This is a genomic window from Chitinophaga sp., assembly GCF_019236475.1.
Lineage (GTDB): Bacteria > Bacteroidota > Bacteroidia > Chitinophagales > Chitinophagaceae > Chitinophaga.
This window is the reverse complement of sequence record NZ_JAFAIX010000014.1, coordinates 173,014-340,037: the sequence shown is the minus strand read 5'-3', so window position 1 is coordinate 340,037 and position 167,024 is coordinate 173,014. Positions and strand designations below refer to the sequence as shown.

At 45.2% G+C, this 167,024-nt stretch carries 109 protein-coding genes, 1 tRNA gene and 1 pseudogene (1 of these 111 running past the window's edge); 39 read left to right on the top strand and 72 right to left on the bottom strand.

Features of this window, described 5'->3' with window-relative positions:
• From JO154_RS26475 to JO154_RS26435, 9 genes are all read right to left on the bottom strand, one after another.
• A partial coding sequence (locus JO154_RS26475) for a DUF6443 domain-containing protein (protein ID WP_291952216.1) occupies positions 1-1,551 on the bottom strand: 1,551 nt, incomplete at its 3' end.
• A 4-nt stretch (positions 1,552-1,555) separates the two neighbouring features.
• Positions 1,556-2,305, bottom strand: a complete 750-nt coding sequence (locus JO154_RS26470; RefSeq protein WP_291952214.1) for a hypothetical protein — start codon at positions 2,303-2,305, stop codon at positions 1,556-1,558.
• A complete protein-coding gene (locus tag JO154_RS26465) occupies positions 2,295-5,786 on the bottom strand; it encodes a hypothetical protein (protein ID WP_291952212.1) in 3,492 nt (1,163 codons plus the stop codon). The genes JO154_RS26470 and JO154_RS26465 overlap by 11 nt, the downstream gene beginning before the upstream one ends.
• Positions 5,787-5,815: 29 nt before the next feature.
• Positions 5,816-6,283 carry a hypothetical protein gene (locus JO154_RS26460; protein WP_291952210.1) on the bottom strand — a complete coding sequence of 156 codons (468 nt, stop codon included), beginning with the start codon at positions 6,281-6,283 and terminating at the stop codon, positions 5,816-5,818.
• An 11-nt stretch (positions 6,284-6,294) separates the two neighbouring features.
• Positions 6,295-11,970: a PA14 domain-containing protein gene (locus JO154_RS26455; RefSeq protein ID WP_291952208.1), complete on the bottom strand. Its 5,676-nt coding sequence runs from the start codon at positions 11,968-11,970 to the stop codon at positions 6,295-6,297.
• A gap of 54 nt (positions 11,971-12,024) precedes the next feature.
• On the bottom strand, positions 12,025-13,101 hold the full coding sequence (locus JO154_RS26450) for a hypothetical protein (RefSeq protein ID WP_291952206.1): 1,077 nt from the start codon (positions 13,099-13,101) through the stop codon (positions 12,025-12,027).
• A 9-nt stretch (positions 13,102-13,110) separates the two neighbouring features.
• On the bottom strand, positions 13,111-15,276 hold the full coding sequence (locus JO154_RS26445; RefSeq protein ID WP_291952204.1) for a hypothetical protein: 2,166 nt from the start codon (positions 15,274-15,276) through the stop codon (positions 13,111-13,113).
• Positions 15,277-15,717: 441 nt separating this feature from the next.
• Positions 15,718-17,559, bottom strand: coding sequence for a tail fiber domain-containing protein (locus JO154_RS26440; RefSeq protein WP_291952202.1), 1,842 nt, complete (start codon positions 17,557-17,559; stop codon positions 15,718-15,720).
• Positions 17,560-17,651: 92 nt separating this feature from the next.
• A complete protein-coding gene (locus JO154_RS26435; protein WP_291952200.1) occupies positions 17,652-19,256 on the bottom strand; it encodes a tail fiber domain-containing protein in 1,605 nt (534 codons plus the stop codon).
• A gap of 523 nt (positions 19,257-19,779) precedes the next feature.
• Between JO154_RS26435 and JO154_RS26430 the strand changes: the two genes are divergently transcribed.
• The 3 genes from JO154_RS26430 to JO154_RS26420 are packed head-to-tail and all read left to right on the top strand — an operon-like array spanning position 19,780 to position 25,627.
• Positions 19,780-22,035, top strand: coding sequence for a fibronectin type III domain-containing protein (locus tag JO154_RS26430; RefSeq protein ID WP_291952198.1), 2,256 nt, complete (start codon positions 19,780-19,782; stop codon positions 22,033-22,035).
• A gap of 50 nt (positions 22,036-22,085) precedes the next feature.
• On the top strand, positions 22,086-25,064 hold the full coding sequence (locus JO154_RS26425; protein WP_291952196.1) for a hypothetical protein: 2,979 nt from the start codon (positions 22,086-22,088) through the stop codon (positions 25,062-25,064).
• Positions 25,061-25,627 (top strand): hypothetical protein, encoded by a 567-nt coding sequence (locus JO154_RS26420; protein WP_291952194.1) that lies wholly within the window; start codon positions 25,061-25,063, stop codon positions 25,625-25,627. The genes JO154_RS26425 and JO154_RS26420 overlap by 4 nt, the downstream gene beginning before the upstream one ends.
• Positions 25,628-25,691: 64 nt before the next feature.
• Here JO154_RS26420 and JO154_RS26415 read toward each other — a convergent pair whose 3' ends face one another.
• Both JO154_RS26415 and JO154_RS26410 read right to left on the bottom strand, forming a co-directional pair.
• Positions 25,692-25,958, bottom strand: coding sequence for a hypothetical protein (locus tag JO154_RS26415; RefSeq protein ID WP_291952192.1), 267 nt, complete (start codon positions 25,956-25,958; stop codon positions 25,692-25,694).
• Positions 25,959-26,014: 56 nt separating this feature from the next.
• Positions 26,015-27,256, bottom strand: coding sequence for a retropepsin-like aspartic protease (locus JO154_RS26410; RefSeq protein ID WP_291952190.1), 1,242 nt, complete (start codon positions 27,254-27,256; stop codon positions 26,015-26,017).
• Positions 27,257-27,472: 216 nt separating this feature from the next.
• Here JO154_RS26410 and JO154_RS26405 point away from each other — a divergent pair, with 216 nt between their 5' ends.
• On the top strand, positions 27,473-30,523 hold the full coding sequence (locus tag JO154_RS26405; protein WP_291952188.1) for a two-component regulator propeller domain-containing protein: 3,051 nt from the start codon (positions 27,473-27,475) through the stop codon (positions 30,521-30,523).
• Here JO154_RS26405 and JO154_RS26400 read toward each other — a convergent pair.
• Entirely contained in the window at positions 30,509-31,144 is a 636-nt protein-coding gene (locus JO154_RS26400) for a response regulator transcription factor (RefSeq protein WP_291952186.1), read from the bottom strand. The two genes, JO154_RS26405 and JO154_RS26400, sit on opposite strands and share 15 nt — an antisense overlap.
• Positions 31,145-31,765: 621 nt before the next feature.
• Here JO154_RS26400 and JO154_RS26395 point away from each other — a divergent pair.
• The gene (locus JO154_RS26395; protein ID WP_291952184.1) at positions 31,766-32,392 is read left to right on the top strand and encodes a DnaJ domain-containing protein; all 627 of its coding nucleotides are present in this window, start codon (positions 31,766-31,768) and stop codon (positions 32,390-32,392) included.
• Between the two features lie 138 nt (positions 32,393-32,530).
• Here the strand turns inward: JO154_RS26395 and JO154_RS26390 are convergent, their stop codons facing one another.
• The 15 genes from JO154_RS26390 to JO154_RS26320 all read right to left on the bottom strand — a co-directional run bounded on the left by JO154_RS26390 (position 32,531) and on the right by JO154_RS26320 (position 66,495).
• Positions 32,531-33,283, bottom strand: a complete 753-nt coding sequence (locus tag JO154_RS26390; protein WP_291952182.1) for an aspartyl/asparaginyl beta-hydroxylase domain-containing protein — start codon at positions 33,281-33,283, stop codon at positions 32,531-32,533.
• Positions 33,280-40,242: a type I polyketide synthase gene (locus JO154_RS26385; RefSeq protein ID WP_291952180.1), complete on the bottom strand. Its 6,963-nt coding sequence runs from the start codon at positions 40,240-40,242 to the stop codon at positions 33,280-33,282. Before JO154_RS26385 ends, JO154_RS26390 begins: the two co-directional genes overlap by 4 nt.
• 73 nt (positions 40,243-40,315) lie before the next feature.
• Positions 40,316-40,828: a hypothetical protein gene (locus tag JO154_RS26380; RefSeq protein ID WP_291952178.1), complete on the bottom strand. Its 513-nt coding sequence runs from the start codon at positions 40,826-40,828 to the stop codon at positions 40,316-40,318.
• Positions 40,829-40,909: 81 nt separating this feature from the next.
• Positions 40,910-41,341, bottom strand: a complete 432-nt coding sequence (locus JO154_RS26375) for a hypothetical protein (protein ID WP_291952176.1) — start codon at positions 41,339-41,341, stop codon at positions 40,910-40,912.
• A 45-nt stretch (positions 41,342-41,386) separates the two neighbouring features.
• The gene (locus tag JO154_RS26370; protein ID WP_291952174.1) at positions 41,387-42,883 is read right to left on the bottom strand and encodes a hypothetical protein; all 1,497 of its coding nucleotides are present in this window, start codon (positions 42,881-42,883) and stop codon (positions 41,387-41,389) included.
• A 9-nt stretch (positions 42,884-42,892) separates the two neighbouring features.
• Positions 42,893-46,888 (bottom strand): hypothetical protein, encoded by a 3,996-nt coding sequence (locus tag JO154_RS26365; protein WP_291952172.1) that lies wholly within the window; start codon positions 46,886-46,888, stop codon positions 42,893-42,895.
• Positions 46,889-46,898: 10 nt separating this feature from the next.
• Positions 46,899-47,810, bottom strand: a complete 912-nt coding sequence (locus JO154_RS26360; RefSeq protein WP_291952170.1) for a hypothetical protein — start codon at positions 47,808-47,810, stop codon at positions 46,899-46,901.
• Positions 47,807-49,327: a hypothetical protein gene (locus JO154_RS26355; protein ID WP_291952168.1), complete on the bottom strand. Its 1,521-nt coding sequence runs from the start codon at positions 49,325-49,327 to the stop codon at positions 47,807-47,809. Before JO154_RS26355 ends, JO154_RS26360 begins: the two co-directional genes overlap by 4 nt.
• Complete coding sequence (locus JO154_RS26350; protein WP_291952166.1) at positions 49,324-58,935, bottom strand: DUF6603 domain-containing protein; 9,612 nt, start codon at positions 58,933-58,935, stop codon at positions 49,324-49,326. The genes JO154_RS26355 and JO154_RS26350 overlap by 4 nt, the downstream gene beginning before the upstream one ends.
• A 41-nt stretch (positions 58,936-58,976) precedes the next feature.
• On the bottom strand, positions 58,977-60,569 hold the full coding sequence (locus tag JO154_RS26345) for a hypothetical protein (RefSeq protein WP_291952164.1): 1,593 nt from the start codon (positions 60,567-60,569) through the stop codon (positions 58,977-58,979).
• A 155-nt stretch (positions 60,570-60,724) separates the two neighbouring features.
• On the bottom strand, positions 60,725-61,369 hold the full coding sequence (locus tag JO154_RS26340; protein ID WP_291952162.1) for a hypothetical protein: 645 nt from the start codon (positions 61,367-61,369) through the stop codon (positions 60,725-60,727).
• A 15-nt stretch (positions 61,370-61,384) separates the two neighbouring features.
• The gene (locus JO154_RS26335; RefSeq protein ID WP_291952160.1) at positions 61,385-62,029 is read right to left on the bottom strand and encodes a hypothetical protein; all 645 of its coding nucleotides are present in this window, start codon (positions 62,027-62,029) and stop codon (positions 61,385-61,387) included.
• Positions 62,030-62,086: 57 nt separating this feature from the next.
• Positions 62,087-62,758 carry a hypothetical protein gene (locus tag JO154_RS26330; RefSeq protein WP_291952158.1) on the bottom strand — a complete coding sequence of 224 codons (672 nt, stop codon included), beginning with the start codon at positions 62,756-62,758 and terminating at the stop codon, positions 62,087-62,089.
• 153 nt (positions 62,759-62,911) lie between these two features.
• Positions 62,912-63,523, bottom strand: a complete 612-nt coding sequence (locus tag JO154_RS26325) for a hypothetical protein (protein WP_291952156.1) — start codon at positions 63,521-63,523, stop codon at positions 62,912-62,914.
• Positions 63,524-64,122: 599 nt separating this feature from the next.
• Positions 64,123-66,495, bottom strand: a complete 2,373-nt coding sequence (locus JO154_RS26320) for an ABC transporter permease (RefSeq protein ID WP_291952154.1) — start codon at positions 66,493-66,495, stop codon at positions 64,123-64,125.
• A 267-nt stretch (positions 66,496-66,762) separates the two neighbouring features.
• Between JO154_RS26320 and JO154_RS26315 the strand changes: the two genes are divergently transcribed.
• The gene (locus JO154_RS26315; protein ID WP_291952152.1) at positions 66,763-68,241 is read left to right on the top strand and encodes a hypothetical protein; all 1,479 of its coding nucleotides are present in this window, start codon (positions 66,763-66,765) and stop codon (positions 68,239-68,241) included.
• Between the two features lies 1 nt (position 68,242).
• Here JO154_RS26315 and JO154_RS26310 read toward each other — a convergent pair whose 3' ends face one another.
• Together JO154_RS26310 and JO154_RS26305 are read right to left on the bottom strand one after the other, a co-directional pair.
• Positions 68,243-69,535, bottom strand: a complete 1,293-nt coding sequence (locus JO154_RS26310) for a S41 family peptidase (RefSeq protein ID WP_291952150.1) — start codon at positions 69,533-69,535, stop codon at positions 68,243-68,245.
• A 15-nt stretch (positions 69,536-69,550) separates the two neighbouring features.
• Complete coding sequence (locus JO154_RS26305) at positions 69,551-70,405, bottom strand: hypothetical protein (RefSeq protein WP_291952148.1); 855 nt, start codon at positions 70,403-70,405, stop codon at positions 69,551-69,553.
• A 202-nt stretch (positions 70,406-70,607) separates the two neighbouring features.
• On the opposite strand from JO154_RS26305, the gene JO154_RS26300 reads away from it, so the two are divergent.
• From JO154_RS26300 to JO154_RS26290, 3 genes are all read left to right on the top strand, one after another.
• The gene (locus tag JO154_RS26300) at positions 70,608-71,624 is read left to right on the top strand and encodes a histidine kinase (protein WP_291952146.1); all 1,017 of its coding nucleotides are present in this window, start codon (positions 70,608-70,610) and stop codon (positions 71,622-71,624) included.
• On the top strand, positions 71,621-72,328 hold the full coding sequence (locus tag JO154_RS26295; RefSeq protein WP_291952144.1) for a LytTR family DNA-binding domain-containing protein: 708 nt from the start codon (positions 71,621-71,623) through the stop codon (positions 72,326-72,328). The genes JO154_RS26300 and JO154_RS26295 overlap by 4 nt, the downstream gene beginning before the upstream one ends.
• 75 nt (positions 72,329-72,403) lie before the next feature.
• Positions 72,404-72,919: a hypothetical protein gene (locus JO154_RS26290; protein ID WP_291952142.1), complete on the top strand. Its 516-nt coding sequence runs from the start codon at positions 72,404-72,406 to the stop codon at positions 72,917-72,919.
• Positions 72,920-73,114: 195 nt separating this feature from the next.
• Here JO154_RS26290 and JO154_RS26285 read toward each other — a convergent pair whose 3' ends face one another.
• From JO154_RS26285 to JO154_RS26265, 5 genes are all read right to left on the bottom strand, one after another.
• Positions 73,115-74,902 (bottom strand): OmpA family protein, encoded by a 1,788-nt coding sequence (locus JO154_RS26285; protein WP_291952139.1) that lies wholly within the window; start codon positions 74,900-74,902, stop codon positions 73,115-73,117.
• Positions 74,903-74,923: 21 nt separating this feature from the next.
• Entirely contained in the window at positions 74,924-75,892 is a 969-nt protein-coding gene (locus tag JO154_RS26280; RefSeq protein WP_291952137.1) for a type IX secretion system membrane protein PorP/SprF, read from the bottom strand.
• A 42-nt stretch (positions 75,893-75,934) separates the two neighbouring features.
• Positions 75,935-84,661, bottom strand: coding sequence for a CARDB domain-containing protein (locus JO154_RS26275; protein WP_291952135.1), 8,727 nt, complete (start codon positions 84,659-84,661; stop codon positions 75,935-75,937).
• 17 nt (positions 84,662-84,678) lie between these two features.
• Positions 84,679-89,085: a hypothetical protein gene (locus tag JO154_RS26270; protein WP_291952132.1), complete on the bottom strand. Its 4,407-nt coding sequence runs from the start codon at positions 89,083-89,085 to the stop codon at positions 84,679-84,681.
• 220 nt (positions 89,086-89,305) lie between these two features.
• On the bottom strand, positions 89,306-90,958 hold the full coding sequence (locus JO154_RS26265) for a family 16 glycosylhydrolase (RefSeq protein ID WP_291952130.1): 1,653 nt from the start codon (positions 90,956-90,958) through the stop codon (positions 89,306-89,308).
• A gap of 150 nt (positions 90,959-91,108) precedes the next feature.
• On the opposite strand from JO154_RS26265, the gene JO154_RS26260 reads away from it, so the two are divergent.
• A complete protein-coding gene (locus JO154_RS26260; RefSeq protein ID WP_291952127.1) occupies positions 91,109-91,882 on the top strand; it encodes a porin family protein in 774 nt (257 codons plus the stop codon).
• Between the two features lie 86 nt (positions 91,883-91,968).
• Here the strand turns inward: JO154_RS26260 and JO154_RS26255 are convergent, their stop codons facing one another.
• Complete coding sequence (locus tag JO154_RS26255) at positions 91,969-92,430, bottom strand: hotdog fold thioesterase (RefSeq protein WP_291952124.1); 462 nt, start codon at positions 92,428-92,430, stop codon at positions 91,969-91,971.
• A 147-nt stretch (positions 92,431-92,577) separates the two neighbouring features.
• Here JO154_RS26255 and JO154_RS26250 point away from each other — a divergent pair, with 147 nt between their 5' ends.
• Entirely contained in the window at positions 92,578-93,099 is a 522-nt protein-coding gene (locus JO154_RS26250; RefSeq protein ID WP_291952122.1) for a GNAT family N-acetyltransferase, read from the top strand.
• An 877-nt stretch (positions 93,100-93,976) separates the two neighbouring features.
• Here JO154_RS26250 and JO154_RS26245 read toward each other — a convergent pair.
• From JO154_RS26245 to JO154_RS26225, 5 genes are all read right to left on the bottom strand, one after another.
• Entirely contained in the window at positions 93,977-94,600 is a 624-nt protein-coding gene (locus tag JO154_RS26245; RefSeq protein WP_291952120.1) for a response regulator transcription factor, read from the bottom strand.
• 123 nt (positions 94,601-94,723) lie between these two features.
• On the bottom strand, positions 94,724-95,938 hold the full coding sequence (locus tag JO154_RS26240; RefSeq protein WP_291952118.1) for a lanthionine synthetase C family protein: 1,215 nt from the start codon (positions 95,936-95,938) through the stop codon (positions 94,724-94,726).
• A 155-nt stretch (positions 95,939-96,093) separates the two neighbouring features.
• Complete coding sequence (locus JO154_RS26235; RefSeq protein WP_291952117.1) at positions 96,094-96,285, bottom strand: hypothetical protein; 192 nt, start codon at positions 96,283-96,285, stop codon at positions 96,094-96,096.
• Between the two features lie 36 nt (positions 96,286-96,321).
• Positions 96,322-96,483 carry a hypothetical protein gene (locus JO154_RS26230; RefSeq protein WP_291952115.1) on the bottom strand — a complete coding sequence of 54 codons (162 nt, stop codon included), beginning with the start codon at positions 96,481-96,483 and terminating at the stop codon, positions 96,322-96,324.
• Positions 96,484-96,514: 31 nt separating this feature from the next.
• Positions 96,515-96,670, bottom strand: a complete 156-nt coding sequence (locus tag JO154_RS26225; RefSeq protein WP_291952112.1) for a hypothetical protein — start codon at positions 96,668-96,670, stop codon at positions 96,515-96,517.
• Between the two features lie 238 nt (positions 96,671-96,908).
• On the opposite strand from JO154_RS26225, the gene JO154_RS26220 reads away from it, so the two are divergent.
• Both JO154_RS26220 and JO154_RS26215 read left to right on the top strand, forming a co-directional pair.
• Positions 96,909-100,004 (top strand): lantibiotic dehydratase, encoded by a 3,096-nt coding sequence (locus JO154_RS26220; protein WP_291952111.1) that lies wholly within the window; start codon positions 96,909-96,911, stop codon positions 100,002-100,004.
• Between the two features lie 20 nt (positions 100,005-100,024).
• Entirely contained in the window at positions 100,025-100,639 is a 615-nt protein-coding gene (locus JO154_RS26215) for a hypothetical protein (RefSeq protein WP_291952109.1), read from the top strand.
• A gap of 56 nt (positions 100,640-100,695) precedes the next feature.
• Here the strand turns inward: JO154_RS26215 and JO154_RS26210 are convergent, their stop codons facing one another.
• The 7 genes from JO154_RS26210 to JO154_RS26180 all read right to left on the bottom strand — a co-directional run bounded on the left by JO154_RS26210 (position 100,696) and on the right by JO154_RS26180 (position 110,959).
• Positions 100,696-101,157, bottom strand: coding sequence for a hypothetical protein (locus tag JO154_RS26210; protein ID WP_291952108.1), 462 nt, complete (start codon positions 101,155-101,157; stop codon positions 100,696-100,698).
• Positions 101,158-101,656: 499 nt separating this feature from the next.
• Positions 101,657-102,655, bottom strand: coding sequence for a c-type cytochrome (locus tag JO154_RS26205; RefSeq protein ID WP_291952106.1), 999 nt, complete (start codon positions 102,653-102,655; stop codon positions 101,657-101,659).
• A gap of 23 nt (positions 102,656-102,678) precedes the next feature.
• On the bottom strand, positions 102,679-104,157 hold the full coding sequence (locus tag JO154_RS26200) for an aryl-sulfate sulfotransferase (protein WP_291952104.1): 1,479 nt from the start codon (positions 104,155-104,157) through the stop codon (positions 102,679-102,681).
• Complete coding sequence (locus tag JO154_RS26195; RefSeq protein WP_291952101.1) at positions 104,138-105,676, bottom strand: RagB/SusD family nutrient uptake outer membrane protein; 1,539 nt, start codon at positions 105,674-105,676, stop codon at positions 104,138-104,140. Before JO154_RS26195 ends, JO154_RS26200 begins: the two co-directional genes overlap by 20 nt.
• Before the next feature lie 9 nt (positions 105,677-105,685).
• Positions 105,686-109,036 carry a TonB-dependent receptor gene (locus tag JO154_RS26190; RefSeq protein WP_291952099.1) on the bottom strand — a complete coding sequence of 1,117 codons (3,351 nt, stop codon included), beginning with the start codon at positions 109,034-109,036 and terminating at the stop codon, positions 105,686-105,688.
• A gap of 87 nt (positions 109,037-109,123) precedes the next feature.
• On the bottom strand, positions 109,124-110,308 hold the full coding sequence (locus tag JO154_RS26185; RefSeq protein ID WP_291952097.1) for a FecR family protein: 1,185 nt from the start codon (positions 110,306-110,308) through the stop codon (positions 109,124-109,126).
• Between the two features lie 57 nt (positions 110,309-110,365).
• Complete coding sequence (locus JO154_RS26180; RefSeq protein ID WP_291952095.1) at positions 110,366-110,959, bottom strand: RNA polymerase sigma factor; 594 nt, start codon at positions 110,957-110,959, stop codon at positions 110,366-110,368.
• Between the two features lie 121 nt (positions 110,960-111,080).
• On the opposite strand from JO154_RS26180, the gene JO154_RS26175 reads away from it, so the two are divergent.
• The 3 genes from JO154_RS26175 to JO154_RS26165 all read left to right on the top strand — a co-directional run bounded on the left by JO154_RS26175 (position 111,081) and on the right by JO154_RS26165 (position 114,506).
• The gene (locus JO154_RS26175; RefSeq protein WP_291952093.1) at positions 111,081-112,076 is read left to right on the top strand and encodes a hypothetical protein; all 996 of its coding nucleotides are present in this window, start codon (positions 111,081-111,083) and stop codon (positions 112,074-112,076) included.
• A gap of 184 nt (positions 112,077-112,260) precedes the next feature.
• Entirely contained in the window at positions 112,261-113,022 is a 762-nt protein-coding gene (locus JO154_RS26170) for a hypothetical protein (protein WP_291952091.1), read from the top strand.
• Positions 113,023-113,255: 233 nt separating this feature from the next.
• Positions 113,256-114,506, top strand: coding sequence for a PAS domain S-box protein (locus JO154_RS26165; protein WP_291952089.1), 1,251 nt, complete (start codon positions 113,256-113,258; stop codon positions 114,504-114,506).
• Here the strand turns inward: JO154_RS26165 and JO154_RS26160 are convergent.
• Entirely contained in the window at positions 114,491-114,943 is a 453-nt protein-coding gene (locus JO154_RS26160) for a response regulator (protein WP_291952087.1), read from the bottom strand. The two genes, JO154_RS26165 and JO154_RS26160, sit on opposite strands and share 16 nt — an antisense overlap.
• A gap of 169 nt (positions 114,944-115,112) precedes the next feature.
• Here JO154_RS26160 and JO154_RS26155 point away from each other — a divergent pair, with 169 nt between their 5' ends.
• Positions 115,113-115,616 carry a GNAT family N-acetyltransferase gene (locus JO154_RS26155; RefSeq protein ID WP_291952085.1) on the top strand — a complete coding sequence of 168 codons (504 nt, stop codon included), beginning with the start codon at positions 115,113-115,115 and terminating at the stop codon, positions 115,614-115,616.
• A gap of 40 nt (positions 115,617-115,656) precedes the next feature.
• On the opposite strand, the gene JO154_RS26150 is transcribed toward JO154_RS26155, so the two are convergent.
• From JO154_RS26150 to JO154_RS26140, 3 genes are all read right to left on the bottom strand, one after another.
• Positions 115,657-116,133, bottom strand: coding sequence for a GNAT family N-acetyltransferase (locus tag JO154_RS26150; protein WP_291952083.1), 477 nt, complete (start codon positions 116,131-116,133; stop codon positions 115,657-115,659).
• Between the two features lie 21 nt (positions 116,134-116,154).
• Entirely contained in the window at positions 116,155-117,201 is a 1,047-nt protein-coding gene (locus JO154_RS26145) for a glycoside hydrolase family 130 protein (RefSeq protein WP_291952081.1), read from the bottom strand.
• 405 nt (positions 117,202-117,606) lie between these two features.
• Positions 117,607-118,374, bottom strand: a complete 768-nt coding sequence (locus JO154_RS26140; RefSeq protein ID WP_291952079.1) for a hypothetical protein — start codon at positions 118,372-118,374, stop codon at positions 117,607-117,609.
• A gap of 353 nt (positions 118,375-118,727) precedes the next feature.
• Here JO154_RS26140 and JO154_RS26135 point away from each other — a divergent pair, with 353 nt between their 5' ends.
• Positions 118,728-121,610, top strand: a complete 2,883-nt coding sequence (locus JO154_RS26135) for a glycosyl hydrolase family 18 protein (RefSeq protein WP_291952077.1) — start codon at positions 118,728-118,730, stop codon at positions 121,608-121,610.
• A gap of 74 nt (positions 121,611-121,684) precedes the next feature.
• Here the strand turns inward: JO154_RS26135 and JO154_RS26130 are convergent, their stop codons facing one another.
• The 4 genes from JO154_RS26130 to JO154_RS26115 form a co-directional block, all read right to left on the bottom strand.
• Entirely contained in the window at positions 121,685-122,380 is a 696-nt protein-coding gene (locus JO154_RS26130; protein ID WP_291952075.1) for a M17 family peptidase N-terminal domain-containing protein, read from the bottom strand.
• Between the two features lie 145 nt (positions 122,381-122,525).
• Positions 122,526-123,473, bottom strand: coding sequence for a DUF6607 family protein (locus tag JO154_RS26125; RefSeq protein ID WP_291952073.1), 948 nt, complete (start codon positions 123,471-123,473; stop codon positions 122,526-122,528).
• Positions 123,474-123,491: 18 nt separating this feature from the next.
• Positions 123,492-124,082: an HmuY family protein gene (locus tag JO154_RS26120; protein WP_291952072.1), complete on the bottom strand. Its 591-nt coding sequence runs from the start codon at positions 124,080-124,082 to the stop codon at positions 123,492-123,494.
• A 14-nt stretch (positions 124,083-124,096) separates the two neighbouring features.
• Entirely contained in the window at positions 124,097-126,178 is a 2,082-nt protein-coding gene (locus JO154_RS26115) for a TonB-dependent siderophore receptor (protein ID WP_291952069.1), read from the bottom strand.
• Between the two features lie 161 nt (positions 126,179-126,339).
• Here JO154_RS26115 and JO154_RS26110 point away from each other — a divergent pair, with 161 nt between their 5' ends.
• Positions 126,340-127,440, top strand: a complete 1,101-nt coding sequence (locus tag JO154_RS26110; protein ID WP_291952067.1) for a serine hydrolase — start codon at positions 126,340-126,342, stop codon at positions 127,438-127,440.
• A 140-nt stretch (positions 127,441-127,580) separates the two neighbouring features.
• On the opposite strand, the gene pafA is transcribed toward JO154_RS26110, so the two are convergent.
• The 5 genes from pafA to JO154_RS26085 all read right to left on the bottom strand — a co-directional run bounded on the left by pafA (position 127,581) and on the right by JO154_RS26085 (position 134,299).
• A complete protein-coding gene (pafA, locus tag JO154_RS26105) occupies positions 127,581-129,239 on the bottom strand; it encodes an alkaline phosphatase PafA (protein ID WP_291952065.1) in 1,659 nt (552 codons plus the stop codon).
• A gap of 106 nt (positions 129,240-129,345) precedes the next feature.
• Positions 129,346-130,272 (bottom strand): glycerophosphodiester phosphodiesterase family protein, encoded by a 927-nt coding sequence (locus JO154_RS26100; protein WP_291952063.1) that lies wholly within the window; start codon positions 130,270-130,272, stop codon positions 129,346-129,348.
• 131 nt (positions 130,273-130,403) lie between these two features.
• Positions 130,404-131,132: an MIP/aquaporin family protein gene (locus JO154_RS26095; RefSeq protein WP_291952061.1), complete on the bottom strand. Its 729-nt coding sequence runs from the start codon at positions 131,130-131,132 to the stop codon at positions 130,404-130,406.
• Between the two features lie 22 nt (positions 131,133-131,154).
• On the bottom strand, positions 131,155-132,648 hold the full coding sequence (glpK, locus tag JO154_RS26090; RefSeq protein WP_291952060.1) for a glycerol kinase GlpK: 1,494 nt from the start codon (positions 132,646-132,648) through the stop codon (positions 131,155-131,157).
• A 49-nt stretch (positions 132,649-132,697) separates the two neighbouring features.
• Positions 132,698-134,299: a glycerol-3-phosphate dehydrogenase/oxidase gene (locus tag JO154_RS26085; RefSeq protein WP_291952058.1), complete on the bottom strand. Its 1,602-nt coding sequence runs from the start codon at positions 134,297-134,299 to the stop codon at positions 132,698-132,700.
• A 157-nt stretch (positions 134,300-134,456) separates the two neighbouring features.
• Here JO154_RS26085 and JO154_RS26080 point away from each other — a divergent pair, with 157 nt between their 5' ends.
• A complete protein-coding gene (locus JO154_RS26080) occupies positions 134,457-135,227 on the top strand; it encodes a DeoR/GlpR family DNA-binding transcription regulator (RefSeq protein ID WP_366935607.1) in 771 nt (256 codons plus the stop codon).
• A 373-nt stretch (positions 135,228-135,600) separates the two neighbouring features.
• On the opposite strand, the gene JO154_RS26075 is transcribed toward JO154_RS26080, so the two are convergent.
• Both JO154_RS26075 and JO154_RS26070 read right to left on the bottom strand, forming a co-directional pair.
• Complete coding sequence (locus JO154_RS26075) at positions 135,601-138,054, bottom strand: outer membrane beta-barrel protein (protein WP_291952054.1); 2,454 nt, start codon at positions 138,052-138,054, stop codon at positions 135,601-135,603.
• A gap of 213 nt (positions 138,055-138,267) precedes the next feature.
• On the bottom strand, positions 138,268-139,161 hold the full coding sequence (locus JO154_RS26070; protein WP_291952052.1) for an AraC family transcriptional regulator: 894 nt from the start codon (positions 139,159-139,161) through the stop codon (positions 138,268-138,270).
• An 88-nt stretch (positions 139,162-139,249) separates the two neighbouring features.
• Between JO154_RS26070 and JO154_RS26065 the strand changes: the two genes are divergently transcribed.
• The 13 genes from JO154_RS26065 to JO154_RS26005 all read left to right on the top strand — a co-directional run bounded on the left by JO154_RS26065 (position 139,250) and on the right by JO154_RS26005 (position 151,843).
• Positions 139,250-139,648 (top strand): hypothetical protein, encoded by a 399-nt coding sequence (locus JO154_RS26065; RefSeq protein WP_291952050.1) that lies wholly within the window; start codon positions 139,250-139,252, stop codon positions 139,646-139,648.
• Between the two features lie 182 nt (positions 139,649-139,830).
• Positions 139,831-140,133, top strand: a complete 303-nt coding sequence (gene ureA, locus JO154_RS26060; protein ID WP_291952048.1) for an urease subunit gamma — start codon at positions 139,831-139,833, stop codon at positions 140,131-140,133.
• An 18-nt stretch (positions 140,134-140,151) separates the two neighbouring features.
• Positions 140,152-140,520, top strand: coding sequence for an urease subunit beta (ureB, locus tag JO154_RS26055; protein ID WP_291952046.1), 369 nt, complete (start codon positions 140,152-140,154; stop codon positions 140,518-140,520).
• A gap of 2 nt (positions 140,521-140,522) precedes the next feature.
• Entirely contained in the window at positions 140,523-142,244 is a 1,722-nt protein-coding gene (ureC, locus tag JO154_RS26050) for an urease subunit alpha (protein ID WP_291952043.1), read from the top strand.
• Between the two features lie 15 nt (positions 142,245-142,259).
• Positions 142,260-142,763: an urease accessory protein UreE gene (gene ureE, locus JO154_RS26045; RefSeq protein WP_291952041.1), complete on the top strand. Its 504-nt coding sequence runs from the start codon at positions 142,260-142,262 to the stop codon at positions 142,761-142,763.
• Positions 142,764-143,459 (top strand): urease accessory protein UreF, encoded by a 696-nt coding sequence (locus tag JO154_RS26040; protein WP_291952039.1) that lies wholly within the window; start codon positions 142,764-142,766, stop codon positions 143,457-143,459.
• Positions 143,460-143,483: 24 nt separating this feature from the next.
• Positions 143,484-144,122, top strand: coding sequence for an urease accessory protein UreG (gene ureG, locus JO154_RS26035; protein ID WP_291952036.1), 639 nt, complete (start codon positions 143,484-143,486; stop codon positions 144,120-144,122).
• Positions 144,123-144,131: 9 nt separating this feature from the next.
• Positions 144,132-144,932 (top strand): urease accessory protein UreD, encoded by an 801-nt coding sequence (locus JO154_RS26030; protein ID WP_291952033.1) that lies wholly within the window; start codon positions 144,132-144,134, stop codon positions 144,930-144,932.
• Positions 144,929-145,630 carry a hypothetical protein gene (locus JO154_RS26025; RefSeq protein ID WP_291952031.1) on the top strand — a complete coding sequence of 234 codons (702 nt, stop codon included), beginning with the start codon at positions 144,929-144,931 and terminating at the stop codon, positions 145,628-145,630. Before JO154_RS26030 ends, JO154_RS26025 begins: the two co-directional genes overlap by 4 nt.
• Before the next feature lie 12 nt (positions 145,631-145,642).
• Positions 145,643-146,509, top strand: a complete 867-nt coding sequence (locus tag JO154_RS26020; RefSeq protein ID WP_291952029.1) for an urea transporter — start codon at positions 145,643-145,645, stop codon at positions 146,507-146,509.
• Positions 146,506-148,515, top strand: coding sequence for a TonB-dependent receptor plug domain-containing protein (locus tag JO154_RS26015; protein WP_291952027.1), 2,010 nt, complete (start codon positions 146,506-146,508; stop codon positions 148,513-148,515). The genes JO154_RS26020 and JO154_RS26015 overlap by 4 nt, the downstream gene beginning before the upstream one ends.
• A 47-nt stretch (positions 148,516-148,562) precedes the next feature.
• On the top strand, positions 148,563-150,440 hold the full coding sequence (locus JO154_RS26010; RefSeq protein WP_291952025.1) for a TonB-dependent siderophore receptor: 1,878 nt from the start codon (positions 148,563-148,565) through the stop codon (positions 150,438-150,440).
• Between the two features lie 197 nt (positions 150,441-150,637).
• Entirely contained in the window at positions 150,638-151,843 is a 1,206-nt protein-coding gene (locus JO154_RS26005; protein ID WP_291952023.1) for a glycosyltransferase family 87 protein, read from the top strand.
• Between the two features lie 161 nt (positions 151,844-152,004).
• Here the strand turns inward: JO154_RS26005 and JO154_RS26000 are convergent, their stop codons facing one another.
• Positions 152,005-152,649, bottom strand: coding sequence for a YceI family protein (locus JO154_RS26000; protein ID WP_291952021.1), 645 nt, complete (start codon positions 152,647-152,649; stop codon positions 152,005-152,007).
• A 381-nt stretch (positions 152,650-153,030) separates the two neighbouring features.
• Between JO154_RS26000 and JO154_RS25995 the strand changes: the two genes are divergently transcribed.
• A complete protein-coding gene (locus JO154_RS25995; RefSeq protein ID WP_291952019.1) occupies positions 153,031-155,232 on the top strand; it encodes a radical SAM protein in 2,202 nt (733 codons plus the stop codon).
• Between the two features lie 148 nt (positions 155,233-155,380).
• Here JO154_RS25995 and JO154_RS25990 read toward each other — a convergent pair whose 3' ends face one another.
• Positions 155,381-156,034: a YdeI/OmpD-associated family protein gene (locus JO154_RS25990; RefSeq protein WP_291952017.1), complete on the bottom strand. Its 654-nt coding sequence runs from the start codon at positions 156,032-156,034 to the stop codon at positions 155,381-155,383.
• The gene (locus JO154_RS25985) at positions 155,985-157,040 is read right to left on the bottom strand and encodes a DUF2314 domain-containing protein (RefSeq protein WP_291952016.1); all 1,056 of its coding nucleotides are present in this window, start codon (positions 157,038-157,040) and stop codon (positions 155,985-155,987) included. Before JO154_RS25985 ends, JO154_RS25990 begins: the two co-directional genes overlap by 50 nt.
• 231 nt (positions 157,041-157,271) lie before the next feature.
• Here JO154_RS25985 and JO154_RS25980 point away from each other — a divergent pair, with 231 nt between their 5' ends.
• Positions 157,272-158,057: an ABC transporter ATP-binding protein gene (locus tag JO154_RS25980; RefSeq protein WP_291952014.1), complete on the top strand. Its 786-nt coding sequence runs from the start codon at positions 157,272-157,274 to the stop codon at positions 158,055-158,057.
• Between the two features lie 12 nt (positions 158,058-158,069).
• On the top strand, positions 158,070-158,819 hold the full coding sequence (locus tag JO154_RS25975) for an ABC transporter permease (protein WP_291952012.1): 750 nt from the start codon (positions 158,070-158,072) through the stop codon (positions 158,817-158,819).
• Positions 158,820-158,882: 63 nt separating this feature from the next.
• On the opposite strand, the gene JO154_RS25970 is transcribed toward JO154_RS25975, so the two are convergent.
• Positions 158,883-160,373 carry an arylsulfatase gene (locus tag JO154_RS25970; RefSeq protein ID WP_291952010.1) on the bottom strand — a complete coding sequence of 497 codons (1,491 nt, stop codon included), beginning with the start codon at positions 160,371-160,373 and terminating at the stop codon, positions 158,883-158,885.
• Between the two features lie 219 nt (positions 160,374-160,592).
• On the opposite strand from JO154_RS25970, the gene JO154_RS25965 reads away from it, so the two are divergent.
• Positions 160,593-160,676 (top strand) — tRNA-Leu (locus JO154_RS25965).
• A 577-nt stretch (positions 160,677-161,253) separates the two neighbouring features.
• Here the strand turns inward: JO154_RS25965 and JO154_RS25960 are convergent.
• From JO154_RS25960 to JO154_RS25935, 6 genes and pseudogenes are all read right to left on the bottom strand, one after another.
• Positions 161,254-162,216 (bottom strand): annotated as a pseudogene (locus tag JO154_RS25960) (recombinase family protein); the annotation flags it as partial.
• 353 nt (positions 162,217-162,569) lie between these two features.
• Complete coding sequence (locus JO154_RS25955; protein ID WP_291952007.1) at positions 162,570-162,872, bottom strand: helix-turn-helix domain-containing protein; 303 nt, start codon at positions 162,870-162,872, stop codon at positions 162,570-162,572.
• A gap of 30 nt (positions 162,873-162,902) precedes the next feature.
• Complete coding sequence (locus JO154_RS25950) at positions 162,903-163,151, bottom strand: hypothetical protein (protein ID WP_291952006.1); 249 nt, start codon at positions 163,149-163,151, stop codon at positions 162,903-162,905.
• 381 nt (positions 163,152-163,532) lie between these two features.
• Entirely contained in the window at positions 163,533-164,024 is a 492-nt protein-coding gene (locus JO154_RS25945) for a hypothetical protein (RefSeq protein ID WP_291952004.1), read from the bottom strand.
• 1 nt (position 164,025) lies between these two features.
• Positions 164,026-164,283: a hypothetical protein gene (locus JO154_RS25940; protein WP_291952002.1), complete on the bottom strand. Its 258-nt coding sequence runs from the start codon at positions 164,281-164,283 to the stop codon at positions 164,026-164,028.
• 12 nt (positions 164,284-164,295) lie between these two features.
• Complete coding sequence (locus JO154_RS25935) at positions 164,296-165,261, bottom strand: HAMP domain-containing sensor histidine kinase (protein ID WP_291952000.1); 966 nt, start codon at positions 165,259-165,261, stop codon at positions 164,296-164,298.
• A 755-nt stretch (positions 165,262-166,016) separates the two neighbouring features.
• Between JO154_RS25935 and JO154_RS25930 the strand changes: the two genes are divergently transcribed.
• Positions 166,017-166,271, top strand: coding sequence for a helix-turn-helix transcriptional regulator (locus JO154_RS25930; RefSeq protein ID WP_291951997.1), 255 nt, complete (start codon positions 166,017-166,019; stop codon positions 166,269-166,271).
• A gap of 143 nt (positions 166,272-166,414) precedes the next feature.
• Positions 166,415-167,024: the 5' portion of a hypothetical protein gene (locus tag JO154_RS25925; RefSeq protein ID WP_291951995.1), read on the top strand. It continues 461 nt past the right edge of the window; only the first 610 of its 1,071 coding nucleotides appear in the window; its start codon is at positions 166,415-166,417; the stop codon falls past the right edge of the window.

The following is a 167,024-nucleotide window of genomic DNA, read 5'->3' as shown; positions in this document are numbered from 1 at the left end:
ATGCATATCCAGGTAGGTAACAGAAACTTGTCCGTTGGCATCGGTGACGGTATTTTTGAAATAGTGACTGGCGTCGCCTACCTCTGTACCGAATAATGCATAGAGATCTTCTTGGGAAGGAGTACCATAGGTATAGACAATATCATGACCACCGTTGAGGGTATATTGTTTACCGACAGCTCCCTGTTGACGTACCCGATTGGTATTATCCAATGTGTAGGCAGTTTCAGAGAAGACGTAACCTTCTGCATCCGGAATGAATTTATTAAATCCGCTGTCTCTTTGAGGATTGGCGGGAGAATAATATTGGGCGGTACCAGATGCTGTTCCCATCACAGGGGCGTGTTGGGTGAGGATATCAGCGGGTTTATTTAGATAATCGAATTGATCCGGCGTATATTCGGCACCGTTAATATCTGTATTGAGCCGTCTGGTATATTTGATGATGGTGTTCAGAGTAGGGGCGGGGAGTACCTGTAAGGCAGGGCGTCCCTGGTAATCATAAATACTTTCACCTACAATGATGGTGTTGGTGGTATTATCCTTGGTAACAGTTTGTCTGCCACGGAGGGAACCATCGAAATAATTGAGGATCGTTTTTCGTTTACCTTCTTCTGCGAAGGAGGTTTGCGCTTGCCAGTTGAGTAGTCGTTCATGGCCGGTGAAGGCATAGGAGCCGAGGCCACCGGTGTATTGGGAGCTCCAGTTACCGGTAATACGGCCATATGCAGGTTTTTCTTGCACGGGGCGGAAGCGGAAGTAGATGGCACCTTCATGATCGTACATCAAGGGGATGGCATAGTTGGTACCTGCCACGGTTACCCTGGTAGCATTGTTTTCAAATAATTTATCTGGGTTAATGGGAGTACCATACCTGCCGGTTTCTATGGCGGAGGAATCAATATAGGTCCACTCGAGGTCATAGGCATTAGCACCGAATACTACTGGCCAGTTCACGGGCAGTTCGTCTGCGTTAGCAGCATCGAATTTTCCTATACGCATCTGGCTTAATGCTACTGTCATGGGATCCATTTTAAACAATGGATTTACTTCCATGGCGTTTTCCAGCATGAGCGCAGGAAGGATATTTTTAGGTGCATCCGTGGTATAGGAGAGGACCTTTACACTAACAGCAGGTGCATTTTCAAAGATGAAGCTACGACGCAGCACATAGGGATGTGCGGTGTCATAGTTCAGTGTCAGTTCTTTGTCCACCGAATCTACCTGCAGTTTAGGGGTGGTGTAGATGATGCGTACTTTTAGGGCAGCATTGAACTTTACAGGTAGTGCACGGGAGGAATACTCGTTGAGCTTAAAGGTAATGATGTTTCTTACCTTATAGGGGGTATCGATTTTGGATTTAAGACTGGCATCAAAGTACAGGCTATCCTGGATGCTGATCACAGAGTCATTCTGTAATTGGCCTTTGGCGCCGTCTAAGGTGCGGGTAATAATGATACTCTTGGATTGTGCCTGGGAGTATTGAGTTAAAAACAACAAGATGCCTGTCAGTAACAGGAAGGATAGGGACCTTTTAAAATAGTAATTCATTTTACTATAGATTCGGTGATGCTAAGAAAATCTGATAACCTTTAAATGCAGCGGCAGGAACATATTCTTTCTCTACTATATCAAAGTAATTCCGTTCATTGAAACCTGGAAAACTAGGTGATATGGGTTGATAGTTTGAGAAAATATATTTAATGACGGTATGTGTTCTGGAAGGCCCTGTATTTTCAGTTTCCTGGTTGGGCAGGAGTGCCTTAGGGAACTTTACTTTGATCTCCTCCAATCTTCCCGTTTTGACATCGGTTGAAAATTCAAAACTGGTAATACCCATTTCAGGATTACAGCGAACCATCAGTGTTTTCTTTTTATCCGCCGTGCGTTCTTCCCAGTTTGTTACCACCTTTGATAGAAGTTCATTATTAAGCGCTTCATAGGCAGGCATCTGTGGTTTTACAGGTGTTTTGCCGACCATCATCTGTTGTTGATCAGGAATAACAGAGATGATATATTTTTCGTTCTGCATAACTTCCACCTCTTTTGACTTGGTATGCATTCGAATACCGTCGAGTTCTATGTGGCTAAACATGGTATCTTTCACATTATCCTCCTGTTTATCTCCATCCTGTAGGTAGAAAATTGTAAAATCATAAGAAATAGGAACAGCCTTATTGACGGTATATATTTCTCGAATGCGCTTAAACAATGCCGCTGTATCTGTGCTAGTTTGTCCTTTTAGGGACAAACTAGCAAGAAATAATACGGTGCTTAGCAAAATATATTTAATGTTATTGTTCATTTTCTTTAAGCAATGCTGATCTGGTCTCTGAAATAGTTTTAACACCTCTTTCTGTTTCTTTCTTCACGCGTACTAGGGTGCCGTCATCATCATATTCATAGAAGGTGGCGTAATTGTTTTCATCCAATTCTGCCATCAATCGTAATGATTGCGCATCATATACATACGATTTCATGTTGGCGTTATAAGGATGGAACCTCATATCGTCGAAATAAACGTTAGTATTGCCAATGGCTTTAACGGAGAAGCTGATACCTGTAGCGCCTTTTGCCAGACGAACTACCTGTTCGTAACGTTGCCAACCGTCTATAATAACACCTGTCGGCTTGGCTAAAGCCGCCACTCTTACCGAATCATCTCCACCTACGTAGACCATGACTTCCGTATTGCTATAAGAAGTACAATTACAAGGTTGTTCCTCTTTTATCCAGACACTAAATAGCATTTGTTTGCCTGTCACAGGGGTAAAGCCTGGAATAAGAATATCCTTATTCACGCGGATATCTTTCAAAACGTTTGTTCCACAAGCAGTATTCGTATAGGAGATGGTAGGCGCTAAGAAGACAGGAGGCGTTAAGAGGGCAGGGGCTTTAAGTCCCACACTGCTTCCTTTATTTACGCGCATACTATATCTACCGGTATGATGCTGTGTTGTATCGATATTCGCCTTGTAATCGGAGAAGTCGAAATGACGGCCAACCGCACAAACCATATCCTCACAAGGATTACCAGCGCTCATGAAGTAATCTTCGAATCCATCAAAGGCAGCATCCGAATAACGACTGTTCTGTATCACTGCTACAGGCAGCGCATCTGCATACCCGAATAGTCCGGCATTATATCTGCCTAAAGGATCTTTATTCTCCAGTTCAAACCCTTTCAGGTTGAAAATGGTACTTTCTGCATTCCATACCCACTTGGCAGTATCATATTGAGCCTTCCATTTACCAGCATCAGATTGCCAGAAAGGAGCAAAGGTGGAGTAGGTTCCGTCTTTACGGATATTGGTGAGGGAGTCAATAGGGGCTCCATCACGTTGTCCGTAGTAGACATAAGATTTGGATGGGTGCCAGTTACCATACATGCCTATTCTTACAGGATTCACAAATGTATCTGTAACAGTACTGTAGCATAAACGATATGATTCCGCCATTTTAATTTCCGTGCTCGCTACAATAGGGTTATTACACATATCAGTATTGATAGTTACCGTATAGGTACCACCAATTGTTGAACTGGCATTGCTTATTGTCAACTGTTGCATTTCGCGTGTATTATTCCCTTCAATGCCCAAGCCATCCCAGTGATAGGTTTTGGCTTTAAGTGGAAGATTATTGGCTTTCAGTTTGATTTTATCTCCGAGGCAGAATAGTGTATTTTCTCCTGTAATCAACTGATTGGTTTGGAATTCCGAAATAGTAATCGATTGTGGATAGGAGACCTCACAATTACTGACTTTAATTTGGTATGTTTTTCCTTTCATTAATTTGTAGGTAGCGTTACCTACAAAGAAACCGTTATCCTTTTCTTCCAGATAGGGACCTTTTTCCCAATTACCGTCTTCTGCAAGGGAATAGGTGTATTTGCCTGGAGACGGACCACCAGATGCCACTATTAAAATGCGACCTGTATTATCTGCCGCATTAGGGCAAACCCAACCGGCAATTGTATCGATTTTAATGTTATCTATTTTGTAGGTGAATCGCTGTTCATTTCCACTTAAACCGTTAAATTGGTTAGCCCCCATTATAAACTTATAATCACCTGGAGTGGTAAGGGTGAAATAACTTCCAGTTAGGATGGGAGAGGTGTTAATATTAGGTCCAAAAAGTGAATAATAGCCCTTAAGATATTGATCACCTTTAATCGCCCATACGGTACCTGTTACTTTTAATCCTGCACAGGATTGTTCAGTACTAATGTAGCCATAATAACGATATACATCTGATTCAGTTACCCAGACAGGAAGGAGGGTCGTATCACAAGGAGTCGATACTTTTACCACATAATAACCTGGTGACACTCCAGATGTTTGCGGACTAACGGCTATAGACGTGTTACTAGAACCATCAGGGAAATTCGTTATTACAGTAGGTGAAAAGGGATAATCAAGGGTGATTTTAGTACCCGCAGGGAATCCAGTAGTAGATAGAATCCTAAATTGAGCTAACCTGTCGTACCCCATCTTATTGTATTCTGAAGGTTCTGCACTGATTGAAAACTGACGGATTGGAGGGGGCGTCACCACTAAATTGCTATTCAGTGGACCTTGGTCTCTATTGGGAGTTATAAGTGGTGTACCATCAGCAGTGGTCATGGTCACAAAATAATTACCATACGGAATATTCTTTATTGTCACCCATCCACCAGAGTTGTTTTGTTGAGCAATGAAGCTATATATTTTCGAATTATCATTTTTGTCTGTCAGCGTTAGGGTGATTGGCCAGCAGACAGCGATGCCATCTTGTCCTATTTTATAGAAGGCCTGATAATTAAAGGTATTGTTACAATTATGAACAATAGCAACAGCACTCACACTGGGAGGGATCAGTTTTGAGGTAGCGGTATAACTATCTCCACAGGAATTGGTCATAATTCTTGTATAAATTGAATCATAATAATCCTTCAATTTTTTCCCGGCTGGTAACATGATTGTATCATAAACATACATGTACTTTGCAATTATCTTTTCCGGTGTAGTTATATTGTTGCCTAGTTTAGTTGTCAATCTAACAAAATAGTTAGGGTCATCAAAGTTCCAAGTTGCGCTGTAGCCTTCACCAATGATAGCGTCGCAATCACCTGTCCCGGTAAATGCTCTCGAAGCTTCACCAGAAAAGTATGGGTACAATGTGGTTTTCATGGTACCATTTCTGACATTACAAGTATCCAATACATCGCACTCGTAATCCCCCTTAGGCAAAGAGCTCAACAGGAATACATTCGTTTTAACATTGATTTCTTTACTACCTGTATATTCTGCAGGCGCTTTTAATATGCGAAGCCTATATGGCATACGACCACCCGTGATAGTGAATTGAATCGCACCATTAGCACATTTACCTGTTACGTCTTTACTAATTCTAGCGCTGTACACTAGGCTTGCAGCATAGCTACCAGGAACCTCTATCGTCATTTCTTTGCTAGTAGGTTGGTTGGAACAGATGGCCGTAACCTTAAGTTTGTAGATCCCAGGTAATATATCCTTCAAGGTATCGCTGGTTTGCCCCGGTTTGGTTGTTCCGCCGGTTGAACCAATAGGATCAAGGTAATAAAGTACACTTGTTAGACTATTTGCATCAAAACCAGTGAGTTTAACGGCGACTTTACCATCTGCCAAACAGGAGGCGCTGTCTATCTTTGCCGTAATTGCCCAGTCTGTACAAGATTGACTAAATGCACTTAATGATAAAAAACTCAGTATAAAAACTGAAATGAATATTTTGAATATTCCTTTGGTATTAGGGATTAATGACATCATTCTCAATTGAATAATTAAAACCAGTTACACTATTTACTTAATACATACCTGCACCGATAGGCAATCTTCACTGGCTGCCCATTTGATTTATCGGTGTAACTCACTACTAATGGCCCTAGCAGTAGATAGTTTTTCTCATCGAAATTATAATCGTATGATAACTGCATTGGTGATGCATCCTTATCTGAACTCTTAAACCTTGCTACCAATGTGATCTGATTCGGTGTATGCGAATAAGTCCAGGTATTGAAAGTAGGGCCATATGTGGTAATACAGGTGGAATCCGCAAAAGATAAGGATGACAGAATGGGAACGCTCAGGTGATTAATACTATCGCCTGTAACAGACCATTGCGCAAGTACATTATTATTCCAGAAATCTCGTTTCTCCAGTTCTACTCTGCTGATTTTCCAGGTACCTTCCAGCTGCTGTGCCGAAGCACTGGCAGTTGAAAGAATCAGAATGAATGAAATGATATAAAGAATATTTTTATACATATCAGTGATTTTTAGTTTAATGCACATTTAATTTTTACCTGATTACGATCCTGTACCTGCCAGTTTTGCTTGTATTCCTGCATGGAGGCATTCAAGATCTTTTTAGTATCATTAATGATCAGGTAAGGTTTGCCTAATTTCCATTCAATCGGATTACTCATCATAGAAACAGCGCCTATCTGTGCATTGAGATTTTTACGACCTGATTTAATAACGGTGATCGTCATATCATTTCCAGAAACCGGTTTGCCATTATCATCCAGGAAGGAAAAATCAGGTGTGCCGCCGTTAATGGTATTCAGGTCTACTACCCAAACCCGGTTGTAACTTGGGAAACTCGCCAGATTGGTCCCACATCCGTTAGGTACAACAGACATTTTAGAATAAACAAGGAGTTCATCTCCAGAAGAGAAATAGGATGCTGGTGTTGCAGGAGCCAGATCTGTGGTCAGTTTTCCAGAAGTAATATAGATATGTTCCAGTTTTGCATTGATATTCTTGTATGCGCCTCCCATACCGTCGTATGCCCATTCGGCAGGGTAGGAGAAATTAAATATGGAATCATTGAATTCATTCTGGGTAGAACTCAGTAGCACATTGCCATTTTCGGCATTGTAGAGCATATTATTGGTTGTTACCTTGCTTCCATTTTCCGTAACAATAATTTTATCCAATATGCCTCGTCTGTTGATTACTTTGGTGAGGGCGGATGATCTGAACATTAATTCTTCACCTTGAGGAAGGAACATACCACCATAGTTCATATAGAAGTATGGTCCTATATAGAAGGCATCTATTCCAGCATTTGCTAGCATCCCGCTCATTACTGATCTCTGTTGACGGTTATCCATCATCATTTCCATATCCATTCCCAGCGTCATAGAGTCAATGGTTCCAGATTCATCAATTGCTAAGACTCTGTTGTTCAGGTGCTTTTGTTCCGCATTATCATTATCTACTTTGTAGCGGTATTCACTATAAGAGAAAGGTATAGAATCTCCTTCCTTATAGTTATAAACACCTCTTTGTTTGCCATGCATGTCATTCAATTCGATCTTGAATCCCTGAGATTTAGCCATATAGCGTTTGGCATTAATCTTCAGCAAATTCCCCAACTTGGTAGTATAAGAAGCATCCATTTGCTCACCAACGATTTCGGAGAAGGTGGCGATTGTTGGGAAATCATAAGCAGTATAGAAGGTATTTTCAGTATATCCTGCTTTAGATCTTGCATTGGCAGGAACGATACTTTTTACACGTACCCTGCTATAACCAACACTTGGTACAGGGAAGAAAGATTCTCCAAGCGGAGCTTCCACATAACTAGCAACATTTGGTGTCAACTTACCGATATGATCTTTATAGGTAAGTGGATAATGCCATGGATTATCTTCACCTCCTACAATTGGTTCATAACTTGCTACACCGCTGGAAATAGTAGTGAGTTTACCATCAATTACTTTATCTGTTGTATAACTGTATTCTGTCCCGAATTTAGATTCCTTTTGTCCGGTCATAGCATTCCAGTTATCATAAATCATAATGCGTTTAACCCTATTACCACCACCATATTTTTTATAAAAAGGATTATTCAGTCGGGCGGTAGAACGGGAGAGGTCAAGGTCTCTGGCGGTATTCTCCGATCTCGCTACAGTAGAAAATCCCTTAATTTCATCCACAATAGTTCCTGCCATGGCAGTAAGTAATCTAAGGGCATTAGGGCCGTCGAGGTCATCACCTACATCTGTTTTGTAGTATGCTTTTGATGGCAATGATGTTTTCAAGAATTGAAGGGTAGCGTTTGCCAGTGGGGAATAGGATCCACCTTCATCACCATCTACTTTTACAGATTTAAGTTTTATGTAAATCATTGATCCGTCTCCAATAGCACCATAATCACTACGGTCTAAGTAACCATAACAATGAATGTATTCACTGCCACTACCTAAGCGATTTGCGCGCATATTCACATTCAGACGGAAGAATATGGTATCATTTAATCCAGCCAGATAGGTGTTGTAAACTTCTGCTGGCGTCTTTACAGCTTTTGGCACCTTGAAGGCTACATAATGGTTATCTTGAACTTGTAAACCTACACGATCATACAGATGGTTCTTTAAGTCTCCTTCGCTAGTCGGTTTTTTATTAGCCAAACCAACAATTGGCATCATTTGACAGGCACGCTTATGTTGTACATAGGCATAATCATCACTCTCATAATCTACTTTTATTCTTCCACCGGAAGGTAGCTTTATAGAATCCAGTAACCATGCACCGGCATTATACGCCATTACGCTACTATCTTGTAATGCGTAAGGGTATTCTGAATTCGTAATCGGGTTGGATGCGGTGAAATTTGGATTGTCCTTCGCATTTTTATAGGTTCCCCAACGATCTGTTGACTGATTATCGAACTTAGGGTTGTTCTTATTATAATAGAACGCATAACCATTTCTTCTTGCTTTTTCCAAGCTCTTATTGGTATTTCCATTATAAGAGAACCATATCCTCGTCAGTGTTAGTTTACCTCCCTTACCTTGATTATCGCTCGGACATAAATCATTGCTATATTCAAAATGAACGGTTTTAACAGGTATTGGATTTTTCTTGTTTTTCAAAAACTCGGCTTTGGTATACAGGTTGATTTCCCTAAGGAGTTTAGGCAAGCCACTGTTAGGAATTTTCTGCCCTGTCACAGTGATTGGTTGTAAATCGGGTCTGTCTTCCAGCTTAAAGGTCGCCACCATATTCTTCGATACAATCGAGTTCAAGTACCACAGTTCCTTTTCACCATAAACATAACTGCCTTTATCATCCGTGAAGTCAGATCTCAAACCAACATTATAGTTAGCACTATCTGAATAAGGGATTCTCCATTTATAAGGATTATTGATGCCTGCTACCTTGGTATAGTTAAATTTAACAGCTGTTCCAAAATCGTCGTCACTAACACCATTACCAGTCACATCGACATAGTCAGGCGACAGAATGGCTGTCAACAAGAAGGAGTGAGCATATGCAGGAATTTCTTCCGCAGAATAGTAACGCTCATTACCAGATTTATTTATTGTGGCATCGTTTTCACCGGGAGTATATTTTACCAAACCGGTGTTTGTATTACCATTAGATTGCTCTACAGAGAAAGTTGCTTCTTTTTGATAAGTATTATATACAGGAAGACCGTATATATATTTCTTCCCATCAGGATTCATCACATTGATTTCTGACAGGTGGTTCTTCTTACGGAAGTTGTTAATCCTTTTCTCCAGTACAAGGGAGTCACTGATTTTATATTGTACCAATGTATCGATAACAGAAAAGGCTGACATGTCAACGGCTTTTCCATCGCATATCATCGTGAATAAAAGACTACCAGCATCAGGTCCGTTATTGTAGAAAAGATCAAAGTCATAATATTTTCCGGATTCCAGGTTGATGGTGGTATCTTTCCTTTCACCAAAATGCACATGCATCCATGGTACACCATTAAAAGAGACCTTCATCTCATCATCCACTTCACCATGTATCTTGTATATGCCTGTAAATGGTGCCAGGAATCTTCCTTTTGCTCTGAACGAAAACCAGGAGTTCTCATTATGAGGAAGATCATCATCTTTGGTGTTTAACTGTTCATTAATATAATTAAGCTTTTTTAACTCAGGTACCGTTCTAAATACAAAATTGCCTAGGTGATAACGTTTCAGGAATCTCTTAGGATCTATGTTTTCATAAGAATAAAAGTCAGCATCCAAGCCCTGTTGTGTTCCAATATCCTCCTGTACATTGATGCATGAATTAATAGGATACGTATTAATAGCATAGTTCTCAATATATTTAGAGAAACCAGCCTTACTGGCATCGTCAGCACTTAAATAAGTAATCACCTGCGAGCGCTTTGCACGATCTGTACGCGAGGTAGCGGCCTGTGTAACAGGGATTTTTTCCCTTACTGACCCACCTACATACCTTAAGAGATTGCCAGTGGTTCCGATATTTTTTGTATTGTTACCCTTCAGTTCAGGAACAACGATGTCTGTACCTCCAAATTTATCGAAATACGTCTGATCACTTTTTCCCATTTCACCCACATTGCGCAGATAGAAGGACTCATATAAGCCAGCACTTTTGGTAAATTTGGTATTTTCAGCCATTCTGTTGAGGTCTGTCCAGGCTCTGTCATCAGAATAGCTATTGATAACATTAACATCAGCGCCGAGATGAATAAGTGACGCAGTACCAACGTTTAGCCCGAAGCTTGCGGAGTTACTTTTAGTTGTCATGCGTACATCATTCACATATCCTATATCGTTTCGGTAAGCCCTGAACATACCTCCTGTGCCTTCACCACTAATGGAGAACAAATCCGGGGTATAATATGGCAAACCAATATTTCGGATGGAGGCCTTCATCGGAATTTCACGTTCGCGGTTATAGTCCTGTAATGCAAGCGGGTTCTTCGAAGCACCTTCCATGTTGAAATACCCATAGGCAGGATAAGATTTTGAAGTATCTCCAGGAGCAATATATTGCTTGCTTACATAACCATTTATACCTACAGAGCTAAAAGTTCCAAAAAGTTCCAGACCTAAATCAAAACTACCACTATATGAATAGGAGGTATAAGGTAAACCGGAAGATGGTATGGAGGATGGATAGGCATATGAAATATTGCTGGCTAATGTGCTTGAAATACCCTGCCCCTTAATGCCATGTTCCATGATCTTTTCCAAACCAGGTATTCGTTTATCTTCTTTATTTGTGATTTCAGCACGCTTGCGTGCTGCAATCTCCTGGGTCCTCTTTGACATGGTCATTCCACCTGAGAATTGCGTTGATTTTAAACCACTACGCGTGCTGAAACTTGCTCCCATTGACACATTACCACTAAACACATTATCCTTAGATGAAATTGAACCGTAAGTCAAAGCTATAGAGGGATTAAAGGAAAGACCATCTTGGCTGTTATTGGAAATACCTAATCCTCCTGAAAGTGGCCCTACGGCTTTCTCTCCGGCATTAATACTCACGTTCGCTCCCATCTCCATACCCCAACCTCTGTAGTTATTTTTAAAAAGAGAATAACTTAAAGTTGGTTTAAATAATTCCTGATTAAATACTTTAAAGGAGGCCCTTAAGCCTGCACCAACTGTGGTGTTAGGTTTTATACTAATCGTCTTTTTAACCTCATCTGTCCCGTCAAAATCATCCGGTAAACCTCTCATGTTACGTTGAATGGTACCAGGATTGATATTCCACCCAAGGCCTACCCAGCTAGCTTCCTGGGACATATTGACATTACCACTGTATCCGATAGACAGCGGATAACCATCCACATCTATCAAGGGAATATTGTAGTTAAAATCTCCCGTAAACAGGTCCACCATATTAGTAGCGCCTACAGGTTGATACGTGGCAAATTCCGGCTGCGTTGGACCACCATCCAATTTCTCCATGGCCTTGGGAGCCATAGCCGCAGTATTTACCTCTTCGCGTGTTGCAGCAGCAGGCATATTTACTGTTAAAGGATTCGCATTCACCGTTCCAGATGGGGGAGCTATTATTCGCGCAGCCAATGGATGTCTGCTTCCGCCTAATGCATAAGCAGGAATAATGGCCTGGAAATACATGGTAGTCAACAACACAATAGCTATTACTTTCTTCTTTTTCTCTCCAAAAGTCAGCAACATTTCTTTTCTATGTTTAATAGGTATAAGGACTTCGTTTTTTACTTAGAATACAGGTTATTCTGAATAGATAAATCTTAACTGCCAAGTTTCATTTCGGCTGTTTCTCAGTCGCAGCAAATAAGATGCTCCTGATCTCAATCCTACTCTTTGCAGTGGTAAGTTTATCCTGTTTTCCCCTCTCTCCAGGGATATGGTATTGTTATATACTTGCGTATTATTTTCAGAAGAGATAATCTCATAACGGGTACTGTTATCGCCTGCTTCATTGACATACACCACATTCACGGAGCCTTTCACCGTTACAACGGCTGCATCCAGCTCTCTACGCAACTGTACAAACGCACTGTTATTATCAATTACTTTTTTGTCGATACCTTTTATTTTAAAGGTCCATACCTCTGCTTGCGCCGCAAATAAAGCACCGTTACGGGCAGTGATCGTCCAGGCATAGTTTACGCCAGTATCCAGTGGGGTACCGGAAGTAGGGTAGTTAACAAAAATATTCTTCAGATATCTACCACGATAAACAGGAATGTTCTGCTGAATAGCTTCCTGCGGCGACTGCCCATCTCTTACATTAGTAATCACCATATCATAATTTAGATCGGTAAACATATTCAATGGGGCAGGAGGGATCCAAGTAAACTGCGGTGCACGAGTATCCAGTAAGCTACCGTCTGCAGGCATGTTCAATACAGGTGGACTCACAGGCTCCACTACAAATGGAACACAATCATCTCCAATCTGCTGGTGTTTATTATCTGACAGGATCAGACTATAACATACCAGGTAGCTTCCTGCAGGAAGCGTGGCATTGGCACTGCGATCAATACTGTTACTCAGATACTCATACTGTATTGGCATGAAATCTCCAGCCTGTAATTGCTTGGCGCCTCGCGTCAGTACAATTTCCTTGGTGATACCCGTCAAGAGGGGTTGATTGGTGGTCGCATCCATCAGGCGGACAGCTACCTGTACACTAACAGGCGATTGTGAGCCAGATACCAGGATCATATTCCACAACTGGGCTTTCATCAATATCCCCGCAGGCGGAAGCTGAGGTGTCATCGTGACTTGTCCGAATGAACGAAAGGATAGTAACATTAACAGGAGGTATAAGGTCCTCTTCATATCGTACTTTTAAAATATTTTAGTATAGGTTAAACGGCCTGTTTTATTTGGAACGAGTTGTTTATTTACACCAGGAACAAATCCCTTATCTGCCATCAGTCCGAATTCGCCGATTTTAGGGATACTTATTTTTGCATTTCCAGAATAGCCCATTTGTTTATTCTCAAAAACGGTTTGATAGTTATATTTCACACCACCACCAATTTCCAGCCATCTATTTATTCGGTATTGTGCATTGCCATCGGCTCCATATAAAGCATACTCTTGGTTAACGGCTGCAGAAACGCCAGTGGATAGGGTCAGGGCATTCACAAAGAATGTTTGCATGAACTGGACATTCGTACTGTTGAAATAAACGAAACTGGAATCCGTTTGCTTATTATAGAACCTGGTTGCAGATAACATGGAGTTCATGCCAATACCTTTGTGGGTATAATAATAACTCGCGGTACCTACCAGTGTATAGAATAAGTTCTCTATAAACCTATCATTCTCTGTTTTGGTGAGCTGAGATGATGGGAAATATCCGAGAGAAACTACCGGCCAGTTTTTACGACGGAAAGTTGCCTGGATGCTTTTGAAAATCGTTTTGCTACTATAATTGGTGCTATCAAAAATATTGTTGTATGCATTCCGTTTTACGCTACCAATAAGGGTTAACTGTTTATGGAAAAACGGTTGCTCGGCTTTCAATGACCAAACTATTTGTTGACTTCCACTAGCGTACAAACTGAACGACTGAAAATCCGATCCTAAGAGTTTATACATAGTAGATATACGGGTAGCAGTTTTGGGTATATAACTAAACGTACTTACTGAAAACGCTTCGTTGTGGTGGCTGTTGAACTGCATCATACTTCCACCTACGCTTTCGTGGCTGGCAGCTCGCTGGTAATAGGGGGTAGAAGATTTGGCTACTTCTCCAATCACATAGTTATAGCGGTTGATCTGCCACCTACCTTCCAAGGATAATCCCATGATTTTGTAGTCTGGCATTTCTACAGTACCCGTTGTTGGCGTACCCGTGTTAACGTTATATACCTGCTTTTTACCTGTATAGAAAGATAGAATAAGGTTGTTGCCTTCTTTCTGTCCTACACCGGCTCTGATGATATTCAGGTATTGTTTAGGACGGTTCGCATTGACGATATAGTCGCGGAACCGATAATCTACAGCACCCGTCGCGAAGGCAAGATACCAAGAGGGATTGAATTCGGCCTGTACGCCTGTGATACTGATATTTTTGGCGGTAAGTTCACTGTAATCCACCATCGTTCTGCCGATTCCTATGGATTTCATCGATAGGAGCAGCTTGTATCCTGGCGGTAAAACAGAATCAGGCAAATTCATACTTGATAACTCAGATACTAGTTCACCATCATTCTTACTGTTTTGCAACGCACCCAATAAGTACGCTTTCTTATTACCGACTGCAATTTTTTTCTTGTTATATAATTTCAATAAGTTATCGTAGGCTAATTGTACTGAGTCCAACTGGTGCTGTTTATCCTCATATTCTTTCCGAAGCTTTGCCACCGCGCTATCACTGCCTCCGAACCGGCTTTTCTTTAAGTCCGCCAAGGGTTGTAAAACCTTTCCGAATGCGTAACGTGGTAAACTTTTTATATCCACAGGGAGCGAGTCTCTATACCGCAAATTATAATCGTGTTCTTTCGCCTCCACCATTCGTTGTAGTTGGGCGGGCGAGTTAAACCAGGATTTCAGTAATTGTAATTGCGTCCAGCCAATGTCTAGCTTGGATTTAATGGTATCCAGTTCTTTCAACTGTTTCAATTTTCCAGCTTCCCAACCTTTGGCTTTATCCATTAGCATCTGTTTAAAATCTCTGTTGGTATAATGGAGATTGATACCGGTAAGATTGCGAAACAAAACAGAATTCCCTTTACTGGTGCTGAATGCCAAGTGTAATGGATACTGATTTTTAACTGTGATATCCAGGTTTGTTGTTAGGGTATGCTGATAAATATCTTTTTCGAGGTATGGCGTATCACTGTTGGATTGATAATATCCATCGTAAGTTACGTTACCATGAATTTGCAGGAATGGATCTCGTTTTACCACTGGAGAAGGGGCCATGGGCTTACGTTCCCTTATACTGGGCAAGCGGGTATCCCCTAATGGTCCAGCATATATGGTCACAGGGATTGGAATCATTGTTTTACAACGATCTGTATGTGCTAAGTAGCACACAGTATCTATCGCATTTTTTGCCTCCGGAAACTTTTTTACCTGCGCGTTGGCTCCTAGGATAGATAATAGGGATAATATTATTATGGCTACGGCTCTCACAACATTAACAATCGGGCTAACTGATGATGGTCGTCTTTTTTAAAATATAGGTTTTACCCGCGACAAAATTAGGTAATACCTGTTAAATTCAAAATGAAAATCAATTATTTATTGCAACCCCAAGGCTACAGAGGGTCTTGCTGAAAAAAATAATTGAATTTAATTTATCAAGGTGGGAACAACCATGTCTAAATGGTTGCACCATTGCTTAATCAGATGAATAATTGGGTATCATAAAAAATATATTTAGACATGATGCCATCGGATTAAGCTTAGCGACAGACCAAGCTTAGTCCAATGGGTAAATTATTTTTTTTCGGCGACTAGCTTTTCAATCAATGTTTCCAATCGCTTTACTTTTTCTTCGAGCGCTTCATTTTTCTTACTTAATTCCTGTACGGATTTTACCAGCAAACCTACGGTGCTGGCCTGGTCTACACCTTTACGACCAGGAGTAGACATTTCATCCGGCACTTCATCCGCAATAAATCCGATATTGGTTTTTCCAGTTGTATCTGCCTTGAATTGGAAAGAACGAACCTGCGCTTTATTTAAAACTGCTAATGCAGAATAAGAAAGCGGTGCAATATTCTTTTTAAGACTTCTCAAAGAAGTCTGATAATAAGAAGTAGCATACATATTTCCGGAGGTGTTGATATTACCAGCAGCATCCAGGTTAAAAACGGAACCGAAATTGAGGTTGTCTCTGTTGAATTTCAATACATCCTTCAGTCCAGGACCGGCAGTGGCATTGCTTCTAAACAGCCAGCCTTCATCACCATTGTCCCTAGTTTCAAATATTAGATTGCCGGAAGGCGTATCCTGATAAGACTCCACAAATATTCGCCATTCATCAGAGTTAAATCCCCAGTATAAACCTCCACTATGCTGTTGTCCATTTACAAACTGCAAGTTTCCCTCTTGATCCCTGAGTGCGATCGTATTGGCATAACCCCATACATCTGGATATCTTCCTCTTAGTAGATCCGCGTCCAGTCCAGAACCTTCGCCATCGTTTTCGGAGTGCCAGAGTAATGCATCCTGTCCCCAATGGTTTCTTATTCTCAGTTGGTTATTGTCTGAGAGATATAGTGCTAGTCCATATACGCCAGGTTTATGGAAACCATAAGCAGGATTGGTATTACTTCTTGCCTCATAGTTGGCAGCGGAGTAGAGGAAGTCTCCGAAAATGGTTTGTCGGGAAGATCTGATGGTATTGTTTATAAGAATGCTGGAATCTGAAGTAGTACCTCTCGCAGTAATACTAGCAAGGGTTTCACCTGTGAGTGGCATTTCTAGAAACCTACGTACAGATTTAACATCTACAGGTCTGATATAACCGTCATAACCTGCAAAAATGCGTGTAATGTTTGCTTCGTACTCCAGCGGCGCATGGGTATTGAAATAGTGGGAAAAGATAAATCCATTTTGATCCCTGGCCACAATAGAATTGGGGTCTGCACTGGTTACAGGCGCCATGCCACGTACCACATCTGCATCGAGGCCAGAACCTGCACCATCGTTTGCAGAATGCCAAATCAGTCCATCCGGACCTAAATGGCTCTTGATGCGCAACTGGTCTTTGTCTGCCAGATAGATGGCAGCCGCTGAGCTTCCAGGTCGGTGAAAACCATATGATGGAAAGCCGTCACTTCTAGCTTCAAAGTTTCCTCTGGCATATAGTGTATCTTCTAGTACAGTTGCCCGATAAGACCTGATGGAATTATTTACCAATATATCTGCATTTGAAGTGGCGCCTCTCGCCGTAACGCTTGCGAGGGTTTCACTTGCGGGGGCATCTATGGCGTATACCGCACCATTTTTTACATATTTAATCTGATCTCCTTCTCGGTAAATAGATTGTACGCCACCAATTCCTGGCATGGTGCTCAGGTCCAACGTATCTTGTCCGACAATAGCGATTTTAGAATTGCCTATCTGTTGTAGTTTGATTTTTTTGAACTCCGTACGGCCGTTACCTTTATTATACAGGTAGCCATTTACACCTGAAGTTCTATTTTCAAGAATAAGTTCGGCGGTATCACAAACATTGTAGATACGAACACTGTCGGCTCGAATCTGGTATACTTTCTGGGCATAGGCACTACTACTGGCTCCCAGTAATAGTAACAGCAAACATTTTTTCATAGAAGTTTTCTACTTTCTAATACTACGATTAACAAACTGCTCGGCCACAAAAGGTATAGGAATAGCGCTTCGAACAGTCAGAATAAATTCGGTTACTTTTTATTTTCGAGTGACTCGAGTCTTTTCAGTACTTCGGCCAAGGTACTATTTAATTTTTTATTTTCATTCTCGAGCTGTTCATTTTTTGTTGACAGCTCTTGTACAGCGCGGACCAGCAAGCCTACTGTACTTGCCTGGTCAACTCCTTTTCTACCCGGCGTTGCGATTTCCTCCGGTACTTCATCCGCGATAAACCCAACATTTATTTTATTGGTAGTATCGGCTTTGAAACGAAATGTTCTTACCTGTGTTTTATTCAACACTGTCAACGCGGAATAGGGGATAGGCTGAATATCTTTTTTCAAACTTCTCATGGAGGTCTGGAAAAAACTGGTGGCCTGTACATTTCCTTGCGCCATTATGTCTCCGACCATGTTGATATGTACGCGGGGATACATTTCCCTTCTAAGGGTAGCGTCTGATGATTTGGAAGGCCCCATGATTAACTCTCCATCATTATTGATCCCAAGTGCCCAGTTCAGAATACCAGCCTGGGTCATGGATATGTAGGCTCGATCCCCACCTTTGGCACGTGTAACCCCAAAAGGGGAGTACCAAAAGGTATCATATAATATTTCCGCATCACCTACTTCTGCAGCAGCAGATCTGGCAATACCGGAAATGTTGAAATTCCCCTCCATAGGGGTATCTGAAAATTTATTCAAGATAAAGTTATTCGCACCTTCTACTACTTCTCCATATTGATTGGTGGCTAATGCCTTGTAGTTTTTATGGTTTGCCATGGTAAGTCGACCGTAGAAAGCATGACTATTAGTTTTTCCTGCACTGGTATCTTCCAGTACGTAGTTGATATTATTATTACCGAAATTAATATACCCTCTTCTTATACCATCTGTGGTATAGAACCCAAGAGAGCCAGTGGCAGGCGCTACCCCTTCTTCCAGCTTTGTGAATCCTGTAATACCAGGTCTTCCAAAGGAGGCATTACCACCCACATTTAGTTTTTCTGTCAGGCTGTAGTTTTCGCCTATCATAACATTTCCCAATGGTGTAATGCTCAATGCCGGATACATCATTCGGGTACCATACCCGGTGGGGCTCCCAATGATAAAATTATTGGCATCACTGATACCCAACTGCCATACTTTCTGGGAATATCTGGTCATGGCGATATAGGCTAAGTTGCCTTGTACCGTAGATGGCCGCGTGACGCCAAAGGGGGCGTAGTTCCTCGTATCAGGATCTGGCAATCCGTCGTTTACTTCTAGTACACCTAATATTCCCTTTCCATTAATACGGAAGGCCGCATATTGGTCTACCGCTTCTTGATTTTTAATATAGTCGTTACCGTTACCGACAATACCTGGAATGGTGGCTAGATCCAGGGTATCTTGGCCTATGATAGCAATTTTGGTATTCCCCACTTTTTGTAGGCGAATCCGCCGAAACTCTGTACGGCCAGCTCCTTTGTTAAAAAGATAACCAATAGAATCTTTGGTTCTGTTTTCAATGATTAACTCGGCGGTATCACAAACGTTGTAGATGCGTACACTATCGGCACGGATCTGGTAAATTTTCTGGGCAAAAACAGTGGTAGTGAGGCACAATGCTGCGACAGTACTAAAAAATAATTTCATCGTATAGGGTGGGTATTATGGTCGGCGGCGAATGTAGGATGTTTGCTATTAATTTGCAAATATAGGGAGACACGGATACGGCTGGCTAGCATGATAAAATATGCAAGTGTCACGTGTCTCTCTAACAACTATTATTTGTTTATTTGCATACCCCATTATATAAGTACCGTCGGCCTCTCACCTTTATCCCATCTAATTCTTATCTAGCTGTTTAAAAGCATATAAAATATTATAATTTATATTTTTATATATATATTTATGAAAATTTTGGCCATTTTCTGTTACTGGAAGTCCAGTCACTATTAAATACTTAATTGTTTGCATCGACCTAGAATATCCTATGCCCTTTTTCCTTGTGTAGCGGGAAGTAACCTGTTATTCATGCCCTATGCCGCTGCCTGTTTTATAAATCCGGATGCCAGCGGCCACCAGGATCTTGCCTTCAGATTACCGGAGGGTACATTATCAGCCATCTTATTTCAGAACTGATGCCACACCGGACTTTACTTTTAATTCTTAAATCATGTTGATGATCGTGTATAAACGGATGCGCTGTATTATTTGCTTGCTCCTGCTAATGATGAAGGGTATAGCACAGACCAATCACCCAGTGCTGGTGAATATGCAACTGAATCCGCCATACAGCCTTTATTTGAGCGATTATTCCGCCGCGGATGTACAGCGTATGCAAGTGCATTTATTGCTGAAAGATCTCACCGAATTTAATTACAAATGTCGGCTAAGGCTGAAAATAGAAGGACCTGGTATTACACTCCAGAGTAAAGCAGGATTTTATGTGCCACCTATTATCTTAAACGGTGGTGAAATGACCACGATTAGTGGGCCGGAACTAGCAGATTATTTTAATCCGCAAAACCTCTTTATCCAGGGCCTAGATAACAATGCCTTTACTAAAAATGGGGCGAAGCTACCAGAAGGAATATACAAGTTTACCATAGAGGTGCTCGACTATACAAGGAATACTGTTATTTCTAACCCAGGAAACGCTATCGTGGCCACCTTCTTGAGCTATCCACCAATTATTAATTTACCGATGGCCAATACCAAGGTAGATGCCATGGATCCGCAGAATGTGATGTTTCAATGGATGCCACGCCATACTGCGTCCATGAATGCTGCATTCAATGTGGTGTATAAATTTAGATTGGTAGAAATGATTCCGGCAGACAGGGACCCTAACGACGCTTTGCGTACACTACGTCCCATATATGAGGTGATCACCCCCCAAACAATGCTAGTATATGGCGCTGGGGAACCGGCACTAACCCCAGGAAATAATTATGCCGTACAAGTACAGGCCATAGAAGCAGATGGTAAGGATATGTTTGTGAATGATGGTTTCAGTGAAGCAGTGAAATTCACTTATGGCGAAAAATGTAGTGTGCCACAGCAGATCGTTGCTGCATTTGCAGGTAAAAACGAATTGAAACTCACCTGGGCGAGTACCACCTCACAACAAGGATATACGGTACGTTACCGAGAGGCTGGCGATAACCCTTCTCAATGGTATGAGGATAACTCCTTCCAACCACAAATTACCATCAGCGGTTTGAAGCCAGGTAAAAAATATGAATACCAAGTGAAGGCACAATGTATTTGGGGCTACGGCGATTATTCTCCAATAGCATCTTTCACGATGCCTAATGAAACCATGACCAGTGGCGATTTTGTATGCGGTATGAATCCAAATCAGTCGAAGATAACCAACACCACCAATGTCAAGTCACTTGCGGTGCAAGACACCATTTGGGCAGCAGATTTCAGGGTAATCATCATGAGTATCAGCAGTACTGGTGATGCGTATACGGGTACTGGTTATATTGATATCATCCCATTCTTGAAAATTAAAAAGCTGAGAGTCACCTTCAATAACATCCGGGTTAACACCGATAAGCGGATGTATGATGGTGTGATGGATTTAAGCCATGAAAGCAGGCAACAAGTGGAAGCTGATTTTAATGGTGCTATCGACAAATTGTTGAAACAGATAGATGACATCGTCAAGGATACTTCCGTGGAAAAACTCTTCTCTCTCAACCCTGATGCATTCATTTCAGACATTGAAAGGATAAAAGGATTTGATGATCTGGACGAGACTTCCATCGACAGGCTCTCAGAGCTGCAAAGCAAATTTGAAGAACTGAGGGAATACCAGCGCATGTATCCTGGCATGACCCCTGAAGACCGTGCCACCATGGGAGATAAGATAAGGAAAGATTTGGGACAAGGTTTGAAGGCCGTTAAGGAAGGTATTGAAGCAATAAAACAATTGATAAAAGAGTTGCTGGGAATATATCGTAAGGCGGTAACTGCATTGGCCAAAGAGAAACAAAGTAAAGCCGATGGTGCTAATGAAACACAGTTATTCAATGACAAGAAAGCCGCGTTAGATAAGTTAATCCAGACGAATAACAAGAGTATCCAAAAAAACAATAACGCCAACAATGACGGTATTGTCCTGCTCGCACAGCAGATTGAGGAGGTAGTAGATGCTTCGAAAGAGGCAACCGGTACCGGTAATGCGGATATCGACAAATACCTGGAACTGTTACAGGAAAAGAACATCCGTACCATCCTTTCTATTCTGGTAAACAATAAAGATGAAGCCAAGGATAAGAAAGTGGTGGCTGGATTGAAAGTGGATGGAAAGCCTGCAACAACTTACCTGTCAGGAGAAAAGAAAGATGAAAACACTACTGTCACTGCTATTAAGCAGTCTGTAATGGATTGGTTATTAAAATTAATTGAAAAACACTAAGCCATATGAAGTTTTGGGTCAGGCTAATAGCATTAATAGTAGGTTGTTTTTTGACAAATTCGGTATACAGTACCTCATTAAAAGACAGCCTTCGTCGGGAAATGATGATCAGAGAGGGAGCTAGCCAGCTCCGCTCTCTGATGGCGTCCAATGAGAGAAATAACGCTAACGGGACACCGGAAAAGAACCAGTATCTGCTAACATTTGATGGCGGAGGCAACTATATAGAGCAACTAAATGCTGCTTCCAATAGTCTTATTTATGGGTTGCCCATTCTTACGAATGACCAACAAATAAAGGTCAATGAATCCCTGGTGAATATCAATAAGGCAGATGGTAATGGTAACCAGTTTGGAGTATATGTGCTGGTATTTAATAGTTGGTTTATTAATCTGACGAAAGAAATTCCTGAAGATGCGAAAATTGATGATTTATACGATCTGAAACCCTATACCAATGAAAACCTGAAGCAAAGGGTATGGGACGAAATCAAAGACTTGGGAAACCAAATTTTTGAGCGGGCAGGTTTCGGCGAAGCTGATTTTAAAAACAGAGTTGGTGTAGTGCTTGGACGTGAAATCCTGCTGCTGGAAAAGAAGGAGTTTAAAGCCTACATGACAGGAGAGGCCTATTCCAAAGGCCTGAACGAAATAGATTTGGCTAAAGTGAATGCGAGTATTGCCTCCAAGAAGATCTCCATGGGTGATCCTTTTGATTACCTAAAGCGATATCCAGCACTTTTGTATGAAGCATTCAAAAGCAAAACGGCACCACCTATCAAGCTGGAAAATCAATTCAAGCCTACCGTTAAATCCTATTTCGGGCAATTAGCGTCCAAGGCCACAGCAGGGAATCCTGGAGATGAGATGCCACCTTCACAGGATGTGAACAGGGCATTATTTGATTACAGCGGTGGATTAAGTTTAGCGGAAAAGCAAGATATACTTTCTCAGTTGCAAACGGCGCAACAACGAAATAAATGCAAGAGCCGTATTTTCATCACCAGTTGGAAAACCGCCCCACATCTACTGAACTACGCGTCATCGTATTTAGCGTCCCCAACTGGTCCGATGGAAATTGCCTTATGGGTACATTTCGGGGAAGACGGATCGGTTTCTTATAAGTCTGGATATAGTAAGGATGTACCATTACAGGAAGAAAGTAAAAAGTATCTCAGCCTACTGGCCAGTATTCTGCCGGATCTGCCTGAATTGAAATTCAATCCTTTGGTAGCAATGTTTGACGGCCTTACAGGATTGATAGAGGAATTGAAGGTGCCGCCGAGATTTTATGATCCAGCAGACCAGGATTATAACCCATTACCTGGAAGGGTATTTAATTATGTTACATTGGGGCTACTCGATGATGTAGTTAAGCCAGCTACCAGTTGGATTCCTTTTGGAAGTTATTCAGAACAACAATTTGGGCAGGGGAGAATGGGATTTGCTTTCTGGTGTGGCGCTTGGAATGGTTCAGTGGAACTAGTAGCTAGTGGAGCAAAACTACTATCTCTCATGACAGATCCAGATAAGTTGATCGCATTGAAAGATGCAGGTGTCAATCTGATAAAGAAATGGTATTCGTATGACGGGATTAACGGTATGCCTAAAGGGATAGTGATATCAATAGAAGGTTTTTTCAAAGGACTATACGAAAGTCATTCTGGTAACCCTTGCTTTATTGCCGAAAAATTAGGAGAAGATGCCCTAAATATTTTCACCTTGGCAATAGCATTCGTGAAGGTAGGGAAATTGGCCAGTTTGGCCGAAGCCCTAGAAGCAATTGACCCATTGTCTCATATAATAAAATTTGGTGGTAAATTTGTCAAATATGCGTACACTGTTACACGTGGTGTTAGCAGGGCTTCCCTAGGCATTTATCACCTGGCAGAGAATGGCCTGGCTAGAGTAATACTGAATGCGGAACACCATCTGGAAATCGTTGTAAGGAGATCTAATGAGGAGGTCTGGCAGGCTATCAACTGGGTAGTAGAGCCTAGCTATGCAGTGCAATTGTCTGATGGTAACTGGTATCGGATGCGAGAGTCGGCTTATCGCAGATACATGGATGAAACGCGTCCCTGGAAGATCGAGTTTGCTGACGTAGAAGCTGCCAACGGCGACAAAATGGGGATCATTTCAAATGCCGATGGAACAAAGGAGAATCTAGAAGTATTTGGTAAGGCGGAACAGAGCGGAGATCATGCGCCAGTAACGGATCATGGTGGTAACGGTGGTCATGACGGTGGTAACGGAGATGGTCCTGGAGGTAACGATGGTGGTAATGGACATGAAGAAGGTGGCGGGGTACCTAATGGCCCTACTGGCATCTTTAAGAAATTTACCCAGGCACAATTGGCGGATATGGAGCCGGTGATAAATGACCTTGTTAAAAATATTAAGGCTGAAAAAATAGAACAAATCTTCCTTGATCCAGCGCACATTGACGAGGCTATGGCGAAGCTTCGAGACGCTACTTTTTATAACCAAGGAGATATAGTAGAGTTGCCGGCAAGAGATCACTTTGTTAGAAATTTGCTACCGCAAGAAAACGCAATGATGGGTGCAGATGTCATCTTCCGTGACGCTAATGGCCAGAAAGTTGGAGGTAGAATACTTGAGGTAGATGCAGTTATATTAAATAGCGAAGCAAAACGAATTGATAGGAGTGTAACTATTAAATTTGATAAAGGGTATTTTTCAAAAGGTAGAACGAAGGATAAAAAGGCATTGACACATATGGCGAAATTGCCAGAGAAAGTAGATGAATTAAGAGATTATATGGTAAAGAATCTAGGTTGGCCGCAAAAACTGTGTGACAGAATCGAAAAAGCTGAGATAAAATACCTGGATGCAAGGAGTAATACGGAAAAATTCATGTCTATGCAAGAATTCCAGGAATACATCGGAAAGGACACAGATTTTTCAAAGTTTAAAATAGATGGATTGTCACCGGAAGATTTAGGCGTGACCCAGGATGAGTTGCTGCAAGGTGTTGTCGAATTAGTTAGAAGAAAATTAAGAAAATGAGTGCCAGTATTGAAATAGTTGGAATAAATCAGGGGAAACTGCTCGAAAGTCTTCCAGAAGATTTCATAGCAGTCAAAGAAAAGTACCTGGGATCTCCGGAAAATATCACCGTTGAGGAATTAACAAGCATATACGATGCGCTGTTTTTTGAATCCCCTGATCAACCAGAGAGTGGTTTTTCTCTACTTTTCGAAAATTGGACGAATAGAACGAGCTTTCTATTGGCCCAAATGATGGGTTATTATTTCAGGAATTTCGACTGGAAAAATGACATCCAACTTGAAAAATATGAATACAATTACTTGCTGAATAGAAATCAGGCATTGGGCTTAGCAGATTGGTATTTGGCATTGGCCTTAACTTCCCGTAATGAGGAACAGGATAATATGCCATACCGAAAGGAGGCGCGATATATTATTGATGATTACTATAAAGCTACCGCTGGTGACAAATATGATGAGTATATCGAGTTTTGGGATTTTTACAAAGAACAATTTGATAATCTGATTAGTCGGGTACAGGAAGGAAATTTTGATTATTATTTCTATTCTTATTTCTCTTAGTTACTGCTTTAATCGAATATTTCAAAAGACCTGCCTAACCAGCAGGTCTTTTGTCGTTTTTTATTTATTGCTGCACCAACAACTGCTGCCGTTCCAAATCAAAAGATATCTTATTCCCCAACCAGTTTATCCAAATAATACCATCATAGATTAACCCATCTATAAATTGAGTTCGTACATCCGTCCGCGTGATAGCCGACGCTTTTTCAGGAGCTATCTTTTTAATAGCAGCAAGATAGATATGCGATTTAAACTGTTCATTGAATTCGCTCTGTACAGGTATGCTGGTGGCTTTATTCCGGATTTGAGCCAAGGATTTGGATGTTCCCATAATATACGCATACGCATTGTTAGTTTGGAGTAAATGTAGGGCTTGTCAGATAATATCTAGTCGAAGCGGATAAACATCTTATCAAAATTCATCGTCATTTTCGAAAACTGCCGAATCACATCCTGCCCGATATTCCCATATACTTTTTCCTGGTTGATGTTGTTTTTTAGCAGGTTCACATTTTTTACGCGCACTTTTTTGTCCATGATATTGAAGGTGACATTCACCTTGAAGCCTATTGCTTCCACTTTCCCGCCTGCACCGCCAAAAGCGATGTGTTGTGGTCGGTAGTTACCGTCAATACTGCTGCGGTTCCGCAGGTAAAAAGGGGCATAGAGTATACTATTTCCCGCGCCAGTATCAAACGTAAAATGCATGCTATCAATACATATTAACGGCGTAAGGCCATCGATGGCCATATTGGAAGGACCACTAATGTCTGTTTCTGTTGCTGGCACAATGAAATAATTATCCTGCGTTATTTGTATTTCGCGCAGCGCTGCAATGACAGCATAACCAAGGATGCCATGGATATAATAGTTGATGCTCGGGAAGGAGAGACCTTCGTCTTCCAACACCAGAAATACTACATTTTCAACCATGATATCTCCCAACATCATTTTATCACAAATGGCCAATTGGGCGGTAACAGTCTTGCCCGTAATGGCATTGACCGCGATTTCAGACGGAATAAACCTGAACTTTAAACGCTTGGCAGTCGATACAGATACAGTGGAAATATTGGCGCCAGTATCAAAAATGAAATCTGCGGTGTCTGTGCCTACGGCTATTTTCAGATTATTTAATCCGGCATAGTCCTTAAACATCTTTAATTTAACGGTACCTCTGCTTACTTGCTGTGGTGGTACATTTTCGAGGGCGGTCCAGATTTTTAGGTTATTGGAAAGGTCCTCTCGTTCATTATCATCCAGCATGCGATCAAATTTTTTCAGCATCGTGAGCACTTCATTCTTTGCCTCCTTATATTTATATTGTTTCACCGCATTATCTTCTTTCAGGCGATGCAATTTTAAAACCAGGGAGTCTGGGAGACGCGTGTCTGTCTGCAACAATACGGCTACTTTTTGATCAGAAATAGCGGGTTTGTTGAACGCATTGTCCAGTATAGCTTCCGTCAGTTGCTGATGGTCCTGGTCCAGGTTTGCCTTGTAAATAGCATACAAGTCTTTGGCTTTAAAAAAGTTCCTGTTAAGGATCAGTTGATATATTTCGGGAAATTTATCGTTAACTGGCTGGGCTTGAATGGGGAGATGACATACCATCAGTACGGAAAGCACAGTACCACTTGATTGTCCATTTACTTAGTCTGTATCAAATATCAGGCAAAATTCCTTAAGAAGATCATAAAATACCACGGGAGACTGTTGTTATTAGGCAGTAATATTATCATATTATAAAAAAGAAACGTACTACCTTCTATCCATAATATTCTCCTGATATTTGTTTTTTACGTTACCTTGCGCCTTCGAGATTGTACCATGTGACCTATTAATGTGAAAAAGTCCCCTCAAAGCTATCTGGTTATCCTTACTTACCTGTTACTGTTATGCCAGGTAAATCCGCTCTGTGCCCAGTCTCCAGCCATGCTGCCGGAGAAACATTACACAGATGAAAATGGCCTGCCTCAAAACAGCGTAAAATTCATCGCCCCTGGAAAGAATGGATACATTTGGATGGGAACAGAAAATGGCGTGGTGCGATTCGACGGAAAGTATTTTCGTATATTCAATACCGTAAACCTCAAATTACAGTCTGCCAGAATTAATTACCTGTTCTCCGATCAAAGCCTTCAGTTGCATGCGATTACGGAAGATGAAGCAGTCATTGATATCGGCGATGGAACGGCTACCACCCGTTATTGGCCTTGGCTGACGCCAGCTTCCCTGCTGGAGCATTTTCTCCTCAATGATCGTAATAATGCTTTTGCGGCATCCGGTCTTCCAAACTACTTTAAGGGACTGGTGCCACTGACGGAATATCTTGTTCCTGGAAATGCAGATACTATTTATGCCATAGCAAGGAATACGATCACCCTCCAAAAAGGGCAGCATATACTGGAACAGGTGGAATTCAAGTATACAGACCGACTTTCCTTCTTTTTTTTCGAGAAGGAGTTATTTTACCTGGATACCTGCAGTGGAACCCTTTTTGGCTTTGATCATTTAAAACCAGTACCCCGCCAGGTTACAGGAGATATTACCACTAATAAATACTGGAATACCTATCGAAATAAACTGCAGTTGTATTGGAATGCGGCGGCTGGACAACTGTTTTTCTACCTGGATAATGCACTCTACCAGGTAACCCAACTCCCCAATGGAAGTTTCCATACTACGCTTTTGTTGGCCGGCATTGATTTAAAGCTAATGGATATTGGCTCCATTTATTATAATCCTACTGCCGCACGCCTTTTCATGGGCAGCCGACGATATGGCTTGTATACCTACACGAAAAAGATATTCAGCACGTTCGCACACGGTGGAGCTGACCCCGTTCAATATGCCCAGGTGCATTATGGCCCCAATACAGTACTCACGCCCGCCGGAAATATACATTTCGCGGATACGACGAGGAAAAGTATACCCATGCCTGCTTTAAAAAATATCTTCGTTTCGGATAAATATAACTTAGAAATAGATCATCGGCATCATATCTGGTATAAAAAAGATACGCGATTATATGAACTGGACTCCGCATGTAGCAGCATATTAAACGCCTATACCTTTCCGTCATTTATAACCTACATTTATGCGGACCAGCATGAACGGTTATGGATAGGTAAAGGTAACGGAGAACTGCTGTATTTGAAGGATGGAATACTACATCCATATCTGCAATTACCAGATCGTATTGCCCCCCTGGTCATGGGGAAAGATGGCACTTTATGGATCGGAACCGTGAAAGGACTTTGGTACTGTCCGGCTGGTAGCAGGCATGCAATACGCGTACCCGGACTGGAAAATAAGCCTATCAAGAGCATAAAAGCAGTTAATACAAATGAAATATGGATCAGTACCTATGGCTTTGGCTTTTATCTTTTTGATGGCCATCGACTGACTACCTTTCCCTTGGATAAACAGAATTTCCTATCGGTAGTACACTGCGTTGTTCCAGATGAATATGGCTATATATGGTTAACCACCAATAAAGGACTGTTCCAGGCCTCCAAACAGGATTTGCTGGATTACGCACGCTGGCCGGAGAAATACCACTTGTTTTATTTGTACTATGCCAGGGAATCGGGCTTCAATACAAATGAATTTAATGGCGGTTGTGGCCCTTGCTCCCTCACGCTGGAAGATGGTCGAATTTCCCTGCCGTCCATGAATGGCTTTGTTTTATTATCGCCCCAACAAAAGCTATATGATCTGCCAGGAAAGCCTTTGCACCTGGATGCGATTACAGTAGATGGCAAAACGTACAGCGACTATGATACCGTATGGCTCCAGCATCAATTCAAACAATTGACGGTTGAATTCAGTACGCCTTACTACGGCAATGATTACAATCTCCAGATGGAATATGCGCTGGTGACGGATTATAAGGATACTGCCTGGCTCAGTGTTCCGGATAATCACATCTTGGCTTTTTCTGCGCTTCCTTCCGGCCCACATGCGCTCTTGATCAGGAAGTTGAATGGTTTTGGTTATGGTAATTACGCCTATCGCAACCTGGTGATAATGGTGGCGCCAGCCTATTATGAAACGGCGTGGTTCAAAATATTACTGGTGAATCTTGGACTGTTATTGATTTTCCTGTATTTCAGTCTACGCATGTACTTCCTGAAAAAAAGAAATATCGAGCTGGATCAATATGCGCAAACCCGTACTAGAGAGCTGGCGGCTTCAGAAAGTAAGTTAAGGGAACAAATGCTGATGCAAGAAAAACTGGTGGCTGCTATCTCTCACGATATCAAAACCCCCATGCGTTACCTCCTGTATGGCGCAGAACGTATGATTGATAAGGAACTCGCTGCAGACCAAATGAAAGAAGAGGCGGGAATTATTTATGATACCTCGTATCGGATGTACTTCCTCCTAGATAACCTGATCAGCTATATTAAAACAAATTTGAAGGGTAGTACGGTGGATATGGAGCAGATAGACCTGTTATACTTAGTAGAAGAGAAAATCGCCATTTTTGCACCAATAGCCACTACTAAACAAACAACCATCCATAATGAAATTCCAATAGGGATGCTGGTCCGCAGTAACCTCATGATATTAGGCATTATCATTCATAACCTATTGGATAATGCGGTGAAACACACGGTAGATGGGGATATTCGCTTGGCTGCCACCACTCGTGGGCAAAGGGTGCATATCACGATTAGTGATACCGGCGATGGATTTCAACCGGAAGTATTGGCATGGTTACAACGAGAAGCTGGTTTGGAAGACGCGTCCTTATCTGCTACAAAACTGATTCCTTATGGCATCGGATTGGCAATGGTACTGGAACTGATACGTCTCTTGAAAGGACAATTATATGTACAAAGCATTCCTGGTAAAGGAGCAAGCCTGACCATATCAATTGCTATATAATCTTACTTTTTCTGTTAGTTCAATGATATTGGAAATTTCCAGTTTTTCGAATATCCTATTTTTGTAAGTACTCACAGTCGTCACCTGTAAATTCAATGTTTTAGCGATACTCATGTTATTGTTTCCTTTCACCAAGAGCGTGAGTACTTCCTTCTCCCGACCAGATAGGGCATGCAAAGGATTGGCTGGGGTAGCCCGCGAACGATTGCTGATTCGCTGTACCAGTTGATCTTTCAGGGTGGCGCTCAAATAAGTTTCACGATTCATGACCATCAAAAGGGCCTTCCGGATTTCTTCTTCTGAGGCATCCTTGTGTAAATAGCCATTGGCGCCAGCTTGTATGTAGTTAACACCAAACAGTTGTTCATCATACCCGGAGAAAACTAGTATGCGGATTTCCGGTTGCCGCAATCTCACGGCGTCAATCATCTTCAGGTTGTTTCCCCCGGGAATATTGATGTCTAATATTAATAAATCAAATGATCGGTTTCCTAATATTTGGATGGTTTCATTAAAGTTATCCGACTCCACAATAGTTACCCGTCCGAACAGGTTTTTGACAATCGCCGATATGCCCATCCTCACAATCACATGATCTTCTAAAATTAAAATTGACTTCATAGGTATGTTCTTATCGTATATGCGGCAAAGTTAGTTTTTATATCCTTAGTTTTTGTAGTATAAAAACTACATGACATTAATTCGACCAACTACAGCGGTTTATTTTGCTGGGTACTACCTTTGCGGTCCCTGTTACCATCCTATTCCAATTAGCACACAACCACAAATTATTCCCGGATCTGCGGATAGATCCGCCATTTAAATTTAACAGAAGGTCAACTTAAGATCCATATTGGCAAGATATGGTCTCAATAACACTTGACCACTTTGACTACAATAGGTACATATAAATGACGGTGCCGGACTTCCGCCTGGCGCCTAATATTTTCACAAATAATTAATTATCAAGTAAATATATCGTAGTTGTACTACAAATGATGTGATATCCTGGGGCTATCTTTGCAGGGATAATATGGATTATTATTCATATGGTTATCTAAGGTTTTCATAGGATAGTACAGAGAAGGGTCGCTAGTCTTAGCGACCCCTTTTTATTTTCATATAGGTGTTAACGTTATTCCCAGAAAGTCTTCCACTCCGTCTTTGGTATTTCCACCATTGTTATTGTATTTATTTAATATATTGGAACCATAAATACGTTTAGCCGTTCCCTTTGTACTTATGAATAACTATTATCAGATTCTTGACGTAAGCCAGCAGGCCACACAAGATGAGATTAAAGCCGCCTATAGAAGACTATCGAAAAAATACCACCCGGATCTAAACGGGGGCGATAAATACTTGGAAGAGAAATTCAAAGAACTGCAACAGGCGTACGAAGTACTGTCAAACCCGAGTCGCAGAATAATACATGATGCGTATTTGAGAAATGCTGCGCGACAACAAGCTCCCGACTCCACTTCATCCTATACATATGAGGAATGGGAGAAATGGGAGACGCATGATTCCTCTTCCCAATTCAGCTACCGTTATACTAACGGCAACGATACCACGAAAGAAAGTAGTTCCTCTGCGGGGAAATATATACGACTGATAGTAATTGGTATCATCGTATTGGTTCATGTTTCCAGGATGAATAATACTCCTACCTGGAAGTCCGAGGACGTAAAAGTTTATTATTCAGGCGATTCAATCCCTGGCTTTAGGCATATCGATAATGGCTCAGGAAACGGCATGTACGTGAGTGATAGCCTGCCTGGACTGATGGATGGTATGTCCATTAAAAGTACGCAAGAGGTACAAGATACCAGTTATAAGAACATAGACAGACACCTCAAAGTGAAATAAATCAAATTTTCCTAAATGGCAATGAAGGCAAAACGCCCCTGCCTGTCGTCCCTGCCCGCAGGGCAGGGACGACGAAAAATCAAAACCGGTAATTGACGTCGCAGACGTCAATTACCGGTTTTGATACACCTTCATTTTTTAAAAAAATTTCAACCGTTGAATCGGCAACACCACCCAAATAGAATACCGTAGCAGATTGTAGAGGTACTTCTTAAGGTAGCCCGATTGCCGCCCTAAAAAGGCAAAGCGCTGATACAACATTTGCAAGACAGAAGATGCCAGCACATGGGCACAAATCATATTCTCCTGTTTAGCATACTCCGGCCGTATCACATCAATGATTAGGATCAATCTCCTGTTATCGGAATGGTTCCAGGCGGTATGCGTATGTGCATCGCAAAAGGGGAGGGCTTTCCCATTTTCCCATGGCCGTATCTCCTTAGATACCTGGAATCCGCAATCCGGCAGCGCTGCGGGCACGGAGAGCCCTAAGTGACAACGGATAATAGCATCCGTATCTCCTTGATGCGGATTGATATTAGACCCCGGCTCCAACACACTCAGCGAACAAGAGGTCAGATTTGGGATCTGTTTCATTAACTTCACTGTTTCCGGACATTTCCTGCAATTGTCATGCATCGTGAATTTCCAGAAATACAACCCCATCGTCTTCCACTTTTTAGGAGGAAAGGACATCGACTTATTAATGAAATAAGGACGTAACCGGGCCGGTTTTTCCTGCATTAGTCCTGTTACTTCATCTCGGATGATTTCCCAGTTATCTTCTAGGACCTGTACCCAGGGTAGTTCCTCTCTGTTATAGAAGGGGGGCTGTTCGCCGGTATAGCGTCCCCCAAATACATTATACCAAGGTTTTATTGGATGGCTCATAGTGGTTGCTTGATGGCTGAGGAAATGATTTTGATAAGATCTTGACTTTTCTGCTGTACCAGGTCATGGCCTGCTTTCAGGAAACAAATAGAGAAATTATTCGTGGCCAGCTCCATCCAACGACGTACTTCCGCAGGTGGCGCCAATTGATCCTGCAAGCCAGTAACGACGGTCAGCGGAACAGTAATCGCTGCTCCATGCGGCTGATAACATTCTAATACTTGTAGATCGGCACGTAACAATTCACTGCTATGCTGCAAGGCTTTTCTCCTTTCGGCGGCGATACCAGGGTCGCCATAACTCCTCAATACTTCTTCAATAAAGGACTCTTCGTTCAGTTGATGTAAAGTGCCATTGCTGGCCTCCAATGGGGCGCCGCAGCCGGATAGAATCATGCCTGCTGGTAGTTTCCTGCCTGCGCGTTGTAAGGCGGCATAAAACTCATACGCCATCAATGCGCCCATGCTATGCCCGAAGAAGTAAAATTCTTCTTCGGGATCTGTATATTCCTGCAACAAATCATGGATAAGTGCTGGCAGATCTGTGAATGCAGGTTCATGACTGCGCTCTTCCCGTCCTCGTGGCTGTACAGCGATCACCTCTAGGTTCGAGCCGAAAGCATCTCCCCATCGGCCAAAGGCGGATGCCCCTGAACCTGCGTATGGGAAGCAGTATAATCGCTGTTTGATAGGCGTATGTTTCTCTTGCAATACCACAAACGCTTTTGCAGGAGGTGTTTCAGGTATGGGCGCAATCTCAGGTTCAGCACCTTGTTCAACTATTCCGTGATCTGTATACACCAGCGAATAAATGAAATCGCTCACCGCTTCTATGGTAGGGTAGTTGTAGGCCATGGTGGCAGGCAGCTTGCAATGAAAGTACTGTTCCAGTCGAGCTACAAAGGATATGGCCATGAGAGAATCCATCCCCAGGAAATTAAAGCGCTGGCGGGCATCTATGGTATCCATCGATTCTATCAGCATCACCATCCGCAGTTCTGTTCTGACCACCTCTTCAATCTGTGCCCTAGCCGCTGCGGGAGCACTGCTAAGAATATGATCCAGGTTGCTGGCGGCAGGAGTATTAGCTGTATTGTTTTTCACTACTTGGCTAAACAGCGATGGCTGCAAGGAGAAATCTGTAAACAGCCGGAATTTCTCCCAATCAATATCTGCTATCAACAATAGCGGCTCTTTCTTCGCGATGGCGGTCTCCATGCAGGCCAAAGCCTTGGAAGATGGCAGTAGTCGGAATCCGAGCTGTTGCAACACATGGGTTTCATGCTCGCCGGCACTCATGCCCGCTTCCGCCCACGGACCCCAATCGATGCTGGTGGCCGGAAGTCCCATGCCCACCCGGTACATACTGAGCATATCCATGTAATAGTTGGCCGCAGTATAATGACTTAGGTCAACAGAACCCCACAATGCTGATACAGAAGAGAAGAGCAGGAAGCAATCTAGGTCCCGGTCTTTTGTGAGTTGATGGAGCTGCCAGGAGGCGTCTGTCTTGATTTGTAGGGTATCTGCCAATTGGCTGTTGTCCAGGTCCATCACTTTGGAAAACCAGTTGACTCCCGCTGCATGTAATACGCCCCGCACAGGGATTTTCCGCTTGTCTAATTGCTCAAATACTTGCGTAAGTGCTGCGCTATCTCTTACGTCTATACGATGTGTTTCTACGTGTACTCCTTCCCGTTGTAAGTGGATCAATTGCTGTATGATGGTGTATTCCGGATGAGACGCTTCGAGATTACTCCAGCTTTCCATAGCAGGTAACGTCCTCCGGCCCAGTAATACCAAGTGCTTCACGCCTTTCCCTGCCAGCCAGGATGCACAGGCAAGTCCAAGTCCGCCAAAGCCACCGGTAATGATATAGGCGCCATCCTGGCGTAAAGTGGCGGTGGTAGTCGGCATTTCCCTAACAGGGGCTAACTGTGTAATGTATTGCTGCTCTTTTCGCAATATGATGCAATGTTCTTTTCCGGGCAATAGTACTTTGTGTAGTAATGCGGGTACATCTTCCGGCCCAGAGATATCGATCATACCACCTCTCCATTCAGGGTGTTCTAGGAATAATGTTTTCCCAAATCCCCAAAGAGGGGAGGCCGCCAATTGGAGTGCTTTCGTGACAGCAGGAACAGGCTGTGCATGCCTGGTGAGTAGCCATAGCGGCATAACCAATGCACTCTCCTTGACGGCCTGCAGGAAGGGTATAAGGCTACTAACGCTATCGGATATACGCTGATGCGGAGTGGAACCTTGGTAATCCGACAGACTGGCGTCTGCATAAATTATTTTCCATTCCCGCTCATTTTCTTTACGCTGCAAATTCACTACTTTATCCAAGGCCCGGCGATAATCCGCTTTCGTTGAACGAACTTCAAACTGGTAATCAGCGCGATTTTTTCCAGCAATATCACCACCCGTACAGAACCAATACACGCTTTTTTGAACCGCCTTTAATCGCTGTAATAGCTGGTCGGTAACAGCGCCCGCCGGAGCGGCAATAATCCAGTTTATTTTCTTACGCAATACATCTTCTGGAATATCCGTAGTAATGGTGCCTGCTGGATTCCAGCGGATCTGGTAGAAACAATCCGTCAACGTCTTTTGAACACTGCGGGAGTGATGCCCCTGATCTGCAAAGGCAGTCAGTTGTTCCGGACTCAATCCCGGCAGCCAATAACGTTTGTGTTGAAATGCCTGACCAGGAATGATAGCAGGGAAGGCCTTGCCTTGTAACACTTGCTCCCAGTGTATATTGGCGCCAGCGCAATACATGCGGCAGAGCGCCTCCATTAGGAAATAACCCTCTGTTCTATCGCCCTTGCGGAAATTGAGTGTACGCAATAGTTGGGTATTACTACAATCGATCGTTTCACTGACTGCCAGCAGCGTATTGCCACCAGGGCCTATTTCCACGAATTCCCGTATTTTTTCTGAAGCCAACAGCGTTAATGCCTGCTTAAAGTTCACCGCTTGCCTGGTTTGTTGTACCCAGTAATCCGCATCCGGTGCTATGGTCATTTCTGCGCCATGAAAGGATGATATCCATCTCCTAGACGGCGCCCGGAAAGTGAACTGTTGGAGGAACTCCCGATATGGCTCCAAAATAGGGTCCATATAATGACTGTGAAATGCCTGTGCCACTTTCAACGTATAAAGCCCAATTTTCTGGGCACTGAAGAAAGTAGTAACGGCGTTGATAGCATCAGGACTACCAGATACCACTGTTTTCACAGGACTATTCAATGCGGCAATACCAATTTCCGGTATCCCAGCAATGGCGGCTGCTACGGTGTCTTTATCGGTGAAAATAGTTAACATACCGCCTTCTCGAGGAAGTGCAGTTAGAAGTGCTGCCCTCTTTTTGAGCATGGCAATTCCTGTTTCTGGCTCAAAACATCCGGCCAAACAGGCCGCTGCATATTCGCCAATACTGTGTCCCAGCATGAGCGCCGGAATACAGCCACTTTCTTCCAATAATATCCCTAATGCATATTGTACGGCAAAAAGTACCGGCTGATAATCATGACCCAGTAAGAAAGTACCTTCTTCTTTTCCATTGATCATTCCCACCAAGGAATACCCGGTCTCCGGATCATCTGCCGCAGCAGCGCAGCGATCAAAAGCACGACGGAATGCAGGGAAATGGAAATACAGTTCCCGCCCCATACTCTTGTATTGATCGCCTTGACCGGAGAAAATAAAGCATCGTTGTCCGTCCGTAGTTGTATCGGCCGACTGTATAACCCCTTCCCGGAAGGCTTTCAGCTTCTGCAACAGCGCCGCTTTACTGTCGGTCAGGAAAGCCTGACGAAAGCGTAGGTCCGTTCGCGTTAGCGCCTGACTATAGCATAGGTCATGAACACCGATGGCGGGTTCCTTAGAAAGAAAATCAATCCAGTTATCAGCCTGTTGTAACAGCCCTTCCGGTGTATGTGCAGAGAATATAAATGGCGTTTGCGTAAACAACGCATGCTCAAGAGGAGCTGGCGCAGGTACCGGCGTTGCCTCCTCCAGGATGGCATGTGCTAACGCTCCGCCAAAGCCAAAGGAACTGATAGCAGTTCTCCTCGGACCAGCAGATGCCCAATTACTCAGTACAGTAGGGATTTTCAGCCTACTGCCCTCCAAGTGTATACGTGGATTTAATTCCCGCAAATGTGGTTGTGGTGGGATTTTGCCGTGTTGCAGCATTAACACAGCTTTGAGCAAACCTGCAATACCAGCGCCGGCTTCCAAGTGGCCAATATTCGCTTTTACGGCGCCTACATAGCAATCTGTGCCCGTTCCTTGTCCATATATCTTTACCAGTTGTTCTAGCTCTATAGGATCTCCTAGTGCAGTGCCCGTGCCATGGGCTTCAATAAAAGAAATTGTTTCTGGGGAGACACCAGCTTCTGTGAGCGTCCGCGAGATCAAGCGGTATTGTGCCGGGCCATCAGGGGAGGTGATCCCATTACTTTTGCCATCCTGTCCGGCCGCGCTGGCCAGCACTGTGGCGAGGATAGGATCTCCATCCCGCAGCGCAGCGGATCTACGCTTTAACATCACCATCCCGCAACCTTCTGCACGTACATATCCATCTGCACTGGCATCGAAGGTTTTACATCTCCCTACCGGCGACATCATGCCAAACTGTGATAAGGTAATGGTTGGTCCGGGAGATAACAAAGCATTTACACCACCGGCAATTGCTTGTGTACACTCGCCATTGCGAATGGCTTTTACTGCCAGATGAAAGGCCGTAAGAGAAGAAGAACAGGCGGTGTCTATCGCCATGCTGGGGCCTTTTAAATCGTAGGTGTAGGAAATCCTGTTCGCAGTAAGACTATTCGCATTCCCCAACCCAGAATAAGCATTAAAGCTCTCCATTCCTGGGATGAGTTTTATTTTCATATAGAGGTAATCGTTAGTAGACACCCCGAGGAAAACGCCTGTATCCGTGCCTGCTAGCTGTTCCTTTTTCCAACCGGCATTTTCCAACAAACGCCAAGATGTTTCCAGTAACATACGTTGTTGCGGATCTATTTCTGGGGCCTCATGTGGTGAGATCCCAAATAATGCGGGATCAAACATATCAATATCGGCCACGAACCCTCCCCAGCGGGTATTAACTTTTCCGGGCATAGCCGGTTTTTCATCATAGAAAACGTCATTGTCCCAGCGAGAGGGGGGTACTTCCGAAATCGCATCTGTGCCTTGTTGCAGCAACTCCCAAAAAGCCTCCGGAGAATTCGCTCCTCCCGGAAAACGACAAGCCATAGACACAATGACCACCGCATCGTCTGGCGTCATAGCTGCTGCTGTGTTTGTATGGATGACCGGGAGTTTTCCTTGTAAATATTGCGTCAGGCATGCCTTCCGGGATACCTTATAGCTGGTAGTTCTGGGAATGCAACCAGAAGGAACCAGTACAATATTGTCTGGCGTAATGCCGTAACCTTCTGCCAGACTACCTTTTATACTACTGATAATGCGTTCCTGTGTGGTATTATCTGTATGCCGATGTATTTCCTGGAACACAAATAATTGTTCTCCATTAGCAAAATGTGAAATACAAACGGTTCTGTCGTTCGTTTGGATATCCGGTTGATGATAACGGATAGTATTTTCCAGGTCATCGGCGGAGTAGTTTACGCCTCGCACAATGATGATATCTTTTGATCTACCGGTAATATAAAGGCGACCATCTTCCAGGAATCCGGTATCGCCAGTTTTGATAGGGGCGCCTTCCTGTATGGCCTCCATGCCTTTATCTTCCAAGTAGCCGCTGGCATTGCCTGCCCCCAGGATATAAATTTCTCCTTCTGCTCCTGCTGCAAGCGGTTGGCCTGTTTCTGCATCTTGAATGATAATTTGTACTTCGGGATCAGTAGGATAAGGCAGCAGTTGACGTACTGATTTTCCTGTTGTTCGTTTATGCGTCAACGGTAGTAACTCATCTAAGCCTTTACCACCACCGGCTACCAGGAGAGTGGCCTCTGCCAATCCGTATACCGGTTTGAAAGTATGTAGATCAAATCCTGCTGGTGCAAATCTGGTAGCAAAACGTTGGAGCACTTCAGGCGCAATGGTTTCAGCACCTACATAGGCGTATTTCCAAGAGGAGAGCTGTAATCCATCTGGACTATTAATTTTATTGCAGCAATGGTCGAATGCAAATGGAGGGGCCGCGGCAGCATTAGCTTGGTATTGCCCGATCATCTTCAGCCAGAGGGCGGGGGAAGCCATAAAAGTTTGCGGACTGATAAAAACACCAAAACCATGCTCGTAGAGCACGGTGAGCAAATGTCCGATCAGCCCCATATCATGATGGAAGGGGAGCCAGCCTGCTACACGAACCATTTCTTTCCGTTGGAAAACCCGGTACATGAAGGCCAGGTTACTGATGGCTTGTTGATGGCGTATGATCACGCCATTCGGAGTGCCGGTAGAACCGGATGTATATTGAATGTAAGCGATGTCTGTTTCAGATATGACAGGAAGCGCTACTGCGGTGATGCCAGGACGTTGCAGGCGTTCCAGCGGGATCAATCGTACCTGTGAGAGATGGGCCATTTGCAGTGCTTCCCGGAATAAATCCACTTGCTCGTCAGGTAGGATAATAGTGCTGATATGTTTTTCTTGGAGTATACGAATGATGCGTTCCAGTCCATTTTTATCCTTGTTGTTACGAACGGGCGGCATGGGGACGGGGATAATACCTGCCATCATGCAGCCAAAGAAGATGGTCGTGAAATCTGATTGTTCTGGTGTACATAACAATACCATTTCTCCGGAAGGTAGGTGTGTGTGCAGGTTTTCAGCGATTGCAATACATTGCTGTTTCAGGGTGCGGTAGGTGAAGGTCTGTGATTCATTACCGTTGTGATCCAGGAAAACAAGCGCCTTTTCATTCGCTTTGCCGATAGGGAACCTGGAGATGAGATCTACGATAGTGGAATGCTCCATGAAAAAATATTTGGGAAATTTGCTAGGGAAATGTGCCGGCAATCCATCATGGGATTGCCGGCTTATAGTTGGTTTACCAGGTTTGTTTTCCAAATGCGGTACATACTTTACTGGTTTTGTGATCATACACCCAGTAAACTCTATTACTACCTTCAAATCCAAAGTATACATCATAGGTGCTGCCATCGGCATCACAGATGATGGTATCCTTTTGCACCACATTGGTGAAGCCCATGGCAGTTCCCATTTCCAATACATTATTTACCTTTTTGCCATTGATCACCAGGTTCTTGGTTTCATCCAGCATGGACCAGTTTTGGTTCCATGTGCCGATGTCTCCAACAACAATCAAAGTATTGCTAGTGCCCTTGTTCGCCATGAGGTAATCGCAAATTTGTTTCAGGTTCAATTGTGGGGCTACTGGAAACATAACTGCGTGTCCGCCTACTCTTTTGTTATCCGCAAAAACAGCAGTCAACGATAGGCAGCTATTAATATTAGGATATATCAAGGTGTTAGTACCTGTTACCTGGTTTACTTCACCTTCTTTGATAGATACGTCTGCTAAAGTGATTGTTGGTGCCATATGAAATAGTTTTTGAGGTTTACTAACGGAGTTGATTAAACGAAAATCCGGGCCAGTGATACCACCAACCCGGAAGGATATTTATTTGCAAGGTCCATTTACGTCTGTTACTTTTTTGGTAGACAAACTTTGCTCTAGGGCATTGCGTACCATGCGTTGCACATATTGCTGTCTTTCAGCAGTAGAAGCAGTCGCGAGATTGCCTTGCACTAAGGTGGCAGAAATAGTAGAATTACCATTTATGCCATTGATTTGCACCTGCCAGTTGCGGCCACCGCCAGCAATGGCGCCCTGTACATCCAATCTTACAGAGCCGTATTCAATACGGAATGGTGGCAGTCTCCATATATCAGCAAATGTCAGTTGCCCGATCGCATTCTGCGCATCTGTGATGTTCTTGTTGGAAACATTAGCGGGGTAGTTCGGAATGTTTTGTCCGATAGAAACTGTAATGGTACAGTTGGGGTCGGTCATTAATTCCGGCGCTTCGAAATGTTGGGTTTTCTCTGTCATGACATGTGTTTTTTAAAGGTGAAAGATGAATGATTATCAGTAGTGTTATTCATTAACTCCCAGAAGGGAGGGGTCTACTATTTCAGTATTTACCACCGTGTAGGGCACATTTAGTATACTGTCTATCGTGCTACCATCTGCTGCCTTACCCGTTAATCGATACTGTGCCGCTTCCAGCTTCAATGTTTGAGATCCGTTTGTAATCTGGTCGCCTGTAATAGTGATATTGCCAGGATTGAGTGTAAGACTCGTGAGATTCGCAGTAATCCAGGTTAGTTTGTATTGATCGCCGGTGGCTTTGGTGTAATCGAAATACTTGATCTGCGGATGTGTAGTATCGTTGCCTCCCAGGTAGTATACGGATTGCGTGCCACCAGGCTGATAAATCGTGAACGTATACGGCTGATTGCTCATGTTTACTTCCATGGCCGGCCATCCCGTTGGATCGGTATCCCAAATCACCTGGGTAAGCCCTGGATCTTTAAATTTGAAATAGGCAATACCCACCGGTTTTAAGTTAAAGGTGAGTGTTTGTGTTGGGTTCTGATCTTCAAATCCAAATGCGGTCAGTTGGTACTTGGCAGAGCTATCCATATTACCATAATTACCTTGGAAAGCTTTTACCAGATCCATCCCTGGCGTTACCTGTCTTGGTGTAATAGGGTTGTTGAGCGGTCTACCAGGCGGTTTCAGTTGTGATCCAGAAGCATAAGTCAGATACCAGTAAAGGGTAACGCTCTGGTCTACTGACAGTGGATCAGTGCCTATCCGGTTATCCTGATTTAGTTTATCAGATTTATACGCTTCAAAGGAATTGATAATAGCATAACCATGATATAAGGTCACCTGTATCTGTGCACTAGGGTCCGTATTGCCGTTCCCGTTATAGGCAATCAAGGTATACGGCGTACTATCTTTATCGGCGGCGATGTCTACGATGCAATCTCCTTTATAAGGCGGTTTGTCGCCTTTAACAGGGAATGCCCGCTGCCTGCTGCCAGTGGCAAATCCTGTGACCACCACCCTGGTAGCACCGGTAGAGTACCAGGTAAGGGTAGTGGTTTGGTTTAATCCCACTACCTGCTGCTGTAAATACGCCATGATACTCAACGACGCAGGTACGGTTTTGATGATTTCTTTGCTACCACTCGCTGGATCGGCCGATCCAAGATATTCTGTGATGCCGATGGAAGCTGTTCCGCCAGCAGCATTGATAGGTACTTGCTGGAACACGATATGAATCTGGCCGCCCTTTGGAATGGGCACCGTCATCGTTGCTGTAATGACAAAATCATTATTGCTCCCACTTTTACCACAGCTAAAATATTGTGTCTCTGACTTGCTGGTAAAGCTGGTATCCACCACCAGGTCTGTAGGGCCAGACCCAGCGGGGAAATTGATATGTATTTCATCACTATCAGGTCCACCTTCATATTGGATGGTATCTGCCGTATTGTTAGTGACGTAGAGATGCAAATCCACTACTGAGTTAGTGAATATGTCGGATGGCTGAAAAGCATAATCAAATGTCAAATTTGCCATAACCCTGATTTAGTTATTTTCTGGTTGTTGTTGATTCGTGCCAGATAAGGTAATCCAGCCTTCTGTCAGTCGCAGATTATCCTGGTCAGCAGTTGCTATCGGCGTATATGGTTCAATAGGCTCTTCAGCTTTCCAGGTGGTTACATCCTTGCGGGCTACCCATCCCCATTTGCCATGTACTTCTGCTGGCGTAGGCATCTTGATTTTGTCTGGATCCAGCAGCAGTGGTCCCGTGCGGAAAGTGGATTTGAGATTACTCAACGCATTGGATACAGGACCATTAGGCAAGCTCACATTGAACAGCGGCTGACTACCAGGAATCACCGGAATGCCGCCAGAAGGATCTACCAGCATGGTGAGCTTAATCGCATTTCGTTCAGGCGTTAGCGTTACTGTGTGACCTTGCTGCACGTACTTGGATACAAACCCTGTTCCCGTGAATTCCTGCGCGGCAAAACCTGCTAAGTTGATTTTGCCCCTTGCATTGCGGGAGAACATTTTCAGCAGTTCGCTGGTCTGGCCATTGGCGCCATACACGGCGTAGAAGGTATCGTAGTTATCTGCCTCAAAATAACCGATAGCACCATTTCCGGAAAGATAGGAGTCGCCAATTCTCACGGTAAATGGTGTGCCCATAAACGGTGGATCTGTAGGCTGATAATTTTGATTGTTGTTATAATATTTCCCGGTATCTATCCAGCTTTGATTGTAGGCGGGGGTACCTGCCAGCTCCATATGTACTTCGCCACGTACTACGGCGAGGGGCCTGCCGAGTAATACAGACTGGTTGCCCGACTGACTTTTGAAATTACTCATCGGCCATAAGCTCACGTCTATCACACTGATCAGATCATCGTACGCCGATGAACCGGAAAACCCGGTTTTTAATAGGTTAGTAACGAATGCCTGCAAGTGCTCATTTTCCAGGGCTGGCGGCGCTCCTAAGGTGGTATTGCTGCCCGGTACGGCATCCCATCGGATGGTGTATTGAAAATCGGCTTCTTCGTTGCCATCTTCAATCTGCCTTTGTACTTTAATGATAGCCCCCTGGTTGATGCCATTGGCATCAAATACCATCAGGGAATTATCAATGTGGTTGGGCATTACCCAGCCGCAAATAGGACTAGTTAAATCAGAGGAATTAGTCCTAATAGTATCATTATTCTGTTGCAGCAGGTTCAAATGAACATTCGACGGCTGGGACACTCTCGGCGAAAGTTGTCCGTAATATTTGCTGTCCGGGTCCTTAAAGTTAGGACTGCTGGTAGTTAAGTTTTCGCACCAGTACACATTCGGCAGTGGGTCCAGTGGCGAAGCGAAGCTGCTCTTTGTTTTTAATACCTGCCCGAAAGCATCTACCACCCAAAGGTCTACCAGTTGGAAATGGCCTGCACGAATAGGGAAGAAAGGCTGTGAGTCCTGGTAATTCACCAACTTCGGCCTGAAATTAAGTTCGCTATCACCCAGCAGCTTTTTGACATTTGCATCTGTTGGTGCAGTATTGATAGAGATCAGGGAAGTGATAAGTTGTTTGGTAAAACCGCTCATCGACTGTGTGAGTAAATCCAGGTGTCCTACCATACCCGCCACTCTTTGTAGATCATCCAGTACATATTGCGGAAGTCCGTCGAATATGGGATCTCTCTGGAAGGATGCCATTTTGGATTTTATCACTTGCGATGATTTTGCATTCATCACGGCACGGCCATATAGTACAATGTTATTGGTTGGTGGTGTGAGGCTACTGCCGGTCCAGTCGAAATCAATATCTCCCAGTTTCCAATTGGTTAAGGAGCTGGTCGCATCCATGGAAGAAGGGATGTACTGTATCTTCCAATCCATGTAAATAGGGGTCCATGGTTGCTTGGTGATAAAGGCTACACCAAATGGAGAAGGTATCACGCCTTCGATACCAGAAACCGCTTTCAGTGCCTGCGGATGAAATCCCAGAGAAGCCGCATCATTCCAGACAGCCGTCTGCTGTGCCTGGATCTGCTGGGTGAGTTGCTTCATCTGGTCGTTATTTGGGGAGACACCAGTCTTGCTGAACCAAATGGAGGCAATCAAGGCAGCGCAAGAAGTATCAAGGATCATGGTCTCAATCCACAGGTCCATGGCTTCTTTCGGGAAGATGTTCCAGGTGGGGATGGTTACTTTCTCCAGGAGTTCTGCCGCCGCAATCAATTGTGTGGTAGGCGTGTTATTAACGGTGAAGGTTACACTGATACCGGTTACTGTTTGTCCAGTAAAGCGTACAAAGAGTTCTGTTGTATCTGTGTATTGTTCTGGCGATGTAAGTTTGGTATCGATATAGGCGCCACCAACCATGATGACCGGATCTACAGGTGCGGCAGCGGGCAACAAGTCCACTGCTTTCAGCACGAAATTATTTCCCAGCTTAGTCGCGAATGCAGTGGCATCTGTGTCTATTTCTGCTTTCTTTTGGTCCCGTGCATTGGTTTGCGTATTCAATGCTTGGGTAATGGCGGCCATGCTGTTATTCACCTGTGTTTTAATGGCAGCAGGTGTGGATTTTACAAAGAGGCTCTGTTTTACATGGAGCTGAAACATTTCTTGTCGCAGCGTAAGTAAATCCAAGTTCAAGGTGTTCAGGTCTCGTTGTTTTGCATTGAGCTGTGTGAGGGTTTCGGTATCAGCAGCGCTCAGTGGGATGGACTGTTGACCGCCAGTACCAAGAATCTTCTCGTCTGTACTTTCTGGTCGTACTACGATCCATTCTTGGCCGCTGTAATGCTGTTCAAACCGATCTGCATGGATGGCCATTTCTACCGCGGTAGGATCGTCGTTTAGTTTCGATAAGAGATCTTTCTGGAAGGCTTCCAGCGCCCTTTCTATGATGGGTATATTTGCTGGATTTTGATGTTGACTTTCCACTACCTTATTGGCCATAAATGAGGAGATAGCTTCCATAGCGTTGTTGCCAACTGCAATGCTCACCCCACCTTCCGGCGTGGGAACGCCTGTGCCATAGGCCACCGTGTCTCCCTGCCAACCCACAGTAGCCATGGAATGACAAATACACTGGGTGGGCAAAGGAGGCTTGTCTTCCTTCACGCCATATTGCTGACGCCAGTTGTTCCAGGCGATCATCGCATTTTTAATCTGTGGTGGCAACTGGAGTTTATTGGGGTCAAAAGGACCATCCAGTCCGTGGGATTTCTGCCAAGCCTGCCAGTCGTCCACTGCTTCCTGTACTTCTCCTGCTCCGCCTACAGACCAGCCGAATTGGCCTTGCAACATATTCATCCACTCTTCATTGGTACTGGTAGTAACCTTTGAGAGCAGATCATCCGTAGGGTCGTCATACCAACCCAGGAGGGAATAGGTAAATTGCGCGGCAGCACTACCTACATCATCATGCAGGGTGAATACATTCTTCACGTTATCATAAGCCACCGACCAAGATACGTCACCAGGGCCTACTGCCTTAATCAGGGCTTTACCTGTACGGGCTTCCCCTTTCCAATTGGCCAGCGGCATCGGTACGCCAATGCCTTTAATGGGGAAGGTAGGATCATCTGGATATGGGTATTGGCTAGCACCATTGGAAGAACCGTTATTGGTGGCATCCCGAATATCAAATAGCATATCACTGCAAACGATGGTCGCTTGCAACTGCGGTGGGGTGGGATTAGGATTGTTTTTATCCTGTACGGGATAGGTAAAACGAGTAATCAGCCAGCGGTTGGGAACAAATGGGAAGTTCACATTTCCATCTGGATTGTTTTCGTCGGATTGTTGTCCCTGGCGCATACTATAGGGAAGCGTCCACATGAGGTGTATACCTGCATCCGGACAACTACCTTGCCCAAACGGTGTAGGGTCGGGGATTTGCTTCATCCACAGGTTATAGTAATTATTTTTGTTGGTAGCCCAAACAGTAGTAGAGGTAACATCGGGATTGCCTATACGAAGTATGTCAACCGGTACAGGCACCATTACTACAGGGCCTGGCCAAACGGGAATATATTGGGTGTCTGCCATAATGTAGGATTTAAGATTGAGGAATGGAAGGGTCACATGCCGGTGAATTCATATCATACGGCTGTTTGCCGGCCCCGCGTACCATTTGGATGGCCATGGCGCCCGGTGATAATTTACCGTCTGGCAGCGCGCCCGCAGGCATCGCCTTGGTAATACTATCTTTCAGTCCAGCGATATCAATTACCCCTTTTACACCATTCCGGAATCCACCCGATGCTGCCACTGGATCAGGTCCATTAAAGATTTGTTCGCCGGCAGGATAAGGTTTGGTAGTAGGATATCCCAAGCCGCGTAAGTACACTTTAAAAGTGTTGGCGCCTGGGTCCTGGATAATGCCAAAGTGTAATCCTTCGGAAGGCTCAATAAAATTCACCGTATCTGGCAGGTCGTCCCAGATGCATAGCATCGTGTTATCAGACAGCCGATCCATACGGAGTATCTTTACGGGGTTATTAGCTTTAAAGGCTTCTATTTCCAAACCTGGCCACCCGGATACCACTACGGAACGGAAAATAACGCCTGTCATGCCGCCACCAGCGGCCGTTATAGCCTCCGGTGTTTCTTTGCGCAGATTGGCGCGCAGTTCCATTTGCTTGGCATCTATCTGGGCGTAAATATCTTCGTAGAAAGTTTCGTTGAATACTTGCTCTTTGGAAGAAAGCACGCCTACACTGAGGGCGCCATCCACCAGTCGATCCAGCCAGTTCCGGTCTATGTAAAAGAATCGCATGGATTCCTGCGGTAGCATACGATTATCCGCAACCATATATTTTACCGGAACGCCATACAGCAAGGTGAGCTGGGCCAGCCAGGTAGTGAGGTTGTCTGGTAAATCCGGAGGCGGGTAATTACCCTCTTTGGCAGATAATAACTGCTTGGTTACATTTGAGCAGAGCGCTACTCTGTTTCCCCATGATTTCATAGCTGTTCTCCTTTTATTTTTTTAACAAGCATTAAAAGTGGATCTGCATCATTTTCTACGATGGCAATTTTTTCTTCCTCGCTAAGTACGCCTGGTAGCCCTTCCTGCAACACTGTTTCCGTACGGGTAGTGATCTGCGGCCATTTTACTTTGCTGAAGCCACCCGCTAGTAACATGCCTACTGCTGCACTGGCATGTGCGGTTGGCATCATGCTGCGTGCCTCTCCGGCAATGGCGTTGATTTTTTCACCGTCCAGTTGTTTGGTACTGCTGACGATGCTGTTGAGATAATTATTTCGCCAGTTGAACATGGAGGAGGAGAAATTGGAATCGGATAATGCCAGCAAACGCCCTGTTTGCCATGCGGTGCTATAGGCGTGGTTAAATAGCCCGCTTTCTGGATCATAGTGAATGGCGTGGTCGCTATAGTGATAAGGACCGTAGCTGAAATCCCGTTTAGTAGGAGAGGGCACAAATGGGCCGCGATACCAGGAGGTGCTTTCTTCTCCCTGCCGCATGTTATTTTGCATGGGTACATATCCCATTTGAATGGCTTTTTGCGCGTCCTCGGATATTTTTCCTGTTTCCTCAGAAAGGGGCATCTGGAGTAGTTTTACGCCGCCTCTGCCTTGCAAGCAAAGATTGGCCATCAACTGTATGAAACTGCCTTGGGCAGGTTGCGCGGTGAATTGCCAGGTACCCAATAGTACAAGTCGTATTTTCGTATAGCCGCCACTGATAGTACTTCCATGGAGATGTTCCTGATGTCCTTCATAAGACACGAGGTACATCGTATTCTTTGCTGGCGCCATTGGTAGCCGATTGCCAAATACAAGAGAAAAGCAACCATCGTCTTCCATGCCCAACAGGATTTTTCCGCCTGTATTTACTTCCCGCCCATGGGCCAGAAATGCAAGCTCATCTATGGTAGGGCAAATCTGCTGGAAATAGGTCAGGTCTAGATCTACAACGGATACTTGCGTATTTTCTGCCCCGAAGAGATCACCCAATGCAGGTGGAAGAATTTTACTGTCTGTAGGTTTTACCAGCTCCGCTACCGTTACCGTTTGCGGCGCACCTGCTAGTATCGTTCCATTATTGTTTGCTAGTTCATCGGGGTAGATGGTGAGTAATCCAATCCATGGAATGGGATTGTTGTCGGCATCTACGGCCTTCGCATAACTATCATTTTTAACCGCTGGATCGATGTCTCTTGCCCATGGCAATGCAAAATTGGTAAACACCATATTGGGCAGCACCGTATCAAAGAGGCCTTCCTGGTTAGCAGGAGGATATACCATGTGAATGTCTGCGGGACTGATGGAAAACCTAGGCCCATCCACGATTAACTGTTGCGTGGCCACATAGGGTGCAGGATCTTCTCCAGGCAGATCTTTTACTTGATGTTCTGCTTTCAAAGTATATTCTCCTGCTTCCAGTGGATTGAGAATAGCGTCGTAGAAGCGTATCATACCTGGGCCTATGGTGCCGGGAGTGGTATCAAAACTGGATGTCATAATGCCTGTTTTTTGGAGTGAATACTTACGGTGGCGGATTTTACTGCTGGAGCGGTAAGATCCAGACCTGCATTGCGTAGCTGCATGAAATTATGGACAGCTTCTTTGTCTGTCGGTAATGCTGGCAGGCCATACATACCGAGTATTTTCACTTTATTATCTTTTGGTACTGCCAGTATCGCGTTGTAGGTATCTGCTGGCGGACATGCATACAGCATCAGGGTACCTTTTTCGGTTTCGTATATCTGTGCAGGTGGGAGATTGCTGCCTTTCATCGGTATAGTGCCGGCGGCAACACCTACATCGAGTCTTTCTGCTCCTGTCTGTTCTTCCAGCAATACACCGATATAATGAATGCCAGCAGGGAAAACAGATTGTATCCAGCCACTGCGGGTAGTTTTACCGATATCGGTTATCCGGTTGTGTGACAGCAGATCCGCTGCATCTATTAAGCCAGTATTGGTATGTGTACCGCGAACGCGTATACGTTGACTGTTCTGTACCCTTACCATCGCCGCATCGCCGAGTGCCCATACGGTATTGGTTTTAAACAGTTGTGAGTTTATTTCCCAACCGCTAAATCCTTCGCCTTCACCTTCATAACCTTGTACGGCTACTTGTGCAGTGCCTGGTGCTACAGTAATCTGTTGATCACCTATTACGTGATGGATGCCTGTGAACCGGCCATGACGGTCGAAGCTAACTACGCGCAGTGGCAGATCGCCCTTCAGGTGCAGTTCCGTATCTGCTTGATGATCTACTGCCCAGAGAATGGAAGTACCATCATAGAGCTGTTTGGTAGTGGCATGAGCATCTGCTGCAGAAGTGCCAACGGCCAGCGCTTTCGTCTTTTGTGAAATGTTGTTAACCGACTTGTACTGGCTCCTGACAGTGCTTTCCTGTTTACCTGACTTGGTTGTTTTGTTCCGATGAATTTTATATCGTTTCACCATACCTACCAACTGCGGCGCTTTGAGATTACTTGCGGTGCTGAATTTAGCAGCAGGTGTTGCTGGTGGGTGGATCATTTTTGCGGCTTCCAATTCGCCATTATTTTGGTAGATAGCCAGTCGGGCGATAACAGGGAGCGCTTGTAGAATCATGTCTGCGGATGCCGCCATGACACTGAGGTCCGGATTAAGCGGCGCCAGTATATTGCTGGCGGCTATGCCTGTGAGAATGGTATTCCGTTTGGCGATAATAGGATCACTCATAATGGAATGCATAATCACATGGTAGGCATTATTCTGATCACTCACTGGATATCTCGCTGCTGGCGGGAATTTGATCACCTGTTTGTAAGGCAACATCCGATAAGCGCCAATTTCATATTTGAGATTTTCTATGTCGAATGCTGGTACATTCCCCAGGAAATTATACTCATCGCCATCCAGCATGATGCCGAAGGAAGCGCCAGGAATCACCATGTCATTGCCTTGTGGCGGCTTATTGCGATCCAACGGATCTTTGGACCACATCGCTGAAGGCGCGCCATTGGCATCTACTACCATTTTGATTTTGCGTGCTTCCAGGTCAACAGGCTGCTGTTTGCTGTTGAAAAGCGTGATGGTCAGTGGTGCATTCAGGTTATCGATATAACCCATTGGTCTAACACCTACGGTAACGCCATTCTGGCTAAAATTGCTGGCGGTTACAGTGATGTTGGATGCTGGAATAGCTGATTTTGCGCTAAGCGTAAATGGATATGGCTGAATGGTCCAGCGATCGCCGTTGTCGCTGAGTAAACCTTTATCCGGATTGAGTTTTACCACTTGTTGTACAGGTGTTGCAGCAGCGGCGCTGAGTTTCCGTTTGGCATTGCCCATCGTACTTCCTGGTACTGCTGGAGGAGGCAGGAAGGCATCGGCAAATGCTGCCCAAGTGATATTCTGGTCGTCTGTCTGGGTTTGTCCGGAGCCAACAGGAATGGTGAAGGAGATCACGAACCAATCTACTTTCACGTAACCATGTGTTGGAGGTCCCTCCAGGTGGAGGCTAGCACCCAGTTCGGCACGGAGGGTAATAGAAACACCAAGAATGGTGGTTCCGAAAGATGCACCAACCGTGATGCTAATACCTACATTGAAGTAGAACGGATTCCATTCAATGAGGAAATCGGCGGAGGCATTCAGCCATGCTTTCAATGGCCCCAGTTGATAGGCCACGTTGAGATAACCGCCCGCCATGACGGCAGTAGGACACAGTGCGAAGTAAGCGCCACCGGAGATACTGATGCTGCCTACGGAAATATCCATTTTCCACTGCATGCCCAGTCGCGGTACGATAGGATACCAAGCCGGCTTGTTGAAATCAGGATGGTAGCCACCCAATGAGATCACGAAGTCACCGGCAGGTATGGTGTAGGTGGATGTTTTGATATTTTTAAACCATAGGAAGAAGGCAAACCCTCCGGTCACTTTCACGTCTCTCGATAATACGAACGAGTTCGGCGTCAGTTGTGCTTCGGCGGAGAGTACTCCCTCTTCTGGACGGAAGGATATTTTGATGGCTAGTTCGAAATAGGCCAATGCCATATTTCTTGGAATCTTTGGTGGGAGTGAAGTGAAACTGAGTCCCAGCAAATTGACTTCCCATTCCTTGCCAAAGCTGAGGAATAATAGGGCGGAAGTGGTCAATAGTTCGAAGGAGGTAAACTTCAGACCTGCGGCCAACCAATATTGCCCCACTTCTGGACGTACCACTGTACTCAGTTGTTCCAGTGCTTTGCCTGGATCTTCGCCCTCTGCGAAAGTACCATCTACAAGACCTTTCAGGAGTGGAAAATCCTGTACCTGGGTGATATCCGGTATTAAAAGCGAACGGTTGAAACTGAAGCCCGCAGCGATTCCTGTAATGAACAGGAATGGAGGCCCTCCCAATGGAGCGTTCAATACCGCGAAAATGAACAGGGAAGGCATTTTGGAAGCTCCAGGTACGGAAGACACAGGTACTTCTGCATAAGACCCCAATGCCACCAGCGAGAAGGTACCTGCCTTGATCACCGCCACACCGTTGTACATGATGACGGTTGCACCGTCGACGGTGGTTTCAGTTTTCAGGAAGCCGCCGTTAATGGCCACTGCCCCTCCTTGGAAACTAATATCTAATCCTTGTAGGTCTGCTTTATAACTGCTGAAATTCGTCGGATCAGTAACGGGAACGCCTACTGTTAAACCCACTACCGATGCTTTAAGACCTGCTAGGGCCACATTGCCGGAGAAGAGGAAGTCTAACAGCTTATTCGTGTCTTCCCAACCTAAACCTAAACTATCAATGTACAATGGCCCGAAAGAGCGCTCTATCGGCACAATCACTTGTGAACCATTACCGGTATTGCTTTTCAGGTTTACCCATAGTTTATCTGCGTAAGCGGCGGTGACAGAAAATTCGGGGTTAACAGGGGGATTACCGGAGGAACTGCCGGAACCCAGGATATTGTTGGCAATGGGATTGGTACCCGCTGAACCTGCCAGCTTATCTGGCGCCAGCGATAACCCAATTTTTGCCAAAGTGATACCTGCGCCGAATTGTAAACCCGGCTTGGAACTTCCCTTGAAATCCAATTCAAACACGGTTCTTGGCTGTACAGCGCCAATCTTGAAGCGGGACTGGTCCACAATCGGTTTGCCGTTGGCGCCAATGATATCAAAACCAAGATTGTAGAGCAATAAATTGAATAAGGAGAAATCTACATGCAGTTCATTATTGCCCGACTTAGTAATAGGCAGGTAGAACCCTATACCCGGTTCTCCATTGATACCATTGTTACTGGATTTATCAATCCATTCGGTATCCTCGGCACCTATTTGTACTACGAGATTCGGTAGGGCTGCGAGTTTAAGGTCTGGAGCCGCCACTCTTACGCCATAATAATCCTGTTTGCCCTTACGAGGGCCAACCGTAATCTTACCACTGTTCTTATCGCCAAACTGCAACAGCGTTAATTCTGTTTGCATCAGCGTGTAGAAGAAATTACCAAAGAAACCGGAGGGGGTTAGCTGCGTAAGGTTGTCGATGGAATTCAGCTCATATTTGCCGTTATTCTTCAGTATGAGTGAAGTGGCTTCTAACAGGGCAGCAGGTGTAGGCGCTCCAGCAATAGAAGCCACTATAGGGGCTTCTAGCCAGCCTTTCACTTTTTCGATATTGAGCACTAAGAGTGACACGTATCGCGGTAGCACTACTTTCACTACCTGCAATAACCAATCTGTCACGCTTTCTTGCATGGCAGCGACTTCCGTTGTAGGTTTACTAAAGAAGTTCGGTAACAGTTCTATCGTTAGATCTGAATGCTTAGAGAAATCAGTACCATCGCTAACCGGATCAAATACGAGGTGGAATCCTTTGCCTAAATCGTATGCAAACGTTAAACCTGGCCCACTATTATCATCTACAGGAATGAGTACGTCCAAGCCAAAGGAGAAATCAACGGTGCCGTCCAATTTAACGCCTACACCAGCTTCCACAATTTGTACTTTTAATACTTGCGTATCAGGCAGGGAGAAGTCGGCCCACAGCCCAAGGAACCCATCGTTATTGAGCCCTGCGAGGATGGTGATAGGTAGCTTGCTATCTGGCTTGAATGCGAGTCGGCCTCCCTGTGCAGTCAGTCCGGGCATTACATCCTGGAGTAATGTTATCAATCCTTGTACGGTAGTAGGCGCGCCTGTTTGCGTGAATTTTTCCTGCAACCAAGCTAGGGCCACTGCTTCAATATCTTTGAGTAGATCTTCCTGTGCCTTTGCCGCAAAAGCAGATGGCGTCAGTACTTTGATGATATTGTCTACCAGTTCGGTGGTATTCACGGCGGTACCAAATGCATTGAGTTTATCTACAAATGCTTTAGCCCCGCTATCTGATAATTTTTCTAATACAATAGGAACGAGGTTCTTCAAAACCGCCGCTGCTGCTAGTCTCGCTGTTTGTTCCGCCAGCGTACCCCATCCTAAGAAAGGCAGCAACTGCAATGAAATACCACTAGGGGTTTCTGGTTTTCCCTGCGCTATTTTCAGGAAGAATTCTTTGTCGTACCCGGTGTTTACAAAAAATGCGACCGGTATTTTAGTACCAGAAGAGATGGTGAGCTCTCCACCGAACGATGGCTGATAGTTGCCATCCACGCTCACTTGGAAGGAGAGGAGGTTTAAGGTGCCCCAATTATCACTGATAATAAGTTCTTTGGTATCAAAGCCGAAAGTGGCGATATCATTCTCACCACTCATGGCAATCTCAAATCCATATGGCATACCGCTGATCTTCATGCCCTTTGGATCTGGTGTTACTTTAATGCCATTGGAGGCCTCTACTTCTGGCAAATGACTGAGCATTTGCACCAGCTTGGAAATACTGAACTTGCCGTTCGTTCCTAGTACGTCATCGGAGAGTATCCACCCTAGCGGGTCTTGTAGGATACCCATGAGTGATGGCATCTGCCATTGCTGGTCTGCTATGGCTTCAGTAATAAGATACCCATTCACTACTTTTTGTACCGCCAAGCTTTCTGTCGGTATTTTATCTCCCAGTCCCAGACCGATGAAGATCTGCTGGATCAACGGATACTTTTTCAGCAATTGTTCTTCAAAGACTGCATTGAGGAGGATATTCAGGGTGAAAGCAGGAGCGAGGTCCGCTACATTGTTAAGGAAATCGTTTGTTTTAAACGGAATGAGGTTAAGAGCTTGTGCAGTAGGTTTGCTGCCGTCTCCCCATACTGCTGCTGCTTTGAAATCAGTTTGCAGCGTGCCATTATCCAGCTTCAACGTAAATCCACTTCTCATGGTAATACCTACTTTCTCACAGTAGATATCCAGTTCTCCTTGTAGTTTTTCGTTGTTGAGATCTAGTTGAATGCCGCCACTAACAAGCAAGAAAGAACCTAACTGGAATGCATCTGCCGGTAAGATGCCAAAGGAAATGACGCCTGTAGCATCCGTACTGAAGGTCCAACTACCAGTTTTGTATGGGCCTAAGTTCTTGGCCAGATTGGCTGCTAGTTGCTTCAGGTTGTCTACATTGGCTACGGCAAACAGTTGCTGGTAAAGTTGTTGGAATGTTTTGTAAGGATTGCTGATTAAATCCAATAACGTATACGGATCTACGGTGTATCCTTCTTCTGCAGGCTTGCAGATACCCAGTCCTTGTAACAGTTGCAGTACAGGTTCTGGGAATTTCGGGAATTGAATACCGAAGATCTCTGAAAGGAAATTAAAGAGTAGACTACGTTGGTCTTGTATCGCAAGCAGGTTGTTGAACTGCGTTTGTATGTAGGAATCGAAATTGGCAAGCAGTCCATTCCAACCTGCTGTATTGATACCAAGTAATCCATCTGTAATCTTGTACAGTTGGATATTGCGAAGATCTGTTTCTCCATCAGGCGCCATCGTCAGGCCCAGCATAGACAACAAACTGTAAGCCTGCTGGAAGAGCGGTTTCGCTTTTACTTGCGCAAATGCTTGCTGTAGGCCGGCATTCAGCAATACCATGAAACCATTTTGCAACGCTGCTGGGAAGGCTGGATCGAGGAAATCCTGTAAGGTCAACTGTGCTTGCTGCTGTTGGCCCGGCAAGGTAACATTGACCAGTGTCACTATGGGTTCGAAATGAAATGATTTATTGGTAGTATCATAGGAAAGATTACATCCTACGATCACTTTCTCCACACTGCCGAGGGAGCTAGGCAAACTCACCAGCATGCCGTCTGGGTTGTACAGTACGCCGGTCAGACTAAAGGAAGGTACCTGACCATCGAATAGGAGAGTACCAGTAGCCAAGTTGTATTTCAATGCATTGGCACGAGCATGTAGATCGAATGCAAACTTCGTAGTATCGTTACCGCTAGTAAGCTGATATTGCCATGTTTGGGATCTACCAGCGCCAAGACCTAATGTCTGTCCTGCATTATCATACCAGGTGATTCCTTCAAAACCCAATGGCAGTGGGATTGTCCATGGATCATCGAAAGTACCGCTACCGCCAGTGGCAGGTGCTGCCGCGATTTCGGTATTGATAACATAGGATAAGAGGGAAAGCAGACTTTTCGCATTAGCCGCCGTACCAAAGGTTGTAGACAGATAATTGCGCAGATCTGGCCATGGATTACTGAGGCTATTGAGCTTTAGTTGCTGAAAGCCTGTCCAGCTTAATCCTGCAGGGAATACTGGCGATTTGGAAATATCTGGAATCAATCCCAGTGCGCCAATGGCGAAGAGGGCCGCCCTATTTTCTACGCGCATGAGTAATGCTCCCAATGCGCCCACTAGGAAAGGACTGAAGGCCGGTACGGCATTCAATACCAGGTTTTTCAGGTCTGTTTGTTGATCGAAATTCAGATCCTGTCCGAGCGTAATATCTTGTCCGTTGATGATTAACTTAGGTGCTTGAATGAGCATAGACCAACCCCATCCGCTGAGGCGGTTCCATTCGGCAGATAGTTGCGCGTTACTAACGCTAACGACTACACCGCCGAGATCAGGTGTCATGAAACCTTTTGGCAACTGTAGTTTGGCACTGACTGCTGGGAGCCAGGATGCTGCTATGCTGCCGTCATTGGCAGGGAATTGCAGTGCAAGACCTTCCAAATTAAGTGATGGCGCGATTTCTACACTACCAACGGTAATGGTTGGTTGCAGCATCATGCCCATCACCAGGTCGATACTGTTGTCTTTATTTACCTGTTTGTAGGCAGTTAGGAATGCCGGGAGACTACTGCTGCTCAGGGCAATACCTGCCTTCCAGGGATTGTCTTTAGTGCCGCTTCCGGTGACTTCTACTTTCAGGCCGGCAACTGTTTGTTGTAGCAACAGCGCCATTTCTTGTAATATGAATGCAAAGGCCGATTTGCCGTCTATATCGTTGGCGTATTGCAATATAGAGAGATAGTAGTCTCCCCATGCCTTCACCGGATTCAATATAGAATGGGCCATCTGTGTACCTGAGAACGGCGCAGGGAGTGTAGTTGGCCATTTACCCTGTGCGCTAACAGGCGTAATCAAACCAATCAAAGCACCAATATTATTCGCAAAGTCATTACTGCCAATACCGATGAGTGTACCTATTGCTGCACTCAACGCCGCGGCTCCGGCTTCTGCCAGTTCCCCCGGAGATAGCAGGTTGACCTTATCAAAGGAAGTAGCGCTAGTCACCACTTGGTTCAAAGAGAAATCAGGAACGATTTTTCCATCCGAACCTAAGATCAGTCCTGCTGTCAGCGAGCCTACGCTATTGCCATCATAAGATACTAGTGGCTGACCAGTGGTTTTATTCTTCAGTGCAAACTGAAATTGAAAATTAATTTCCGGAGAGGCGGTAACTGCTTGAGCACTTAATCCAAATTGTCCGAGTTCCAGGTTGGCTTGGGCGGTGAAAACAGCAGGAGAGCTACCCAGCGCTACATTGGCACCGGTGAAGGCAAGACCTGGATAGAAGTATCGAATGCCTCCCTCATCTACTGTAGTGGCTACTGAAAAATCCAATTGCCCAATACTGCTCAAATTCAGGATCCCCAGCAGGAATGGATCTATACGTGTACCCGTTCCCGTTACCTGGAGATTAGTATTGCCGAGGAAGCCACTGAGTGCCGTAATCCAGCCTTTCAGCGCTTCTGTATTTGTACAAAGTGCATTGAACCAATCGAAGAATAATGTTTTAACACCATCGGGATATTTGGAAGGATTGGAAGCTACCTCAAACAGTTTATACCATTCCATTACCGGCAGGGTAATATTCGGTAGGTTCGGTACCTGCGAAGAGAGGCCGAGTAAAGGCGTGATATAGTTGAGATATTGTTGTTGATTGGGGAAGACATAACTGAGGGCCCCCATAAACAGGTTAGTGGCTATTTCCAGCATTTCTTGTCCGCTGATGGCCAGCAAATCAGCGAGGGATTTGTTGGCAGGAGAAGCGCTACCTAGTTTTAACGCTAATACTTCCAGGGATACGCTGAAAGGATCGCTGGCGGCTACATCTATCATGGCGCTGAACTTAACGCCATCGAAGGAGATGCCATTGATATCTACCAGCGGGAGTTTAGGGTCGCCTCCTTGGGCAGCCACACCCAAACTGATAGGGTATCCTTCATTTGCAAACGTAATTTTAAAGCTGCCGTTACCAATGGCCACGAAAGGCATTAAGCCCCATACATTCACCGTCAGCAACGGTGTACTGGGTGGGACTTTCCAGGTATGCAATACACCGAGTCCCAGCACAGTTTCCTTTACGCCGTTGGTTTCTTTCTGATAGCTTACCAGGTAGAATCCCGTAGGTTCGTTCCCGTTTTTAATGGGATACCAGGTACCTAATAAGGAGGAGTCTTGCACGGGAATACCCAATGCATTGCCCCCGATTTTACCTAATATGGAAGTAAGTAATTGCTCGAATTGTTCCGGATTGGCAGTAATACCTTGTTGAGTATTATTGATGGGATTGGCAAACCAACCAGGGTTTAACTGATAGACATCCTGGTCCGGATTTGGTTTGGTCAGTAAACCTATTAGTAATCCCATGCTGGCCAGCACGGGGTCCAGGCCGGAGAAAGAGATGCCATTATCGCCGATGCCGGGAACTACCTTGTTATGATTGGCAGTTTTCGCGGCGGTTATTTCGTTAATCATTCTCAAAAATTTGAGGGTTCAGAAAATCGGAGGCCTGGTGTTTATAAGGTTGCTGTATCCAATAGTTTCATATAGTTGAGCAGGCAGTGATAATCCGGCTCTTCATATTTCAGTTGTCCTTCTAGCAGCACACCGGTATTAAGGGGTTCATACCCGATAGATATGAGTCCGGTGGTGATAACATCATATGTCCTTCTGATCTGATAGCTTTTAGTGCCTAGCACTTCATTGAATTTTTGGGCGTACATGAAGTCGGCCGACATGAAACTACCAAAGGTATATACCGCTTTCACCGCGCGGGTATTGGAGATCGCATAATCTGAGGCTGCTATGTTGGCAATAGTGCCACCGAGGCCATGACCAGTGAAATAGAGATCTCTGCCACCGAAAGGTTGTATGGCAGTTTTAATAGCTGCTGCCATATCCGCGTAAAGGGTATATGCGCCCATATGCACATGTGCGGAAGGGTTAGTATACCATGGAGTAGCAGAGAATACAGAGTTCGCAGCAAACGTGTTAAACTCTGTCCAGTTGATATCACCACGGAATACGACCACAATAGAGTTGTTGGTATCTCCTGAGAAGAGGTATGCCCAAGTACCGCCGTTGCTGTTGATTTTCGTAACGAATTGATAATTGGCGGGTGCATCGCCGCTGGAGCTGTCTGGATGTTGTGCCCAATGATAGGAGAGCATGGTCAGTTTGGACAGCGTGAAAGCCATATCTCTGACGAAGCCGGGAGGAGGGTTTAGATTTACCGGTTCGGGGTTGTCTGCAATAGGAGTACCATTTAATGTTTTGGTGTAGAAGATATTGGCTCTTTCCCATGATGGATCATCTTCATTAGGAATGAGACTAGCGCTAACAGGATTGTAGGTGCCTAAGAGGGAATAGCCGGAAGGAGAGTTGGGCCATTGGTCCACATCATTACCGGAATTACCTGCTCGGGTAGCCGTTACAGGCGCCGTGATGGTGTTGTTGAAATAAGTGGCCATATCGCTGTTAGCGAAGTTGGCATTAGAGAAAGTATAGCAAGGAGTAGGGGTAGTAGGAGCATTGGGTTTCATGCCGGTATGAGGATCAGCAGGACCTTGGTTGCCTATACGAAGATCGAGGGCAGCTATTTGTGCCAACGGTGCACCGAGGCCATGGCCGCAAATAAACAAAGGACGTGATGGATCTTCCCGTTTGGTAACAGCATCCCATATAGGTCTACGCAAGAACTGATAGGCAATGGAATATACAGAGAGTACTTTGGCAGTTGCAGGAATTGATTTACCAGCGATATCTGTTGGTAAGGTTTCCTGCGTAAAAGCGCCATCATATTGGTACAGGAAATATTTCAACCAGGTAATACCGAGTGCTAGGATATCTACTTGTATATCGTTGTTGTCGTTGTCTTTTACGGTTATTTTAACGATGTATCCCTGGGTAGGAACAGGAACGATTTTATCTGAGGCAGGATCATTTTTAAACGGCTGCTTTACGATATCCCATCCGGGAGGTAAAGTAGGACCGTCGTCTAGCAGATCATAAATATTTGCCTGGGCTGCGATCATTTCCAGGCTGGCAAGAGGAACTGAAATATTGGTTGCCAGGGCAGTTGCTGCGAAAGCGGTATTTGATTGTTCCATTGTATCAAGACATTTAAGTCTGGAGAACAAATCTCCTGTTGTTCCTCAGACAGGTAATTGAAGAATTCATAAAAACCGGTCCCGGGTTGTAATGTGCTGTTGTTAACGGGACCGGACCATGTTGATATGCTATTGAACGGAAAAAACTGCGGGGTTTATTCTCTGCGAATAATAATGTTTGATGCAGCGCCGGGGCTTCCAGGGCCACCTGGTGAGCCAGGACCTAGATTGCCGTTGCTACTGTCGCCTGGTTGGCCTGCTCCTCCAGGAGTGCCAGGCGTGCCGTTGAATTCTTTGCCAATGATTTTACCATTGGGGCCAAGGTCTTTGAAGAATACCATCAACGTATCTCCGTTGCCACCATCACCACCTTTGCCACCAGTGCCACCTTTACCGCCAGGGCCTTGTGGGCCGGATTGCGCCGGATTACAGGTATTTTGGCTATCGCGTGTTCCTGGAGGTCCACCGGGACCACCATCTCCACCTTTACCACCATCACCGCCTATTTGGCCAGGGCCTCCACCTGCTTCCACCGTTATCTCACCTGTAACAACGCCAAGATGAAGAGGCGATAATGGCATAGGGTTGCCTTTAAGACCTCCGGTACCAGGTCCGCCGGTACTGCCTGATGAGCCAGTCGTGCCATTAGTAGGAGGGGTTTGACAGAAGTAAGTGCAGTTGGTGCTATTGTAGCCGTATGTGCCAGCATTGCCTTGACTGCCCCTGGTACCAGTAGACCCTTGTGGGCCATATTGGGCAGGACTCGTATAAGCGGGGCCTATAACTAAGATAGATGCCATAATAGTTTACTTTTTTTAAGGTACTTGACGAACATAAACCTGGGATGTGCTGCCTTTAGCACCTGCAGTACCATTGGTGCCAGTGCTGCCATTGGGATTACCAGATCCAGGGGTGCCGAAACCGCCTGGCGTGCCTGGATCTGCCAGAAATATATCAGAATTGATAGATCCGCCGGAGGACAGCTTTGTGTAATTAGCTATAACAGTGGTACCATCACCACCATCTCCTCCTTTACCACCATTACCAGCGGTTCCCCCTCTTCCTTGTGGTCCGGTACCAGCACTATTACATTTTCTTTGAGGATCTATCGTGCCAGGATCTCCACCTGGTCCACCAGTACCGCCATTGCCTCCTTTACCGGCATCCTGGCCTCTTCCACCACCTACACGAATGATTATGGCTCCTGTCACCTCCCCAAGGTTTAAGGTAGTAGGCGGAGCGGGGCGTCCTTTAGCACCCTGAGAACCAGTGATGCCAGTAGTTCCCTGACCGCCCTGGCTACCATTGGTAGGAGCGACGAGACAGTAGTAGGTACAGTTGCTGCTATTGTAACCGCTTTGGCCGGGAGAGCCGGGAGCGCCTTTGGTACCGGTGCTTCCGGGACCGCCATTGGGAGCAGCATTGGAATAGGGTTCTCCAGTAATTAAAATTGTAGGCATGATGGAATAATGTTTTTGGGTTTAAAGATTGAAAGAAGACATAGTGGTGTATTATAATTAGGATTCCGGACGAATGATAACATTAGAAGCAGAGCCGGGACTTCCTGGATTACCTGGACTTCCAGGACCGAGATTACTGTTGCTGCTACTGCCACCTGGTCCGCCAGCACCGGGGTTTCCCGGGGCACCAAAGAAGGTGACAGATTTAATATCACCGCCATTGATGGAAGTATAGAATGCCATAATAGTAGCGCCGTCTCCACCATTGCCAGCAGTGCCACCATTGCCTCCTTTACCACCAGGACCTTGCGCTCCCGCAACACCTGCAGGGCAAGGGTATACAGGAGGAATGTTGAATGGTGGAGGGAAATTGTAAGCAGGATTGCTGCCCGGTTGTCCACCTTGTCCGCCTGTTCCGCCACCGCCACCTGTTCCGCCATCCTGGCCTGTTCCGCCACCTGCTTGAATCGTAACAGTGCCGGTTACAACGCCCAGGTGAACAGTACTAGGAGGAGCAGGACGGCCTTTGGCTCCACCTGCACCGGAAGAACCGGTAGACCCACTATTGCCGACGTCGCCATTTCCAGGTTTCCTGATACAAATGAGTTGACTGTCTGCTATCATAAAGTGACCATCAACTCCGTTTCCGCCAGTAGTGCCAGTAGATCCGGAAGTTCCCGGTGTGGCTGCGTTTGTGTAAGGTTCGCCAGTGAATACGAGGGTTGTCATTCGAATAGTTTTTGTAATCAAATATTTTATTGCTGCAAGACTACTATCGGGGACGACTAAACGTATATGTTGAATAATATTTCGTCCGTGAGAGGAAAGGGTGCTTCCATAACAGTTGCCTCCAATGCGAAGGTTATGGGGAATAATACTCCCTTATTTCTGTGTGAAGTATTGTGTGTGCAAAGAACAATTGGTAGTAATCTTAATTTCTGCGCCCTGGCCTTCTGTAATTTCTTCGAAATTAAGTACAACAGGGTCTTCGCCTTTAATGGTCCACGTTGCACCATCAGGGATGTTTGCGTCTTGCCCTGTGAATACAGCAATTCTACCAGGGAACATCAGCGAATTGATAAGCGGTACATACTCCTCCACTTTGCGGGAATCTCCCATCACATAGGCATATGCCGCTTGTCTCATTTTTTCATGCAACTGATCATCCATTCTTCCCAGGAGTTCTCCTTTAGAACCCACACTGCCCATGAGTTGACGGTGGTGATCCGCCATAGGCTCCGGATAAACTACATGGCTGTCATCTTCGCCATCAGGGACACCCACCATCTTTTTGAATTCAGCGATAGAACCCACATTGACATGAACCGGGGGAACATCAGATTCGAGTGGGTCAGAAGAGAATACCAGGTCTTTTTTTTGTTGCTGGATGTTTTTGATTTGCGCACTAAGGGTGAGATGCGCATCAGGCGCCAATCCCAGACGCTGATTGACTAAAGCGTGATTGTCTTTCTGTGCTTGCGTGAGCGTGTTCATATGCGTATTTCGTTTATGGAATAAAGAAAAAAAGAAACGTTGCGGCAATAAAGATCCTACCCGAAATAGCTTCAGGCTGGGCAATCAAAGGATTAATAAATGGAATAACAGTACGCCTGTTATTCAGAGAAATGAAATGAGTAGATTAGAGATACCACGTCATCAGGATAGTTACCGGCAAAAGATTAAAAGTGTTTACTGAAATGAATGGCGAAGGAAAGTTAACACCAGCCGGCCTTTTGAGGGTAGTTTCACAACATGTTTATCACAGTAATTGGAGGTTTAGAGTGATTGAAAAATGATGCACGAAAACTTTGATGTGCTCGAATTTATATAAACAAAATCATTTCACCAACACATCCATGTCGGTGGCTTTTTCCACATAGGGTATTTTTAGATGTATTTTAAAATTAATTTGATTGATAGTTAAGATAGTTAGGTGGGGAAGCCTAATTTGTTGCAAGATGTAAATGCGTGAAATATTTTAAAAAAAGGGTGAAAACACCTGGTCGTTAGCGAGCTTAACAGAACGGTGAAAATGAAACAGCCGGTAACTGTAGCATTGAATACAGTTACCGGCTGTATGAATAAATCATAGGTTACTCCGCGTGTAATGATTTTACTGGGTTCGCTAATGCCGCACTAATCGTTTGTACACTAATGGTGACCAATGTAATGACGATCGCCAGCATACCGGCAACTCCAAACGCCCACCAAGGAAATGTGATGCGATAGTGATAATCCGCCAGCCAATTGCTGGTAAAATACCAGGCAATAGGGCTGGCTATCGCAATAGCAATTACTACCAGCTTCAGGAAACTCCTGGAAAGAATATAACTGATACTCATCAACGTTGCACCCAGCACTTTCCGAATGGCAATTTCTTTTTTCCTTGCTTTAGCCATATAAGATACCATCCCCAATAAACCAATACAGGAAATAACGATGGAGAGTAAAGCGAAAAATGTAGAAAGCGATTTCAGCATTTGCATATCCTTAAACTTTAAGGTATACATATCATCTGCAAAATGATATTCGAATGGATAAGCTGGATTATATTTTCTGAAAATAGTAGTAATAGTAGCAAGGTTGGCAGACTGATTATGCGCAGGGTTAAACCGGTAATGAATGGTGCCAGACCAGCAGGAGGGCCCCAGGATAATTAAGGGCTGTATTTTGTCGTACGGCGATTCTATGATGAAATCTTTTACGACTCCTACTACATGCCAGTTCTTCCCTTGATCCTTGACAGTAGCTTCCAGGGGATTGCTCAGGTGCATCGCCTTTACAGCGGTTTCATTCAGCAGCATCGCTAAACTGTCTGTATGATATTTATAAACATCAAGATCCCGCCCTGCTACGAGGGTCATTTTCATGGTCTTTACCACATCTGCATCTGCAGAGAATCGTATAAAGTCTGTTTTAGCATCTGCCTCTGTACTACCAGTCCAGCTAAGGCCCCAGCCATCGCTAAAGCGTTCTGTGATGGGCGACATATTTTTGGAAACAGCCGTCACTGCGCCACTCTGCAACAACTCTTCTCGAAGTGATAAATAATTTTTATCCAGATCTCCTACAATGGTGGTATATGCCAGTCCTGTTTTGTCATATCCGCTGTTTCTATCCTGGGTATAGTTGATCTGTCGGGATACAATGATGCTGCTAATAATTAGAATAATGGCAAAACTAAACTGTAGTATTACCAATATGGATCGGGGTTGTATTCTTAACTGGTTAATTTTGTAAGTTCCTTTTAAAGACGCGATGGGTCTAAATGAAGAAAGGAAAAATGCCGGATAACTGCCTGCCAGCAAACCAGTGATCACTACGAACAGCAAGGCAAATAACCAGGTACCGGTATTTAATAGCTTTAGGGAAAGTTGAAGGTCTACCAGGTTATTTAAGACAGGCAAACAGCACATCACGAGTAATCCTGCAATCAGGAAAGCAAAAAAACTGATGATCATACTCTCTGTTATAAATTGACCAACCAGGCTGAATTTACTAGCGCCCATCACTTTACGGACGCCGATTTCCCTGGCACGTTTCTCACTTCTCGCTGTACTGAGATTCATAAAGTTAATGCAGGCAATCAGCAGGATGAAAATCCCGATAATGCCGAATAATCTAACCTGTTCAATACGGCCAGTGGTAAACTCCCCATTTCTGCTGGCATTGTAGAGGTAGTGATCTCCGTAGGAATGTGCGAATACCTGTGTGGTGGGCCTGTTGTTAGGATTCCCATGGCTGATGGTAATTTGATTTACCTTGTTGTTAAAGCTGGCAAGATTTACATTTTTATGTAATAATACGAAAGTCTGAGTGCTGTTGTTGGTCCAGTTAGAATCCACGTAGTGCAGGCTGGCCGCGAAATCCCAGGAGAGCATGCAGTCAAATTTCATATCTGTATTTCCTGGTAAATCCTTAAGCACGGCTGTTACGGTAACAGGATGTTTCTGATCCAGGGTAAATACTTTGCCCATGGGATCTTCATTCCCAAAAACGTCATGGGCAAATTTTTCCGTGATGATGATCGATGATATATTTTTAAATGTCGGAGCTTCATTCCCTCTGACAAACTTATAACTGAACATCTGGAAAAAATCAGGATCCGCGAATACTGTTTTCCCCATTACCTGTTTCTCCCTGAATTGCATCAGAAAATGGTTATCATCATCATACCTGGTTACGCCTTCCACATCTGGGTATTCGGCCTTTAACGTAGATGCCATTATTTTAGGCGTATAGGCCCAGGCATGCTGTTTCCCATCATTGAACGCATCGCGGTTACACATGACGTATAGGCGATCTCCCTTCTCGTGAAAGCGATCCATCGTCAGCATATGCTGTAACCAGACAGCTATCAGCAATGCACCCGCCATACCAATGGCAAGTCCGGTGATATTAATAACAGAGAACGCCTTATCTCGGATAAGATTACGCCACGCGGTTTTTAGGTAGTTTTTAATCATGGGTTACTATTACTTACGGAAAACGTATATCCGTGATCGTAAAAATATGCCAAAACGGTATGATATTCAATATCAATAATTTAGATGCATAATAATAAGATTTGTTGTTCGGTATCGGACAATTGGGTGTTCATAATTGGAGCGGTGAAAATCTGTTTGCAAACTAGAAAAGAATAACAGTATTTCTGTACTTGTCGTTACTTTTTATTAATACTTTCGTTTGCGTGGCCCATTCCGCCAATTCTTTTCTCAACCGCAAATTATTTCATGATGAAAATCCGAAAGCTCCTGCTGCTTTGGCTACTCGTATTGCCTGTAGTTGTAAACGCGCAGATAGATAAAGTGTATTTCGATACTCGCGACAGTGCGCACAGTTTTTATTATGCGATACCGCCGCTATCAGGAAATATCCAGGCTACAGTGGTGGTCTTCACTGGGTTTTATCCGCTGAAACGTTTGTTGGCCGAGTCTAGGTTACATAATGTAGCCGCTGGCAATGATATCCTAACCATCTATGCATCACAGGGAGAAAACCTCGTGGCAGATCCTGCATGTGTGGATAGAATGAATACCATCCTGAAACATGTGACTACTACTTATAAAACAGATACCGCACGTTATGTACTAGTTGGATATGATATTCCCGGCAATGTAGTGCTGCGATATACAGAACTGGCGACAGAAAAACCTGCTGCTACTGTGATACATCCTAAAGCAGTCATGGGTATAGGAACGGTAGTCAGTTTGGAAGGCTTATGGAACTGGGGCGCCCGCATGATGGAAAAGAATAATAACGAAGAGGATGTGATGGTAGCTAAGTTTACCCAGGAAGTATTGACCAGGCAAATAGGAGCCTTAGATGGTCATGCAGATGGCTATGCACAGTATACCCCGTTCAACAAGGATTTGAAAGGACTGGGGAATGAAAAATTCTTGCAGCATATACCGTTTCGTTTATACTATGATACCGATATCAACTGGTACTTGCAAAACAAACGAAGCAGTTTGTACGACACGCCTATTCCGGATGCCACGGCTATGATCAATAACTTGTTGATGGCGGGTAATCAGCAAGCGGAATTCATACAAGGGAAGCAACAAGGCCGTAACAGCAATGGTTACAGGCATCCGGTGAGCTTTTCCATTGTAGATGAAGTGGAGTGCATCCAGTGGGTAAAGGCATCCACAGGTATTTTTGATCCGGTAACCTATCAACCTCCTTATAAATTGACGACTCCGGAAAATTGGACAAACGAGCGATTTGGTTTACCTACTGATTTTGCTGCGCAGATACCGCTGAAAGGGGTGGAAGATATTCGTTTTGCGCCAGGATGGGGTGCGCCGGAAAGTGAAGAGCATTGGACCTATGCTTTCCTTTGGTGGCTGGAAGGCAGGCCGCAACTGAATGCGGCCCTGCTCCAAAATTATCTTTACCAATATTATACAGGTTTGGTAGGTAGGAATATAGGTAGAAGAAATATTCCTGCTGAAAAAGTGATTCCTGTAACCACCAGTATCCAGGCTGTGAAAGCCTTACCCGGGGATGAAGCCACTTATGAAGGCAACATCCATATGCTGAACTATATGCAGCCGGCACCTATGACTTTGAATGTCCGCATCCGGGTAAGAAACTGCCAGTCGCAGCAGCATACTGCAGTCTATATTGAACTATCTCCCAAACCTTATAGGCACGCCCTTTGGCAGCAAATGGACCGGATAGGAAATGAGTTCGACTGTCGTAAATAATTTATGATTTTCTTTTCAGCAGATTGCTAAATCCGTCATCATATCGCATGGTGAGGGATTTACCATCAGTGGAGAACTCCATACGAATGTAATCATAACCTACTAACCGGAATACATGGTCCGTCAGTGGCGCCATGCGGAGAAATTTACCTGCCGCGTTGGAAAAGTATAATGCGCCGTTTTCCATTTTTACCTCACGGTCTCCGAAAGCTCCCACATATCGTTGTAGGGTGGCTGCACTCAAGACCGGTGCTTGTGCGGAGCCGGCAGTCAGTTCCCTGGCCCATTGCAGCTTCAGTTTTAACTCAGGGGCAGGATTGCTTTTCAGTTGCGCATCGAAGTAGTGGAGCAGTGCGGTTTGCAAGGCATCGTCAGGGGAGGTGGCGATATCAGGATGAATGCCGGTGCCTTCCCAGTCTTTACCAGTAACAGGATTGATGCCGCAAGCGAAAGGAATTCTTCCGACAAATCCGTGGCCTAACGGGAACGGCTCTACGGGGTGTGCACCGCCACCGGTATTTTCACCAACAATCAATGCCCGCTGCCTGGTTTGCAGATCGTAACTGCATTCTTCTGCACCGGAATAGGTACGCTGACTGGTGAGTACATATACCGGAATGTGTTGGAAATGCTCGCTGCCGTCTACAGCATAAGTATAAAAAGAATCCGTTCGATTCGTTCTGCGTTCATACAAATCATTCAGATGTGTGTTTGGAGGGAGCAGGTAACTACAGATATACTGCACCATTTCCGGATCTCCACCGCCGTTGTCCCGCAGGTCGATGATGAGGGCGCCGGTGTGTTGCAATAGTCCGAAAGCTGCTTTAACAGTGGCTTTGGCAGCATCTGATACATCAACAAACATGTTCAGTTTTAGGTAACCTACATTACCATATAATACTTCTACTTTTCTAACGCCATTATTCGTAAAACTATAATCCGGCGCTGGGCGGGGGGCTGCAACTGCTGCGGTATCCGTTGGACCAGTGGCTTCCCGAGGATTATAGACAATAGACATGTGGCCATCACGATAGATATGACGCAGATCGGCGCTGAGGGTTTGTGCGAAATCGGAAGAACTGTTGACCTTACTATATGCACCCGATTGGAGTCGCTCTCCAATATATTTACTCATCTGTTTAGCCGTATCCAAGGATATATAATTCGCAACGAGTAATTCCTGCAATCGTTTTACTACTTCCTGCTTGGCTGTTGGTGTAATAGGGGTGGGCGATTGGGCACTTGTCTCCCCAAACCAAAACAAGGCAACACATACAATGATAAGCCGTTTCATGACTGTGATTTTTAATTAAGTACGAAAATCTTCGTACAATGTACGAAGATTTTCGTAAAACAAAATTTTTTCACCAGGATTCTGGATTATTTTTTCTGAAGATGGAGTGGAAAAGGCTGGTAGCTTCACTTTATAGCGGCGCATATTATCTCCGATAATATCTTCTTCTTTCAGGCACTCATGGTTTTTGCAACTGATCCAGAAGGTCTGGGTATATTTACCTCTTGGGCTTTCACCTGCTGTAAACAGCTTCCAGCATGCTACGCTTTGATGATCGAGTGTTTGAATCGTTTCCGTGCCAATTACTTTATAGGTAACATATTTAGGCGCTTCCAATCCGGCATCATAGAAACGAATGAGGAAAGTTTTGTCTGCGGCCAATGGCAGCATTTCAAACGTTTCCAGATCCAAGTTCCAGTTATAATTCGGCATATCAAAAGTGAGTTGGAAGTCTTTCGCTTTATTAACGCTCACGGTATCTCCTTTGATATCGGTATCTGACCACAGATAGACTTTGGTATTGTTGCCTACTGTTTGCAGATGGTACAGGGGTTGGAAATCGGCAATACTGTTTATGCTCAGTATTTCATGATACCTAGTACTGTCTTCGCTGTACCAATGTTGTACCGTTTCAAAAACAGGGGTATTATCGATCATGATGGTCTTCACCTCCCGTTGCCAGATATTCATCCAGAAGAGCTGTTTTTCTTGGCCTTTCTTCTGGAAGTACACCAGGTATTGACGCATACCGGGTTTAAGATACCTGGTGTCTAGGGGAATGTGTGCAGGACTGATCGTATCTGTTTGTGCCTGGACCTGTGTGCATGACAGCAGGAAGCAGAGAACGTATAGTATACGGGTGAATTGCATATGTGGGTCTTGTTTGTTATTTGCAAAAGTTCACTTTGCGCATGGTATAGAGAAATGAATTCAATGGTTGACGGTATATTTTCAGCAGTCGGGGTTCAGCAGAATGATTGAAAGAATGACCGGTTTTATTGAAGTAATGAGCGTAGTGATTGAAAAAATCAGGTTTCCCGAAATAGGATGAAATTCCTTCGTATTTTCGGACATGCAATTACTCAGCGATTTCACAACAAGCGCACGACTACAATGGCTTTCCTGGCTGGCAATTTTTATGCTGATGCTGTTTTTACAGTTGCCGGAAGATGGTTTTAGTCAGGCTACCGTTTATGCAGGTAGTAATACGTTGTATTATGCGCTGGTGATATACGGCAATACGAGTGTGCTTTACCCGCTGTTGTACCGAAAGAAACGTTATGTATGGTATGCGCTGGCGGCGCTGGTTTTTCTGACAGCGGCAGGGCTGACAAGAGCCTTTGTACTTAACTGGGTGTACAATACGTGGTATGCCAAAACGCCATCTCCCCTTACCGGCAATACCATTTTTCGGTATATGGCAGGATTGCCGCTGCTCTTCATGTTGAGCTTTTTCTTTCGTATTGTGCTGGATTATTTCACACTGAAAAGAACTACTGCTTCTTTGTTGTTGCAGAATACGCAGGCGGAACTAAATCTCCTTAAATCGCAGGTGCAGCCGCATTTCCTCTTCAATACCCTCAACAATATTTATTATGAAGCCTATCTGGAAGCACCACGAACGGCAATATTGATAGAGCGGCTATCTGAGATCATGCGCTATTTTGTAGATGAGAGTCCGAAAGATCAGGTATTGTTGTCTACCGAAATCAGTTTCCTGGAAAATTATATTGCCTTGGAAAAAATTCGGATACGGCATGCCATTGATCTGGATTTTAACCATAAAACCACCACTGATTGCCATCTGCCACCCATGTTGCTCATGACTTTTGTTGAAAATATTTTTAAACATGGCGTAGATAAAACCAGTACAGATAATAAAATATCTATCCATTTACAACAGGCACATAACCGCCTGCTGTTTAGGACCAGCAATAACCAGTGTTGTGAGCAATCGGCCAATAGTCAGCGTGGCTCCGGTATTGAGAACCTGAGAAAACGGCTCACTTTACTTTATGGCGATAACTTTGTATTGGAAACAACCAGGTCCGCCCAAACATTCACTTCCTTTTTATCCATTCCCGTATGAGCCTCAAATGTATCATAGTAGACGATGAACCGAATGCAGTTAATTTGCTGGAACTGCATATCCAGCAAGCAACAGATTGGGTCTTGCTGGCCAAATGTTATAACGCCCTGGAAGCATTGGCAGTGTTGAAAGAACAGCAGGCAGATATCATCTTCCTAGACATCAATATGCCCAAACTGGATGGAATGGAGCTGGCTGGCCTGCTGCCACCAGGATTGAAAATTATTTTCACCACCGCCTATACGGAATACGCAGCGGTAAGCTATAATTATGAAACGGTGGATTATCTGCTGAAACCTATTACCATGAAGCGTTTCCTACAGGCGAAACAAAAGATAGAAGAGAGTTTTGGAAAATTAGCTACGCAGACACTCGCCCGTAACGACAGTCCGGATTACTTCTTTGTAAAATCAGGGAAAACCATTCAGCAGATCCGCTTATCTGAACTCTGTTATTTTGAAGGCACCAGGGAGTATGTAAAGATCGTTACTGTGAAAGGGGAGGTCCTCGTGTATAAAAGATTGAAGGATATAGCAGAACAACTAAAAGCCCCTTTTATCCGCATTCATAACTCCTATATTGTGAATACGGGCTTTATTGAAAAGATCCAAGATAACCAGGTATTTATCCAAGGGAAAGCTTTCCCGCTCAGTGAAACGTTTCGTCCTGCGTTTATGGAGCTCATACAGCAACGTTTCCTGTAATACTTTGGGGTGATTTTATACCTGCTCATAATTAGTTATCTTCAAGGCATTTTCTCACCCCTAAATCATCAGTTGATGAAACACCTGCAACTTGTCATGTTCGCGAGCCTAATCGCGGGAGCGAGCTATGGGCAAACTACCCCACATCAATCAAAAGAGATCCCCGTTTATCATGGAAGAGATCTCAGTACTGAGCAACCGAAACCGGCACCAGCACCAACACCAGCACCAGTGGCAAAGCCAGCAACAACCGCCTCTCCGCAGAACTTACAGTTTTTTGTAAGGAAATGGACTACAGGCGTATCAGATGCATTCTATGTAAACAACGTAGGTGGCGTCCGCACATTGGTGGTCCAGGCAAATGCACGCACCAAGCCATTGCACATCAACAGTAACGGTACTTATTACTGGGAAGCTTATGGGGAACAGCGTAGTGGCAAATGGGTCGCTACCGGGGATAAGAACTATCCGATTGTGCTGAAAAATGCCATCCAGAACAAAGATTGGTATGTAGCGCAGCACAACAACGGTAAAAACGCGATCTACATCTGGGACCACGACGCCATCAGTTATACGGGCGTACCTATGTAATGGCTGTACAAAGCGACTGTTTTAAGGGAGAAGGGCGACCTTCTCCTTTTTTATTTAAATTGCCCCTTCATTCTCGCACTGGCGGAAAACAAGTTGAAAGTATTGGATTGGTTGTTATCTCACATAAAGCAAAATCCGCTGCTTGTCGCCCTGCCCAGCGGGCAGGGACGACTAAAAACAGCTTCTTTGGGGTAATTATAATTTGATAATAATCAGCTCTGTTCGCCTATTCTGGAGATGTTCTGCCTCTGTACATTTCACGCCATTAGCACACTTATTCACTAATCTTGTTTCGCCATATCCTTTGGCAGTAAGGCGGGACGCGGCGATACCTTTTTTCACAAGATAGGCTACCGTTGCCGCTGCACGACGTTGGGAGAGTGCAAGATTGAAGGCGTCGTTCGCTCTTGAATCCGTATGTGCGGCCAGTTCCACTTCCATGGTGGCATGTTCTTGGAGGAGCGTTACCAGTTTATCCAGTTCTGCTGCGGCCTCCGGACGTATATCCGATTTGCCCAAATCGAAATAGATGTTATCAAGCCTATACGGCACTTTCAGTTGTGTAAAATCTATTTGCTTTTTAGGCGGTTGTACGGTTGCCTCAGGAGCAGGCTGGGTAGGCGTTTTCTCCGTAACAACAGGCTTAATAACAGGTTGTGGTGTTGGTGCCTCTGGTATAAACCGGTATATATCATCGCTGCCTAAGCCACCATCACGATTGGAAGCGAAGTATAGCATGCTATCCAGAACGGCCGGCGCAAAATCATCATGGCTGCTGTTTACAGGCGTTCCCATATGATGGATGGTCCATTTGCTACCTTGCTTTTCCGCCTGGAAAATATCCAATCCGCCTAATCCTGGATGGCCATCACTGGCAAAGTAAAAATGACCTTCGGGATCAAAAGATGGTGTACGCTCATTGCCTGGCGTATTGATAGCAGTACCCATGTTTACGGGTGTTCCCCATTGGCCAGCGGCCTTGATTACATAGTAGATATCTGTTCCGCCTTGGTGATCTGGTCCTTGGGTGGCTACAAAATAAAGGGTATCGCCTGCGGGACTAATCCATGGATCTCCCACGGAGTATTGTAGCATGGCATTGAAAGGTAGTTCCGGCGAAACGATCCATTTATCCTGGTTATTGCGCGTGACTTCCTTTACCGCAATATTCATAGTGAGGATGGAATCCTTACCCAGCAAGGAACCTGTCTTCTTGCGATAGCTAGTAACTGCCAAGTACATCGTAGTGCCGTTGGCGTTATAAGAGGCATTGGAGCTGTGGTAGTCGCCATTGATATTGCCTCGTTCCAGTGCGTGGATATTGGTACTATCTCCATTACTTTCGTACAGATGAAGATAGCTATTGCCTGTCCAGGTATACATCTTCTTTTTAATGTTCTCATTTTCAAAGAAGGGCGACTTCCGAGAGTAGTTATACGGACGGTCTGATGCAAATATGTATTTGCTGTTTTGTTTGGTAATACTCCAATCAGAATAGGGAGAATTCAGCGCCGCCATATTCTCCAATCTACCTTTTACCGGTTCCTTTATACGGATTGGCGCTGTGTTACAGCCTTCCCGCATATTGCGTCCCAGGATGCTATTGGGATTTTCTTGTAGATAGTGATCGAGTAGGATTGCGGCTGTATCATATTTTTCATTATTCATCAGGACGGCGGCGTATCTCAACTCATCCTCCGATGTTCCACCCTTGGTTTGCCAAAGTTGCGCATACCAGATAGCGGCATTTTGATAATCTTTAATCAGCCTGTAACAATCGGCTGCTCCACGGGCTGCCTTGGCGCTAGGTTTCTTGTGAAAAGCCTTGATGAATAAAGGTGTAGCCTTTTCAAAATTGTACAACCGGAAGGCAGCCATGGCCTCCGTGTATGCATATTGCGCATTTGCATGATGGCCCATACCTGCTGCCAGAAAGGTGAGCAACAGGCCTGGAATATATTTTCTCTTTGGATGCTTAGGCATATGAAAATACTTTAAACTGCATTAGAAATAACGGGGAGACATCATTCTGGCATTCCTTCTTTTGAAAAAATAGCCAATGGATAATTCATGCGTAGGATAGTTGGTAGCTACCGTACCATTCATGGTCATATCGTATGCATATCCCAGTCGGAGTTTATCATTTACAAATACCTCTGCCATAAACACCAGTGCAGCCGGCTTTTTCAGGTTATCCTGTAAATTGGATTTGCGCATGTAGGTGGAACGATAGGAGGCGCCCAACCATAGTTTCTGACTGATTAATACAAACGTATTGAGGTCAATGCTGGTAGGACCCGCCAAATCTTCCTTCACGAGGATACTGGGTTTTAGCAGCAATTGTTCCGACAGTGGAACAAGGCCTCCCATGGTAAAGTACAGATGCGGCTTTAATGGCAGGTACTCTTTCAATGCTTCCGATTTCTGAAAGGATTGGGTGAGCAAATTACTCGCAGAAACCCCCGCATAGAATTTCTCTCGGTTGAAGAATATCCCCAAACGTGCGTCTGGCATGGATCGCCGGTTCTCGCCATTAAAAATGGCCGGGTCCAGTTGAGAAGAAGAAGTAGTAAGTAGGGAGACATCCAGCCTTTGTTGCAGAAAGCCTCCACTGATCCCCACGGAGAACCTGGAGGAACCATCCTCATTTACAGGAATACGATAGGCGTAAGTGGCGTAAAAGGAGGTCGTATTAGAAGCACCCAATTTATCACTCATCGCCTGTATACCAAGGCCCACACGATCATTGTTCGCAGTGCCATCGGCGGCAACAGAGAAGGTTTGTGGTGCGCCAGGATAGTTGGTCCATTGATTACGGTAGAATGCATGGATATTCCATTGCTCCCGGTATCCAGCATAAGCAGGATTTACATATATCCCGTTAAACATGTACTGGCTAAACTGTGCATCTTGCTGTGCGGAGACGGAAACTCCGCACAGGGTGAAGATTAGAACAGATAGGACTTTATGCATAGGTAATATTTTCAGCTTGTTTTTCAGCATAGTATTAATGTATTATCGAACTAACTGTACCCATCCTTTCATGGAGATTTTGCCATTAGTACCTGGGCATACCAGTTCATAGTAATAGGTACCAGGGTTCAATTGAGAGCCATCCCATTCATTTTTGTAATCATTGGAACGATATACCACATTGCCCCATCGGTTGAAGATAACCAGGGAGGAGCCTGGATATTTATCTATTCCCAGAATGACAAATTTGTCGTTGATACCGTCGCCATTTGGTGTGAAGGCGGTAGGTATGAAGACATCCGCTCCTTTAGGGGAAGTGCTAGCCGTAGCCGTGTTATTGCTTGGGTCAGGATCGCCATTGTCGCCTGCCACCGTGGCCGTATTATGGATATCTCCACCGCTGGTTACTTTGGCCGTAACGAGGAGGCGTACGGTTTGTCCTGGCGCGAGTGTATCTAGTTTCCAGACGATCGCTTTAGTAGCAGGATCGTAGCTATCCTCGCCATGATCGCGACTGGTTTTTACTTCCATATCGCCTACATTGTTTGCCAGGATATCGGTAACGACTACACGACTAGCCCCTTTACTGCTATTGTTGGTAACAGTCAGTTCGAAGGTTACATTTTTACCTACCGCGATTTCTGCTGGCGGCGTAACGATGACCTTCTTAATTGCCAGGTCTACCATACGTTTGGTAACATCAATCGTAACCGTGGATACATTCGATGCGAAGCCAGATTGATCCTTGATATAGTAGGTGAAGTAGTCTTTACCTCCATAACCAGCATCTGGTGTATATGTAACCGTTCCATCCGGATTGACGGTCACGCTACCATGTTGTGGTTTATTCTGTATGTATACATCATGACCGGTATTGCCATAGATATCATTTTTCAGAACATCAATTTTTACCGGATCTGGTTCTTCTGTGCTGGCTGCATCATCATTGGTGCGCAATGGAACTGGAACAGGCGTTACAGCGCTATTATTGTTGGCCGTGATCCTGTCTGTTTCATTACCAGTGATAGTAGCCGTATTGGTGTAGTTACCGGTCTTATTGACGGTAGCAACGATGGTCATTTGTACTTTGGCGCCGTTGGCCAATTGGCCGATGGTCCATATACCGGTGGTTGCATTGTAGCTTCCGGATGTTGGCGTAGCTGATTTGAAAGTATACCCAGTTGGTAATATATCCGTTACCGTTACACCAGTCGCGTCGCTTGGGCCGTTATTGCCTGCAACGATGGTAAATGTCACATCAGATGTATGTGGTGGCGTCATATTGGAAACCGCCTTGGTCACATACAGATCAGTGATGGGGTCTGGAACAATAGTGACCGTGCTGCTATTGTTGGTGAGCACCGGATCTTTCTCGTTGGCAGTAACTGTAGCTGTATTACTATAGGTGCCTGTGGTATTGACCTTAACAGTAACCGTTAGGGTGGCAGTTTCTCCTGCATTCATGGCGCCAATATTCCAGTTGCCACTGTTATTGTCATAGCTGCCTTTAACTGCGCTGGCTTGTTGGAATGTAAACCCACTTTGCAGTTTGTCGCTCACCACTACATTGGTCGCCTTGCTGGCGCCATTATTTTTCACCAAGATGGTGAATGTTACCACATCTCCTGTTCCTGGCACTTGTTGGCTGATCGTTTTATTGATGGCCAGATCTGCTACTGGAACGGGGATAGGAGGGGTAATGGCCGCTGAATTGTCAGCAGGATTGTTGTCTTTCTCATTGCCGCTGATAGTAGCTGTGTTACTATAATCACCAGTTGGCAATACCGTAGCAACCACTTGTAGCGTGGCCGTTTGGCCATTGGCCAGGTTGCCAATATTCCAGTTACCGTTTGTGGCGTTATAAGTACCGGTAGTGGCAATAGCCTGATCAAAATGATATCCTGATTGTAGTATATCCGTCACCGTTACACCGGTAGCGTCGGAAGGACCGTCGTTGGTGGCGGTGATGGTGAATGTCACTTGGCTGCTGACATCCGGTGTTGGATTGCTGATAGTTTTAGCAATACGCAGATTGGTAACCGCTACTGGTGTAGGTGTAACCGTGCTGCTGTTATTGGTTGCATTCGGATCTTTTTCGGCGCCGGTAATTGTAGCATTGTTGCTGTAGTTACCAGTGGCCAGTACGGTTGCGGTAATTGTAAGTGAGGTGGTTGTATTGGCCTGCATCGTGCCTATATCCCAGGTGTTCCCGATGTATACGCCTGTTGTAGCCAGCACATTAAGGAGACGATAGCCAGTTGGAATAGCATCTGTTACTTTAACATTCATAGCAGGACTAGGACCATGATTGATTGCCTTGATCGTAAAGGTGACGGTTGTGCCTACGTCTGGGGTGTTGTTGTCAATAGACTTTATCACTTCCAGATCAGTAACAGGGATGGCAGTTACCGTTATATTACTGCTATTGTTAGTGGTTTGCGGATCATACTCCGTACCGCTGATAACAGCAGAATTCGTATAGTTGCCTGCAGGGTTTACGGTGGCAGTGATAGTCAGTGTCTCACTACTACCACTGGTCAACGTACCAATATTCCAGTGGCCACTGGTAGCATCGTACGTGTTAGCGGAAGCACTCACGAAGGTGAAGCCACTTGGCAGGAGATCTTGTACCACTACATTGGTAGCGGTACTTGGACCATTATTGGTAGCCTGTAGGCTGAATACTACTGTGCTGCTGACATCGGCCGTGGATTTATCCACTGATTTGGTAATGGCTAGATCTGTTACGGCTCTTACCTGTGGCAGTGTAATAGCAGCCGTGTTATTGTTGGTATTATTGTCTTTGAAAGGAGAACTGATAACAGCCGTGTTATTATAATCTCCTGCTGCACGAACAAGCGCAGTTATAGTAAGGGTGGCTGTTTGGCCATTGGTCATATTACCAATATTCCAGGTGCCGGTGGTATTATCATAAGTGCCGGCACTGGCTGTATTGGAAAGGAATTGGTAGCCACTTAACAGTTTATCCGTTACCGTTACATTCGGAGCCGCATTTGGTCCGTTGTTGGTAGCAGTAATGGTGAATGTCACCGTGCTGCCTGCATCAGGGGTATTGTTGCTGATAGATTTGGTTACGGCCAGATCCGCTACCAACACAGGTACAGGTGTTACTGTACTGCTATTGTTGGTCGTATTTCTGTCTGTTTCATTGCCGCTGATAGTGGCGGTATTGGTATAGGAACCTGTGGTATTTACAATAGCCTGTACTGTTAGCTGTACTGCCTGACCCGAAGCCAGGTTGCCAATGTTCCAGCGGGTGCCATTATAGCCACCTACTTGCGGAGTAGCACTGACAAACGTGTATCCGGTTGGCAGGACATCATCCACTTGCACGCCGGTAGCATTGCTTGGCCCATTGTTGGTGGCAGTGATGGTGAAGGTCACCTTGCTACCTACATCTGGGGTACTGTTGTCAACTGTTTTTACCACCTGGAGATCTGTAATTGGAATAATAGTAACCGTTGCACTGCTGCTGTTATTGCCGGTATTAGGATCGTATTCTCCTCCACTGATAGTGGCCGTATTGGTAACAGTGGTGGCGGTAGTCGCTTTTGCAACAATGGTCAGGGTTTGCCCAGCATTAGCATTCATCGCGCCAATATTCCATACGCCTGTATTGTTGTCGTAAACAGCAGGATTGGCACTCACGAAGGTGAGTCCTGAAGGAAGTATATCCGTTACCGTTACACCAGTAGCGTTGCTTACCCCTTTATTGGTAGCTGTTAAGGTGAAGGTAACATTGGAATTGATATCAACAGTAGTAGCATCTACTGTTTTAATGATTTCCAGGTCGGTCACCTGGCGTACCGTAGGCGTAACCGAAGCACTGTTATTGGCAAGATTATTATCCTTCTCAGTGGCAGTGATGCTGGCGGTATTGCTGTAATCTCCGCTAATATTCACCGTCGCCTGGATGGTCAATGTTTCCGTTTGACCGGAAGCCATCGTACCAATCACCCATTTACCGGTTCCGCTGGAATATGTGCCAGTAGAAGGATTAGTAGCGATGAGCCTATAGCCGTTGGTCAGTAGATCGGTCACTACCGTGTTGGTAGCAGGACTAGGACCGTTGTTGGTAGCGGTGATGGTAAATGTCACATTGGTTCCTGCGTCAGGAGCGTTATTGCTAACTGTTTTGGTGACTGCTACATCTGCTACTGCCACTGGCACCGGAGTGACGGAGCTGCTATTATTGGCCGTATTTCTATCGGTTTCATTTCCGCTGATAGTGGCGGTATTGGTGTAAGGGCCTGCAGCCTTCACCGTGGCTTTTACCGTCATTTGTACGGACTGGCCTGAACCCAGGTTGCCAATGGTCCAGTTAGTACCATCATAAGTGCCTACGGGTGAAGTGGCGCTTACAAAAGTATATCCTGCCGGGAGAGCATCATTCACTTTTACGCCAGTTGCATCGCTAGGACCATTGTTGGTGGCCGTGATGGTGAAAGTGACATTGCTACCCACATCTGGCGTGCTGTTGTCAACAGTTTTAGCCACCTGAAGATCTGTTATTGGTATGATCGTAACGGCGGCACTACTGCTGTTATTGGCAGTATTTGGATCGTATTCTGTTCCACTGATATTGGCCACATTGGTAACTGTGGCTGCAACGGTTGCTTTTGTTATTATGGTGAGCGTTTGTGAAGTATTGGCAGTCATATTGCCGATGTTCCATACGCCAGTAACATTGTTGTAGCCAGCAGGAAGTGCATTTACAAAGGTTAATCCTGGTGGTAGTATATCCGTTACCGTTACATTGGTCGCATCACTTACTCCTTTGTTGGTAGCAATGATAGTGAAGGTTATATTGGTGTTGATGTCTGCCGTGGTTTTATCGGCAGTTTTCACGATTTGAAGATCTGCAACCTGTCTTACTGTAGGCGTAACACTTGCGCTGTTATTACCTGGCGTAGGATCTTTTTCGGTTGCCAGAATAGTGGCCGTGTTGCCATAAGTGCCGGTGGGTTTCACCGTAGCCATGATCGTCAGTGTTTCCGTTTTGCCGGATATCATGCTGCCAATGGTCCATTTACCTGTTCCATTGACATATGTACCCTTGGAAGGAGCGGCAGAAACGAAGGTGTATCCATTGCTTAGCAGATCTGTGACGATTACATTGGTAGCGGAACTTGGACCATTATTAGTGGCGGTAATAGTGAAGGTGATATTCGTTCCTGCATCCGGAGTAGTATTGTTGACAGATTTAGTTACGGCAACATCTGCAATAGCCACTGGGATAGGAGTGACAGTGCTGGTGTTGTTACCTGTATTTCTGTCTGTTTCATTGCCGCTGATAGTGGCGGTATTGGCATAAGGGCCTACCGCCTTTACAGTGGCTAATACGGTCATTTGAGTGGACTGGCCGGAAGCGAGGTTGCCAATGGTCCAGGTATTGCCAGTATAGGTACCTACTTGTGGAGTGGCAGTAACCAGGGTATATCCTGCTGGGAGTGCATCATTCACTTTCACGCCTGTTGCATCGCTAGGACCGTTGTTTGTGGCTTTGATAGTGAAAGTGACATTGCTGCCAACATCCGGTGTGCTTTTGTCTACTGTTTTTACTACTTGAAGATCTGTGATAGGAATAACTGTGACAGCGGCACTACTGCTATTATTACCTGTGTTTGGATCGTATTCTGTACCGCTGATATTCGCCACATTGGTAACAGTAGTGACTGTAGTAGCTTTGGTTACAATTGTCAGTGTTTGAGTGGTATTGGCGTTCATATTACCAATGTTCCAAACCCCCGTAGCGTTGTTATAGGCGCCGGCAGGACTCGCACTCACAAATGTTAAACCCGGAGGCAGTAAATCTGTCACTACTACGCCTGTAGCATTACTTACACCATTGTTGGTGGCGGTTAAGGTAAAGGTGATATTGGAATTGATGTCTGCTGTAGTTTTATCTGCGGTTTTAGCAATTTGAAGATCTGTTACTGGTCTTACAGTAGGCGTAACGCTTGCACTGTTATTGCTAGGATCCGTATCTTTTTCAGTGGCTTGTATGGTAGCGGTATTGGTATAGTTTCCGCTGCCATTCACTACCGCATTTATCACCAGGGATGCTGATTTACCGGAAAGCAAGGTCCCAATCGTCCATTTATTGCTAGCAGGGATATACATGCCCGTGCTTGTGCTACCACCCAGGAAGGTATAACCAGTTGTTGGTATATCGGTGACCACCACGTTAGTAGCGGTACTAGGACCGTTGTTAGTGGCGGTAATGGTGAATTTGACGGTAGCACCTGCATCCGGGTTACTGTTGTCAATTGTTTTAGTAACCGCTACATCTGCTAGTTGCGTCACTGTTGGTGTGACAGAACTGCTATTATTGGTAGGTACTTTGTCCTTTTCAGGGGCATAGGCATTGGCAGAATTTAAATAAGGGCCAGTAGGCTTTACTATTGCGCTAATCAACATGCTTTCTGTCAGTCCACTGCGTAAGTTGCCAACGCTCCATACGCTGCCATTATAGCTTCCAACGGATACCATAGGCGTACCAGTTAGGGTATAACCGACCGGCAGCGATTCATTTACTTTCACATTATGAGCAAGACTAGGCCCGTTATTGGTAACACGAATCGTGAACTGTACCGTTTGGCCTACTTCAGGCGTTGCATTGTTCACCAACTTAACTACTGACAAGTCTGCTACCTGGCTAACAGTGATGACGGCATTATCATCGTTATTGACAAGGGTAATTTCATCTTCATTGCCGGCAACATGAACGCTGAAGTTATAGGTGCCATCTGGTAATACAATACCTGTGAGGGTTAGCTTCACAGTGGCCCCAGCGGCCAGGTTCCCGATTGTCCAGATATTGGTGGCTGGATCAAATGCAGGATTACTGGATGGTTGCAGCGTATAGCCATTAGCGATATTCAGCAGATTTACATTAACGCCTGTAGCATCACTAGGACCGGCATTCTGCACCACGATATCGAAAGTATAAGGATCTCCAGCATCCGCTGTATTATTCCCCTGTATTTTTACGGAGAGATCTGTTCTTGGCTTCACTGGCGGCGCAGGTGTGCTGGCTGTGTTATTGGCAGGATTCGTGTCGTTGTCTGTAGTGACGACAGTGGCCGTGTTTGCATAATTCCCTGATGGATTTATGGTGGCGGTCAAGGTGAGCGTAGCCACTTCGCCATTTAATAATGTGCCGATGGTCCAAAGTCCTGTGCTGAGGTTCATAGAACCTTTGTCAGGAGTGGCTACCCAACTGCTATAACCGGATGGTAGTACATCCGAAATATTAGCATCATAACAGTTATTAGGACCATTGTTTTTCACTTTGATAGTGAAGGTGGCCGGATCGTTAGGATATATTGGGTTAGTGGTGGTGGTGAGTGTTTTAGTTACTTCCAGGTCCACTTTTTCCTTTGGTACAATCGTGACACTAGCAGTATTATTGCTGGTCTGTGGATCGTATTCATTTGCTTGAATAGTAGCGGTATTGGTAAAATTGCTTCTGTCTATATCCGCAGATACAGTGGTGGAAATAGTTTGGCTTTGTTGTGTATTGGCAGCCATATTGCCGATGGTCCAGGTAAACTGGCGCAAACCAGCGTCATACACGAAACCGGCAGGGTAAGGGGCAATTGGTGTCAGGCCAGCAGGAAGTTTATCTATTACTGTTACTCCTGTTGCATCACTTAGTCCTGCATTGGAAGCTGTGAGCGTGAAGGTGACCACATCTAACACATTCGGGGTCATCTTGTCTGCGGTTTTGGTAATGCGCACATCCGCAGATGGTATAGGCGTTACCGTTACCGTCATGTTGTTGTTGCTAGTAACAATATCCTCTGGAATATTACAGCTAGCGGTATTACTGTATGTCCCTGCAGGATTGACTTGTACCTGTATGGTCAAGGTTTTAGTTTCTCCAGCTTTTAATTTTCCTATTGTCCAGGTACCACTGGAATTGTTGTAAGTACCGGTGGCGGGAGTGGCAGATAGGAATTTAAAACCGTTCATTAGCAGATCCTGCACATTTACCCCAACCGCGTCTCCACTACCAATATTAGCTGCAGTGACAGTAAAGGTAATCGTGTTACCCACATAAGGAGTGGTCTGATCTACCGTTTTCTGAATGGCGATGTCAGGTCTGCTAATGGTAACTGGGGTAGGAGATTGATCATCCAGGGCAGTACCATTGCCATTTGCATCTGGAACGGTACCATTCACAGATATATCTGTTACCACCGAAGTACCAGCAGTGCCGGTAGCCTGACCTGCTGTATTGAAGGTCCCATACTGCCCAGCATTTTTCAGATTGATTACAATGACAGCGGTGGCGGTGGTACCAGCGGCTAGACTAGCATTGGTTCCAAGTAAATTGGTATTGCCAGCACCTGTAAATCCATTATTACCTGTGATACTATTGAATGTCCTGGACACAATGGTATAGGTCATAGGAGCGCCGAAAGTAGTGCCCAGGTCTGAAACCACCTGCACACCTGTAAGCGGTATTCCTCCAAGGTTCTGTATCGTATAGGTATAAGCGATATTATAACTGCCATCAGGCTGGATATCTGGCTGCGATGCAGCGATCGCCAGTCCTATAGCAGGAAATTGAAATGTAGTAAAGGTGATATCACTCACGGGAGTAGCGCCTGCTGATGCAGTACCACTTGCTCCCGCCGTGTTTTTGAAAGTGCCGGTTTGCGCCTGTGTGCTTGCCATACCACAAAGCAGCAGGACAGCAGTCAACCAGTATTTTATAGCAAGGAAAGTTTTCTTCGTCATAAGTTTATAGTTAACTGCTAGAAAAATTTAACGTTAATAGTGAGGGTGATCGTGGCAGTCGCTCCTGGAGCCAGTGAGGCGGTATTAGGCAGGAGCAGATTCGTGTCTGTCTTACCGTCGAATGCTGGATTATATCCTGTAATGCCTGTTAGGCTATGACCACTAATCGTATAGGTGACACCGTTAGGCAATGATGCAGGGATATAGTCTGTCAACTGTACATTATCAATTGTTACAGCGGTAGCAGGGTTGGCAACGGTGAAAGTGAAATTCATGGTATAGGAACCATCTGGCTGCTGTGTGGGCGTGGTAGCGGCTTTGGTCACTTTAATCCGGCAGTCGTCTACATTGGCTTGCACATCCGCAGTACTTACAGGACAAACGCCATTGCTGGTAGTCCATCGGAAGGTGTAAGCTCCTGGAGCCAGTCCGTTCACCGTAGCAGCAGAGTTATTGATATCGCTGAAAACAGGAGTACCGCCAGCGTTCGTAACAACAGACCATGCACCTTTACCAATTGTAGGATTGGTAGCATTCAGTTGAAGTGGTGTGTATAGGCAGATGCCTTGTGTGGTACCAGCGTTTGCAGGAGTTGGTTTGGCATATACCGTAACAGGTAGATCGCTGAAACTACTGCAACTGCCGGAGTTGATCGTCCAACGGAAAATATAAGATCCTGCAGGTACATTGGATACCGTTGTATTCGGGTCTGTAGGCGTGAATGTCAGGGCAACCGGTGTTCCACCGGCATCTGTAATTGTCCAATTGCCGGTTTCAATATTTTGTGGTGCATTACCATGTAAAGTAATATTGGAGCCGGTTCCGGTAAGGTCGCAGAGTTCTCCTGGCACAATATTGCCAACATTGGCTACGGCTGGGTTAGGAGGAGTAGATGAAACATTTACATGAACCAAGGCTGATTTACTAGGACAAATACCATTGCTGACCGTCCAACGGAAAATATATGCACCTACGATGGTATTGAGTACTCTAGTAGATGGCGCATTAATACCTTCAATCACCGCTGTACTCCCTGTTGGCACCGATTCAAAACTCCATGTACCAATTCCTGTCAATGGCGCCTGTGCATTCAGCAAGATTTTATCCGTACAGGCATTTACTTGATCAGGGCCTGGTTGTGGATCGGAAGGGGTAGCAGAAACTACTATCCGCATAATATCGGAATTGCTGGTGCAATAGCCATTGGAAACGGTCCATGAGAATACGTATATACCAGGAACGAGATTTTGTATAGCGGTATTGAATGCGGAAGGTGTAACTATCACCGGATCTGCTGCACCAGCGGGTTTGGTCTCCACGGTCCAGGTGCCAGTGCCAGCAGTAGCAGGGGTGGCCTGCATCGTTGTATTGACAGAGGGTGTCCCTGTTGGTAAACAGAACTGTTGATCTGGGCCCGCATTAGCCGTAGAAGGCAATGCACTGGTGATCACCGTAGCATCGTCGCTGGAACTGTTACAACCAGGAATGGCGGCGATGGTATAAGTGAATTTATAAGTATTGCCAGGTATTAAATTAGTGACAACAGCCGAGTTATCAGCATTTGGCGTAATCACAGCACCAGCAGGACCTCCTGTTTGCGTCCAGGTACCTTTACTACCTTCATTACCACTAACAACCGCTGTGGTGGCATTACACAACTGTTGCATTGCTTGCTGCACTTTTGCACTTTCCCTGACGGTTAATATCATCTGTGCTTTACTTACCGGACAATCAGGGCCGCTAACAGCCGTCCATAACAAGGTATAGCTACCTGTTTTTAAGTTGGAAACTGTGGTATTTGGATCTGTAGGGTTCGTGAACTTTGGATTACTAGGGCCACTGATAATGCTCCAAGTACCAATGCCATTGGTAATGGCATTCGCCGCCAGTGTGGCCGTGTTGGTACCACAAACATTTTGATCTGGTCCTGCATTGGCAATACCAGGAGGGGCAGTGATATTATAGGTCACCTCACTGTAATTGGAAGCACAAGCGCCATTGCTGATCGTCCAGCGGAAAATATAGCGGCCATCACTGAGGTTGCTGACCTTTGCATTGTTCAGGGCAATATTATCGAAGGCAATGCCACCGGGTCCTTGCTGCTGGCTCCAAGTACCTATACCTATCTGTGGTGCATTGGCAGCCAACTGAATGGAAGTAGCGCCACAGAGATTGCCGCCTGTTCCAGCATTCGCAGGAGTAGCAGGTGCGGAGATAGTATATATTACGGTATCACGTGTCGGAGGACATCCATTACTAGCAAGACTCCATTCCAGCGAATAGCTGCCATTGGTGGCCCCTGTTACGTTTGAATTATTTTTAGTGTTATCAGCAATGTTCAAAGTGTTGCCACTTACCAGTGTCCATTTACCCGTTTCATTATTAGCGGGCGTATTACCTGCAAGCGTAAACGAAGTAGTGCCGGGAGGCAGACATTGGTCTGGCCCTGCATGGGCTTGTTGAGGGCCTGCTTGAGCGGAAGTAGTAATCGTTACGTTGGCAGCAGCTTGGCCACAACTGTTACTGATGGTCCAGGTGAAAGTATACACCGTATTAGGTTGTAAGCCGTTTGCGATGGCATTAGGATCGGTAGGATCAGAAAGACTTACACCTGTAGTTGGTGTGAAGGTCCAGCGTCCACTTTCATTAGGATTGGGTTTGTTGCCCTGTAATTTATAAGGCGTACTATTACATATGGTCTCATTCTGGCCCGCAGCAGCGGCTGTTGGATTGCGGTCAGATACTACCACTTGCACGTCTGCCTGTTGATTAGGGCATCCTACATTACCAGTGATAATCCAACGGAAAGTATAAGTACCATTCGCCAATTGATTGATGAGGGTAGTAGGGTCGGATTTATCTTGGATATTAGCCACACTAGGTCCGCTCACTTGCGACCAACGTCCTATGCCAACAGCAGGCATATTCCCTGCCAGATGTGTTTCTGTAATATTACAGGCTAGTACCTGTCTGGTTCCGGCATTGGCGGCTGTTGGGGCTTGCGATAACTGCACGTAAACATCGGTATATGCATCCTGACAACCTCCCAAACCATTATTGGTAGTGCGTCTGAGGCGAACAAGGTAAGCGCCTGGAATGGTATATTCCGGCAAGATCAGGGGCTGACCTGCATCCTGGAAATCGCTGACCGGAACGCCACTAGGAGCGCTGATTAATGCCCATTGTGTTTTGTCTCCCCCTGTATAACTATAGTTGATGGTTACTAACGTGGAACCACAAGGAGGAATCACCGGTGAGGGAGCAGTAATAGTAGGAGGAGTGGTAAAATTAATCGTATAACTACCAGTTGTATTACAGCCGGTAGTAGGATTACTGATTGTATAATTGAAAACACTTTTTACGCCTGTCAGATTTGTAATCCCAGTGGAGACACTATTGGGCGATTGTATATCTCCTGTGCCTGAAACCCGCGTCCATGCGATGGATTCGCCTGCATATGCAGGGGCGAGTCCGGTAATGATAGTGGAAGTCCGACCATCGCAATAAGTGGCACTGGCATCTTTCGCCACTGTTACAGATTGTGTACCCACTGGTACGGTAAGCATTACATCGGCAGTACCATTGGCACATGGCCCTTGTACTGTCCAGCGTAATTTATAAGTGCCAGCAGCCAGGTTACCAACGATTGCTTTGTTGTCATGGATATTACTAAACGAGGGAACAGTAGGGCCACTCAACACAGACCAAGTGCCTTGTTGGCCATTGATATTTGTACCACCAAAGGAAGCCTGCATGGCCGCCGTTTGTGTAACCGTATAACAATTGTTGAGTACCTGGTCTGCTCCGGCAGATACGGGCATTACCCCACCAGGATTTGTTATCACAATATCGTCTGTAGAACGACAGGAATTATTACTGCTGATCATCCAGTGTAAGGTGGTACTACCTGATTTTTGAGGGTCCACGGTGATCGCCAGATTTGGATTGTTCTGATCCGCCATGTTAAAACTGATACCTTGCCCATTCCCATCGATAGACCAGGTACCTGTTTCCCCAGATCCTGGTGTGTTGGCATGTAGGATTGTTCCGGGAGCACATACGCTGATATCGGGTCCTACATTGGCTAGCGTAGCAGGGTAGGTGTTATACACCACCTCATCAAATATCAACGAACCGTCCGTACACTTAGAGGATAACCTAAACTTATAAGTATTCCCTGGCACATAACCGGTCACTTCTGTGGTCAGATTTTGAGGATCTTTAATAGTAACCGCTGGTCCGGCAACCTGTGTCCATACAGGATTTACTGCCACGAGTCCACTACTGGAACCGGAGAGAATAAACTTGTTGTTTGGGCAGATGGAGGTGGTAACGCCTGCATTAATAGTGCAGTTTTGTGCAAATAGATCCACCGCTGGCAAGCATAGCAATGCCAGTGCGATACTACGTAGTAGGGCGCTCATTAGGTAAGGGATTTTAGTAAATCATCTAAGGTATTAGGACGGCACAAAGATATATATGTAATTATTCATAAAGCATTATTCAAACATATATATTATTTATTAACTGAATTAATATAATAATATGTAATTTATTGAATTTCATTTATTTGTGTAAATAAAAATCCCTGACACATGCATATGTCAGGGATGTAGTAAAAAGGGTGCTCTTTATGCGTCGATATTATTTGTTGGATTTTATGATCGTCACATCATCTAAGATAATATCATTCTTACCAGTGTTTTTGAAGTGAATATGGACCGTTTTCATATCATGGCCGTATTCCTTACCGGAATGAAAGTTAAGCGTATGGTTTTTGAAAGTATTGCCAGCAGCGGTGCGGAGGGACGCGGTTGGTGTCAGATCCCCCGTCACAAGCTTCATGTCTTCTACAGTCGTATATACTTCACCGTTACCTTGCTGCCAATAGGATAATTTATAATCGGTATTATTATTCAAGTAAACGTATTGTTCGATTTCCTGTCCAGGTTTCAGTACCAGTGCCTGTTTGCCACTACGTATACCCGTTTGGGTGAGTGTGCCGTTACCTTCCCACGGTAGCAGGTTGTCGTTAGCTTCGAAGCCAGGGTTAGGGAGTTCATTGCCGCCTTCGAGGGCCCATTGGTAGCCACGGATATAATCTACTTCCATATGTACAGATCCGCCACCGCCATAGCTTCCCAGGAATACGTTCATGAAGTGGTTAGGAGAGTAGATCTCGTGTTTATTGGTGTAAGCTTTTATCAATTTACCATTGATATAATGACTGATACTGGTAGGTGTCCAAAGAATACCGTGTGTGACCCATTGGTCTTTATGTTCAATGCCAGTGGCAATATGCGTATTCAGGTTGTGTACGAAATTACCCAGGCTATCAACATGCCCATGCAATACAAACTGTGCATCGAGGTTTTCGAATACATCGATTTCAAACACCTGTCCTTTTGGACGTACGCCAGTAGTGCCATTGCGGGTAGTGCCTTCTTGCAGGTAATATTTCAGATCAGGTCCTGGAGAGTCGAACCAGTAGGCGGTATTGAGTCCCTGCGGCTTGCCCGTAAAACTGCGTTTCACGCGTACTTCAAAGTAACCGCCCCTGCTATTGTCCAGGAGGTTTTCATTGGTGCGCCAGTCGTAGGTTTGGAGAGACGAGATCTTTCTGCCGTTGGCAGGATAATATGCTTTAAGGGGGAGCGAATCGTTCGTGAAAATATCAATGGAGTGGCCGGAGAAATGATAGGCAGCTTCAGGTAGACTGTCGCCCAACATGGCGTCCATATTCACTTTATTGAGAAAATCGATATTGGAATAATATACCGTATGCCATTTGTTTCTATCCAGCATTTCATCATTGAACTCATCATGCCAGAAAAGTTTCATGCCGGCTGGAACGGCAGCAGAACTGGGGATGTCCAATTGACGAACCTCTTGACTGTCGATCGACCATTTCGTTTGGGTGATCACGTTGCCTGTAAGGGTTTTGCCTTTCTTTTCAGGAGTAGTTGTTTCCACCCAAATATAATACTTGGTAGCCGGTTTTACTTGTTGGATATAGTACCGATTACTATTGGCAGGCAGGGTAGCACCTGGAGTATTCGGTTGTTTGTTCGTAACAGACCAGTATACACGATAACTGGTAGCATTGGCTGGTTGTATCCAGGTCACTTTAATCCAACTACGGGTGCCTTTTAATTGTAACAAGGATGGGTTTGCTGAAGATTGTGCCAAGACAACTTGGGTGGTCAGCAAAATGAATAACAGGAACAAACCTGTTTGCCTAATAAAGTGTAATGGGCTGCGATCGGCGCCGATGGCCGGGAATAGTCTTTTTTTCATTGTTCAAATCATTGTTCATGCAGCATCTGCGATGCTCAAAAATGGGTCATTTTTATGAATAGTACAAGAATATATGATGTGCGGAAGGTTCGATTATGAACGGTATTGATCAAATGGTTAACTTTAGAAATTAGTTACAATCAAGAAACCATGAAAATCCAACAGTTTTCTCTTTTGCTGGCAACAGCATTGTTGTTGTGCGTGGGTGTCCATGCACAGCAGATCGACTTAGGGGCGAGGGCTGGTATCAGTATCCCCAAATTATCTGCAGGTGGAAGTTCCACCAATCCCTTGAATGAAGGTTATTCATCCCGCTTGGGGCCTGATTTCGGAGTATTTGCTGAATTCCATATCAGTAAACTATTCTCTATTCAGCCGATGCTGGAATACTCTTCACAGGGTGGCCAGAAGAAAGGCATGCAGGCATTCCCGACACCTGATCAGGCGAAGCCATTTTTTGCACCTAACCCTGCTCCAACGTATCTCTATGGAGATTTCAAAAGCGAGGCGAAGATCAATTATTTGATGTTGCCTATCCTGGCGAAATTTGGCTGGAATCTGGGCAAATCACCACTCCGCCTGTACGTAGATGCAGGACCTTTCGTGGGTTTACTGGTATCTGCTAAACAGGTGACCAGCGGTAGTAGCCAATGGTTCCTGGACCCTGCGGGTACACAGCCTTTGCAGGCGGTAGGCGTACGGTCATTCGACAATACGCAGAACATCAAAGATCAGTTGCATACTTTCAACGTTGGTATCAGCGGTAACATCGGTCTGGCGTATCATTTTGGCAGAAACCAGGTCTTCATTGAAGGTGGTGGTAACTACGGTTTCCTGAACATCCAGAAAGGAGAAGCGAATGGTAAAAACAACATTGGCGCAGGTACTGCCATGTTGGGCTATGCTTATCGCATTAAGCAGTAATCAATAGCAGGCAATTATTAAGAAAGCGGTCATCTCCTAGTGAGGTGGCCGCTTTTGATATTTTTAGGGAGACACGCATCGCTTTACTATCCCGCGTTACTCGCAGCAAAGTGACCAGCTCTTTCCAGAATAGCCACCGTATGCCTACAAATACATACCAGTCGTTGTTCATCATCCACGATCCTGATTTCCCAGATATGTGTTTTACCGCCGAGGTGGATAGGGGTAGCGGTTCCGTGCACATATCCCGAACGGGCGCTGCGTATGTGATTGGCATTTATCTCCATACCAACACAAATGGTGGTGGTGGGATCTATCACCAGCGTAGACGCAATACTACCCACTGTTTCCGCCAGCGCTAAGGAAGCGCCTCCATGCAGGATGCCATAAGTTTGTACCGTTCTATGATCTACGGGCATGCGTATACGAAGATAATTAGGGCCTACTTCGGTAAATTCCATTCCCAAGTGCTCATTCATCGTGGATTTCCCTTTCTCATTCAATGCGGTGGCAGTAGTGGATGTATGCCAGATTGTTTCATTAGCCATATGATTGGTTTGATGTGGAAGTGGAAGATAGGGAATTTTTATAGGAAGACGATAAGTCGCCTGGAGGGCTATATTACTACCAGCGTCAGTTGACGAATCGTATCTAATATATGGGTAAATTTGGGTGAGTCAAAAATACTAATGAGCATGCAACAGATAACCATTAATAGCGCCACCATAAATGATCTGGCTACTTTACAGCAGATAGGAAAACAAACATTTTTCGAAACGTTTGCACCTCACAATACGGAAGAGAATATGCAAAAGTACCTGGAGAAGAGTTTCAGTGAGGAGAAAATAAGCGCAGAGCTGCGTAATCCTGATTCGTTCTTTTTCATTGCCTGGGAAGAAAATACGCCGGTTGGGTATCTGAAATTAAATACCGGTAAAGCGCAAACGGAAAAACAGGATGAAACCGCACTGGAAATAGAACGTATCTATGTGAAGAGCGAATACCATGGTAAGAAAGTAGGTCAATTGCTATATGAAAAGGCGTTGGAAATAGCGCGATTACAACAACGTGCTTATATCTGGTTAGGAGTATGGGAAGATAATCATCGGGCGGTAAATTTTTATACTAAGAATGGCTTTGTGCCCTTCGATAAACATATTTTTATGTTTGGCGAGGAGGAACAGACAGATATCATGATGAAGAAAACGTTAGCATAGGAGGATGCGCTGTAAGTAGCTGTGAATATGCATCTCCCGTTTTTCCGTGATTTTTGTAAACGGTAATAATACTATGAAAGATACTTGGTAATTTGGAGTACAGACATTTTTTTATTACCCTAAAATCACACAAAAATGAAACCTGTAAATTCAAAAAAAATCCAACTGGGTGTAATCAAAATTGCACAATTGTCTAACGTACAAAGCGGTAACAACGCAATGGTAAGTAATTCCAGTTGCGCCCATGTATGCCCAACAATTTGCTCCGAGAATTGCCCAACTGGATTTATTGTTTGTACCCTATAATTCCAGAAAGGAAAAACAACAAACGCCGCGTTCAGCGGCGCTTCATGTTAAAACTTTTATTACCCTAAAATCACACGAAAATGAAACCTGTAAATTCAAAAAAAATCCAACTGGGTGTAATCAAAATTGCACAATTGTCTAATGTACAAGGCGGTAACAACGCTATGGTAAGCAACTCTAGCTGCGGCCATATTTGTCCAACAATTTGCTCTCAGAATTGCCCAACAGGAGTATTCGTTTGCACACTGTAATTCCGAGTTGAAAAAAATTACGAACGCCGCAACCAGCGGCGTTTGTTTATTAGCAACTTTTATTACCCTAAAATCACCCAAAGATGAAACCTGCAAATTCAAAAAAGATCCAACTTGGTGTCATTAAAATTGCGCAATTGTCAAAAGTACAAAGCGACAACGTTCAAATGCTCAGCAATTCTAGCTGCAGCCGCGTATGTATGACAATTTGTTCTTTCAACTGCTCACCAGCAGTAATGGGATAAGCCACCAGCTAATTCCAGCAAGTAACAAAACTAAAAAGGCGTCTCATTTTTATGGAGACGCCTTTTTAGTTTCATTTAGAAACTGAGATCTGTTAGCAATCGGTGTGCAAATGCGCACTTGATCAGCATCGCGGTATTGCGGGCATTCAGTTTTCCCATCAGGTTGCGCCTGTGACTGTCGACCGTATCGGAGCTGATGAATAATTTCACGGCAATTTCATGATTGGTATGTCCATCTGCGATGAGGGAAAGCACTTCTTTTTCCCTTTTGGTAATATGCAGGTTGGATTTCCCAAATCTGGCATCTGCGGCCAGTTCGGGGGAGAGAAAGGTACGTCCTTCCATAATGGTGTGAATAGCAGTCAGTAATTCCTGTTTATCCGCATTCTTGATCAGGCATCCGCTGGCATGATTCTCCATCATTCGTTCAATGTTGCTGTCATGTTTACTGTAGCTGAGTGCGAGGATACTGGTGGATGGATACTGTCTTTTGATAGTGGCACATAATTCTGCGGACTGCATATCAGGTAAGGCAGTATCAAGCATAACGAGGTCCACAGGATTGCTGGCCAGAAACTGCAGGCAGGTGCGGCCGGTCCTAGCTTCTCCTTTTATTTCCATCCCAGGTTCCTGGTGCAACAGCGCTCTTAATCCTTCAAGGATCAATGGATGATCATCTACAAAAAAGAGTTGGGCCATGGTTTTTCTTGTTTGCGTTGAGGGCTTGCGGTTTTTTTCGTGGCATAGCCGAGTCGGGTTATCTTAAATAGGTTTCATTTGCTGTATTCTCTAAGATAGAAAAAAAATCGTTGCAAGATAAATTTATCCGATCAACATGGCAGATGCCCAGGTAGGATTCATTTCCGGTTCGAGGAAGTGCATGAGGGAAAGCCCAATCCCACTGATACCTTCCAGCATATTATGGCTTGCTACAAAATCCGGATAATGATAGAATTTATAACCGGCTGCGCCATCTGTCCAGGTATTCTGTTGCGTTACCGTCTGATACCAGTTCGCAGCGCTTTCCTTTAACTTGTTATCCTGTAACCGGATGCCTGCCTGCTGCATCATTAACGCCACCCCGGCACTTCCATGACACATGCACGCATCATGTATGGCGCCGTTTTTTATATCTCGGTTATTGGCGATATAGGTGAAGATGTCAGCAGCTTGGGCCGTCCATGCTGGCTTTTGCATGCGTTCCCCTGCATCCAGTAAGGCTTGCGCAATTCCCATATCTCCATAACACCATCCCAGTCTACTATTGATATCTCCGGCTGGCTCACCCGCATCATCTACCATTACAGGAAACAGGGATCTTCCTGGTTCTGGCGCTGCTTTTCGAGTACCTAAGAGCCATTCTACAGCAGGGGTGATGATGCCAGGAATGATGTCCTGTGCAATGCCTTTTTCGTATATGCGTGACAGTATGGAAATGATAGCCGGATTACCATGTGCCAGTCCCAGGTTAAAGAGGGTTCGGTCCTCTTGCTCCAGGCTGAGCGTAGAAAACTGATCTCTCCAGGCAATACCAGTTGGCAGTTTAATCGCATGTTGACCCAAAGCTGCCACTAAGTGCTCCAACTGTTGGTGGGCGGCTGGGGAGGGGAGTCGTTCTAAGAAATAAAGGGCTACCCCCAATCCCTGATGGAGGAAATCCATTTTATTATTTTCTATCTCATCCTGCATGTATTTGGCCAATGTGGCATCCATATCCCCAAAGGTTTCATCCAGGTCTGCAGGATCTATGTAGCCTGTGTTGGCGAGGTGCAACAGGTGCCAGGCAACGCCTGAAAGTCCACCGCAGTGAGAGCCAGGGAGCGCAACGGAGGATATCGCATCCAGACTCCTTTGTATCGTATTATAGGTAATATCAAGATACGCTTCGTTTCCGGTTAACTGGTAATAATTGGCAAAGAAGAGGGCAGTACCGGAATATCCTCCCAGCAAGCTTGGAAATTCTGCCTCGGCGGCGAATTGGGTCAGTTCTCTGCTGATATCTTCCAGTATGGCGGCTGCCACTTTTTTATCATCCATATGTTTATTGATTTATGACTAAAAAAGGCAAAACATGTACTGTATGCGTACATGTTTTGCCAATAGATTAATTGTGAATACAGGGGGCATATGCCATTTTGGTAGATGCCGGGACTGCATATCCGCCGGCAGCCATACAGGCGACCGGGTAGGGATTAGAATCTGCAGGAATCAATGCTGCAAATAGGTGCGCCCATGCTGGTGTTGGCAGCAAAGTTACCACCATCTACACATCTGAGTGTGCAGGTTGCAACAGTAATCGCTTTAGCAATTGCCTGTGGCTGAGCAGAAAGGCTAGCTAATTTGATTCTTCCCAGTTGTAATTTTTTCTGAGTTGACTGTTTCATAAAACGGAATTTTTATGCGAATGAAAAATCAACGTTTTAGTGTCTGCAGGAATCTACGCTACAGATAGGTGCACCTTGGCTAGGGCAGGCCCATTTGATGGAAGAAAATCCTTCCGCCATATTAGCACTGGCTTTTTTGCCCAGGTCAGCAACTTTAATTTTACCTAAGTTCAATTTTTTAACTACAGCTTTTTTCATGACGAGGTGTGTTTTAACGGTTAATGTGGAATTAGAAACAAGTATTATTTGAAATTGGTGGTGGACATTTACCAAATGCGGTACAGCCAATGTTAGTAGGCGCTTTTGCATTTACATCGCGACTGTTGTCCAGGTTAGCAACTGTGATCTTGTTCAGCTTTAACTTTTTTGCTGTTGTTTTTCTCATAACCAATTTTTATAGATTAAGTGATAAATGTGAAAGCGGTTTATTTCGAGGACAATAATTTTTGTTTACAGGTTTTTTACAGGCTGTTTCATAAAAGTAGGAACAAACTACATTGCAGATAATCACGGAAAAGCGTGATTTTTAATTAGGTGTTTAAACTTGAAATATCACGGTTTTACGGGATGTTCCGCCAAGGCATTAACATTTACCTTCATTGCCTTACGTTGAAAAAATAACCATGACCCGCTCAGAAAATTTTTACGCAGTAAGAACACCATTACTGCCTGTTGAATACCTGGACCGCCTGGTCCACCTTACACCGGAAAACCTTGCTGCTGCTATGAAGGAGCTGTTTTCTGATCCCGTCCTACAGGATGCTATTTATATCGCCTCCCCGGAACTTTTCCAGGAAATGAAACGCTGGATGGAAGGCAATACCCTCAGCGAAAAAGATACCGCCAAACTAACGATGTCCTTGTACCGATACCTATTGCGTATGGTGGCACGTTGTACGCCATACGGGCTTTTCGCGGGATGTGCCACTGGTAACGTGAAAGACTATACGTCGCTGGAATTGGGCGCCCCGGAAGAACACCTCCGCCATTGCCGCCTGGATATGAACTATGTAGCGGAACTGGCTGCCTCCATTACGGCCATCCCGGAAATAAAGGAGCAGTTGCTGTTCTATCCCAATAATTCCATCTATGCTTCTGGCAACAGGTTCCGTTTTGCGGCCTACACCATCCGGAACAAATACAGAAATTACTTCCTGACAGCCGTTAATAAAAGCGAATACCTCCAAACCATTCTCAGTAAAGCCTCCAGTGGCGCTACACTGGAAGCCATACGGCAGTCCATCGTCAGCGAGGAAAATGATATTACCTGGTATGATGCGGCTGAATTTACGGAAGAACTCATTGCTAATCAGTTACTGGTAAGTGAATTGGAAGCCACCGTGACTGGACAGGAATTTTTTACCCGGCTCTGCACCCGACTTTCCACCATCCCGGAGGCAACAGAGATCTACCACAAACTGATCGTTATCCGGGATCTACTCCGGCAGCCTAACATACATGCATATACGCAGATTAGCCAGATTGTAAAGGAACTACTGCCCAACACCAGTAATAAAGATCTGTTACAAACGGATCTCATCCTGCACACCCACCGCAATCAGCTCTCCACACAGGTGACGGCGGAACTGGCAGCGCAGACTTCCACCTTATTACAACTCGCCAGACCCGGTATGACGCCGGATATTGATCAGTTTATCAACGCGTTCTCGCTCCGCTACGATGGTCAGGAGATCCCCTTGCAACTCGCCCTCGATACAGAAGCGGGCATCGGCTACGGCAGCAACAGCGGCCCCGGATCTGATCATACCCCGCTCCTGGACGACCTGGTACTGCCCGGATCTGAAAACAATGATCCTATACAACGGTCAAAGATGCTGTACTTCCAGCTCCAACGACTGCAGGAATGCAGTGCTAAAGGCGAAACCCATATCATACTGAAGGAAGAAGATATTAGTACCCTTACAGAAACCGGCACTAAGAAATACCCAGGCAGCATGTACATCATGGGGAAACTCTTAGCAAAAGATGCCGCCGCCATAGACGCAGGGGAGTACCAGTTTGATATGAGCGGTTGTAGTGGCCCTTCCGCGGCCAACCTCCTCGGACGCTTCTGTCACGGTGATCCTGCGCTGCTCCAACATGTTACCGCCACCCTCCAACAAGAGGAGGCCCAACAACCGGATGCTATCTTTGCAGAAATTGCACACCTCCCAGAATCCAGAACAGGCAATATTCTCATGCGCCCACATCTGCGCAAATATGAGATTGTCTACCTCGCGGCCAGCGAAACGCCTTTAGATCATCAAATCCATGTGGATGATCTGCTGGTGAGCGTACACGGAGGAAAAGTGCGCCTGCGCTCCAAGCGACTGAATAAATGGGTGATCCCCCGACTCAGCACGGCCCATAACTACCGAAACGGTCTTCCTATCTATAGATTTCTCTGCGATCTTCAACACCAGGACTATCATCCCGGCTTTGGTTGGCAATGGCTGATCCCGGACGACTGGTCCGCACTCCCAAGGGTAACCTTCGGCAAGTGTATCCTTAGCAAAAGGATGTGGAAGTGGCGCAAAAAGGAGGCTACGTATAAGCCTGGGAGTTATATGCAAGAGATAACACAATTTTGCAAAGAGTGGGAGCTGCCCCGGTTTGTATTGGTAACAGAAGGGGATAATGAACTGGTCATCGATCTGGATTGTATTGCTTCCCGTCACTTGTTGGGTAAAATAATGGATAAATCCAGCCAGGTAACGCTCCAGGAATTCTTGCAAACAGCCGATCAATGCTGGGTAACGGGCCCTGGAGGGCATTATACCAATGAGATCATCCTACCGTTGTTTAATGAAGAAGGGGCTATCGGATTACCGGCTGTCTCCCTAAATAATCCTGTGGTACAACGTTCATTCCTTACCGGTAGTGAATGGCTATACGTTAAAATGTACTGTGGCTCCAGAACGGCAGAAGATATGCTGAGAGAGATTTTACAACCATTGGTAACAGGGTTACAGGAAGAGCAAGTGATCGAAAAATGGTTCTTTATCCGCTATACAGATCCGGATCATCATCTGCGCATAAGATTTTATAACAGCACTCGGAGCGACTTTTGGCAGGTCGTACTGCAACGGCTATACGGCGCATTGCAGGAGGCCGAAAATGCAGCCCTGATCCATAAAGTGCAAACTGATACCTATGTTCGGGAAATTGAGCGCTATGGCGCGCATACCATGGATTTCAGCGAATCCATTTTTCATATAGACAGCGATTTTGTACTGGCCATCACCCAACTATTGGATGAAGAGGCCGGAGAGGATTATCGCTGGAAACTGGGTGTGGTAGGCACAGACCAGCTATTGGATATCTTCTCCTTTAGTCTGGAAGAGAAATCGCAATACATGCAGCAATTGCAACAAGGATTTTTTAAGGAGTTCAATGGCAACAAATCGCTCCAACAGTTGTTAAATGATAAATACAGGAAGGAGTCAGCCGAATTAAGTACTATGCTCACAGGAGAACTTCCCGAAGAAGTACTGGCGTTGATGGAACAGCGTAAGTTACGCATGCAGGCGGCTATTGCGGAGCAGGCAAATATGGAAAAATATGAGTTGTTATCCAGCTATATCCATATGTTCTTGAATCGCTTCCTGCTGGCTGGCCAGCGGAAACATGAACTGGTCATCTATCATTTCTTAGACAGATATTATCAATCACAACTGGCTAGAATGAAAAAGCAGGAGAAAATTAAACAGATTTCCTAAGGAACTTTTAATGCTCAAATATGAATCGCTTTTTCGCTTTTGTCATTTCTATGCTATCGACGGTAACTGTTCCTGCTCAGAATAATGTACAAGACACTGCCGGCCCCGTTGCCACTACTGTGGAAGATAGGCGAAATAAAGTGGCCATCCTGCCTTTCACTTTTCTGAAAGATGGAGAACCAGCCAGCGAAGAAGCCAGTATGGAGATACAGAACGAATGTTTTGCATTGTTCACCAAACGTCCAGGCATATATTCTTTCCTGCCTACACGTAGAACAGATGTGTTGTTACATAAGGCTGGTATCACTAAGGCTACCCTCATCAACTATACGATGGATGAACTCTGTAAAGTGTTGGGCGTACAGTACATTGTAGATGGCGCAGTGTCATTGGTGAAAACATCTTCCACCAGCTACGGCAATTCCAACTATAACAACAAGGGAGATGATAACAAACAATCTTCCAGTTATGCCACGCATACACAAAACTACCAGACTACAGTAGATTTCAAAATCTACAACGACCAGGGAGAAACGATCTATAATCAAAACAGGAAGGCGTTTTGGAATATGGCAGACTCCTATAAAGATGCATTGGAATATGTGGTGAAACGCTCCCCGCTATACACAAAATGAAGCGCATTAAAAAGGGACTGACCTAGAAAAGTCAGTCCCTTTTTATTTATCAGATATCATGGATTGGCTTGCTCTACCGCCACCACCATATCGTTTACATATTTTCTTAATTTAGTTTGATCTTCAGGATCCAGCTTCGCTGCCGCTTCTTTCTTTTCAAAATCCTTTTTCAAATCCTCGATTTTGTCCATATACTCTTTTGCTTTTCTACCGCTGTTCGTATTGATTAGGTCAGAAAGATATTTATGAAATTCCAATGCCAATGATTTCGCATTTTGTTTCTTAAAGTCTGGCACAGCAATTTTAGCCATGGCTGCATCGATATTAGCTTGAATAGCAGCGGTTGCAGCATTTACAGCGCTGACATCGCTAGCTGCCTGAGACGCTGCGGCATTCCGAGCATTTTCAGCCGCCTCGTTGGCTTTTTTAACGGCCTCTTTCTCGTCGTGTTTCTGTGGATTTTGGCATGCTACTGCCAGCGTAGCAGCCAGCACCAGGAAATAACCTGCAGGTTTCATAATTACATGTTTAATTGGTGGATGGAATAGCTTTTCCCATAACACAAACACGCCAAAAGGATATTTGGTTTAATAATTACCAATGCTGAAGGGCTTCCCGTATAAAATACCAGGCGGTATCAAAAGGCAGTTGTTCATCAAATTTGCCCAAAGGGAAGGGAGGCAAAACGCTCCTGCCTGTCGTCAAATTTGTCCAAAGGGAGGGGAAACAAAACGCTCCTGGCTGTCGTCAAATTTGCCCAAAGGGAGGGAGGCAAAACGCTCCTGGCTGTCGTCAAATTTGTCCAAAGGGAGGGAGGCAAAACGCTCCTGGCTGTCGTCAAATTTGCCCAAAGGGAGGGGAAACAAAACGCTCCTGCCTGTCGTCAAATTTGCCCAAAGGAAGGGAGGCAAAACACTCCTGGCTGTCGTCAAATTTGTCCAAAGGAAGGGAAACAAAACGCTCCTGGCTGTCGTCCCTGCCCAACGGGCAGGGACGACGAAAAAATAAAATCCAATTTTAGAGAGACACCTTCCATCCCTTCGTCTTCCAGTAATCAATAATAGGCTGATAAGGCCCATACTTATGCTGTGCTGCCGTAAAAGTATCCGGAAAAGGGCCATGATCGTAGTCTATAGCCTTTTCCTTGATATTCGGATAATCAAAACTTTTTGGATTTGGACGGGAATGAATTTCGTCGTTGTTGACATAAGCAGCGATGTCCAATGCTTCTGCATCTGAGAGTACTACGCCATTCTGTACCTTATCATAAGGCATATTGTTTTTCAACCATTCTGCCTGTTTTACGACCCTATGCATACTAGACCCCGGCTGATACGACTCTTTTCCCCAGAGTGGAGGGTAAGTATAGGCGGTTTGTTCAGGGTTTAACTGTCCGGCCCCATCCTTACCGTGACAACGGGCACAGTTCTGCTCAAACAATACGCGTCCGTTTTCTGGATTGGCCGCAGTGGTGGGCAGGTCCAGCTTACGGTTCTTTTCACCGAAATAGGACTTGTTTTTTGGTGCATAGGTATTGATCCATTTCAGATAGGAGAGGAAGGCCACCATTTCCTTACTGTCTAGCGGTAATGGTTTTCCATTATGCGGTCGCGTTACACAGTTGTTGATCCGCTCTGCGAGGGTCAGTACTTTCCCTTCTCTGGCGCGATATTGCGGATAATGACCGTGAGAGGCTAGGAGGTTGAAGGAAAACGGTTTGGTACCAGCATCCTGGTGACAATTGGTACAACTCATCAGGTTTCCGGTAAATTTACCTGCACTTCCTTTCGGGCCGATAAATTGCGCCGTATGCAGCATCAATTCCCGACCATAACGAACAGATTCCCCAAACTGGTCAGCCGGAATATCTTTGAGATCAATGGTAATATGCGCTTCCTCTTCTTTTGCAGCAACAGGTTTATTGTCCGATTTGCCTTCGGCTTCAGGACCACAGGAAGAAACAGCGATTACGCCTGTTATTCCCAAGATGGCTAGTACAATGACGATGCGTTTCATCGGGAGTATTTTAAATTAAATAATTAATGTTCAAAGCCGGGCCGATTGATATATGGCGCTACTAATTCCGCTGGGATAAAGCTGGCTCTATAAGAAGACATCCCTGTTTTAATCAACCATTGGAAACGCCCTTGCAGATTGGTGAGTACCACTGTATTGCGTTTGGTGGCACATACCAGTATCGAGGAATCGCCCACGTAGTAGCTGCTGCCCATGCGTTCATTATAGTACTCTGGTGGCAATTTGGTATCGGTAACGGGAACGGCTGTATGTTGTTGTTGGTCCAGCCGGAATTCCAATGTACGAGATGTTTTTTTACTTACACCATTATCGAAGAACATTAGATTGCCCTGGCGATTGATATGTACGGCATGTGCCTGATCAAAGTAAGCACTGTCTGGCAGTTGGAAGTCTCCGTTTTTACCGAATGTCCAGATATGTTTGCCGCTATGGGCATCGATTTTCCAGATCTGGCCATTGTTGTAAAAAGAAATGAGATAGTTGCCATCCTTGTCGATAGCGATACAGTTGGCATGCATCCAATCGTGCTTGTCTTTTAGAATATTCTTATCCAGTAAAGGATCTATGGCATCAAATACCGTCCATTTCCATACTTGGTGTCCCTGTCGATCTAACAAGAGAATGCCGTCTCCCTTAATCGTATCATTAACGCTGCCGCCTATACGACGCAGGTCCATTACTTTCTCTTCTACACAAAGCGTAATCAATTGTCCCGCTTCGTTTTCCAGGATTTCGTGGTGGATAGTCTGTTTGAAATCATTTTGTCCTTTCTTCAGGTTTAGCAGTGTATCGCCAGTGAGGGAAACCTCCAGGATCTGATCGCCATAGCTGGTTTCGTATGCCGGACCACCCAATAAACCCAGTACCGTATGGTTTTTGGTGAAGCGAGCCACTTTATAACCCGTTCCTTGAACTTGGTGATACCAGACAAGCGCTCCCTTGGCATTGACCATACAAACCATACCAGGATCATCTCTTTTCGTCAGCAGCACATACCCGGTTTTAAAGGAGGCCGGAAGTACGGAACTATCCGGGCATACTACCTGGAAGATGTCCTTCAGCCACAAGGGCAGGCTGTTGGTGGTAAAATCATACATTTTACTTTCCTTGAGACGACTGCCATGGCCGGTCAATATCTTGTATTCATAGGCAGTGGCGGGCGCCAATCCTGTCAGAATGAGCTGGTGTTGGAGCTGATGCTTGGATAATGGCGTTTGTATTTTTTGCTGTTCTTTTCCTTTAGGCCAATACACGACGGCTGCATCTGTAGTATCTGTACACTGCACGGCCGCAATGACTTTCAGTGCATTTTCTCCTGCCGGCCGGAGGGTAATGGCTGTTACATCGTTACTGCGCTGGTTGAAACAAGCGGTCAAGGCCAGCAGCAATGAGGCTGCCACTGAAAATAGTGGCAGCCTACGCTGAGTTTTATGAAATTGATTCATGAGCATCGTGTCTCCCTTAATTTCGTCTGTCGCCATTGCTCAGACTATGGTTCATATCTGTTTGTGCCTGCGGATAAGAGAAATATTTATCTCTTGGCATAACGATCGTTGGTGTCAGGTTCACTGCTTTCAGATATTTGTTGACTACCGCATCATATTTACCCATGCGGATCAAGTCCTGACGGCGTTTGCATTCAAAGAAGAATTCCCAGCCGCGTTCTTGCAAAATAGCATCACGCAATGCATCTTTTGTGAAAGTGCTCGCATCCGCCAGCAAAGGCGCATGTGAACGACCTTTCACGCGGTTAATCAGGCTGATGGCTTCTGGTGTAGGGCCACTCAGCTCATTGATTGCTTCCGCTCTACTCAACAGGATATCCGCATAACGCAGGATCGGGAATACGTGACCATCATAATAAGTAGTAGATCCATTCGGATCTGCAAACTTCTTGGTGGCTACATCCGGCATGTAGTAATAACCGGCTGGCGGCTTCGTAGAGCCATCTGGCGACTGCATATAATGCAATCCATCCGTACCCACATAATCGTAATAGAACATCTGTTTACGGTCATCATTATTGTCGAACGTGTTCCAGAAATACCAGGTTACGGCGAAATACTGCCATCTGTCTGTTACCTGTGGATTGTTCAGCGGACCGAAGTGGTTCATGATTTCCACGGCATCTGTCAATGGATCTGCCAGGGCATAGAAGATGCTCTCTTGGCACCATTTGTTCTTTTCTGCAAACAGTCCGGAGTAAGAAGGATACAGATCATACCCTAATGCCATTACCTGTGTGGTCAGGTCCAGTGCCTTCTGCCACTCATGCTCGCGCATGTACAGCTTGCAGAGCAAAGACAGAGCCGCCCCTTTGGAAGCGCGTCCGATATCGTTGGTGCTGTAAATAGGATTGCTGACATAATTGACTGGAAGATGCGCTGCGGCATATTCCAGGTCGCTGATGATGAGTTTATTGATGTCTGCTACCGGACTAGGAGCGAGCGCCGCTGTGTAATCGGGGCTACTTTCGTTCTTCGCCACTGTTTCTTCCGTTACCAGGATTGCCGGCCCGAAAGCATCTGTTAAATCTACATAACCGAGGGCGCGGAGAAATTTCAACTCAGCGGTGAACTGGGTTTTCTGATCATCCGTCAGGGAAGTCATTTTAGGAATATGATACAGCGCGATATTGGCGTCTGTTACCAGTTTATACTGGTGCTGCCAGGCGAAAGCCAGGTAGGTATTGGCAGGCGCCCATTGACATTCGGACATCAAGCCTACATCACCACCGGAACTCGCATGACCGATATCGGTGGTAAGATCAGAGATAGTTACCTGGAAACCTGCATAATACATCCAGGCATCAGAACGGCCACTAGGTTGCTTCAATCGGGAGTAAACCCCATTGACAGCCGCTTTGGCATCACTCAGCGTAATAAAGGCATTGTCGCCGGTCAGGTAACTATATACCTTGGGTTCTACTGTTTTCTCACAGGCGGTGGCTCCTGCCAGGAGGGCGGCCAGTGCGATATATTTCAATTTCATTTTTCTCATCGTTACAGGTTAAAAGTTCACTTTAAGGCCCAGCGTATAAGTGCGATAAGCAGGGAAGGCCGTATAATCCAGACCTGAGTTCATGTTGGCATTAGACCCGCTGCTATTCAGATTGGTGTTCACTTCCGGATCAGATCCTGTGTATTTTGTAATGGTAAACAGGTTCTGTACGGAGCCGTATATACGAATTCCTTTAACCGCTTTCAGGAATGATCTGGCGGTAGGAACATTATATCCCAGCGTGACCATTTTACAACGCAGATAAGAAGCATTTTCTACAAAACGGGAATTCACCATACCGCCATAGGCAGTGGAATAACCATCTCTTGGAATGTCTGTATTCTCGTTGTTGGTAGTCCAGCGGTTCAACGCATCTTTACCAGGGCCAGATTCGAGTACCAGTCTGGTGGCGTTATACAGGCTGTAATCCAGTGCGCCTTGCAGGAAGATGGAGAGATCGAAATTACCAAAGGTGAAATCATTGCTGATACCGTAGATGTAATGTGGGTTGGCATGACCGAGATAAGTACGGTCGTTGGCATCAATTTTACCATCTGGTTTGCCATTCGGGCCACTCAGATCTTTGTACTTTGGATCGCCTGGTTTAGCATTAGGTTGTGCAGGATGTGCTTCACCAGATTTGATAACGCCGTCATATACATAACCATAGAAGGTGCTCAGTTCCTGACCTGGGGCCAGTCTGGTGAAGTCCAGGCCACGACCGCCATAGAAATTGGCAGTTTGTGTAATGATGTATGGCAGTCCACCTAAATCTAAACAGGTCTGTTTGTTATACGCAATATTCAACGTGGTATTCCAAGTGAAATGTTTGCTGCGGAAGTTTTCTGTGTTGATACCCAGTTCCACCCCTTTGTTTTCAATAGCACCGGCATTCACGGTTTGTGTCTGGAAACCGTTCCAGTCGCCGATTGGAATATCGAAGATCAGGTCATTGGTTTTCTTGCGATAGAAATCGATGGTGGCATTGACCTTATTATTGAAGAAGCCCATATCGATACCCAGATCTACTTGTGCGGTGCTTTCCCAATGCAGGTTTGGATTCGGCAAACGTGTAGCTACGGTACCGCCATAGCTGTCGCTGCCCTCACCGAGCGATACATTGGTAGGGCCAAACAGCGGTAGGTAGGTATAATAACCGATACGGTCGTTACCTGTTCGTCCGTAACCGCCTCTGATCTTCAGGTTGGAGAAGATATTGAGATCTTTGATAAATTGTTCATCGGAAGCTCTCCATGCCAGTGAGAAAGAAGGGAACAGGCCATAACGTTTGTTCATGCCGAATGCACTGGAGCCATCGCGGCGGAAAGTGGCTGTCAGTAGATATTTATCAAACAGTGTATAGTTCAGACGACCATAAGTGGAAGCCATTTTACCAGGAAGGGTTTGGCTGCTGCTGGTCAATCTTTCCGTACCTGCGTCCAGGTTATGATACAGATAAGCGTCTGTACTGAATTTCTGCACCAGGGAGTAGTGCTTATCGTATTGATCATACTGATAAGATGCACCCAGTACGAAATTGATGGAGTGGATTTTATTGAAGATCTTTCTATAGGTAAAATAACCTTCAATCAAGCTTCTGGAAGTAGCGAGATCGTTGACACTGGCTTTGCCTCCTACTTTTTCACCGTCTACCAGGTCGCGTGGCAGGTAAGTGCCCTCTTTGGTGGTGGTATTTTCCACACCGCCGTTGACGCGGAAGTTCAGCCCTTCGATGATCTTGTAATCCAGGTACGCATTGAAGTTTACTTTATTCTCGAAACGATCATTGGTAGGGGCCAACAGCCATGCCAGCGGGTTATCTCTACCGTGGAAACGCGCGAATGTACCATTATCATTGTATACCGGGATAGCAGGTGATGCGGTAAGCACACCATACATCACGTTCGACGGAACGATATTCCCATCATAGGTTTTAAAGTTCGTATAGGCGTGAGAGAGGTATACGTTAGCGCCGGTTTTGAAGCGATCGCTAAATTGACGGTCGTAGTTCAATCGCACAGAATAGCGGGTATAGCTGGTATTTTTGAGGGCGCCTTCCTGGTTGAAATAGTTACCAGAAAGGGACACTCTATCAGGACCGCTACCACCGCTGATGCTGAGGTTGTGGCTCTGTACCAGACCTGGGCGGGTAGCGAGTTTGAACCAGTCGTTATCTCTGCCGCTGGCCAGATCGGCAGCGGTGTAGTAGTCGGGTAACCCTTTTTCATTGGCCTTCGCATTCGTCACTTTCATATTCTCCAGGCCGTTCATTTTATTATATTCTTTGGCGATGCGCTGGGTACCCATGTAGCCATCGTATTGGATATTGGCTTTACCGGATTTACCGCGTTTGGTAGTGATCATCACCACCCCGTTTGCGCCTCTGGAACCGTAGATCGCCGTGGAGGACGCATCTTTCAATACCTGGATATCATCAATATCATTCGGGTTGATGTCTTTCCCTGTTTCTGACGGGAACCCATCTACGATATACAGTGGTTCGTTGGTAGATTTGATAGAGTTACCGCCGCGGATGCGCACGATGGTTTGGCCGCCAGGAGCGGAGTTGCTTTGGCTAACTTGTACACCGGCAGCGCGTCCCTGGATAGCCTGGGCAGCATTGCTTACCACACCACCATTGTTCATCTGATCGCTGGAGATGGAGCTGATAGAACCAGTCAGGTCTTTCTTTTTAGCAGTACCATAACCTACTACCACCACATCGGAGAGATGGGATACATCGGCTTCCAGCACCACTTTCAAGGAAGTATTTTTACCCTCGAATTTTACGGAAGAAGTTCTGAACCCTACCATAGAAAACTCGATGGTTTCACCGGCATCTGCGTGGATAAGGAAAGTACCGTCCGGTTTGGAGATGGTTCCCTGCTTGGTACCTTTAACAGTAACGGTTACACCGGGAAGGGGTTCTCCTTTATCATTGGTCACTACCCCGCGGATATCGACTGGTGGAGGCGGAGTAGTAGCCGGTTGTGCCGACGTTTTAGTTTTAACAATAATAGCGCCGTTCTCGATGGAGTAAGTCAGTGGTTGATTGCGCATCAGGAGATTGAGGGCTTCTGATACGGGCATCTTGTTCACAACGAGGTTGGAGCGGTTGCCTTTTTCGAGCAGACTTTCATCTGCCAGGATATTGAGTCCTGTTTGTTTGCTAATTTCCCTGAATGCATCTTTTGTGGAGGCATCGTGTAGGGATAGACTCACCAACTGCTCTTGGGCGCCGGCATGTGCCTGCATGCCTGTGGTGAGGCATAGCAGGGCCAGTAGCTTGCTGACCCTTGAACGATTCATGAAACGCCGGTCATTTGCATGCCGGGTACTGGCAATAGTGCTTAACTGCATACTTCTGCAAGTTTTGATTTAGATATGTGGTTAGGTTGCAATTCTCTTGTTCCTGTCAGTTGCTTTGGTTGATATGATTGTTCACTGTTAATCCCCTTGTACTATGAGTTTCTTCCCTTCTAGTCGGAATGAAATATCGTTGGCGTTGAGCATCTTCAGTACGTTCATCAAGGAGCTGTTGCGGTTGATGATGCCGAAAAACTTCCTTGGCTTGATATGGCCTTCATAGACAATTTCCACGTTGTACCAGTGGGCAAACTGTCGTAATACCGTGTTTAGGTCTGTGTTTTCAAACTGGAACAGTCCTTCTTTCCAGGCAATAATTTCCGCCGTATTGATATGGTCCAGCTTCCGCATTTTCCCAGCATTGTCCACTTGCGATTGTTGGCCGGGCGTGAGCAGCATGCTTTCCGTATTGCTGCTAACTTTCACAGAGCCTTGTAGTAGGGTAGTGCTGATATGTTGTTCGTCTGTATAGGCGTTAATATTCAGACTGGTGCCCAGTACATCAATGGTGGTATTTTGTACCGTAATACGGAATGGTTGCTGGGGATTGGCGGCCACTTCAAAGTAAGCTTCTCCTTCCAGGCTGATATGCCTTTCCTTACCAGAGAAGGAAGCCGGGAAATGGATAGAAGAGGCGGCATTGAGCCATACGCGGCTACCGTCGGCGAGTGAAAGCGTATAGGTTTCACCGGGAGCGGTAGACAGTGTATTGTATACCGGGGCCGTAGTATTGGTAGACGCGGTATACACCAGTTGGCCATTGTTATTGGAAATAGAACTATTGCCTTGTTGCCCTACTATCTGGTTGCCGGCGCTGTCCAGCACGATTTTTTCTCCGTTGGCGAGGGTAAGTACCGCCCTGTTTTTCCCCGGAGCAATATCGTGGGTGGCAGCGATGGCCGGTTGTTGCGGGGATGACTGGTGTTTCCAGGAATTTCGTATAACCGGGATAGTGATTAGGGAGACGACAGCCGCTGCTGCCAAGTATTTCCATCTGGTAATGAACCAGGGCTTTGCTGGTTTTTCTGTGGAATGAATATGTTGGAGTAATGCCTTTCTGACCCGGTTGCCCGGTTCTCCTGCATCCGCATTGCTATTGTCTGTCATTTGGCGGAAAGCGACATGGATAGCGGTAAGCAGTGTACGGTCGGCTTCTGGGCGCTGGATATAATCCATTAGCTCCATTGCCTCTGTAGGACTGCATTTCCGTTCCTGCCATCGTTGCAGCAGCAGTTGGTAATATTCACTGTTCTTTTCTGTCGGCATATATATACTATCCCAAAAAATGAAGGTAGGGTGGGTCGGGCCGAAAAAAAATTTTGGTTAATGCTGGTTGATCAATACATCCGTAAAGAGGAGGAGCAGTAAAGTACCGTCTGCATGCTCGTAAAAAAAGGATTGAATACTTTTCAGCGCCAGTACCATGTGTTCTTTCACTGTATTCCTGGAAATGCCCAGTTCAGTTGCGACCTCCTCATAAGATTTACTTTCTTCTCTGCAGAGCCGGAATACACGTTGCCTTTGTGGGGGCAACTGTGTAATGGCATCTCGCAGCAATGCCTCATACTGTTTCCATAATAGTCGGGTGTCCGCATCTTCCGTCTGACGGTGCAATTCCATCATGGCTCTGCTTCGTAGTTCTTCATCTGCGGCAATTTTTTTCAATAATTTAAAGACGTGATTGCGGGTAATCCGATAAAGATAACCCCTGAAAGAGCGCTCAGGATCTACCCGCTCCCTGATCTCCCAAATCTTGATGAATACTTCCTGTAAGGCATCTTCGGCAAGTTGGGGGATAGCGATAAAGTGTAGGATATAGGAGTATAGCGATGGGTAATGTTGGTTGTATAAGGCTATAAAAGCCGTCTTATTGCCCTTTCGCAACTCCTCTAACAGAATAGCCTCTTCATTGCTCACTGAATCACGATTTGGAAACTAAAATACAATTTTGAAGTTAAATTTATTGTCCAATTTTAAATTTATACAAATTAATACCGGTCAGAACAGTAGAAAATAGAAAATTTTTTATTTTCGCTGTATGAGAAAAACCAAATGGCTGATCGCAGCAGATAAGATTCAGCTTTACCCATTCAGAGTTTACAGACCCATCGCCGTAGTTGTCGGCATTATCCTCATCGCATTATGGACGTTCTGTGTTCGAGACTCCCCAAGGCTGCAACAGGGAGCTTCCGCAATCAATGGCTACGCCATAGTTGTATTCTTTTGCGCATTATGGTTTGCCTATGGTAATACCATTGTCATCTTTGATGCCGGACAAAGACGCTTTTTCAGAAAACTGGGCGGATTGATTTCCACTTCCGGTATTAGCTTCGATGATCTCGCGGCTATCCAGGGTGTGACGCACAATACCAGCGTTGTTTTCAGAGCGTTCACCAAACAAAATCGCCACGGTAAGGGACATACGATTTCCTCTTACTATGGCGGATGGAACGACAAAGATGCCATCGTTTTCCAGGAAGAGGTACTGCCGGCGCTGGATCATATGGTATTCGGTGCTGCCGAATCCAGACCAGTGGCCACTTATGTACCTATTACTGACTTCAGCTTCTACTCCCCGAAAGATGGAGGCTATGAACTGAAGCAAAGGAAAATCGGCTTGATCATCTTTGTGCTGGCACTCCTGGCCTGGTGGATATACGGACTTACCCATCCGGAATTTGCCAATAAGGGCAATAGTACCGCCCACAACATCGCGGTATGGTTCCCTTTTGTACTGCTGGTCATCTTTGCGTATGCTTACGGCTCCTGCATGTTCGACAAGCAAAATGGCAAAATGGTCCGTACTTATTTTTTCGGGTTCGTCAAAAAAGAATACATGTTCACCGATTTTGTACGCTTCCACATCGTGAGAAAAACTACAAACTTCACGTATTCTGGAACAGAGATCAGGATGGAATTCGCAATACCTAACACCAATAAAAGTCGGTTTATCTCCCTGCGTAACTTCAATGGCACCAAGCAAATTGACAGGTTCCTGGAAGAAACCTCCGATATCATGGGCGTTAGAAGATAACTTTATTCACTAAATACATTAACAGCAGGTACGCCATGTACCTGCTTTTTTATTGCCTATATTTTTTTATTCCATTGGCATTTGGTATTTTTTGTGACAAAATGAGTTGCCTATACTCACCTTTGAAACCAAATGTACTGAGTTACCTATACTCACCTTTGAAACCAAATGTACTGAATTGCATATGATCACCTTTGAAACCAAATGTTATGAAAACGACTGGGAATTTGTATTACATCCCAACAGAATGCGGCAGATCCTGGATCGTTGTGGCTACCCCTTCCAGGAAAAAACAGTCCTGATCAATAATGTCAACAACCCCGAGAAAGTAAAACGGGAAGCGGATAAATTGATCCGGGCAGGTCTGCTAGACCGATGGATACACGTAGAAGAACATGCCGCAGCTATCTTGGATTTCTTCCAGTTGGAGAAGCAAGATTTTAAAGGAGGCTATTACTATTCCATCGCGGAGCTGGCCGGCATCTATTTCTGTAATACGCCCTTTCTCCTGCATTTCTCCAGCGACAGTATCCCCGATGGCTCCGATCATAATTGGATTCCTGCCGCCATGCAGCTCATGGATACCCGAAAAGATATACTGGTGGCCAATGCCACCTGGGATTATAGGTTTGAACATGCTGCATCAGAGGCCTTTACCTCCCTGGATGGTTTTTATCTGGGCTATGGATTCTCGGATCAGTGTTACCTGGTTCGGACTGCCGACTTTCGTAAACCCATATACGGAGAGCACCATGTCTTGTCTGAACGGTACCCTGCATATGGCGGAGAGCTATTTGAAAAGCGGGTAGATAGCTATATGCGGAATCATCAGTTGTTCCGTATTACGAGTATGCAATCCAGTTATATACACCGGAATTACCCTGTAGGAGGCCCTTTGCGAAGAATAATGAAATGGGGATTGTTGTTGAATAAATCTATTGAATAATGAAATGCGCAGGTTGTGTAAATTTATTTACACACGCTTCCTCAACTGCTGTCGTAACGCTTTAATGTTTTAGCGAAAATTAGCGTATAAATAATTGAAAATCATACAAATATTTTTAAGGAAAATGGCCACATGCATATAGGTATAATTGTTGATGAGCGTTTTTAATGCAACAACGAGTAAGTCGCGGTAAGATGGAATAAACCCAGTTTGTTGATTAAAAATGTTTATAGATGGTACAAGATGACCAATCCACGAAGAAGTCATTACCTGTAAACTCCGATTCTCCAGTAACCCAACCTAATATTGCTGTAACTGCTGAGCATACATTGGAACCAACAGGAATGAACCATATCCAGGCACTTTCAGCCGATGAGGAATCATCCCGCTTTCATAAGATGATTGAGCAGGTGGAAGATTATGCCATATTAATGTTGGACATCCACGGTATAGTGTTGAACTGGAATAAAGGGGCACAAAAGATAAAAGGTTATACGGAGCAGGAAATAGTAGGGCAACATTTTCGGATCTTTTATCCGCTGGAAGATCAGCGCCATCACTTGCCGGAGCAACTGATCGCTGAAGCGGTAGCTAAGGGTAAGGCCTTACACGAAGGCTGGAGGGTACGCAAAGATGGCACCGCCTTCTGGGGGAGTATTGTGATCACTACCATACATGATGAAGAGAATAACATCATTGGTTTCTCCAAAGTGACCCGCGATCTTACCGAAAGACGGAATGCAGAGCAAAAAATATTGAATTATACCCAGCAATTGGAAGCGCAGAATAGGGAACTCCAGAAATTTGCCTTTGCAGCCGCTCATGATATGAAAGAACCCCTGCGTAAAATTCAGCTCTACAATTCCATTGTACTACAAGCAGAAGGACTCCATCTGAATAGCCGGCAGCAAGGATACCTCTTACGCTCCGCGGACGCGGCCAGTCGCATGCAGCAATTGATTGATGATATGCTAGCCTTCACCCGGATCACCGAGCAAGACATGCCCTTTGAAAAGGTAAACTTGCAGGAAACCCTCCAAGAACTGGAGTTTTTCTTCCGGGATACATTAGATCAAGTACATGGGCATATCCAAATAAAAGGCCTGCCTATAGTGAATGGCATTCCATTTCAATTAAGACAGTTGTTTGAAAACCTGATTAGTAACTCCCTGAAATACCGACAGAAGGCGGTTTCCCCAGAAATTGTGATAGAAAGTGCCCTGGAGTCCCATCCCCATTGGATGGCAGGCAAAAATGAGCGGGTATATCACATCAAATTCTGTGATAATGGGATAGGATTTGAACAACATTATGCTGAGAAGATTTTTGAAATGTTCGAAAGACTGCACACCCGGGAACAATTTCCAGGAACGGGTATAGGACTCGCCATCTGTAGAAAAATTACGGAGAATCACCGTGGCAGCATCTATGCCTCTGGCAAAATAGGACAGGGCGCATCATTCGACATTTATCTGCCCGCATAATCACTGGTATTTTCCTGCACATCTTGACTAATATTGACTCGCTGTGGGCACAGTTCCAATATTTTCATCGCGATAGCCGATAGCTCTGCAGCGGTCACAGGTTTAGAAAAATAGGCGACAGCGCCTGATGCCATACACCGACTTACATGCTCCGGCGCCGCAGATGTACTCCATACCACCTTGGGGATATTGGGATATAACTGCTCCTGGTGTAGCAGCTCCAGCACCTCTGCTGCATTCATGAGGGGCATGCTGTAGTCCAGCATAATGATATCTGGCAACGTTGCCGCTGCGCATTTTCTGAGGTACCCGAAAATTTCTTGACCTGTTTGTAAACAAACTATTTCTGCTTTGGGGTCGAAATGTTCTAACATTTCACGGATCAAATCGCGGTCGTCCCGGTCGTCATCCGCCAACAAAATCTTTTTGTTATTCATAGTATCCTGATAACAGTTAAATATAGGCGTTGGTTGCGCATGCTTAAAATATATTGCTATATGAATTCTGTACAGCGATAGATGACATCTGATCTGGTCTAAAATAATAAAACTGAATCTGTTTTAGTTCCTTTGAATCATTCATTTTTGCAGGGTAAAAAGATCCACTATGCAAATTATCAATAGCACTATGGAAGATATCAATACGATATTTGACCTGTATGATGCTGGAACTGCTTTTCAAAAACTCCATGCAACTCGCCACTGGCAAGGATTTGATCGGGAGATGGTTGCCCGTGAAATAACTGCACAACGCCAATGGAAAATATTGGAAGATGGGGTGGTGGTATGCGTGTTTGCCACCACTTTCAATGACCCGGATATCTGGCAGGAAAAGGACAATGAGCCATCCCTGTATGTCCACAGAATAGCCACACATCCTGATTATAGGGGCAAGGGCTATGTGAGTCACATCGTAGCATGGGCAAAGGCATATGCCATCGAACATGGGCGGGAGTACCTGCGCCTGGATACAGGCAGTGGCAACGACAGGCTCAATGCCTATTACATGAGCTGTGGTTTCCAGTTCCTAGGTATTGTGAAATGTAATTCCCCTGAATTACCAGCACATTATCAAAACGCGACTTTCAGTCTCTTCGAGATTAAGTTGTAGGCGTATTTTATCTGCGGCAGTCCGGAATGCCGTCAGATCACTACCGCAAAGTCATTTCGAGCATAATCATGTGTTTACAGGGAATGCCATTTTCCACTAATGGCGTATCATAATGTTCCAAGAAGAAATTCTTCCTGATACTTGAAATGTCAAAACCCATTTTCTGGTAAAGGTATAATTGCCCCACAGAGGAATTTGCTGTGCCGATTAACAGGTGGGGAACTTGGTGTTTACTGGCTTCTATTATGACATGTTGTAGGAGCAACTGCCCCAATCCCTGGCCCTGAAAAGCTTCTTCCACCGCGAGGTTCCGTATCTCCCAATGGTCGGCATCATCCGTTGATACTACACAAATACCGATCGTCTGTTCTGCCTTCACTGCTACGTATATGCGAGACCGGTAGATGTAGGATTGTATCATTTTCTCCGAAGGGTCTGCCAGTAGCAATAAGGCCATAGGCAAGGGTCCTGATGTGTCTAAGGTTTCGATTACTATATCCGCCGCTGTCAATTTCATGCTGCCAAAGGTAATGTATCCTTACTGTAATTGCTGAAGGATTTCGGAGATAGAAAAGTTGGCGGCACATACATATTCATCAGCAGCCCCGTAATAAATCAGTAGTTCATCGCCATTTACAATATGCCCGTTGGTGAAAACAACTTTCCCGAAAAATCCATTCAGTTCATAGCTTTCCAGCGGCTCCATGATGGGATCTTCTGTGCGGGCCAGTACTTTGGAAGGATCTTGTAAATCCAGCAGCACGGCCCCCAGACAATAACGATGCGCTGCATCGGCGCCATGATAAATGGCTAGCCAACCTTCCTTGGTGCGTATAGGCGCAGCACCTGCGCCCACTCGCTCACTGTCCCAATAACCAGGACGGGTGCGCACTATGCAGGTATGATGCCCCCAGTGAATAGTATCAGGGGAAGACGCGAGCCAAATGTAATTGCCACCCAACGCTACACTACTCGGACGATGAAAGGCGTAATATTGACCGTGGATCTGCTCTTCGAAAATTGCACAGTCCTTGTTGTGCGGTGGTATAATCATGCCGTGCGACTCAAACTCTTGCCAGTTGCGGGTGGTTTTCATCCCCACGCCTACGCCATTCTCCGACACTGCTGTATAGGTGAGATAATAAGTGCCGTTCATTTCGGTCACTCGTACATCTTCTATCCCAAAGGATTCCAGGCCAGGCTGTCCGAAAATTGGCGGATAAGCGGGATCTTCCTGGAAATGGATATTGTCTGTGCTGGAGAGGAGCCGTAGATGGGAGAGGGTGGTGAGATAATCTGCTCCTTTGTAAGTAATCACCCTGGCATCGGTCATTACCAGGTCCGGATCATTGGTATGGATATCCTTGATGAGCATCCTATGCCCCGGTTGCAGGATGGGAAAAGAAATGATATCGGGCAATTGCGGCGGGCGTTCCGCCACCCTGATGGCCAGCCATGTTTTCCCCTGATAGCGGAATACGCCAGGGTTCAGCAAACAAACTACTTCCAAGCCAGGCTGACTGGGAGCAATATCCGCAGGGCGTAACAATGGGTTCTGCGGAAAACGGCGTGCAATATCTGTCATATTACCTTATTTTTTTACCGTGAAAAAAAATAACCCTCATGCCTATACGTAAAAAGAGCAGCCTAGGGGCTGCCTGCTGCTTTCAAAAACTGTTTGTGCCCGTAGGGCTAGACCTGCTACCAGCAATATCACAGACAATAATATTTTTTTCATTTATAGTAACAGGATTAGTCAGGGTAGTAAAGATAATAGGAGCAATTCCCGAATTGGAAAATATTTTTCCCGATGCGATCTATTTGCTTCACTATCAATGGATTAATATTGCATTGTCAAACGGTAGAATGTGATGTAAACTACTATTCCATGAAAACCCACTTTTTCATCAAAGTACATCGTCCTTGTTACTGGAAACCTCAAAATGTGCAGTTGGTTCCGCTATTCGGAAGATAGCGGAACCATATTTTTTTATTGTTTGAGGAAATCTGCTGCTGTAGTGGTTTTCTCTACCCAGACACCTGTACTCGCTTTCATCACAAATTCACTCATACCCACCTTGGTAGCACCTGGTGCCCAGTCATACGTATATCCCAGTCTGGTCCATGGATAGTGGAAATCAGTATTGGAGGTCAGCGGATGATAATACGCATAGATGATATAGTTATTGAACCAAGTCAGGTAATCATTGCCAACAGTAGACAGTGGCACCGGACCGGTGGTAGTGGTGGTAATATCCGGATTACCTGCCGGGCGATAAAGCTGGGAGGTAGGCACCCACATCTGCGCGATATGCGTATTGGTTTTAGCATTGCGTGGAGGTAGTCCTAGTAACTGGCATATACGTAGCACCGTATCAGTACCGGCAGCCAGCCCTGCTAGTTTGGCTTTCATCTGTGATGGCGCAAAGAGCCAGGCTTCGCCCCAAGTAGTGGTGATACTGTCGCCCTGCGGATAGCTGGAAGGGAAACGCATGAAAGTGGCCATCAGTACATATTGTTTACCATTGATGGTTTTCCACTGTAATCGTGTGTTCGTTGACGTTATTGGCCACAGTGTATCAATGATTTTTGAACTGTCGGTCGTCATCGCATCATGGATAGCGCTGGCATACCGAGCGCTATCGGTAGCGATGGGCGCAGGAGAGGAGGCGTCTTTTTTGCTACAAGATATAGTAGCCATCAGCATGAAGACGCAAAGCAGTTGCAATAATAGGTCACTTAGACGGGTGTTTTTCATAGTAAATTCTGGTTTATGATAAGGGTTATGTTGATTATTTTGTAAGGTTAGCAGAAGGTCAGGAGTGATAACTAATTGAAATAGTGCTGCAATTAATACAAATCTATTCATATCACCAAAATCTTTCCTGCAGTAAGGTTGCGGTGAAAAATATTTTTAAGAAGGATAGTACTAATTGGCCATTGGCCCGACTTCCCACCTACAGAGCAACCCGGTACTTGTGCATATACCTGAAACCCGTATCAACCAATAATCTGACATAAACCATTAACCGGTCGGGCATTATCTAACGCGAGGCATTCACCTGTAGATCTGCAGTATTTATTATCCACCCTTATCTCTAAACTATCTGTATGACCACCAATTCTATCCGTTACGGCGTATGGGGGGGCTTGGTTTCCCTGTGCTGCTGCCTTTTGTTATCCTGGTCTGTGCAAGCACAGGTAAGTCCTCCTGTTCCTGCTACCACTGCACAACACAACAAACAAGTGATTGGCTACATCACACAATGGGATGCCTGGAAAAATGTATCCGGCATCGTTCCCGCGGGGGGCTATAACCAGCTCAATGTGGATTATTCCCAGTACACGATCCTTAATTTCTCCTTTTTCGGCGTAGCACAAGATGGTTCGTTGCACAGCGGCGATTATCGCAACAAAAACATTTACCAGGCCAGCGCAGTACAGGCGCCTGCACCCCTGGTGGATGAAGACATCTACAGCAGTTGGGATATGTACTTGCTGTATGGAGAACTAGAAATTCTGTACTATATCAGCGATGGCAGTAATGCCTACAATCTTGGTTACCGCAACAGTGGTAGCGGATGGACCAATGTCAACACCGGCAAGAGCGGTAGCTTCCCGCTCTCTATTCACAAAGCTGGTGGCGCTCCCGGCATCATAGACCTGGCTCACCAGAAAGGAGTAAAAGTACTCGCTTCCATCGGCGGTTGGAGCATGTGCAAACACTACCCTGAAATGGCAGCCGATTCTGTTAAACGCAATCGTTTTATCGCCAGCGTGCAAACGCTGATCAGCATGGGATTTGACGGCGTGGATTTCGATTGGGAATATCCCAACGATCCTGGCATGAATATCATCAACTATAGCAGTGCCGACTATACGAATTTTGCTGTACTCGTTGAAAAAGTAAGAGCTGCGATAGGTCCCAACAAACTGATTACCGCCTGTTTCTCTGCATCGCCCTCCAAACTGCAAGGCTTCAACTGGGCGCGCCTAAACAATTCCATGGATTATTTCGACATGATGACGTACGATTACAATGGCGGATGGTCCAACAAAGCAGGCCATAATGCGCCACTGTATGATTATCCGGGAGCAGAGTATACGAACTTCTCACTCAATGCCACTACCACTGCGTTGCGTACATTAGGCGTAAACATGAGCAAAGTAACCCTCGGCGCTCCATTCTATGGTCGTGGTGTGATCACCAATGGCAATGCGACGTTGAATGCCCCTACGGTGAAACGCGCTGAAACTGTGCAACCGGATGGGCCCATTCAAACCTGCGCCGACTATACCAACTGGGCGAAAGACCTGTACGATGGTACGCCTACTTATAGCTATATCCTGCAACAAACCACCAGTGGCTGGACAGAATACTGGGATAGCATTGCACAGGTGCCCTATATGACCAAAGGCAACTTTTTCCTGAGTTATGACAACCCTCGTTCAATAGCCGCAAAAGCCCAGTATATCAAGGATAATAACCTAGCTGGGGTGATCGTATGGCAGGTATTCGGGGATATGTTGAATATGACCAGCAGTACAACTGCCTTTGGTAAACTGATTTACTGCCCTAATACCACCAGTCCGTTGGTGAACAAAATCAATGAGGTATTCGCCTCCGGTGCTGCGCCGAACAAGCCGCCGGTGGTGCAGATCACGTCTCCCGCAAATAACAGCACATTTGCAGGCCCCCTCAATATTACGATCACCGCCAATGCGACGGACTCCGACGGCGTGATATCCAACGTGGCTTTCTATAATGGAAATACCCTGTTGGGAACAGTTACCACAGCGCCTTACAGCTATACCTGGAACGGTGTGTCTGCAGGAAGTTACAGCCTGAAAGCCATTGCCACAGATAATAAAAATGCCAGCACCACCTCTGCTGCGGTGAATATTACGGTGACGGGTACTGCCAATAAACCGCCACAGGTAAGCATTACCGCCCCAGCGAATAATGCTACCTATACCGCGCCCGCCAGTATTACAATTACCGCAGCGGCGTCCGACAGTGATGGGGTAGTGAAGCAGGTAGCCTTCTATAATGGCAATACCTTACTGGCTACGGATACGACTGCGCCTTATTCCTACAACTGGACAGGCGTTGCCGCTGGAGGCTATACGCTCCGCGCCAAGGCCACAGATAACCTCGGAGCAGTGACCACCAGCGATACCATTCATGTAACCGTTACCGCGGCCAATCAACCGCCTACCGTGAGTATTACGGCACCAGCGAATAATGCCGTATACACTGCGCCCGCCACGGTTACTATTTCCGCTACTGCTGCTGATACGGATGGCACTATTACGCAGGTGGCATTTTACAATGGCACCACTTTGCTGTATACCGCTACCACAGCGCCTTATACTTATACCTGGAGTAATGTAAGCGCCGGAAGTTATGTACTCACCGCCAAAGCCACGGATAACAGTAACGCCACTACGACCAGCGCTGCAGTGAATATCACGGTGAATGGCAGCAGTAGTAATACCTGCAATGGTATCCCACTATGGGACCCTACAAAAGCTTACTGGGGTGGGGATTCCGCTGTCTATAACAGCAATCTCTACAAAGCCAAATGGTGGACACAAAACAACCGTCCAGATATCAGCACCGGCGATGGACAACCTTGGTTGCTAGTACGAGCCTGTACAGGTAGCCTGGCGGCCATCACAGGAACTGCGAGTATGGCGAAAGCGCCAGCGCCGGAAATAGGCCCTTCAGATGCGATTGTCGTATATCCGAACCCGGTAGCTGCTGGGGAAGCGCAACTGCGTTTCCAAGCCAATAGCGGGGATCAAATACTGATAGAAGTGACGGCATTGAATAGTGCATCCCCCATCCTACGACAGGTACATACGCCGGGCGCTAAAGGAGAACAACAAGTGCGGCTGGACCTCAGCAAAGTGCCTGCTGGTACTTGGTTTGTGCGTATTGTTAGTCGCAATACCGGCAAAGTGAGCAGTGTGAAACTGATAAAATTATAGTGGCTGCTTTTATAACAAAAAAACCTGTTGTCGATAGGACAACAGGTTTTTTGTTGGTAGTATATCCATCCACGTTATTGTGGAAATTTCTCTAATGCTTTGACAATCCCAGTGCCGGCCGTTTCAAAGAAGGCCTGGCCCGCGAGCAGCATAATTTTGTTCAGTATAGGTTTATTGGAATATCCTTTCTGTCGTAGATAGGCCTGTGTTTTCCAGGCTTGTAATGCGCCTGTGGTAATGTTTTCAGCCACCAAAGCGGTAGGACTGTCAATACCTGCGTCTTTCAAATCGCTGGCAATGCCCACAGAAGTGGCATTCAGGCGGAGGGCTTCTCTCAGTGCAATAGTCCCCACACCTTTCATGATACCGGCGTCAAATCGATCTCTATTGCCTAGGCCAATGAGCAGGAGCCTTTTGGCCTTGATAGTGCCAGGAGCAGGGTCCAAGAGGATGGTCTCGTAAGTATGTCCTTCAAACTGCCCTGTTTTTCGTATATCCGTGATGACGCCATGGAGAGCTTTATCTAGGTGTTGCATGCCATTGGCTGCCGGTGGCAGGGCAGGAGGAGAATTGTAAATATCCCCTTCTGTATATTCAAAAACACAGGCCACTTGTAGGTCTACCTTGGCGGTGGCTGGGCCTTCCACCAGGCCGATGATCTTAACGCCCATCCTGGTGCCCCATAATTTTGCATCGCCTTGTTTGACTTGGGCATGCATCGCGGGAGAGACGAGGAGGAAAGAAAGGAGTAAGCCGAACAAATTTTTCATAAGATGATTTGTGCCATTAAGTTAGTTTTTTTTCGGGAGATATCCAGGCCTTTGGCGGAGTAGGTACACGGCACAAAAAGCAGCAACAGGCCCCAACTGAGACCTGCTGCTGTTTATTCAATAATCGGGAAATGTAGGATAACGTTTATTTGAGAGTTACTTCTTTTGCGGTACTAAACTGTTTCAGCGTGCTGGCAATCTCACCGGATAATGCCGTTCCCTGCAATTCCTGTTTGAATGCTTTTTGTTCCAGCGTGTTCATGGCCTTATACAGCGGTTCATTATTGACGATGGATTGTAGCTGAATGAGGCTTTGGGTATTGTATAATTTATCCCACTCTTTGCGTACCAGCGCCCAGAATTGTTGGTGTTGTTCCCACCATGCTTTGGCTTTATCACATTTGCTGGCGTCTGTACGATTGTAAGTGTTCAGCCCTTTTTCAGCAACTAACTTTCTATCCTGACCATTCGTCCGTTGGATTTTCAGGTTTTCTTGGGCATGTATAGAACCAGTGGCTGTCAATTCATGATGATTGATACGATGGAGTACATTGTAATCCTTGCGCGTGGTATATTCTCTGCGTGGAAGCGGCGCATCACTGGCGGATTCCCAGTAATGACGGCCGTCTGCATGTATCCAGGTAGCAGTGCCCTCATAGCGAGGTTCATCATCTACGCCGTATACTTTTTGTGTCCATTGGCCTTGTACTTGTGCTGCGGGCAATTGGATTTTTTTCCATTGGTTATCCTTGTTGTATGCCAGGAGGGTACGGTTTTCGTACTGCCAATCTTCCGTCCAATGCTTGATGACCTCGCCGCCAGCTACCAGCAGGTGTTGTAGTACAATGCGTTTATCACTTTCTTCGGCTACTGTCACATATTCCACCGCGTCGGTAATCTTGTGATACCCTTTAGGTTGGTAACTGGTATCATATGGAAATGTTTCTGTGTACTCAAAGGTTACTTCCTGGCAGCCGCACATTTCTTTGATGGCGGCTTTGTCCTGGGCTAATTTGTTGGTGGCTTTCTGCTGTGCGCTTGCTTGTAAGGAAATCAGGCTTCCTGCCAATAGGGCGAAGGTTAATTTATGCATGTAAAAATAATTTGAAGGTTATTTAAAATTGCGGGTGCCATCGGCTTGGAGTACATATCTAAAATGATAATACCTGCTAACGGAAGTGGCCGTAGGCGGTACTGGCGCATCTTTATAGTAACTGGTGACTTCCAGTTTGGCATATTTTCCGCTAGCTGTTTTTAGTACGATGAATTTACCAGCGGTAGGACTGATAATATGCGTATCCATATTGTAAGTATACCAGGCAGCAATGGCTTTGGTGGCTGCTGCATCTGTAACATAGCCGCTTTCCGGCGCCAGGCTGAGGTCATTGTATACACCGCTGACTACTTGCGCAGCGGCGCTACCGGGGCCGCTTACACCACCATTCACAATAATGCTGGTAGCCCGAAAACCAATATCCCATTTGGAAGTGGCGGAGTCGCTGTTGGGTACTACTTTGTTATCGGCCAAATTATATAACGTAAAAGACCCTTTATTGGCAACATCTGCATCAACGTTTACGGCAGTGGTGGAAACAATAGTAGGTTTTTGTGGCGCTGCCTGGTCATCCTTTTTACTACAGGAAGAAAGCAGGGCAGCCACTGTCAGGGCTGCGATGCCCATAGGTAAATGAAGTTTTCTCATAATTATTGCTGATTTTATTTATCTCCATGTTGAAAGTACCAACCAAGCGTAATGGCGTATAATCGGCCAGGCATGGTGGGAATATGCTGATAATCTGAATAATTAAACAGGTTGTCGGCGGTAACCTGCACGCGTAAACGTTTTTCTAATAAATATTTGGCGACCGACAAATTCACCGTGGCATACCCTGGTACAAATTCACTTTTCAGATCCGGTGTGTTATTGCCGTTTTCATCTGTGAACCCGTATTTGCTGCGGTACAACACCCTCACATAGGCGTCGATACCATAACGGGGTTGTATATATGCAACTTTGAAATTGGCGGTATGATGAGAGCGGTTAAACAGTCCGAAATATTCACTGCGTTTGAGCGCTCTCGTTTCGCGGGTCACGGGATCAGTAGTGTATACTTGCCCGTTTTTTACCTGGTTAAACAGCTCATTGTCGCGGGTACGGAGATATTGATAACCGCCCGCCAGTTGCCAATATTTGCCCAGTTGCTGCGAGAGTTCTGCTTCTGCGCCACAAGTGGTGATGCTCTTTACATTGATATAGCTGTATACCCTTTGCCCATTGGTCTTTTCCGCGATGGCGCGGGTATCAATCAGGTTATGGACGCGGTTGTAAAAGAAATTGACCCGTGCATTGGTGCCGGTCCAGGGAGTACCTTGTATGCCGGTATTATACGACCAGGAGCTTTCTGCATCCAGCTCACGTAGTTGTTGTAGGGAGACGTCCAGTTGCTTGATTTGCCCCTGTTTCTCCATTTCTGGGAGTACAGTGCTCAAAAGCTTGGTCCCCAGGACGGTGTATCCCACCGCGGCATTGTTGAAGTGCAGGTACAACTGGCGGAAGTCGGGCGCTCTATAACCTCGGCCTACAGAGCCCATTACGCGCCATTGCGGCAGGAATTGATAAGACACAGAAAGCTTGGGGCTCAATTGGGAAGGGTATTGGTTATGCATATCAAATCGGCCTCCCACGAGGATATTCCACTTGTCGCCAGGTTTCCAGTTTTCTTGTAGAAAAATATAACCCGTGTTAAAGGCCATTTTATCGTCATAGCGTGTAGCCGATATCGTTTCATGGATATATCCTGTTCCGGCCGTCAGTTGGTGTTTGGACGTGAGCTGCCAGTCGGCCTGGTACTCTGGCTTCAGGTATTGCTGGGTGAAGAACGAGGCATCGTAAGCGGACTTGTCGTCTTTATATAACATATCTTCTTTGGTAGCATACCTGGAATAGTAGAGTCGGAATACCTGTGTGAAATGAGCTGTAGGACTATGTTTCACATTCATAGAAAGATTGGCGTCCTGTTCTCGGCCGTTATCATCCAGCGGACCTTTTGCATCCTGGAAATAGCTGCTGTAGCGTTGCTGGTAAAAGCGGCCGGAGAGGGTACTTTGCCATTTGTTGCTCCATTGTTGCTGCCAGCGGGATTGCAAGGTGAGTGCGTTGTAAGGCGCTACGGTAGGACTTCCCTGACTTTCCCCCAGCGTATACCCTTGGCTGTTCAGGTAGTTGGACCCGAAAGAAAAAAGTCCTTTTTGTAAGGGTATTTTCGTTTGTGCATCTAGGTTATAGGTTCGGTTGGAACCATATCTACCGGTAATATTGGTACTACCTTTATCAGTGCGATTGGAGGTGATAATATTAATCACCCCTGCCAGTGCATCGCTGCCATATAGTGAGGATACCGGCCCTTTAATAATTTCAATGCGTTCGATATTGCTCACTGTAATACGGGAAAGATCCAGTGTGCCGGCGGTTCGGCCTATCAGTGGTTCTCCGTCCAGGAGAATGAGGGTATATTCCGCTTCTAGCCCTTGCATTTGCACGCCAGTACCATGATTGGAAGTGATAAACAAACCGGTTTGTTCCGCGAGGATTTGCTGTAGCAGCAAGGCCCCGGAAGATTGCAACTGTTGTTTGGTAATAACGGTAACGGGTATAGGAACTTTATTGATGAGTTGTTCATTCCTGGTGGCGGTTACCACTATTTCCTGCAACGATTGCTGCTTAGTACAGGTGTCGGTTTGGGCAAATAGGAGTCCTGCCCGCATGATGCAGGTTAATGTCAGTAAATATTTATTCATTTTACTTGGGTCTGAATTGCCCAGCAAATGTAATGGCTGATATTTTTGGGATGCTTACGCTATCGGGAAATAGATTTATGGAAATGGGAAAAATGAAGAGAGCAGTTCTCCATAAATTCTTCCGGAAAATGTCGTATCTATGATACTAAATGATTCATCCGATGAACCGAATTTTGTTTACCACGATCTGCATCGTATTGTTAACCATTTCTATTACAGGTTTTACACAACAGCATTATCGATCCGCTGACTCCATCAGGGAGCTTAGTCATATTCCTGAACTAAGCTACGCGGTTATCGATGATAAAAATGTCCTGGAAATTGCCTGTCTGGGACATCACACCGTTAATCTGCTGGATACGGCCACCGTAAATGACCGTTTCCACCTGGGCTCCAATACCAAGGCTATGACCGCATTTATAATTGCGAAGTATGTGGAAGAAGGCAAGTTAAAATGGTCCACCCGGTTTTTTGATATATTCCCCGATTGGAGAAAGGATTCAAAAAAAGAATATGAGGCCATTACCCTTGAAAATTTATTGTCACATCGGGCTGGGATCCAACCCTTCCAGGGAGAGAATGATCCGATTATCCCGCCGTTTAAAGGCTCCAGCCAACAAAAGAGAATGCAGTTTGCCCAGTTTGTACTACAATTGGAACCTGTGAAACTGGATTCAATACATCCCTTTGTCTATTCTAATGCGGGCTATACATTGGCTACATTAATGATCGAAAAAGTGACCGGGTTGAGCTGGGAACAGTTGGTTGACAAGGTATTAAATCATGATCTTCATCTGGACATAAAGTTCTCCTGGCCGGATAATCAGACCAGTAAAGATACCTGGGGGCATATGGACGAAAATGGGAAACTGGTACCTGTACCTTCCACTACGGATTATCACCTGGACTATACGGAGCCGGCCGGCGACCTAAATGCTAAACTGACAGATTATATTAAATTTATTCAGCTCCACTTAGATGGACTAAAAGGGAATAATAACTACCTGAAAGCTGCTACCTATCATTTTATTCATGAAGGAATTCCTGGGTATTCCCTGGGCTGGTTTAACATTTATGAGAAGGACGATAGCTTTTCAACCCATTCGGGTACAGCAGGGACCTATTATTCCCTTGTACAGATAGATCGCCGTCGAAATAGGGCATATATTATTCTCACCAACTCTTTTTCTGAAAGTACCGTCAATGGGGTCAGACAGATCATGAGACTACTAAAAAGCAGCTACGGAAAATCCATGAAATGACGGTGAAAATTTGCTGTCTGTTGTCCCTGCCCGTCGGGCAGGGACAATGAAAAAAAACCCAAAATGGACGTCGCAGACGTCCATTTTGGGTTTTTGACACAGCCTCGCTTTTTCTAACCCTTACGGCTATATGAAAAATATTACTGAGCGTTGGCAGTAGTGGTAATCGCAGTTACCGGTTTGCCCACACAACCGTTCGGCATTTGTATATGCAGCATAGCGGCCAGTGTAGCGGCGATATCTGTCATATGCGTGATATCGTTGGTAGAACCATGTTTGATGTTCCAGCCCATGAATACCAGTGGAATATGGATATCGTAAGGATTCCAGTTGCCGTGGGTAGTACCTTTGGAAGGACCGGAGAACCATCCTGGTTCTGGAATGATCATTACTTGTCCGCAGCGTTTTGGATTGTAACCATTCACCACCATCGCTTTGATAGGCTCAGGAATAGCGCTGGAACCGATATTATCGATATCCGCAGCGAATTGGATACCTGGTTGTTTTACTAACCATTCTACAGTTACTTTCTTGATAGCATCGAAAGATACGTTGGTAGCGGCTTCTATTTTCTTCAGATCATAGTTTACATGATAGTTCATGAGAGAATTTACTAAGCCACTCAGTCCGAATTTCGCTTGCAGTACGGCGTTCAGATCCTGGATCAATTTCTTGTCCTGGTTGAGGCCAGCCGGAATATTATGTGCTTTCATGTAGTCGATCGCATGTGCTGCGCCGTGATCCGCTGTCAGGAATACAAGGTAGTTGCCTTTTCCTACGCGTTTATCCAGGAAGCTAAAGAAAGCAGAGAGATCTTTGTCTAAGCGGAGGTAAGTATCTTCCACTTCGATAGAATTCGGGCCAAACTGGTGCCCTACATAGTCGGTAGAAGCGCAGTTGATGGTCAGGAAATCCGTTACTTGGTTGTTGCCGAGGTCATAACCTTCTACTGCTGCTTTCGCAAAATCGAGGGTCAGGGTATTTCCGAAAGGGGTAGTACGCAAACTTCCTGGGTCTTGTTTGTAAATCGCAGGCAGGTTATGCGGGAATACAGGGGAATTTTCACCTTTGAAAGTGCCTTCCCATGCGCTATTGTCCTCATCGCTATTGGTGTAGGAGGTAATTGGATACATGGTATTCCAAGGCTGCGACATCAATTGCTGTGGCTCTTTGCGATCATTGAATTTCTTCACCCATTCTGGCAGCTCCTTCATATAGTAAGTACTAGTGATGAAGCTGGCGTTGGCATCATCCAGCCAGAAAGCGCCATTGGGCGTATGTCCGGCAGGGAGGATAGAAGCGCGATCTTTCAGGGACACGCCCACTACGCGGGAACGGAAGTTGGTAGCGATTTTCAGTTCGTCGGTGATAGTAGATGCCAGCAGGTTGCGGGGCGACATCTTTCCGGCGCTGCTATTGCTACCTACCGCTTGAACGGTTGTATCTTCCGTACAATACCATCTTCTGCCAGTTACTTGGTCGGTCCAGTCGTTGCCAGTGATACCATGAATCGCAGGAACAGAACCGGTATAAACGGTACTATGGCCTACCGCAGTGAAAGAAGGCAGGTGACTAATATAGGTATTCTCGCAGGAGAAACCTTCTCCCAGCATACGTTTGAATCCACCGGCTTCATAGCGGTCGTAATAACGGTACAGGTAATCCCATCTCATCTGGTCCACCACAATTCCTACAATCAGTTTGGGCTTAGCATTTACCTGTGCGGCTGCGGATAAACCTTGCATTACTCCAAATGCAGCCAACATCAGTGTGCTCACCATTCTTTTTGTTACAGTCATAACGTTAATTATATTGATAAATTTAATTACGTGTTAAAAAGAAGCGCCAAACTTATTGAATTATAGGCTGAAACCGGCATTTTTTTATGCGAATGGTAAACTGGCTTTATAGGCCAGCTTCCCCAAATCGATTAGGATAATCGCTGATAATCCCGTCTACGCCCAATTTGCGGAGTTCTTGCATTTTGGAAACTTCTTGGACTGTCCAGGGGACTATCACCATATTTTGTGCGTGAACTTTGTCAACTAGTTCTGGTGTAACGAGGTCGTAGGACGGATTATAGAAGTAAGGTGTAAATCCCAGTCCTTTCATATTATCTTCGAAATTGGCTTTCTTATCTCCGGTTAGGAATCCTAATTTTATGGCAGGGTAGCGGCGGTGCATTACTTGCAGTGGGCGCATATCGAAGGATTGGACATACAGCCTGTTGCCCAGTTTCTTCAATTGTTTAACCGCCATCATCTTGGTGATGAATTCCTCTGGTGCGGGTTGTTCCGTACCGTCTGTTTTAGCGGAAGATTTTATTTCCAGCAGGTAGTAGGGTGCAGGGAGATGATGTTTTTTCGTATAGGCCTCTACGGAGTCGATCATTTCTGAAAGGAGCGGAGCATAGCTGCGCATGCGTTGCTGCTCTGGGAAGGCGGGATAAGGCTTTTCACCGATGATGAAAGGGCGGATGTCGCTGTAGTTCATCTGGTATAAAGTATATTTTGCTCTATCTGCCGCCGGAATATCGCTGCCATCGGGCATGGTAGTATAAGAAGGCGTAAAGGAAGCATCGTGATATACGACTACCTTTCCATCTTTGGTGATATGAATATCGAATTCAATGGTATTAGCGCCGCATTCCAGTCCTTTGTACATAGCAGGAATGGTATTTTCCGGCATGAGTCCGCGGGTACCACGGTGGCCTACTTTAAATACTTTCGGGTCCTGTTCCTTTCCAGGAGCTGGTTTTGCGACATTGAACGCTGCCAGAGATGCGGCTGCAAGTGTGAGTGCTGCCATGGATAATCTGGTATTTCTTTTCATTGTAAATATAGGTTTCCGTTGTGAATCACGGTAAATGATCATTCGATTGCGTCAGGTATCCGCGGATATCCAACGATTGAAATTGTTTCTTTCCGCGCGGAGCGCGGAAAGAAATAAATAAAAAAACTCCTTTATTTAAGGGCTGTATAACAAATAGCAGCCAGCGCAGCGCCAGCAATAGGGCCGAGCACTGGCACCCAGGAATAAGTCCAATCGCTATCGGATTTCCCTTTGATAGGCAGCAGTTGGTGCATGATACGAGGGCCTAGGTCCCTCGCAGGATTGATCGCGTAGCCAGTAGTGCCACCGAGCGATAAACCAATAGCCCATACGAGGAAAGCTACTGGGATAGCGCCAAGAGAGCCCATGCCGATAGGCGCCTTCGTGTCTACCATTTCACCACCTGCGAAATAAAACACTGTGAAGACCAACACAAATGTGCCGGTAATTTCACAGAGTACATTGCGGGGAATGTTTTGTATAGCCGGTGTGGTACAAAAGGTAGCCCGTTGTAAGCCAGCATCGGCGGTATTGTCGTAGTGATCTTTGTAGTTCAGCCATACCAGCGTGGTGCCCACCATAGCGCCCAGCATTTGCGCTAAGATAAAAGAAGGCACTTGCGACCAGGGGAACTTGCCTGCAACCGCCATACCGATGGTTACCGCAGGGTTCAGGTGTGCACCGCTAATAGGACCGGCGATTACCACGCCCACATATACAGCCAGCGCCCAGCCGGTGGTGATAACGATCCAGCCGCTGCTGTTACCTTTTGTTTTGTTGAGTACCACATTGGCTACCACGCCGTTGCCCAATAGGAGCAAGGCAGCGGTACCAATAAATTCTGCAAGAAAGGGAGTCATAACGTAGTATTGATTGATAAAATTACAGTTGAGCCCATGTTTTGGCGGTGGCTACCGCTTTGTTCCAGCCAGCGATCCATTTCGTACGGTCGTCTGCGTTACCAGCAGGGGAGAAGCATTTCTCCATATTCCACTGACTGCGGATCTCCTCTAGGTCGCGCCAGTAGCCGGTTGCCAGTCCTGCGAGGTAAGCAGCTCCGAGCGCAGTGGTTTCTGTGATGCCAGGTCTTACCACTTGTGTTTGCAAGATATCCGCCTGGAACTGCATCAGCAGATTATTAGCAGTAGCGCCACCATCCACGCGCAATTCTTGAATGGAGAGCTGTGAATCCGCTTCCATGGCTTTCAGCACGTCCATTGTTTGGTAAGCAATACCTTCCAGGGCGGCGCGGGCAATATGACCGGCGTTAGTACCGCGCGTCATGCCAACGAGCGTACCGCGTGCGTGCTGGTCCCAGTGTGGAGCGCCCAAGCCTGCAAAAGCTGGCACCAAGTATACTCCATCGTTCTGAGATACCCTAGCAGCAAGGGCTTCCACTTCTCCCGAAGACCTGATAATACCCAGTCCATCACGCAACCATTGCACAATAGCGCCTGCAATAAAGATACTACCTTCCAGCGCATAGTTCACTTTTCCGTTTACCTTCCAGGCAACAGTAGTGAGCAAGTTATTTTTACTGAGAATCGGTTTCTCGCCGATATTCATCAGCATAAAGCATCCAGTGCCGTAGGTGTTTTTCACCATGCCTGGTTCGGTACACATTTGTCCGAAGAGGGCCGACTGCTGATCCCCTGCAATCCCTGCGATAGGTATTTCTGCGGCGAAAACACCAGTAGCAGTATGACCGCAAATTTCACTGGACTCTTTCACCTCCGGTAGTACAGAAGCTGGAATGTCCAGCAGTGCTAGTAATTCCGTATCCCATTGTTGGGTGTGGATGTTGAACAGCATCGTTCTACTAGCATTCGTAATATCCGTAGCATGCACAGCGCCTTTGGTAAGGTTCCATACGAGCCAGCTATCGATGGTACCGAATGCCAATTGGCCTTTGGCAGCCAGTTCACGCGCGCCGGCCACGTTGTCTAAGATCCATTTTATTTTAGTGCCGGAGAAGTAAGCATCGATGACCAATCCGGTTTTTTCACGAATCAATTCCGCTTTGCCGGCGGCTTTCAGACTATCGCAATAGGCTGCGGTACGTCTGTCTTGCCACACAATAGCGTTATATATTGGGGTGCCGGTAGTGCGGTCCCATACCACCGTTGTTTCGCGTTGGTTGGTAATACCAATTGCCGCGATGTTAGTGCCTGCCAATCCTGCTTTAGCCATGGCTTCTGTGGCTACTCCTATCTGGCTACTCCAGATTTCCATTGGATCATGTTCCACCCATCCCGGTTGCGGGAAGATCTGGGTAAATTCTTTCTGCGCCACAGCGTGGATGCTGCCCGCTTTGTCGAAAATGATGGCCCTGGAGCTGGTAGTGCCCTGGTCTAGTGCCATTACGTACATGTTCATGTTTTTCTATTTATCGTGGATGATAGGTTTTGCTATTTTGGATATTTGATTATAGGGAGACAGCCAACGCTCCCACCGGCTTTGGTTCCTGGAGGAGGTAGTTGGCAGCCAGACTAGTAAAAAGCTGCACTTGTGTCGCTATCCATTGCTCATCTTTCCCCGTGGCGTTGGCCATAATGGTGGCTACTTGTGGTGCCATTTGTACCGCCGCTGCCGCGTCCAGGAACAGTGCTCTGAGTCTTCTGGCCAATACATCTTCCAGTGTATGTGCCATTTCTTGCTCCACCGCCCAAATGACCTGTGCACCAATATAAGGGAAAGCAGGATGCAGTTGCTTACCCATTTCCGGATTTCTGGCCACATAGGAGCGGATATTGGCCGCTTCGCTGCCATAAACATCCAGAGGGGCCACGTCTGTACTGCGTTGCTGATAGCCGTGTATGCGCAAGCTTTTGGTCTTGCAGGCTACCGGTGTCAGGCTGCCCTGTTTAATCGCCAGTTCTATCGTATCTTCTGCCATTCTGCGGAAGGTAGTCCATTTTCCGCCCGTGATGGTGATTAATCCCGCATCGGAAACGATTAGTTTATGACTGCGACTAATTTCCTTTGTACTGCCCGTATCCTTTTGAGGGGCGGCTAGTGGCCGGAGTCCTGCGAATACGCTTTTCACATCTTTACGAGTAGGTATACGCGTTAGATATTGTGCAGCCGTATTCAAGATAAAGTTTATTTCCTGTTCCAGCGCCACTGGTTCCAGACTATGTTCATTCAGCGGGGTATCTGTGGTGCCCAGCAATACTTTGTTATGCCAAGGTACTGCGAAGAGCACGCGTCCGTCGGAGGTTTTAGGGATCATGATGGCGCTATCGCTTTCCAGGAAGGAGCGGTCCAGCACCAGGTGTACCCCTTGGCTGGGGCGTACCATATTCGGTGCTTGTGGGTTGTCCATTTGCATGACCTCATCCACAAAAACGCCGGTAGCATTGATCACCACTTTTGCGCGAAGTTGGAATTCCTCGCCGGTTTCCAGGTCTGTCGCTTTTGCGCCGGATATTTTATTGTTTAATTTATCTAGTGAGATCACCTTGCAATAGTTCAGCAGGGTGGCCCCATGCGCAGTGGCTGTTTGGGCAACGTTTACGGCTAAACGGGCATCGTCAAATTGTCCATCGTGGTATACCACACCTCCTTTGAGGCCGGACAGGCGGATATTTGGGAGTCGCGCTGCCACGGCGGATTTGCTAATATGATGAGATTTTCCCAGGCTTAATTTCCCAGAGAGCAGGTCATATACTTTCAGTCCGATCGTGTAGAAGGGGCCTTGCCACCAGTTGTAGTTCGGGATGACGAATTGCTGGTTATGGGCCAGATGAGGGGCATTGGCGAGGAGGAGACCTCTTTCATAGAGGGCTTCTTTCACCAGGGCCACGTCTCCCTGTGCGAGGTATCGCACGCCTCCGTGCACCAGTTTGGTGCTTCTGCTGGAGGTTCCTTTAGCGAAATCGGCTTGTTCTAGGAGGAGGGTTTTATAGCCTCTGCTGGCGGCGTCCATGGCAATTCCCAGGCCTGTGGCGCCACCGCCGATGATCAGCAGGTCCCAGGTGCTGCCGGCCATCTGTCGTATTTGTTGAATAGCATCTAACCGCTTCATGGTCTTATACGCTTTTGTTTTGTTTCAGTTGCTTCTGATTTCTTTCGTGAAATAAAGAAACGAAACATTTCGAAACTAAAGTAAACAAATAAATGAAAAGAAAGAAAATAATTGGATATTTGGGAAAATTCCGTCCCCAAAGCTTTAATTTTACGTTATGTCTATGATAAACATTGCAGAACGCCATAAATATATTTTGGATAAACTCCAGGAAAAGGGTTCGGTAAGCGTACTGGACCTTTGTAAGGAGTTGGATGTTTCCGCGGTTACGATTCGAAAGGATTTGAAACTGCTGGAGGACAAGTCCTTATTATTTCGTTCGCATGGCGGCGCTACCACGGCCAACCCTTATACGAATGATAAGCCGGTGAATGAGAAGGAGCATATCCGCAGGGAGGAGAAGCAGGCGATTGGGCAGGCGGCAGCAGCATTGATAGACGCCAATGATGCCATTATTATCGCCTCTGGCACCACGGTACAGGCATTAGCGAGATACATCCATCCACGAGGCCAACTGACGGTGATTACCGGCGCTTTGAATGTATCCTTAGAGTTGTTGCGTCATCCGGAGATAGAGGTGATACAATTGGGCGGGCATTTGCGTAATAGTTCTTCTTCTGTTACCGGCCCTTATGCAGAGCGGGTATTGGCGGATTTCTCCTGTAGTAAGTTATTCTTGGGCGTAGATGGTATTGACCTGGAATTCGGCTTTACCACTACCAATATCATGGAAGCACATCTCAATCAAAAGATGATGGCCACTGCACAGAAAACCATTGTACTGGCGGATTCTAGTAAGTTTGGCAAGCGAGGATTTGGAAGGATATGTGGAATGGAGGAAGTGGATGAGATTATTACGGATAAAGGAATCCCCGAGCATGTGGTGAAGCAATTGGAAGATGCAGGGGTGAAAGTGACGTTGGTGTAACGTAAGTTTGGTTTTGTCAAGAAAATAATGGACACTGTTGCAGTTGCTCATCAACTGTGTAAAGAATTAGAAATGTTGCATGTTTATAAATTATAACCAATAAAGTAATGAACAATGCTTGACACTAAATATCAACCATATAAAAGCCTATGAATTCTCAACCTGATAATACTGAATTATATACGCTGCTTTATTTTCTGGGAATGATTTTCCTGATTGCACTAATCATATTCGTTATAAGCTGGCTACTATTTAGACTTATTTTTAAGAATAATAGCAAACGAAGGAAGAAAGCCATCATGCTGGCTTTCTTCATAATAACCTTACTGGTTGTGTATTACTTATTTTTTTAGACGGAAATGTATTACAGCGCTTAATTCACCCTATCCTGCTCCGCATCTGCACCACCAGTATTATGATTACGTTTACGGCTAAACGCATCTTTTCCAAATCTATAATTGAACGATAGCCCTATTCTGTGACTGTCTGATTCACCCGTATGATAGGCAGTAGTCTGCAATATGGAAATGGTTTCGTCTCTCATGATTAAAGATTGAAAGATATCATTGACACTGAGCTTAACATTGGCTTTCCCCTTTAAAATTGTTTTTTGTACTCCTGCATCTTGGTACCAGTAAGGCTTAGTATTTGTCTGACCCGCCGTAGTTTTACTTCGGTATAGAGAGAATAACTCCATACTCCAGGTTTTGCTAAATTTAATCTGATTGACAAGGGTAAACCCTGCTATGTTGATTTGTTGTGCAATTGCCTGTCCGGTGGCGGTACCAGAAAAAGCTAAGTGCAGCAACAGTACATTTGCATTCAGGCTCCACCAGGACACAGGACTTACAGATATATTGGAGATGAGCCCTATCCCGTATCCGGTTAACATATTTTCCGGCCTCGTAATAAAGACATTCCCTTCTTTAGTGGTGGCCTGGAAAAGATTCCCTTCCACCCGATCATAGGCCAGGGTAAAATTGTACCAGCCTTGGTGGGAGTATTTCAATTCTATCCGGTTATTATAAACCGGCTTCAAACCTGGATTTCCAGCGGTATAGGAATATTGATCTCGCATTAACAAGAATGGATTCAACTGCTGATAATTGGCTCTGCGTATTCTTCTTCCATAGGATAGTGTAAGGGTATTTTTGCCCAAACTGTCCAGCTTATACTGCAAATAAGTGGTGGGAAAGAGATCTAGGTAATGATTCGTAAAAGAGGAATCTTTACTGTTATAGGAGGCTCCCAGGTGGCCGGTAGTGGAAGCCTGTTCGATTCTTAACCCTGCTTGCAGGGAGAAACGCTTCCAGGAGTTATTCATACTTATATATGCGGCGTTGATCATTTCCCGGTATATAAAGTGATTGGTTTTATTATAGTCGGGCAATACATTATGGGCATCCTGGTAATAGAACTGGTTATCATTATCGGTTTCAACAATGCTGGATTTTATACCTGCATCCAATCTTCCATGTTTCCACATAGGTTGGGTATAGTCGCTTTTAAACGTGTAGATATCAATTTTAACAGGCTGTTGGAATAGTTGGTTAAAACTATCTATGGGCGTGTTATCTGGCCAGTAGGAGGTATTCCCCATCTGTTGTGCTGCATAGGAATAATTGCGGATGTAATCTAAATCGGCAGATAACTCTTTTCCGGTTTTATTATATTGGTGATTGAAATTTAAATTTACGCCGGTATTTCTCCATTTAAAATCACCATTCGTGTATCCCTCACCGGTAGAATCGATGTCAGATTTCGCATTGCTTTCTATGCTGTTATAAGATAAATACTCTTTTCTCGGCCTGACACCACCACTGATAACGGCGCCCAGTGTCGTTTTAGGGGTTACAAAGAAGTCGGCTCCCAATCTTCCATTGAAGCCATTGGCACGTGTATGAGATTGACTGTTCAGCAGTGTGGCAGACAGCGGTTCACCTTGAACCGTGTTAAATCGTCTATCATAACTATCTGTTGCGTAATACTGATCACGACTATAACTCAGGTTACTGAAGATATTCATTTTCGGGATACGGTAGTTGAGATTAATCCCTGTATTGCTGCGGCCATATTTACCTTGGCTATAACCCAAAGATATGTTCCCATTGAATCCAGCAGTTTGATTTTTTTTCAACCGGATATTGATCACCGCTGCACCGGATGCGTCATATTTGGATGGAGGATTCGACATCAATTCTAGTTTATCCACTGTTCCAGCAGCAATAGACCGCAAGTATCCGGCAAGATCTTGTGCAGAAAGGTAGGTGGGTTTACCATCTATGAGTACCGTTACACCTTTCCCATTCAGACTAATATCTCCCTCAGCCGTCACCGTTACCCCTGGTGATTTGGCTAGGATGTCCATCAGGTTACTGCCCGCAACGGTAATCATACTGCTAGGATGAACGACTGTGCGGTCAATCTGTTCTTCGATCAATGGTTTTTGTGAAGTGACAGTTACTTCCCGTAGGTGCTTACTGGTGGAGGGTTTCAAAACGATGGTAGGAAGTATTATTTCGGGGTGATCTACACTTACAATAATAGCAGCACTTTGGTATGGCTGATAACCCATGTATGCACAGCGGAGTATATAGTTGTTTTTCGGGAGACGCGTGAACACGAACCTACCATTATCGCTTGTTACCTGGGTTTGAACCAATGAAGCATCCGTTGTATTCAATAGCGTAACGGAAACGCCAGGGAGGGGATTGTGCTGCGCATCTTGGATGATGCCTGTAATTTTTCCTTCTGGTGCTTGGGTTTGGGCGTACCCGATTTGGGCGCACCACACCAGCAGCAATAGGGATTTTAACAATACCTTCATGTGGAGGTTTTGAAAGGATTTAAATATGTTGTTAATTGCTTCTTAAATGTAGCTGCCAACCTCCTGTAGATACAGCATTTGTGACGAATAGACTTGAAAATGTGACGAAAGTGAGATAATTAAATGCGGATATGCTTTTCCAGCACTATGGGGCATCCTCCCAGGAGTTTATGAAGTATGTTGATATGAGTACCACTCAATATCCTAAGTAAGTTACTTACTCACATTAATGGCTACCCGCTTTTTATAATTCGTTGGCGATTCTCCTGTCACCTGTCTAAATAACCTTGCGAAATAATTGGGCGACTGAAAATTCAATTCAAACGCTACACTGGATATATCCCTGCCGCCATCCTGAAGGAGGATCTGGCTGTGCAGGATGTTCACCTCGTTGATCCATTGTTTGGGAGGCTTACCAGTGGCTTGCTTCACTACTTTGTTCAAGTAGTTTTCCGTAATATTTAGTTTTTGGGCATAATAAGATACCTGTCTTTGTTTCAGGTGGTGCTGCTGTACCAGTTCTCTGAAATGGAGCGATATCTCCGTGGCCCTCGTCATGTTGCCATGCCCTTCGGCGGCGGAGGCAATGATCTTTTGCAGGAAAGGCCGGAATACCCCGATGGCCACCTCCAGGGAGGCGTTTTTCATAGTCAGCTCTTCCTCCATCAATTGCACCAGTTGGGATAGCCAACGAACGGCTGGGGTGGGTAATTTTACAAAGGGAGACGTAAAGAAGAAATTAAATAGTTGTCTGTTAAGTGCCAGAGACTCAGTGATTTCGTTTTCAAATACCACGAAGAATCCTTCCGCATCCCGGGAGATTTCCAAGGTAGCCGTAATGTTCCCCTGACGGATGAGTAAGATAGAATTAGTATTTAACCGGTGAGACCCGGTTTCCAACTGCTGCACAATATGCCCTTTCGTTACGAAGATTAAGAAGTTAAAAGAAGTGCGATAGGGTAGTACCGGAATGACAATATCCCGAAGGTAATCTTCTATTCGATATACCTGCAACTGCGCATTATTCAAAAGTACCTGGTTGGAGATACCCGGCAGGAACTGCTTTTTATATTCGAAATTGGAAAAAATTTTTACAGAAGATCTCATAAGCACAAAATTACCGGATTTTGGATATAATAGTCATGATTTGTGCTAGTCTTCTTTTTCATTTCGCCGTAATTTGCATATCCAGAACATGAAATTGTATTTCAGATACATATTATTAATTCTCTTCTTGGCCGGCTTTTCATTTACAGGAAAAAGTCAGGACCCACTACTACACAGCGGTGGGAGCAATACAGCATTATCGGCTAGCATAGCTGATATGACACAGTTGCAAGCAGGGAAGGAATGCCTCCATCTGGAACAACTCATTTACATCAGCGACAATGAAAACGATGAAGATGTGAGCCGTTTATTTAACGAGCATTCGCATCTCCTCCTCAATAACCTCTCTGTATATTATCTCTCCCTCCTGGAAAAGCAGGAGACAATACCGGAGTATTATACCGGATTTGTGCACGCCGACAGACCCACTCCGGCCGTCCCGAAATTCATTCAACATCATCAATTACTGATTCCTTTTCAATCCTAATTTACTGCATCATAGCGGTTCTAACCAGCTTTGAACATAGTTAAAGCGCCTGTTAAACTGCTGTGATAGCCCTCCGCATGCTGGCATATATGCCTGAACTTTCTTCGTGCGGGATTGTATATTCGTAAGCCTTGGTCTTCCGAAACGGGCATCTCATTGCTATCTTCTAAAATTTTACTCATATGCATCTGACTCCCAGAGAAACAGAGAAACTGTTGCTCCATCTGGCCGGAGAACTGGCTGCCAAGCGTAAAGCAAGGGGCCTTAAACTCAATTATCCTGAATCTATTGCCTACATCAGCAGTCATCTGCTGGAAGCGGCCCGCGACGGGCGCTCGGTGGCTGAACTCATGCAGTACGGGGCCACGGTCCTCACACGTGAAGACGTCATGGAAGGCATCCCAGAAATGATTCACGACGTACAGATTGAAGCAACATTCCCCGACGGTACTAAACTGGTGACCGTTCATAATCCTATCAGATAAAATCTAAACTCATCTCACATGATTCCCGGAGAATACTTTATCCAGGCAGGAGATATCACCTGTAATGAAGGTCGCGCCACTGTTAAAGTGAAAGTGGTAAATACTGCAGACCGTCCGGTGCAAATCGGCTCCCATTTCCATTTCTTTGAAGTGAACCGCAAAATGGACTTTGACCGCGAAAAAGCATTCGGTATGCGCCTCAACATCGCTGCTGGTACCGCCGTTCGCTTTGAACCAGGAGAAGAAAAAGAAGTGGAGCTGGTGACCATCGGTGGTACCAGGAAAGCTTTCGGTCATAATAACCTCGTTGACGGAGATACCACCACCGATGCCGCTAAAGCTGCATCCATGGCTAAACTCGAACCAATGAACTTCAAAAACAAATAGTCATGAGCCTGAAGATAAATAAAACCAAATATGCAAATTTGTATGGCCCGACCGTTGGCGATAAAGTACGCCTGGGCGATACAAATCTTATCATAGAAATCGAAAAGGATTTCAATACCTACGGCGAAGAAAACAAATTCGGCGGTGGTAAAACGGTGCGCGATGGGATGTCTCAATCCAGTACCGCAAAACGTGATGAAGGGGTGCTGGATTTTGTGATTACCAACGTGATTGTATTGGACCACTGGGGCATCGTGAAGGGCGACCTCGGTATCAAAGACGGTCGCATCGTAGGTTTTGGTAAAGCAGGCAATCCCGATACGATGGACAACGTGTCTCCCAATATGATCATCGGCGCTTCTACGGAAGTACACGGTGGCGAAGGACTCATCGCTACTGCTGGTGGTATCGATACACACATTCACTATATCTCTCCGCAACAAATTGAAACGGCACTGTTCAGCGGCGTAACTACTATGATCGGCGGTGGTACAGGCCCAGCAGATGGTACGAACGCTACAACTGTTACCCCTGGTAAATGGTTTATCGGCCGGATGTTGCAATCTGCGGAAGCATTCCCGATGAACTTGGGCTTCTTCGGTAAAGGTAACTGCGCTACAGAAGGACCTATCGCGGAACAAATTGAAGCAGGTGCACTGGGTGTGAAAATTCACGAAGACTGGGGCGCGACTCCTGCCACCATCGATGCTTCTCTGAAAGTAGCAGATAAATACGATGTACAGGTAGCGATCCATACGGATACCCTCAATGAGGCGGGCTTCCTGGAAGATACGATGAATGCGATTAATGGTCGCGTAATCCATACTTTCCACACGGAAGGCGCGGGTGGCGGTCACGCTCCTGATATCATCAAAGCGGCGATGTATCCGAATGTACTGCCGGCGTCTACCAATCCTACTCGTCCGTTCACTAAAAATACCATTGATGAACACCTGGATATGCTGATGGTGTGTCATCACCTGAGCAAAAGCATTCCGGAAGATGTGGCATTCGCTGATTCGCGTATCCGTCCGGAAACTATTGCTGCAGAGGATATCCTGCACGATCTGGGCGTATTCAGTATCATGAGCTCCGACTCCCAGGCGATGGGTCGTGTAGGCGAGGTAGTTACCCGTACTTGGCAGACTGCTGATAAAATGAAACAACAACGCGGCACTTTACCGGAAGATAAATCTGGAACAAATGACAACTTCCGCGCAAAACGCTACGTGTCTAAATATACCATCAACCCTGCGATTGCGCATGGTATCTCTGAGCATGTGGGTTCTATTGAGGCGGGCAAATTTGCAGATGTGGTGCTGTGGAAACCAGCGTTGTTTGGTGCAAAACCAGAAATGATTATCAAAGGCGGTATGATCATCGCGAGCAAAATGGGTGATCCGAATGCGAGCATTCCTACGCCACAACCGGTGATCCTGCGTAAGATGTTTGGCGCCTACGGTAAAGCATTGTCCCGCTCTTGCATCACTTTCGTATCACAGGCTTCTATTGATAAAGGCATTGTGAAAGAATATGGCCTGGAGAAAGTGGTATTGCCAGTAAAAGGTTGTCGTAATATCGGTAAGAAAGATTTGATCCACAACGATAAAACGCCGGAAATTACTGTAAATCCTGAAACGTACGAAGTACGTGTAGATGGTCAAGTGATTACTTGCGAACCCGCATCGGTGCTGCCTTTGGCGCAACGTTATTTCCTGTTCTAAGATAAAAAACTTTGTATGATTATAGAATCAGTGCTGGGCAATACGGCGGATATATCGGTAGCGCATTTGGAAGTAGACCTGTTGCCGCTGGAATGGTTTGAAACAACCAAACGTATCCAACGCAAGCAAACAGCAGCAGGCCGCGAGATCGCTATCCGGTTTCTCCGGGAAGGCCAGCGCCTCCGCCAGGGTGATATCCTGATGATGGACGATGTGCATGCAGTGGTGGTGGATATTATTCCAAGCGATGCGATTGTAGTCACTCCCCGTAACCTATTGGAAATGGGGAGTGTCTGCTACGAAATCGGGAACAAGCATCTCCCCGTATTCATACAAAACGACCAGGTATTACTGCCTTTCGAGGAACCAATATTCCGCTGGCTCCTGGCCAGCGGATATGCGATCGAAAAGCAGCATACCCGTCTGACCAATCTGCTGAATGCCAACGTACAGCCGCATAATCACGGTAGTGGCGGCAGTTCACTGTTCTCCAAAATTATGGGCCTAACATCGAGATAAATGATGACGAACCGCTTTTTCCTCGGCAGTCTCCTGCATTTAAGTGATCCTACACTTCCCATTGGCGGCTATACGCACTCCAATGGACTGGAAACTTATGTGCAACAAGGGATCGTACATAATACGGCTACTGCTGAACAATTTGTACAGCAAATGCTGACGGCCAACTTGCATTTTAACGATGCAGCCTTCGTTTGCCTGGCTTACCAAGCGACAGCGGAGAACAACCTGCCAGCACTTTTGCTGCTAGATGCTGAATTAAGCGCACTTAAACTGCCAACAGAAATCCGAAACGCCAGCCAGAAACTGGGTCTGCGCCTCATCAAGATCTTCCGTCGACAGAAAGAATTCGCTTTTGCTGCGGCATATGAAAATGCCATTACTACCAAACAAACAGACGGACATTATGCCATTGCATTTGGCGTATATGCGTCCCTGTTAGAGATTCCTTTGCCGGAAGCATTGTATGCCTTCTTCTATAATGCGGCCGCAGGAATGGTGACCAACGCGGTGAAATTGGTCCCTCTCAGTCAGCTCGACGGGCAGGATATCCTGTTTCGTATGCAGCCAGTGATTGCAGGTTTGGTAGATAAAACTATTCAGTTGGACAGAGACCTGGTGGGTGTATGTAACACCGGCTTTGATATTCGATGCATGCAGCATGAACGCCTGTACTCCAGGTTATATATGTCTTAAACTTTTAAAAAATTATTCCCGGTCATGAGTGATAGAAAATATGTGAAAATAGGTGTAGCCGGACCAGTAGGTTCCGGAAAAACAGCCCTGATTGAAAGGCTGTCGCGCCACTTGATGAATCATTACAGCATTGGTGTTATTACCAACGATATTTATACAAAGGAAGATGCGGAGTTCTTGACAAAGAACAGTCTGCTCCCTAAAGAGCGCATCATTGGCGTTGAAACTGGCGGATGCCCACATACTGCTATTCGTGAGGATGCTAGTATGAACTTAGAAGCAGTGGATGAAATGGCGGCTCGTTTCCCGGATGTGGAACTGATCTTGATTGAAAGTGGTGGGGATAATCTCAGTGCTACTTTCAGCCCGGATTTGGCGGATGTTACCATTTTTGTGATTGATGTGGCAGAGGGAGACAAGATCCCGCGCAAAGGGGGCCCTGGTATTACCCGCTCCGATCTGTTGGTGATCAACAAAATTGACCTGGCGCCCTATGTACATGCGGACTTGGGCGTAATGGAAAGAGATGCCCGCAAAATGCGCAACGGTAAACCTTTTGTATTCACTAACCTAATGTCCCTGCAAGGACTGGACACGGTGATAGGCTGGATTCAGAAATATGCATTGCTGGAAGAAAGAGAAGAACCAGCGTTGGTGAGATAAATAATTAGCATGAAGAACAGGCTAACCATAACGAGCGGATTTAAAAACCAGCGATCATACCTGAAAGATACCTTCTTTACGCCACCCTTTCGGGTGGCGGATATCAGTGAACATCGCGGGGACCCTGCGCTGTACCTGATGATTATGAGCTCATCACCGGGAATGCTGGACGGAGACGACTATGACATTGACATTGTAGTGGAGGAAGGCAGTCGTCTCCAACTCCAGTCCCAGTCGTATCAGCGGTTGTTCAATATGAAGCACGGAGCAACCCAACATCAGCGGATACAACTGCATCCTGGTGCAGCTTTCAGCTATGTGCAACATCCCGTGGTACCACATGAAAATGCCATATTTAAAGGTAAGAATAGGATTGATGTGGCAGACAATTGCCTGCTTACATTCGGTGAAATCCTTACCTGCGGCAGAAAGCATTCCGGCGAGGTATTTCGGTACAGCTCTTTTCATAACATCACGGAGATATTCCATAATGGCCGTCTCTTGATTAAAGATAATCTCCTGTTGCAGCCCGCCCTCGTGGATATGGCAGCAATAGGACAAATGGAGGGATATACACATCAGGCTACTTTGCTGCATGCAAATACCCGCACCCGAATAGAAGAAGACAGTGTGAATAGGCTGTATGAATTATTGGGAGAAGAAAAGGAGATTGCTATTGGTATCAGCAGTCCTTCTGCACAGGTGCTGGCAGTACGTATCCTTGGCAATGGGGGAGAGCAATTGTTTTCCTGCTTGCAAAGAATCGCTGCTTATTTCTGGACAATTGAAAAACATGCACTGGTTTCATGAATGTAGGATTAACAACACTTGTGGTGTCGGCAGTAACGATCAGTTGTTTGCATACCGCCACCGGACCAGACCACTATCTGCCATTCATCGTTTTATCTCGCTCCCGTAAGTGGAAGATGTCTAAAACGGTGTTGTGGACGGTGCTCTGTGGCTTCGGGCATATCTTCAGTTCAGTATTAATCGGGCTTTTGGGCGTATTGTTGGGCTGGCAACTGTCGAGGCTCACTTGGTTCCAGGATGTCAGGGGCAATCTCTCAGGATGGTGCCTATTGGGATTTGGGGTGATCTATCTGCTCTGGGGATTGCGGCAGGCATGGCTGAACAAGCCACACAAACATTTCGATGTTTATGGCGACGGCGATATTTATGTATATGAACATAAGCATGGAGCAATCGTATATCCGCAGAACCGAGTGAAAGTGACGCCTTGGATACTCTTTGCCATCTTCGTGATGGGCCCCAGTGAACCCTTAGTGCCTTTGCTTTTCTACTCCGGTTCCCATCGCTCTGCGCTGGAAGTGATTGTCCTGATTACTGTATTCGCCATCACCACTGTATTAACCATGCTGGCCATGGTATTGGTGGGCTGTTATGGCTATTCCATTATAAAAACCGATAAACTGGAACGATATGTACATGCCATTGGGGGAGCAGTAGTGACCCTTTGCGGCATAGGTATGGTGTTCCTGGGTTGGTAAATATTCATATACATGCAAGAACAAAAAATGTTACCTGTCACCCGTATTTTCAAGGGTGTAGGGCAGATAATGCTTCAAGGGAATGCCTGGACTGGCGTACTTTTCCTGGTGGGAATCTTCTATGATTCTTATATCATGGGTATCGGCGCTTTGCTGGCAGTTTGTATAGGTACTTACACTGCCAAACTGTTGCATTTTCCTGAAGAGGAGATTAACGAGGGACTCTATGGCTTCAGCGCCACACTGGTAGGGGTAGCCCTGACCTTCTATTTCCAACCGGTTCCCATTATCTGGGCGGCGGTGATTGTTGGGTCGGCATTGGCGGCTATTATACAGCACGCCATGATTAGACGTAAGCTTCCTGGATTTACTTTTCCGTTCATCCTTATTACCTGGATATTTTTGTATGTTTTCAAGCATCTTTACGTGGTAGGCCCTTCACCAGAGATGGCAAGTGTGGCACAAGCATATGATGATTTCACTGTGTCGACACATGGTTTTGGAGAAGTAATTTTCCAGGGTAGCGTAGTAGCGGGATTGATTTTCTTCCTGGGTGTGTTTGTGGGATCGCCGATTGCAGCATTATATGGTGGGGCCGCATCTGTACTTGGCGCCTATATTTCAACGCTGTTTAGAGAACCGGCCTCGGAGATTCATATGGGGCTGTTCAGTTTCAACGCTGTGTTATGCGCTATTGCATTTGCTGGGCAGAAAAGAGAAGATGGTATTTGGGTATTGATATCCGTACTCCTGGCAGTGTTCATAGATTTTGGAATGCTGGAACTGGATTTGGTAGTGCTCACCTTCCCATTTGTGCTGGCCTCTTGGATAACATTGGTATTAAAAGCAGGATTTAAGAAGATTAGTAAAACAGCATGATTAGACGAATGATGATGGCCGCTCTCGTGGCGGCCGGAAACCATGTTTATGCAGGTGAACCACAAGATTCCATTCCGTTAAAGGAATCGCACCTTTCACAAATAGAAGTGACAGCACCAAGAGTAGAACGCTCCATGCTGAAAGTGGACCTCAAAATGACACCGGTAAATACTGCGCAGGATTTACTGCGCAAAGTACCCGGACTCTTCATCGCACAACATGCTGGCGGCGGTAAAGCCGAACAGATATTCCTTCGAGGTTTTGATAATGATCATGGAACCGATATTAATATCAGTGCCGATGGTATTCCTGTGAACATGGTATCTCATGCACACGGCCAAGGTTATGCAGACCTGCATTTCCTGATCCCGGAAACCATTGAGAGTATTGACTTTGGGAAAGGTGCTTATTACCCGAACAAAGGCGATTTGAATACTTCCGGATATGTAAGTTTTCATACGTTTGATAGTCTCCCTGCCAGCATGGTAAAACTGGAAGCGGGTTCCTTCAATACTATTCGTGGAACAGGGTTATTCAATCTCCTCCACAAAACCGGCGATCGCCCGGAGAACGCGTATATCGCCGCGGAATATGGTTATACCGATGGCCCATTTGATTTCCAACAGTATTTCAATCGCCTCAACCTCTTCGGAAAATATAACAAGTGGCTGAACAGCCTCAACTATATTAACTTCCAGGCTTCCACTTTTCATAGCACCTGGAATGCTTCTGGACAGATTCCTGAAAGGGCAGTAGCAGAAGGGCTGATCAGTCGCTGGGGTTCTATAGACCCTACTGAAGGCGGCAACACACAGCGCACCAATGCCGCGTTTACTTGGCGTCATATCTTCAACAATACCGCAGAAACGGAATCATTTCTGTATTACACCCATTATGAATTCAACCTGTTCTCCAGTTTCACTTTCTTCCTGAAAGATCCTGTGAACGGAGATGAAATCCAACAACGTGATAACCGCAACCTATTTGGCTTTCAGCAGAAATACACGCAACAGTTCGGGAATTTTCGTTGGGAATCTGGGCTGGGTTTCCGCCTGGATGATATCATGGACCTGGAGTTAAATCACGTATATCGCCGGGATTCCCTCTTAGGTAGGGCATCTTGGGGAAATGGAACAGAAACTAACCTCTTCGCCTATACGGGATTGGAATGGCACAAGAATGGCTGGACAATCTCCCCAGGCTTGCGTTTCGATGAAATCCTGTTCAACTTCCATGATAAGCTGCTGTCTTCCACTGGGAGAGATCATGCAGCGAGGGTGAGTCCAAAACTGAATTTCAGTTATTCCCCGAATGCGCATATTCAGTGGTACTTGAAGACAGGCTTAGGTTTCCACTCCAATGATATGCGTGTAGTCATACAGCAACAAGGCAAAGATATTATGCCCATGTCTGCCGGTGCGGACTTAGGAGCCATCTGGAAACCCTTGCCAAACCTGTTTATCCAGCCTGTTATCTGGTACACCTATCTCCAGCAAGAATTTGTATATGTAGGAGATGAAGCAGTAGTAGAGGCAAGCGGTAAAAGTCGGAGGCTGGGAGTAGACCTGAGTGTGCGTTATCAGCCGTTTACCTGGTTATACCTGGATGCAGATATTAACTATGCTTATAGTCGATTTATAGATGAGCCTAAAGGACAGAATTATATTCCACTGGCGCCAGTGCTCACCAGTACGGGTGGGGCGGCCGTAAAATTTGGCAAAGGCTTCTCTGCGAATATGCGTTACCGTTATATGAAAGCCAGACCTGCCAACGAGGATAACAGCGTGGTGGCCCATGGTTATTTTGTGAACGACCTGGCCCTGGCCTATACGCATAGGAACCTGGAATTTACCCTGGGTGCGCAGAACTTATTCAATGTCAATTGGAATGAAGCGCAGTTTGAAACCGAGACTAGGCTGCAACAGGAACGAAACCCCGTAACGGAGCTTTGTTTCACGCCAGGTACGCCATTTGCGCTCAAAGCAGGGATTGCCATCCGATTTTAAGGTAAAATCCCTTAGCTTTGCGGTCTTTTAGACCAATTGTCAACATAATGCGTGGTAGCTTTTTCATGTTGCTGACCTGTATGGCGTCTAGCGCCGTAGCACAGCAGCAGCCAGATACAACTGGCAAAATACGCAGCCTGGATGAAGTCATTGTACAAGAAAACAGGTTGTCTGCACCTTTAAAACAATCCAATAGGAATATCACTATTATCAGCCGCCGGCAGATTGATGCCATGGCGGCTGTTAGTATTAATGAAGTACTGGCATTTGTACCTGGCCTGGATGTGCGTCAGCGCGGCCCTGGAGGGGTACAGGCGGATATCGGTTTGGATGGCGGTACCTTCGACCAGACGCTGGTACTGGTAAACGGTATCAAAATCACCGACCCGCAAACAGGCCATAATATTATGAACCTGCCGGTTTCGCTCAATGATGTAGATCATATCGAGGTGCTTCGCGGGGCGGCAGCACGCGTATACGGTATTAATGCCCTGAATGGCGCTATTAATATCATCACCCGCAAAGCCGCTGCCAGTGAGGCAGAGGTGAATGGTAACTTGGGTAGTAGTTTTCATCGGGATGAAAACAATAAATTGTACAATAGTTACAGTCTGGGTGCTTCTGGCGCGGTGGTAAAAGATAAGAGTAACCAGTCGCTCTCCGCTAGCATGAACGCCGGCAACGGATTTCGTTATAATACCGCTTACCAGAATGTGAAAGCGCTCTACCAGGGTGATTTTCGTATGAATAAAGACAACAGCATCAATGTGCTGGCAGGTTACGTAGATAATCAATATGGCGCCAACGCCTATTATGCGGCTCCTGGAGACATTGAATCCAAAGAATATGTGAAAACCGCACTGGCAGCGGTAAGCAGTAGCCATAAGGTAAACCGTAACTGGCTGATGACCCCGAGAATCAGTTATCGTTTTGCAGAAGATGATTACCGTTATATCAAAACGACTACCGCCAAGGCAAGAAACCTGCATAATACCAATATCGTAGATGCAGAGTTGAACAATACTTTCGATACGAAGATCGGATTGTTTGGCGCTGGCGTAGAGGCCCGTTATGAGCATATCAACAGCTCCAACTTGGGGAATCATGAACGTACCAACTTGGGCGCGTTTGCGGAGTACAAAACTCGTGGCGACAAGCGTCTGAATTTCTCCCTTGGAGGCTATTTGAATTATAACACCATGTACGGCTGGCAGTTTTTCCCTGGCGCCGATGTAGGGTTCAATATCACACCGGATCTGAAAGTATATGCTACGGCCGGGACAGCACAGCGTCTCCCTACCTATACAGACCTGTACTATAAAAGCGCCAGCATTATCGGGAACGATAAGCTAGGACCAGAAAAAGCCGTTTATACAGAACTAGGTATCCGCAAGTTTGCCGGTAAATTCAATTTTGCCGCCAGTGGATTCTATCGCCAGATCTCAGATTTCATTGACTATGTGAAAGACAGTATTCCGCAGCCATGGCAGCCACAGAACTTCCAGCGTGCGGATACAAAAGGACTCACTGCTAGCGCAGGTTATAATACCATCCTGCAAGAAAAAGGATTCTTCAATAGCTTGGGCCTGAATGTAGGATATAATTATCTTTCACCTGATTTTAAGGGAGACGACACCCATAATAAAATCAGTAGATACGTTATTGAAAGCTTGCGTCATCAGTTTATCGCTGGCGTGAGAACCAATATTGCTGGGCATTTCAGCGTATCTGCCAATACGAGGTACTGCAAGCGTATTAACTATAAAGACTATACGTTGATTGATGCGAGAGTAGCGTATCATCAACCCCGTTATAAAATTTATTTAGATGCCACCAACCTGCTGGATGTCACTTACATTGAAGCCGGTGCTGTGCCGATGCCAGGGCGTTGGATGACGCTGGGTGCATCTTTTAAGATTAAATAATCAACCTTCCTACCTGTCGTCCCTGCCAGCCGGCAGGGACGACGAAAAAGATCAAAAAATCGGGGGTGACGCAACGTCACCCCCGATTTTTTGATACAGCCTTTTGGGCACTAAAGGCAGGCATTTAACAAGCCGTTAACAGGTAGGGGGAACAGTTGATCGCATGCGTAATAAGGATATACCAAATATTCTGTACTGTGAGATCTGGAGTAGTGACCAACCAGTGGCGGTTGCCGGTACCGGTAACCGCCGGGGTGTTCAAAACCTTACCAACTGTACGCGAAAAGCGTTATAGCATCCTAATAGCCAGCGTTTACCTGCTAGGAACCCTTATTCTGTACATTCAGGCGTTGCTGACCGAGAGGTTCAATAATTTCATCATCTTCAGAACCTCTTGGTCACACCTGGTTCAGCATATGCCTTTATATGATTTGTATCCCAATGCCTATTATGATTATTATCTCTATCATCCTAGCTTTCCGGTCCTATTTCTCCCTTTCGCAATACTGCCGGTTCCGATAGGATTGCTACTATGGATGCTATTTAACAGCGGGCTGGTATTGTATGCGGTGTATCAGTTGCCCGTTACACCTAAACAAAAGAATATCATTTCTGCGCTGGTGATGTTGGAAGTTTTAAATGCGGTGCAATCGTCCCAGGTGAATCCCGCCATGGTAGCGCTGATGCTGCTAACTGTAGTAAATTTCGAACGCAGAAATGTGAAGCTCGCTGCACTTTTCACTTGTCTATGTTTCTTTATCAAAGGCTATGGCGCTATTGTAGGTATCTTGTTTCTCTTTTATGATCAGAAGCAGGAATACCTGAAATACTGTCTGCTCTACGGTTTGATAGGTACCTTGCTGCCATTGCAGATGATACCGCCGGGAGAATTATTGCAATCCTATCATGATTGGTTTCAATTAATTAGTAGTCCTGAGATAAAGGAAGACGGCTCTCTATTCGCCACCATAGATGCTTTCCGGCATCTGCCTTATACAGCATCTACCTTTGTGGATAAAATTGTGTTGCTTGTGGCGGTGCTAGGATTGATCACCGCTATGGTCAACACCGCTAGGGCAAAGGATTCCAGGAGTCGTTGGTGGATGGCAGCGTATCTCTTGATCTGGGCGGTCATCTTCAATCAGGCAACCGAACCACCTACTTATGTGATCGCCGTAACGGGGGCAGTGGCGGTCCTTGTTATGTTTTCACACAAATGTGTGACAATTCTTTTGTTGACATTCCTGATATTTGTTACATCGTTATGTCCAACAGATTTAGTGCCCAAGTTTATTAACCTAACCGCTGTTGAATATCACCTAAAAGCTTTACCCTGCTTATTTGTATTAATATATATACAGTCAAGTCTCTTTTTTCAAAGCGGCAAGGTCAAGATTGACTAACTTGATTTTGCAAACAATTGTGGGTGTCTGCTTGCAGACGCCCCTTTTGTTTTTACGTAGGTGCGTAGGCGTTACTGCATAAAAAAACGAGGCTGGAAGTCGGCATACCATACGATGATGATATATGCCTGCTTCCAGCCCAGCCTTGATTGAAATGTATATTATTTTGCGTTCGCTACCAGTTCTACTTCCAGTTCAAAATCATCATAGATGGCTTTGTCGCCGATGCCGGAGAAGAAGCTTTTAGAGCCGTATTTAATATTGTACTTCGTACGATCCACGGTGATATTGGCTTTAGCCACCAGTTTATTACCGTTCACCGTTACGTTGGCAGGGAAGGTGATAGGATTGGTAATACCTTTGATGGTGAGATTGCCAGTAATATCGTAAGCGCCGTTGCCATTGGATTTCAGGCTGGTGATGACGAAATCAGCAGAAGGATATTTTTCAACAGAGAAGAAATCGTCTGCTTTCAAGTGGCCTAACAGTTTGGCATTACCATCGGCATCTTTAATGTCTGTAACAGCGATGCTACGGGTATCCAGGGAGAAGTTGCCGCTCTTCAGTACATTATTTTCCAGCAGCAGTGTGCCGGCAGCAATATTGATCGTACCGCTATGCTGGCCAGTTACTTTTTTACCTACCCAGTTCAGTTTACTTTGTTTCGCATCTACTTGGAAGGTAGCGGCTTTGGCAACGGTATGCGTAGTGGCTTTTTTGTGTCCGTCTTTGGCAAATGTAGGTGCAGCATGGGACATCAGTAGGATGGCGCCACCGAAAAATACGAGGGATGCTAATTTTTGCATGTTATTTCTGGTTTGTATATATAAAGTTGCGTCTGATTGCTTTCTGACGCCATTTTCTAAGCAGTATTGCCACCAATAGGAATATCATAGTAACCGTTTTAGACATTAGTTTCCTGGCTCCTCCGTGCTGGCGGGGAGCAAAAATACAGTTGTTGCGGATAACGGCAAAGGATATACGGAATATGGAAAAATCCCGTAAGAACAGCACTCCAGCGGCTTTATCCGTGGTGGTATACCAAAGATAGGTGGAGCCCGCATGATTTCCAAAATAAAGTCTATTAAATTTGTAGACTAATTGTAAAACGTGCTATCAGACAGGGTTTGAACTGAATTTTTATTCGCCGTTGGGTTGTCGTACCTTTGCGGCTTAAAATACCTGGTTTGAGCAAGACAGTTTATTTAATTACACCACCATTTACACAGTTGAATACGCCATATCCGGCCACCGCGTACCTGAAGGGATTCCTGAACACCAAAGGGATCAGTTCCTTTCAGTCCGACCTGGGTATAGAAGTGACGCTGGCCTTATTCTCAAAACAGGGATTAACTGATCTGTTTTCTTATATCCGCCATCATCCTACGGCAGCAGTATCGGAGAATATTGCCCGTATTATTGCCTTGCAGGATGATTATATTCATACTATCGATGCGGTGATCGCCTTCTTGCAGGGGAAAAACCCTACCATCGCGCATCTTATTGTAAAAAGGGATTATCTCCCGGAAGCGTCCCGCTTTGCCCAGTTGGACGATTTACATTGGGCTTTCGGCTCTATGGGCAACCAGGACAGGGCCAAACACTTGGCCACGATGTACTTGGAAGACCTGTCTGACTTGATCATGGAGTGTGTGGACAGTCATTTCGGTTTCAGCAGGTATGCGGAGAAGTTGAGTCGCTCTGCGAATAGCTTCGATGAGCTCCACGAAGCGCTACAGCAGCCATTTACCTATATCGATGAGCTGCTGATCCAAATCCTCCAGCGGCGCATGGAGGAGGTACAGCCGCAAATGGTGGCGATATCGGTCCCATTCCCTGGTAATTTATATGCGGCTTTCCGCTGTGGGCAATGGATTAAAGCCCATTATCCTACTGTGAAAGTGGCTATGGGAGGCGGTTTTCCCAATACGGAACTGCGTTCTCTCTCAGATGCAAGAGTTTTTGAATATATCGATTATATCACACTGGATGATGGAGAAGCGCCAGTAGAGAATTTGTTGGGTTTTGTAACGGGAGATAAAAGTCGCGCTGACTTAAAGCGCACTTTCCTCTTGGAGGAGGGCGCTGTGAAATACTACAACAACAGTACCTGCCAGGACTATAAGCAGCACCAGGTAGGAACGCCTGATTACGGTGATTTACTGTTGAATGATTATATCTCCGCCATTGAGGTGGTCAACCCTATGCATAGTCTTTGGAGCGATGGCCGCTGGAACAAGTTGACCATGGCACATGGCTGTTATTGGGGGAAATGTACTTTCTGCGATATTTCGCTGGATTATATCCGCATATACGAGCCAATTGCTGCTTCATTACTCTGTGACCGCATGGAAACCATCATTGCCCAAACAGGGCAAACAGGCTTCCATTTTGTGGATGAGGCTGCTCCGCCTGCATTGATGCGAGCGCTGGCATTGGAAATCATCAAGCGAAAGCTAAATGTGAGTTGGTGGACGAATGTCCGCTTTGAAAAGAGCTTTACCCGCGACTTATGCCTGCTCCTGAAGGCTTCCGGCTGCATTGCCATAAGCGGGGGCCTGGAAGTGGCGTCAGATAGATTGCTGGGCCTTATTCAAAAGGGTATTACCGTGGCCCAGGTGGCCAGGGTAAACCGGCATTTTACAGAAGCAGGCATTATGGTGCATGCCTACCTGATGTATGGTTTCCCTACCCAAACAGCGCAGGAAACGATCGATTCCCTGGAAATGGTGCGTCAGATGTTCCAAGCGGGGATATTGCAATCTGCGTACTGGCATCAGTTTACCATGACTGCCCATAGTCCTGTAGGCATGGACCCTGCCAAGTATAAGGTGGAAAAAGAAACAGAAGCAATAGGCACTTTCGCCAACAATGATATCATGCACATCGATCCTACAGGGGCCGACCATGAAAGCTTCAGCTATGGGCTTAAGAAGTCCTTGCTGAATTTTATGCATGGCGCCTGCCTGGATTATCCGTTGAATAAATGGTTTGAATTCAAGGTGCCTAAAACCTCTGTGGCGCCGGATTATATTACCAATGCTTTGATGGAAGAGGAGCCTGGAACTATCAAACCTACTTCCAAAGTTATTTTCCTCGGTAAGCAACCAGCTTTGGAGATTGTCACGAAATCCAAAAAAGGGAATACTTGGGAAATGGCATCGTTGACATTCCAGAGCAAGAAAGAAGCAGTGAATATCCGCGTAGATCCGCCACAGGGTAATTGGTTGGCGGGTATGCTCCGGGAGTTGGATGTCAATAACGGGAAGACCTATACGTTGCAGGAGGTAAAACAAAGTTATGAGACTGCTGGACTGGAAGATTTCGAACTCTTCTGGGATAATAAACCGGTAAACACCCTACACAAGCTGGGCTTATTGAAGCTCTAAAATAAAGCAGATTATAAAAGAAAAGTAAAAGGCGTGACGTCTGCGACATCACGCCTTTTACTTTTCTTTTGTGGTCCCTGCCCAGCGGGCAGGGACCACAGACAGTGGCGATTTACCTAATTATAATCTTTTGATACACCTTCTGCTATTATTTCTTCAGATATTTCCAATTCCTGATTTTTCCTTCGGCCATCCATTCTACGGCAGTGGCTATACGTGTTTGCCGGGTGGCTTCCGTTTTTGCTTCTATCACCCAGGAAACATATTCTTTTTTATTCGAGTAACTGAATTCCTCGAAAGTCTTGGCTGCTGCTTTATTTTTCTTCAAGGCCGCGAGTAAATCTGTGGGTACTTCCAATTCTTTCTTCTCTGTTGCTTTCGGTTTGGGCGGTGCTTTCACGCCTTCATCGATCAGTTTGGCGGCTTGTTTCAGGTATTTGATGAGTATTTTATCAGCAGGCAGATCTTGCAGACTGGTAATCCTGCCTAGGTGTCCCATGGCGGTTTCTCCGGTAGCGGTGAGGATTTTATCTGGATCTTCCATGACGGCAGCTTTCCAGAAATTCACCGCGCAATGTTGTTTGAAACCGGCGATACTGCTCAATATACTGCCGTTGTAATCGAAATGGGGGAAGCCCCATTTGATGGTTTCGGTTACATCCGGGCATGCTTGATGAACCAGTTGCCTATAATGCTGCAAGATAGGCTGTGCAAAGGCTGCGGCCTTGGCGATATAATCATCTATACGTGGATCACTCTTTATTCCTGTTTTTGAGGAAGAGCGGGAAGTTGTAGTCTTCATAAAACTTTATGTGGTCACCTGTTAAATCCATGATCGGCCCTTTATCATTTTTGGGCCTTGGGTATAGTTGTACATCGCTCATGTTGCTCAGTACCTTCCAGCCTTCGGGCGTTTCCTGCACGTTGATGATGTGCAGGGTTCTTAATTTCGGATTGTAATATGTTCTAATTTCTGTTATTTCCCAAACATTCATGCGCTGGGGTCTTGTATAGAGAAAATATCTTTTCGCCTCGTGGAGGGCTGCTGTAATGGGCATGGTGTTTACGGCCATGAAAACTTCTTCTAATCGGCGTTCCAGGACTTGTACCATATCATTGGTAATGGGCCTGGGTATTTTCGGGCTAGAGGAAGTGCCAAGCAAATAAAGCGCTTCGCGATAGAAGTCTTTACAGGCGCGGATTCTATCGGGGTCCCTGGCGTCGATGGCATCCCCTAATAAAAGGATGGCGCCTTCTGGAGTGTTGAGGTTATGTTCAAAATGATCATGACCATCATCCACTTGGTAGGGGAGTTGATCATAGATATTTTTTCTATAATAGCGTTCGACGTTTTTTATGCCGATGCGAATGGAATAGCCACCTAGTAGAAAACCGTCTTCCACCATCATCCAGTCGATGATGGCCGCTTCGGGTAATCTTATTTCCGTACCTGTTTTGTATTTCCTAGACCGACTCCTAGTACTGATAACACCATTGATGGTGCCATTTTCAAAACGGGGGTAGGTGAGCCATGGCTCGATGGTATGGTGTTGGTCTGTAATGCGTACCCTGACTGCAAAGCTGTGCTGATGTAGCCTGGGTTGCTGTAAGGAGCTTTTAAAATAGCCGATGGTGTGCAGTGCTTTATACAATAAGCGTTCGTAATTCTCCGGTTTCAATGGAGGTGTGGGTAAGCCTGCTTTAATTTCAGACCAGGGTTGGTCAATTGGGTTGAGTGGTCTGTCAAACAGGAAATTCAAAGCCCTGTTGTAGTGTCTTTTAAGATTTGTAACAGTTTTGTAGAGCATGTGAATGAATTTTCTAATGTATTCGATTATTTACAGGCTGGCTACGGGGATTGCACTATTATATACGACTAAAAAGGGGACCTGGGATTTTACCGGTAAAAATAGTTTCCTCCGGATTTACCGGTGGATATCCTATTTTAACCGACGTACCATACGTATTTACCTTTTTTGATATGTACAGGAATGCAATCCAGCGTACTTTTGTCTCACCATAAAATCAATCTACAACGCATGACTAACACTATAGAACAACTCCCTATACTGAATGTTGACCGGATCAGTGTATACTACGGTCAGTTTCAGGCAGTAAAAGAGGTGTCGCTGGACGTAAGGCCTGGAGAGATCTTCGGTCTGTTGGGTCCAAACGGCGCTGGCAAGACCAGTACATTGAGCGCTATTGAAGGATTAATTAAGCCTGCAACCGGGCAGATTAAAGTAGTAGGATTTGATATTGTGGGGCAGCCGTTATATGCCAAAGCGAATATGGGCGTACAGTTACAGGCAACCAGTTTTCAGCCTGAACTAACGATAACGGATATACTAAAACTGTATGCAGGTGTATATGGTGTGAAATTATCTAAAGAAGAAGTATTTAACAGGTTACAGGAAATCAAGCTGGAAGATGCCGCAGAAAAGAAATTCGGGCAATTATCCGGCGGACAGCAGCAGCGTGTTTCCTTGCTAATAGCTACTATACATAATCCCGCACTGGTATTGCTGGACGAGCCGACCACAGGATTGGATCCGCAGTCCAGACGCCAGTTGTGGGAAAGAATTGAAGCCATTCGGGCCAAAGGGCATGGCGTCTTACTCACCACACATTCCATGGAAGAAGCAGAAGCAGTATGCGACAGGATCGCCATTATAGACCATGGCCGCATCATTGCCATTGATACGCCAGAGCGACTCATATCGCTGCATCGGGAAGATCCCGAAGTGATCAGCGTATCCCGCAAAGGACGTATCACCCTGGAAGATGTATTTATTGGTTTAACCGGACGCGCAGTTCGTTCATAAAAAAAGGCCCTTATGGAAACAAGAATACCCGCAATAAAAGATGTATTAAGAACCCTGCTGCAAGCAGATTTCACCACAGTATGGCGTAACCGTCGTTCTTTACGAATGGTACTGCTAGTACCGATCCTGATCCTGATATCCTGGAAAGGCGCGGTAGATAAGATAGGGCCTGCGGTGGTGATGGCCAGCGCGATTACCATAGGATTGGCCAGTATTGGACTCTTGGGATACTCCGGTACCATTGCCCGTGACCGCGATAAAGGCGTGTTTCAGCGACTTCGCGTAGCGCCGGTGCCTACCTGGACGATCATGTTGAGTCGTATATCCATACAGGTTGGATTGATCGCCCTAATGACGCTGCTGATATTTATAGTTGGTTTTGCGGTAGATAAGATCAGCCTTTCCGCACTGGGATATGTGACTGGATTGCTGGTGACATTGTTGGCTGGCTGGTTATACCTGGGATTGGGTCAGTTAATAGTTGCGCTGATTAAGAATCCTGAAACGGTGAACTCCACTAGCAGGTTGGTATATGTTGCTTTCATTATGATCGGTATGTTGGGTCAGTTTGGCGCCTTCGGGAAAGCGATGAAAGATATCGTGCAATGGTCGCCATATGGAGTAGTACAGAAAGCTCTGGCAGGAAGTTTGCAACCATTATCATGGACGAGTGATCATACGATGGCATTACTCGCTACCATTGGATATACTGTGGTGTTTGTGGCGTTGGGAATCAAGTATTTCAAATGGGATAACAAATAAAAATATCGCTCTTTTCATAATCAGAGTCCGCAGGAGTTTATTCTTCCTGCGGACTTCTCTGTTTTATTTAGACATTTTACTATTCAGGAATTCCCATTCATTGAGGTGCGCATTGCGGTGTTCTTTCCGTACAATCGCATCAAAAGCGGGAAGCATATCTTGATGTTGGCTAGCCACGTCGTGTTGTTCATTTGGATCCGTTTCCAGGTTATACAGTTGCCAAGGCGCTTGTTTATCCTTTTTCATATCTGTTTTAATCGCTTTCCATTTTCCTTTTCTGATGGCCACGGCGCCGCCTTTCTCTGGATATTCGAAATAGATATATGCTCGTTGTTGCAGTGATTGCTCATTGCCTTTTAGCGCTGGCAGTAGGGAGACACCATCATTCGTGGGGGCAGTAATACCTGCAATATCCGCGAAGGTAGCCAGCAGGTCATATTGCACCGCGGGAGCTGCAGCAATACTGCCGGCAGGGATTTTTCCAGGCCATCTAGCGATGAGTGGTTCGCGGATACCTCCTTCATAGAGGTCCATTTTAAGGCCTTTTAGTCCGTTGACACTATTGAAAAATACCGGATCTACGCCACCATTGAAGGTAGTACCGTTATCGCTGGAAAACAGAATGATCGTATTATCATCCAGGCCCAGTTTTTTCACCAGGTCCATTACGATACCTACTTGTGTATCCAGGTAGGTAATCATGGCTGCGTAGGTAGAGAGGGGATATTTGCTAGGCGTATATCCTTGGTTGCCGAGGTAGGGTTTTTCATCGAACAGGCCAATGTATTTTCGTATAGCCGAGTCCGGAGCCTGGAGGGCAACGTGCGGAATGGTATAGGGGAGATAGAGGAAAAATGGTCGTTGGCGGTTTTCTTCAATGAACCGCACTGCTTTTTTCGTCAGTTCATCCACGGCGTAGTCGTTGCCTTTAAAGTAGTTAAAGGCGCTGTCTGTGGCTTCATCTGGACGTAGTGATTTATGTATATCGATGAAATGATTATTGAGTGGTTCTTTTTTCCCGTTTTCCCAGAGGTGGGTAGGGTAGTAGTTATGTGCTTGTTTTTGGTCGAGATAGCCGTAGAAATAATCGAAGCCTTGTTTATTTGGATCTCCGGTGGTGAAGGGCATACCGAGGCCCCATTTGCCGATAGCAGCGGTCTTATAGCCGGCTTTCTGGAGCATATGGCCGATGGTGATGGTACCTTCAGGGAGGGGCATTTGTCCGCCTTCCAGTGAATCGGCGAAACCACCCATTTCGTAATTCCCACGGATATAGCTATGTCCGCCATGGCGGCCGGTGAGGAACATACATCTAGCGGGAGCGCATACCGGAGTGGAAGTATAGAACTGTGTAAAATGGATACCTTCCTGGGAGAGCTGGTCTAATCGTGGTGTTTTGATTTTTTTTTGGCCATAGGGGCCTGTTTCACCTACGCCGAGGTCGTCGGCATAGATAAAGATGATGTTTGGTTTTTGTTTTTTTGTTGGTTGAGCCTGACTCTGAATGGCTCCGATACATAGCAGCAGTAACAAAGTACTGGTGATAATTTTCATGTTCCTGTTGTTTATACTAATCAAGATACGATGGGATCTAAAAATGCGGTAAAATAATTTACGCAATCGTTTGACTAATAGGATAAGTAGGGGAGGATAGAGAGACACGCGTCTCCCTATGGTTGTTTATTCTCTTTTATCATTTCCCATTTTAAAATTATATTTTGATATATCGAATAGGTGCTTATCTTTGCAGCCCTGAAACACAAATCAGTTGCTGCCCAGATGGCGAAATTGGTAGACGCACTGTGTTCAGGTCGCAGCGCTCGCAAGGGTGTGCTGGTTCGAATCCAGTTCTGGGCACTAAAGTGGAAAGGTCGGAGGAATCTCCGACCTTTTCGTTTTTAAGTACTTCTAAATCCTTTACTGGAAAGGCTATTAGCTCCAATATAGGGTTAGGTTCTATGGTTCGATAATCATTTTTTTCAAAAATGAGTTTTGAAGGGAACATCGAACCAATGATCTTTTGTTTGGCATCTAAATCTCCGTTCTCATAGTGCCATACTGCGTTTACAAGGATTGTCCTACCCTTATCTATATATCTTTGCTGTTCTCCATAATCAGTGACTAGTTCCATCTTTCTGCGTTCCTGTGCTTCGATCTCCGTTCTCAGGTTATTTTTGATATTGGTATATTCAGCCGGGCCAATCTCTGCATCCAACATTAGGGTTTGGGCATTGATGATTCTTTGTTTGAGTTTATCAATAGTTCCCTGGATTTCGGTAATCTGCTTATCGTTTTGTTCGTTACCTGCTTTTAACTCTCTGGATAAAATGTCCATATACAAATTGATTACATCTTCTTTCCCCTTTATCGTTCCCAGTTTCTTTTTAAATATTTCATGGGCTTCATCTGCCCTAAACCTTTCTTTGCATGAAGTACTGCTTTGGCAATGATAATAATAGTAGGTGCCGCCATTACCTTTACTTCCACTGCCTGTAATTGGCTTACCACATCTTTTACATACCAGGAAGCCTCTAAGTGGAAGATGCTCATCTTTTGCACTGCGTGCTTTGGTTATCTTTTTGCGCCCGCTTAACACATCCTGTACTTCATTAAACAAATTTTCGGAGATAAGTGGCTGGTGAATCCCATAGACATAGTGGGCTTCCTCCTGTTTGTAAGCTGATATAAAGATTTTCCCACAATAAACGGTGTTACGCACCAAGTTACCAATCTGGCTTTTTTTGATAGGCAGCCCTTTAATATTTGCCATTCGCCTGATTTTCTCCAAATCATGCACCCCTCTCGCCACTTCCTCAAATACCCACACGACCAATGGTGCCAGCTTTTCATCTATAACCAGAATCGGCTTGTCCTTTTTCCCTTTCACCGTTGTTTTCTCCTTTTCATTCAAATAACCTACTGGAGCAATTCCCAGATACCGGCCTTCCTTTTTACTGCGCCGCATACCCAATAGGGTATTGAGCGCCCTGCGATCATTCTCCACTTCTGGCGCGGCTAAATAAAAAGCCAGCATCATTTTATTTTCCGGTATGTCCAGGTCAAGAGGCTGCTCTACTCCCTGCGGTTCCACCCTCATCTTTCTCAATACATTTATCATGGCGTAGGCATCCCCGGCATTGCGGCTAAATCTGTCCCACCGGGTAAATAGCAACAAGTTGACGGTCCCTTTATGCTTTTTGATAGCCATCAGAACCTGGTTGAAAACAGGCCGCTCGAAAGTCTTTGCGGAATAATCTTCCTTGTAAATTCCGAGTACAGAAATGTTGTTTAATGCACAATACCGGGTCAGACATTCTTCCTGCACTTCAGGACTGTATCCATTAAGCTGCTCGTCTGTGCTGACGCGGATATAAAGGAGCGCATTTCGTTGTGTCATTGGTGGAATTATTTATTGGGTAAGAATTTGTTAACTGTTGTTGTCGGGTTTGTAATTCAATGGCTACCATCCGGTATAAAAAATCCCTTATAATCAGTATCTGCTCATCTGTAAGCAAATTATCCTTTAACACTTTTCTACAGGTATCCAAAGATATTATGTTGGTATATAACGGGGAATTCTCTTGTTTCATTTATGCTTATTCCGGGTTAATTGATAAGCTCCCATCTACAGGCTAACTGCAATTCCTAATAAATAATGTCGCATGTAAGTCAGTAGGAAAGCATAAGCAGTGAAGGAGGGTACAATCGTGAATAATATACCCACGATTGTATAACAATCAGCGAGCCTGTTTAATCCTCTCCCGTCTCATCCTCTTTTATCTTGCCACAGGTGTTTTTTTCAAATAAATATGCCTGTAGATCCTGCATACTAAGCAGAATACGGCTATGTTTTTGCCTTTGCAGATTTTTTATTTTTCCTGTGGCTATTAAATAATAAACGTGAGATACTGACAGATGCAAATATGCCGCGGCTTGCTGTACAGATAGTAGGCCAGCAGGAATTTCTGTTTTTGCTGTTTGCTGAAGTAATAGATCTACTTTATTGCTCAGGGTATTTACTTGTTCCTGAATTACTCTTAGCTGTTCTTGCATGTGAAATAGTTTAGTGATAGAAAACAAATCTTATTCATCCTCATTATCATCGTCATCTTCATCTTCGTAATCATCATCATAATCCGCGATAGCATTTTCAATTTCGCGTATAACACCTCGTTCTCCTTTGTTATACTGCAACTCAATAATGATGATATCATCATCTTCATCGATTCCAGTAATAGAATTAGTGATTTCATTTTTTGAAATTATACCAGCTACTGTGAGGAAAATTTCACTTGGTACATGGAAGTCTTTTGCTGTAATTGTGGTAGCCATTGCGTGTTTAGTTTAAATGATTACGAAAAAAGAATAAACCAATGGCGAAGATATAACGGTGGGAAAAGGTGCTTTCCTTCTTATGCTCGATTATGCGCGCTTTATGTCAAATATTGTCAAATTATTACCAAATTTTCCAGTTTAGGTAAACTGACACAGATAAATAGATATTTGAAATTGATTTGAAAACTAGTTGCAAAACAGTAAAAAATAATAAGAGATAATTAAAGACAATTAGGGAACAAAAGGAATTCCTTTAAAGTGGGACTCCTTATTTAGAATCCACCTATTACTGATAGCTGAAAGATCTAATCCTATCCGATCAGAACCTATTGAAATGGCCGCCATGTCATTCATAGCGGCCACGTTTGACCTATTAACTTAACTCTCATCATTATTTTCAGAAAAACCCTCCTCATCCCCCCACCAGTCTGGGCAATAATTGTCTATCAGTTGATCTTGTACTCTATCAAACAATTCAAATAGCTCAGACGCCACAGTAGGGAAACACTTGTCATAATATGGCTTCCCACTAGTTATTTCTTGGGTCTGTTCAATATATATTTTTTTCAAACCGGCATTTAACTTGATAATATCTGCTTGTTGAGATAACTGAAGCAAATTGCTAGAAATTACCGATTCCTTTTGAGGATAAGAATAATTTAAATGCTCAAGATTATCTAAAAAGATGAAAAAGTGAGGCAGTTCATCCAGTACGGACCGGAACCAAAGAGGAATTTCCAGGGATTCCCTAACAAAATCTATTGTAGCAAATCGGAATCCCCTACTTATCTTTCTAACGCGACCAGGCATAGCCAGAAACAGAGAAAATTCAATGTGGTCGTCACTTAAATTCGATTTGTATTCCCTCATACTAGCAATGTTTAATAAGGTTAAATATTTTCTCCTGAAACTCCTTTTGCATTGATAAGGCGACTTGGGAGATCTTTTCTTTTTCTACGTTGCTAAGCCCTGTTCGAATAACATCTTCCTTCTTTTTTAACCGCATTTTTCGATAATAGGTTGGAATACTCCAATTAAAATCATCACATAGTCTATCTCTAAAACCCACTGCACTTTCATTATACAAGTCATGTAGCTCACGAAGTAGATTATCTTTATTTTCCATCATAAAAGATTGATTTTAAAAAGTTGGGATTGTTACAGTAAATATGTTCGTGCCAGGCATGGGACTTTCAACAAAGATATCTCCATGCATTGTTTCAGCTAGTGACTTGGAAATATAAAGGCCCAAACCGCTTCCCGCTTTTCCCTTTTCCAGTGAATAATACGCTTCAAATACCTTAGTTCGTTGGTCTACAGGGATTTCAGATCCTTTGCTCGCGATTTCTAATACCAGATTGCAATCAACAATTTGTGCATACAACGTGATTGGCGTGTTTGGATGGGAGTATTTTATCGCATTTAAGACCAGGTTGGTAATTATCTCACGTAGTTTAGCTTTATCTGCATGCCATTCTGTACCCTCCGCAATCCTAGTAATCAGCTCCATAGTATTCCCGCTGACACTACTAATAGGCGTGAAAGGAAGTATACAATCTTTTAGAAATGGTACTATGGTAAACTGCGCAGGGGTAATCTGGTAATTAACTTGGTCTCGCTGGATTTTTGAGGTGTTTATCAAATTATGATACACCGTCAAAGCATTGAGGGCGGACATTCGAATGATATCAAAATAGGAAGCAGCATTTGACTTGTAAACTCCGGTTTCCGCATCCCAACATTCCTGGATACTATCAATTGCCATAGCTATTCCTGCAAGTTGTCCTTTGATTTCGTGTCCAAGTGTAGCAAGGAATTCCAGAATACCATAAGGGGGATCTTGGTCAGGTTCTTTATGTTGTTTATAGTGAACATAGATCGCCTCTAAAAATTTTTCAAAAGATTCCCTAAATCCATTAGATTCCCATTGGGATGAAATGCCCGACACTTTTATTCTTGTATATAATGCTTCGAGGTTTTGTCGCACTTCAAAAAGAGGAACTGTGCTGATAAAGTTCTCCACTACAGAAAATGGAGCATCAAAATCTTCCAGGGCCAGTCGTACCGGTAGTTTTAACCAGGTGGGATATAAACGCATTGAGTTCATACGGAAAACCGATTGTTTTGATTGATTAATTTTCCATAAGTGGCAGAATAAGTAATATGACTGCAGAACCATTCAGTTAAATGATTACCTGTCGGAGATCCGACAGGTCTTACTTTCAGAAGAAATATAATAACCTCTATCTGGGGAGCCAGGGTGAGGGATACAGAAGTACTTGATACACTTGTATACTCATTGGATGAATTATGCCACTAACCCAATAATTAGCTGTAAAATAGAATAGGCACTAGCAGTCAACACATTCTTTTCAGATTGTGTAATGAGTAAGTATTATTCTGACTTAAGGAGATGAGATGTAAAGGGGGCCGACAGGATATAAAAATGGCGTAGGTTATGTTCTTGTCGTTCTCGACGGGCTACCACACCCTAAACAACGGAACAAGAACGCCTACACCAGTATGATATAGGCGCTTCACTTGTAATCTCCGTTGTTTTTGAAAAGTGGTAGTTTTCGAGAAACAGAGCAAGCAAACACGCTAACGATATTTTTTGTGCCTGCGAAAATACATACTTATTAGGAAGTATCCATACAGATAAAGATTCGCATATATTCTTTTTTATTGTTTCGTGAAGATAATGAAAAATAAATTAAATCTCCCCAAAATGTAGATAAATCTACATAATAAACATGTAAATAATCAAATAAAGTAGATTTTTTATACTATAATGAATTAATTCATAGGTACTTATGAGGTTATTATATTTTTTCTAGCTATTTTTAAGTGCATTATGCAATTATGGCTAAAGGATTAAAATTAAATCGGATTAAAGTTGTTCTGGCGGAGAAAGATATTGACCAGGTAGCACTCGCAAAGATGGTAGGGAAAAATTTCAATACCATTTGGCGGATTTGTAATAATGCCACACAACCCTCTCTTACACTTTTATTTAAAATTGCTATTGCTCTCAATGTTAATGTATCGGATCTTTTGACTGACATTAATGAGGTTAAGCGTCAATTAAAGGAGAATCCTGATATTTCAGAAGACTGAATGTAGCAAATAGCCATTTGGGGGATTATTCATAATTTACATTAGGTAGCCTATTTTAAGCAATTCATAATAGCGTTCCTAGATGCTAAATTTTTCCAATGATTTCTCTTGAGAATGCTATATTCTAAGAATATGTAATTGATATGATAGATCTCAAAGAATTGAGAAACCAGTACTCTGGTGTTATCCATCCTTTATACAGTGCCTTCGGCAAAACTATTGTCGATACGATTCAAGATGAACTTGAAAAGAAAAGTATTAAAATTCACGGTATTTCCTACAGAGCAAAGGGGCTTGATAGTCTATTAAAAAAAATTGACAAAAAGAGTAAATACAATTTGTTGGAAGAGGTCACGGATCTGTGTGGAGTACGTGTAATAACATATCTTGAAAGTGATGTTGAGAAAGTATATGAAATAATTAAACAGACCTTTGCAGTTGACAAGGATAATTCAGTTGATAAACGAAATAAGGATGCTGATTCATTTGGCTACAAATCCTTACATATAGTCACAAGTTTGCTAGATACATGGTCTTCTGCAGGGATCTATGCTAGATTCACAGGATTGAAGGCCGAAATTCAAGTTCGATCTATACTACAGCACGCCTGGGCTGAAATTGAACACGACCTTGGTTATAAAGCAGATGAAGAATTACCATACGAATTAAAAAGAGGCTTCCATCGTTTAGCGGCAGGATTAGAATCTGCAGACAAAGAATTTGATCGCTTAGTTGAGGCAAAATTCAAATACC

What these genes read in the sequence shown, in the direction of transcription:
- JO154_RS26335 (WP_291952160.1), bottom strand. Translation starts at nt 62,029, where the DNA reads ATGCCTACAATTTTAATTACTGGAGAACCCTATTCCAATGCTGCTCCC.
- JO154_RS26420 (WP_291952194.1), top strand. Translation starts at nt 25,061, where the DNA reads ATGAGTGCCAGTATTGAAATAGTTGGAATAAATCAGGGGAAACTGCTC.
- JO154_RS26375 (WP_291952176.1), bottom strand. Translation starts at nt 41,341, where the DNA reads ATGACAGAGAAAACCCAACATTTCGAAGCGCCGGAATTAATGACCGAC.
- JO154_RS25970 (WP_291952010.1), bottom strand. Translation starts at nt 160,373, where the DNA reads ATGAAAATTATCACCAGTACTTTGTTACTGCTGCTATGTATCGGAGCC.
- JO154_RS26170 (WP_291952091.1), top strand. Translation starts at nt 112,261, where the DNA reads ATGATCACCTTTGAAACCAAATGTTATGAAAACGACTGGGAATTTGTA.
- JO154_RS26275 (WP_291952135.1), bottom strand. Translation starts at nt 84,661, where the DNA reads ATGACGAAGAAAACTTTCCTTGCTATAAAATACTGGTTGACTGCTGTC.
- JO154_RS26145 (WP_291952081.1), bottom strand. Translation starts at nt 117,201, where the DNA reads ATGACAGATATTGCACGCCGTTTTCCGCAGAACCCATTGTTACGCCCT.
- JO154_RS26025 (WP_291952031.1), top strand. Translation starts at nt 144,929, where the DNA reads ATGAATGTAGGATTAACAACACTTGTGGTGTCGGCAGTAACGATCAGT.
- JO154_RS26385 (WP_291952180.1), bottom strand. Translation starts at nt 40,242, where the DNA reads ATGGAGCATTCCACTATCGTAGATCTCATCTCCAGGTTCCCTATCGGC.
- JO154_RS26210 (WP_291952108.1), bottom strand. Translation starts at nt 101,157, where the DNA reads ATGAAACCTGCAGGTTATTTCCTGGTGCTGGCTGCTACGCTGGCAGTA.
- JO154_RS26380 (WP_291952178.1), bottom strand. Translation starts at nt 40,828, where the DNA reads ATGGCACCAACAATCACTTTAGCAGACGTATCTATCAAAGAAGGTGAA.
- JO154_RS26465 (WP_291952212.1), bottom strand. Translation starts at nt 5,786, where the DNA reads ATGATGTCATTAATCCCTAATACCAAAGGAATATTCAAAATATTCATT.
- ureG (WP_291952036.1), top strand. Translation starts at nt 143,484, where the DNA reads ATGAGTGATAGAAAATATGTGAAAATAGGTGTAGCCGGACCAGTAGGT.
- JO154_RS26370 (WP_291952174.1), bottom strand. Translation starts at nt 42,883, where the DNA reads ATGGCAAATTTGACATTTGATTATGCTTTTCAGCCATCCGACATATTC.
- JO154_RS26030 (WP_291952033.1), top strand. Translation starts at nt 144,132, where the DNA reads ATGAAGAACAGGCTAACCATAACGAGCGGATTTAAAAACCAGCGATCA.
- JO154_RS25935 (WP_291952000.1), bottom strand. Translation starts at nt 165,261, where the DNA reads ATGAACTCAATGCGTTTATATCCCACCTGGTTAAAACTACCGGTACGA.
- JO154_RS26330 (WP_291952158.1), bottom strand. Translation starts at nt 62,758, where the DNA reads ATGACAACCCTCGTATTCACTGGCGAACCTTACACAAACGCAGCCACA.
- JO154_RS26290 (WP_291952142.1), top strand. Translation starts at nt 72,404, where the DNA reads ATGAAACACCTGCAACTTGTCATGTTCGCGAGCCTAATCGCGGGAGCG.
- JO154_RS26230 (WP_291952115.1), bottom strand. Translation starts at nt 96,483, where the DNA reads ATGAAAAAAGCTGTAGTTAAAAAATTGAACTTAGGTAAAATTAAAGTT.
- JO154_RS26310 (WP_291952150.1), bottom strand. Translation starts at nt 69,535, where the DNA reads ATGAAACGGCTTATCATTGTATGTGTTGCCTTGTTTTGGTTTGGGGAG.
- JO154_RS26395 (WP_291952184.1), top strand. Translation starts at nt 31,766, where the DNA reads ATGAATAACTATTATCAGATTCTTGACGTAAGCCAGCAGGCCACACAA.
- JO154_RS26260 (WP_291952127.1), top strand. Translation starts at nt 91,109, where the DNA reads ATGAAAATCCAACAGTTTTCTCTTTTGCTGGCAACAGCATTGTTGTTG.
- JO154_RS26020 (WP_291952029.1), top strand. Translation starts at nt 145,643, where the DNA reads ATGCAAGAACAAAAAATGTTACCTGTCACCCGTATTTTCAAGGGTGTA.
- JO154_RS26160 (WP_291952087.1), bottom strand. Translation starts at nt 114,943, where the DNA reads ATGAATAACAAAAAGATTTTGTTGGCGGATGACGACCGGGACGACCGC.
- JO154_RS26470 (WP_291952214.1), bottom strand. Translation starts at nt 2,305, where the DNA reads ATGAACAATAACATTAAATATATTTTGCTAAGCACCGTATTATTTCTT.
- JO154_RS26270 (WP_291952132.1), bottom strand. Translation starts at nt 89,085, where the DNA reads ATGAGCGCCCTACTACGTAGTATCGCACTGGCATTGCTATGCTTGCCA.
- JO154_RS26075 (WP_291952054.1), bottom strand. Translation starts at nt 138,054, where the DNA reads ATGAAGGTATTGTTAAAATCCCTATTGCTGCTGGTGTGGTGCGCCCAA.
- JO154_RS26220 (WP_291952111.1), top strand. Translation starts at nt 96,909, where the DNA reads ATGACCCGCTCAGAAAATTTTTACGCAGTAAGAACACCATTACTGCCT.
- JO154_RS26315 (WP_291952152.1), top strand. Translation starts at nt 66,763, where the DNA reads ATGATGAAAATCCGAAAGCTCCTGCTGCTTTGGCTACTCGTATTGCCT.
- JO154_RS25945 (WP_291952004.1), bottom strand. Translation starts at nt 164,024, where the DNA reads ATGAGGGAATACAAATCGAATTTAAGTGACGACCACATTGAATTTTCT.
- JO154_RS25975 (WP_291952012.1), top strand. Translation starts at nt 158,070, where the DNA reads ATGGAAACAAGAATACCCGCAATAAAAGATGTATTAAGAACCCTGCTG.
- JO154_RS26190 (WP_291952099.1), bottom strand. Translation starts at nt 109,036, where the DNA reads ATGCAGTTAAGCACTATTGCCAGTACCCGGCATGCAAATGACCGGCGT.
- ureC (WP_291952043.1), top strand. Translation starts at nt 140,523, where the DNA reads ATGAGCCTGAAGATAAATAAAACCAAATATGCAAATTTGTATGGCCCG.
- JO154_RS26390 (WP_291952182.1), bottom strand. Translation starts at nt 33,283, where the DNA reads ATGAGCCATCCAATAAAACCTTGGTATAATGTATTTGGGGGACGCTAT.
- JO154_RS25940 (WP_291952002.1), bottom strand. Translation starts at nt 164,283, where the DNA reads ATGATGGAAAATAAAGATAATCTACTTCGTGAGCTACATGACTTGTAT.
- JO154_RS26285 (WP_291952139.1), bottom strand. Translation starts at nt 74,902, where the DNA reads ATGCCTAAGCATCCAAAGAGAAAATATATTCCAGGCCTGTTGCTCACC.
- ureA (WP_291952048.1), top strand. Translation starts at nt 139,831, where the DNA reads ATGCATCTGACTCCCAGAGAAACAGAGAAACTGTTGCTCCATCTGGCC.
- JO154_RS26360 (WP_291952170.1), bottom strand. Translation starts at nt 47,810, where the DNA reads ATGAAATCATGGGGAAACAGAGTAGCGCTCTGCTCAAATGTAACCAAG.
- JO154_RS26305 (WP_291952148.1), bottom strand. Translation starts at nt 70,405, where the DNA reads ATGCAATTCACCCGTATACTATACGTTCTCTGCTTCCTGCTGTCATGC.
- JO154_RS26350 (WP_291952166.1), bottom strand. Translation starts at nt 58,935, where the DNA reads ATGATTAACGAAATAACCGCCGCGAAAACTGCCAATCATAACAAGGTA.
- JO154_RS26365 (WP_291952172.1), bottom strand. Translation starts at nt 46,888, where the DNA reads ATGGCAGACACCCAATATATTCCCGTTTGGCCAGGCCCTGTAGTAATG.
- JO154_RS26400 (WP_291952186.1), bottom strand. Translation starts at nt 31,144, where the DNA reads ATGAAGTCAATTTTAATTTTAGAAGATCATGTGATTGTGAGGATGGGC.
- JO154_RS25930 (WP_291951997.1), top strand. Translation starts at nt 166,017, where the DNA reads ATGGCTAAAGGATTAAAATTAAATCGGATTAAAGTTGTTCTGGCGGAG.
- JO154_RS25955 (WP_291952007.1), bottom strand. Translation starts at nt 162,872, where the DNA reads ATGCAAGAACAGCTAAGAGTAATTCAGGAACAAGTAAATACCCTGAGC.
- JO154_RS26240 (WP_291952118.1), bottom strand. Translation starts at nt 95,938, where the DNA reads ATGGATGATAAAAAAGTGGCAGCCGCCATACTGGAAGATATCAGCAGA.
- JO154_RS26255 (WP_291952124.1), bottom strand. Translation starts at nt 92,430, where the DNA reads ATGGCTAATGAAACAATCTGGCATACATCCACTACTGCCACCGCATTG.
- JO154_RS26340 (WP_291952162.1), bottom strand. Translation starts at nt 61,369, where the DNA reads ATGGCATCTATCTTAGTTATAGGCCCCGCTTATACGAGTCCTGCCCAA.
- JO154_RS26080 (WP_366935607.1), top strand. Translation starts at nt 134,457, where the DNA reads ATGTCTATGATAAACATTGCAGAACGCCATAAATATATTTTGGATAAA.
- JO154_RS26250 (WP_291952122.1), top strand. Translation starts at nt 92,578, where the DNA reads ATGCAACAGATAACCATTAATAGCGCCACCATAAATGATCTGGCTACT.
- JO154_RS26130 (WP_291952075.1), bottom strand. Translation starts at nt 122,380, where the DNA reads ATGAAAAATTTGTTCGGCTTACTCCTTTCTTTCCTCCTCGTCTCTCCC.
- JO154_RS26200 (WP_291952104.1), bottom strand. Translation starts at nt 104,157, where the DNA reads ATGGCGACAGACGAAATTAAGGGAGACACGATGCTCATGAATCAATTT.
- JO154_RS26460 (WP_291952210.1), bottom strand. Translation starts at nt 6,283, where the DNA reads ATGTATAAAAATATTCTTTATATCATTTCATTCATTCTGATTCTTTCA.
- JO154_RS26245 (WP_291952120.1), bottom strand. Translation starts at nt 94,600, where the DNA reads ATGGCCCAACTCTTTTTTGTAGATGATCATCCATTGATCCTTGAAGGA.
- ureB (WP_291952046.1), top strand. Translation starts at nt 140,152, where the DNA reads ATGATTCCCGGAGAATACTTTATCCAGGCAGGAGATATCACCTGTAAT.
- JO154_RS26070 (WP_291952052.1), bottom strand. Translation starts at nt 139,161, where the DNA reads ATGAGATCTTCTGTAAAAATTTTTTCCAATTTCGAATATAAAAAGCAG.
- JO154_RS26125 (WP_291952073.1), bottom strand. Translation starts at nt 123,473, where the DNA reads ATGCATAAATTAACCTTCGCCCTATTGGCAGGAAGCCTGATTTCCTTA.
- glpK (WP_291952060.1), bottom strand. Translation starts at nt 132,648, where the DNA reads ATGAACATGTACGTAATGGCACTAGACCAGGGCACTACCAGCTCCAGG.
- JO154_RS26140 (WP_291952079.1), bottom strand. Translation starts at nt 118,374, where the DNA reads ATGAAAAACACCCGTCTAAGTGACCTATTATTGCAACTGCTTTGCGTC.
- JO154_RS25990 (WP_291952017.1), bottom strand. Translation starts at nt 156,034, where the DNA reads ATGAAGACTACAACTTCCCGCTCTTCCTCAAAAACAGGAATAAAGAGT.
- JO154_RS26345 (WP_291952164.1), bottom strand. Translation starts at nt 60,569, where the DNA reads ATGGAACAATCAAATACCGCTTTCGCAGCAACTGCCCTGGCAACCAAT.
- JO154_RS26135 (WP_291952077.1), top strand. Translation starts at nt 118,728, where the DNA reads ATGACCACCAATTCTATCCGTTACGGCGTATGGGGGGGCTTGGTTTCC.
- JO154_RS26015 (WP_291952027.1), top strand. Translation starts at nt 146,506, where the DNA reads ATGATTAGACGAATGATGATGGCCGCTCTCGTGGCGGCCGGAAACCAT.
- JO154_RS26185 (WP_291952097.1), bottom strand. Translation starts at nt 110,308, where the DNA reads ATGCCGACAGAAAAGAACAGTGAATATTACCAACTGCTGCTGCAACGA.
- JO154_RS26175 (WP_291952093.1), top strand. Translation starts at nt 111,081, where the DNA reads ATGAGAAAAACCAAATGGCTGATCGCAGCAGATAAGATTCAGCTTTAC.
- JO154_RS26085 (WP_291952058.1), bottom strand. Translation starts at nt 134,299, where the DNA reads ATGAAGCGGTTAGATGCTATTCAACAAATACGACAGATGGCCGGCAGC.
- JO154_RS26325 (WP_291952156.1), bottom strand. Translation starts at nt 63,523, where the DNA reads ATGAACACGCTCACGCAAGCACAGAAAGACAATCACGCTTTAGTCAAT.
- JO154_RS26065 (WP_291952050.1), top strand. Translation starts at nt 139,250, where the DNA reads ATGAAATTGTATTTCAGATACATATTATTAATTCTCTTCTTGGCCGGC.
- JO154_RS26295 (WP_291952144.1), top strand. Translation starts at nt 71,621, where the DNA reads ATGAGCCTCAAATGTATCATAGTAGACGATGAACCGAATGCAGTTAAT.
- JO154_RS26110 (WP_291952067.1), top strand. Translation starts at nt 126,340, where the DNA reads ATGAACCGAATTTTGTTTACCACGATCTGCATCGTATTGTTAACCATT.
- JO154_RS26095 (WP_291952061.1), bottom strand. Translation starts at nt 131,132, where the DNA reads ATGACTCCCTTTCTTGCAGAATTTATTGGTACCGCTGCCTTGCTCCTA.
- JO154_RS26225 (WP_291952112.1), bottom strand. Translation starts at nt 96,670, where the DNA reads ATGAGAAAAACAACAGCAAAAAAGTTAAAGCTGAACAAGATCACAGTT.
- ureE (WP_291952041.1), top strand. Translation starts at nt 142,260, where the DNA reads ATGATTATAGAATCAGTGCTGGGCAATACGGCGGATATATCGGTAGCG.
- JO154_RS26040 (WP_291952039.1), top strand. Translation starts at nt 142,764, where the DNA reads ATGATGACGAACCGCTTTTTCCTCGGCAGTCTCCTGCATTTAAGTGAT.
- JO154_RS26155 (WP_291952085.1), top strand. Translation starts at nt 115,113, where the DNA reads ATGCAAATTATCAATAGCACTATGGAAGATATCAATACGATATTTGAC.
- JO154_RS26320 (WP_291952154.1), bottom strand. Translation starts at nt 66,495, where the DNA reads ATGATTAAAAACTACCTAAAAACCGCGTGGCGTAATCTTATCCGAGAT.
- JO154_RS26435 (WP_291952200.1), bottom strand. Translation starts at nt 19,256, where the DNA reads ATGAAATTATTTTTTAGTACTGTCGCAGCATTGTGCCTCACTACCACT.
- JO154_RS26000 (WP_291952021.1), bottom strand. Translation starts at nt 152,649, where the DNA reads ATGCAAAAATTAGCATCCCTCGTATTTTTCGGTGGCGCCATCCTACTG.
- pafA (WP_291952065.1), bottom strand. Translation starts at nt 129,239, where the DNA reads ATGACTGTAACAAAAAGAATGGTGAGCACACTGATGTTGGCTGCATTT.
- JO154_RS25950 (WP_291952006.1), bottom strand. Translation starts at nt 163,151, where the DNA reads ATGGCTACCACAATTACAGCAAAAGACTTCCATGTACCAAGTGAAATT.
- JO154_RS26100 (WP_291952063.1), bottom strand. Translation starts at nt 130,272, where the DNA reads ATGAAAAGAAATACCAGATTATCCATGGCAGCACTCACACTTGCAGCC.
- JO154_RS26265 (WP_291952130.1), bottom strand. Translation starts at nt 90,958, where the DNA reads ATGAAAAAAAGACTATTCCCGGCCATCGGCGCCGATCGCAGCCCATTA.
- JO154_RS26440 (WP_291952202.1), bottom strand. Translation starts at nt 17,559, where the DNA reads ATGAAAAAATGTTTGCTGTTACTATTACTGGGAGCCAGTAGTAGTGCC.
- JO154_RS25985 (WP_291952016.1), bottom strand. Translation starts at nt 157,040, where the DNA reads ATGCTCTACAAAACTGTTACAAATCTTAAAAGACACTACAACAGGGCT.
- JO154_RS26280 (WP_291952137.1), bottom strand. Translation starts at nt 75,892, where the DNA reads ATGCATAAAGTCCTATCTGTTCTAATCTTCACCCTGTGCGGAGTTTCC.
- JO154_RS26165 (WP_291952089.1), top strand. Translation starts at nt 113,256, where the DNA reads ATGGTACAAGATGACCAATCCACGAAGAAGTCATTACCTGTAAACTCC.
- JO154_RS26120 (WP_291952072.1), bottom strand. Translation starts at nt 124,082, where the DNA reads ATGAGAAAACTTCATTTACCTATGGGCATCGCAGCCCTGACAGTGGCT.
- JO154_RS26215 (WP_291952109.1), top strand. Translation starts at nt 100,025, where the DNA reads ATGAATCGCTTTTTCGCTTTTGTCATTTCTATGCTATCGACGGTAACT.
- JO154_RS26205 (WP_291952106.1), bottom strand. Translation starts at nt 102,655, where the DNA reads ATGAAACGCATCGTCATTGTACTAGCCATCTTGGGAATAACAGGCGTA.
- JO154_RS26415 (WP_291952192.1), bottom strand. Translation starts at nt 25,958, where the DNA reads ATGGGAACATCCAAATCCTTGGCTCAAATCCGGAATAAAGCCACCAGC.
- JO154_RS26010 (WP_291952025.1), top strand. Translation starts at nt 148,563, where the DNA reads ATGCGTGGTAGCTTTTTCATGTTGCTGACCTGTATGGCGTCTAGCGCC.
- JO154_RS26445 (WP_291952204.1), bottom strand. Translation starts at nt 15,276, where the DNA reads ATGATTCCAATCCCTGTGACCATATATGCTGGACCATTAGGGGATACC.
- JO154_RS26455 (WP_291952208.1), bottom strand. Translation starts at nt 11,970, where the DNA reads ATGTTGCTGACTTTTGGAGAGAAAAAGAAGAAAGTAATAGCTATTGTG.
- JO154_RS26300 (WP_291952146.1), top strand. Translation starts at nt 70,608, where the DNA reads ATGCAATTACTCAGCGATTTCACAACAAGCGCACGACTACAATGGCTT.
- JO154_RS26115 (WP_291952069.1), bottom strand. Translation starts at nt 126,178, where the DNA reads ATGAATAAATATTTACTGACATTAACCTGCATCATGCGGGCAGGACTC.
- JO154_RS26450 (WP_291952206.1), bottom strand. Translation starts at nt 13,101, where the DNA reads ATGAAGAGGACCTTATACCTCCTGTTAATGTTACTATCCTTTCGTTCA.
- JO154_RS26355 (WP_291952168.1), bottom strand. Translation starts at nt 49,327, where the DNA reads ATGACATCCAGTTTTGATACCACTCCCGGCACCATAGGCCCAGGTATG.
- JO154_RS25980 (WP_291952014.1), top strand. Translation starts at nt 157,272, where the DNA reads ATGACTAACACTATAGAACAACTCCCTATACTGAATGTTGACCGGATC.
- JO154_RS26150 (WP_291952083.1), bottom strand. Translation starts at nt 116,133, where the DNA reads ATGAAATTGACAGCGGCGGATATAGTAATCGAAACCTTAGACACATCA.
- JO154_RS26195 (WP_291952101.1), bottom strand. Translation starts at nt 105,676, where the DNA reads ATGAGAAAAATGAAATTGAAATATATCGCACTGGCCGCCCTCCTGGCA.
- JO154_RS26430 (WP_291952198.1), top strand. Translation starts at nt 19,780, where the DNA reads ATGTTGATGATCGTGTATAAACGGATGCGCTGTATTATTTGCTTGCTC.
- JO154_RS26235 (WP_291952117.1), bottom strand. Translation starts at nt 96,285, where the DNA reads ATGAAACAGTCAACTCAGAAAAAATTACAACTGGGAAGAATCAAATTA.